Source organism: Streptomyces sp. NPDC101191 (genome assembly GCF_044767915.1).
Classification (GTDB): domain Bacteria; phylum Actinomycetota; class Actinomycetes; order Streptomycetales; family Streptomycetaceae; genus Streptomyces.
Map to the genome: position 1 here is coordinate 10435 of NZ_JBIWOU010000002.1, position 224242 is coordinate 234676.

Below are 224242 nucleotides of genomic sequence, written 5' to 3' on the forward strand. Positions count from 1 at the left end.
CCCTTTTTGCCCCTCAAAACCCCCGGGCGGGTGGCCCAAAATTGGGGGGGGGGGGGGGGGGCAACCCGGGGGGGGGGCCCCCCCCCGCGGCGGGGGGGCCCCCCCGCCACCTCAACGAGTCGTCTGGCCTTGCAGCGTGAAGGCCTCATGGAAGCTGATCTACAAATGCTCTCCTGTGTGTGGGCGCGTGAGGCGCTGTCGTGTCAGCACCGCGGTCCGCCGGTCGTGTGGTCCAAGTGGGTCAGGAAGTCCTCGATCTCACGGACCAGATTCTGTGATCCCTCAGGCATTCGGACGCCAGCTTCTCCCAAGGCGGAATCAAGCCTGTCCGCAATGAGAAGAGGTGGGCACGCGAATGCACTCACGAATGAACGGAATGATTCATCAGCTTGCTCTCCCCCTAGCGAGCACGCCGATAGATTTTCTTCGTTCTCGACATCGAGAACATGAAGGTAATCCAATGCATCCTGATCACCCTTGAGAGCTGCCTTTTTCCACCACCTTCGCGCTTCATCATCCCTGTCCAGGAACTCAAGGATCTCTGCTACGCGACGTGTTTCCGGTGGTGTTGCGGAGTCATCGATCTCCTTTTTCAGGAGAGAGTGCAGTTCACGGCGCACACCGAGTCGATGATTTCCGATCCCAGAGCTTTCCGGGCAGGGGGCGGGGGCCGGGGGCCAGCCCGAAGGCTGGCCCCCCTCCGCCTGAACAGGGTTCTCGCCGATCCGAGAACCCTTAGAAACTGCCTGCTCAGATCCCTCGAGCAGCAGCCACAGGGCGAGGAGCCGGATGGCTCCCCGCTCCTCGGGGTGGTGCGTCCAAGCGGACAGGTGCGTCATACGGTTACCTCCTCGCTATGTTCGTTGATGGACTTCTTCAGGTTGTTGGCGGCGGCTTTGATGTAGCGTTTCACCGACTCCTCCTTAATCTGGAGGTGCTGTGCAACCACGTCAGGGCTGAGGTCCTGCAGAATGCACAGGGTGATGACCTCGCGCTGCCGTTCAGGGAGGCTTTCGACGAGTTCGCCGATGCCTTCCTTAATCATTTCGTAGGCGGCTTCGGGAACTCCGATGCCTGATTCCTTTTCGGGCAGTTCATGAACGGGAACCATGACCATCCGCTTGTTTCGGCGGAACTGGTCGATGACCGCTCGCTTCACCGCAGTGCGGCCGTAGGCGGTCAGGGACCCCTGCCCGGCGGTAAGGAAATCCCACCGCCGGTACATGTTCAGGTAGACGTCCTGCACAGCGTCCTGGGCGCTGTGCAAGTCGCCTGCCTGGGCCCGGGCCAGTCGGGAGAACGCCTCGATGGTCTCGAGGACGAAGGACTCGAAGTCCGCTCCCGGGGCGGCCTCGCTCACGCGGCCTCCCGCGTGCCAATGGCCCGGTGGCCTACCGGCTCGGCTGCGTCCTTGCGGAACAGCCACGCCGGCCGTCCCTGCTCGAAGCGGGCCGCGGCGCCGCCGTCGGGCAGGGACTGCGCCATCGCGACCATGGTGGCGCGCTGCTCGCGCTCCGCCCGGGTCTCGATGTACGCCTTCACAAGCATCTCCACGACACCCTTGGCGCGGCGAATCGCGAAGAACAGCAGGACCAGCACGGGAAGTGACACCCCGCCCGCTCCCACCCAGTACGACCAAGTCATCGACCAGGCCTTCCAGTAGTGACGAACTCGTTGATGGACACAAGGCCCTCATCCCTTACACGCCACAGGGGGGTCGGAACCGGATGCCGGATGGCAAGAATTTTTCCCAACTCCCCCTACCAGCCCGCCCCTCACACTGTTTCCCCAGGTCACGTGGCTCTCAGGGGTGGAAGATTGATGCGTTCAGGAAGGATCCGCGTCGAGCCGAGGGAGACCCCACAGAGCCTGTACAGATCTACGCACGGCAGACCTCACCGCTATCGGTTCAGTGGGTTCCGCTGGTCTTGACGCACACCCATGTGGACCGCTCCGCAGGGGCCCGGGCATGTACCCCCTAGGCACGGCGGCAGGGCGCGCGGGATGACGCCGAGGTGCTGCTGAACGCAGCCGGGCGGCGGCTCCTGGCGGGCCTGCGCGGAGGCGGGGAAGACGTTCTGGCGCAGGCGTTGCCGTCTTGGGGCAGGAGGATGCCAAGCTGCCTGCCGAGGAGAAGGACGTGCCAGCGGAGGCGTGGCGGATCGGTCGCCGGGCCAGCGGCGTTCGGCTGCAGGCTGTGCCCCGCCCGGCGTACGGGGACGGCAGTGCGGGTCGTGCGGTATGCACCGTGGTCGCCGCCGCGCTGAAGGTGGTCGGGCGCGGCAGCCCCGGCCGACACACAACCGACTGACCGCGCCCCTCCCCGGCCGCGGCCGTGTCGCCCATCCGCTGCACCCGAACGTAGGAGCGGCCAATTCACGTAGATGTCGGGGACGATGTACAGGTCGACGGCGGCGAGGACCAGTCGCTGGAGTACGCCCGTCTCCAGAACCTCCACCCTCCCCCTGCACCGGGCGGGCGACGTCGAAGCCGTAGCGGCGGGCCAAGGCTGGCCACCTCGTGCAGCCGCCGGGAGGCCGTACCTGCGGGCGGCGCCGTTGCCGGCGCGGGAAACATCAAGTGGCTGGAGCAGTTCGACCTGCAGGAACCTTGAGATATCGAGACGGCGCGGACCGGGCACGGCGTGAGTTACACGATCTTCTCAAGGCTCCTGTTCTCTTCTCGGATCATGCGTCGGAGGCTGGTGCGTGCCGCGCCCAGGTCTGCCTCGAGGCTCGTCACCTGACGGTGAAGGGCGTGGTTGTCTTCAGTTGCCTGTCGAAGCGTGTCTTGGAGTCGCTGATTTTCTCGGGTGAGCTGGTCTATGCGTTCGGTCAGGTCCTTGGTGCCGAAGGCGTCGAGTTGCTGCCCGAGCTGCTGCCGGATGGCTTTCCGCATCCGCTCCTTCTCTTCCCGAAGGTTTCGGACCTCCTGCCTGGCCAGCTCGAGTTCCGTACGCAGCGTCGTGTTAGGGGTTCGAGTGTCTACGAGTCTGGAGCCTGAGGGTTGCTGGCGTTGCTGGGCGGCTTCGATGTGTTCGCGGATGCCTTCGGTGTAGGTGAGCCAGGTGGAGACGCCGGCGGTGCGGGCGACCGCGGTGTGCGTGATCTTTTTGCCCTGTTGTTCCAGAGTGGTGAGGGCGGTGAGGGCGCGCTGGCGTTTGTCGAGGCTGTCGCGGCGGCGAGCCTGGACGAGGGTGTGCGCGTTGCCGTGGGGGTTCATGCCGGGTTCGTCCTCGTGATCACGGTGAGGGGCAGGAGGGTGTGGGTGCCGGCGCGGGCTTTGCGCAGGATGGCGCTGGCTTCTTCGATCTCCTGGCGTTCGGCGTCGGGGAGGGCTGCGAGTTGGCGGCGCATGCGGTCGGTGACCTGCTCGTAGGCGCTGATCTGGGCGGTGAGGGCGGTGGTGACGAATTCGGCGGCGTCCATGGCCTGGGCTGTTTCGCGGTCGGCGCGTAGTTCGTTGATGTGCTGTTCGATCGCTGTGAGGTAGGAGGGGTCGGGGCGGTAGTAGCCGCAGCCTGCGCATTGGAAGCGGATGGGGCAGGAGCTGCCGCCGGCTTTGACGTTGCTGGGTTCGGTGCAGCCGCCGTAGGGGACGGCGATCGAGCGCAGTTCGTATGCGGACTCGGAGCAGGGGCTGGGTCGGCCGTGGTTGTCGACGACGTGTGCGGAGAGTTTGGTGACGGCGTCGCGTTTTCGTTTGAGGGAGACGGTGTAGTAGCGCTGGGTGGTGCTGACGGACTTGTGGTCCATCAGTTCGCGCAGGACGTCGAGGCGGGTTCCGGCGTCTGCGTGGCGTTGTGCGTAGGAGTGGCGGAAGGCGTAGGCGTAAATGAGGGCACGGTCGAAGGGCAGTGGGTTGCCGTGCTGGTCGGCGCCCTCGTCGTGGAGGTAGGGGATGGAATCGACCCAGTGGCGCAGGGTTTCGCCGAGGTAGCTGGTGTGCAGGTAGGGGCGGGTGGCGAGGTGGGTCAGGGCGGGGAAGAGGAAGTCTGCACCGGCTGCCGGGAGGGTGGGCTGGAGCTGGTCGCGTCGGGCTCTCCAGGTGCGGATGGCTTCGGCGGTGGATGCGGTGATGGGCAGGCGTCGGCGGTACCGGCGGGTCTTGTGGTTGTTCCAGATCAGGGAGATCTGATCGTTGCGGGTCTCCAGGCAGTCCAGGGGCAGGGAGAGGACTTCAAGGGGGCGTCGCCCGGTGTCCCTGAGCAGGATGTAGAGAGTGCGGTACATCAGTTGCAGGTCTGCGGGGGCGAGGGTGCGCTGGCCTCGGGCCTTGCCCTGCCCGAGGAGGTCGAGGTGGGCGTCGAGCTGGCGGATCACCGGCTCGGGGATGGCTTTGCCGATCTCGTCCTCGTTGGCTTCCTCTTGTGCGATGCGGTGGGTGGCGGGGTCGCGGACAAAGGCGGCTGAGAGGTTTTCGGTGGTCCCGGAGCGCCGGCTGTAGTCGATCAGGGCGAAGAAGTGGCTCGCGATGGACATCCGGTAGTTCCAGCCGGCGGGCTCGCCGTCCAGTTTGAGCGCGGTGCGGAACGCCTCGACCACCGCGGTGACGTCGTCGTAGCGCAGCCGTGCGGGGTCGTCGGTGCCCGGGCGAGGCGCGAGCGCCCGGGAAGCGAGCTCCACCCCGCGCAGCGTGCGGCCGAACTCCTCCGCTCCGGGGCGCTGCTGGACCGTCCAAGTCCGCAGCAGATCGCGCAGCCAGCGTTGCCGGATCGTGCGCAGGTCGACGGACTTGGGGGTTCTGATGCCCGCCGGTGTGCGGGACCGCTGGCCCAGTGCCCGCAGGTCCAGGATGTCGTCCTTGGCCGGTGCTGTTCCGGTGTACTCCGCATGGGCGGCGTGGACCGCGGTGCGGACGCGGGTGAGAAGCCTGAGGACGGCGACGGTGGAGCGCGGGCACATCTGCTCGTCGGTGACGGCGCTGACGCGTGTGGCGGTGCCGACGAGGTCGCGGACCATGCGGCGGACCTGAGCGGGCTCGAAGATCCGTAGCCAGGGTTCTGCCTGCTGCAGGCCGTAGAGGACCTCAAGGCGCAGCGGTTCGGGCAGAGGAAGGAGGCTGAACTGGTGCGGGGCGAGGTACGGGGGCTGCTGCGCCGCCCATGGGGCTACCGGGGCGTCGGGCTGGGAGCGGCGGTGTTCGCGGAAGCGCTGCGCGTGGTGGCGGCACAGGCCCCGGCCGTACAGACCCTGCAGTGGACAGGCGGGCGCCGGGCATGCGGGGGTGTCGGTGTAGGGGGCTGTGGTGTCTTCCCACCGGCCGGGGTGCTTGCGATTGGTGTGGGTCTTCCACTGGGTGTAGTGCGTGAGGCACAACTGCTTGCAGTGGCGTGGGCGGACACAGCGCTGCCCGTCCTTGCTGAAGCCGCACTGGTCCGGCACCCCGCCGAAGGTCACCCGGTTGCGTTCGGGCACGAACGTGCGGGCGAACTCCTCGGCCGGCTGGGGCGATGTCTTCTGTTGCTCCCTACAGAAGGGGCAGAAGATCCCTGCCGGGGAGACCACCGTGTCGCACACCTCCGTGCGGCACAGCGACACCGAGCTGCGGGGCTCATGGACGCTGCCGGTGAACAGCCAGCAGTCCGGCTGCCACTCGGTGGGCCGCCAGGCAGAGTCCAGGCGGGCCGTCAGCCACGGCCCCCACCCCTCTTGGCCGGAGTCCGGCGGGACAGCAGTGCGCGGTGCGGGTACCAGTGCGGTCACGGAGGGGAGGCTCACGGGCGTTCCTTGAGAGAGTCGATGTGCTCGACGGCAGCGCGCGCCTCCGCGTCGTCGACATGGCGGTAGCGCTCCATCGACAGAGGTGAGGCGTGGCCCAGCAGCCGCTGCACCACATCCCGGTCCACTCCGTCGCGCAGCCAGCGCGTCGCTGCCGAGTGACGCAGCATGTGCGGGCGGCACGCATGCCCCGCGGTACGGGCCAGGCGGTCGAACGTCTCCTTGGTGTTCGGGTACGACATGGCACCGCCCAGCGGCGGGCGGAACAGGTTCACGAAGACCATCTCCGACTCCGCGGCCTGGGCCACCCGGTCCCGCTCGTACTGGTAGTCCGTGTACAGCGCGACCAGCTCGGCGGTGACCGGCACCATGCGGGAGAAGCGGGACTTCGCCAGAGCCCGGTTGGGGTTGTCGGTGCGGCGGCGGACATGCACGTGCGGGCCCTCGATCCCGCAGCCCACCGCGCGTGAAGAGGTCAGCAGGTGCATGTCGCCACGGTGCAGACCGAGCGCCTCGCCGATCCGCAGACCGGTACAGGCCAGCAGCGCCACCAGGAAGCGGTCCCGCGCTCTCGGGGCGGTGGCGATCATGTGGCGGATCTGTTCGTCGCTGAGGTCCTCGTAGCCCGGCTCAGCGATCCTGAAGCGGAACGAGGCCGCCTATACCTCGCGCCTCTGGCCGGACTCGCCTGCGTCGTAGCCGGGTGGAGTGAAGCGCAGCAGCTTCGGCTCCGACAGCAGGGTGGTCGTGGAGGCCGGCACCCAGCCATGCGTAGCACCGAAGCGTAGGAACTCCGCCACCGCTGTCATCACCGCGTTCGCCGTCGCCCGAGATCGGAACCGGGCCGGCCCCGGCTGGGCCCTGCTGCTGCGGGACGGCAAGGGCGCCTCGACGAGCCAGTGCTGCAGCCCGGCAAGCCCAAGGAAACCCGGCGCCTTCCAGTCCAGCCGCCGCATCAGGCAGTAGTTCAGGTAGAGAGCGACTCTGCCGGCGTAGACCCGCTCGGTATTCGGTGAGCAGTCCTGGGCCCGCAGCGAAGCGAGATAGGCCACTGCCTCGGTCTGCAGACCGTAGGTCCGGGAATCGACCACCACCCACCGGCTCACGCCCGTCGCCGGAGAGACAGCCCGCTCACCCACGTAGATCCGTTCCACGTGCCGAACGTAACCACCACTCCCCCGCCCTCACCCCGGGATCGTCACGCAACCATTCCCGCAGGTGACAACCCAAACAAACATCCCTCACAGTCTGGCTACCCCTAGATAAAGGGCCTGCGGGCTCACGATGAAGAGGCCATCGAGCTGTTGGCGATCCCGCAAGAGCCCCAGAAAGACGTCGCACAGCCGTCCACATACATCGGCCCGCCGCCCGCAGAAGGCGAAGACGAATCCCGCCTCCTACTCCGCTTCGCCGCCCCCAGGGACCCGGTGATGGTCGCCGACTGGGTGTCCTTCAACGTCATCGACACGGAGAAGCAGGACTGGGCCCGCGGCTGGGCAAAGCTCAAGGACTTCGTCGAGCGTGAGGGCCACGCCCGGGTGCCGTACGAGCACAAGGAGGGCGCGTTCCCGCTCGGGCAGTGGGTCGCAGAGCAGCGGCGCGCGTACGCAGCCGGGCAGATGAACGGCCGGCGCGCGGCGCGGCTGGAGAAGCTGGACATGGCCTGGTCGGCGGCCGACGCACGGTTCCAGGAGAACCTGGCGGCGGCACGCGTGTACTACCAGGAGCACTGGACGCTGTGCGCACCCCGGTCGGCGGCCGCGCTCGACAAGCCGATCGGGCAGTGGCTCTCCAACCTCCGCCGCCCCGGCGCACTCGACGGGCACCCCGAGTGGAAGGCCGCGCTCGAGGCCGTGGACGAGGACTGGAACCCCGCGTGGCCCCCCGAGTGGCAGCGGCACTACGCCGTCGTACGGGAAATGCTCGCCGAAGAAACCATCCTCGCCTACATCGAACCCGGCGTCACCGTCCACGGCATGGACATCGGCAAGTGGCTCACCCGACAGCGCCAGCCCGAGGTCTGGGCGGCCCTGGCCGACGGACAGCGCGAACGCCTGGAAGCCGTCGGCGTCGTCCCACACGTCCAGGCACTCGAGGAGCCTGCCGGGGCAGAGGAGCCCGCAGAGCCGTCCACGGCACCAGTGAGCGCCTTCGAGAGGGGCATTGCGGCCCTGGCCCAGTACAAGACCCGCACCGGCTCCCTCACCGTCCCCAGAGCCCACGTAGAACGGCTCGACGACGGCACCGAAGTCAAGCTCGGAGTGTTCCTGTCCAACAGCAAGAGCAGGCGCGCCAAGCTGACCGCCGACAAACTCCAGGTCCTGGCCGACCTCGGACTCACATGGGCAGCGTACGCAGACGGCTTCGCTCGTTGGAGACCCCGCACGCGACCAGGACGCGGGGATGACGCGAGGACGGCTCGCCGGCCTCCTCGCTCGGGCGGTCAGCGTGCGCCCAGAATGGCCTGACATGCCTTCTTGGTCTGGTGCGCGAGGGTTGCAAGACAGTGCAGCAGCGGATGATGGTCACCTCCGGGCGTTGGCCGAGGCCGCGGTGCCCCGTGGGCCGGGTGGCGGGGACTCGATAGGCGCGGCGGACGTAGCGGCGGTGGCCATCTCAGTTCTCCTCGGTGCGCGGGCTGGCGGTGGGCCGTCCGGACCGGCAGGCTTACGCCAGCTTGCCCGGGGCGTACTCGGTGCACAGCTTCTTCTTCGGGTTCCACACCCGGATGGGCGTCTTCACCCACAGCTCGGGCAGAGGCTCACCCGCCGGGACCGGCCGCCACGACGCGTCGGGCACAAGGATGGCCTTCAGTCGCGGGATGGGCATCTGCTCGTGCTGCCACGGCATGCGCCACTCCCGCTCGTGAGTCCAGTCGGGCTGTCCGCCGGTGGGAACCACCCAGTGCCCCAGACCTGCCCTGTCGAAGGCCTTCAGCGTCATCTCGCAGTTGATGTAGGCGACCTGCCCGCCGCCGGCGCCGAGGATCTGCCCGCGGCTCATGACGATGGCGTAGGGCTCGTAGCGGCGCTTCTCCATCAGCCACGCGAGGTGACTGATGGGGGCCTCGGTGAAGCACACGCACCGCTTCTGCTCGGGCCGCACCTGCTTGCTATAGGGCCGGAACGTGCGGATGAGCCCGGTGGTGAGGATCGACTGCAGGCGCTGCTCGGCGGTCATGGCCCGAATGTCCGCGGCCACCCAGGACGGCGGCTGCCGGTCCCCCCGGCTGGTGAAGTGGTACAGGTCGTCGCTCTGCACCGGGCTGATGTCTTTCTCATCCATGTACTGCATCGATACCTCGATGTCCTGCATGAGGCGTCCCCCTCCAGTGGTGTCCAGGCTGCCCTCAGCGAGCCCGATGACTGTTCGACATGTCCGTGGTGGTGCGGCGGACGACGATGCGCACCGCAGCCCGGAGGGACTGCCCGGGCCTGGCTTTGTCCAGGAGTTTGAGCACCGGCAAGCTGGACCCCGCCACAATCAACAGCCGTATGGGGACGGCCGATCTGCAATTGAGCTGCGGCGATGGGCTGTTTCACCCTGACCGCCATGCCTCGCGGCCTCGAACTGGCCTCGCGCCTCAGTGATCGCGGCCAGTGCCCGCCCGGCCTGCGGTGAGCACCGGCTCGGCCGCCACGCCCGTTCGCTCGGCCCGCCGCCTCGACACCCGGCGCCACGCCCCCACGGCGGCCAGGAGCGCCAGCCCGTCCATCACCGCCGCGGACAGCCCCATCGCCGCGACCGTCCGCCACGAGTGCTCGTCCAGCTCCCCGCCCTCCGGCGACGCCCACAGCCGGATCCGGTGCCCGTCCGGGTGCATCTTGTCCGCCGGGCGTACCTCGTCGAAGGTGCGTCCGGCGACCGACCAGACGTACCGGCACTCGACCTCGTCCTGCGGCCCCGCGCCCTCGTCCCAGCGTTGGCCGGTCACCCGGCAACCGCTGAGCTCGATCGTCACCGGTTCCGTCGTCCGCCCCCGGAGCTGGACCTGCTCCACCGTGCCGCCCGTGGTCGCGATCCCGGCCAGCACCAGTACCGTCAGCCCGCCGGCGGCCAGCGCGTCGGCCCACCGGTCCAGACCCGGCCGGAGCCTGAGCCCGACCAGCGCCGCCACCAGGCCCGCCCCTAGCAGGACGAGCGGCCAGGCCGTCCACGGCCTCCCGTCCGCCCAGTTCCACAGCAGCACGCTCGCCCCGACGACCGCGGCCACCGAACCCCCGACCGCGACGTACCCGCCTACCTTCTGCGCCACTTCGCACCCCCTTTGCCCCCCGCTACCCACCCGTCCGATCCCGCAACCACGCCGCCACCCACGCCACGATCCCGCGCGTCTTTCAAGCTAGTTGCGTGCCCACCCCAGGACCTGAAAATCGAACTGCGATGGCTCGGGGTGCTGTCGGAAGTGCTGAACAACTGCTGCTCAATCTCGGGTTCTGGCACAACTTCTGTGGTGCGGTTGGGGGTGAGGGTGCGTCTGCCACACTTGCGCGGTGCGCGCCGCGGCTGGCGGTGCAGGGGAGAACGGATCTCAGTGTGTCCCGATGGACTGTGCTTGCCATACCCGTCGACGGTGTCAGCGAGATGGACCGAAACGCGCGTACGCTCGCGGAATTCGACGGCAGTGCGGAGGAAGCCGAATCGGCCCTGCTAGAGGCGGCGAGCACGTACGAGCACAAGCTCTGGAAGGTGAACCGACGAGAGATCTTCAAGTGCTCCAGCCGGTCCTACTTCCTCCGCATCCACGGCCGAATGGCTACGTACGGGTTTCTGCTCCAGCTCGCGGAGCTGGTCCACGACACTGCGGAACCCACAAGCAAGTCCCCCGCCTGAGAACGATCCACCACAGAAGTTGTGCCAGAACCCAATCTCGTGGACAAAGCCACGGGCCGGACAAGCGCTGTCAAATCCCGCGTTCTCGTCGACAGAGCCAGGGCCGTTCACGACGGCGACCTGAATCCGCTGGGCGACAAGGCGTACGATTCCCGAGCCGTGCGGCGCGAGCTGCGCCGCCGGCGCATCATGCCTGTGATCTCCCGCAAGGGCGCTCCGAAACATCAAGGGCCTGGGCAAGCTCCGCTTCGTCATGACAGCCTCCCGGAAAGCCCCCCGCGGATGCGGAGTGTGAGGGAAGCAGAACACAGCGGCTTCGGGTGCTGAAGTCCCGGTGCGCGAGCGACAGCGAGAAGGCCAGGAGCGGTCCGGGCTCGCGCGGACTGGATTGCAATCCACCCGCAGGGCCGCCTGCGGCCCGAAAGACGGCACCTGCAGCCGCTGTGTCGCTTGAGGGGCTTTGCTTCGGCCCGCCCCGGGGCGGGGACTGCTCCTTTGAGGGCCAGCCCCGGTACGGGCTCGGACACCCCGAGGCAGTCACACCAATGAAGGGGCGGCCCCGGCCGATAGAACCCAAGTGGGGGACTGGCGGCACTGGGGCCAACAGCTCGTCGATCCGAGCGACAGCGCCGCCAGGCGCGGGCAACTAGAGCGCCCTCACGCCTCGTCCGCCCATACGGCCGTGACACCGTCCGCCTGGACATGCACAGTCTGGGACATCTCGCGGTACCCCCACGAAGCCTCGTCCGGTGCGATGACCCATGCCTTGGCCTGGAAGGCAGTGGCCGGCAGCTTGTCCGCCGCGCACACCTTCTCAGGGCTAGTCATTGTCGCGCCGGGCGCAATCTCGACCTGCACTCCGGTCCCCCACCGTCCCGGGCAGGCATATGCCGTTCCGGCCTGGACGTAGGCCATTTTGATCTTGACGATGACCGGCTTCTTCCCCGGGTTGGACAGCCACACTGCGAAATCGAGCTTCTTGGTGTCGACCTGCGTGCACGGGCTCCACGCCAGTCCGCTGACGTACCGCAGGCGAGCACACCGGCTGTTGTCTCCGATGCCGGGGGTGGGAGAAGGAGCTGCCGGGGGCGCTGCGGCCGGAAGTGACGCCTCCTCGGACGGCCCGGCCTGAGGCCCGGACTCGGCTGTGGCCGACCCGGGGGCGCCGATGTACCGCACCCCGAACCCGAGTCCAGCGAGAACCGCGACTCCGCCGAGGATCGCCATCACCCCCCTGCGGCCCCGGACGTGATGAGCGACGGGCCTGCGCACCGGCTGGCCGCCAGAGACGTCGGCTTCTCCGGGTGGTAGGCCGGCCTGTGGCAGCTGAGGGCGATCACCCGTCTCATCGCACCCGGCGGGGGGCGCCGGGGCGAGCGCCTCCTCCAGGGCTTCCCAGCGGCTGGTCCATGCCGCGAGCTCTCGGGTGATCCGCTGTTCGTCGGCCTTGGCATAGGTGAGACACGCCTGCACATAGGCGAGGACCACCGGAAGGGAGGGCTGGGTCTGCCCCCGGGCGGCAATCGAGAAGGTGGTGTCCGAGTAGGCGCTCCCCACCTTCGCCGACCAGGTTGCCAGTTCCCGGTAGGCCGGAGATCCGCACTCCTTGCGTAACTGGCGGAGCTCGATGGCGAACACCGCCAAAGGGCCCTCTGCGGGGTCAATCCGGGCTTCCTGCCGGCCCTGCTTGCTGACCAATCGGTCCCTCCTCGATCCGGCTTGATGACCGGTTGATGACCGGCCGCCAGAAGTGTGGCGGGTCATCAAGCCCCCGGCAAAAGTGCAGGCAGTCGAGCCGCTCGGCCGTCCATCCGGGCGCTTCGAGGAGGCGGGCTCGATCTCTCATGAGGAGGAAACCAACATGAAGTTCGGACAGCAGCTGGCCCGGGCGGCCACCCCGGTGGTGGGCTCACTCGCGCTTCTCGCCGCGGGCATGGCGACCGCTCCGGTCGAGGCGCAGGCCGCCCCGCTGGGACGGGTGTGCATGTTCGAGGCTCCCAATGGGGCCTATGGTGCGGGACACGCGGCCTTCGCCATCAAGGTGCGTGGAGAAGCGAACCACTGGATCTACGGCTCGTTCGGCAGCTTCGTCGACTCGCCGAGGGCGGGCTGGATCAAGGGCGGCACGTGGGAGAAGGCCCGGGCGCACTTCACCGACGTCAAGGACAAGAAGGAGCAGTACTACACCCGCTACCGCTGCGTGAACACGCGGGACGGTGACGTGAGGCGGGCTCAGTCCTGGTACACCGCGGTGAAGAACAGGGGGTACAACCTCTCTACCAACAACTGCCTGCACATGTCCATGGCGGTCTTCAAGGGGTACAGCGAGATCCTCCGCAAGGACACCCGTCTGCCGAGCGCCACGAATACCCGCCCGAACTACTACTACGAGGCCGTCCTCAAGAACGCCAAGTGGGAGATGTCCCACCGCCTCGACGACAAGAAGAAGTAGCCAGGCTCGTCCTGAGCTCACCGCCTGTCCGGCCCTAGCCTCCCTCCGGCCGGCAGGAAGCAGGGAGGCCCATCCTCTGGACCGGGCTGAAACGCATAAGGCCCCCGTTCCCGGATCGGATCCGGGAACGGGGGCCTCCTGCGAACGAGTGGCGTTATCTGCGGATCAGGGAACCGGGGTCGATCTCCATCGGGAAGGGCTCGTCGAGGTGTGCGATGGCGCCGGACAGGAGCGGGGCTTGCGCTTCTTCCTGAGGTGAATCCGTTATGCAGCTGACCGTAGGTCACCGCACACCGTGCGTCCGGGGGGCCCGCTCTCATCATGCCGCCTCGGCTGCCCCGGTCGCGGCCTCGCGCAGTTGGCTCATCTGTCTAGTGACCAGATGCTGTAGGGGACATTCGAGTGGAGTACGCAGCACTCCGCACCCGTCGCCAGGCTCCTTTCAGTCGTCTTCCCCAGTGGTTAGGACGACCAAGGAGGCACTCGTGACTGGGTTTCAGACATTCACCACGGGCACCGCGGCGCTGCAGGACCTCGACCCGTACCGGTTCCCGGCCGCGCTCGACATTGAGTCGGAGCGCTCGTCAACAATCTGCAGTGCCATGGAAGCCGGTGACTACCTCCTGCCCGCCCCAGACCCGGCGAGCCGCCTGTCCGCTCCACTCGACCCGGCCGACCGCCGCCGACTGGAACTGCACGCCGCCCTGAACACCGCGGGCGTCACGCCCCTGCCCGGTGACCTCGACGTCATCGAAACTCTGTGCGGGCGGTGATGTGCACGACTTCGGGCGCCCTTGCTTCGTGCACTCGACCTTCGCGGCGCCTGCTACTCAGTGGCAATCCAATCGCAAGTTGTTGCTGGCTTCGGGGATGATCGAAGACGAGTTTGAGCATCGTGGAGGGGCGACAGTATGGCGATCAGTGGGCTGCATCCGGAGAGAACGGCTCGGCCTGAGGCGCTCGCCAACGAGTGTCGGCCGCTGCTGACCGATGACGACGGGATGGCTGCTGCGCAGCAGCTACTGACCGAGCGCCGAGTCGAGGTGCTCGATGCGGTGGTGATCACGCGCGAGTTGCTTGGGGCGGGTCCCAAAACCCTTGGCGAGGCGAAGACGATCGTCCTGACGAGTCCAGGTAGGGGGCGTGAGCTGTAAGTACACGATCAGTTCATGGATGCCGTCGAGCGGAACAGCGACCTGGCTGAACAATGAGGCAGATCCCTCGTTCACTGAGTGGTCAGTCCGCCGCCGGTGCGGCGGGAGCGGATCAAACGGACTTCCGGCGCCGGGGCGCGGCGGTCTTTTTCGGCGACGTCGCCGCGGCCATCGTTCTTGGACAGGGTGTCGACACAGCAGTGCACGTGGTCTTGGCCGCGTGGAACCTCACGGACCCTGTCCGCTGCCAGGTGAAGCTCGTATGGCCCCCAGCACTCAGCAGCGAGCGTCGCGACCAGGGCACCGCAGACACATGCCTGATTCATCCCGCCATGCGGGCTTGGCCCGCAGCAACCCTCTTCCCGGGGACACAGGACGAGGCCAAGGCCATCATCCGGGTGCAGGACAAAGTTGCCCCGTGGGCCCGCCGATGTGAGCGACCCGCGATCGTCATCCATCCAAGGCCCACGTCGGTATGCCGGCCTGTCCGTCTCAGCCGGCACGAACGGCGGCCCCCACGGTTCTGTTTCGACCGCGTAACAGCCCCTGGGCATCGTCGCAGGCGCCCGCCGGTCTCCCACAGCAGCCTCAGCAGACGGGTTCCGGGGAGGTGCCTCCGGAACCTCGGGAAGCAGACTCAACGCCCCGTGAGCTCTCTGCCGCACTCTAGGCACTCGAACAAAGTCATCTCAGCTTGTTCCCCCGACCCGCTGCCACAAGCAACGGGAAAGTTCGCCAACACACTTGCTGCCAACCCAAATAGTTGTAAGGACGAGCAGGCCGTCTCCGTCCAGCTAACTCAGCACAAGCTCACGGGGAACGTCCTTCAGCACCTACTCCGAGGCCATGCGCGCCACCGCCTGACGGAACCGCCGGGCGCTCAGACTCTCGGGGGCGCCCGGCAGCTGGCCCAACTGTGTCGAGTTCCCCCCGACCCCTCCCCTGTGCGTCGAACTCGGCGCGCGCCCGGGCCCCGCATCCGCCGCAGCATGACCTCGGCCCTGGTCGGCCTCCGCGGGTTATCCGGGGCTCACGCTCGACGAACTGAAGCGCCTACTGGGCGCCGATTGAGAACGGCGCGCCGCGCAGGTGGATGTTGGGTCCTGAGGTTCCTTATCGCAGTCATGGGCAAAACTGTGACATCGAACAGCGGGTCCTCGTCGCACGTGACCCCTACCGGGACGTTGGGCATGGCCGTTGGGGGCGTGCCGCCGGGTTGCTCCGGAGTGCTGGCACGGACCCGCGCTTCGGTGGACGCATGAGGATCATGTTCGTCGGCTGCCTCATGGTGCTCTTCGGCGGCCTTAGCTACTTTTCGACGATCGGCCCGCTGCACTGGTGAGGTCCGCGGGCGGGCGGCGACCGCCATGCTGAGGTCTCGAGGGTCCGCAGCACGGCGTGGTTTCCAGAGGACGGTCGCCTTGGTTCCCTACGGTCGCTGCGTGACGACTGGTGCGTGGCTTCAGGTTGTAGGCGGGGCCTTTCAGCTCCTCGGTCTTGTGGTGGCGGGTCGTGGTGTGGCTCGTGCCCGGGCGCAGTTCGCTTCCGAGAGGCTTGGATTGTGGGGCTGGTTGCTGAACGGGTTGGTGTCGCCCGGGGGCATGTTGCGGCCCGGGCAGCCTGAGAGGGACGACACGATCGAGGTTTATGGCACCGCCTTCGGTCCGACCGTGGTGGCCCGGCCGGCGCAGGGCGCGGACCGGGAGACGGTCGAGCGGTTCCTCGTGGAGCGGGTCGCGTGGTTGCAGGAGGAAGCGGGCCGGTTGAGGGAGGCCGTTGGTGCGGAGGGCCAGGAGCGCGCCAACGTGGTCCGCAGCTTGGAAGACGTAGTCGACCGGCAGACCACGGAGATCCGTGAGGACATCGCGGCTGGCCTGGCTACGGAGGCCAGGGGTCTGTGGCTCGCCGGGCTGGGAACCGCGCTCCAGGCGATCGGGGCTGGAATCGCACCCTAGTAAACGCCTGGTCGCTGTTAGCGCGGACCACCGGCGACGTGGCGGTCCACCGGTGCGCCGCCGAGGTCCTGCAGGCCCACGTAGCCCCCGCATCCTCGCGCTCAGACGTCGAGTCATGTCGGGCGGCTGGCCGCCCGACACGGGGCACTCCAACGGTCGACACGGCCCTCGCGCGGCGAGCCTGCACAGCTCGGCGCCAGGACGCGGTGTCGGGTGCCAACGCCCCGATTCTGAGTCCGGGCCGCCGTCGCTCGTGAGTGAAGTCGCCAATCGGCCAGTGCGTGGCCGGTTGGCGTCCTCGTCAGCGGTGGGGCCTGTTCCCTGCCCTGGGCGGGCTGTGTCGTGTGGTGCTGCTGCTGGCAGGCGGCGTCGGCCGCGTCCTTTGTCGGCTATTCCGGCTTCGGTCCGTCGGTGACGGCGGGAGGGCGCAGCTTCCGGCGATCGGGACGGATCGGCCAGTTTTGTGGTGGATCAGGACAACGGTGCTGCACCGACTGACGTTTTCGATCATACATTCGGTAGATCTTGGTACGCGGCTGGCCGCGAGGCTGACCCGCGAGACCGCAATGACCGTACGTCCCTTGGGGGAACCATCAACAGCTCCATACGACTCCGCTCCTTACGCACCCCTCTGTTAGCCGCCCTGATGGCACTGGCGTTGCTGCCACTCGCCCCCACCGCTGCTGCCTCTGCGACGGCCGATGAATCCGCTCCTGACCAGGCGCGCACGTACGTCGTACCGGCGGGCTCGCCGCTTCCCTCCGTGTCAGAGCTCCGCGCGGGCGCCGAACGGCGTCTCGCTGCGGCTGAAGCCTCTGCGGAGCCGACGACGCCGCTCGAAGTGGTCGGCCCCGCAGCCACCTACGGGACGAAGACCACCGTTCCCGCCGTGACTCCCCCACCCGCCACACCGAGCGTCCTGGCCCCAAGGGCGCTGGCCGCACCGGCGGCGGTGTCGTATCCCGAACCGGCCCGCACCATGTCCCTGGCCGAGTGCAAGGCCAACATGGGCGGCACCGCGAAGCTCTACCTCAAGTCCCGGTTCGCCGTCTGCACCGCCCTGCAGGTCACCACCGTGTGGGCCCGGTCGTCGGGACAGGTCGGCACCAGCTCCTACACCGTCTACATCCGCGGCACGGTCCCCAAGGAGTCCGACCGCACGATGTTCTTCGACTACGACCTCACCGACTTCGTCTCCGTCGGCACCACCGGCGCCACCGGGATGCGCATCGGCCTGAAGGGCGTCGTGCCCCAGAACTGGCCGGCGGCCGCGAGGCCCGTCCTCAGCAACACGCTCCCCGTCACCAAGACCCTGCCGCAGATGCAGGCCAGCCCCCACTACACGCACACCCTGCGCTACGCCCCCGGCCAGGGCAGCGGCGCCGGCGCGGCGGATCTCATCGCGGCCGTCTACCAGCCCGAGATCGTCACCACCATGCCCCCGGGATGGGTGGGACAGAGCCCCGTGACCGGAAAGCCGTTCATGTTCGCCCCCCGCTGGGACGCGGCCTCGTACCTGCGCAACTCCACGGGTGCGGGCAACCCGGCGAACAAGGGCGGCGCCGCGTTCAGCATGATCGCCACGCTCGAGTACAGCTCCCAGCCCGGCGCCCCCGAGAAGGCCGTGGCCGATCACATCAAGCAGGCGTTCACCAACCCCGGGGCCACCAAGCCGCTGAACGCGCAAAAGAACGTGCCTGGCGACACCGTGCAGGAGCCGCTGCACCGCCTGTTCCTCGACCAGAGGCGCCGGGACCGCAACCGCGCGGTCGCGGTCCGCGAATGCACCCGCGCGTGGGGCGCGAACTACACCGACGGCGGTAAGGAATGCGACGAGTTCCCCTTCGCCACCACCTATGAGGGCTCCGCGGCCTCTGAGTTCGACGTGCACGTCGAGAAGAACAACTTCTCCGTCCAGCCCGTCCCCGGCGCACAGAACGGCGCCGCCGGCAACCTGCTGAGCGGCTTCTACAACGCCAACCGGATCATCGACGGCGTGGAAGACGGCTTCATCGTCAAGATCAACTGACCCGGGTGCGTGTGGGCCGGCTGCCTCCTTGGCGCCGGCCCACACGTGTCAGGCCTTCGGCCAGAAGTCGATCACGTACTTCTCCACCCCGTAGGCGACGCCCTCCGTCTGCGTCACCCGAGCGACCTCATCGCGCCCGGTGCAACCCACACGCACCCGCCACCACCCCGGCCTGCCCAGCCGGATCAGGTGATCCGACCGGCCAAGCGTCATCGTCCACACCGCGACATCCCCGGTCGTCGACTCGAAGTCGACCTCACCGCGCTCCTCCCACTCGCTCTCAGTGGCGGGCGGCTCCGAGGCCCAGACCCTGACCTGCACGCTGGCGGTGTGCGTGTGACCGCCGCTGAACAGGTCGAAGCGGCGCTCGTGCTCCTGAAGGAAGACGCCCCACTCGTAGCCGTCGCCGAACGGTACAGGCACCGCGCTGTCGTCGGACTCCTGGAACCCGAACCCCCGGAACGCGACCTCGACGTCCAGCAGCTCCTGGTGAAGTAACTCGGGCACGACGCCTCTCTCCTCCCCTTGAGGCCTGGCTTTCAGCAGGCCGGCTCTTGAAACCTACCTCCGTGCTTGCTCGGGCTGGCCCTGCACGCCGCGCGTGACGAGAATCCGTAGTTCCTGTCGGGCCGAGCAGCCTGACGACGTGGTCGACAATGACCGCATAGATGTCACTGAGCTGCTCGAATCGGCTTCCCTCCTCGTCCCGGAAGAAGTCGCCACCGACAACGACATCCCGGTGCAAGACGTCTGGGACTATCTCGCCCAGGACGAATGGCAGATCGCGCTGAACCTGCTGTAGGAGCTCGGAGACGGGCAACCGCTGCCCTTGACGTTCTGGGAGCAGCTTGCCGAGGCGGCTGAGCAACTCGGCCTTGAGCGGAGCGTGGCTTGGTACCACTGGCGGTGTTCCGAGATCCGAAACGGACTGTTCCGGGCGGATCTGACGCTTCGTCCACCCACGGAGGCCCGACGCAGGACACCAATCTCCGGTCACGGCGTTCTGCGACCCATGTGGGACATCGGGAACCTCTCGCCGACCGGGGGTGTTGCGGTGAGCATCGCAGGGCTCTGGGTCGAGGACATGCCCTTTCTGGAGCCCGGCGGCCGGGCCACTGTCCGCCTTGTTCCCCTCACTCCCACTCACTGGACGCACGTCCAAACCGGCCAGCAGATCAACATGCACGAGGACCGGACCCTGGCCGGCACCGCAGTCGTGCTGGAGGTTCACCTCCCCACCCCCGCCATACCCACGAGATGACGCCGACCGTCCCGCCCTCACGCTGGTGCAGATATCTCCGTACTCGGCGGAGCAGTCACAGGAGTACGTCGACAGCAGGTGTCCGGGCTCTTTGGAAACAATTGTTTCCAACCGGATCGGCGGTGATACCGGCGGCGACAGAGCTATGCGGGGCGCGGGCTGATGGCTGAGGCCGATCCGCTGCGGCTGTTCACCGAGGCATGCCTGCACGGGCTGAAGGCCCGGCTCTGCGACGACATCGATCTTTCAAGTGCTCGGAGACGTGTCGTCTGCGGAGATCCTCCTCACCGCCGGCTGGTGGCTCCTAGCCGTGACTGCGGGCCTGTCCTGCATCGGCATCGGCGGGCTTCTGGCCACCGCCTTCAAAGCCACGGCGCCCCCCTCCTTCCGTTCAGGCCCGGATCCGGACGCGGAAGTGGACAGAGCGAGGGAGGCGTGGCGGAACGCCCTGCTGGAGCGTGGCATCGAACCGTTCCTCCGGGACGCCCGCGCCGGCAGTGAGGTCCTTCCGGGCCCCCGGCTTCCCCACTTGTCCGAGCCTGGCGCCGAGGGCACCCGGTCGCGGCCGGAGTGACGCACGGCGCTACCGTCCCGGCACCTCCAGGTCGATCGGTTGACGCTTCGGAAGCCGTCTGAAGGCAGTGCGTCACGCGGTGACGACGACGTGAGCGGACCCGCGCTGGGCGGATCCGTGCCCGGGGGACTTCCGCGGCATGGCCCCCGCACTGCGCTCCCGTGTGGAATACCAGCGGCCTTGGGACGGCTGAGTCCGTACCATGGGACGTCCGAGAGGTTCAATTCATTCCAGGTGAGGACAAGTTGAACGAAGAAGGCGTTGTCGTCGTAGCCACGTCCGTTGCGGTCACGACGATCGACGAAGTGCCCGGCCTGATGCAGAGGATTAGGCCAGACTGGCAGGCGAAGAACTTGATCGAGAGGGTGCGCCGCATCCTGCCTGTCGATCCGAGCAGCGCCTGTCAGCGTCTGTTCAACGCCGCAGTCCGGGACCTCAAGGACAAGATCCTCATCGTAGGCGTTGGCATCGCCGGCGAGGCTGCCAAGGCGGCGAACCCGAAGCTCCCTCCGATCCAGAACGCTGAGGACGTCGAGCACTACACGACCTCCAACTTGATCAAACTCGCCTACCGCATCGGGCTTCTCAGCCGCGCCGAGTGGCGCAAGATGACGCGGGTATACGACATCCGCAAGGACTTGGAGCATGAGGACTCCGAGTACGAAGCAGCCTTCGAAGATGTCGTGTACACCTTCGCGACATGCATCGACGCCGTGTTGTCGAAGGACCCGATCACATTGATCGAGGTGCACGAGGTCAAGCAGATCATCGAGGCCTCCGGCCCCATCACGCTGGACACCCGCCTTCTGACCGACTTCGAGCATGCCCCGGACCAACGGCAGCAGGAGATCGTCCAGGTCCTGGTGAGCACGGCTCTGAGCGTCTCTGAAGCCGATGTGGTCCGCGAGAACGCCTACCTGGTGCTCCAGGAGCTGCGCGAACTCACTCGAAACGGCGTGCGCCTGGCAGTCGCCAAGATCCTGCTGGACCGGCTCGGGCGTACCTCGCTGGATGAGCTCACCGTACGTGTGGCCCACGCCGCTGGCCTGCTGCCCTACCTCCACAAGGGGCAGCGAAAGGACTTCTTCGCGAAGCAGCTCGACAAGCTCAACGACATCGGCCACCACTGGAAGCAGCACGAGGCCCACGGCCCCGCGCTGCGGCTGTTCGAGGAGTTCGGCGGTCTCACTGAGGTTCCCGACGACGTCAAGCCCGGGATCGTGAAGTGGATGGTGCGCTGCTACATCGGTGAGCCTGGTGGATACGGCGCCGGGATCAACCGGAAGGTCTTCTACAGCAACCGAGCCGCGCCCATCATCGAGGAGCTCTTTCTCAACAGCCGGAGCGACATCCAGAAGATCGTTGAGGATCTCCAGTCCGATAGGGACATTCGTCGCTCCAGTGAGAACGAGCATGTGAACCGCCGTTTCCAGGATCTGCTCGACATTGTCAGCAGCTGATTGAGGCCCCCACTGCCCCTTCGGCAGTGGGACCATGAGTAGGAGCTCATCCTGCTTGGACGACCACGAGTTCGCGTGGGCCCGCCGGTCCGTCTTAGCCAGCGAGGGAATGGCGGCGGAGCTGTGATCTGCTCCGCCGGGCCTCACGGTATGTCAGCGGTCGATCGGAACTACCTGGTCCAGGCCGCTCTCACGCAAGATCTGCTGGACCGTATCGTCCATGGCGCTGGACGAGTCGATGACGATCTCCAGGGCGTCGGGGTCAAGTCCTTCTCCCGGTACCAGTCACGCAGGTGGTCGGCGGTGACGTGCTCCAGGTACTGGGCATCGGGCTTCGTCGCGTGCCTCCGTACAGTCTCGGCGTAGGGCACGTCCAGGTAGTAGCAGCGCGAGACCCCACGGTGTGCGCGCACCAGGTTCTGGAGCATCGTGCCGTAGCGGTCGGCATACAGGATGCCCTCCACGACGACGTGGAAGCCGTTGTCCAAGGCGTAGCGGGCGGTCAGATCGATCAGGCCGATTCGCGGTTCTTCGGCTCGGTGGTGAAGGCCACCCATCCATCTCCCGGTAACGGGTCGGTGCGGCCCCACAGTCCCTCGCCCTGGTCCCGGCCGGTGCGCTCGATCGCGTCCGGGTTGTCGAGCGGCAGCCGTTCGTCGTTGATGAACGGCAGGCCCGGGACGGGGTGATCGGTACGAAGTCCGTTGGCCACCGGACGGAAGTCACCCAAGATCTTCTCTCCCTTGCGACGTGAGAACCCGCGCGACGCGGGGGTAGGTCCCCCCATCCCTGCGGCAGCATCGGCTCCGTTAAACCGCTGGGACGGGACATCGAGCGGAGCCGACGAGGGTCCGTCCGGCCGGGCGACGTGCCTCTGGTTCGCGCACGTGCGGGTGAACCCATCGCGGCCAGCGAACCGCCCCCCGCCGCGCTGTCGTCGACAAGGGGATGAAGCCGATCGACGAACAGCACATCGCAGAGCCCGGCCTGGTGGTACTCGACATCACCGGCGGGGACGAGGACACCGTCCGGGCCGTCATGACCGCGCTGGAAGAGCGGTGGGCAACCTCCGGCATCGTCCCGATGCGACGGGACCCTGGCGAGCCCGGTGTCCGGGCCCGGATCTACGCCGACGTCCTGCGCCCGGGACGGGAAGCCCTGTAGCCACAGACCCTGGGCAAGCCTCCCCGCGAAGGGCTTGCCCAGGGCCGCCTTGGGCTTGCCCCGGTGCTCAGGCTTGCCCGGCCGCCGGCCCCCACAGGGGGTGAGCACGCCCGGTGCCGTGGCAGTGGGAGCACAGTCCGCCGCCGGGCGTGCTGTGCGCGTCGATGGTGTTGACGGCGTCGCGCAGGAGTTGGGTGAGGCCGGCCACGTGGTCGGTGTGGAGGGCAAGCTGTTGGCGCTTGCCGAGCAGGATCTCCAGCGCGGTGCCTGGCGCGGCGGCACCCAGTTCCTAGGTGATGCCGCAGCGGCTGTCACGCTCCGGCCACCGTCCCGGGCGGGGTCAGGCGCCCTGGGGGAGCCGGCCGACCAGGCCGGTCAGCTGGGAGCTGTAGCGCTTCAGCTCGGCCGACACGTACGAAGAGCCCGCGCTCAGCTCACGTGCTTTGCGCTCCTGCTCCTTCAGGCAGGCCGCAGTGAAGCCGCCTATCGGGCCATGGCGCACGACTTGGTCTCCGGTCGTGAGCACGCTCTCGCTGCCGGAGGGGTCCATGTACGTCATCTTCGGAGTCGTGATGCTGCTGCCGTCGTCGAGACGCAGGGTGATCGTGAAGGTGTAGACACTGGGCAGGACCCCGTCGGGGGCCATCTCCGGTCCCACGGTGAAGGCGATCCGTTCCTGCCCTTGCGGGGGGAGGGAGTACTTGAGCTTGCGGGCCTGCCGGAAGGGTGCCTTGGCATCGGCGGGGACCTTGATGTCGTACCGGGCTTTCACCTCCAGACCGCTCGCCCCGTAGGGGCACCCCACGTGGGCGGCGGAGCTGAAGTCGAACTCCGCCTGCGAGACCAGGGCGGGGTTCTCCCCACTGTTGCGCAGGACCACGGTGATGAGCGACGCCTTCCACTGCGCCGTCTCGCCCGCCTCGTCTCCTCCGGCCGAGGTCCAGTCCGCCCGGATCTCCTCCTCCTTCGCCAGGTCGACGTCCACCAGCTCCACCTCCGCCCCCGACTCAGGCTGGGGCTGAAGGTTCGGGAACAACAGGAACACCAGCCCCAAGGCCCCGCCCAGGGCAGCGATCACGCCGCCGACGACCGCGATGATCCCCTGCGGGCGCTGCAGGAAGGGCCGCTCCGGCTCCTGAGCAGCCCTGCTTGTACCGTTCGGCACGCCGGACTCGGGTGTGGTTGCTGCTTGGCTGCTCGTGCCCGTCGGCCTGATGGCCTCGGGCGCGAGTTCGGCAGAGCCAGGCGCGCTGGCTGTACTGCCGGACTCGGGTAAGGGACGCTCCGGCTCCCGAGCGGAGTCGGCCGCACCGGCTGGTCCACTGGCCCCCGGTACGGCCCCTGGGGCCCCGCCCTGGTCTGCCGTCATAGCGCCTGCCTCCCCGTCACGCCCCATCCGACGTCGCCGTATCCCCATCCGACGTCGCGGTCCATCGCCCCCTGGTCGTACCGGTGCCGTCCGGGCTCCGTGGGGGCCGACCATACCCGCAGGTCCACACCCTGGGAATAGTCCCTTGGTCGAGGCCGAGGAATGTGGTCTGCTCCGCCGGCTGGCGACGCGACCCCGCAGCGGGTCGTTCCGGCTGGGCCGGTGAGGACACGGGAGAGCGCGTCGGCCGGGTATCGCCGGGCTCCCGCCGATCGCCGCGCGGTCGACCCGCCCGTCATGAGGACCCGGTCCTGGCCGCCGTCGTCGTGCGACAGGAGCAGATCCGCCGTGAGTTCGCCGCCACCACTTCCTCCGACGTTCGGAGGACCAGCAGAGCGAGGTACCGATGTCGCTCGATGACGTCCGTGCCCAGCAGCGTCGACACGCGAGAAGCGGGACGCCGGTCGGCACTGGCGTGTCGACGTGGGGGCCGCGGAGCACAGGAGCGAGTCGCTCGTGGACGTGCTCAGGGCGTGGAGTGGATCAGGGCGTGGAGTGGAGTCGCGCCACGATCTGGGCGGCCGACGCGGACACTGCCGTTCGCCTGCGCGATCTTCTGTCCGAGCACGGGTACGAGGCCGGTGCGGCGCAGGGCGGCCTGAACAGCCTGGCCGCATCCAAGGAGCTGAGCGCTTCCGTGAGGAGGAGATCCGGGTGCTCGTCGTGGCCGGCGGATACTTTTATGCTTCCAGCGGCGTCGTGTTCAACCACGACGATCCCGCATCGGCCGAGTCATTCGTCAAGCACGCACTGAGGGAACTCGGCGCCACGATCAACGACTTCCCTGAAGACTAGTAAGGGATTCGCTGCTCGGCCGGGACCGTGGCCCCGGCTGCGGACAGGCTCCGCCAACTGCCCGCAGCCCGGCAGAGTGCTTCACCGCCGGCGAGAAGCCGAACCGGACCCATTAGGGCTTGGCGGGGACGCTTGCCGGCCCGGCCGGCCCCAGCGAAGAAGCTGGCGCCGAAAGAGAAGCGGGGCCGTGGAGATGAGCAGCGACTACGCGACCTCGAGCGCGCCCGGGCGGCGGCGGAGGAGGCCGACGCCGAGGTCGCCCGGCGCGAGCGCGAGCTCGGCGAGGCGCAGCAGGCCGCCGCTACGAAGGCCGAGGAGGCGGCGGAGCACGGGCGCCGCCTGAAGCACGACCTGCAGACGGCCCGGCAGGCCCGGCACGACACGCAGGCGGCCGCGGCGAAGGCCGGCACGGCAGTGAGGACTGCGGAGAACACTGCACGCGAGGCGCGGCGGGCCGCCGAGCGGGCCGACAATGCTCTGCGACGCCTGGAACGGCAAGGCGATCGGTAGCCGGCGCTCTTGGGCCTGGTGACGGTGCCCAGGAGCGCGCGGCGCAGCAAGGGGTGGCGAGCCCGTGTTGCCGAGTTCTACTGGGTGCGTCGTTCCAGGTAGATGGAGGTGAACACGGCGACCTTGGCGCGCAGGGCCCAAGGGTCGAAGGGCTTGCTGATGTAGTCGACGGCACCGGCCGCGTACCCACGGGCGGAGTGTTCCGAGTCCACGCCCATGGCGGTCAGGAAGATGATCGGGACGTCGCGGTTGCGGGGGCGGCGCTTGATGTGGGCGCAGGTCTCGTAGCCGTCCATCTCCGGCATCTGCACGTCCATGATGATGACCGCGAAGTCGTCGTGGGCGAGCAGGGCCTTGAGCGCTTCCCGTCCGGAGGAAACGGTGACGAGCTCCTGGTCGAGCGTCGCCAGCACTGCGGTCATCGCGAGCAGGTTGTCGGGCTGGTCGTCGACGATGAGGATCTTGGGCATGCCTTGCGAAGCGGCAGGAAGCGCAGCCGCCGTGGCGGCGTGCTCGACGGCATCCAGCTGGCGTTCGAGAGATCGCAGCGGCCTTCCGCCGCAGCGCGCTGGGCCTGCGCCTCTTGGAGGGCCGCTCCGAGCCGCTCGACTTCCATCTGGAGCTCGTTGCGCTCAGCGATGAGGCCGAGGACGTCCGGGTGTGCCGCCGCGAGCTCGTCCGCCCGCTTCTGCTCCGCGATGCGGTCGGCCTCGAGTTGGTTGAGCCGGGTCTCGAGGTCGGCGATGCGCTGCGTCCGGTCCAGCAGCGCGTCGCCGAGGACGTCGCCGCGCACGCTGGAGCGCCGGGAGACGCGGTCGGCATCAGCGAGCTGTTGCTCCAGGATCTCCACCGCGTGCTTGGGGGAGGACGCGGCGTGCACAGCCGATCCGTACAGCCCCCGGACCAGCTCGATGGCCTCGGTGGTGACGGCGGTTCCCCGATGCTCGGCGACATCCGCGAAGAGGTCGGTGATCATCTGCCACGGCGGTAACCGGGTGCCGTTGAGATAGCGCGAGACCGTGCCCGGGTCGAGCAGGCGCCGCGCCGCGTACCGCCGGACGGACACGCCCAGCCCCTCGAAGAGCTCCCGCAGCGCTTGGGCGAGCGCGCGCGAGGCGTCGTTGAGGTCATCGCCCAACGGCCGGAGCTCAGCCATTGCTCTCCCCCTCGCCAGCGCTGGAACTGGCGGGTACGGGCGGCTGGACGGCGACCCGGTCGGAGTCGATGAGGCGGTTGAAAAAGGGAACGGCCACGCCCGCTACGGCGAGGCCCGCGAGCACGCTGCGCGGCGTCCCTTCTCCGGCCAGCGCCGCCAGTCCGCCCGCCACCGCGCCGGCGAGCAGGGCGAGCAGGAACACCAGCGTTGATCTCAGCGACAGCAAAGGGCGGTCCACCACGTACTCCCGTTCATTCAACCCGCCACAGGGCAGGGGAACTTGTCATCCATCCAGCGGATTGCGGGACGGGGGAATCCAGAATGAGGGACCCGCACGGTGTTGCAGACCGTGATCGGAGAACAGAAGCGTCAGAGCGTTCGACTGCAACGCCCCTGCATCTGACCGTGCAGCCGTTGTAACTGGTCAGGAGACCGGCGCCGCCGAACGTTGCCTTGCGTTGCGGTGCAACGGCCTGGGCTCGGCAACGCGCCCACCGCACTCAGCAGGCGCTGGTTCGAGGCGTAGAGTGCAACAGAGGCGAGTACGGCGTGAAGACCAGCGGACAGCAGGACGCCGGGCAGTGCCAGCAGTTTCCAGCCGTCCGGGACGCACTGAACTTGCGTCAGGTGCTAGACCGGCCACCACGCCCCATCGGAGCGGTACCCTCGGTGCCCTGCATCAGGGGGACTCATGAACGGCACGGACCTACTTCAGGTAGCCACAGCTGCTGCGGCTTTCGCAGCGACGGGCCTGGCCAGCACCGTCTACTACCGATGGGTCAATAAGAGGCTCGGGACGGAACGTGACGAAGAGAGTGACCGTCTCCGATCCGTCATCTTGGGGGAGGAGGAGGCTCGCACCTTCCATGTGGCCGGCGACCTGAACATCAGCAACGTCCCCGACACGGACCCTCAAGGCGATTCCCTCCGGGCCGGCGAGCAACGCGTGGACGATGACCGGTTCGCCGAACTGCTCATCGAGTACTACGCCTGGGGACTGACCCAGGCCCGTCGGAGCACCGCCCTCAGTCTCACCTGTTCAGGCATTGGCGTCTGCGTTCTCCTTATCGGGGTGGCGCTCGCCATCTGGAAGGCTGAGACGACAGGCGACCTGTATGTGTCGATCGTGGCCAGCATGGCCGGCCTCGTCTCCACGATCATCGGACAGCTGGCACACCGTCGCGCCGATTCCGCCATGGTGCACATGCAGCGGCAGACCAACGACCTCCGACAGGACATGAAGCGCGAGAGGGAGACGGAGACCGCGATCCGTCTCGCAGGCGAGGTGGAGGATCCTGAGCTCAAGGCCGAGCTCCAGGCGGCTCTGGTCCTCAAGCTCTCGGGCAGCACCCTGGTGGACGTGCGGGATTCCTCTCCCACGGTCAAGATCCCGTCGCCCTCCGTCGGCTAAGTCGACGCCCCGGTCTTCCGGGCGCCTTGGCGATGCCGATGGGCTGGCACATCGAGGTGTACCGGCCCATCGGCAAGGAGGAAGCGGCGTCCTCAGTCCGCTCCGCCGCGGCTACTGGTGTCGGGGCCGGCGGTAACGGTGGCAGCGGCGGTGGCGCGGGTGGAGGCGGCAGGGTAGGTGGCACCGTCCGTGCGGGCGGGCTTGCCCGCGGCGGCGCGGGAGAGCTTGGGGCGGGCCGCCAGCGGGCGGGGTGGGCCTCTTGTCCGAGCACCTAGCGTCGTCGACCGTCCTCAGCCCGGCAAGGGCACCGGCAGCCAGGCCGCCGCCAACCGGTAGGGGCGCACCATCGGCGGGGGGTGTGCCGGAACGGCTCGTCGGTAACGCATGCCCGGCTGGTGACGGGCACCGGCCGGGCGCCGCCTCACTCGTCGTCGAGCGTCTCGTCCCCCGGCTGCTCCTTGTCGGCCAGGCTGGCAGTGAGCGGGTAGTGCTTGACCTGCCGCAGCGAGTCGTAGACCGAGTAGTTCGACAGGTCGACGCCGGAGTCCTGCTGCAGCAGCGGGAGCGAGACCAGCAGGCCCATCAGGACCTCGACCCACGTCGCATTGCGGCCCTCCTCCTTGGCGAGCTCCATGACGCGCTGCATGTACTCCCCGCTCTTCATCAAGGGCGGCCAGTCGACGGCCGACGCGTCCTCGACGGGCACCGCCCGGTGTGCCTTGATGATCCGCGGCGTGTGCTCGTCCCCGGACCGCGTGGGAAAAAGGATGCGCGTCTCCCAGGTGCACGCTGCCTGCACCAGCGTCTTGCTGATGGCCAGGCCGACGAACTCCCAGCGCGCGGTGGCCACGACCCAGCTGTTCGGTCCGAGCTGGTAGGCCTCGATGTCCCGGATGTCGACGAGCCGCACGCGGACGTCGTCGGGGAACGCCCACGTCTGCGCTGAAACGGCCTCGCCCTGGCGGGTCCGCACGTCGAAGGGCGTGATGCTGCGCCAGGACTTGCGGGCCCGGTACTTTACGTACTCCGTGTGGAGCTCGAGGACGCCGCGCACGTCCGCGGCGTCGACCTGGAGCTTCGGGGCGATCGACTCGAGCAGCTCGGCCAGGTTGGTCAGGTGGACGAAGCGGTCGCCGAGCTGAGCGACGTCGCTGTCCATCGGCGGCGGGTAGGCGCCGCCGCCCTTAGTGAAGTCCTTGTGGTTGCTGCTGACGAAGTAGACCGTCTCGTCCGGGTTTTCCCGCGCGTACTCCACAGCCGTCAGCCAGATGACGACGTCCCGGGCGCCGACCTTCACCTTCTTGTCGCCGTCGCCCTTCGTACCGGCAGGCGGCAGGCTGTTCGCTTCCCGGTAGAGGCCCTCGAGGGCGGCGTCGCCGTTCGGCGGGAGCACCTGCAGGAAGTTGTACTTCTCGCGCCACATCTTCCGCACGCCCTCGGCGTCCGGCTCCTCGAGCTTCGGCTCCGTCCGGTGGCTCCTGTTCCTGAGCTGCCGCAGGGCACTCGCGGCCTTCTGGTGCGCCTCGATGTACTCCAAAGCCCTCTGGGCAGCGAGCTCCTCCATCGCCATATGGGGGACGGCGACGCGGTCCGTCCCCGTCGCCACAATGGCCCGGAGGATTTCGACGTCGCTGCCGTCGAGGCGCATCCCGCGTATGACGTTCGTGTCCAGAATGATCATGCCGTGCCCTAGCTCTCGTGATGTGTAGAGCAACGACTAGCACCTACGGAGCGCTGCTCGCAGTCGAGTTGACAGATCGGGAGATAGGGCGGGGCCCCGGGTGGACACCTTCCCCGGCGGCCCGCGCTGGCCCGGCCGCACTTCCGGGTCAGCGCGGGCCGCCGAAGGCGGCAGTGTGGCTCAGCCACCGAACGGCGACCACAGCAGACCGCACCCCATAAGGCGACGGCAGCAGGTCACCTCAGCCGGAGCTGGCCTGCCGAGGAAGCCGCCGCCTACCACCTACCGACCATGTCGGGGCGACCCGCCGCCGCGAAGGACAAGTCCGATGTCTCGAAGCCCGTACGCCGAGCTCGCCGCGCTACAGCAGCGGATAAGCGATCTGCCTCACCTGAAGCAGAACATGCTGATGGCACGCGATTCACGGCGGTCTGGAGCAGCCCGTGGAGAAGACCGCGGTCCAGCTGGCTGAGCTGACCGGTGTCGCCGCCCCGCATTTCTCCCGCGCCCGTAGGGAGCTGGAGAGGGATGGCTGGCTGGAGTACACCCACAGTGAGGGGCAGGTGAAGTTCTTCCGCCTCGGCGAGAAGGCCACCGGGCAGCAGGTCGTCGTTCCCCTTCGGCAGCGGGCCACCGGCAGACCGGCAGAACGACCACTCGACGATGAAGGGCCGGAGCGACAACGTTCCGGCCCTTCGTCTTGCTCGTGCGACATGGGACACGTGAACGGCGCCGGCGAGCGGTTACCTCTTGATGCGTCCGCGGATGGCGAGGACGGCGAGAGCAAGGAGGGCGGGTTCGAGGATGCGGGAGGTCATCTCGATGTAGGTGCCGGCGGTGGTGAGGTCCTGGCCGCTGGCGCGGAACACGACCGAGTTCAGGGTGACGTTCAGGGCCTTACCGAATCGCTTGCTGGTGAACCTGTCCTTCGTGGGGTTCTTCGGGTCCTGCTTGTCGATGGTGAACGTGACGGTGCCTCCGCCGGGCGGGATGGTCCCGGTGGCCTCCTGCTTCGGTGAGGCGGCGGGCAGGCCGAAGGCCATCAGGAACAGGATCGTGGTGCCCATGGCGGCGGCGAGCCAGGCCAGGGCACGGCCCGCGCGCAGGCCGTAGCCGGAGAGCAGCCAGTAGGCCCACAGCAGGCGGCGTTCGGCTTTCGGGGTGCCGGTGCGGTCGTGGCGGCGCATCTCGCACTCGCCGTAGTAGAAGTCGGCGGCCCCGGGTTCGTGCTTGCCGTCCTCGAACGCCTTGCGCAGCTGGCGGTACAGCGGGGCTATGTCGTCGGGATCAGGGGTCCGGGCCGGGTCGGGGTGATGCGGGCCGGTGCGCCACTGGCGGGGCCCGGGCGGGGTGCCGGCGGGGGTGGGGGGCTGTCCAGCGGTCTGTGCCCGCCAGTGCTGCTGCCGGCCCTTTTCATCATGGCCGTCAGGCGCCACAGCGGCAGCTTGGCAGCCAGCGCTGGTGTCGGTGCCACCGCCGGGATCCGGCGGGCGTCGGCGCGGGCCAGACCGCCCTGCTTGTCCTTGAAGGCCTCCAGGAACGCCGGGATCCGGACGTTCTTGGTGAGACTGAGGGCACCGAGCAGCCAGGTCACTTGGTCGTTCTTCATGCGCCCGTAGGCGAGCGCGCGCAGGGCAGGCCAAAGCATGACGGGGGTTCCCTTCGTCGGGTAGATGCGGGAGGGAGCGGGAGTCAACGCGTCTGGACAGCGGCGGTGGGCGAGAGATGGATGGGGTTGCTCCAGGCCCGTCCGCCCATCTCGTCCTCGACGGTGACCCGGCAGAATCGACCGCGGAACATCGCCAGCGGCAGGGTGCATTCCGTGAGGTCCTTGCCGTGTACCACCTGGGCTCCGGGAGCGCCGCCGGTGATGAGGATCTTGCGGGCAGGGGTGCAGCGGACGGTGATGTGCTCGCCGGACAGGCTGATGTCGAGCAGCTCGGGGCCGGTGGACGAGTAGTAGTGTCCGGCCTTGAGTGCGGCCAGGAGCTGGTCGGGGTCGAGGGATTCAGCGCGGACCTGGATCCAGGCGGCGCAGCCTGGCGGGTCTTGGGGCTGGAGGTGGGCGTCATCGGCCGCGTAGGCGTGCAGCCGGTGTCCGCGGTTGAGGAGGACGTCGGTCAGGTGCCAGCTGTCCCCGCGGTCCTCGCGGGCGGCGAGGGCGTTGTAGACCTCGACGGCGTGCGCGGCATCAAGGCTTTCGGCGTCCGCGATGCTCAGGAGAGAGGCAGATGGGTGGGCCATGCCCACGTAGGCGCCCGCGGCTCGGGCTCTGCGCGCCAGCTCGGGCCCGGTCTCTTCCGGCGCGGGCGGTGCGAAGTCGAGCGGGAGCCCGACCGCGACGATGTGCCAGGCCGGGCCGGCCTCTGTGCGGGGAGCGTGCAGCTCGGCGCCGAGCAGCGTGGTGAATCCGTCGGTGCGCAGCGGGGCGGTATCCGTCAGGGGGAAGCCGTACTCGGGCCGGAAGTGGTCGGTGATGGCCAGGAAGTCATACCCGGCATCCCGGTAGTACTGGGCCGTGTCCTCGGGGGATAACGCGCCGTCGGACTGGTCAGAATGCGTGTGTAGGTTCCCTCGCCAGAAGCGGCCTGGTTGGTCGAAGGGCAAGTGGTGCATGTGGTCTCCTGGTGATTGGTCGGGAGACGATGTCTTGTCGAGGCCGACTCCCGGCGCCTCACTGGCCGTCTGCGTGGGGCTTCTTCTTGTGGTTGCGCATGCTGCTCGGCGCGCCGATGTATCCGCAGCGGTCGCAGCGCTCCCAGCCAGCGTCTTCGACGGCCTTGTGGGTCACGGAGTGGCTGGGGCCGAAGCCCTTGGCATGCAGCATCTGCGCTACGGAGCCGCCGTACTCGACGGCTATGAGCGCGGCTTCCGCGACCTTGTCGTGGCCACGCGCGAAGAAGCTACCGATGGCGATGTCTGTCCCACAGCCGCAGAAGCATTTGCCCGTGGGAATGAGGCGGGGAAGACTCTTCTTGATCATGTCACCAAGGTAGTCGTTCTTGGTTTCTCTCCAAGATGGCTTTTCGGTCAAATGCGCTGGTTCATCAGCAGGTTGAGGCCATCATGCGATGCTCGAGTGTCGGCGGGGTCGGGTGCCTACGCCGCCGCTCGAACATCTGGTGAGGTCGTCCGCAGGACGCGCCAGGCCCCTGCCTCTGACTGAGGAGGGGCCGGTTTCCTCTGGTCAGCGAGACGGCGAGGGGTGTTCCGTGGCGGTCGGTGGTCAGATCGTGCTTGCTGCCTGGGCGGCCGCGGTCGACCGGCGAAGGTCCGGTGTGAGCCCCCCTTTGACGGCTCTGACGTGCGAGCCGCCGATCGCGGCGTCGTCTATGTCCAGCAGACCTGCCCTACGGAGTTCTGCGAGGAGGATGGCGTGCAGGCGGGGCCAGACGCCGGCCTCGGTCCAGTCCCGCAGCCGCCGCCAGCACGTCACCCCGCTGCAGCCGATCGTTTCGGTCGGCACGTCTGCCCAGGCCACGCCCGTGCACAGGACGTAAACGATCCCGCACAGAGCCGCACGGTCGTCCGCCGGCAGCCGGCCCGGATACCGCCGAGGCCGCGGCGGACGGGGTGGGAGCAGCGGGACGACACGATCCCACATGCCATCAGGCACAAGATCATCCGGCACCTGCAGAACTCTGCCGCCCACCAGCCCAACTGCCAAGACCTCGAGCCAAACTCATTCTGAAATGATCAGTTAGGCGAGGGCGGGAACGGCACGGGTCGGCTCTGAAACCGGCGGAGCATCCGGGCAGTCTGCCCTGGGCCTGCGCCGCGTCAAGGTTGAAGCCTTCAGGAAATCGAACGGAGTGGCTCCAATTTGAGCCACTCCGTCTTCGTGTGCCTGGCCCGGAGCCCGTGAGAGCACGGCTACAGCTCGAAGGCGATCTGCTCGATGTCGGTGAGCTCGACGAGGAGGTCGTGGGCGCGGTGGCCGCCGTCGCGGAAGTAGACCTCGCCGAGGGCGTCGGCGGTGGCCTGCTGCAGCTCGCGGTCGCTGGCGCCGGCGGCCCGGGCGTCGAGGAGGCGGGCGGCGTGGTGGGGCGGGAGAGCGAGGGTGAGGTGGCGCATGCGGGCGTCATCGGTCGTGCCCGGCGCGGCGGTGAATCCGAACCGGGCGCGGACGTCGACCATGAGGCCGGCCGTCGTGGCCGCCGTCTTGCGGGCCTTGGCGCGGATCTGGGGCTGCCACCGTCGGCGGACCTCGGCAGCCATCCTCTCGGCCAACTCGGTCCGCGGACGCTTGATCTGGTCCTTCACATACCGCTCGACGGTCCGCTGGGAGACACCGAGGAGGACCGCGACTGCCTTGGTGCTGCCCTTGTGCTGCTTGACGAGGTAGCGCACCTGCGCACCGGCAGACTTCGGGACCGGCCGGGTGAACGCGCCCGCGAGAGCAATGGTCAGAGCGGCGTCGATAGTCATGTCCGGCCCTTCAGTGGATGGTCGGTGACGGAGGGGCACACGGCGAGGGTGCTCATGCACGTGTGCACCAGGGAGCACCGCGCTCGACCCGGACAGAGCCCAGCCCGCGAGCCCGGAGCGCTATACAGCGATCCACGACCCGCTCAGGACCAGCACCCGGCAGATTGTCACAGGCAGGACGGCAGACCGTCAGGACGCGGAGAACAGGTGACGCGGGAGCGGACGGCTGCAGATACTCCATGCGCTCCATGATGCGGGGTGCCCGGACCGGTGATCCACTGGTGCTGAGCCTGAGCAGGAGAGGCGGTGCCAGATGACGACACGCGACGGTCCCGGCTGGTGGTCGCGACGCTCCCGATGGGGGAAGGCTGGCCTGGTCGTCAGCCTCGCGGTGGTCGCCATCCTCGCAGTCGGAGCCATTCTGTCTGCAGTGCAAGGGGGCCCTGACAGGGGGCCGGCAGAGCCTGTTCCGTCGGCACCAGCATCTGAGAGCACAGCGTCGTTCTCCCCCGCGCCTCCCTCGTCGATCCCGAAGGCGCCGATCCCGCCGCTGCCTGAGCCATCGGAGAGCAGCTCCGAACCGGAGCCCGAGACCACCGAGCCGGAGCCGTCTCCACCAGCCTCGTCAACTGAGGTCTACTACGAGAACTGCGACGCTGTGCGCGCCGCCCACGCGGCCCCGCTGCTCCGCGGGCAACCGGGCTACAGGGCCGCTCTCGACAGAGACGGCGACGGTATGGCCTGCGACCCCTACGTCGGCCCGTAGCGCGCCGCCGGGCCTGGTCTCAGGCCTGTTCACGCCTGGGATGAGCATCCTGGGCCTGACCAGCGTCTACAGGCTCGGGAAGGGCTACCGGGGGGGAAGGCGGTGACGTCGGCGGGTCACGACAGCGGCGCCGCTCCGGTGAGTCTACCTCCGCACCATTCGCGTCCCCTTGCAGTTCGTAGCACAGGGGGTGCCCGAGGTCTGCGTGGGATGCGATCTACGTGGTCTGGTGTTGCAGCCGTTTGCAGGCGATGAGGCCCGTTGTCCTGTCGCCTGATCCTCTGCCTCCGCGAGCACGCCAGGTGATCATGTGTCAGGCAGGCTCGGGTCCCGTTAGTCCGTGTTCGGCAGGCGGCCGGAGCGTGGAGCGGGGCCTTCTGAGGCGGTCCGTCGGCCAAATGCGTCGGACCGTGATCTGTGCCGGTGGCAGGAGCGTGGGCGCAGGGCGTTTTGGCGGATGTCGATGCTGGGGCTGTCGTTGAGGGACCAGGCCTTGCGTATGTGGGTGATGAGGGTGCGTGCGCTGTGGGGGAGATGCTCAGTTCGAGGCGGGCCTCGGGGAGTCGTTCGTTGGCTCCGTAGGGGCCCGGTGCGAGGGCGTTCTCACTGCGCCGGTCGAGTCCGGGGGCGGTGAAGATTCCAGCAGGGTGAGAGAGAAGTAGCTCCAGGCGGCGGTTTCGTCGATGAGCTGGCGGGTGGTTTCGGTGATGTCGCCGGGGTCGGCGTCGGTGGAACAAGGGGATGCTCTCGAGGAACTCGCTGGGGGTGAGGCGGGTGAAGTGCTGCCAGATGAAGATGCGGGAGGAGAGCATAGGTTCGCGCGCAGCACGGTGTCGCCGGAGAAGGCCCTTGCTCCTGTCGCAGGCAACCGGCCGCCTTACGATCTTGATCGTGCCGAACACATTCTCCATACCTGTACTGCGGGGACGCGACGCCACCGTCCTGCGCTCGGAGCAGGACGGGCTGCTCCTGGAACGCCCCGGCGAGAAGTTGATAATCCACGCCAGGGCGATCGCCCGTGTCCATGCCGAGGCGCGGAGCGTCACGGTCGAGCTGAGGGCGCTCGCCGGGACGGTACCGTCTGTCCACCGGATCGAGGATGTGAGCGCGGCCGCGGCTGTCACCTTCGCCGACGCCGTGAACGCATTGCTACCTCAACCAGTCGAGGACATCGACGGCGGCGCCCTCGTCGACCTCCGCGCGATGACCAAGACCTGGCTCGAAACGTACCGGCGCAGACTTGGTCGGGTCATGCTCGGATATCTGGGCGGGGTCCTCGCCTTGGCCCTGACCACTGCCGTCGTAGGCGACGAGCGCACCGGCGTTGCCGGCGCGGTGTTCATCGTGATGTTCGGTGTCTTGGCTGCCCTGCCCTTGTGGCTCGGCGCGGTGTCTGTCGTGCCGTGGTTCCACGAGGCTCGCCTGCGCAGGCACGGCGTAACCGTTGACGCGGTGCAGGCGGACGCCCCGGAGACGTACCAGTACACGGACGGCACCGGCACCACGCGCGTCTTCTCCCACCCGGGCACCGCCCCATCCGTCCAGGCCAGCTACAACCCGCGGGACCCATCGGACGTGGTCGTACTCCAGGACCCGTCCTCGCGCTTTTTCGAAATCACCCTGGGGCCCTGCTTCTTCCTCCTCGGGCTCGGCGGGATCGCGTTCGTGATCCATCTGGCCGTGAAAGCGATCCAAGGCGGAACACTCTCCTAGCCAGCTCGACACGCCCGACGGCTCCCCGATCTCGCCGACACTTCAGGCATCCACGACAGGCCGGACTGCTTTCCGGCCTTCCCCTCTGCTTGCCGCACCCCTGCCCCTCCGCTGCCGCCTGCCGGGCGGCAGGATGGGCAGATGGCAATGAGCGAGACGGAACTACTAGCCCTCCTGCGCGAACTCGACGACCCCGAACGGCTGGAACAACCGCAGCACTACGACCGCGCCGCGACCGGCCTCTCGTTCAGCAGGCTGGTCCGCCGGCTCGAGGTGGACTTCGGAGCCCCGTGCGAGTCCGAGCGGGACACCCAGGACTCCAGTGAGTACGGGCGCATCCACGTGCCCGCGGACGCGACGATCTGCGGAACGCGGATCGTGATCTGCGTGAGCAAGTTCGGCTCCCTCGCCGAGGTCTGCGCCGACAATCCGGGGGCCTTCCTCGGCACGGACGAAGCCCGTGAGGAGGGCGCGCTGGATCCCGCCGACCTCGCCACAGTGGAGCAGGCCCTGACTGAGCTCGGCTACGTGAGCGTCCCCGAAGAACTGCTGGAGAGCGAATACGAGGGCCCCAGCGCGCTGGGGCTCTTCGCGGCGCGGCCCACGTGGTGGACGCGGTTCTTCGGCCTCTGGTGATCCGCCCACCGAGCCGAGCGAACAGCCTGTCATCTCGCTGAGCACGTTCATCCGTACTTCACTGAGCACGTGAACGTGCACCACCGCGTACGGATGAAAGTGCACCGTTCTTGATGCTGCGTGGTCGCCATCGCGCGAGTCTTCTGTCGTCCTGTTCGGGGTCTTCGGAGGGCCGCGAGAGTGGTCTTGGATCCGCATCGCTGGTTGGAGCTGAGGCGGTTTCGCGGTCTGTATGAGTCCGGTGCGATGAGCCTGCGGGAGATCGCGAAGGAGACCGGGCTGAACCGGCGCACGGTCGCCAAGTACCTGTCGGGTGAGACGCCGGTCGCGCCGCCGCGAAGGGCTCCCCACGGGCAGCCGTCCCGGCGGATGGTGGATGAGGTCGCGCCGCTGATCGACGCGATGCTGCGGGCGGAGATCCTGCTCAAGGGGGCCGTGATCCACGAGCGCCTCGTGGCCGAGCACGGGTTCGCCGGGAGCCGTAAGCGGCTGACACGCCAGTCCTACCGAACCGGAGGGCATCGTGGGACCCAAGCCGGGACGAGGCCCGTCCGGGCTGGGTCCTGCTCCCCGAGCGGCAGCCGGCAGGATAGGGGCCGAACCCGTAGAGGCAGGGACCCCCGAAGCCGCCACATGCTTCGGCGGCTGAGCGTCGAAGCAGACACGCCCAGCATGCAGGTGGGACACGGTTACGGCCCGCCCTCGCCCTGGGAAAGCCCCGCCGTCCTGCCGCCTGCCACTCGTGCGGGCTGCCGCTTCGACGGGGACCCTCTGGGCAACGGTGCGGGCCAGGCGCCCGAGGGATCAGAGCCGGCTGGGCGAGTTCTGCAGACGCGGTGAAGCTGGCACGCCTGCTGGTGACGGTGGTCGACAACGAGATTCTTGCCGACTTTCTCCACGATTCGGGCGCCTTATCGCCCGGCGCAACCTCGAACCTGATGCTGTCCACCAAGGCGCGCAACACTACTTTCAGCCCAGTTCGAGAGCGTGCCGATAGCTTCACAACACGACCAGCACCAACGAACATCCAGAGTGATGTCGTACCAGTGTTCGACCAGAATGTCGGCAGCCGTACGGAACGCGAACGCAAGCTTCGCATCGGTCTCCAGCTCCGGCACAGCAGCCCCGGAGGGCGAGACAGCAGGCCCCCGGGGACTGCGTAGTCCTCTGTCCAAAGGCTCGGGCACGACCGGGAGAATACGGCAGGATGGGGTATGAGGGACATCTTGAAGGCCCAGGCGACGGGGTGGACGCGATTTCAGTCCGTCTCGCAGGCCGCCCCGCTGCATGACAGCCCTACTGGGATTCCTCGGGATCGCCCTCGCTCGCTCCACCAATTTTGCCGCCGACAAACACCACTCCCAGCCCGAGGGCGGCTACGCCGGCCGCTGCCACCACCTTCATCCCCGCCCCCAGGAACTGCTTGCTCTCGCTGTCCTTCTCGTTTACCTGCCGCACGTTTTGGTCGAGGCGGTCGTGGAGGGCTTCCCGCTGCTCCCAGCTGAGGTCGTCCCGATCGAGGTCGGCCCGCAAGGCATCCCGCTGGTCCTGCGCAGCCTGATAGAAGTGCCTCTGACTGTTCTCATTGGCTGCGAGGGTGGCCTTGTGGGCCTCTGTGACCGCATCAATGTCGGCCTTGCCCAGGTCCTTGAAGGCGGGGAACTGCTCGATGAGCTTGAGCCGCACCTTAGTGGCCATCTCAGGCATCGCTGCCGCGAACCTGAGCACCTTGTCCTTGGAGAGGTTCCGCCAGTTCGGGATGCCCAACTTCCTTTTGAGCGCTGCTTCGTTGACGTCGCTCATTCCGTGACTCCGTTCGTTGGTCCCGTGAGGCATTTCCGGATAGTAGCGGTGCCCACCGACTTGAGGCGCCGGCAGCTGAGCACTCTCGAAGTAGGGCTGGCCGCTGCGCGCAGTGCTGCTTCGGGACCGGCAACGGCAGGGCAGGGCGATGCGGTCCTCTACCTTGATCTCGGCCGCGACAATCCAGACGTGCGCGAGCGAGGATTCTGTGGCAGGGGTGGCGGCTGGCACGGGCAAGGCCGTGATCGACATCGGGACAGGCTTGGGTGAGTGGGCCTACCGTATGTCCCGGCTCGGGCTGACGGCGCAGGTAGTACGCGTACCACCACGGGCCCGTACGCGTGGGCACCGTCACCGCCGACGCCGTGCTGATCGGCAGTCCGATCTGGATTGCCAAGACTGAGTTCCACAGACAGCCAGCACCAGTGAGGACCGCGGCCGGGCGAAGCGGGGAATCCCCGGCCCGACTCCGCCCTCGAACGCGGAGACCAGGCCCTGGTGCCGTCCGGCGCGAACGGCAGGTGCCCCCAACGATCTGACTGCGCCGGGCAGTACCGGGGGGAGCGGGGGTCGACGGACTGCAGATCCGAAGGCAGTCGTCGAGCCGGCCTGGCCGCTCAGTCCCAGGATGCGATGACCCCGCGGGTCAGTCCTCTCCGGGGGCGAGAGCCTGGAGGCGGGAGAGGGTGATCCGACGCCGTGGAAGGTCGACGTCCACAATCTTCACGGTGAGGGTGTCTCCGACCTGTACTACGTCCTCGGGCCGGTTCACGCCTCCTTCTGCCAGCTCGGAAAGGTGCACCAGGCCTTCGAGGCCGTCCTCTCTGTCTTCAACACAGACGAAGGCTCCGAACGGGACGAGTTTCGTCACGACGCCGCTCGTGATCTGGCCGACCTGCTGAATGAACTGCGGCATCGGGTCCTCTTTCAATGCCTTGAGGGACAGCGGCACGCGCTCCCTCACGAGGTCGACGTCGAGGATCTCGGCCGAGATCTCCTGGCCGACACTGACGACGTCGGAGGGGTGATCGAAACGGCGCCAGGACAGCTCGGGAATGTTGATCATTGCGGTGAAGCCGCCGATGTCCACAAAGGTCACACCGAAGTTGGCAATATCCGTGACCACGCCGGTGCAGATCTGCCCGCGGTGGAGAGTCTTCAGAAAGGCCCAGTTCCGGTCACTCGGCGTCGGCTCGGTCCTCCACCGGGCTCGCAAGACGCCGTCGCTGTCGGGCAGGACCGCTGTGAACAGTGGGTGGCGTTCGTCGAGGGACACAGACAGGGCCGTGGCAGCACGGGCGCCAGCCACGCGGGCGGCCAGCTCCTTGTAGTCGGACTCGTCGACCATCGTGCTGGAGAGAGACCCGTTCTCGTCCTCCCATACGAACTCCACCGGACCTTCGTCGGGAAGCGAGGCGAGGACCGCCTCGACATCGGTGGACAGGTCAGGCCAGACGGTCAACTGGGCACGCGGGGTGAGTCGGGCGCGTACCGCATCGAGTGTGTCTTCGGTCAGGCGGTGCCAGCGGGAGGCATTGTGGAGATACCCCTCCTCCAATATCGCTGCGCGCCGCATGGCGATGGACCAGCGCAGACGGGCCCAGAAGTCCTCGTCGGCGGGCCGCTGCACGCCGGGCTCGTCGGAGTCCGCGTCGTAAGGCGAGGCCTCCAGCCGCTCCGGGAAGAGACCGAGAGCCCGGGTGCGGGCAACGGCACGCTCGCAAGGCTTGTCGCTGCTGACGTAGACGTACTGGTCCCAGCCGACCTGCACGTCGAACTTATCCTCCACTGCCAGACGGCACCAGGCACCCTTTTCGCGGAGCATGACACGGACCAGCTCCAGACCGACGGAGAGGGGCACCTCCGCACCGTCGTGGAACCCGCTGAGGTCTGGTGGGAACAGCCCGGAAAGGCCATGGCCGTCGATCGTCGGCTCCAGGCCGAAGTGGGCAAGACCGGAGATCCCCGGCTCGCGAATGGCCAGGTGGTCGATGCCGGTGTCCTCGGCGAAGCCGGCAACCGCTTGCAGATATGCAGCCTCGACCGGCCCGTGGTCGCTGGTTGTGTCCTCAGCGCCGATGTAGCTGCCGTGCTCGTCGCGGTCGGCAGGGTCGTACTTCGTGATCCGGTAGACGAAAGGCGGCACGTTACTCCCCGTGGTTGTAGGCGATGCTTGCCCAACGGCCAATCTCGTGATCGGGAGCGTGGGGCGGGGCCGGCGCATCGCCGCCTTCGAGGATGGCCGTCGAGATCACCTTCTGCAAGCGGGATACCGTGCTGCATCAGACCGCATCGATCAGCCGCGATCGATGCGAGTGACGCGATCGTCGTTTCGGTCGGCTGCCATGGAGAGACGATGGTTCTCCAGTTGATGCGGCTTCGTGAATTTGGCTCTGACCGCTATTTCGTGAATCCCCAGGTCGGCAAGGCGCGTGCGGGAACGTTTCGTCAGGGGATCTCTGGATTGTGGGGGTCTGCTCGCTGGAAGATGTGCTGTTCCCGGAAATCGATGTGCGGTTGGAGCAGGTGGACTTCACCGCGGAGACTGTGGTTGTGGTGGCGGTGGCATGCGGCCCCGGCACCGCGGTGTCCCGGCAAGCCCGTGCCCGCCGTGTGCACTCCTCGTATGAACGCGGTCTGGCTGAGCGCCCGCTGACAGGGAGGAAGTTGCAGGTCAGGTTGCAGGTCCGTCGCTTCTTCTGTGACCGCTCCTCCTGCCACAGGAAGACGTTCGTCGAGCAGGTCAGAGGGCTGAGCGAACGCTATCGACGCTCCAGCCTCGGGTCTGAAGAGGTGGCTTCACGCGGTCGCGGTCGAACTCGGCGGCCGTCCCGGTGAACGGCTGTGCCGCCAGTTGTCTCTCTCTGCGGGCCGCAGCCGGCTCCTTGAGCTGCTGGATTCGCCACCGGTGCCGGAGCGGGCCCCGCGAGTCCTCGGCGTCGACGAGTTCGCATTCCGCAAAGGCCGCACCTACGGAACGCTCCTCGTCGACGTGGAAGCCGGGCAGGTCGTTGACGTCCTGCCCGTCCGCACCTCGGAGACCTTCGCCAACTGGCTTCGCGACCATCCCGGCGCCGAGATCATCTGCCGCGACCGGGCCTCGGCCTACACTCGAGCGGTCAAAGAAGCCGCACCACACGCCCTGGAAGTCGCGGACCGCTGGCACCTGCTCCAGAACCTGACCGCAGCAGTCGAGAAGACCTGCCACCAGCACCGCGCCTGCCTGCGCAAACGCGCCGACGAGGAGACCGGAAACATCTCGGCGGCACCACCGCTGGTGGACCTGCCCCTCCATGAGCTGCCCCGGACGCAGATCATCGAACGGACCCGTCACCGCCACGCGGACATCCACCGCCTGGTGGCCGCCGGCTGGACTATCAGCGCCATCGCCCGCCGCCTGAACCTCGACCGCAAAACAGTACGACGCTTCCGCGACACCGACCTCGACCAACTTCTCGCTTCCGCCTACGAGCGACGCCCGGCAGGCGTACTGGAGCCGTTCAAGCCGTATCTCAACACCCGGTTCACCGAGTCGCTCGGCCAGGTCAGCGGCAGACGCCTCTTCCTCGAAATGCGAGAACGCGGCTACCGCGGCAGCCGCCAGGTAGTCCGCAAACACCTCGCCGCCCTCCGCGCCGGCAACGCCGAACCCGTGCAAGCCGATATCCCCAGCCCCGGAAGATCACCGCCTGGATCATGCGCCCTCGCGAGACCCTCACCGACCAGCAGGAGGAACGACTGCTGGAAGTCCGGCTCGCCTGCCCCGACATCACGCGGAGCTGTGACCTGGCGCGAACCTTCTCCGACCTGGTCCGCAACCGCCGCGGCTTCTTGCTGAACGACTGGATCCGCCAAGCCGAACAGGACGCCCCGAAACCGATGAGCGGCTTCGCAGGCTTCCTCCGCAAGGACCTCGACGCCGTCATAGCCGGCCTCACCCTCGAATGGAGCTCCGGCGTCGTCGAAGGCCACGTCAACAGGGTCAAGACCTTGAAGAGGGCGATGTACGGCCGGGCCTCGTTCGAACTCCTGCGGACCCGCATCCTCACTCAGCCATGACGCGGAATGCCCGAAACTTACGCGGGTGGGCACACCTACCAGCGACAACAGCGACCGGCCGCTCGATGCCGCCTTCGCCGACATGGCCAACAACGTCTGCGGCGTCCTCGAAAGTGGCGTCGACCCCGCCCTGGTGGCATCCCGCTTGGGCTCACTTGGCTGGAAGACATGGTCCGCCTCCTGGTACTCCTACGAAGCCGAGACCGCTTGGTGCCGCATCGAAGTCGATCAGACCGACGACGGGGTAACGCTGATCAATGACGTGATCGCCCCTCATCGGATCGGCGACCTGTCCACCCTCTTCGCCAGACTCGGCTGGCACCACAGCGTCGAACTCTCTGACGAGAACGACAACGTCGTCGAAGAGCGCCGCCACTGACCGGTGGCATCACGAAACTGCGGTCAGAGCCGTGAAATCGGCCAGTGCTGCTCTTCGTTCCCCAGCCGGTTGCTGCCGGCAACGATGGCCGGGGCCGCCCGTGCTGTGTCCCGGTTCCTCGGGAGTCGTGTGGCGGCCGACCTCGTGAACGATGCCTGCGCTGTCTCGGGTGCGCGTATCGGCCTTCGCTCGGAACCGGCGTCATGAAATCATCAGGCGATGACCGAACCGAGCAGCGACGACAGCCGCACCTTCCGGCGCGAGACCGAGCTGGTCGTCAACGAGATCGCCCAGGGGCTGCGCCCGTTGGACGCTGGTGTGAGCTGGTTCTCCCGCCTCGCCCCGACACGCCAGCAGATGGTTCTGCGGGAAGTCGCTGGCTATGCGATGCAGACGCACATAACAGCTGCGGACGGTCGTGTGGGGGTGGCGCGATCCGGTGTGAAGCCCACCGCTAACCCCTCGGTGATGATCTGCATGGACCCGCCCCGCTACGGGTTCGCGGACCTGCCCTCCGCCGAACACGTCAACGCGTTCCGCGTCCTCGTTTCGGTGTTCGCCGTTGCTGACAATCGCCGCCGCGAGACGTACTGCAAAGGCGCCTGCGGACATGCATGGCACAACCTGCCGGCGGCAACCGAGCAGCCCTAGCATCGGCCATTCCGGCTCTGGCTGGGCTGGCTATCGGATGGCACTCCCCGGGTGACACCCGTCCGCGGGTTAGCGCGCTGCGGGCGGGGAGAAATGTGAGCAGGTCTGGAGGACCCCTGAGCACCGGGTGGGGAAATTCAACGAGCCTCATCAACGGAACGGCGCGGCGTCAGCGCACGTACGCCCTACGGCGCCCCTGGCGCTCAGAGCCTGTGTTTGAACCCAACCGACTCATAGCCCGGTGCGTGAGCACGTCGTTGGCCGTCGTTCCGGTCAAGGTGGGAACGTGAGCATTGGTAGGGAGCACGCAGTGTGTGCGTATCGGGCCTTAGTGGCTCTGGGAGCTGAGCCGGTGACCGGTCCCTTCCTGCGCCCCGCGGGGCCGCAGGAAGAGGGCCGGCTTCACCTGCTGGGCAGCCTGTTGGCCATCACGGAGCGGGAGATCACCGCCGGGACACGGTTGGCCGAAGCGGACGAGAACGAGGATGTCCTTGATACCTTGCTCGGCTGGTCGGCGCAGGTAGCTGACCCGAGCCTCGCGGCCGACGTGCTGGTGAACCGGCTCCAGCGCACTGCGATCCAGGTCTCGAGATCCGGCGAAGACCAGCCGGCGCCCGGCCGGGATGCCGCCTTCGCCGCCGTGACGATCGCGGTGTACGCACTCAGCGCCCAACTGGCCGCGGAAGACGGGGATGCGGCGGCCACCCGGCGCTTCCTCGACGCAGCACAGGCGGCCCTCATCGACATCAGCCAGGGCATCAATCACCTGCGCGTCGCCATCGGCCCCGCGCAGGAGGAACCGGGCGATTGACCGGTCAGGCGGCTTGTGGCAATCGGCTGGGAGACCGTTCGTCTGCCGGGCACCAGATCGCGGCCCACGGCACCCTCCCTTCGTACGAGGTCGACAAGAGGGGCTCCTCAACGCCGGGCTCTTTGTCCCGATCGGGCTTCTCGGCGCTCTGGCAACCCGAAAGATCGTCGGCACCATCGCCTTCGGATTCCTGCTGACCTTCGCCATCGAAACCCTCCAGGGGGCGCTTACCTTCCTCGGGCGGGGCTGCGACACGAGCGACCTGCAGATGAACTCCCTGGGTGTAGCTGCCGGCGCGCTCGCCGGGTGGCTCATCACCACCTTCGAGAAGCCCCGCGCGTGCTTCCTGCACGCCTGGCGGACTCGAAGCACCTACGCCGCTGTGACCGCTGTCGCCGCCCTGGGGGTTGTCTGGGGCCTGGCGATCGAGCCGCAGCCTGTCGACCAGACGCTCGGCATCGGGCGGGCAAATAGCGCGCAGGAAGAAGCCATCCAGGCCGCCGTGAACGACGCTTTCGACGGCCACTACAAGGTGAGTCGTATCGACTTCGCGTCGGGCCCCGACGGCACCGGCACGGTCATGGCCCAACTTGTCGGAGGCGGGTCCGCCGAACTCCGCTGGCCCGACCGCGACACGTTCCACGCCTACCTCGACATGTCCAGCACTGGCGAACCCAGTGGATATCCCCTGCCGGGCGGCACTGTCACTCCCGGGAACGGCCAGCAGGCGCAGGCCGTCGCCCAGACATACGCCGCGCGTCACGCCGCCTGGGGACTCGAGAACGCCCAACCCAAAACCACCAAGGTTGGCGAGAACGCGGAACTCGGCTGGATGACCAGCTGGCGCAGGTTCGACCGGAACGGCGTTCTCATGCCTATGAGGCTCGACATCCAGGTCGACCGCGTCGGCCGCGTGTCTCAGCTCATCATGACGAGCACCCCGGACCCTCACATTTCTGCGCCTCGCGTTTCGAAGGAAGGCGCGGTCACGGCCCTGGCGGCCGCACACAAGCTGAATCAGGCAACGATCTCACGGCAGGACGTCGCCGCGGCACTGCTGGCCATGAAGAGCAACGGGGAATGGATCCCGGCCTGGCGCGTCGAGGTGGTAGGCAAGCAGCCCATAACCGGCTCGGTGAATGCCGTGACAGGAACCCTTATCAACGAGGGTCCGTAGAGTGTCGACGGCGCCTCTGAAGAGCCAACCCTCAGCCGGTTAACCCGCTCAGCCGTCACAGAAATCCCCCCGATCCCTGAGTGGTCGGGGGATTTCATGCGGGCGGTCGCCGGCATCTCGTGGTCGGAGTCCGAAGTCGACGGCTGCCTCGCCGACACGGGCCTCGGCTTCGGCATGGACGACCTGGAGAACCACGGGCAGCGGCCGCCCCGCCGTCCCCCTGGAGAGCGCGCCACTGGTAGCGATCAGGTTACTGCGCTTGTATAGGCGCCATGAGCCCAGAACCCGCCTTCGAAGATGTAGCCAATCCAACGCCTGAGGAGATGACCGCCTGGGCCTACGCGCCCGGAGCGCAGCCCCCGGTCTCCCAGGACTGGGACATCCTCGCAACACGCCCAGCATTCGGCTCGCTATTCGTGGCCCTGGCCGCCGACGGGCAGTGCCCCCACCGCCAATTCTTCCTCGGCTGTCTGTACCTCCTAGCTGGCGACGCCATGCGCACGCGCTTCCGGACGATGTCTGAAGTAAGCCTGCGCGCGCTGACCGACGAGGCCATGTCGATGAGAGAAGCCTGGGTCAGCACCTGGGCGGCACGCACCCGAGCCCTGGTTCGGACCCCTGAGTCCTTCGACTACGAGGACTGGTGCGACTCGCGCGGCCTGGCCAGCACGCCAACGTGATCAACTCGGCGCCGATATCACCAGTCAACCTCAGTAGCTGCCCGACGCCGCCCGCCGCGACCTCACCGCATGCCTCGTCGGCTCGCAGAAGACACCCTCGCCACTCAGAACCGTACGGCGAGGACGACGGCATCATCCGCACCCGCACCCGCGGCCCGTCACCACCGTCATCATGCGTGGCCACGCCACCTCTACGCTCACCGTCCTCGCCGTCACCTGACATCGGACGGCCCCCTCGAGCGCCGCTCACACTTCCTAGATTCGTGACTCCTTGCCCTCCACCGCGTCGGCGCAGCCTGTGATCCAGTCCTGGCGGACGAGATCAAAGTCTGGGTCAGCAAGGTCGCGGCTTCGGAGTAGCTCGTCGCACCGGCCTTCCACGGTCTCGCGGTCTTCGTCGCTCGGCGGCAGGCGGGCCCCGCCGAACGCGTCGTATCCCTTGCGATAGCTCTGCTCATCTACGACCGGAGTGCTGTCGCACCCCGCGAGCAGGAGCATGGCCAGCAATGCCGCCGCGGCGATCCGTCTCATGGTCCCCCTCCCATTACGGGTCCAGAGAGGCAGGTTATAGCGATCCGAGAGCCCGAGCGACGGGACGAAAGGCTCTTGCTGCTGACGAGGCAAGACCGACATACCCGCCGCCTCGGCGTCGGCCGGGACTCACCCAGCGCGGTCGGCGTCGACCGGCACTACGGACTCGTCGAGCGTCAGGCAGGGTCAATCGCTACGGGCGCGAGGCCGGCGCCGGTAGAGCTGTCGCTTCGCTCAGCGAGCGGTGACGAGAAGATTCTCGGCTCGCAAGGCGTGGGGCGCGATGAAGTAGCGGATCGTGCTCGGGAGGCGTCCGGTGGCTTCGGCGATGGCGTCAGGGCTGTGCCCGAGGTTGGTGAGTACGAGCGCGTCGTAGCGGAGCGGGTGCTTTGCGGGGATGCCGGGCAGGGGGTGGCGCCGGCTGCCGGTGCGGGTGACGAGTTCGTCCCATGCGAGGGCGGTGGGGTTGGGTTCGCCGAGGAGGTAAGACCAGTCGGCGGCGAGGATGCCGAAGGTAGTGCGCACGGTCGCCTCGGCGGTGGGCGGGTCGAGGTGGGCGCGTGCGTAGGCGTCGTACACGCTGCGGTGCAGGGTGTAGAAGGCGTCGAGGGCCGGTGGCAGGAGGAGCTCGACCGGTAGCGCGCCGGTAGCCCTTCGCCCGGTGGGGCGGGTGCGGGGTCGGGCGGCGGGTGGTGGCGTCCTGGGTCCGGCGGGGCGGGGTGCGCGCGGTTGTGTCATCCGAAGCTCCCGGCGGAGATCGAAGTCGTCTGGCCGCTTGTGTTCTTCGGGGGCCAGGTGTTCTGGGTGGCCTGCCAGAGGGGCCGGATGGTGTCGGGTTCGCCGCTCAGTGCGGTGACGAGCGTGCTGACAGTGTGCCAGTCAGCCGTCTGTGTGCCGTGAAGGAGTCCGACGACCTGGTGTTCGGTGAGGGTGTGGCTGGTGCGGGCGGACAGCTCGCGGGGGCACCTTCGGGTCAGAGCAGGACTGGGAGGCCCACATGGACGAGGTCGCCGCAAGCGCCGTACCCCTGCCGGAAGACGTGGCCCACCTGTTGAAGACGTTGCGCGGCCGGCTGGACGAGATCCTCGACGACGACCCGCTCACCGTGCTGAAGGCTGCCAACGAGCTGGGGGCGACCATCGCGTTTCTCGCCCCCATCGCCGCTAAGCTCGTCACCCGCGGAGACGAGATCCCACTGCCCCGGGTCGCCGAAGCGCTCGGCATGACGGAGAAGGCCACACGCTCCCGGCTGAACCACTACGAGTACCTGCAGCAGTGAACCGCATCCCGGCGCCCTACCGGAGGGCACGGGGGACAGGACGCGTGGACTTCCACGACACTGGCTGCGATCAGCCCCCGCGCTACGGGGCCAGGGTGTAGTGGACGACGGTGTCGTCGCACGGGCCGTCGGCGTACAGCGCCAGCGCGTCGGCCTCGCCCTGGTCGGCGGACAGGCCCCAGCGCAGCTTCGTCCCCACCCACTCCGACACATACCGACACGTCGCCTCGGGGGGGGCGGGCGGCATCCACTCCCGCGGGTCCTGGTCGGCCTTCTGACGGTTCGACCGAGCGGAGACCGCCACCAGCGACGTCGCGGCGTCCTGGTCGTAGGCGTAGGCCTCGCGCCGCTTCCCATCCCAGGCGCTGGCGCCGGAGTCCCAGGCTTCGCCGAGCGGGACCATGTGGTCGATGTCGAGCTTGCCGGGGTCGGTGACCTCCTGGCCGTCGTAGTGTACGAGATCCACCGGCCGCCGGACAGCTTGCCGCCGGCCGCGACGGCCGGGGACTCGACCTCCTCGGCGAGCAGCACCTCCTTGCGGGTGTAGCAGCCGTCTCCGAGGTCGAGGCCAGCGTTCCATTGCTTGAACTGCGTCCGCTCGTACCCCTCTCGGGACTCATCCGCGACCGGGATCTGCCCGACAGGGTCAGCACCTCGGCGGCAGCCGGCGACGGCGGCGCAGCCAAGGCGGTCTGGGGCACGGCGAGCGGGGTGAGAGCGAGGGAGAGCGCGGCCAGGCCGCGGCCCATGTTCTTGATCATGAACGCATGGATAGCGGCCCGACCTGCGCCTTGTCCGGCAATCTCAAGAAGTCTCGGCCAGGCGGCCGGGCCGGTTCACCGGAGAAACGTCCCGTTCAGCGTTACGAGGCCAGGACCCGTCGGGGTCCTGCGAGACACCGTCGGCATGGGGTATGTCCGCCATCAACTCCCAGGGCTTGTGCCCCTCCGCCTCGCACGCCACCCACAACCGGAAGGGCTTCGGCAGGAACTCCGCCCTCAACTGGGCAGTGTTCCCGTCTCCCCCGTAGTACTGGTGCGGGAAAGTGGGGGTGACCGCGAACCGCATCTCGTGACCTGGTCCGGCCCGGGAGGTCGTCAGCGGCCGCCAGTACGTCATCACCCACCAATTCGCCTGGTAGGGAGAGAGCAGTGTTTGAGCACGATCGCGCCACTACCGCAGTGGAGAGACTTACGACCATTGGCCGTGGCCAGTTGGCGACACTTTGCTTGCTTCGGATGTCAGGTTTGGTGACTGACGCGCGAATCGAGAGGGAATATCCCGCTATCCCTCGACTCGTTGAGCAAATTCGGCAGCATTCAGTCGCCTGCGCCCAGCAGCTCCCATCTGACATCGATCCTGAAGACCTAGATCGAAATCTGCGCGACTTCCTCGGATCAGACGAATATCCGCAAGAAGAGCTGCCAGGCTGGGGATCTTGGGTCATGGATGTTTCCTCTCTAGCGGACTACGTGCTGCGCACCTGGCGGAATCCGGACAGCAGTGCCACGAATGCCTTCCAAGTTCTGCTCGCTGCATACTCCATCGCAGGCTTCCTGGAGAGCGAGTCCAACAGTCCTGGTGTTCCAGACCTGGCCGAGACGGAATTCCAGCGGCAGATGTTGGATGCTGCTGAGATTGCAGATGGGAGAATGTGGGGGGAGCTTGTGCGCAGCTCAATCAATCTCGAGCAGGTGTACGCAGGCTGGATTGAGCACGTGACAGCCTAAGAGGACGCTTCTTATGGGTCTGGTTGCGTGCGCAGGATTTCCTGGCGTCAAAACGAGCCCTGGTAAGCCCGCCCATCGAGGACCTCAGATGGGTGTGGCACGCTGCGGCTCATGAAGGATGAACTGATCAGCACGCAGACGCTGCGGCGCCGCATAACCGATCCGGAGGAAGCTCTCGCGCTTAGGCCATTTCCTCGGATCTGTTCAGATGTCGCAATCCACACCGAACCCGGAAGCCTCACCCATTCAAGAACCCAGCACGCGTGTCACCAACGTCCCCGGACAGCACACCTAGACGGTGTCTCACGTGGCGATCTTGGCGAGCTTCTTGTAGCAGGTCATGACTGTGGCGAGCCCGAGGAAGGCGAGGAAGTGACTGCCCTTGCGTTCATAGCGGACGGTCAGGCGGCGGTCTCCGAAGAGCCAGGAGATCGATCTCTCGACCTTCCACCGGTGTCTTCCGAGTCGTTCGGAAGATTCCACGCCTGGCCGGGCGATCCGTGGAGTGATGTTGCGTTCGCGTAGCCACGCCAGGTTGCCGGCCGAGTGATACGCCTTGTCGGCCCGGACCTTGTTGGGGTGTCGCCGACAGGGGCCGCGGCGTGAGCGGACGGCCGGGATCCCGAGGATGAGCGGGCGAGTGCTTGGACATCGTTGACGTTCCCGGCGGATACCCCGACGACCAGGGGCAGTCCCTGCGCGTCGGTCAGAACATGCAGTTTGCTGCCTGCTCTGCTCGGTCGACCGGATTCGGCCCCGTCAGCGAACCGCCTCTTCGCGCGCACCGAGGCGGCATCGACGATCACGGAGCTCCAGTCGAGTCCGCCTCGGGCTCAGATCTCGTCCAGAACGACGCGATGCAGCCGACGCCACACTCCGGATGCGGTCCAGACAGAAAACCTCCGGTGAGCCGTCGCCGGTGATACTCCGAACGTCGGTGGCAGATACCGCCACGCGCACCCGCTGGTCAGCACGTACACGACGGCCGTGAACACGGCACGTTGGTCAATCGGCGCGGTGCCAGCGCCCTGCGGGTGCGAGCGGAAGGACGGCAGTAACGGCTTGACCAGGGCCCAAAGATCATCCTCTACAAGCCGCTGCGACAGTTCCCCACCCATGAACGATCATGATGCCGATGCCGGAAGACCCGTCGACGGTCGGTGTAGGCGTTGGGCTGATTGCCCCCGCGCTTCAGAATGGGCGCATGGCTCCTCTTTCCATCGACCCGCGCCCGTTGAACGCCGACGAGCGCGCAGTGCTTGAACACCTCCTGTCAGCGGAGTTCGTTGGCGCGTCGCAACTGCGGAGTCAGCTGGATCGCACCGAGGTGATCGCCGTTTGGGGGTCCGACTCCGTCAGCGTCGACCTGGAGGTCCGGGAGCCTTGTGAGCATGCAGCACTGCTCAAAGAGCTCGTGCCCGTAGACGCGCACGTCCATGACCCGTCCGGCGCCTACGTCGGCGAGATCCTCGTCTGGACGGACCGAGGAGCCACGCTCGCAGCCCTGGAGTTCGCCTGGGTCACCGACGAGATGCCCACGTCTCTCCCGGCCATCGTAGACGGCCGCCTCAACTGGCCGGCCTGACAAGCTATCCCCCTGAGCGCCCATGGCCCTGCAGCGGGCAGACCGCCACGTGTGACACCGCCTTAAAGAGCGTTTTGTCCCGCCAGGGGTGCTTCATTGCAGTTCAGCTGGCGGAGTGCTTCGGTCGGCTGAGGCAGTGAAAGTCTGTTGTGACAGGTGGGGCGGGTTACACCTTTCGAGGGTCCGTTTCGGTCCCTTCGCTCCTGTCTGATCCCAACACGCCCCCGGTCAAGCTGGTTTGCGCCCTGTGGCGGGACGGCCGTCATCGGTACTACGGAAACATGCCTTGTAAGCAGCGGCCGTATCCGAGTGAGCTGTCCGATGCCCGTTGGGAACTGCTGGAACCGACTCTGACGGCCTGGCGAGCCGAGCGAAGAGGGAAGGGCCTGGACATCGGGCGGCCTCCCGAGCACGATCTGCGCCGGATCATGGACGCCATCCTCTGTGTCGACCGGACCGGGATTCCCTGGCGGTACCTGCCTCACGACTTTGCTCCATGGGAGACGGTTTACGGTTACTTCGCCGCCTGGCAGAAGGACGAGGTCTTCGACCAGCTCAACGGTCTCCTGCGGCGCCTGGTCCGGGAGGCCGAAGGCCGCGACGCCGAGCCGAGCGCCTGCGTCCTGGACGCCCAGAGCATCAAGACCTCAGCCAACGTACCCTCGGCCGGCCAGGGCATCGACGCGGGCAAGAAGATCGCAGGCCGCAAACGACACATCGGCGTCGACACACTCGGCCTTCTCCTGGCCGTACTGGTCACCGCCGCCAGCGTCTCCGACAATGCCGGCGGCATCCGCTTGCTCTCGGACATCGCCGAAGGCCACCCCCGCATCACCAAAGCCTGGGCCGACACCGGCTACCGCACCAAGGTCATCGAGCACGGCGCCCGCCTCGGCATCGACGTCGAAGTCACCCCCCGCGACCCCGCCCAGAAGGGCTTCAAGGTGATCCCGCGACGCTGGGTCGTCGAGCGGACCTTCGGCTGGCTCATGCACCACCGCCACCTCGCCCGCGACTACGAAGCCCTGCCTACCCGATCCGAAGCCATGATGAACCTCGCGATGATCGACCTGATGAGCCGTCGTCTCACCCGCGAAGCCACGCTGAACTGGCGCGGCACATAGCCCTCCTCAGCGGGCCGCAACGAGAAGGCGTCAGCCCTCATCGCCGCCACGATGCCGATCGCGAGCGCGGTCTCCCTGCTTGTCCCGGCCGGCGCCCTCCAATGGCGCCGGCCCACCGTCCCGTCCTTCTTCGTGTACCCCACGATGAACGGCAACCGAAGTCCCTCCCCTGGTCCGAATGGGCGCTCTCCCGCGGAATCGACCAATGTAGAGCGCGTCACTGACACCAGGTCACCTTGCGGTCAGTTATCGCGATCTTGGGGCGGACTGTCGGGGCCGCCCCTTCGTGTGGCTGATCAGAACCTGCGAATCCCCTCAGTGGCTCATAGGGTCCTACTGGGAGCCCCGACAGACTTGTTCGACGCCGGTGTCGAGCCGCAGCGGGTGCTGTCCGCGAGCGGTTACGCCGCTGCTTCAACGGTCACGGTGATAGCGCGTCTGCGCAGGTGAGTCGCCAGGATCTCCATCTCGACGAGCGTGCCGGTGAGACCGGTCGTGCCGAGTTCCGCGGCTTGTGCTTTTGCTTCGACCAGGGTCAGTTCCTGTGCAGTGCGGAGGGCCTGGAGCAGGGGAACGAGGCGCAGCACGTCTCCAGATAGGCGAAGCCGCGCGGGCCCGTGCTCTTGCAGCAGCAGTTGTCGAATGTGTTCGGGCGTGACGGGGCCGCTGTCTTGTTCGCACCACCCGTTCGGGCAGTCCGCGCATTGCCCTTCAGCGCCCCAGCGGAGCATGCCGCGGTCGAAGAACTGGCCGACATCACAGGTCGTTGTGCCTCCGCAAGCACTGCACCGGCCCGTGACCAGTACTCCTTGCGTAATCACAGGGGTCTCCTCAGCGTCATGAGTCGATACAGATGGGATCCTTCCTGAGAAGTCAGCTTTGGTCGATCCGGTTTGCGCTCGGCGACAGTGGGCGGGTACTTCACCTGCACCTCGGTGGGCGGCTCGTCTTCGCCTGCTCCCGCCGCCCCTGCACGGGGGTGTAGATCTGCTTGCAGTACTCCTTGCGGGCGGCCTCCGCCTCCGAGCTGCGGAGGCGAGGCGATGTGCACGGGCGCGTACCAGGTATGGGCGCCGGGCTTGCCGGTCACCCGGGCGAGGGCGCGCTGCATGTCCGCTCGTTCACGGGGTCGCTCATGTCCACGGCGCACCCGTACCGCGCGTCATGCGGTTTCGCCGCGCGACGCCGGGCCGGTGGGGCTCACATGCCCGGCGGTGCTCCGAGTCCCCCTCAGGTCTCGCGGGTGAACGCCTTCATCCCCGCACATGATCTTGCTCCTGGCCGACCTGCCTGGCGGCTTGCGCCCACTGCGCATCTGAGCGCCACGTGATCGAGGGCGAGCAATCATCCTCTGTCCCCCAGGCCAGGCGGGTCCGTATCTTAGGCTCGAAGGTTGCTCAGATGTTCGGGGGTTGGGTGCGCACCGCAGATCACGCCACGTGGAACCGGGGTTTTCGGGTGAAGTACCTCCTGGTTCAGGAAGACGAAGACGGTGTGGAACAGCTCTGGGGAAAGTGCGCAGGTGTCGAAGGATTTTTCGTCGACCCGGTCCCGCCGCCACGGGAGGTGCTCACCCTCCGCGGATGCCGCCCCGAGGGTCTCCTGAGCGAGGTACTTGCTGAGCCCGACGCTTCGCTACGAGGGCTGGGCGACGTGTGCGTCGAGGGCTGGGACGACGAGGAGCCCGTGCAGTGGTGGACTCTCGTCGATGCAGTCGTGCTGGCCCACCAGCCCCACTCGGCCGATCCTCAACGGTACGACATCGTGCTCGGCGCCGGCGTCAGGAACGAGGAGAGCTTCTTCGAAGTACCTGCGACGCCGCGCTTCGAGCTCTTCGCGGGAACGACGGCTGCCGGGGCACGTGCAGGCCGGTGCTCCGGCGTGGACGGCCTGTTCAAGGCGCGAGTGGACCCGGCCCCCGCTCCGATGGAGCTGGTCGGCTGCGAGCCTGCGGAGCCCCTGCTCGCGGCGCTGCGGCGACCCCGTCGGTCGGAGCGGGACTGGGCAAACTTCCTGGTTCTGGATCGTCATGGTGCCGTGATGGCCTCCCGCTCCGTGGGCCTGGCCGTCACCGAAGCGCAACCGTCCGTGCTCGGCGGCACTCTCGTCGACATCACTCTTACCAATGGTGGTCATGATCGGCCATCGCCGGCAGTCCGCCCGATCTGGGCGGAGTGGTATCAGGGCCCGCCTGCCGAACCCAATCTTTGGGCGCCGTACGACTCGCAGGGCAGGGCCGCGTGGCTGGACCTCACCACTCGTGCCTGGCGGGTGCCCGCGCCCCGGCCGGATCGGTCCGGCGGTGAGCACCATCTCGACGGCCGATTCGTCACGGACGTTGCCGGACTGCACTGCGCGATCGCCGAGGCCCTGCTCGGGCCCGGCCGCTACTTCGGCCGGGAGTGGAACGCGTTCAAAGACTGCCTGGGCGGTGGATTCGGAGTGGCCCCTCCCTTCACCTTGACCTGGCACAACTCCGAGATCGCGCGCCGCGCGCTGGCGGACGTAGTGGAGGATCCGGAGGCCGGGCTCTCCTACTTCGAGGACATCGTGCGGCTCCTCGAATGGTGCGGCGTCACGGTCGTGCTCCGGTGAGCCGCAGGCGCCCGAGCGAATACGACTCCTGGACAGGCTGAGCGGCTTCAGCGCCTGTTGTTGCGGTGACCGTCGCTCCCTTCGGCCGCGGCCTCCGCCCAGGTGATCGCGCGAGAACCCGTACCGCGCGCGAGAGGAACCCGCGGGTTTTCTTCCCGTACTCGTCCACAGGGGCGTGAACGGCGTCGGCGGTCACGGCCCGCACACGGCATTCGGCCGGTCATTCCACCAGCGCCGACACGGGGACCCCGAACGGGTCGGCGAAGCGGACCAGGGTGGCGAAGTTCGGGGCTCTGCGCCTTCTCCGGGGCGCCCGACGCGCCCCCTGGTACGGGCCGAGGGGAGGTTGTGCGCCGGACGGGCGGCTGTCGCGGAGGACGGGTCCCTGGTGTCAGTTTCCGTACTGCTGCTGAGCCTGCGCCTCAGCAGCCGCCTGGGCCGCGGCCGCTGCTTCACGGTCCCTGCGCTGACGGTCCTGCTCTTGCTGGAACTCCCAGTCCCGTCGACGCCTGCTGTCCTCTTCGCGCCGGCGCCGTTCCTCATCGCTCTGGGTCTGCCGCGGGTCGGTCATCTGGTTCTCCTTGCTCGGTGTCGAAGGAGTCGTCGGGCTCGGTGTCGAAGGAGCGTCGTTCCCTCACCGTGGAGGAGAGCAGGTACGGAAGCAAGACCCCGGCATGCGCGCGCCGCTCAGCGGCACGTGCCGGTTCGGCGGGGGCCCGCGGCAGGTGCAGTCGCCGACCGCAACCGTTCTCACGTGCCCGTGGTCCTGCCCCCGCCCCGCCTCGTACGCCGTGGACGGGCATGCGGCCGCTGGCCTAACTTCCCTCTGCACACGCATCCGCGGGCACGTTCTCAGGTCATGCCCGTGGGGGCCTTACTGTCATGTCGTCTTCGTCCGGCCTTCTGCGCCGTGCCCTGTCGGCCCGGGCACCCGGCCCCACGCGCGCCTGCGCCCTGAGACAGAGCACTTCTACTCGGCGGACTCCGGCACGGTGAACTTCTGCATGCAGTCGCCGCACATGATCTTCCGACGCCAGCAGCGAGGGGTCCGCGGCCCGAGAGGGACGATTCTCCGGTGAACCGGCTCGCCCGCCCGGCCCGGGACCTCTTGAGATTGCCGGACAAGGCGCAGGTCGGGCCGCTGTCCATGCGTTCGTGATCAAGAACATGGCGCGCGGCTTCGCCGCGCTCTCCCTCGTCCTCGCCCCGCTCGTTGTCCCCCAGGCCGCTTGGGCCGCACCGACAGCGCCGGCCGCCGCCGAGGTGCTGACCCTCACCGCAGCGGTCGGACAGATCCCGGTCGCGGACGAGTCCCGAGAGCGGTACGAGCGGACGAAGTTCACGCAATGGAACGCCGGCCTCGACCTCGGAGACGGCTGCAACACCCGCAACGAGGTGCTGCTCGCCGAGGAGGTCGAGTCCCCGGCCGTCGCGGCCGGCTGCAACCTGTCCGGCGGCCGGTGGATCTCCTACTACGACGGCCAAGAAGTCACCGACCCCGGCAAGCTCGACATCGACCACATGGTCCGCTTCGCCGAAGCCTGGGACTCCGGCGCCAGCGCCTGGGATGCGAAGCGGCGCGAGGCATACGCCAACGCCGGATCGCCGCCGACCCCGAGGCGTACCTCGCCTGCGACGGCGAGTTCGACCTCACGCGGACCGACCCCATCGAGTCGATCGCCCTGCCGGTCGGTCTCCCAGTGGAGCCCGTGGCCGGCTGCAACGCGGGAGGCACCCACTACCTCTGCGACCCGGCCGGCTCCGATCGCGTCCGCCCCGTCCTCTACACCGACTCCGAGGGCCAGGCTTCCCTCATCGCGGAGTCCCTCGCAGAGGCCTTGACCCTGGCCATCGTCCTCCCCTCCTGGCATGACGCCTTGGCCGGCTTCCGTCCCCCCCGCACTCAATGCCGACTACCTCGAGGACAACCCGGACTACCCCGAGGTCCGCGACCGCCTCCTTGCCGCCCTCCCTCTCCCCCCCCCGTTACCTTGTTCGTGGCTCCGCAATGGAGCCTCCGGCCTTCGGGTCCGGCATGACTTCCCCCTCCTGTTGTTGATGCGCGAGGCCCCGCGTCCTGCGGCGCGTGGATGGCTGAGGACAGCTTGTCTGTTCCGTAAAGTTCAACCCCGGGGCTGAAAGATCACGGAGATAGAGTGCCGCCAACCGTCGCCCCGCCTCCGAGGTGCGCGCCGCATCGGCTCGGCCACAGAGAGAGGTCCCCTTGACCAACACCCTCGTCGACGCACCCCTCACCGCCGGCCAGCGCACCCTGCTCTCCGTCATAGCCGACTCCTGGCTCCAGATCGGAGAGTGGCCCCAGTGGTACACCTTCCACCGCGACTTCGCCGAGCGCGGCCTCGATGCCGAAACCCTGCTGCGTTCCCTGCCCCGTGTCGGTACCAACATCCACCAAAGCACCAGCTACGGCTTCACCACCGCTCTCCCCAGCACCTTCGCCGAAACCGACACCATCCGGCTCACCGTCGCCGCCGGCCTCGTCCTTCCTGACCTTCGGGAGGCACTCAGCACGCCTTTCCTCCGCGTACTCCGCCAGATGGTCCGCCGCCAGACCAACCCCGAGAGAAAGACGAGGCAGGACGGCACCCCCATCCCACCCCGGATGGACTCCACCCTCGTGACCCGTCTGGCGGGCAACACGTTCGCGAAAGCCCTGCCTGACCTCCTGGACCACGAACCCGTACTCCCCACCGACAGAAACCCCTTCTCGCCCGAGGGGACCTGGCAACTGGAGATCAGCCGCCACGTCCTTCAGTACCGGGACACGAGCACCCTTGAGGCATACGTCGACACGACATGCCAGATCGTCACCGCCAACGTCGCCCTCTACGACGAAGCACCCGCCATCACACCCAAGAAACAACGCGCCAAGGCCGGCGGCCGACGCGTGAGTATCGAGACATTCGCCCCCACACTGCAGCGCGGGCTGCAAACGACCACCCACTGGCAGACCCCGGGGAGCACCCCCGCTCTCTCCTCAGCCCGAGCCCCCTACCTCGACGACGACCTCTTCACCGCAATCAAGGACGCCGCCCAGACCACCACCTGGAAGGTCGACAAGCTCCTCGCCCTGTGCACCGAGCTCAACGACAGCTACGCCTCCGGTAACGCCTACGCCTGCGCAGCCCTCTTGCGCGCTGTCCTCGACCACATCCCGCCCGTCTTCGGACACAAGGACTTCAAACAGGTCGCCGCCCAGCACACCTTCACCGTCCAACGCACCGACAAAGCCCACGCCCAGAAACTCGCCAGCTTCAAAGACATCGCCGACGACGCCCTCCACCGCCCCATCAGCGCCAACATCCCCCTCATCACCATGAACGACATCCCCGAACCCACCCGCCTACGCGCCGTGCTCCACGAACTCGTCACCGTCCTGAACAAGGACGGCACCACCATCATCATCTGAGGCTCTGCACGCCCCTGCGGGTGGTGTCTGATGCGCTGGCCAACGCACTCTGGCTGCACCTCGTCACGGCGCAGGCAATACCACGATGCATGAGTCAAATCAGGAGGGAAGCAGCGTGGAGAACACACGCAGTCAGGAGCTCCTGGCCATGGCCGACTGGTCGGACTGGGTACCTCTGGGCGGCTCCGAGGCACCACGACTTCCCGGCGTCTACCTCGCGAGGCGGGGCGCCGCCGGCCCTGTGGTGTATTTGGGCATGGCCGGAGAACGGTCGGGCCAGGGACTGCACGGCAGGCTGCGCCGCTACACCAGCGGCAAAGCCTTGGCCCCCGGACTCGGCGTAGCGGTCTTCGACCGGGCACTGGCCGACGCCGGATGGCTGCGCGAGCGGCTACTGGAAGTCGAAACCGGTCAACCCATGCGCGCGACCGACTGGGGCAAGGCCGCGCTGGCGTGGGCCGAGCCTCACGTCTGCTGGGCCGTCACGCAGAACGGCAACGCGGCCGTAGTACTGGAGAAAAAGGTCCTGGCGCTGGAGACGATCGACTGGTGGAACCGCGACCGTTGATCTCCAGGCCGGCCTCGAGGCCGCAGACCCAAAGGCCGGAGCTCGCTTTCCGCTGAGTCCGCAATGTGTCGCTGAACGTCTCCACCTGGACCGCGATGTCCTCAGCCTCGGGAGAGCCCGCCTCGATGTCCTCCGCCCACAGACCGATCACGTGGACCGCATCTCCGTGAGCGCCTGCCCGGTGTCGTTGTCGAAGTCCAACGTGTCATCCGGGGCGGACACCGTACCGGCTCGTGGGCTCGCGCGAAGGGTGGCCATCGAGCGCAAGCGCGCTGTGAGCGACTGGCCTGCACCCGGCACCCCCAGAAGAGAAGCCACCCCGCGGCACCGCAGAGAGGCCACCTTAAACCCGCTCGACGACGCACCCCTCAGCCTCGACCAGCGCAATCTCATCCCCGACCATGGCCGGCTGTCCTCCCTCGCGGTCGCCGAGACGGCGAGAAGCCGACCGCGCCGGCTGTGCACGCTGCCACGTATTCCGGGCGGCCGGTGCGCGCGAAGTACTGGAGCAGGGCGCCGGCACAAGGGCGCGCCATCCGGCGAGTTCAAGCGCGCTTCTCCATAATCGCCCACTGTGACCACCAAAGCGTGCGGAACCTTGCGCCAGCGTCGGGCGGTCAATCCGCCGCGCTGGGCTGTCCATGAACGTCTCATGACCTCGTTGGGTGGAGTGGGTGTGGCAGGCACATGAGCTGGGCTATGAGTGGCGACTACGCCGCGATCGTCACCACGATCGTTCTGGCCGTCCTCGTTGTTGGGTCGGTGCAGCTGTACGTGCTTGCGCAGCCTGAGCTGATTCCGCATCCGAGCTACGAATCAAGCAGTGCTGCAGAGCTCCGGATTGTGGGATCCATTCGTGAAGGAAATCCACCACGAGCCGAGGACTTGGCCACCCTGGATGCGACGACCCGGTCCGGTGTTCCCCTCAAAGTCATCCCCACGCGCGCATCCGCAGTCCTGTGGGTCATCGTCTGTTTCGCGTTGATCGTCGTGGAGATCAAAGTGTTGAAGTGGGCCGCAAGTGCCAAGCCCGGCCCGGCCCCGGAGCTGGCGGCGTGGTCCTTCTACGCATGTGCGGGCTCCGTGATGCTTCTGGCCGTGGAAGGGCTCGCCCGGGCGATGACCCCAGCCCTCACTGTGCTCCTCAAAAGCGCCAAGGACATGTGGTCGATGTCCCGGGAAGAACGCGATCAGGTCAAGATCGCCCTCGCCGATTACCGCGCCGCTCAGAATCCATCGCCGCCTGCGGCCGATGAGGAGCAGCCTTCGGCTGACGATCCACCAAGGCCCTGATCACCACACACTATCCACAAGGGCGCCAGGGCCGCCCACCCGCAGGGCAACCACGCCGAATCCCTCGCCGCCGGCCACGCCGCGAAAGCGACCACCGTCACCCGCCGCGACCCGCTGTACGCGAGCCTCGCGCACGCCCGCACCGCCATCGCCCACGCCCACCTCGGCGAAGACCGCCACGCACTTCGCGCCCTCGACCTCGCCACCGCCTCGCTCGGCAAGGCGGACCTGGACCTGCCCCGTCCCAGCTGGATCGCCTTCTACGGGGCCGCCGAACTGTTCGCCCTCACCGCCATCGTCCCCGACCGGATCGGCGACCCGGCCGACGCCGAAGCCGCCTCCTACCAGGCCCTCGCCGTCCTGCCCGACGCCTTCCGCCGCAACCGGGCCCTGGCCACCGCCCGCCTGGCACTCGCACAGCTCCACCAGGGCGACATCGAGCAGGCCACCACCACCACCGGACGAGTCTTCGACGAAATGCGCGGCGCTCCGCTGCCCGGCCGCATGCGCTCACTGCTGGGCGACTTCCACCGCGACCTGATCACCCTTGCCCCAGGCTCGCCGACCGCGCTGGACTGGGCCGACCGCTACCGCGCCGAATGGAGCCGCACATGACCCCCACCTACACCCTGCGCCGCTACGGACACCCTGATGCAGCCCAGATCCGGCAGATACTCCTCGACGTCCACACCGACGCCTACGCCACCGAGGTGGACGACTTCCACGACGAAGACCGCTTCGCCTGGTTCGTCGACCACTGGAGCGGCCTGCCCGGCTTCGACTGCGTCATTGCCTACGACGGCGACGAACCCGCCGGCTACGCCTACGGCGCTCGCGCCGTAGAAGGACGCGAATGGTGGCGCGAGTACCTCTCCCCCGCCCCCACCAACCCCGCAACGTTCTCGCTGTCGGAGCTGATTGGTCCGACCGAAGTGGCGCGCAACCGGCCTGTCCGCCCAACTCCACACCGAACTCGTCGAACGCCGCCCCGAACCCCTCTCGGCGCTCCTGGTCGACACCACCCACCCCCGCGTCCAGGCCCTCTACGAGACCTGGGGCTACACCAAGATCGGCGAACGACAGCCGTTCGCCGACTCCCCCCTCTACGCCGTCATGCTCCGCGGACTACCCGACGCTACAAGTCACTGACTTCGTGGCTCGGGCTCAGCGCTTCGTCCATCTAGAAGGCGACGGCGGTCCACAACCCTCGGATGCCGGGGGCCTGGCTACGCCTGAAAATCCTATTGATCGTCAAGCCTTTGCGGCTTTGGGTGCGCCGTATTGTGGCCGGATGCGGTACTTGGTGGAGTCGTTCAGTCTTGGGGCCTTGCGGCGGGGCCGTTCGGTCGAGCAGTTCCTTGGGCCGTGCGGCTCGGCAGGGCGTCCTGGTGTGCGCTATGTCGAGGTTCGTGCGACGAAGGGGTCGTTTGAGGTCTATCTCCACATGGTCGAGGACGTCGGCAGCGAGAGCTTCTTGGACCTGGGCACGTTCCCGCCGTTCGATCCAGACGACGAGGCCAGCGAGTTCGGGCTGCTCTTGGGCGTGGCTGAGGACCCGCTGGCCGCACTGCAGGTTGCCGAGCAGCGTACTGGAGCCGAGCGGGGGCGTTGGGTCAACGAGGGCGTCGTCCAGGACGAGTACGGCGACTTCGTTCGTGCCGGTCGGCCGGCGGGCATCTCCGCCGATGGCCGGCGGTGGCCGAACGTGCCGGATGCGGTGTGACCTCGCGTGTAATCAAGCGGCGTTGAGCCAGTCCCGGTAGGCCCTGACGAACTAGTCGTCGCGGCGAAGGCCGCGTTCGAGGTTGGAGATGGCGGCCGGCCAGAGTCTTGTCAGGCTACGCCCTTCTGCGGCCAGGCGGGTACGGAGACACGCGCCCACTTTCCGTATCCCTCCGGTCTCGTACATCCTGGTCAGTGCTGCGGAGAGGGTTGAATGCGCAGGGGAGCAGCGGCCTGTCATAGGGTCCCGGCAAGAGTCCCCCAGTCCTTTCGGAGCGCCAGTGCCCAGCCTTGCTCGCCTTGTGACTACGCTCGCGGCCCCGCTGCCGTTCTCCGGGGCGGACGCAGCGCCTCATCTGGAGTCCTGGCCCACATCGCGGCTCCTCGTACAGCGAGGGGACACAGAGCTCATCGTCCAGGAAGTCCAGCCGCTGGCCACGGCCTCGACTGTTTCCTTTCCGGCGCCTTGGCCTCGCCGGTTCGGCACGAGTGCAGTGTCGCCTGGCGCTGACCTGGGGGTCTTCGCCGGACCGCATGCACTGCGAGCCGTTGACCAGTCGGGAAGCCCACGGTGGGAACTGCGGCACCGCTGCTGGGCAGGCTGCGCGGGGCACACCGACTTCTCCGAGGACGCGGACGACAGACACCACCGCTACGCCAACCGTGGCTCGGCCGCCTTCTCCTCGGACGGAAAGACCGTGTGGGCCCACGTCCACGGTCCTCTGGAGCACGACGCCCCGGACCACGGCCGCGGGGAAGAGTGGCTGGTCATCGACGCCGCTGACGGCACGGTGCTGGCCCGCACCCAGACTCAGACGGCCGCGGCGGGCTCCGCCCACGTTCCGCATCCGGACCCCGGCCAGATGGGTTTGACCATCGGAGAAGGCCAGGACGGATCCCCCCTGCGCTGGGGGAAGTGGGACGGAGGCGCCCTCATTGTCCACAGCTTCGGCGACGAGAACCGTGTCCTGCTGGGGGTGAGCCTGAGCGGAGATCGCCTGCTCACAGTGACCCATGACCAGGACGTTCTCGCTCTTCATCTGGTCGCCGACGGCTCGGTGGTGGCCGAACTGAACGCGGACGTGTTTCCCTCGCATCCCGCGGTCGAGGAGGAGACCACAGATGACGAGGCGCAGGCGTTCTTCGACTACGAGGGCGGCTTTGTCGACGAAAACACCCTCGTCGTCGGGACCGTCGAGAGCGACGAGGAGTTCGGCACAGGCCGGCACTGGCTCATCGACGCGGTCCACATGCAGCTGATCGACCAGATCGCCTATCCCTTCCCGGTGCCCGGCCTGCCCAAGGCTCTCGGAGACGGCACCTGGTACACCGTGTCCAACCTCGACCAGGCCATCCACATCTGGGCTCTGTAGCGGTGCTGCCCACGCAGAATGCGAGTACTGCTCTACAGGTGACCGACGCATGAAAACGGCTGTCCCGCTGGCTCCTACCCCTCAGCGATTCGGCGAGGAGCCACGCCAAGAACCAAGTTCTCCATGGCGTGAGGCATCGGTCCGAAGCTGGCAACCCACGTCTCGACGAGATAGATCACGCCCACTTCATCGATGCCCAGGAAGAACCGGCCGTGGTCCAGCTCGCCGAGCGGGTAGAGATGGCGCCCGATCGCTTCCCCCCACTCCGTGAATCGGTCATCCTCTCCCGAGGCCAGCGCGGGGTCCAGCTCGAACGGCGTGCGTGCACAGCTGATCCCTGGTCCGCTGACGTTCACGGTCAAACCGCCGAACTCCTGCAGGAAGGCTTCAGCAGCATCGTGCATAGCAAGGCCGGCTGCTTCGAACATGGATCGCCAGCGGGTCGTGTCTACCTTCCGTCCAGGCGTCCATCCCGACGCCTCCAACACCTCATCTACCTCTGGTGACCAGCTACTCATCTGGGGCCCCGACTCCTCTGCTAAGACGGTGTCTCATGTGGCGATCTTTGAGAGCTTCTTGTAACAGGTCATGACTGCGGCGAGCCCGAGGAAGGCGAGGAAGTGACCTCCCTTGCCTTCATATCGGACGGTCAGGCGGCGGTGTCCGAAGAGCCAGGAGATCGATCTCTCGATCTTCCAGCGGTGCCTTCCAAGGCGTTCGGCGGACTCCACGCCCGGCCGGGCGATCCGTGGAGCGATGTGGCGTTCGCGCAGCCACGCCAGGTTGCCGGCCGCGTGGTACGCCTTGTCGGCACGAACCTTGTCGGGACGTCGCCGACGAGGGCCGCGGCGTGAGCGGACGGCCGGGATTCCGAGGATGAGTGGGCGAAGCGCGGCCACACTCTGGAGGCGGTCCAGACGGAGAACCTCCGGTGAGCCGTAGCCGGTGACACTCCTAACGTGGGTGGCAGATACCGCCATGCGCACCCACTGGTCAGCACGTACACGATGGCCGTGAACACAGCGCGTTGGTCGATCGGCGCGGTGCCACCGCCCTGCGGGCGTGAGCGGAAAGGCGGCAAGACCGGCTCAACCATGGCCCATAGACCATCCGGCACGAGCCGCTGGACAGATCCCCACCCATGAACGATCATGATGCCGCTGCTGGCCTCGACGACAGCCGGTGGAGGCGATGGCCTGATCATTCTGCCACCCCAGAATGGGCGCATGGCTCCGATTTCCATCGACCCGCGCCCGCTGAACACCGACGAACGCACAGTACTCGAACACATCCTGTCGGCGGAGTTCGTCGGCGCCTCACAGCTGCGGAATCAGTTGGACCGCACCGAGGTGACCGCCGTCTGGTGGCCCGATTCCGTGAGCGTTGACCTGCGGGTCCGGGAACCGTACGAGCATGCGGCACTGCGGGCGGAGCTCGTGCCCGTCGAAGCGCACGTCCATGACCCGTCCGGCACCTACGTCGGCGAGATCCTTGTATGGACGGACTGCGGAGCTACGCTTGCGGCCCTGGAGATCGCCTGGGTCACCGACGAGATGCCCACTTCCCTCCCGGCCATCGTGGACGGCCGGCTCAGCTGGTCGTCCTGACAGCTGGTCCCGCCCTCAGTGCCTATGGTCCTGCAGCGGCCGAGATCGCCACGTGAGACACCGTCTAAGGGTGTGCGGTGATCATCTCAACGGCCGACGTCACTGAACAGTGTGTGGCCGCTTCACGGAAAGCGGGCCAGAACCGAAACTCGTGAACAAGCCACTCGGACCCAGTGAGAGATGGGGCTCACCTGGTGTTTAGGGTGCGGACATGGCTGTCCCTGAGATCATCCCTATTGCTCATGAGCCGGACTATCGGACGAGCACCATCGGCCGGTTTGACGGCGGCCAGTTTCTGGCGTCGGTCACCTCTGCATTCCCAGATGGGTTCGCGATGGGGGAAGGCTGGGAGGAGCAGAAGCGGCTCTTCGTCGTGCTGCACAAGTTCGACCATGACGGGCACCACCAGGAGTCCGACATCTGGTGCGCCGGTACTTGGGCAGAACAGATGAAGCGTCCGCATGACGAGCGCTCCGTAGTTGCCCGCGCGGAAGCCCGGCTGGCCGACGTCCTCGCCGGCCTCGCAGAGCGTGAGTACTGCGACATCGCGATCAAGCCGTTCCAGCTCACCGTTGATGGCGTGGTCTTCGGCCTCATCACGGAGCGCCATGCCGAGGACGAGGACGGCGAGCACGACTGGGCTGAGCTCTACCCGGATCGGTTGGGTTTCTCAGCCCCGTGGAACGGCGAGTACGACACCTGACAGACCGAGCCGTCAGCTGAGTCAGGAGATCAGGCGCCTCGTCATCAAGGTGATGAGGGTTTCGCTGTGCTGGACCAGCCACTGCGCCACCAGTACTCCCCCGTCACGAGGCCCGATGGTGCCCCGTGATTACCCGGTAATCTCGGGGCACCACTCCTCTGCTCAGACATCGGCTGACACAAGGTGCTGCGCCAAAGGCCGACCTGCCTGATGCGCCTCGTGATTACCGGGTAATCACGAGGCGCAGGGGGATCCGGCCCTCCCCTCAGCTGCCGCTCAGCGGAAATGCCCAAGCCGGGTCGTGTCGGGAGCTCCTCGCTAAGGGCTGTCCCGTAACTGGGTGGCCCCCCTTGCCCATCCCGAATCGGACCCGTGTCAGAGGCTGGTGACAGGATCGAGGGGTGCTGATTAAGGGATATGACGTCGGCCCGTTGATGCCGGGCGAGTCACTGCTGGCCCGCCCGGGCTTCTGGTCGAACTACCTCTTGGCGATGTGCAGCGACGATGGGTGTGCTGAGCGGCCGGTTCCGGAGTGGTTCGGTGAGGACGGCGCCGATGCCGAGGTCCTGTCTGAGGTCCTCTTCGATCCTGAACACTGGCCGGTGTTCAGGGTGCCGGCAGAAGACGGCCCCGGAGTCGTGGTGATCTACCGCAACCTGGATGGCGACTACGGCACCGACTACCTCCGCACGCATCCAGGCAGAAGCTACGTCGAGCAAATCGCCAGCTGGGACGGAGACTTTTCGGGCACCGGGCTGACATGGCACGAGTTGATCCGGATCGCTGCCAGTCCGCTGCTTGGGGCCGAAGGCGTTCAGGACACGCCCCCCTTCCTGCTGCCGCTTCCCCTACTCACCGATCGGACGTGCCGGATACAGCATCGGCAAGGCTTATCGCCGCCCTGGCCGCAGTCGGCGGCGGACCGGATCATTGACCACCTCGGGCCGATGCTGGCGCTCCAGCCCCGCAAGCGTTCGCGAAGGACACCGTGCTCATCGTGGACGGCACTCTCGTCCCCACCGCGATCACAAATCGCCGAGCAGTCCAAGAACTACCGGTACTCCACCAAACACCAGGTCGTCATCGACGCCGACACCCGCCTGGTCGTCGTGGTCGGCCGGCCGCTCGCCGGGAACCGCAACGACTCCAAGGCGTGGGAGGAATCTGGCGCCAAGGCCCGCGTCGGCAACACGCTGACGATCGCCGACGGCGGCTATCCGGGCAACGGGATCGTCATGCCCCACCGTCGGCGGAAGGGCGAAGACCTGCCCGAGTAGAAGCAGGCGCACAACAAGTCCCACATGCAAGTCCGGGCCCGCGTCGAGCACGTCTTCGCCCGCATGAAGACCTGGAAGGTCCTCCGCGACTGCCGCCTCAAAGGCGACGGCGTCCACCACGCCATGCTCAGTATCGCCCGGATGCACAACATCGCCCTCGCCGGATAGGCCAGCGGGCCGTACCGCGGCCATGCGCACCTGACGCGACCCAGAGAGCATTTACGGGACAGCCCTTAGGTGACTCAGTAGGTGTTCTGCCGCGATAGAAGCTGTGTCGTGTGCTGCGCCAACTGCGGTCAGGACGGCGACAGGCCTTGCCGATGCTGCTCTCGGCATGTCTGGGCCGGCAGGAGGGGAAGCAAGCGCAGGAGACTGGTGGCCGTGTCCAGGGCGCCTTTCAGCGAGAAGGTACCGTCCGGGCCCGATGAGGCCGGCCTGGCAACCCAGGGCCAGACGAGTCGATCTTTCCCGCAAGCAAACCGGTGGTCGGCGCCCCACCGGCACCACATACAGTGACCACGTCCTATGGGGAGGGAAACCGCACGTGAAGCGCCATATCAGTACCGCAGCCGTCATAGCTGTGGCCGTCGCCGCAGCCGTCACAGGCTGCAGCCCAAGGGAGAGGGATCCGTTCGCCGGCCTGTCCGCCGAGCAGATCGACCGCAAGGCTAGCAACGCGACTGCTCTCGCCACCTCCATGCGCCTGAACGGGACCGTCGTTACGGAGGCGGGAAGCGTGGATCTCAACCTCGCTGTGGACAACAAGGGTTCGTGCAGCGGCGAGATCTCTCCGAACGGTGTCGGTACCGTCGACATCGCGAAGAAGGGCGCCCTCGCATACATCAAGGGCGATGAGCAGTTCTGGCGCACCAACCTGTCCACGTACGAAAGCAGCGAGGCTCCGCCCGGGAAGGCAGATGATCTGATCGCCAGCTTGCAGGGGCAGTGGATCAAGGCCACCAAGGAGATGCGCGAAGGCATGGGCTTCGACCTGTGTGAGCTGGACAAGCTCTCCGGGATTGTCAGTCTCGGCATGGGCTCCGGCCTCGCCCGCGGCGTAGACGCGACCGAGAACGGACAACCCATTGCGGTCGTCTACCAGCGCAAGGGCGTCAGGGTCACCACCATGCACGTCGCCAAGACGGGCAAGCCATTCCCCGTGCGCTTCCTCGACGCCGGCGACGGCATGCCCACCGACGTCTACTTGAGTGACTTCAACCAGCCCGTCGACGTCGCCTTTCCGACCGCCGACCAGGTCCTCGACCTCAGCAAGGTCCGCTGACCCGGACCTAACCGGGTAACCGCGGAGCCGTCTGGCTCTGCACCTGATCACCGGGTGATCAAGGGCGGGTGTCCTGTCTCATCTGACCTTGAGCCGCTTCACCGAAGTTTGACGACCATCCTGTTCGGCTCATCGAAGATTGATCACCACTAAGGGTTGTCCCGTAAACCCGAGGAGTTACGCCACGGCCCTCTGGCCACGGGGGTCTCAGGCTTGGTCGGGGCTCGCTGAGGCTCTGTGATCACGCTGCTGGGTGCTGGACGACTTCCGCCACTGGTCCACCACGTCGTCCACTCCATCCAGGGCAGGATCGCGGCTTCCGCTGGGCGCGTAGGCCGGTGACCGGTCAGCGCGTAGTGGCAGATGTGCGGCCGTGCCCGTGCGGAGGTAGCCGAGCAATGCTGTCATGACCCTGCGGCGCCCGAATGCGTAGAGCGCCGGCTCGACAAACCAGCGGCAGAAGCTTGGGTCCGGGTCGTAGACAGCAGCGGCCATCAGCGGATCGAAGAACTTCTCGGGCAGGGTGGCGCGTTCCAGCAGTGTCCTTCGTGCGGCTCCGGCCAGGTGCCGCGCACGTCGGTCTTCAGGCACGTCGGCCGCAGCCTCAAGGTCTAGCGGGCGGGCCACTTCGGCTGCGCATGCGAGAAATGTACGTGTGGATGCCTCGTGGCGGTCACCTTCGCTCATGGCAGGATTCTCGACCACCGGCCTGAGCAGAAGTGGTCGCATGGGGCGAGATGATCTCGATGTGGCTGGTGTGATTACGGCGTCGGAGCCGTCCTGGATAGCCCCGTTCTCCGGGCTGAGTCCGCGTGCCTTCGGGAAGCTGGTGACGGTGCTGCGTCGCGCAGGTGCAGACACGGCCCGCAGGGGCTGGCCATGGAGCCTTCCGCTGGAAGACCGGACCCTGCTGGTCAGCGCCTACTGGCGAACCAACCTGACCATGCGGCAGCTCGCCCCGCTGTTCGGGGTCTCGAAGTCGGCGGTGGACCGGATCATCGACGACCTCGGGCCGATGCTCGCGCTCCAGCCCCGCAAGCGGTTCGCGAAGGACACCGTGCTCATCGTCGACGGCACCCTGGTCCCCACCCGGGATCACAGCGTCGCCGAGCAGTCGAAAAACTACCGGTACTCCACCAACCACCAGGTCGTCATAGACGCCGACACCCGTCTGGTCGTCGTGGTCGGCCGGCCCCTCGCCGGGAACCGCAACGACTACAAGGCATGGGGAGAATTCGGCGCCAAAACCGCCGCCGGCAAGACCCTCACGATCGCCGACGGCGGCTACCCGGGCACCAGCCTGGTCATCCCGCACCGCCGCAAACGCGACCAGAGCGAACTCCCCGACTGGAAAGAGGAGCACAACAAGTCCCAAAGCAGGTTCGGGCCCCCGTCGAGCACGTCTTCGCCCGCATGAAGACCTGGAAGATCCTCCGCGACTGCCGCCTCAAAGGCGACGGAGTACACCACGCCATGCTCGGCATCGCCCGGATGCACAACCTTGCCCTCGCCGGGTAGGCCGGCGGACCACGGCGACCGAGCATGCCCGAGGTGACTCGAAGATCATTTACGGGACAGCCCTTTAGGGGGGTGTCCTGTGGATCAGGCTGCGTACCCTCGGTTGCGTGCCTCGCCATTCGAAGAAGCCCCGCCGACTGGTCACCGACGAGCGCGTGTACATGTGGACGCTGCGCCACAGCCACCGAAGGGACCACGATGGCCGGTCCATGGAATGCCGCCAAATCCTCACTCTGTCCCCGCAGCCGGCCGGCGTCGGCGGCCCGCTGCAAGTTATCTTTGCCGACGGGCCCGGCCGGTACATCCCGGGCGGGGCCCCCTTCGGCTCCGGGGATGTGGGCTTCACCCAGAGGGCAGGGGCAGACCTGAACCTGCACGAGCCGGGCGCCGTTCGCGCTCTGCTCGACGTGGCGCTGGCACGTGGGTGGCAGCCCGGGGAGCGGCGGGCAGTGGAGGTCGACGGCTGGCTGCTGCTGGAGGCGGTGGCCGCCGCGCGAGCTGGGGACGCCGACCCCGAGAGCCCGTAGGGGGCGACTCCACTTCACCCGGCTCCATGAATCCTTCGACCAGCCCGTCGTACGTCGAGCAAGCATCGGTGAGACTGGTCAAACTTCGGTGAGTCGGAACAGCGGGGGAATGCTGCATCCGGGCAGCTCGCTGTCCGTAGGCAGCTGGCGCAGCTCGGGAAGCTGGACATCTGGTGTGTCCTTCAGCGTGGACAACACTGCGTCAGCCGCCCGTTCAGCACCGCCGTGCCTGCCGGAGACGGCCTACCTCGTCGCTGCTGCACCAGCCCGTGACCTTCTCCTCGGACGCCTTGATTACCAGGTAATCAAGGAGCGGGCAGGCTCTGCACCTGATTACGGGGTAATCAAGGGCCGGGGAGTTGGGTCGATGCGGGCTGCCTCGCTGCCTGCGGGTGTCTCGCTCTGTAGGCAGCCGGCTCAACTCGGGAACCCGGACACGGACGCTGCCGGAAAGCCCTACCTACCTGGCCAGCGGGCATGGCGGAATTACAGGGTCCGTCCGAGGTGGTGGTCGGCGCGGTCACCGGCCCCCGGCAGGGGCCGACCACAGTGCTGCGGGGCCGCAAAGACGCGACCGGGCGCCTGCGCTTCGGCGGCCGCACCCCCGCCTGCGTCCGGAGACGGCCCGGGCCCTGACGGGCGGCTGGCACCGCCGGGGCGTCCGCACCCGTGGGAAGGCTGGACGTTATCCGCCGGCTGGAGCAGCCGCCAGACGCCTGACGTCGTCCTGGTCGAGCCCGACGCCGTCATAGAGGTACCCGCCGACATCGCCCGGGACAGCGCCCGCCGCTGGCGCCACCCCCGTGCGTGCATCGCCTGCGCGGTTCGTCTCGGCCATGCCGCGCGGCGGCGTGGCGCTTGGACGGGCTGCGCGGCCACAGGCTTCGCCGACGGGCTTGAGGCGGTCCGTGGAGAAGCGCGCGCCCCGCACCACCGGCCGTGGACGCTCCAGCAGGGGCCGGCCAGCTGTCCGGTGCTAGTTGAGCATGTGGGCGGCCTGGACCTGCTGGAGGTGGATCAGGACGTCGTGGGTCTGGGTGAGGCGGATCCGGGGGGCGTCGGCGACGGGGTAGGTGGCACCGATGTTCTTGATCGTGTGGGGTTCGGCGAGCCACGTGCAGGCCGCGGTGGGAGCGTTGCGCAAGTCGACGACGTAGGCGCGGTAGCGGACCTTGTCCAGGGTGTGCTCGGCGGTGCCCGGGGCGGCGGGGACGGCGGTGAACCGCTCCGGGACGCCGTCGTGGTTGAAGGCGTTGAACGAGCCCTGCTTGAAGGTGAGGCCGGCGCCCAGTCGCTCGCGCAGGAACGCCCTGGACGCGGGGGTGGCTGGCAGGGGCGTAGGTCTTGAGGGCGATGTGGGTGTTGTGGGCGGAGAGCATGATCTTGCCACTGGTGCGCTGCTGCCACCAGACGACGTTGTCCGCCATCACGCGGTCGCGGTAGAGCATGGCGGCGGGGACGTTCTGCGGGTTGTCCCAGTCGAAGGCGTACAGGGTGGTCACATCTGGTGGATCGCGGTGGCGTGCTGGAGGGCCCAGGCGTCGGCGTCGGCGCCAGGGTGCTGCTTGAGCAGGTCCACAGCCCGCCCGGTCCGCTCGGCGAGCTCCTTGCGCTCGGCGAGCGGCTTCGCGAAGTAATCGTTGACGTAGGTTTCGGCGCAGGTGGTGGGTCGCAGTCCTCGGTACGGCTCGGCGATCTGCGCGGCGAGTCCGGGGCTGGACGCGGCCGCGAAGGCGTTCACCTTGTCGTACAGTCCGGGGCCGGCGAAGCCGTTGTCGTCGCCGACGAAGCGCAACGGGTCGCCGGGGTGCTTGACGTTGTCGGCGCGCGTCCACTGGAGCAGGTCGCGGCTCTCCGCGTTGTTCCACCACCGGTAAGTGCCCTGAAACTCCTCGTCCATGATCTGCTTCAGGTCGCCCTCACCGTGCGTGAGGTAGGCGTCCGGCCCGCACCTGTGGGGGGCGGGGGTCACGTGCGCGACGGCGGGCACGTCACTGGCCTATCCGGCGGTGGCGCCGCGCTTCCGACGACCCCAGCCCATCCCCCGAGTCGGGGACTCACCGCTGCCCTCGGTCACGACTTCCACGACGTCCCGTCCTTCAGGTGATCAGCTCACGGTGATGCGCGGACCGCAGGGTGGACCGTGCTGATGGCCTCGGACTGCTCGACAAGGCCGGGGGCAGTGAAGCCGAGGAACGCGGCGGCGACGGCTGCCGCGTCGGTCCCTAGGGGAGGTCCGCTTCACCAAAGCGGAGCGCCTCGGGAAGCGCTTGGGTGTGGCCAGTGCCGTGACGCCGCCGGGCTGTCACGGAGTGGCAATGCTGCCTCGGCCGAGATCCTTGAGGAACCGTCGTTGATCTTCCAGGAATCCGTCCGCGAAGAGCGAGCGGGGAGAGAAGAGCGCCGTGAGCGTGACCTTGAGGTCCGACTGCTCGATGGATTGTTTGAGAAACGAATGGGTCGCGTCCGGGTAGCGCTTGGTCGTCAATGCACCGCCTGTGTCCAGTACGGCGCGGTAGAGGCGCTCCGTGTCGGCGGTGTCCACGTTGATGTCATGACCCGCGAGGGCGAGCAGCACCGGTATGCCGCGCAGGGCGCGAAGGTCTCGCGTAGCGTCCGCGGTGTAGTTCTTGGAGATGAAGCGCCAGCGATCGGCGGTCATGCCGTCCAGGTCGCCTCTCATGGCCTTGACATACTCCTCGAAGGTCGCGTGGCGTTCCAGCAGCCGTCGGGTGCTGTCGCTCTTGGCGATTACCGCGCTGGTACGACTCGCTGACGCGCCGTCGGCTCGTAGTTCGGCGAGGAGGTTGTAGCGGCCTTGTCGGAGCCAGTTGATCGCGGGCGAAACGGCGATGACAAAGCTCACGGGCGTCTTGGCTGCGACCTTCGGCAGGACCCAGCCAGCCTGGCTGGCGCCCCAGAGCCCGATTCGGTCGCCATCGATGTCCGGCCGGGCGCGTGCCCAGGCGATGGCGGCGGTTGTCTCTTCGGCTCGGTCGTCCATGGACTGGTCGAGCCAGTTCCCGGGCGCGCCCGCGACACCGGGCTTGTCCCAGGACAGGGAGGCGTAGCCAGCCTTGGCGTTCGCCTCCCACAGGGGCTTGTACCCGTCGTCATGGGTGGCGTTGACGGGGCCGTCGCCGTGGACGTACACGACGAGGCCGTGGCGCTTGCGGCCGTCCTTGGGGATGGTCAGCACTCCGTTGAGGGTGTGGCCGCCGTGGCGGATCGATACCCGCTGCTCGTCCATGGCGTAGGAGTGCTGCCACAGCACCACGCTGACGAGGCCGGCGGCCACGGACAGAGCCGTGACGAGGGACCACAGGGCGATGCTGAGCCTGCGCCGTAGGGGTTGGATCTTTGGATGCATGGGATCTGACCGCCTCTGTTCGGATGAGCGGACCAGAAACTATCAAATGAAGGACGATCGTGGAACGAGTGATAGTTTTGGCTCTCGGGTCGCAGTGCGAAAAGAGGTCACGGTATGGAACTGGACACGATGGTCACCGGTCCCGGACCGGTGACCGTCCGGCGGGGGCTTCCTGGCGGTGCCGAGCGGCGGGCGGCGGAGATGTACTGGAACGCCTTCGGTCGTAAACTCGGGCCCGCACTGAACCCGCCGGACAAGGCGGTGTCCTTCATCGCCGCCCACCTGAACGCTGACCGCGCGGTGTGCGCGCTCCTCGACGGGCAGCTCGTCGGCCTTGCCGGCTACCAGCTCGGCGGCCGTGCACTCACGGGGGGATCGGCCTCCGCCGTGCTGCGCGAGTACGGACACCTGGGGGGGTTGCCCAGACTCCTGCTCCTCGCCCTGTTCGAACGTCACCCGGCCCCCGGACAGCTCGTCATGGACGGCATCGCCGTGGACCCGGGCGTACGCGGGCGTGGCGTCGGAAGCCTGCTCATCGAGGAAGTGACCGCCGTGGCGGCGGAGCAGCACTGCCGGGAGGTCAGACTGGATGTGATCGACACCAACCCGCGGGCCAGGGCCCTGTATGAGCGGCGCGGCTTCACGGCCGTGCGGACCGAACGCACGCCCTACCTGCGCGGGTTGCTGGGGTTCGGCGCGGTGACCACCATGCGTCGCGCCGTCGGAACGAGAGGGGCGGAGGAGCTGTGAGCGCCGAGGCGGACCACGTCGAGGTCCCCACCCGCATGCTCGTCCACGCACTGATCCGCGAGGACGGCACCGTCGGCGCGGACGAGCTCTATACCGTCGCCAACACCCTGGGCATGAGCGACCAGCAGGTGCGGCTGTGCGTCAAACGCCTCGTGGCCGAGGGCCGGTTCACCCACGAGGGCCGTGGCCGCAGGGCGCAGTTGCACGCGACCGCGGACACCACGCGTGCCTTGGCTCCCAACGCGGACTTTCTCCGGCACGCGTTCCGGCAGGACGCCGGGCTCGCGCCCTGGGACAGGGTCTGGCATCTGGCCGCCTTCGCCATGCCCGAATCGGCGCGCACGGCCCGTGACGCCCTGCGCGAGACGCTCGTCCACCTCGGCGGAGCCCCGCTTCAGGGCGGACTGTACGTCTGCGCCAACGGCTGGGAACCGTACGTCGAAGAAGCGGCCCACCGCCTCGGCGCCCACAGTGCGCTCACACTTCTCACCACGACCGATCTGCGCAAGGGCGATACCCAAGAGCCTGTCGAACTCGCCCGTCACCTGTGGCCCCTGCAGGAGATCGCGGATCGCTACCACCGCCTCAGCCGCATCGCCCGGCCCCGCCTGGCTCGGCTCACCGACCCCGCCGAACTCTCCCCGTCCGCACTCCTCACCATCGCGGTCGAGCTTGCCGCCGAACTCACCCGCGCCATGGAGCCCGACCCACTGCTGCCGCCCCAGCTCTTGCCCCAGCCCTGGCCCGGTACCCAGGCCCGGGAGCTCATCGCGCGCTGCTGGGCGGTCCTGCACGAACGAGGAGCCGACGAAACCCGCCCCATCCTCTTCCGCCTCTACGCCGACATCGCCCGAGAGGCCGCGGGCCGGGCCACGCGCTGAAGTCGGCACGGAGGGAATGCACTTCGAACCGTACCGACCGGTGCGTGTTCGGGGCTCTGGCAAGAACGTCGGAGCCGGAGATCACTCGATGACACGGTGATCGCCTGGCCTGGGTCGGGGAACTCATGTCGCCTCCGCCCGCTGCCGCTGCCTGACGAACAAGGGTGGCAGCCACGCCAACGGCACCTACCTCACCCTGTGGCGCTGCGCCAGCGACTACCCCACCGAGCAGCAGTGGGTCTTCAACTACGCGTAGTAGCCACCCGGGGGCTGATGGGCCCAGATGGTAGTGACGACGTCCGCCCTGTGCGGATCCGCGCGGAGATGATGAACGTGGCTCCGCACGCGACGACGCGTGCGGAGCCACGCCACGTTCGACAGCCACCAAAGGCGAGTTCGCCGCCCTGCGCCCCGAGGCCGGCGCCCGCCCCATCACCGGCCTTCGCGCGCGACGCGAAGACATCAGCGGGGACTGGGGCGTGGTTGTCGGCACTCGCGTCTGGTCGGGTACAGCGGCATCCATTCTGCCGAACGGACTCAGGGGCCGCCCTGCGCGTGCGGGTGGTATGGCTCCGTATGGCGAGGGAGGGTCCCGTAGGCTCCGCGCCATCCCATGATCAGCGCCGCTTGATCCGCGCCGGGCAGGGTAGCGGAGAGCCATGGCACCCGACCACGCTTCCCTTGCAGCGAGCGACTCTACGCATCCCGTGATTGACGTCGAAGCCCTGGCGGGCCTTCTCGACGGCAAGTACGCCGGGATCCGCAACCTTGTCCGGTCCAATCTCACGGTTCATTCCTCTGTGTTGGAGGACGCCGAGCGACTCGGCATGGACGCGTTCCGCGAGCGAGTGCGTGACATCGTGGGCGAGATGGCCGGCACCGGTCAGACCGGTATGGGCTTCCCCGCAGCGTACGGCGGCGGTGACGACGTCGGCGCCTCTGTCGCCGCCTTCGAAACCCTCGCTTTCGGTGACCTGTCGGTGCTGATCAAGGTCGGAGTGCAGTTCGGCCTGTTCGGCGGCGCGATCTTGCACCTGGGCACCGGACGTCACCACGACGCCTACTTGCCGGACATCGTCGCCGGACGGCTCATGGGCTGCTTCGCGATGACCGAGACCGGGCACGGCTCCAACGTCCAGGCGCTCGGCACCGTGGCCCGGTACGACTCCGAGACCCATGAGTTCGTCGTCACCACCGAAGGAGACGCTGCCCGCAAGGACTACATCGGGAACGCGGCCCGCCACGCCGAGCTGGCGGTCGTCTTCGCGCAGCTGGAGGTGGGCGGCGAGTCCCGCGGCGTGCACGCGCTGGTGGTGCCGATCCGGTCCGGGGGAATGATCCTGCCGGGGGTCGAGATCGAGGACGACGGCCGCAAGATGGGTCTCAACGGCGTCGACAACGGCCGGATCCGCTTCGAGGGGGTCCGGGTGCCGCGTGAGGCACTGCTCAACCGTTTTGCCGATGTCACGCCCGAGGGCGCGTACGTCAGTTCCATCGACAATCCCAACCGCCGGTTCTTCACCATGCTCGGAACGCTCGTCCAGGGCCGGGTCTGCATCGGCGGCGCCGGGGTGAGCGTTGCCAAGGTGGCCCTCACGCTCGCCGTCAAGTACGGCGTGCGTCGGCGGCAGTTCCCGGCCCCCTCGGGCTCCGGGGAACAGCTCCTCCTGGACTACGGACTGCACCAGCGCCGGTTGCTGCCGCTGCTCGCCCGCACGTACGCGCTGCATTTCGCGCAGGACGTCGTCCGGGAACAACTGCACGACGTCTTCTCCGGCCACGAGGACGAACCGCAGTCACGGCGGCGCCTGGAGTCGCGGGCCGCCGGCATCAAGGCACTCGGCACCTGGCATGCCACCCGTACGGTGCAGGAGTGCCGCGAGGCGTGCGGGGGCGCCGGCTATCTGGCGGTGAACCGTTTCGCCGCGCTCAAGGCCGACAGCGACGTCTTCACCACCTTCGAGGGTGACAACCACGTGCTGCTCCAGCTCGTGGCGAAGGGCCTGCTCACCGATCACGCCAGTGAGTTCGAGGACCTGGACCAGCTTGGCGTGGTCCGATACGTCACTGGCCTTGCTGTCGAGACCGTCATCGAGAAGGCGTCCGTCCACAACCTCCTGGAACGGGTCCGCGACCTGCTGCCGGGCGGTGACGAAGGGAACCGGGAGGCCGGGCTGCTCGACTCGGAGTACCACCTGGCCATGCTGCGCTATCGCGAGGAGCACATGCTCGCCGGGCTGGCCCGCCGGCTCAAGCGGGGCATCGACCGTGACCGGGACCCCGGCGCCGTCTTCTCGCACGTGCAGGACCATGTGATCGCGCTCGCCCACGCGCACGTCGAGCGACTGGTACTGGAAGCGTTCGTCGACGCCCTGCGACCCCTGCCCGACGGCGACAACAAGGGCGCGCTGGAGCTGCTCTGCGACCTGTTCGCGCTGTCGACGATCGAGGCGGACCGGGCCTGGTTCATGGAGCACGGCCAGCTGACCGTCCAGCGTTCCAAGGCGATCACCCGTGAAGTGAACGACCTCTGCCGCAAGGCCCGACCTCTGGCCGTCGACTTGGTCGACGCCTGGGGCATCCCGCCCGAGATGCTGCGGGCGCCGGACCTGCTGGGCTAAGACGTCGTTTCCTTTGGCCTTGTCCTGTGCAGGTGAACCTTGCGAGTTCCGAGTCAAGGTTGCGAAGGACGTTACGTAGTCCGCCGGAACCTTGCGAAACGTCTGATCCTGAACGACTTCAGCCGAAGATGCCGTCGGCTCGGGCGATGAAGCGTTCGCAGCCGTCGTGCTCGAAACGCACCTGTCCGTCGAACGGCGAGCCGGCGCGGACGCACGCTCCCCAGTCCAGTCCCAGCTCACCGCTCAGCGCGATCCAGAACTTGCATCCGCCGCACTGCTCGTCGAACCACTCATCCTGGTAGCCAGGGTCCCCGGTGGAACGGTTGAGCAGCCGCAACCAGCGCTCGTGAGCATCGTCGCCGTCTCCACCCTTGCCGTCTGTCCGCAGCCCGCCTGGTTCCATCCGCTCCCCGCCCTCCGGTCGAATTCGCAAGGTCAATCTGCACGGAGTCCGTACCGAGCCGCCAGCTGATTCCTGCGAGCCGCAGGCCACCGGCTGAGCGTGTCGCAGGCATCACCCGCGCAGGACAGGCCTGATCGTTCGTTGGTCCGTGCATGGCGGATCTCGTGGAGCGACTGGTGCCGGACGATTGGTGGGTGCTGTTCCGGCGGGTGGTGCCACCGACTGAGGTGATACGTCCGCAGGGCGGTGGCCGCCGGAGAGCAGGTGACCGTGAGGCCCTGGCCGCGATCATCTTCGTGGCGACCTCGGGCTGCACCTGGCGGCAGCTGCCGCCGGTGTTCGGGCCGGCCTGGCCCACGGTCTACCGCCGGTTCGCCCAGTGGAGCCGGGACCGGGTCTGGGCGAGGCTCTACCGCGTGATCCTTGACGAACTCGGAGCACGGGGCGAGCTGGACTGGTCGCGGTGCGCGATCGACTCGGTCAGTCTGCGGGCTGCAAAAGGGGGCCGCTGACGGGCCCGAATCCGACCGACCGCGGCAAGTTGGGATCGAAGATCCATCTGATCTGCGACCGGAACGGGCTGCCGCTGTCCCTGGGCATCTCCGGCGCGAACATGCACGACAGCCAGGGCCTGGAGCCGCTCGTGCGTGGCATCCCACCGATCCGGTCCCGCCGTGGTCCCCGGCGCCGGAAGCCGGCGAAGCTGCACGCGGACAAGGGCTACGACTACGACCACCTGCGGCGATGGCTGCGCCAGCAGGGGATCCGCCCTCGCATTGCCCGCAAGGGTGTCGAGTCCTCGCAGCGGCTGGGCCGGCATCGGTGGGTGGTCGAGAGAACCGTATCCTGGCTGGCCGGTTGCCGACGCCTCCACCGCCGCTATGAACGGAAGGCCGAGCACTTCCTCGCCTTCGTCGGCATCGCCGCGACTCTCATCGGCTACCGCTGCTTAGCCAGCCTTCTCACGGCCTGAGCCGGTTCTGCTGTACGTCGAAGCAGACCAGCCCCATGGACTCCGCGACGGCCGCCGCGTAGGCCGACGCCTCCTCGGCCATGCTCCACCGCATGGGGAAGTAGATCAGCGGACCGCTGGCCTCGCCGATCAGCGGCCCGGTTGACCAAGGCGAGGTGTCCTCCTCGTCCTCGGTGAGGTCACACCACCGCTAAAGCAGCGCGGCCACGTAGGCCGCGATGCGCTCGGACGGAGACTCTTCCACCTCGCTGTCGATGTAGCGGTCGTACAGGTCGTCGAAGACCCGGCCGGCGGGCTTGTCGTCCGCCGGCCTATCGCCTTCCCAGACAGCAAGGTCGTAGCTCATGCCAGGAGGCTCTCATGCCACTCTGACAGCCATAAGAAACGACGTCTAAGAATTCCTCGTAGCCGTCGTGAAGCCGGGACTGGTGGTCCTGGACAGCACTGTCGACGACGAAGATAGCGTCGCCGCCGCCCTCGGTTCAGCTGGTGCTCTCCTCAATGGCGTCGTCACCGGTCGCCGGGGTGTTTGCAAGTTGCCGGGCCAGCAGGGCCGCGAGAACGGCTGCTTCCCCCGGGGTCAGCTGCAGGTTCAGCCCCACGTGGTCTCCCGGGCGCAAGCGCAGCGGCTTGGGCTGGACGCCCGGGTAGCCGGCCCGCATGGTCGCGACGGGTGACCGGGGCGCGTCGGCCGGCACGCGAGCGGCTTTGGGGCTGTTCAGCGCCACCCGAACGAGTTCTCCCACGGGTACTCCACCCGGACGTGCCCGTACCGCAGCTTCACCCCACAGTCGTTCACCGTGGCCTGCACGGTGACCTTGCGCAGCCGGTGCAACATTTTCATCACCCACACCGGCGGGATCACGCCCAAGACCAGGGCCAAGGGGATCAGCAGAGGGTAGCCGTGGCGGAGGGCCGCGAGCACGAGGACGGCGCAGACATAGCAGGTCAGCACGAGGGCGAGGATGAGGTACGCGGTACCCGTCCGCAGATGGGGCCGACGGGTCTGTGTGAACTCCCCCGTGGCCGAGAGGAGGTTGAGTATGTCTTCGGGTGAAGAGCGATTCTCCGGGATCTTGTCCAGGCACGCTTGGATGATGGGACGCAGACTGCAGGGGGCGCCGTCCGGATTCGGACGGTCGTAGGCCACCGCCAGCATCGCGGTGGCGCCGTCGCGGGCGAAGGCGAGATGCCCGGTCGACGCGTAGACGAGGATCGACCCCAGCGAGAACACGTCACTGGCGTAGGTGGTGCATCAGCCAGCGGAAGGTCCGCTCGACGACCCAGCGCGCGGGATCACCTTGAAGCCCCCGCCCCCTCCCCCGCGGACGAGGCGAACGCCCAGGCGGAGAAAGCGGCCGCGACCGCCGTCTAACGCCGCCGCAGACATCCCCGGCCGAGACAGCTAGCGGCCCTCGACGCCATCCCCGGGCACCGGGGACTTTGTCGGGACGGGACCGCTCTGACCCTGGGGATCTGCCCGGGGTCAGGCGCGCACTCTGCCCCCGGAAACGGTCGGGGTTCGGCTTTTGCCATGTTCGTGCTCGTGACCCGCCCGCGATCCGCGCAGCGCGGGCCGTCCCACATGCGTGCCACCAGCCCTGGGAGGGCAGCCGTGCGCTATGCGGCCTCCACGTCGACGCTGCCGCACCTGCCCTGAACAGCGACGTCGATGAAAGCTGTTCGGCCAGGATGCATCCTGGCCGCGATGATCGGCGAGCGACGTCGACCCAAGCAGCAGCAGTCGCGCATCGACGGCCACCCAGCTCCAGGCCGGCGGGTACGGCGCCTGCTGCCTCATGACCACCCCCAGCAGCGTCCTGACTCCCTTCGCGCAGTAGCCGCCCGTAGGGCTCGCAGTGCCGGGGCACCACATTCCCGCGCCCGCTCGCCCCCAGCGGCCTCACCTTCTCGGACCCGGACCGTCCTATCTGCGCGCTGCCATCATGGGTTGCGCCACCTCCAGGACCAGCTCACCACCTGGCCCCACCGCCCGGTGCCGGTGCCTCCATCTGGACAGTGGTCGCAGCCGGCGCGGCTCCCGCCCGGATACGGTGTGCCTCTACGGGGTGCCATAACGGATGTGACGCCCCTGACCGGAGGTAGTCAGCGTATGAGTTCAAAGCGCAGCAAGAATCCAGCCCTGCCCGTGCTTGACGACGCATTCCGACTCGCGTCGGTCAAGGACACCGAAGAGTCCGCCCGTGACTTGGCCGCGCGGCTGGCCACCACCGAGCTGCGCCGCGTTTCCCACCCGGGCCGGGTCACCTGGGAGCCCACCGATCAGGCCGAGCCCGTACCGGCCCCGCCGACCGTGGTCGACGGTGACGGGGACCTGTGGCTGCGGGACCGGGGCACTGGCACCTGGACCATGCCCGAGTTCAACCCGAAGGAGTTCCCCGCCCGCTGTGGCGAGGTTCTGACGTGGAACCAGCTTGCCCGCGAGTTCGGCCCGCTGACCGGACTGGCCGACGACCGCCGCATCGGCGGCGGCCGGCGTCGCTGACCGCGCAGCCTTCGCGCGGATCATCAAGTCGAACAGGCCTCCGGATCGCCGTCGGGTCCGGCATTCGCAGCCGGCAGCGAGGCGGCTTGGCCGGCGAGGGCAGTGACCACGTCGGCCGTCCCTACCGGGACGCGGACCTCGATCGGTTCGCGCACGGCGTCGTCGCTGCGGTCCATGGCCTGCTCGTCCTGGAGGAACAACCCGAGCAGGTCGGCAAGGAACGTCCGGACGACCGCCACACCCTCGGCCTTCTCGTGGGCCTGGTCGAGGGTGAGGGGCTTGCCGGTGGTGTGCCGGATGGAGGCGCCGCTGGAGACGCGGGTGAGGGGGCAGCGTCGTCGAGCACCAGGGCGCGGCGCGCAGGCCACCATGCGGTGGTCGGCTCCTTCGCGTGGGGCGGTCGGCGGGGCCGGGGGGCGAGGCATGCGGTGGTGGTGTTCTTCGAACTGGGGGAACGGCCACGGCCACCGGCCGCGCAGGCTGTGATGGTGTTCTTGGCCATGACTGCCCGCTTCTTCAGCCGGTCGAGGCCGTCGTCGTAGGTGACGGGGCGGTGGCCGGTCCAGCACCAGAGCAGGGGGGCGCCCAGGCTCCAGATGTCAGCGGCGCGGCGACATCGACGGCGACGGCGCGGGCGGTGGCGGTGGCGGTGAGCAGCGGGGCAATCTGGTCGACGTACGTGTCAGCTGAGCCGAAGACCGACCGCCATCGTCAGTTCAAGGACCCGGTGTGGCGATGCGAGATCCGGAAACAGCTCCCGCAGCTGCTGCATCCGGTACCGGACCGTCTGGGGATGGACGAACAACGACGCCGCCACCTCGTCCCGCCTGCCTTGGTGCAGCAGCCACGCCCGCAGCGTCTCCTCCAGCCGCCGTGCGGTCGCGACAGGCAAGGCACGCAACGGTGCGAGGGCTCGGGCACGCAGGTCTGCGAACGCGTCCATGTCGGCGCTCAGCACCAGCTCGGGCAGGTGGTCCTCGACGTCGCGAATATCGCTGGAGAGGGAGCGTGCGCGTACGGCTCGTGCGTACGAGGCGGACGCACGAGTCCATGGCCGGGCCGGGCCGACCACGGCGGTGCGGTCGGTGAGCTGCCGCAGGAGATGTGATCGGTCGGCATCGGGGACGAGCAGTACACCGGTGGCGTCCGGCAGATCGTCGAGGACGAGGGTGCTCGGGTCGAGCGCGCGGTAGGCCGGCCGGGTCTGGGCGGCGGGCAGCAGGACCGCGGTCAGAGAAACCGGAGGCTGCCACCCGGCCTGTTGAGCAGAGGCCAGCAGCACGTCCGGGCTCGCGCCGGCGAGGAGGTCGCGGGCCAGGTGTTCCAGGTGGCGCTCGTGGGCTCTGCCCCGGGCGGCCAGTTCGTCGGCGTGGCCCGCGGCGCTCGCGGCGGAGAGCTCGTCGATGTAGGCGAAGGTCAGCTCGGCGAACTTGGCGACCTGGGCGGCGGGCAGACCTGCGGGTACGGCACCGGCTGCCAGGCATCGCCAGGCCACGCGGGCGCCGACGCGGTAGGCGCTGAGCAGGGCGTCCATCGAACGGCCGTCGCGGACCTCGCCGCGGCCCAGCTCGTAGGCTGCGTCACCGGCGTCGCCGCCTGTGGCGTTCCCGCTGGCGAGGTCCAGGTAGTGCCCCAGGGCGGTGCGGACGGCTCGGCGGATGGTGGCGCCCATGTGGCCCGAGAGGGCGTTGGCGTAGGGAGGGACCTCGTCGATGATCGCCTGGACGACCTCGTCGGCGGTGGTCTTCAGCGCGGCCCGAAGCGCGGTGACCGTCGTCTCGTCCAGGGCCAGTTCGCCGGCCCTTCGAATTGCATGGCTCACGATTTTGTTTCCTGCGAACAATTCTGCCGATCAGTTTTACGTCTTGCGGTCAGGACTTTACGCCTTGAGGCGCATCAAGCTGGAGTCATGACGAGTGCAGCCCTCCGCAGCAGGGCGTGGAAACTGTTGGAGATGGTGACGACGCCGCTGCTGCCGTCGGACTATCTCGACCTGGTCAGCCCGCTGCGCGCGGGTGCTGACCTGCGTGGGCGCATCGAGGCCGTGCAGCCCGAGACGGGTGACGCCGCGACTGTCGTGATCAGGCCGGGGCGGGGCTGGCGCGGCCACAGAGCCGGTCAGTACGTGCGGATCGGGGTCGACGTCGACGGGGTGCGCCTGTGGCGTACCTACTCCCTCACCTCGCCGACGAACCGCCAGGACGGCCGCGTCACGATCACCGTGAAGGCGATCCCGGGCGGCAAGGTCAGCAACCACCTGGTCCGCAGGGCAAGACCGGGCACGCTGATCCAGCTCGACCAGCCGACCGGTGACTTCGTGCTGCCGCAGGCCAAGCCCGCCAAGGTGCTCTACCTGACGGCCGGCAGCGGCATCACTCCCGTGATGGGCATGCTGCGCGACACCGAGTTCGACGACGTCGTCATGGTCCACTGCGCGCCACGGCCGCACGATGTGATCTTCCGCAAGGAACTGCACGACCTGGTCGCGGCCGGGAAGCTGCGGCTCACCGAGGTGCACACCGACACGGACGGCATGCTCGACATCGCCCGGCTCGACGAACTCGTGCCCGACTGGGCCGAGCGCGAGACCTGGGCCTGCGGGCCCGCGGGCCTGCTCGACGCCGCCGAAGAGCACTGGAACGAGCACGGCGTACCGGAGCGCCTGCACACCGAACGCTTCCGCCCCGGCGTCGTCGTCGCGGGCGACGGCGGCGAGGTCACGTTCAGCGCCAGCGGCAAGACCGTCGACGCGGATGGCGCCACGCCGTTGCTGGACATCGGCGAGGAGGCCGGCGTGCTCATGCCCTCCGGGTGCCGCATGGGCATCTGCTTCGGCTGCGTCACGCCGCTCAAGGCCGGCGCCGTCCGCGACCTGCGCACCGGCGAGATCACCGAGGCCGAGCCGGGCGTCCTCATCCAGACCTGCGTGTCCGCCGCGGCGGGCCCCTGCGACATCGAACGGTAGGAGCACCTTGACCGCTATCGACCCCACCGCCCACCTGACCACGGAGCAGATCGAGGAGCTCGGCCGCGAGCTGGACGCGATCCGCGACGAGGTGATCGCCGGCCGCGGTGAGAAGGACGCCGCCTACATCCGCAAGGTCATCTCGGCGCAGCGCAAGCTCGAGCTGGCCAGCAGGGCCGTACTGCTGTTCTCGATCTTCCCGCCCGCGTGGCTGCTCGGCACCGCCGGTCTGTCCGTGGCGAAGATCATGGACAACATGGAGATCGGCCACAACATCCTGCACGGCCAGTGGGACTGGATGCGGGACCCGAAGATCCACTCCACCACCTGGGAATGGGATCACGTCTCGCCGGCCGACCAGTGGAAGCACTCGCACAACGAGCTGCACCACACGTACACCAACGTCATCGGCAAGGACAACGACCTCGGCTACGGCATCATGCGCGTCGACGAGGACCAGAAGTGGCACCCGTTCCACCTCGGCCAACCGCTGTGGAACTTCATCAACGCCTGCTTCTTCGAGTACGGCATCGCCGCGTACGACCTGGAGCTGGGTAAGAACCTGCACAAGCGCCGCCGCAGGAACCCCGAGTTCCGCATGCGGGCCAAGGCCGTGGGCCGCAAGATCCGCAAGCAGGTACTCAAGGACTACGTGATCCACCCGCTGCTGTCGGGCCCCTCGTTCCTCCCCACGCTCGCCGCCACGTTCACCGCGAACCTGGTCCGCAATCTCTGGACCCACTCGGTGATCATGTGCGGGCACTTCCCCGAGGGCGTACAGGTCTTCGAGCGCCGGTCGATCAAGGGCGAGACGCGCGGCCAGTGGTACCTGCGCCAGATGATGGGCTCGGCGAACATCAGCGGCAGCAGGGCCATGCACTTCATGACCGGCAACCTGTCGCACCAGATCGAGCACCACCTGTTCCCCGACCTGCCGAGCAACCGGTACGCCGAGGTCGCGGTGAAGGTGCGCGCGCTGTTCGAGAAGTACGAGCTGGAGTACGTCACCGGGCCGCTGCCCAAGCAGGTGTTCTCCGCGTGGCGCAAAGTCTTCCGGCTCTCGCTGCCGAACAAGAAGCGCAAGGTCGACACGTCGGACCGCCGCAAGCAGGAACTCGTCGCGGCCTGATTCCCGGTATGGGTTCAGCTTCTTCGGCCGGACCGGCGGCACCGCCGGTCCGGTCAGCTGCGATGGAACAGGTCTGCGCCTGCCGACCGGTGCCTTCCTGTTGGCGCGGGGCGGGCGGGCCTGCCTTGGGCGCCGGCGGTTCGGGGGGCAGGATTCGAGGACGAGCAGCACGCGTGGTGCGTTGGGCAGATCTTCTCGAGAGAGTCTGCCTGGGCGAGCACCCCGGCGTAGCCGGCACCGTGAAGCGGACTGCAGTCAGACGCACACGAGAGCGTCGTGTCCGGGCGTGGGCCCGTTGTTTCGCACGGTGTGGTGTGCAGGTGGGTGCGCAGGTGTACGGGGGCGTAGAAGCCCGCGAGGTGCGGGAGGCTGCGATGCACCACCGCGGACGAGGGCCACGCGCAATCGCGCAGCCCTCGCCCGGTGCGTGTCCATTGCCTCCGGGACGCCGGACTGGCTTCCGTCGTTTGCCTCCGGGACGCCGGCCCGGCTTCCGTCGTTCGGGTCGCCCGCTACCGGGCAGTCGGGAAGCAGAACCGATCCGGTGTCCGCAGGCGGAGACGGGAAGGGTTAGGCCGGGGTGATGTTCTCCGCCTGGGGGCCCTTCTGGCCCTGGGTGACGTCGAACGTCACGACCTGGCCCTCCTGGAGCTCACGGAAGCCCGAGGCGTTGATCGCCGAGTAGTGGGCGAAGACGTCCGGGCCGCCGCCGTCCTGGGCGATGAAGCCGAAGCCCTTCTCCGCGTTGAACCACTTCACAGTTCCCGTAGCCATGTCTCATGCCTTCCAGTCGATGAACGCCGCCCACACGGTGTGGGAGGCGGAGGTGATCGCCCTGGTTCCTGCGGCACAGCACAGCAAAAAAGCCCACGCCGGAGGCATGGGCAAAGGGAAGATCCGAACCACGACAGCTAACGGAGACGTTACACGGTCACACCCACTGTCACCACAGGAAACGCCTCACATCTCACGCCTCACGCCCCCCTGCGTGCGGGTTGACCTGTGTCTGGGGTTGCATGGTCTCAGGCCGCGGCCGGTGGCTTTGCCGATTCGGCGGCGCGGCGATACTCGGCGTTGATGCGCTGGGCTTCCTCGAGCTGGTCCTCGAGGACGATGATGCGGCAGGCGGCCTCGATCGGGGTGCCCTGGTCGACGAGTTCCCGGGCACGGGCGGCGATGCGCAGCTGGTAGCGGGAGTAGCTGCGGTGACCGCCCTCGGAGCGCAACGGGGTGATCAGGCGGTGTTCGCCCAAGGCGCGCAGAAAGGCGGGGGTGGTGCCGATCATGTCGGCGGCCCGGCCCATCGTGTAGGCAGGATAGTCGTCGTCGTCGAGACGCCCGTATGGGTCGCCTGCTGTCATTGGCACCTCTCTCCGGAACGTGTGGAGGGGCCCTGGTGCCGTACGGCACCAGGGCCCCGAAGGAACTACTACAGCACCTGCCGGCCCTGATACTGCGCCGGCTCTCTGTGTCCGCGTACCCGACCTGACTGCTGCCGGGGCTGCGGGGATCGCGGTTGCCTGACCGGAGACCACCTCACTAACGATGTCCTGCGGTACCCGGACTCGAGACTTCCGTCCGGGCGATCCTGAAGGTGCTTCGTTCCTCCGTTCTTCCTCGGTGATCAACTACCTACCATCGGGGTACTGCGTACTACGGGTACGGCTCTACTGCGGGTACTACTGGTGATGCGAACCGCTCGGTGACCTGTGACAGCGCCACTCTCCAACAGCCGGCCCCGTCGCCCGTCCTGCGTCTGCTCTGGCTTGGAACCCCACTGCCACCTTCCCGGTGCGCGCGCCCGCAGCCGACGCCTTCACCAGGGGTACTGCTCACTGACTTCGCTGCTGGGTACTGCCACTGCGGTACTGGCGGCCCCTGATCACTGCGGGCCACCCGGTCCGGTCGCCAGTCCCGTCGCCGTCCTGCAACCACCCTGGCTTCGAAACTCCACCACCGCACCGTCATACGAACTGCAACCACGGGTAGTGCTGCCCGGCAGTTCGTCTCTGCCGGGGCCTGCGTTCTCTCTGCCTACGAGAGAAACCATAACCACAACACTGATGAATGTCTACTCCGGCCGTGACAGATTTCCGTTTGTTCAGCAACGAGATAATCGCCATCGCACAGTGGAGGCCACCGACAGCGTGATCCTCGTCGTTTCGGAGCTCGTCCACCGCGCGGCCGGCGACCGTGGACGGCGACGGCAAGCTGCGCGGCGGCCGGGGTCGGGGCGGGGCCGGGGTCGGGGTCGGGGTCGGGGTCCCCTGCGACCGGGAGGAGCGGGCCGCCTGGTCGTCGAGCACGGGCGAGGGGGGCACCACTGTCGGCGATTCGGCCAACCGCACTGCTTCACAGACCTGTTGCGGGGATTGGGTCCGTGCATCCTCCATGCGGCCCCGGCCGCTCTATCTCGGGAAGTCCGAAGCGACTCAAATACACCAGTTCGATATCTCGGCGCGGTCGTTGAGTCTCACGACGCCACCGGACGACCGTTTAGGGGGACCCGCCTTGACCTCGGCCGCAACGAACGAACAGCAGAACACCATGCCTGCGCCGCCCTTGCCAGCGGAGATCACGTACAGCGGGCAGTACTCCGTCAATCCGCTCGCCGAGGTCTCCTTCCGTCGGATGAGCGCCCAGATCCCGGCCGTCCTGGGCCGGATCGCGCGGCTGTCGTGGGGGACCGACCGGCGGGCGGTGCAGCTCCTGGTCGGCTGCCAGGTGGTCACGGGCGTCTCTGCCGCCGTACTGCTGGCCGCCACGGCCCACGCCATGGCACCGGTCCTCGGGGACGGCACCGCCGGCGAGCGGCTGCGCGGCGCCCTGCCGGCGCTGCTGGTCGTGGCGTTCGCCGCCGCGCTGGCACGCGCGGCGGGGGCGGTCGCCGCGTACGCCGAGCGGCGGATCACTCCTCGGCTGACCACGGAGACGGACACCGCGCTGGTCGAGGCGGTGTGCCGGGTGGAGGCCTCGGCCTACGCGGAGGACGGCTTCTCGGACCGGCATGAGGCGGCCGAGATGGGTGTGATCCGTACGCACGTCATGGTCACCGACGCTCAGCGGTTCCTGTCCGCGCTGATTCGCATGGTCACCGCCGGCGGCGTGCTGTCGGTGCTGAACCCGTGGATGCTGCCGCCGCTGCTGCTCGCGGTGCTGCCGGCCGGCGTCGGTGCGGTGCTGACCGCCCGGGTCGACTACGAGATCCACTACGCCAACATCGCCGACCGCAACGTGCGCGGCATGATGCGCTGGTGGGCGACCGAGTCGAAGTACGGCGACGAGGTCCGCGCCAACTCGATGACGGACTACCTCATCTTCTGGTACCGGGCTCTGTCCGACCGGTGCGACCGGCGCACCCTGGCCGCCGCGCCGCGGACCCTGCGGATCGCCCTGCTGTCCGCGCTGGCCGGCGGTGTCTTCCTCGTCGCGACCTGGGGCGCGTTGGCGTGGCTTGCGGTCTCAGGTCGGGTCGAGCTCGCGGTCGCGGCGACGGCCGTCATCGCCGTGCAGACGACGCTCGCCGCGCTGTCCCAGGTGGTCATCAACGGCGCCGCGGTCTTCCACACCAGCCTGTACCTCAGTGACATGCAGGCCTTCCTCGACGATGCCGCCGCCCGCGCCCCCAAGCGCGGGCCCCGCGCGCACGCCGCGCCGACCGAGGAGATCCGGCTCGAGGAGGTCGTCTACCAGTACCCGGGCAAGGACAAGCCCGCCGTGGACGGTGTCTCGCTCGCTCTGCAGCGCGGGCAGATCCTCGCGATCGTCGGCGCGAACGGGTCGGGGAAGTCCACGCTCACCCGGTTGCTGACCGGTATCTACCTGCCCGACAAGGGCAAGGTCACATGGAACGGCACCGACCTCGCCGAGATGGACCCCGCCACGGTGTGGGAAACCACCGGCCTGGTGCCGCAGATCTTCGCCCAGTGGCCGCTACGGGTCCGCGAGAACGTCACCCTCGGCCAGCCCCGCACCCACGACGACGCCCCCGTGTGGGAGGCCGTCGACGCGGTCGGCCTGCGCGAGTCCGTCGAGGACCTGCCCGCTGGTCTCGACACCCTCCTGGCCCGCGACGTCTTCGGCGGCTCGGAACTCTCCGGCGGACAGTGGCAGCGCATCGCCTGCTCAAGGGCCCTGTACAGGCGCCCGGGGCTGCTGATCCTCGACGAGCCCACCTCCCAGATGGACCCCCGCGGCGAGCACCAGATCTTCGAGCAGATCAAGGCCATCGCCGCGGACCGCATCACGATCATGGTCACCCACCGCCTGGAGAACACCAAGATCGCCGACCACATCATCGTGATGGAGCACGGCCGGATCACCGAACAGGGCCCGTACGACGACCTCGTCCACGCCGGTGGAACTTTCGCGGAACTGCTGGAACTCTCCCAGGACCGCTGATCGATCACGCCCCATCACGTCCGCCCCTCGCCGACAGTCAAGCCGCCCCTGCCCCCGTGCCCGGATCAACAAGAGCCCGAGCCGGCTCCGTGTGACACACGCCGAGCCGGCTCCGTGTGCCGCCCCCGTCCCCTCAGCGCCGAGGTTCTGATGCCACCCTCCCTCTCTCACATCCGTACCGTGGTCACCGCGTACCTCGACCGGCACCCCGGCGAACGAGGCGCCCTGGCCGGCCTGCTGGCGGCTCGGGACGCCGGCGCCGAGCCGGCCAACCGCACCACCCTTCCTGCCCACATCACGTGCAGCGCCGTAGTGATCGACCGGCACCGGCGGGTCCTGCACATCGACCACAAGGCGAGCGGAGGACTGCTGCTCGCGCCCGGCGGGTCCGTCGAGGCGGACGACGAGACTCTCCTGGCCGCGGCCCTGCGCGAGGTCAAGGAGGAGGCCGGAATCCCCGCCTCGGCTCTCGTCCTGACGCCCGAGCTCCGGGACGCACCGATCGACATCGACGTCCACGCCATCGACCCCGACCCGGCACGAGGCGAAGCGGCCCACTGGCACTACGACGTGCGCTTCGTCTTCTACCTCGCCGACGGTGCGCCCGAGCTCGCGCTGCAAGCCGAGAGGGTCACGGGATCGGCTTGGCTGCCGTTCGACGAAGTGTCCTCCCCGACGCTGCGCGAGAAACTCGCCGGCTCAGCTCTGGACGGGGTGATCGTTGCGGTGAACGCCTCCGCGATCATCCACGACGGCCACGGCCGCTATTTGCTACATCTGCGGGACGCCGACAAGCCGTGGATCTGGGAGCCCGGGTGCTGGTCGCTGCTCGGCGGCGGCCGGGAGCCGCAGGACCGTACCCTGCTCGACACGGTCCGGCGGGAGTTGCGCGAGGAGGCCGGCCTGACGGTCGCGGACCTGGAGCCGTACGCGGTCGAGCACGTCACCGGCACCGATGGCACGAGGGTGCCGATCCAGCTGTTCACCGGCCTCTGGGACGGCGACCCGGCCCGTCTGTCCCTCACCGAGGGCGTGATGCTCGCCTGGGTGCGGCCCGAGAAGTTCCCGCACATGACGATGCTGCCCTCGACCCGGGAACTGCTGGAGCAGCACGCCGCCGATCATCCCCTGCCCGCCGACGGTCCGACCACACTGGCAGGGATCGCGCGGGCGGAAGGGCCGCTCGGGACCGTGCTGAACGTGGTCGGTGTCCACCTCTACCTGGAACGCGATGGGCAGGTGCTGCTGGGCCTGCGGCATCCCGACTCGGCGTACGCGGGCGGGTCCTGGCACGTGCTGGCGGGCCACTGCGAAGCCGAGGCAGCAAGTGCCGGCCTCGTGCGGGAGGCGTACGAGGAGGCAGAACTGGTCATCGACCCGGCCGACGTCGAGCTTGTCCACACCGTGCACATGAGGGAACTGCCCACGGGCCCGCCCCGGGTCCAGCTCTTCTTCCGCGCCCGCCGCTGGGAGGGTGAGCCGAAGCGGCGGGAGCCCGACAAGTGCGTGTCCTGGCAGTGGTGGAACGTCAAGGACCTGCCCGAGCCGGTCGTCCCGTACACCCGAGCGGCCATCGAGGGCATCCAGGCCGGCCGGACCTACACGGAGCTGGGGTGGGGGCGGTGACCGGATTCGACTCGGTGGGTGCCGCCTACGCCGCCCACTCCGGCAGCGCGCGGGGCCGCCTGCGTCACGACCTGGTGGAACGCCGGCTTCTCGCCGAGCTGCCGACCGCGCCCGCTCGGATTCTGGACGTCGGCTGCGGGAACGGCGAGATGACGCTGCGCCTCGCCGCGGCCGGCCACCGGGTGACCGGTGCCGATCCGGCCGCCACCATGCTGGCGGTCGCGGCCGACCGTCTCGCAGCCCGGCCCGAGCTCGCGGCCCGCGTCCGGCTCGTCAACGTCGGCTTCGAGTCCCTCTCCTTGGACGGGGAGCCGTTCGACGGCGTGTGCTGCCATGGCGTGCTGATGTACCTGGACGATCCCGGTGAGGCGGTCGCCCGTCTGGCCGGGCTCGTCGCGCCGGGCGGCCTGCTGAGCATCCTCGCCAAGAACCGCCGGGCCATCGGCGTACGCGAGGCTCTCGTCGGCGACTACGAGACCGCGCGCCGGCTCATCGTGTCCGGAGCGGACCGGAGCGTCGGCAATCTCGGCCGGGAAACCCGCGGTGATGACCCCGAGGCCCTCGACCGGCTCGCCGCCGAGCACGGGCTGAGTCCGCAGCCGTGGCAGGGCGTTCGGATCTTCCACGACCACTTCGACGACACCTGGGCTCCGGATCCCGCTGCGTACGAGACGGCGCTAGAGCTGGAGTGGGCCGCGTCCTGGCAGAGCCCCTACCGGGACATGGGTCACCTCGTGCACACCCTGGCTCGCCGACCGGAGCGGAGCCGATCGTGACGCCCACCAGCACAGTCCATGACGCGGCCGCAGAGGGCGCTGCCGCCCTTCCTCTGCGCACCAACAAGTCCTTTCGCGCGTACTGGGTCGGCGAGGCGGTGACCCTCGCGGGGTCATCGGTCCACGGCGTGGCGCTGCCGGTGATCGCGGTGCTGGAGCTGGACGCATCCCCCGGCCAGGTGTCGCTGCTGGCCGCCGCCGCGACGGTGCCCGCGTTCGTTCTCGCGCTGCCTGCCGGGGTGGCCGGCGACCGGTACCCGAAGAAGAGGATCATGATCGGTACGGATCTCGCCGCAGCCGTGGTGGTGTCCGTGGTGCCGGTCTGCTGGGCCGTGGAAGTCCTGTCCGTGCCCGTGCTCTACGCGGTCGCCCTGCTGCTGGGCGCGCTGACCGTGCTGCACCAGGCCGCGTCGATCGCCATCGTGCCTGAGATCGTCGACCGCGCCCACATGCATCCGGCGAACGCGCGGATCGCCGGCGCCTTCTCCCTGGCGGACACGGCTGGTAGCTACGGCGGCACCCTCGTCGTGGGTGTTCTCGGTGCGGGCCGCGCCCTGTGGCTGGACTCCCTCTCGTACCTGTTCAGCGCCTGGTTCACCTCCCGGATCCGGCCCAGCGCGGTACACCGGGTGGCGGCTGCCCGGCCCGCGCTGATGGGCGCGGCGATCCGCGAGGGGGTCCACTACGTGATGCGCGATCCCATACAGCGTTCCCTGGTGCTCTCGCTCGCCGGTCTCGCCTTCGCCGACGGGATCGTGACGACGTATTTCGCGTACACGCTGCTGACCCGGCTGGACTCCGGCAGCACCGGTCTCGGCCTGGTCATGGGCGTCACCGCTGCCGGCGGCCTCGCGGGGGCGGTGGTCGCCACCCGCCTCGTGGACCGGTTCGGGCCGGCACACGTGCTGATGACCGGGTTCCTCGCCTACGCCGTGTGCGGGGTGCCTCTCCTCGTCGCCCGGCCGGGACCGGTGTGGCTGGGCGGGATCGCGGCCGCCGGCGCGCTGAGGACGGCGGCCGCGGTCGCCGCGGGCACGACACAACGGTCCCTGCGGCAGCAACTGTGCCCTCCCGATGGATCGCCATCGATCCCGAGCCACTCGCCGGCGACCCAGGATTCGATTTGTGGCCCGCCCTGGACAGCAGGTGGGACGACATCGTGGCGAAGGGCGACACCCTGCGCATCGTGCGACGCCGCTTCGACCTGCTCACCGATATCCTCGACCTGGACCGCGCACGCGCGACCGGCTGGACCCTGGGACGGCTGCTGCAGAACTCGCTCTGGGACATCGACGACGGTGGGACCCGGCTCGCTCCGTCCTCCGTCGCGATCGCGGACTCGCTGCTCCACCGGTGACCTCCGGCCAACGGAGGGCCGGACCAGCCGAATGCGAGACCACTCGGCAATCCGAGCGCTAGAGTCCACCCGTGCGTTGATCTTCCGGGCGGTGGCCAAGCACCGCTGCAGACGATGCGGGCGCCTCAGGTAAGCCAGGGCGCCCGCCTGTCAGGCCCGTCACCACATCACCGGAGACCACGCAATGGCCGCCCAGGAACACCTCCCCTACGACGCGTTCGTCGAACTCGCCGCTGCTGATCTTGCGGTAGTCGGCCTTGTCCTCAAAGGTTCCCAGGCCCACGAGGGCATGATCACCGAGCACTCCGACCACGACCTGTACGTCATCCTCGCCGACGGGGCGACGACGGAACTCACCCGCTTCACGGGACACCGCACCCCAGAACTCGACCTCGTCATCCTCTCCCTCGACAGGTTCCGTGCCGCCGGAATGCCCGGCTTCGAGCGAAACGCCCTCGCCCGGGCCCAGATCGTGCTCGACCGCCTCGGCGGCGTCATCGCCGAGATCCTGGCCGAGAAGACGCGACTCGCCGCCGACGCAGCCTTCCACGAGGCAGACGCATGGCTCGACGCCTACGCCAACTCCCTCTACCGCTCCGTGAAGAACGACCGCGACGGACATGCCCTCGCGGCACGACTCGACGCCGCCGACAGCATCAGGTTCCTGCTGGAGTTGCTTTTCGCTCTGGACCGACGCCCCCGCCCTTACAACAAGTACCTGGAGTGGGAACTTGCCCGATTCCCACTGCCCGGCTGGGATACCGAGCTGCTGCTCGGCGCTGTGAACCACATCTCGGCAACGGGCGACGTATCCACACAGCGTCGCCTCTTTGCCCAGGTCGAAGGAGCGGCCCGGCGAGCCGGACACGATGCGGTGCTCGACGCATGGGGTGAGGACCTGCACCTCATGCGCCCTCAGTAGGAACGCCTCGGGGCCGCCTGGGCACCACAGCCCTTCCCGCCTGGGGCTTTCACAACAGGGCCTAAAGCGTGTTGCAGAAGGTCTTGTCCGAGTCACCGCGTCCTCGTGCGCAGAAACGTACCGCAGGGCGAGGAAGACGTCGGCCGCGAGATAGTGGGCGTTCGGGTTCTGGTCCCCGATCCCGTGGCGAAGGCCGACGAACCGGCGCCGCCCGAGGAGGAGACGGACTCGCCATGGCGGAGCGAGCGGTTCGCCAACCGCGTCCGGGCCGGCATGCCACGGTCCACGCGCTGCTGGAAGCCGGCCACAGCCGCCGCTCCATCGGGCGTCAGCTCCAGATGACCCACCGCACCGTCAAGAGCCTCGCCGACGCTGCCAAGCCGGAAGACCTCTTCCGCGGCCAGTGGCAGCACAACAGGACCTCCGTCCTCGACGAGTACAAGCCCTTCCTGGACCAACGCTGGGACGAGGGCTGCACCAACGCCTGGAAGCTCTGGGAGGAGATCGTTCCTTTGGGCTATCGCGGCAGCTACGGCCGGGTCAGCGCCTACCTGCGAGAGAAGCACCTCGCCACGGCCGGTCACCGCGCAACCGCCGGCACCCCGCGTGGTGACGCAATGGATCCTTAGCCGACCCGAGACGCTGACCGAGATCGAACACCTCCGGCTCAAGGCCGTCCTGACCAACTGCCCCGAACTCGATGCCCTGACCGGTCACGTCCGGTCCTTCGCCCACATGCTCGCCGAGCGCCAGGGTGAACGACTCCCTCAGTGGCTCGACGCCGTCCGCCAGGAAGACCTGCTCAGTCTCACTCTCGCGGCCGGCATCGACCGGGACCGCGACGCCGTCATCGCCGGCCTGACGCTGCCCTGGAACCCCGGAGTCGTCGAAGGACACGTCAACCGGATCAAGATGCTCAAGCGCCAGATGTTCGGCCGCGCAGGCTTCGGCCTTCTTCGCAAACGGGTCCTGCTCGCCCCGTAGTCGTGTTGTCAGTGCCTGATGCGAGGATCCGGGCGACCATACGCAAGGAGATCAACATGGGCACCTGGGATACCGGTCCCTTCGACAACGACACAGCCGCGGACTTCGCCAACGCGCTCGACGAAGCCGAGCCCGAAACACGTGAAGCCCTGATCCGAGGCGTCCTCATACGGACTATCGACGCCACCGGCTACCTCGCGGAAGCGGAAGAGGCGGTGGCCGCCGCCGCCTTGATCGCGGCGCAATGCCCGGGAGGCGAACCCGTCGACATGTCCTACGGCCCGGAAACACCGCTGCCCGTGTTCCCTTCCGACCTTCGGGTACTCGCCGACGAAGCCCTCGCCCGCATCGTCGGCGACGACGATGGGCCGGCCTCAAACTGGGTCCACCCGGAGGACTGGAAGCAGTGGCGAGCCATACTGACGCGCCTTCGCGCAGTGCTTGCCCCGCCACCCCCGTCCATTGCTCTCTTCGACGTCCAGCCGTAACGGAGCGTCACCCAGCACGGAAGCTGAGCCAGAACCCCCTAGAAGTGAACGAAGCCAGCGCGGCGGCCGCCGACGCGGAAGTAGACCTCGCCGAGGGCGTCGGCGGTGGCCTGCTGGAGCTCGCGGTCGGTGGCGCCGGCGGCCTGGGCGTTGAGGAGGCGGGCGGCACCCGCTCGCGGTGGTGTGAGCGGGTGCCCGTCACTCCTACGAGCAGTGGCGGCTTCCTCGTACGTGTCCACGGCGGGAGGGGTTCCGGCCACTTCACCGATGGACGTAACGTACGATACATTCGTCCATCGGGTAGGCCTTGTCTGTACCGATGGGGCGGCCGGGGTCGCCCGAGACCACGGACAGCTCGCCGGAGCCGGCGCAGCCTGTAGGAAAGGACCGACATGGGCGGCACACTGGCCGACGAGATCCGCAGTCGACTCGGGGAGCTCAGCCCTGCCGAGCGCAAGGTCGCGCGGGTCCTGCTGGCCGGCTATCCCGCAGCGATCTTCGAAACAGTCGCCACGATCGCGGATCGCGCCTCCGTGTCCGCTCCCACCGTGCTCCGCTGCGCCTCCCGGCTCGGCTACCGCGGCTTCCCCGACCTGCAGGCGGCGTTGCGTGCCGAGCTCGAGGCGCGTCACGCCTCACCGATCACCTTGTACGAGAGCACGGGTTCGGCAAAGGCGCAGGAGCCGTCCGCCGGGCAGCGGGGCGAGGAGGACGCGCCGCTCGCGGGGCGGTCGCTCGCTCTCGTACAGCAGGCCTTGGCCCAGACTTTCAGCGAGATCTCTCCTCATGAATTCGGCCTCGCGGTCAAGCTCCTGAGCGACCCACGTCGCCGGATCCACCTCGCCGGCGGCCGCTTCACCCACCTGCTCGCCGAGTACCTGGGACTCCACCTGATGCAGTTCCGCGACCAGGTCGCCTTCGTCCCGGACCGGGACGTGGAGCGGGCGGCGTTCCTGACGCAGCTGGCGCGTCGCGATGTGACGGTCATCTTCGACTACCGGCGCTACGAGGACGACAAGGCGGTCATCGCGGAGCTGGCGCGAGAGCGCGGCGGTAAGGTCATCGTCTTCACCGATCCATGGCTGTCGCCGAGCGCCAGCCATGCCGACGTCGTCCTCACCAGCCAAGTGCACTCCGACTCCCCCTACGACAGCCTCACGCCCACGCTTGCCCTCATCGAGTCCGTCGTCGCCGCCACCCTGGGCGAACTGGGCGCCGAGGCGCACCAGCGGATGAAGGACGCCGAGGACGTCGCGAGGCGCACCGGACTCCTGTGAAGGGTGTCTGCGGACTCAGTCGAGCGCTCCGTTGACCGTCGCCTTCGGGATCGCGATGTTCGGGACCTTGTACTTGCCGAGGATCTTCCGGTAGGAGCCGTCGTCCATCAGCGACTGCAGGGCTGCCCGCACCGCCTCCTTGAGGCCCGCGTGATCCTTGGTGATGCCGATCCCCATGGGTGAGGCGCTGTATTCGCCGACCGCGGCGCGGCCCGTCACCGTGGAGAACGCATTACCTCCGTCCGCTGTCGACGCGACGTACGCGGCCGTGACCTCGTCCAGGTAGTCAGCGACGACCTTGCCGCTACGCAGGGCGAGTTGGGCCTCCGAGTCCTTGGCGAAGGTGAGAATCCGGATGGGCGGGAGACCCTTCGCCTTGCAGAGCTGCTGGCGCTGCTGCAGGAGCTTCTGGTGGTTGGTTCCGGTCTGCACGCCGACCGGCTTGCCGCACACGTCGGTGACCACGGTGATTCCGGCCGGGTTGCCCTTGCCGACGAGCCAGCCGGGCCCCGCGTTGAGGTAGTCGACGAAGTCGACCGACTTCTGTCGTGCCTTCTTGTCGGTCATCGCGGACATGACGACGTCGAACTTGCCGGCCTGCACGGCGGGGAGGATGCCGTCGAACTTCTGGGCCTTGAAGTCGAACCGCACTCCGAGGCGGGCGCCGATGGCCTGACCGAGATCGTAGTCGATGCCGGTGATCTGCTTGCTGCCCTCGTTCTCGTACATCTCGAAGGGCGGGTAGGGGAGGTCCGTGGCCACGCGTACCGTGTTCGTGGCCCGGATGCTCTCGGGAAGCAGGGCGTGGAGCTTCGGGTCGGGCTTGATCGTGAGGCCCGGCAGTACCGCGACGGGGCCGGCCTCCGGCCGGGCGTCGGCGGCCGTGGTGCCCGTGTCGGTGGTGCATGCGGACACGGCAAGGGCGGCGACGGCGGTCAGGACCACGGCAGATGTGACGTGCGAGCGCATGACGGATCTTCCTTCGGTGGGCGTGTCGGGTGACAGCAGGTATTTCGGTCTGCGGCCGGGTGGGACGGGATCAGACCAGATCGACGCGGCGCGCGGTCCCTTCTCCCCGTTTCATGTGCTGGTGCGCGCCGTCGCCGAGCGACGTGACGGGAGCGGCCACCAGGGTCTCGATGACGGCGGGGGTGGGCACGAGACTGTCGTAGGGCAGGGTGAGGGCGCCGGCGAAGTCGTGCCGCGTGACGTCGGTGAGGGTCTGCGTGAGGGCCTGGGTGAGGAGCGTGCTGCTGTGCGCCACGAGGCCGGCGGTCGAGTGTCCGTAGGCTCCGGCTCCGGCGGTCTCGTAGAGCGAGAGCGGCGAGGCGCTGCGCTCGTCGATTTCCTTGCGCAGCGCGGCCTGGAGGTCGGGGAAGCTCGTGTAGCCGAGGCGGGACAGGAATACCCCTGGGAGACTGTCTCCGGTCCTGCGCACGCCGGTGTCGCGCTGGTGGTACCAGGCAGGGCCCCGGGGCGGGCTGCGGATCCACCCAGGTGATCTGCTCGGGGGCGGATCGGCTGGGTCACCTGGGCGCGATGCTGACCCTCATCCCGATCAGGGTCTGGGCGTTCGCGCCGTCGCCGGTCCAGGCGGAGAAGCCCCTGGCCTTGCTGAAGGTGACGGTGAAGCGCGGGCCGGACTCGAACGTGGTGGCGGTCGCGGCGTCCTGCGCACGAGTCGAGGCGAGCGCGCGGGCGGTGGTGCGGAAGGCGTAGGGGGCGCCGTCCGGGTTGGCGGAAGAGAAGAAGACGTCGGTGTTGGCGGGCACCGGGGCCGTGCTCGTGGGGGTCAGGGGCCGCTTGCCCGGTGCGGGCCGCGGGGCCCAGGTGCGGGCGTCGTACTGGTCCTGGTCGGTGAGGTAGGTGTAGCGGGCGCCGCGCAGGTTCCACCCGGCGGTGGACGTGTGGGCGCGGGCGTCGCGTAGGTCGAGGACGGCGACGCCGTTGGGCCCGAGCACGGTGAGGTGTTCGTGCCGGGTGCCGGGATCCTCGACGACGAGGGCGGTGTTCTCCTCCAGGGCGTAGACGCGGTCGTGTCCGGTGTCCGCGGCGAGGCGGAGGGCCCGTCCTTCGCGGCCGTAGGCTCCGGTGTGGGTGTCGATGAGCCCGGAGCGCAGGAAGCCGAAGCCGCCCTCGGGGATGTAGGCGAGCCGGGCCGGGTCCTCGAAGTAGCCCTTGGCGCTGCCGTCGCGGAGGCCTTCGTAGGATTCGCCGCCGCTGACCATGTCGGCGCCGGAGGCGATCTGGGCGCCGGCGGAGGAGCCTGCCACGACGGCGCCGTGGGCGAGCTTGGCCCGGATGGCGGCGAGGACCTTGGAGTCGGTGTGCCGGTCGCCGTGCAGGAGGGTGGTGAGGTAGCGGTACTGGTCGCCGCCGCCGAAGAAGAAGCCGCTCATGGAGTTGATCTGGGCGACGACGGCGTCGGAGTCGGCGTTCGCGACGTGGTCGACGTCGAGGGGGATCCACTGCGCGTCGGCTGCCCCGTGGCGCTCGAAGAGGGTCGCGTAGTAGGCACCGTTGCAAGCGGAGTTGCTGCACAGGTCGGGGTCGTCGGCGTGGGGGTCCTGGCTCTCGGGGACGGACGCGGCGGTGATGACGCCGATGCGGGCGGAGGCGCCGCCGGCGCGCTTGATGATCTCTCCGTAGACCTGCCGGTTGTCGTCCTTCAAACCGCCTCCGACGAGGACCAGGGAGCCGCGAGGCGTCTGTGAGCGCTCGCTCGAGGCGTGCGCCGCCGTGGGGGCGGTGGCGAGGAGGGCTAGGGCAATGCTGCCCGCGAGGACGGTGCGGCGGGCCGTGCCGGGATGTGCGCGCATGGGGCTCTCCATGGGTGAGGTGGTGGGGTGACGGGGCCCGCTGGGCTGTCGTCGGGCCCCGTCGCCTCCGGCATGGCGCGGGGGCGATGCCGGAGGGGACTGCGTGGTCAGGCGCTGTTCCGCGCGTCGCCGAGCGAGGCGACCAGGTCGGCGAGCAGGGCGATGCGGTGCGGGACGCTGGAGACGTCGAGCCATTCCTGCGGGGTGTGGTCGGCGCCCCCGATGGGTCCCAGACCGTCCAGGATCGGCACACCCATGCCGGCGATCAGATTGGCGTCGCCCACTCCCCCGGTGGCCGCGGCGCCGAGCGAGACGCCGACGGCGGAGGCGGCGCGGCAGGCGCTTTCGAGCATGCGGCGCGAGGCGGGGGTGTCCTCCATCGGCGGGCACAGGTCGAGCTGTTCGACCTCGACCGTGGTGCCGGGCACTGCGGGGTGGTCGGCGATGTCCTGGATGGCCCGGGTGACGCGCTGGACGTCGGCCGTCGTGGCGGCCCTGACCTCGATGCGCAGTTCCGCCTCGGGGCAGACGATGTTCGCCCTGGTTCCGGCGCGCACCACCCCGACGTTGACGGTGACGTCGTCCCAGTGCCCGTTGAGGGCCTGGATCCGCACCACGAGGTGCGCCGCGGTCAGGGCGGCGTTCGCTCCGCGTTCGGGCTCGATTCCGGCGTGGGCGGCGCGCCCCGTGACCGTGAGGCGGAAGTCGGCCACGCCCTTGCGGGCGATGACCAGGTCCCCGTTCTCCCGGGCGCATTCCAGGCCGAGCCCGTAATGCATGCCGCGGGCGGTCTCCTCGATGAGCTCCCGGCTGGCGGGCGAGCCGATCTCCTCGTCCGGGGTGGCGAGGAGGACGAGCTCGTCGTAGGCGTCCACGCCGTGGTCGTGGAGGAGTTCCAGGGCCGCGAGGCCGGCGAGCAGGCCTCCCTTGTCGTCGCTGACGCCGGGACCGCCGGCGATGCTTCCGGTCAGGCTGAAGGGACGTGCGGCCGCGGTCCCCTCCTCGAAGACGGTGTCCATGTGGCCGGCGAGAAGGATCCGGCGGCCGCCCTCGGACTCGGGGAGTGTGCCCTTCTTGCGGGCGACCAGGGCGTCCCCCGCCTGGAAACCCTGCCGCCCTGGGGGGAAGGTGACGCGCTCGACGGTGAAGCCGATGCCGGTGAGCCGGTTCTGGACCCGGTCGGCGACCTTGTTGACTCCGTGGGGTGTGTACGAGCCGGAGTCGATGGAGACGAGCTGTTCGAGGTCGTGCAGGTAACGGGTCTGGAGGGAGCGGGCGGCGTCGAGGAGTTCCGCGGCGAGCCGCCGGCGCGGGGGCGCGCTCACAGGACCTTGGACAGGAACGCGCGGGTGCGGTCCTGTTCCGGCTCGACGAGGACCTGGCGCGGGTCGCCGGCCTCGACCACGATCCCCTCGTCCATGAAGACGGCGGTGTCGCCGACCTCGCGGGCGAAGCCGATCTCGTGGGTGACGACGACCATGGTCATGCCGTCGTCGGCGAGCTGCCGCATGACGTCGAGGACGTCTCCGACGAGTTCGGGGTCGAGCGCGGAGGTCGGCTCGTCGAAGAGCATCAGCTTGGGCTTCATGGCCAGGGCCCGGGCGATGGCGACCCGCTGTTGCTGGCCGCCCGAGAGCTGGGCCGGGTAGTGGTGTGCCCGGTCGCCGAGGCCCACCCGGTCCAGGAGGGCGTGGGCCTGCTCGCGGGCATCCGCCTTGGGGACGGCGCCGACCTTCACCGGGGCCTCGGTGATGTTCTCCAGTGCCGTCAGGTGCGGGAAGAGGTTGAACCGCTGGAAGACCATGCCGATGTCCCGGCGGCGTTCGGCGACCTCCCGTTCGCGCAGTTCGTGGAGCTTGTTGCCGTGCTGCCGGTAGCCGACGAGCTGCCCGTCGACGGTGAGCTTGCCACCGTCGACCTTCTCCAGGTGGTTGATGCAGCGCAGGAAGGTGGACTTGCCCGAGCCGGAGGGCCCCAGGAGGCAGCAGACCTGCCCCCGTTCGACCGTGAGGTCGATGCCCTTGAGGACTTCGAGCTTTCCGAAGTGCTTGCGTACGCCTTCGGCCCGCACCATGGACGTGCTCATCGGACGTGCTCCTTGTTCTTCTTGCCCATCGCTGCCAGGTCGCCGAACAGGCGCTGCATCGGGGAGGCGTGCCCCGCTCGCGCGGTGCCGCGGCCGTAGCGCCGCTCGAGCCAGGCCTGCGGGATGCTGAGCAGGGTGACGAGCGCCAGGTACCACAGGCTCGCGACGACGAGCATCGGGATGACCTGGTAGTTCTGGGCGTAGACGTCCTGGATGTTCGACATCAGGTCGTGCGCTGAGATGACGGAGACGAGCGCGGTCATCTTCAGCATGTTGATCGTCTCGTTGCCCATGGGCGGGATGATCACGCGCATGGCCTGGGGCAGGACGATCCTGCGCATGGTGAGGGCGGGGCGCATTCCCAGCGAGTGGGCGGCCTCGGCCTGGCCGGGGTCGACGGACTGGATGCCGGCGCGCACGATCTCCGAGGCGTACGCGGCTTCGTTGAGGCCGAGTGCGAGGAGGGCGGCGACGGCCGGGGTGAGCAGGGCGTTCGTCTCCGCCTGGAGGAAGGTGACGTCGGTGAAGGGGATGCCGATCTTCACGTACTTGTAGAGCGCCGCCGCGTATCCCCAGAAGATGATCTGCACGAGCAGCGGGGTCCCGCGGAAGATCCAGACGAAGCCGGTCGCGAGGCCGTAGAGGACGGGGCTGGACGACAGCCGCATCACGGCGACGAGGGTACCGAGGCCCAGGCCGAGGGCCATCGCCGCGGCGGTGAGCCAGAGGGTGGTGCCGAGGCCGTCGAAGATGAGATCGGCGAAGAGGTAGTGGCCGACGACAGCCCAGTGGAGGTTGTCGTTCTTCGCCAGCGAGCCGATCAGCCCGACAAGGGCCAGCAGGGAGACCGCTGCGGCGATCCACCGGCCGTAGTTGCGTACGGGCACGACTTCGAGCTCGTGAGTGTCCGGGGCGTGGACGGCGGCGGATCCGGCAGCGGATCCGGCGGGAACCTTGGTGGCGGTCATCTCTAGTCCACCGCCGCGTTCTTGGTGGCTTCGCGCACCGCGATGGAGGCCACACCGTACTTGCTGTAGATGGCCGTGAGAGTGCCGTCGTCGATGAGCGCCTGGAGCGCCTTCTGGATCGCGTCGGTCAGCTCGGGCTGCTGCTTGCTGATCGCGATGCCGTTGGGCGAGGCGTTGTAGCCCCCGGGTGCGGCCGGGTCGTCGACGAGGTCGAAGGCCTTGCCGGCGTCGGCGGACTTGGCGACCCAGCCGGCTGCGGGCTTGGTGAGGACCTGGGCGACGACCTTGCCCGACCGGAGGGCGAGCTGGGCGTCGGAGTCCTTGGGGAAGGTCTGGATCTCGATCTGTCCCTTGCCGGCGGTGGTACACGCCGTTTGGTGCTTCTTCAGCAGGTCGAGCTGGTTGGTCGCTGCCTGGACCGCGACGTTCTTGCCGCACAGGTCGTCCAGCGTGGTGATCTTGCCGGGGTTGCCGTCGGCGACCAGGATGCCGGAGCCGGACTGCGAGTAGTCGACGAAGTCGACGACCTGCTGGCGCTCCTTGTTGTCGGTGATGGCCGACATCGCGGCGTCGAACTTGCCGGCCTGGATGGCCGGGACGATGCCGTCGAACTTCTGCGGCGTGAACGCGAAGGTCACGCCGAGCTTCCCACCGAGCGCCTGTCCGAGGTCGTAGTCCAGGCCGGTGAGAGTGCTCTCGCCTTCCTTCATGAACATCTCGAACGGCGGGTAGGGCACGTCCGTGGCCACGCGGACCGTGCCTGCCTCCTTGATCCGGTCCGGCAGCATGTCGTGGAGGGCCTGGTCCTTCTTCACCTCCTCACCCGCGACGATGACCTTTCCGCCGGCTGCCGCCGGGGTGTCGTCACCGCCTCCGCAGGCAGAAAGCGTGGCGAGGGCCGCGGCCGCCAGAGCGGTGGCTACGACGCGGTGGGTAGGGCGAGCGTTCATCGCGGTGGAACCTCTCAAGGGGGAACTCTGCCGACGGATTCCAGCCGTCAGCCGCACACCAAGGAAATTACAGATCAATCCATCGATTGACTAGATGTACCTCACGTTACGTTCGCGTAACGCGGCCACGCCGCCCTCAGGACAGGGCCTTGTACTGCGCAATCAGTGCTCGTCGAGCGTCGTCGCACGGCAAAGTCGTCGTACATCTTCCCGTCGGACACGATGACTTGTAAGTTCCGCTACCAACCTCATGAGCTTTCGGCCATGCGTCATCCAGCCGATCGACGAGGCACTCCCCTTCTCTCCTCAGGAGCCCTCATGGCCTCAAGACTTCCCCTCGGTTCCACCGCCGCAGCGATTGCGCTGCTGTCGGTCGCCATCACGCTCACCGCCCAGCAGCCCGCCCACGCCGGCGCGAACAGGATCCGCCTCGGCAGCGCCTCGGACGTCAGCCGCACGTCCTGGAACGGGCCGGCCTTCACCATGAACGGCGCCGGAGCCGTCATCCCGGCCTCCATGAGCCGGGCCGTCAACGACATCACCGGCGGCACGGGAGCGATGGACGTGGTCGTCCTCGCGGGCTCGGCGCCGACCTCCGGAAGCGCGACGCCCGAGTGCGACACGGTCATGACCCTGACGGGTGTGAACTCGTGTACGACCTGGACGCTCACCGCAGCCAACGACGGCAACAACAGCCAGGTCAACGCCGACGTGCGCAACGCGGAGTTCGTCTACTTCGCCGGCGGCGACCAGTGCCGGTACGCCGCATGGAAGGGCACCGCCCTGGAGGCGTCCGTCGAATCCGTCGTCGCGAAGGGCGGAGGCTCGGGCGGCGGCAGCGCGGGCCACCACATCAACAGCCCGATCGTCTACGACGCCTGCAACGGCAGTGTCACCAGCGCCGAGGCACTCGCCAATCCCTACGACCGCTACATCAGCTTCACCACGGGCATGTTCCAGTGGCCCAACTACGCGGGCGTCATCAATGACTCCCACTTCGTCACGCGCGACCGGATGGGCCGCACGATGTCCTTCCTCGCCCGCGCCGTGAAGGACGGTCTCGCCCCGGGCGGCGCCGCCTGGGGTGTCGGCGTCGAGGAGGGCGGGGGCTCGCTGTACCTCGACCGCAACGGCATGGCGACCCAGTACGGCAAGGACGCCTACGTCGTCCTCGCCGACCACCAGCCCGAGCAGGCGGTGGACCGCAAGCCGCTGACCTACTCCGGGTTCAAGATCTGGCGCCTGACACCGGGCTCGACTTTCGACTTCAAGAACCGACCCACCTGCGGCTACTACCTGCGCAGCGTGAACAACGGCGTCGCCGACGCCAACCTCTACAACGGCACGCCTCAGACGAACTGCGGGAGCCAGGGCGGCAGCACACAGGCGGAGAGCGAACCGAACGACACCCGGGACACCGCCAACGACGCCACCGCCCTGGCATCGCCCGGCTCCATCACGGGCAGCATGAAGTCCACGACCGACCGCGACTACTTCAAAGTCAGCCTCGACTCCGGCCGGACCGCCACGGTGAACTGCGACGTCCCCAGCGCCTACGACGCCGACCTGTACTGGCTCGACTCCACCGGCAGCACCATCGCCCGCTCCGCCAACAACGGAGCGGGCGCCGACGAATCACTCAGCTTCACCCGAACGGCAACGGGCGCCGGCACCTACTACCTCGACCTCGAGGCTTACTCGGGTTCCGGCACCGCTTCCTACACCTGCACCCTGACCAGGAGCTGACCCGCCCCCGCGGCACCTGGTCACACAGCCCCGCACCCTTCGAGGATCCGACGTGGCCCCGGACAGCAACCGGCCGTCCGGGGCCACGCCGGGTCCGGCGGTCAGCGGGGATGGGCCAGGGTCCACAGGTCAAGGCGTGCGTCCAACTCATCTTCCGTGAGCAGCCCGCTGCGCCTGGCGAGATCCCTCACCGACAGGCCCGTCTCGAGGCTCTCCTGGGCAAGCTCGGTAGCACGCTGGTAGCCAACGACGGGGTTGAGTGCGGTCGCGAGACCGGCCGACCCTTCGACCAACTCGCGAAGGTGCCGTTCGTTGGCCTCGATGCCTTGCACGCAACGCTCGGCCAGCAATCGACTGGCAGCGTCGAGGCGGTTCATGGAGTTGAGCAACAGGTGCACGATCAGCGGCTCGAAGGCGTTGAGCTGGAGCTGGCCTGCCTGGGCGGCCGCGCAGACGGATGCGTCAGTGCCGATGACCTCGAAACACACCTGGTTCACGGCCTCGGGGATGACGGGATTGACCTTGCCGGGCATGATGCTCGAACCGGCCTGAAGGGCCGGCAGCCGGATCTCGCCCAGACCCGCTCGGGGGCCTGAGCACAGCAGCCGGAGATCGTTACAGATCTTCGCCAGCCGGACCGCGTACTGCTTCAGTGCACTGGAAACCTGAATGAAGCCGCCCATACCCTGCGTACTCTCGACCAGGTCACGGGCCGGGCGCACGGGAAGCCCCGTGATCGCCGCCAGGTGGGGCATCACTGCCTGAGCGAATCCCGCTTCCGCGTTGAGACCTGTCCCGATGGCCGTCCCGCCCAGGTTGACTTCGAGCAGTGCGGCCGAGGCCAGCGTGAGCAGCTCGGCATCGTCCCGGACGGTGAGGGCGAAGGTGTCGAACTCCTGCCCCAGCGTCATGGGTACGGCGTCCTGGAGCTGCGTCCTGCCGAGCTTCACCGTCTTCGCAAACGTGCCACCGCGCTCAGTGAAGGCGCCGGCGAGCACGCTCATGCCATCGAGCAGCCGTCCGGCAGCCGTGTACAGGGCCAGCTTGACGGCAGTCGGGAAGGCGTCGTTGGTGCTCTGCGAACGGTTGACGACATCATTCGGGTGCAGGTGGCCGTAGGCGCCGCGCTCGTGACCGAGCAGCTCCAGCGCACGATTCGCGATGACTTCGTTGGCGTTCATGTTCGACGACGTGCCGGCACCGCCCTGGAACACGTCGACGACGAATTGATCGTGGAGGCGTCCGTCGCGAACCTCCTGACATGCCCTGATGACGGCGTCCGCCTGCTCGTGGGTGAGGACTCCCAGATCCCGATGCGCCGACGCGGAGGCAGCCTTGACGGCCGCAAGTGCAGAGACCAGCTCGGGATGCACAGACAGGGGAAGGCCTGTCAGAGAGAAGTTCTCGCGAGCGCGCAGTGTGTGGATGCCGTAGTAGACGTCCTCCGGAATCACACGGTCGCCGATCAGGTCATGCTCTGTGCGTTGCGAACTCACTCTCGCGGCCCTCCGGTCTCCTGGGGGCAGCACCTCCGCCCTCACGTACCAATGATTACATCTGAGCACAGCTAGTCGCTATAGAAATGTGCATTACATCCCTGGGAGCTGGCCAAACCACCTATGCGTGCGTGCCTGCGTGCGTGCGTGTGTGGGAGGACATGCCGGCCAAAGACCAGGCAAGCGGCAGGATGACCTCGTGAACCCAGATCTTGTGACATGCCTCAAAGCCCGGCTGGACGAGGAGGCCGACTTGGCCCGACGCTGCGACGGTGACGGATGCGGTCAGTGGACCGCTCAAGAGGGCACCGTCGACTTCAGTCGAGGAGAACTCGCCGGATTCCCTCCCCCGATCGCCCTGCATGTGGCGCTGCACGATCCGGCTCGCGTACTGCGGGAGATCGAGGCCAGGCGACGCGTGCTGGCCCGCCACGAGTTCAGTCCGGCCATAGGCGACCCGGAACTACCGTGGGACAACCGCGATGACCGCCAGTACGACGGCGAGCCCTGGCCATGCGAGGACATCCTCGACCTCGCCCTCCCGTATGCCGATCATCCTGACTATCCCGGACACCTCTGAGCAGAGATCGTTTACGGGACACAGCCTCTAGGTGTATTGATCACGAACGTTGTTGACACGGCTGGGTCTTGAACCTGGCGAAGGCCCCCGTGTGTGGTGGAGGTTCACAGGGTGGGGGTCGGCGGGCCGCGGCGTCTCGATGCCGCCGTGCTCGTCGACGGCCGCGTAGTCCTCGGCCCGCACCACCCGGTAGCGGATGTCCAGCACGGTGAGCTCGTCGACCTTTTCCTTCTCCAGGCGAGCGGCCGCCGCCAGCAACGCGCGCCGTTACTGCCTGCTCTTCGTCTCGCCCTTCGCCCGGAACCGCAGCAGGGAGTTCAAGGCGTCGCGAGCCCGCTGCGGACAGCCGTGGGTGACCTCGACGACCACCCGCCACCGCCGCCCGCCGCCCTGGTCTTACGCGGCGACGCCGAACAGCAAGCCCCGGACCGCCAGGCCGCTTTAGCGGGCCACCGCGTCGGCGGCATCAGCCTCCATGGCGCCCTCCACCGGCCCCACAGGAACCTGCACCACCACCGGCCACTACCCCAGCGTCGCGTCGTCTTCACTCGCACCACCATCGTGGCGGCCCCCGTGCACCCGCATCGCGGGTGCACCAGAACTCTGCCTCGCGCGCCCTTTGTCCCATCACATGAGCCCCCAGGCCGTCCTCAAGGAACACCGCGGCACGGAGTCGCGGGCCAACGACGCGGGGCCGAGCGATTTTGTTACGGGTCAGGGCGGTGACCGCCGACGGCTGGCGGCCGTTAGCCCGGCATGTTCCTCTCTCACCTGCCCTCACCGTCTGCTGTCAAGCCAGAGCCGCGCGTGCCGTGGAGCGGCGAGCAGGAGGCCCTGGCCCAGGCCGCGGCCGCCGGTCGACGCGCGGCGGCCTGGGTCCGCAACCTTCCGCTGCCGGCGAGCGAGACCTGGATCGTCGGCCCGCTCGCCGACGCGATTGAGGACGCGATGACGAGCCTCGACCCGGGGGACGAGACCTGGGTCGACGGGACCGGCCGGGGAGGACTGTCCCAGCCGACGGAGGAGACGCTCAACAGCCTCATCTACGCCATGCCGGAGGCCGCGACTTGGCTGACTTGCGAGCAACAGCTCGCCCTCCTGGGCATCGCGCACTGCGTGAGCGGGATCCCGAAGCTGCTGGCCAACGATCCCGGAACAGTGATCGAAAGCGGCGGGTTGGCCGCACTGTGCAGGGCGCTCGACATCGGCTGCCGAACGGCGCGGGCGTCGGTGCTGTGAGACGGTGCTGTAACCGGCTCGCCTCCCTGTATCCCCAACGCAAGAGCGGGCGCCACAACGGCTGACGGTCTCGGCTTACCCAGACGGGCGGGTGAGGCCCGGCAGCCGGGGCACACGAACCTCATGCAGGGACGCCACGCGCGCTTCAAGAGCACTCCGTCCATCCTGGCCGCCCGTACGGCATCCGCTTCGACGGGCGCCAAGCACGCCCGCCCAGGCGGATTCACCACCCGGCTGCGCCGGCGGCTCCGTGCCTACACAGCGGTCGAGTTCTGCTCCACCCACATCCCCGGCACATCAGGACCCGGCGAGGAGTGCCTGCTCCTCGTGAACGGGCGCCAGGTCGTCGGCCAGGTCCGCTACCAGTTCTGCCCCACCTGCGCCTACGGCGTCATCACCGCCCTCTCGATCCACAAGCCGTTTCGCGACACCGGCCTGGACACCCGGGCGCTGTCCCACCTCCGTTCACGCCACCCGGGAACCACCTGGCGGAGCACCGTACGTACCGGCACCGAGGACGACCTCATGCTGAGCATGCGCATCCCCGTCCTCCCCTCGCCGCCGCCCTGCCCCCACGCTCCGGCCCTCGCGTGAACGGACACCCATCCTCGGAACGTCCTGTAACGGGAGATCTACGTCGGCGTGTCGCCACTCCGATCCCGAGGTTAGGCAGGCGAGGTGGGGTTCAGCTGCTGCCCGCGATCCTCCGGGTCAGCAGGCAGGAGAATTGCATCGGCGCCGGTCAGGGTCAGTAGCCGCATCGGTGCTTCACGCAGGCCGGTGAGCACGAGTCGGCTGCCGCCCTCCGCGAGCCGGCGTCGCAGTACCAGCAAGAATTTCAGGCCGGAGGAGTCCATGAAGGTCACCCCGGACATGTCCAGACGCAGCGGTGCACCATCGGAAAGCGCCTGACGCGTGACTTCTTCCAGGGTGGGGCAGGACGTGAGGTCCAGCTCCCCGGCCACCGTAACGACGGTGTCGTCGGCGTTTTCGCGGGTGGTGCGGATGAGTTCGTTCATGGTTCGCCCCTTTCTTCAGGGGTCGAGCCCAACGCACCCCGGCTGCGGGGTGCCAAGAGCGTGACGTGGAGTCACGCACAGACCAGCAAGACCACCCGAACCGCGTCCCGGCCCTCCAAGAGAGCCTGCGCGGGCGGCTCGGGGTCTCCTACCAGACCAGGCTGGTGTCCTACGACCCTCCCACACCGCGCACCCAACGGACAGCCCCCGGCCCCGGCTACGGACCGCAACCGGCACCGGCAGACCCACCCGCCCCACGCGCCACAACTTCGCGAGCGGGAGCTGCCGCTCCCGGCCTCGAAGCCTCGGCGCGGAGGGGCAAACCGGGAGGGCGGACGCGCCGACATCGCCGCACCCGCGAACATGATCGACACCGAAACCCGCCGCCCCTGGGCAGCGGCCTGGCCCAGGCTGCGGGGTTGGGCTCACACAGTTCGCGGCGGTGGGGGTCGGCCGTCACGGAGAAGACCGGCAGTCAGGCCGCCCGCCTGCGCCAAGGCTTGCGCAGGCGGGATGGCCTCCCGGCTTCGACGCAGAGCGACGCGGTACGACAGGCGCAGCAAGCTGAGCGACCCAGCGGCCGCGCTCACCAACACGCACCAACACGTGACGCAATCCGTAGCAACGCTGCCTGGTGCACCCTTCGCTCATACCAGAGCCCTGTCCCGGGGGCATCGCAGCGAAGCGGCTCGAGACCGTCCTGTAGCGGCTCTGAGCTTCTGGCAGGCCGGACCGTAGCAGCCCCTTTCGTCTGCAGCGCAGGATGGTGAAGGAGGGCTGGATGGTTGTCAGGCTGCTGCCCTGCCGATGCTTCGTGGCTCCAGGTCGTCAGCGATCTGGTCGATCTCTGCTTCGCTGCGGCTGAGGAATTGCTGGGCTTTGGACAGCGCGAGGTCGATGTCGCCAGGCTCGGATGCTGTGGGCTTCCGGCGGGGTGCCGGTAGCGATTCCAGAGACTCATGGGGCCCTGGTGGTTGGCTGAGAGGACCGGCGAGCTGGAAGCGGAGGCCTGTGATCTGCTGCTGGAGTCTCAGGGCGAGATCCTCTGCCCTGTCCCTTGCTCGCTTTGCACGCTCGAGTTCCTCCAGGGCGCGTTCGGTCTGCTCCTGGGCCCGGTGCAGGCGTTCCGCAAGGTCCGTAAAGGACGGGGCCATGTCGTGCACCCGGAGTCGTTCTCGTTCGATGGTCGCGATGTCCACTTGGAGTTTGCCGATCATCGTCATGAGGATGAAGATCAGCTTCTGTGAGTTCTCCATCGATTCTCGCAGAGCCTCCTGTCGTTCCAGTGATGCGGTGAGCCGCTCGAAGACTTCGACCTCGCCTGAGGCATATCGCGTGATCGCTCCATGCACACCTGGACCGCTTCTCAGGGCCGGGTTCATGGCCCGGTCCCACAGGGACAGGGCGTTGGCCAGTTGCCGCTCGGCGACTGCGGGAGGGACTACCGCCCGCACCAGGGCAACGACGAAGTCGTGGGGAGGGATGCTGCCGGCCAGGTATACGGAGGTCCGGCTCGCAGACACGCGCAGGCGTTGGCTCAGCTCGCGCGTTCCGATCCCTGCGGTGTCTACCAAGCGGCGCAGGAAGGCGGCGAGATCGTACGCCTCGCGGGTGGCTGCCCGGATGGGGCCTCGTGGTCGGCCTCTACGGCCGGCGGCTTTCCGTTCGAACGGGGTGCTGCTCGAGGTGGGCCGTTCCGTAGCGGGGCGGACGCGCTGAAGGGCTTGGACCCATTCCTCGTGGCGGTGCCGGGGGACGTCGCATGCGGTCAGGTAGCTGCGCATTTGGCGTGCGGAGTTCGGCAGCGCTTTCCCCAGGCTGATGCGGTGCGTGGTTGATCGCGGGAGGATGCCGAGGCCGCCGGCTCCTCCTTCCATGGCGCGCATGGTCGGTCGGCCTGCCCACACGTGCAGGTCGCGCAGACTGCTGCGTAGATCGTCCGCTGTAGCGCAGAGATTCGGATCGGGTGCGCGGTAGCTGTAGCGGGGCAGGACGGAGGCATAGCGGGCCTTCTTCCACAGCAGTCGCGCCTGGTCGATGTCCGACTCGCGGACTGCTAGCCCGGATGGCGTGCAGGCGGTGAGGTAGGCGAGAACGGTGCCGAGTTTGGGTACGCCCGCTCCTGAGGCGGCCCGTTTGAGGGTGGCGGGTGACAGCTGGGCAGCGGTGGCGAGCTGCCCGTAGGTCATCCGCGAGCCGGCTCTGGATGCGCGCAGGAAGTCGGCTAGGGCGGCGTGCTCGGGGACGCTGCGGTCCACGGGCCTCTCGGGGCGCGCCACTGCTTCACTTCTCCGGTCCGAGCAGTGCGCGCAGTGCCGCGCCGAGGCGTCCGACGCTGCCGCTGACGGTGAGCAGGACGACGCTCGAGCCGATGCCTCCGGCTCCGCCGATCAGCCACAGCACGTCGGCGACGGGCATGTGGAGGACGGCCAGCAGGGCAGCGGTCGCGAGGAAGGCGATGATGACGGCCGCGTGAGCGGGCCCGAACCCTGCTCCGTTCCGGGGCTGGTGGGTCGGGCTGGAGCTCGCTGAAGATGAGGGTGTACGAGGCATGGTGCAATCTCCTGATCGTGCGTCCTGCCGGCAGAGATCGCATGCCGGCAGGACGGGGCTACTGGCTCCAAGGGCGTTGCCTCACACGGCGGTTGGCGCCGCCGGATGTGATGCCTTGGACCGAGCATCCCAGCTACCGGGGCGTTCGTGGATAGCCCCGCGGCATCGGGCAGACCGTTGGTTCACCGGTGTCCTGGCCCAGGATTTTCTCCCCACCGTCCTGTTCCGGCATGCCACCGCCTGCCACCAGGTCGGACACACCCGATACTGCTCCGCTCGTGCCCTGCGGAGCCGCGGTTTGGCTCGGGTGTGTCCCAGTTGCACTTGCCTGTTCCCAGGCCCGGTGAGACGGTCTTCCGTGTGGCAGGCGCTTCACGCGGCAGCCTGCCTCCTCGTCCCTGATTGCTACTGGCTCCAACCTTCGGTGAACAGGGAATCGCAGGACTCATGTTGGCGCATGACCTGCTGCACGCCGAGACAGGCACCCCTGCCAAGGCAGTGGGTGCCTCCTCTCTTCCCACACCCGTACTGCTGTGCCGAGCAGCGGACACGTCTCGCTCCGGCCGGAGCCCCGAAGCCGCCGGAAACGGATGGCCGAAGGCCTCCTGCCTGGTCATCATGACCCCATGGGGGACAGGCCAGGGTCATCGTGGTCCGCGAGAACGGCACGCACGAGCTGTACCGGACCGGCTGGGCGGTCGGAATCGACCTCGACCTGCTGGAAGGGCCCACGCCGGTTCTCGCCATGCTTCCCGGACTCCACCAAGACGACTGGTGGCTGGACGACACCTTGGCCCAGGGCGGGATACGGCTCGACCTCGGCCGGAAGGTGCTCCTGTTCTTCGCCTGGGAGGGGCCCAGCACGGAGCTCCGCCACCGCGCGGCCATGTTTCAGCTGATCCGAGGCGCGTGGCCGGGCTGGGAGGTCCGCTGGCTGTACGACGGCTCGGCCGAACTGCGTGAGTACGTCGGGCTGGATCCGGAGTACGTCCGCTGCCGCCAGTCGGCCCTCTCTGTTGCCCCGTTCCTCGCCCCGGACGACGAGGAACTGGCCGGGCCCGACCCAGGCGGAGTGGTGATCACGGTCAGCACCGGCCGCTGCCACGTCGCCTCTGACGCCTTCGACCACCCCGTCCGCGAGGGCACCGCCCTGCTCAACCGCCTGGCGGACGCCCCCCGGCACAGAGACTGCCACCTGCACGTCAGCTCCGGCATCCACCTCGACCCCGAACGCCGCCACCTGGGCTGGTGGTCCCTCTACTCCTCACCACAGGCTTACCAAGTGACAGAGCTGTGGCCGGGCTGGACGGTGGAGTTCTGGCAGGACGACTGGGAACAGCACGTCAGAGCCAGCGACCGCTTCTCTCCAGCGGCGTTCGACGGCGACGAGGAAGCCAGAGCCGCGGTACTCGCCGAGGCCGGGAAGCGCACGGCCATCCGAGCCCGCAACCGCCACCAGGCCACCCGTCCACGGACCACACCCGCTCGATCCCAGGCGGGATAAGCGCAGCCGGCCCGACCTTGGACAGCGACGCCACGACCTTTGGCGCGCCGTAGCAGTCTGTCTGCACGCCAGGGGTTCGGGTATGTCGCGCGTGAGGGACGCCGTAGGTGGGCAACTCTTCCCCGGGGCCAGGGCTTGGTACGGGGAGTGAGGCGGGGCTTCCGTGGTGGGCGTGGTCGATGCGTGGGTCAGCATGGTGGCCGGGATTTATGTGGTGGTGGTGTCGGCGACGGTGATGGTCTGTTTCTGGTTGGCCGAGGAACGTGAGTGGCGTGCCTTGGCCGAGAGCGCGGGGCTGGGCCGGACGTCGACACAGGGGCTGTCCTTGTACGAACTGGCCTTCATCGAGAACCGTTTCGGCCCCGGCAACATCCTTGGGGTAGCCGTGGTACGGATGCACGCCGAACACCGGCTGACGCTCTTGGGCAGGGAATTCGACGGGTTCCGCTTCAGGGTGGACGACCCCGATCCCCGTGACGAGGTGGAAGCTGCGCTCCTCGACCTGCTGGCCAGGAAACGCGGATGGCTCTCCCTGTCCCTCGGCCCCTACGACCTGTCCCTCCCGCCGTGGCAGGCACTGCACCAGCACCTCGTCGCGGACGGCCTGCTGCGCGAACGGGGCCTGCCCCGGGGCGTCTCCGCCGACTCGCAACAGGTCTCCGCCTGGAAAAGCGCACGCGCAAGGGCCTACCGCATCAGATTCCACCTGCTGGCCTGGTCCCTGACCGCAGGAGCAGGGACGGCACTGCTGTCCGGAGCCTGGCTGCTTCTCGCCCTCTACGTCGCCGCCCTCTCGATCCTGCCCGTACTGAGCAGGTCCGCCGTCCGCCCGCAAGCCACGACCGTCACCGAGGAGGGAAAGGCCGCAGCACGCGCCGCCCGCACACAGACACCTGACTCCAAGCAAGCCCAAGCGCTCCTGGCCGTCGCGTTGGGAGGCCTGACCGCCATTCCCCCCTGGCACCCGTTCGCCAAGCCCCTGCCCAGCCCGCAACCCCCTCCCCCGACCGAACATGCCGGCCGGAACGAAGAACCTCCGCGCATCATGAACCTCGATCCACCAGGACTCGGCGGCCTGTAACCCCGGTACCACCGCCCAGCGCCCGGCGCCCGTCCAGCTCAAGAACAGTTCCCCGGCCTCGCAGGCCGCCGGTCCGGTCATGGTCCGCGTGGTCGGCGTGGTTGGGGTGGACGTCAGCGGTATAGCCAAGTTCGACCCGATGACCTGCAGATCGGGCTCGAGTTCACACACCACGTCGCACAGTTGCCAACGCATTGGCATAACTCGGCCGTAGCAGGCGGTGATCCCGGTAAAAACAAGGCTACGAGTGCGTAGAAGGGGGACGCAGCGCGTCATGGTTCTCGGGTTGATCATTTGTGCTGGTGTGCTGGTAGGGGTGGCATGGCAGCGGTATCGCTATCCGGGTAGGTGGGAGCACGCCTTCAGCCCGAGGCATTCAGGCGCTCGGAAGCTGTTGGCGGATGCTCGCGGTGCAGTCCGCGCCTGGAAACGCTCGAAGGATCAGGCCGAGGCGAAGGCACGTCAGGATGCCGATGCAGTCGAGAAGGCTCGGGACGAGCGTCTGCGCCGACTGGATCAGCGCATGGCGTCGCTGAACAGCCCTGGCCGCGGAGAGCGGGTCCAGGCACTCGGCGAGCTGGTTCTGTTTCAGCACGTTCTCGTCGTGCAGTCCCCCTCGAGGACGCGCTCCATCGCCTTGGCCGGCATGAAGGTCCGCTTCGAGCCCGGGCAGAGAAACTACTCCGTCTACTGCACCGACGCTGACGGGCACGTGCATCGTGCCAAGTACCCGCACGTTCCGTCCTCCCCGGGGAGCGACGAGCAGCTTTTCGATGAGGACCAGGTGCGCGACTTCGCCGTGACGATCGAGAACACCGTCGCGCAGGAGAACATCTTCCGTTCCCGTCTCCCGGGTCAGCTGAAGGAGGCGCAGAGCAAGTGGGAGGAGGCTCAGGCCGACACGAGCGAACTGGACGCCGCTCAAGAGCGTCTGCGGAAGCTTCGCCAGCGTAACGGCAGCGACCAACGGGGGGAGAAAATGGAAGCCCGGCTGGCAGAGGCCTCCCGAGACTGGGAAAGGCTCACCGGGCGGATTCCCCCAAGGTAACGCCCGGCTGGAAACACGGCTCCGTCAGCCTCGGTCCCGCAGTGGTCAGGAGCCGTCGCCGAGCGGCCTGGGCCCAGCGGCCTTGAGGGCTAGCGTCGGCCCCGATTGAACCAGAGCGAGAGAGCATCAAGTCGGCCGCCGCCCAGGCGCCCGCGCAGATGCTGCTGGCGGCCTGGCATCCAGAGCAAAGATCGTACGTCGAGGACCACCCTCGTGAGTGCAGGGAGCAGGGCCGGAAGGAAGCCCGGAGTCTCCCGCCACGGGACCTTCCCGGTGGGTGCCGGGGGCAGGCGATCGAGCCTTCCCACAGTTGATCGCTTCGGGACCAACCCCCGGGGGTGTGGGGAGCAGGAAGCCAGAAGGGTAACGTCCGGCCCCGCGGGCGACGCGGAACGGATGTGAGCCCCGGCGGAGGACCATCTCCGTGACATCAGGGTTCGGAAACAGCTACTGAGCGCGCCCGCAGAAGTGGCACACGTCGGGACCATCCCCGCGGGTGCGGGAAGCAGAGGCTCTCTGCGAGGACGTCTGCGCGAGTTGCAAGGAGCCACCGCCCTGAGATTTCCCACCACACGACCGGCACTCTGACGACTACCAAGCTGAGCACGTTCACCCGTTTCTGGCTGAGCACTGCAACGAGTACGCAGACACGCAGCAGCAGGCGACCCGTACCGGCGTGCCCTGTGCCTCTCGCAGCGGGTCAGGACGGGTGGAGTGCGGTGTGGAGGGTGTCGGTGGCCAGAGTGATGGCGGTCTCGGCGCCGAGGGTGGGGCGTAGGGCATTGAGCATCACGAAGTCGTGGATGACGCCCTGGACGCGGACGGCGGTCACGGCTACGCCTGCGGTGCGGAGGTTGGCGGCATACGCCTCGCCCTCGTCGCGCAGGACGTCGGCCTCTCCGGTGATGATCAGGGCCGGGGGCAGGCCGATGAGCTGGTCGGTGGTGGCCCGCAGCGGGGAGGCGGTGATCTGCGCGCGGTCCTCCTCGCTGGGGGTGTACTGGTCCCAGAACCACTGCATGCCGTCGCGGCGCAGGAAATAGCCGGTGGCGAACTGGTGGTACGAGTCGGTGTCGAAGCTCGCGTCGGTGACCGGGTAGAACAGGACCTGCTGGAGCAGAACCACGTCGCCGCGCTCCTTGGCCATCAGGGTCAGCGCCGCGCTCATGTTGCCGCCGACGGAGTCGCCGACCACGGCCAGTCGCCCGCCGTCCAGGTCCTTGTCGGCCCCCTGGGCAGCGATCCACCGGGCGACGGCGTAGTTCTGCTCGATGGCCACCGGGTAGCGGACCTCGGGCGATAGGTCGTACTCGGGGAAGACCACCGCGGCGTGGGCCCCGACGGCCAGTTCGCGGACCAGGCGGTCGTGGGTGTGGGCGTTACCGAAGACCCATCCGGCGCCGTGGATGTAGAGGACCACCGGCAGCGTGCCGGTGGATCCGGCCGGCCGCACAATCCTCGCCCGGACACTGCCGGTGGGGCCACCCGTTACGGTGATCCATTCCTCGTCGATCAGCGGCAGTTCGACCTCACCCGACTGGACCTCATCCACGACCTTGCGGCCCTCGACCGGGTCCAGGTCGAACAGGTACGGCGGGTTCGCCGTCGCCTGGGCGAACGCCAGGGCCTCGGGTTCGAGGACGGGCTCGACAGGAGTCGTCGCATCAGACATCTGCAGCTCCTTGTGGGGTGGGAATGCTTTCCTGATCACCACGCTATGGGCTGCCGGCGTCGGTCACTTTCCCGTCGGTGCACCGTCGGTGTCGCCGCAGTGTGCTCCGGGACGACCCTGGAGTTGCCATTCACGGGGCGTCGTACCGTAGGCCGCGCGAAAGACCCGGCTGAAATGACTGGGACTCACAAAACCCCAGCGCTGGGCGATTGCCCCCACCCCCACCTCCCTGGCCATGGGCCGGAGGAGTTCCCGGCGGCAGCGTTCCAGGCGCTGCGTCCGGATCCAGCCGCCCACGGTCGTGCCTTCCAGCTGAAACAGCTTGTGCAGGTAGCGGACCGATATGAAGTGCGCTTCGGCGATCCTGGACGGCGACAGGTCCGGATCACCGAGGTTGCGCATGATGTGGTCCTTCACGCGCTCAAGAGAGGCGGCGGCGACATGCGGGCCCGCGGAAGTAGAGCGTCCGCGGCGCTCGTCGATGAGCAGCGCCATCAGATCGAGCGCGGTGGCGGCGACCCGGCGGCCGACACCATCGTCGAACCCCTCAGCTTCGCGGGCCATGCGCGCAAGAAAGGTCGCCACGAGCGCGGCGCTGCCCTGCTCGCTGGTGAAGGTGGTGGCGGTCAATGCCTGCAGATCCTCGTCCCGCACGTGAAGTTCTTCGCGCGGGAAATGGAACGAGGTGAAAGCGAATTCTCCTTCGAGTTTGATCCTGAACAGGCGGGACGAGTCACTGATGGAGAATTGTCCCGGCCCTATCACGGTTTCCCGCCCGTCCTGCTCCTTTGTCGCGGTGCCCTGCTGCTGGAGGCTGACGATGAGTGACTTGCGGTCGTCTCGTGAGATGTGGCGCTTGTTGCGCTTCACTACCTGTGGTCCTGCCTGAACACGGGAGATGTGCAGGGGGCCGAGCCGGCTGCTGACGATCGTTCCTGGCGACGGCTCCCTCTCCAGCAGATTCACATCCATCGGCATAAAGGTGCCGGAAACCGCTTCATGCCACCGCTCCGCCCGGTCAGCAGCTGACAGCGGCTCGGTGGAGAGAACAACGGGCACGGGCATACTCCTTGGACGTCGTGGACGCTCGGCTGAAGATCCGTACGGGACTCGCTGCCTCCGCTGCCGGGGTGATTCCCGCTGGTCGGGGGCCGGGCTGCAGATCGGATCTGTCTGTGCCCCAGCCTGCCGGGCGACCCGGGGCAGGCGCATCAGTCGGTCGACTGGTCCGTACGTCAATGCCCCGCGGCGGTCGCGCTGCACCCAGGCGAGCAGCCTTCGCAGGGAGGCGCCGCCCTTTCTCGATGCCACCCGTGTCTGCGGGCCCTCGCGCGAGGACGACCGCGACACGAAGTCGTACGCCGCCCGCTTCACCACCCGCCAGCCCCAGCCCCAGCCCCAGCCCCAGGCTCCGGCAGAGCATCGAACTGCCGGCTTGGTCCGGTTCGGCGCGCGGCCGGGTTGATGCCGGGGTGGCCAGGGCCCCCGGAGTTTCAAACAGCGATCGAGCGTCCGACCTGCCCCGTTCGGGCCTTTCCTGTTGCCGTCTACGCGGGTCTCGACAGAAAGGGTCGCCATTCGCTGCGCCGAATGTGTCAATAGTATGCTTTATCTTCTGCCTGGCAGGGCCGGGAGCGCAACGCATTCCGGACGCTGACGGAACGAGGAATCCACACCATGAACGAGCTGACCGGTCCTGCCCACATGCCCTTTCCCCGACTGCTTTCCGCTGGGGCACAGCATGGGCACTAGGCGCAGCACGATGGGCCGACCGGGGCCCGGCACTGGGCTGGCGGGCCGGGAAGCAGAGGTCGGCCGGATCCTGGACGCGATCGAGCTCGGTCGAAGCGCCCCGCAAGCGCTCCTCATCACCGGCGAGGCGGGTAGCGGCAAGACCTCGCTGCTGGAGGTCGCCGCCGAGCACGCGCGGGTGACCGGAGCGTACCTGCTGAGATCCCAGGGCTTTGACGGGGAGTCGGAGCAGTCGTTCGCAGCCCTGCACCAGTTGCTGCTTCCGCTCATTCCCCGCGCCGCTGATCTCCCCTGCCATCTGCGGGAGGTTCTGGAGACCTCGTTCGGCCTCGTCCCGATCACCAGACCCGTCGATCCGATGCTGCTGCGCGTGGCCGTCCTCACCCTGCTGGTCGAGGCCTCGCGTCATCGACCTGTCGTGGTGCTCGGCGATGACGTCCAGCTCTTCGACCGAGACTCCCTCGACGTCCTTGGGTTCGTGCTGCGCCGGTTCGCGGCCGAGCCGGTGACGGTGCTCCTTGCAGCCAGGGGGCTGACGCCTCCGGACCCTGCTGTCGCACACCTGCCGGTCCTGTCGCTGGGGCCACTGACGGTCCAAGCGGCGGCCCGCCTGCTGGACGCGCAACCCGAATCTCCTACCGGCAGGGCCCGGAGTGAGGTTCTGGACCAGGCTGCCGGCAATCCTCTGGCCATCATCGAACTGTGCCGTTCCGTGCGATCGGGCAGCCCTCTTGGGCAGGCCGACGGCGCACTCCCCCAGACCCAGCGGATCCAGGAGATGTTCTCCGCCCAGTTGCGCGCGCTGCCGGCCATCACCCAACGGATGGTGCTCTACGCAGCGGCTTCCTCGGACCAAGAGGACCTGCAAACCATCATGTCCGCAGCGGGAGTGGGCACGGACCTGTCGGTATGGGCGTCGGCGGAGGACGCTGGGCTGATCACGATCGCGGGCCGCCAGGTGGGTTTCCGGCACCCGCTCGTGCGCGCGGGGGCCTACCAGGGCGCCCCGGCGCATCTGCGCCAGCGAGCGCATATCGACCTCGCGGCCGTGCATCAGGACGATCCGGCGCGCCAGGCCTGGCACTTGGCCGCGGCCTGCATCGGCCAGGATGAATCCGTGGCGGCGACCCTGGAGGACACCGCAGAACTCGTCGAGCAGCGTGGCGGATTCCACGCGGCCGCACGGGCCCTGGAACGATCCGCGGAGTGCAGTCCCGCTCTGGAGGATCGGGCACGCCGATACGCCAAAGCACTGAGAGCCGCCAACAACGCGGGCGACACATTCTGGGTACGCGAGCTTTACGCCAAGATCACCGCACTGACGAATGACCGCGACCTGCTCGGCGTCGCGGCGAACGGAGCCGGTCTGGCCCTTTCCATGTCCGGCCATCAGCGGGAAGCGTTCCAGCTGCTGATGGGCGCCCTGGAACCCGACCTGCCACAGGACGCCAGGACAACACTCGCTGTGACCGCCGTGATCGGTGCGGTCGCCTTCCAGTCGGGCCTGTCCGAGGTCAGGCGCCCGCTGGTTCCCCTCCTCGAAGCAATCGAGACCAGCGCCGTCAGTACGACATACTCCGAGCTGGTTGCGGACGAGGCCGTCAACGCGTTGCGGGCGGTCATCCTCTGCGAAGCGGATCCGATCAGGAACGCCCCTGCCCTGTTGAGCCGAACCCGGCGGCCGAGCTTGCTGGAGCCGCTGACCGGCATCGCAGAGCTGATCCGATTGCAGACGTTGGGCGCGGTTGCCTGGTGGGCCGACGAGTCCGACCTGTGCGTGGACACCTTCCGGCGGGCGTTCGCCATGCTCCGCTCCTACGGAGCCATCGGAACGGGCGCAATCGCCATGTCGGCCATGGGCTCGGCCCTGATCGACGTCGGGCGGTGGGCAGAGGCCGACGAACTGCTGGACGAGGCGGCAACACTGGCGGCCGTCCAGAAGTTGAAGCACATCGAAGTCGACATCGAGGCCCTGCGAGTGACGCTGCAAGCCCTGCGCGGCCGGTCCACCGATGCCGGGATCCTGACGGACCCCGCCTGGACAGCTGTCAACCTGGAGGAGAACACTGCAACCCACGCACGGCTGCTGCGCGCGGCAGGCACCGCCGCGGCAGCTGCGGGCGACTACGACGGGGCACTGCGCCACTTCCGGCAGCTGTTCCATCAGGACGGCACCCCCCTGCACTACTTCCTCTCCCACGGCTCCATCGCCGACCTCGCCGCCGTCGCGCAGCGGACCGGACACCAGGAGGAGGTCGAGCCTGTCGTCGCGGCGGCACGCGAAGCGCTGGGACCGCATCCGACGACCCGAATGACGCTGCTCCTGCACCACGCCTCCGCGCTGGTCGGCGACCCGACGCAGGCAGAGCACCACTTCCGCCTGGCCCTGGTCAACCCGGCCGGTGACCAGTGGCCGCTCGCCCGTGCGCAGGCCCGGCTTCACTACGCCCAGTGGCTGCGCAGACGACGGCGCCCGCTGGAGGCCCGCCCGCTCCTGGCCTCGGCGATGGAGGCTTTCTCCCGGCTCGGTGCCACCGCCCTGGCCGACGAGGCGCGGGCCGAGCTTCGGGCGAGCGGCGTCGCCGCGCCGTCCGACCGGCCCGATCCGCTGTCGGAACTGACCGCACAGCAGCAGCAGATCGTACGGCTGGCGGCGCAGGGCCTGGGCAACAAGGAGATCGGGGAAAAGCTCAAGTTGTCGCCCCGCACGATCGGTTCGCATCTCTACCAGGTGTATCCGAAGCTCGGCGTCAGCAGCCGCCACCAACTCCGCGATGTCGTCGGTGTCCTGTGAACGACGCAAGCCGGCCGACGGACGAAGTTCCGATCGCCACGAGGAATCAGAGGTGAGGCGTGTGGAGTACGAGCCCGTCACCGGCGGATGCGGTTCCGATCGCCCCGCCGTGGTCCTCGACCCCGTCGTTCAACGCTTGGTCGACGCGTCGGCGGACCCGCCATACCTGCATCAGCTCGGCCCGCTCGACGGCCGGGAGGCACTTCTGGAAGCCCAGGGGCACCTGTTCGACGACTTCGCGGTGGACGCCGAGTTCTGGGCGGCGCCTGTGGGCCCCTCCGGACTGGTCGGCTTCTGGACCTTCCGCCCCGCAGCGCGCAGCGGCCCGCTCCCCGTGGTCCTTTACGTCCACGGGGGCAGGTGGATGCTCGGTGACGCGCAGACCCACACCCGGATGATCTGTGAACTCGTGACCGCCAGCGAAGCCGTGTTCGTGGTTCCCGAGTACACGCGCACTCCCGAGGCCCGTTACCCCATAGCGCTCGAAGAGTTGTACGCCGTACTGACCTGGCTGACCGACAACGCCCCGGACCTCGCACTGGACAGTCGGAGGCTGGCGGTGGCCGGCGACTGCGCGGGCGCCACCATGGCCACAGCGCTCACCATCATGGCCAAGCAACGCGGCGGCCCTCGCATGCGCGCACAACTGCTCTACTACCCGATGACCTCCCCACATTGCGACACCGCGTCGCGGAAACACTTCGGGTCCGGCTACCTCCTCACCACCAAGGCCCTGAAGTGGTACTGGCAGCAGTACACGGACGACGATCGAGAACTCGCCGAAGCCACGGCCTCCCCGCTGAGGGCGACAACCGCCGAACTCGCGGGCCTGCCCCCCGCACTGGTCGTCACGGCCGAGGCCGACGTCGTTCGGGACGAGGGGGAACAGTACGCGCGTCAGCTACAGCAAGCAGGTGTGGCCGTGACGGCCGTCCGCTACCTCGGAACGGTCCACGACTTCGCGTCTCTGAACGCTCTACGCGACAGTCCGCCCACCAAGACCGCCATCCGCCAAGGCGGTGCCTTCCTCAAGGCCGCTCTCGAGACTGGGCACTGAGAGCGGGGACGTAAACCGCCCCGGAAGCGCTCGAGCCGGCCGAAGAACGACGGCGGCCAGGCGGCCGCAATCGCGCCTGTCTCACCAGGACGTCGGCTCCCCGCGTGGGGCCGGGGTGTAGGTTGATCACTTGCGTCACTTCGGTGTGGCGGCCGCTCGATGGCAGCGCGAAAAAAGATTCGAGGAAAGTTGTCGTCGGATGTCGAGGAGCCGTTCCCCGCTCCGACTGATGGGTGACAGCACGCCAACGGGGCGTGCGACATGGGGAGGACACCCGAAATGAAGTACGTCGCGATGATCTACGGCAACCAGGCCAAGTGGGACTCCTTCCCCGCCGAGGCCTGGCCGGAGGCGATCGCCAAGCAGGAGGCGTTCAACAAGAAGTACCGCGAGAGCGGTGAACTCCTCGGCGCCTACGGCCTGGCGGATGCGGCCGAGGCCCGGCTCGTGCGCCGTGAGGACGGTCTCCCGGCGGTCACCGACGGCCCGTACCTGGAGACGAAGGAGTACATCGCCAGCTTCTACATGCTCGACTGCGACAGCCTGGAGCGCGCGCAGCAGATCGCCGCGGACATGCCGTTCGCCGATGTGGAGCCGGTCGAGCTGTGGCCGGTCATGCACGAGTCCGCGGCGGACGTGTGACCGCCGTGCGTCACGTCGCCGAGGACCTGTTGCGCGAGCTGGCGCCGCAGGTCCTCGGCGCGCTCGTACGCCGCTACGGCGTCTTCGACGCGTGCGAGGACGCCGTCCAGGAAGCCCTGCTGGCCGCGGCCCTGCAATGGCCGGAGGCCGGCGTCCCGGACAATCCCCGGAGCTGGCTGGTCACGGTCGCTTCTCGCAGGCTGGTCGACGAGATCCGGAGCGACAGTGCCCGCCGGCGCCGCGAGGACGGCCTCGCCCTGGCCACTCCGCAGGCCGAGCTCCTCGGCCACGCCGCGGACACCGTGCCTGACGCGGACCGGGACGACTCGCTGGCCTTGCTCTTCCTGTGTTGTCATCCCGCGCTGTCGCCGGCTGGCCGGATCGCACTGACTCTGCGCGCTGTCGGCGGCCTGAGCACCGCGCAGATCGCGGCCGCATTCCTGGTGCCCGAGTCGACCATGGCTCAGCGAGTCAGCCGGGCCAAACAGACCGTCAAGTCGTCCGCCATCCCCCTGGGCATGCCTGAGGGCGGCGACCTCACCGGGCGGCTGGCCGAGGTGCGGCACGTGCTCTACCTGGTCTTCAACGAGGGGTACACCACGAGCGGCGGAACTGACGCCATCGGCCTGACCGCGCCGGAGCTGTCCACCGAGGCGATCCGGCTCACCCGGATGCTGCACCGCCTGGTGCCCGACGACACCGAGACCGCGGGCCTCCTCGCGCTGATGCTGCTCACCGACGCGCGCCGCCCCGCCCGCACCGGCCCTTCCGGTGAGGTGGTGCCGCTGGCTCAACAGAACCGCGCCCGCTGGGACCGCCGTGCCATCGCCGAGGGAGTCGACCTGATCAGCCGGACCCTGCCACGCGGCCGAGTCGGCCCGTACCAACTACAGGCCGCCATCGCGGCCGTACACGACGAGGCCGAGGACACCGACACCACCGACTGGCCCCAGATCCTCGCCCTGTACGAACTCCTGGAACAGTTCGAACCGAACCCGATGGTCACCCTCAACCGAGCGGTCGCCGTCGCCATGGTCCACGGCCCCGCCGCAGGACTCGACCTCATCGCAGCACTGGAGACCGACAAGCGCATGGCCCGCCACCACCGCCTGCACGCCACCCGCGCTCACCTCCTCGAACTCGTCGGCGACCACGCGGCCGCAGCGGCCTCCTACCGCGAAGCCGCCCGCCGCACCACCAGCACCCCCGAACGCCGCCACCTCACCGCCCAAGCCCACCGCCTGGACGGCCCCGCGTAACGCGACGTAGGGGTGCGCAGTGATCGCACGGCTGCGCTGGGCAGCGCTCCCCGGGAGTATCGTGCGCTGTTTGCGCCAGACCTGGCTGATGCAGGGTAAACGCGCCGCCCACCGTCGGGGCAGCGAAGGCGTAAGCCGCCTCGACCACTTCCAGGGGCGCGCTGCAGAACAGGCACTTGACGTTGTCAGTGTCGTCGAGGCTGCCGTTGCCCGCGGTGTGGGTTCGGGGGCTCCCCCCAGCGGTGATGTCGTCCTCCGCCTCTATGCTCCTGCGATGACGTCTTACGAAGGAACGCATCCCACCGTTCTCGTCCGGGTGGGCAACCTCCACGCCCAGATCGACGAGCAGCTCGCTCCAGCCATCCAGGCGATCTGGGAGTGTGGCATCGATACGTTCACCTGTTGCCAGGACCTGGCCGAGAGCAACGCGGATTGGCCGGCGAAACTGCCGCACATGAGGGAGTGGGTGGAGTCCCGCCGTGGCTGGATGCTCATCGACTTCCCGGTCGACGACGGACTCGCCTTCCTCTCTGCCGTAGCAAATGCCGGACCGCGGGATGCCTTCTACGTGCGGATGACCCACTGGGCCGCCCCCGACGCCTGGGACGTGAAGATCAAGCCGATGGACGGGGCGATGTTTCAGGAGCACCAACCGTCGAACTTCGGCCTGCGCCTTCTGCAGGTCAGCTTTCCCGCCTATGACCTGCCGGAACTGACCAGGCGCCTCCGCGAGCACCTCGCGGGTCGTACCGTGCCGCCGGCCCCGGCTGACTGGAGCACCGTGGGTCGCTAGCCTCTGGCCGGGTGCGCCAAGGCCCGGTAGTCGTCACTGACGGCAGCGAACGGCCGCGCAAGCAGCCGGAGCGAAGCACCCTGGCTGTCAGCAGGGAGGCACGGTACTTGTCGCCCACAGCCGCTCGGTGTCCTTCCTCTCACTGGGACAGAGCGTCTCGCGACGAACTCATGGCCATGCTTAGCCCACAGACCCCGGCATGCGGACCCGCTCGCGAAGCCTTGATTGCCGGCGGCGGTGCCTTCGTCGTCCTTGAGAACAACGGTGGAGGTTGGGGCCTGTCACCGTGGCACGGCGAACGGCGATGGTCCGCCCGCCGAGCGCCGGGATTCAGACATGCTTAGTTGTTCAGCGGCGGAGAGGGAACGTCACCAGAACACTGGTGGGACTGTCCGTCTGCCGCGATGGGGGATGTCGAACTGTGGCGCAGCAACGCAAGGGGTACTACCGGGCACGGCACTACGTGCAGCCGTCGTCGGCTTCTGCCGGCCGGTGGAAGAAGCCGTCCACCGGCGTCATCCTGGTAGCCGGTGTTCTGGCGATCGCGGGGTGGAACACGCTGTTCGGAAGCGACTCGGGCGACGCGGGTAAGAGCCCTCAGCCCCGTCCCTCCGGGGCTTCCGCCCCGGCTGATCCCGGCCGGTGACCGCGGCCACGCCATAGCGCGGAGAACCTCCGCCGTGCCCTCCCGTGCTCTGCGGTGCCACCCCGGGGCGTGGCGACGCGGGTCTCTCGTGCCTCGGTGGCGTTGTGGCGCAGCTCCTGCCAGGTTTCGTGCCATTGCTGGATCTGGTCGTCGGGGACACCGCATGCGGCCAGGTAGACGGCCGTGGTGTTCCAGGTGGCGGGAAGTGTGTCGCGGGTGGTCAGTTTGCTGATGGTGCCCGTGGAGATGCGCCCGGCGGAGCGGCGGCTGACCTCCTGCTGGGTCAGCCCGCTGACCTCCCGGACCGCCGCGAGATTCGTCAGGAAGCCGGTGACCGTGCGGATCGAGGTCGGGTCGGGCCACAGTCGGTGCTCCGGTTCTACGCCGGCTTCGGCGGTGACGGGTGTGGCGGGAAGGTCTGCATGGTTGCGTCCCAGCGCCACTCGGGCTCCGGTGTTGCGGTTCCTGGCCTGGGGAACGGGATGCGCCCTGGCTTCCAGGGTCAGGCGCAGATGCCGGTAGATGGTCTCCAGGTCGAGCAGGGGTGGCCCGCCGGGGATGCCGTGGCGCAGCGTTTCCAGTAGGGCTCCAGTGAACGCCGTGTGGGCGTCGCCGACCGGAGCCAGGGCAGTGCGTGTCTCGGCGGAGGCGGCGAGGAGGAAGGTACCTTCTACTGCGGCCTGGTCGGCGAGCCCCTGGGATGCGCTCATCCGGCCGAGGGCGAGGCCGCTGTAGCAGCAGTCGAGCAGGACGATGTGCCGTTGCGCTCGGGAGTCCAGGAGGATCTGGCGCAGCCAGTCGTAGGTGAGGCTGGTCTCGACCCGGCCGGGCTGTGTGTGCGGCAGGGCCAGGGCGAGGGCGTCGTGGGGGTCGATGAGGCCGTGGCCGGCGTAGTAGACGATCAGCGTGTCGGTGGCCTCTGCCGCTGCCTGGCGCAGTGGATCCATCACGGTGGCCGGGTCGGACGGGTTCTCGAGGACGGTCACGTGCGGTGTGGGCATGCGCAGGGACAGCGGGCCGCTCAAGAGGGCGGCGAGGGCGGTCAGGTTGTTCGAGACGGCAGGCAGCTGCTCCAGGTGGTCGTAGCGGCTCGTACCGATCAGTACCGCGCGTGAGGCTCCCGGGTCGGGCAGGACACTCACGTGTCCCGGTCCTCCTCCGCGGCGGCGTCCAGTGCTCTGGTCGCTCGTTCGATCTCCTCGGGTGAGCAGTCGGTGAGGACGATGACCGTGTCGCCGCGGTGGATCTCCACCCGCGGTCGCTGCGGCCGGGTCTGCCGCCACGCCACCAGCGCCAGCACGAACGACGCCGCACTCCACCCGTTTCCTGTCACCAACTGCAGCATGTCGAGCGTGGTGCCCATTTCTCCCGGCCGAGGAGCACTCCCCCGCACGTCGGCCATAGCAGTTCTGCGCACGTCCGGGTCCGAACGAAGCCAGCTCTGCAACGAGCGCAGTTCCCCCGCGCCCGACTCCAGGTGCACCTCTAACCGCACGCATGCCTCCAGCAATCGCTTCTGGGCGCCGCGCCTCTGACGGCGTTCTGTCGGTCCCATCGTCGTACACCGGGCCGGTGCATTGCCTCGTACTCCGAAAAATCGCCCTCCCTACCGAGGGCCTCCCGGCTCTCTGTGCGGGAGTGCTCCGTTGGACGGCGGGTGCGGCAGGGATGCGGAGGAAGGACAGGGGGCTGGGATACGGGCCCGCTCCGGCGGAAGTCCTGGGGCTGCCAGCCTGGTGGCGACGCACGGTTGGTGTTAGAGGTCGAATTCCAGGTGTTCGATGTCGGTGAACCGGACCTCTTCCAGGGAGCCGGCGCGGCGGCCGCCGTCTTGGAAGTAGACCTCTTTGAGTGCTTCGGCGGCGATCTGCTGGAGGCGGGCGTCGCCGGCGCCGGCCTCCTGGGCCTCGAAGAGGCGGGCGGCGTAGACGGGTGGCAGGGCGACGGTCAGGTGCCGGATGCGGTCCTGGTCCGTCGACCCGATGGGGGCGGTGTAGCCCATGCGTGCGCGGGTGTCGATGACGATGCCGCCGGTGGTGGCCGCCTTCGCCTTGGCCTTGGCCCGGATCTGGGGCTGCCACCGGGCCTTCACCTCGCGCTCCAGCCGTGCGGCGAGGGCCGGGCGGGGGGTTTTGATCTGATCTTTCACGTACCGCTCGACGGTGCGCTGGGAGATCCGCAGCAGCTGGGCGACCGCCATGGTGCCGCCCAGCTTCTTGACCAGGTAACGCATCTGCGCGCCCGCGCTCTTGGGTGCCGGACGGGTGAACGCCTTGTGCACCGCGGCGTCCAGGCCGTCCCCGAAGATGGTCATCGTCTACTCCTCCCCCTATTCACCGTTGTCGGCTTCGGTGACGGTGCCGTCCTTGATGTACCGGGCGAGGTTGAGCTCCGGCGCGTCGAAGCGGTCGCGGACCTCCTCGCCCCACAGCACGGTCTGGGTGCCTTCGTGCTTCACCAGGCCCGGGTTGACGCCCAGTTTGAAGCCGCCCGGCAGCGGCTTGCCCTCCCGGTAGGGCAGGAAGTCCAGCGGACCCGGTCCGTTCGCGGCGTAGACCACGCAGTCGGAGAGGATCGCGACCGGGTACTGGCCGGTGAACGAGGCGTGCTTGACGATCTTGCGGTGCAGGTTGATCCGGGTGCGGGAGATCACCGCCGCGCGGATGTCGGGCCGCCACGTCGGCCGCGCGAGGGCGCGCCACGGCTCGCCGGGCCGCCAGCCCTCCCCGCGCGGGCGCTCGCGCAGTTTGCCCAGGCCTCCCTTGACCGTCGCCTTGATCGCGGAGAGGACGAGTCCCAGGTGCGGGTCGCGGTCCTTGTAGCCCTCCATCGCGGCGAGGAAGTCCTCGGGTGACAGCTCGGCGCCCACGCCGAGGTCGGCCATGGTGGCGAGGTAGGCGTCGCGCAGCCGCTGGTACCAGCCGTCCAGGTAGCGGCCGTTGTCGTAGCGGACGTACGCCTCGGTCGGACGCACTTCGTAGCCCAGCTCCACCGCGTAGGCGACCGTCGGGGTGGCGTACCAGGCCGGTCCGGTGGGGGTCTCGCCCTTCGGCGTGAACGGCGAGGGCAGCAGCGAGCCGTCGAGCTCCACCCACTCCTTGCCGGCCTTCACCTTCGACAGGTCGACATGGGACAGGTCGACCAGCCAGCTGCCGGGGAGCTTCGGGTCGAACACCGGGTTGTTCACGTGGGTGGGCGCGCCAAGGCCGACGGTCAGGCCGTTGGCACCGGCGGCGAAGGCCATGTTGACGTCGATGCCGACCAGGTGCCGCACGGTGCACTCTGCATCCGTCATCGGCCGCGCCCAGTCGTACGCCTCCTCGAACAGCTTCTCCTCCGGTCCGCGGACGTGGAAGCGTGGCAGGCCCGCCAGCAGCGGGTGCCCGTCCGGGGCCTCGCACGGCGCCGGGTCGACCGGGTCGCGGCCCAGGGAGCCGGGGTTGTGTTCGGAGTGCCGCTTGCCGGCCGTGTCGGGCGCGGAGGCACGGGTCGGCGGGTGCAGGGCGGTCATCAGCTCCAGGCCGGTCACGGCCGTGGAGCCGCGCGGCGTCATCACACGCGAGGCGTACACGCCCAGGACCCGGGCGAGGTCCGCCGGCGGCAACTGCCCCGCCTCGCCCCAGTGCCGGGTGTCCAGCGCGTTCCACGAGGGGATGCACAACTGCACGCAGGCACGCTCCGAACCGGTGGCGGGGCGGTAGATCCGCGCCCACGGCCCCAGCCCGCGCTTCGTCAGCTTCCAGTCGGCACGGACCAACTGCTTGACGACCTTGTGGTCCTCGCGGATTCGCCCGGCGAGCCGCTCCTCGTCGGTGAGCGTGGCCGGCAGGCCGTAGCGCTCCAGCGCGGCCTGGGTGAGCACGAGCAACGGGTCGGCGTCCTTGCCCGGCCCGGAAAGCCTCGGCTGACCGAGCCTCGCCTCGCCGAGCGTCCAGTCCACCAGAGCCGGAACGCTCCTGGCGGGCACATCAAGGACCAGGCCACCCGTGCAGTACGCCAGAACCTGTCCCTCGGCATCGACGTCCACAACCGCCAGCGGACCCTGGGCGAACCGCACGTCGACACCGTCCGCAGGGCTACCGGCCGGGGAGGCCTTCTGGGACGCCTTCTTCACGCCCGGACGCCGCGACACGGACGCCGGCCCGGTGGGGCGCGCGGGACGGATGTCGGGGGCGGGACGGGCGTCGGGGGCGGGACGGGTGTCGGGGGCGGGACGGATGGCGGACGCGGGACGGATGGCGGGGGCGGAAGCAGCCGCAACGGTTGCGGGGGGCTGGGTGCTCTCGGGTGCAGCCGCAACGGCTGCGGGGGCCCGGGGGCTTTCGGGAGCAGCCGCAACGGTTGCGGGGGCCTGGGGGCTTTCGGGAGCAGCCGCCCCCGCAGTAAGAGCCTGGCTGGCGGAAGGAGCTCCAGTCACCGGCTCCAGCGACTGCGATGCCGGAGTGAGGGAGGGAACTGGTGCCGATGCTGCGGGCCGAGGGGGGGTGGGGTCGGGGTAGCGCTGGGCGAGGCCCTCGAGGAGGCGCCGGTACGCCTGGAGACGTTCGGCCTTCGGCTCCGCGCGGCCCTCCTCCCACGCCTCGATACTCGGCACCCGGACACCGAGCGCCTGAGCGACAGCGGCCCGGGTCAGCCCCGCGGCTTCCCGCAGGCGGACGCGTTCCGCCGGAACGGGCAGGACCTGGCCCTCGTCGACAGCGGCCAGGAGCGCCTCGACGGCATCGAGCGGATCGGAAGAGGGGTGGCTCACGAACACTCTCCTGCACTCACCGGATGCCCTGACGGATCTCTTCCAGCCGGGTCACCAGCCGCTGATAACGCTGGGACGCGGCCTGGGAGGACTTCATGCCCTGATGCAGGGCGATCTGCCGCCACTCCATACCCCGACGGCGGGCTTCGATGACGACCTGCGTCTCCAGCCGGTCCAACGCCATCCGCATGTCCTCGAACAACGCCAGGGCCGCGGCCACGTCCTCGTCCGACACGCCCTGGTCCCCCGCGTCACCGCTCCGGGCGACGCCGGCCAGCAGTCTGCCGACAAGCGCGGCATCCTGCTGAAGAACATGCGCAGGCACACCGTCGTCCAGCGGAAGATCAGCCAGGCCCGCCAAGCGGCCTCGCGGTACGGTCCAGGACTCCTCCGACATGCCACCCACCTTACCGCCCGAAGCAATGGAACAACGAAACGTTGACTCATTGAAGGCGCGAATGTCGCGGGACGAAGGGAGCAACAGCGCCACAGCAGGGAGGTGACCCGACATCGAGAGGGCGACCCCGGCAGATGACGCCGAAGCATCTCGGCATAGCCGCCGATGAGTGACCCCGCAGCAACGCAGCACGTGCGCCCTCATGGCGTCGGGGAGTTCGGCGGTCGGCACCTGCGCTGCTTCAGGCGGGCTTCGCCCCGCTACCCCGATTGGCTGCAGCCTCCCGGGTTTTCTCGGTATTCCATCGCGCGGCCGATGAGTTTATGTCTCGCTGCCGGTCCAAGCTCGTGACACCCCTAGGAAGGACGCGCCATGTCGGAGCTTCTCGTCGACTTCATCACCTCCCTCGACGGATACGCGTCGGGAGAGGGATGGCCCGGGTTCTGGGGCCTCGAGGGCCCCGAGTACCTCGCATGGCTCAGCAAGCAGCCCAAGGCCACCTACCTGATGGGAGCGAACACCTACCGCCTGATGTCGGGCTTCGCCGCAGGAGAGGTCCCCGGTGGCCAAGACGAGTTCAGGCCCGAGGAAGAGGCGTCCGTCGACGAGCTTACGCAGGCCTCCAAGGTGGTGTTCTCCTCCTCACTCGAGGAGCCCCTGACGTGGGCCAACTCCACGCTCGTCCGAGGCGATGCCGTCGAGGCGGTCCGCGCCATGAAGTCGAGTGGCTCGGGGCTCCTCAGCACGATCGGCAGCCTCACCCTGTCCCGGTCCCTGCTACGGGCCGGGCTCGTCGACCGCTTCCGGGTCGTGATGTTCCCGGTGATCACCGGGGCCACGGGCGAAGAACGCATCTACGACGGATATCCGGATGTCGCCCTCGAGATGATCGAGCACCGCACCTTCGACGGCCGCATCCAGCTGGTCGAGTACAAGCCCCGCGTGCTCGAGCACCCGCCGCTCGGCGCCCCCGCGTGACGTCACCCTCGACTTCTGCGGGCCGGCACAGGATTTGCGCTGGAGTCACAGCGCAAGCTCATGACCGATGACGGATGGAGGCCCGTGGACAGCCCACCCCCTCGCGGCACCTCGCTCGCCACCGCCCCGGCCGCCGACGTACACCCTGATCCGGTCGGGCATCGCGTCGCCGCGTACGACGCGGACGAGTCTGCGCAGCTGGTCTGAGCGTCGCTCCCGGGGACTGGTCTGCCTGCCAGGAGGGAAGGCTGTCCATCCGCGTGAACGGGAGGGCGCCGGGCAGGTGCCCGGCGCCCGTCCATGACTCAGGCGTCCGTGATGGACAAGTACGGGTTGGGCTGATACGTGTACGTATAGGTCCTTTTCACCTCCGCCGAGCGCGAGGTGGTCCACGGGCGCAGGCAGCTCAGGTGACGACGAGGTGATCTGCCATGGGGACTTCGGTCCCTGGAACGTCGTCTGGCAGGGGCTCCAGCCAGTGGGAATCATCGACGGGGACTACGCCCGCCCGGCACCACGTATGCACGACGCGGCCCACGCGCTGGAGTCCGTCGCCCCGTTCCGGGACGATGCCGAATGCCTGCGCTGGCTGCACTACCCGGCGCCACCCGACCGCCATGCGCGGCTGGAGGACTTCTGCAGCGCGTACGGTCTCGACTCAACCGCGGGGATCGTCGACGCCGTCATCGCCAAACAGCAAGACAATGCCAACCTCGTGCGCCGGCTGGCCGAGCAGGGGCACGAGCCGCAGGCCACCTGGGCTGCCAATGGGCTCCTGACCGAACGCGACGACAGGATCGCCTGGCGCAAGGCACACCGGCATCTGGTCGAGTAGCCAATTCGGCCTGTCGCCCGGACTGCCGGCTGCCGGCTGCCGGCTGCCAGCGAGATGGAACCTGACCGCCCACACGGCGTCACATCTTCCCCTCCATGGGGGTAGTCCCCGTCCGCTGTCATGGCGTGCGGGATCCCGGATGGACGTGGAAGCCACTCGCCTGGCAGGCCGTCGCCGCCCTGCCGTCGGCAACGGCCTGCCCCGGGCACGCGGGACCGCGTACGCTGGCCCGTACCGCAACAAGGGCTGGGGGAGGCAGACGTGACGGCATGTGACACGTTGAGGGCGGATCGGGCCGGCCGCGACCTCGCGGTCCGCCTCGTCGGCTCACAGGAAGACCCCCCGGACTCCGAGCCGTACGGCGAGGACGATGGCATCATCCGCAGCGTCGGCCGCGGCGACGTTACCGCCGTCACCCCCTGCCCCCACCCCGCCCCCACGCTCACCGTCCTCACCACCGCGTACGCGGCCGTCTGAGAGCGTCACTACGGTCAAATGCCCCCTACGTATCCTCACAGCGGGCGCCCGCGCATTTTGTTCGTCGAGCCGGCCGAGACTCAGGTCCGTGCCCTGTCGACTGTGCAGGTTGCCCAGCTCGACGCGGCGCTCAGCGAGATTGCGGTCGACCCTGCGGGCGTCACGCCGCACGCCAGCGCTTCTGCACTGCGGGACTATCAGCATTCCGGCGTCCGGATCGTCTTCTACGCGACCGCGCTGGGAAGCATCCTGATCGTCACATATGTCGAGCTTGACTGAGCAGACTTGGCGGCATGGCGTCGCGGTCTCACAAGTACAGCCGCCCGGGGGTGATTCGGAGGCTGTTTCAAGCTTTCCCTACTCCGGGGCAGGTGAAGCGGGCGTGGGCCAGCTCCGGGAAGGGGCGGAGAGCCGTCGCTGCTCTTGCGGAATCGCTTGCGGGGCTTGTGCGCGAGCAAGAGTCACTTGCTGGACAGGGTCACTTGCCGGACAGGCGAAGGTCCCCGGACCAGGATTCCCATCGGACACTGCCAGAGTCGAAGGTGATCTTCAGTGCGAACCGCCCGCGCTCCGGGACCCTCTCCTCGTTGACTGCAGTACCTTCTCGCCGAGCTGATCCGCGAACGGGGGCTCGCCGCTGATCGGCACCGCGCCGACGCGGCCTGACTCTGCCGTGCCATATCCCGCGAAGGGTCCAACGTCTCCAAGATGAGGCACCAGTCGGAACCGGTCGTGACAGGGGTGGCCACCGCTTCGCTGTCGAAACAGCCACACGTCCAGCGGGCAGGACGGAGCCTCTGAGCCGTACAGGTGCCACGAGGCGAACACGTGCTCAGCCGGCGCCCGACCAGGTAGTCAGGACGCACACCGCCCTCGTGCAACGGGTACTCACTCACTGAGCGTTTTCAGCTTCGCCGCCCCAGGGTGACGCCATGGCCCTCGCTTAAGTCCTGGAAACTATTCGGCCGAGCCCGCCGGGCACAGTGGGTTGTCTGTGAAAAGCCGGGGGCGGGTGGGCACTTCGCTGAAGGGCCGACCCTGCGCTTCGGGGTGGAAGGCGATCGCGGAGAGGGATGGAACACACACTCGAAGTACCATCTCTGCAAGGTTCTCCGGCCGGTACTTCCCGAACTCCGCAGTGGTGTAGTCGGACGAAGTCACCCCTGTAGAGAGGGCAGAGGGCGATGAGTGTGGCTGAGAGTTGGTCGCGTGTGACGAGTCTTCTGCGGGAGCACGCGCCTGCCGATCACGCGGATCTGCCAGGGCCCGCTACGGAGCAGATGCTCGCGGCAGCCGAAGAGCGGATGGGGATCTCCCTGCATGGGCATCTGCGGACGTGGCTGCTGCAGAACAATCTGGATCTACCGGAGGAAGACTTCGACGACGACGTGATGTGCTGCGGCTTCGACGGGTTCCCCGACGAGGGAAGCTTCTTTCTGGGTATCCGGGCGATGGAGAGGCTTTACGCCAACCGCTCCACGTCCTGTGGATTCGATCCTCCGGACCAGCCGGACCACCCGTTCTGGCGTAATGAGTGGATCCCCTTCCTGTCGGACCAGGACGGCTGGACGGGAAAGTTCATCGATGTGAGGGACGGGCGCGTCGGCAGCTGGTTCGTGGGTGACCCCACGGTTACGGGCGAGTACGAGTCGATGGCCCAGTACTTCGACTCCGTGGCGGAGACGCTGACGAGGATCGCCGATGGAAGCTCCCCGGTCTGTCGGTTCACCGAAGGTCGACTTGTCTGGTCGTGAGACGGTTCTCAACTGGATGACGGCCATTGCCAAGCCGCCCTCACCCTGGAACGGCAATGAGCTTCGTCAGCGTTGCCGTTCCAGGGTGAGGATGGCTGCGTCGATGACGGTCATCCGGTTGGGACTGCAGCGGGCCCCGGCGGAAGATCTGCCACGAGGTTTCGGTGTCCGAGCTGCTCCAGGTGTCAGGCAGCCCGAAGACGAACTCGCCGCCGTGCCGAGGCGGCCGGCCCCGGTATGCGATCGCCGAGGCGGGGCGGGCCTGCGCAGGACGCGGCCCGAGCGCATCCGAGGGCACATGTTCAGACGAAGTCCGCTTCGATGTACGGCGGAAACCGAACCGAGTGATCAAGTACGACGCGCCGTTCGACGGCGCGCGTCAAAGATCAAGTGGGAAGCCATCTCTTTTGGTGAGGTGTCGCCAGATAAACGGTGCCGTTCCTAGGACGAGTGCGGCGAAGGCGGTCAGTCGTTGAAGGCCAGGCTCGGCGGCGAAGCTGCTGTGTTGGATGCCGTAGACCGCGTACCAGTTGGCGGCGAGGTCGGTTCCTAGGCGTTCGCCCCTGATCAGGAACACAGCGGCCACCAGCTTGTGATTGCAGAGGAGAGCGGCTGCGATGCCGGCGAAGGCTCGAAAGTGCTGGGCCTTGCGCTCGTGGCGGCGGTGCAGGCGGCGGTGCAGGCGCACATCACGGTTGCGGCAAGCCCTGCAACACTTCTCAGCATGGGAGAGCCAGTCGAGATCATGCCTTACGACCCGGCGTGGCCAGTCATGTTCGCCAAGTGGGGCACGTGCCTGCGTGTCGCCCTCGGTGATCCTGTGGCTCGTATCGACCACATCGGGTCCACCTCGGTGCCAGGACTGGCGGCCAAGCCGGTGATTGACATCCAGATCTCAGTGGCATCGCTAGAAGCGACGGATGCATTCCTGCGCCCGCTGACAGAGATGGGGCTCGTGTACCGGGCGGACAATCCCGAACGGACCAAACGATACTTCCGGGAACCTCCAGGTCAACGCCGGACCCACGTGCACGTGCGGCAAACGGGCAGCTTCTCACAGCAGTTCCCCCTACTGTTTCGCGACTACCTCCGATGCCACACGGCTGCCGCGAACGAGTACGCGGCAGCCAAGAAGCACTGCGCAGCCAGATTCCGCAACGACCGTCCCGGCTACGTCCAGGCAAAAGATGCCTTCGTGTGGGACATCATCCGACGCGCTGACGCCTGGGCCCAGAACACCGGCTGGGCTCCCGGTCCCAGTGACGCCTGACCAAGCTCTCCGGTCCCAGTCGAAACCAAGCTCGCCTATATCGAAAGTGGATCTTGGCTTGTGAATGATCACAGTTCATGGGTCGGGGAGATCTCACGGACGAGCACTGGGCGTTGCTGGAGCCGCTGTTGCCGAAGGGCGCCAGGCCGGGGCGGCCGCCCGTCTGGCCTCGCCGGCAGCTGATCGACGGCATACGGTTCCGGGTTCGGACCGGCGTTCCGTGGCGGGACGTGCCCGTCGAGCACGGGCCGTGAGGCCGGGTCTCCAACTTGTTCCGCCGGTGGCAGCGGAACGGCACCTGGCACCGGGTCCTTACCCGGCTCCAGTCCCTGGCCGACGCGAAGGGCGCGATTGCCTGGGACCCGAGCGTCGACTCCACGGTGTGCCGCACCCATCAGCACGCTGCCGGGGCCCGTGACCTGCAGAAGGAACCACCGGGCGGCATCTTCACCGAGCGCCATGATCATGGGCTGGGGCGGTTGCGCGGCGGGTTCACCACCAAGCTCCACCTGGCCGTCGAGCAGGGTCAGAAACCCATGTCGATCGTGGTCACGGCCGGGCAGCGCGGGGACGCGCCGCAGTTCGAACCTGTGCTGGAGAAGGTCCGCGTGCCCCGCATCGGGCCGGGCCGACCGCGCGTCCGCCCCGACCGCGTGCGGGCCGAGAAGGCATACGCCTCCCGCAGAAACCGGGCCTACCTGCGCCGACGCCACTCGACCGCATGGCGCTCGCGGTAGTCGACCGGGTCGAAGTGCGACGGCCGGCCTCCGCGGGAACCGCGCTTTCGGCGGTCGCGTGCCGGGCCGGCCTTGTCCGGGATGGTGCAGCGGATCCCGTGGGATCAACCGCCTCAAGAGGAACCGTGCTGTCGCCACGCCGTACGACAAGCTCGCCGTCCGTTTCGAGGCGGCCGTGCTGGTCGCAGCGCTCGACGAATGGCTATGACTCTGTCTCGCGCGTCATCACGTACATGTTCCCGATGTCTGGATCGCCGTACATGAAGAACAGCACCAGCCCCTCGCGCTGGTCGCGGTCCACGTAGAAGAACCACGAGTAGGTCGACGGGGGCTCCGGAGTCGAGGGGTCAGCCACAGGTGCAGGAAAGCGCCTCTCGACTCGGGTCCGGGCCGTCAGCGCGAGTCGGACGGCCTGTCCGCCGTCGCCGTCGGTCAGCTGCCAGGTTCCCGTACCGGAGAGACGCCAGCCGTCCTCGAAGTCGAAGTCCTGCCCGGCGAGATTCTCGAGAAGGGCTGTTCCGTCTCTACGAAGTACTACGCGGGTTCCCTCGACGCTTTTCCAGCCCCCGACGACTTCGGCCGCCGTGACGTCGTGGAGCCCCGTTCCCTCGTAGTACTGATAGGGACCCGCGCACGCAGTCAGAACGGTCAACATGACCATCAAGCTGCCAAGGGCTGCTACCCACGCACGCAGCCTGCTTCCACCCGCCATCAGGCCCTCCCGCCCCCAGCCCACGTCGGTCAACCGACAGAAAGGGGCTGCGGTCAGTCACCTTGCCAGATTCTTTGAACGTGTTCAACTATGCACCTGGAGAGGTGGCCCGCGCACTCCCGGCTCGCGTATCCAGCCACCGATGAGCATGGCGAAAGGCGCTTCCAATACACGACCTAAGGGCTGTCCCGCAAAGGGCCGGTGGGACGAGGGCCACTTGAAGGCGCCGATGCGGGCTGCGGATAGCGTGTAGAGGTGCATGGAGTCAGCGGTCTTGGGGGACAAGTGGGACGCAGCAGGTTGCCTGTGGAGAATGTGGGCGACGGCGACCTCTGGCTCTTCGTCGAGCCGTACGGTGAGGACTACTGGCTGAAACCCGGGGAGGTCTTCACGGTCGCTCCGGAGGTTGAGGGGATCGATGTCTGGTTCTCTACCGCTGTCTGCCAGGAGGGCATCACGGTGTGGCTCTATGAGGACGGTGACCCGGCCAAGGTCGTCCTGGAGTACACGGTGACTGACGCGGACGGCAAACGGCTGGAGTGCGGGCACCAGAGGCCCCCGAAGCCGGCGGGCTTCAGCGCGGCTGAGCCGGGCTGAACTCCTCGCTCATCGGGTAAGCGCAAGATTGTGCAGCTGGGCAATGCCCAACATGCCGTGGTGGACGCCGTCGCCCTTCAGGCGGCAGTCGCGGAGGATCTTCCAGGTCTTCATGCGGGCGAAGGTGTGCTCGACTCGGGCGCGGACTTTGCGGTGGGAGGTGTTGTGGGCTTCCTTCCAGGCCGGTAGCTCGGTCTGGCCGGGTTCTCGGCGGTGCGGGATGATCAGGCCGGTGCCGCGGTAGCCGCCGTCAGCGATCACGGTGGTGTTGCCGACCGAGTTCTTGGCTCCGGACAGTTCCCATGCCTTGCAGTCGTTGCGGTTGCCTGGGACGGGCCGGCCGACGGTGACGACAAGGCGTGAGTCGGCATCGATGACGACCTGGTGATTGGTCGAGTAGCGATAGTTCTTGGACTGCTCCGCCACGTTGTGGTCCCGTGTCGGCACCAGGGTGCCGTCCACGATCAGCACCGTGTCTCCGCGGAAGCGGCTCCGCTGCCGCAGCGCGAGCAAGGGCCCGAGCTGGCTCACGATCCTGCCTGCGGTGGACTTCGAGATCCCGAACAAGGGAGCGAGCTGCCGCAAGGTCAGGTTCGTCCGCCAATACGCGGCGACCAGCAGAACCCGGTCTTCCAGCGGCAGACTCCACGGACGGCCACGGCAGACCAGGTGCGGACCTCCGCGCCGCAGCATGGTGATCAGTTTCCCGAACTGCTTCGGACTCAGCCCGGAGTACGGCGCTATCCATGACGGCTCCGACGCCGTGATCACAGCCCCCACATGAAGATCATCTCAGGCGTGGGCCTGACATCCCTGCATGGTCCAGACCCACCGGGCCCTGGATCTGTCGGCCGAGGTCAGTAGAGCCAGCGGTCCAGGAATCCTGGCCAGAGAAACCCCTCGTATCCGTTGAAGACCGCCGGGTCGATCTCCTTCAGATCCTCGGCCAGCCGGTTCAGCTCGGCGAAAGCCCGCTCTTCCTCGTCTTCAGAGAGGTACTCCTCGGTGCCGTCCGGCTCGTTGAGAAGCTCTGAGGCTTCGACGCGACTGCCGTAACGGTGAAGGGCGTTGAGCCATACGCCGACACCCGAGTTGGCGAACCATGCCTCCCCATCCGGCATGACGAAGAAGACCGCCCCGGTCTCCGGCTCGACGCCGAACGATGACCGCTCGGCCGGCTCATCGGGATCCGCCTGCTCGGTGAGACGGTAGAGCGGGCCCCGGGAGGTGAGCAGGGATGGCTCAGCCTCGCTCTGCATCACGACTCGTGCGATGAGGCGCGGAGCTACCGGGATGCCCACCTCGACGAGCTGTGCCTTCATGAAGCCCGGGATCCGCCAGCCGGCCACAGCGTCCCATCCAGCTCGCGTGACATGCCCCAGACCGGCCCACTCGGTCAGCTGGTCGTACGTCGCCATCGAACAATCCTCTTCCGTCGGCTGTGGTCCTGACCCTATCGAGCCGGTCTGAGGTCAAGGCACAGCCGCACTTGCGGGACAACCCTTAGTGCCCGAACAACCAAGCGAGATGACCTCTTAGTGCCGGACATGACCGACGGAGCCTCATTCGAGGCCTGATGAGCCGCGTTGTCAGTGCGGTGCACTTCACTGTTTGCCATGGAGCTCACACAAACGGCCGTCAACGACCTGCTGGCCCAACTCGGCCAGGGCGACGGTTACATGTACCTGTCCGGCGATCTGAGCCTGCAGGATCTGACCGACCTGCTCGAAGGCAGGTACGGCGCCCCGCGCACCCTCGTCCTCAAGGGCTTCACCGACCCGACGGTCGACGATTCCAGGGGCGCGGCTCTCCTCGTCCCCTTCAAGGACCGCGCCGTGACGCTACGGGCGTGGGCGTACGGGGATCAGTGGGTCGGCACGGGGACGGTGCGGGATGCCGAGGGGGCCGAGCGGTCGGTGCTGGTAGTCGCTCACAGAGAGGTGCCCGAACCCTTGGGTGTCGTTCCGGACGAGGACGAGGACGAGGACGTCGACTGGATGGAGCGGCTCAGACGAATCACCGGCTGGACGCAGTCCGACCAGCGGCCGGACATGGACTGGGCGGAGATGGAGTCGCGGCTCGGTACCGCGCTGCCGAGCGACTACAAGCGCATGGTCGAGACGTTCGGCGAGGGCGCCTTCGACGGATTCCTGGGCTTGAACCAGGAGCCGTGGACGAGTCTCCGGGAGGACGGCCTGCTCATCTGGGCAGGCACGGAGCACGAGAACCTGTTTTGCTGGAAGGTCGCCGGCGACGACCCTGACCGTTGGCCCGTCGTGGTCCGGTCCTTCGACGGTGAGGACGTCGTCTTCGGCTGCCAAGCCTCTGAATTCGTGTGCCGCATCCTCGTCGATCCGCACCATCCATTCACGATGGCCCACTATTTCGACACTCACTGGTTCATGAACTACGGGTAGAGGTTTATGGCTTGTCGGCCGTCATGGCTGCATGGGCTCGGGTCTGAGGGTGGTGCAGCGGCTGCACGTTGTCTCCGTCCGTCCTGCGGCGGCCAGCGCGTTCTGCTGGTACTCCTCGACGACACGCAGTCCTGCTGCGGCGTCAGGGCGTGCGCAGAGGAACGTCACGAGGTCTTGGCGCACGGGTCCGCCGGCATCGCGGGGCGCGCCGCCCGGCACTCATCAAGACCGGGCGGCGGGGAGGAACGGGCGTACCTCAAGCAAGAGGTGAAGGTCTTCCCGTGTGCTCGCAACCTGCTCGCAACGGCGACTCGGCCTCAGTCGTTTCGCATCGCGCGGTCCAAGAGAGACAGCAGCCGGTCCCAGTGGCGCTGCACCCCTGAGGGGCTGAACGCGTCGGTGTCGGACATGGTGAAGCCGTGGGTGGTGTCCGGGTAGATCTCGGATGTGTAGGAGACACCTGCGACGTCCAGGGCCTGGTCGAGCTCGCTGAGGCCCTCGGCTGTCACGTCGCCTGCGGCGTGACCGAGGTGGACCTGGGCGGTGAGCGTGGAGAAGAGGTCGGGGCCGTCGGCAAACACGGGGCCGTGGAATGCCGCAACGGCCGCGACCTGGTCGGGGTGGGCCGCAGCCGCGCGCATGGCGAGGAGGCCACCGATGCAGTAGCCGGTCACCGCGACCGGACCGCCGCTGACCTCGGGCTGGGCGACGAGGAAGCTGAGGTAGGCGTCGGCGTCGCGCGCGGCACGCTCGGCGGTGTGCGCCTCGATCAAGGGCATCACCTCGGCAAAGATAGCCGGCCGGGCCTCTTCTCCGATGTGCGCAGGAATCTCGACCACCGGTGCCGGACCGTGCCGGTAGAAGAAGTTGGGGACGAGGACGTAGTAGCCGTGCTCTGCCAATTCGCGGGCCATGTCCCGCAGCACGGGCCGGACGCCGAAGCCGTCCGCGTACATCAGGATCCCCGGGTGCTGCGCGCCGCGGTCGGGGAACGCGGCGAATGCATCGGCTGAGCCGTCTGGGGTGGGAATCCGCAATAACTTGCTGGGCATGAACTCTCCTGTCGTGGTGGGTGTTTTCCTGTGATCCACACGACGGAGGCGGAGCCCGCGCAAAAGCGCAAGATTCATGATCGAGCAGCGGGCCCGTGCCCGCGCCTACGGCGCTCAGAAGAGCACCGGGTCACCAATCCGTGAGTGGCGTGGCGCCGTCCCGGTAGTCATGGTCACAACATAGCCCACAACGTGAGCCCCGAGGGCGGTCGCTTTCGAGCCGGGCGGGCAGCCGCTTCGAGAGGAGCGGGCGGTCACTTTCGAGCGGGGAGCCGACCGGGGCCGCTCAGAACGAGCGCGACAAGGCACCGGCCGGGGAGACCTCTCGCCCTGTCCACCGCCTGGGCCGGTCCAGGTCTGGGCAGAGGGTCAACGGCGCGGAGTCAGGTGCAGCGCCCGCCCGCGGGGCTGCGGGTGGGTAGGCAGGAGTCGTGCGGTCGCGTCCACCCTGAGACAGGCGACCACCCGCCGCCCTGCGACGTCGCGGCCTGCGAGGAAGGAGAGAACCGTAGGCGCCACGCCAGCCGGTCGCCGCCACGCACGACGCGGGGAGACGTCCGCAGACGGCGGCGCTCCCCCGTCCGGCACCCGCCGGCACTGGTCCGAGTCGCTCTTCCCTGGCATCCCGGCCGCGGGGATGGCCCTTCGTTGATCGGGTATCCGCGGGGTTGCAGCAGCGGCGCAGCCGATCCTCAGGAGGAGTACCCGTCATGACGACCCGCACCCCACGAGACAGGGACCCGGCGCCCCCTACATGGGGAAGGCGTCCGATGAGGACTTTCGGCAGTCTCGATGCGCTGGCACGGGCCGTCGGGGACCGGAAGGACCTGTACGTGCGGTGGTCCATGGGGCCCGAGCACGACCTGCGCAAGGAGTCGAGCCAGGACGATCTGACCGGCGCCCCACTGCCCGGCCTTTCCGCCAGCCCGCTTCGGCGCGAAGCGTGGTGGGGAGGCCGTTCCGCGCGCCTCTGGGTTGCGCGACGCCTCTACGACTACTGCCATCTCCCCCGGGTCAAGAACCCGCGTACCCGTCCGTGGGTGCTGTCCGGCACCGAAGTCGCCCGCGGCCCCGACAACGAACCCCTCGTCACTGACATCGCACCCGTCGGCTGGATCGCGTGGACGGTCATCACCGAAGCGCGTGACGTCATCGAAGACCAGACCGGCCGGTGGGGGCCGATCAACCGCTTCACCTCCCCCTGACCGACGTACGCGAACCCGCCCATTTACCCCTATATACCCCTTGAGGACGGGCGGGCCTCAACGATGGTGCAGCGGCGCCGACGTCCCGCGTCGCGGATCCCGCACGAGAATGCCGCCGACCGGTCGGTGACAGCCTCAGCGATCAGCGACTCGACGGTGCACAGCCTCTCAGCCGCCTCTGTCCCCGCCACCCCGAGCGTCAGACGTAGACCGATATCCGCGCCCGTCCGCACTGCCGTGCGGGAAAGCCCGTATGCGCGCAGCGTCTCGGCGCTCTTGGTGCCGACACCGTAGAGGGCGCCGGAGCGGGGCGAGGACGCCGTACACCGCCCACTCGTCGCGCAACCACAGCAACCCAGACGGGCCGACGTGCGCCGACGCGGTCGCGGCGGTCGTGAGCGTGTCCGCGGCATCGATTCACAGACGGGCGCAGAGATGACGCCGCAGCATCGTGGCCGATGCTGGTCGCGGCTGCGAGCTTGGTGCAGGTCGTCGACCGGGCCTTTCGAGCCCGGACGAGACCGAGTCGACGGACGATGTAGTGCTCCACCTCCTAACCCCCTACTAAATGTGTGTTTGATTTTCGGGCCAGCCGGGGCGAGCCGCCGTCTGGGGGCAGGCTCGTCCGGGAGTCCGGGACGTACGGCGACGCCCGCGGCCGACCCCGTCGCCGCACTGCGACCAATCACCGGTCCGGACCGTAGGGTGATAGGCATGAGCATGCAGACGGTCATCGAGGACCTGGCAGAGGAAGCCGAACGGCTGATCCGTGAGCAGGTGTGGGTCCCGACCCCCGCAGACCACGCCGTCGCCGCAAAGGCAGCCGCCGACCTACACGCCGCCATCGGCACCACGCAGTCCCACGCGACGCAGCCCACGGTCGAACGGCTGGAACACCTCCGCGAAGTACTCGCGTCCCTGGCCATCGCCCTCGCCCACGTCCACGGACGCCTCGCCTGGTTCCTCGGCGCGGCCACCACCGCACTCACCCCCGTCCTGCACTGGCGGGCCCTGCCAGCCGAAGACGGCCCCACCTTCGGCGCCGTCCCGCCCACCCCCCAGGAGTACACAGAAGCCGAAGAAGCCGTCCGCCGGCTCCAGCACACCCTCACCCTGATCACAGCCGCTTGACCCCGGCGTACGCAGCAGCGCCCCCGCTTCATTCAGTGAGCAGGGGGCGCTGTACGGGGGCGGTCTACGGTCTGCGCCTCTTCTTGGCGAGCCAGTTGTCGAGTTCCTTCATCGTGCGGACGGAGTGTCCCGGCGCCGCCCGGCGCCGGGACCACCATTGATCCACTGCCATCCATCCACACGAGCGATGCAGCAAGCCGCCACGTCGGCCGGATCCAGCGGCAACCGCGTGCGCGGGCCGTCGTTGTACTCCGCATGATCACTTCCTCCCCCCGAGTACGCGCGGCCGTCGTGGGCGCCGCGACGGCCGCCGCGCTCGTCGCCGCGATCCCCGGCGCGACCGCCGCCCCCTACACCGACCTGCGCGAGACCAACTGCGTCAAGAGCCCCCAGGGCGGCGGGTGCAAGCGCGGCACCGTAGCCGAGTACTGGCACCAGGGCGGCGCCCGGGGCATCGGCTGGGTCTACGCGTCCAAGAGGCCCGTGACCGAGGGCAGCACCCTCTATGCCCGCTGGGGCTACCAGACCCCAGGCAAGGAGTGGAAGAGCGGCGGCGGCTGGAAGAAAGCCAAGATCACCAACGGCTCGACGAACCACTTCGCCGAGGTCTGGTGGGGCCGCGGCGGACACACCGGCCCCAAGGTCCCCAAGGGCACGAAGGTCTGCAGCCAATACAGGGGCGACCGGACCTGGCTCTGCCTGACCCTGAAATAGCGGACACTGCTGTCCACCTGTAAGAACGCGGTCCACCCGTAAGAACGTAGCAACGGCGGGCCGTCGTGCGGGCGGTCCCCGCACGGGTCACCGGGTGGGTCAACCGGCTCAAGCGCTTCCGCCCGTGACTACGCGCTATGCCACGCACACCCACGTTCTCCGCGGCAGTGTCACCGTGGCCTCCAGCTGCCTGTGCCTCGGCCCGTGATCGGGCTGGCAGACAGGGCGGTCGTCGTCTGATTGGCTTCCCTGCCACGATCTGGGTGTGACCACGGTGTTCCTGACGGTCGGCCTGCCAGGAGGGAGCGCAGCAGGCGCAACAGCTCGTCGAGCGCCGGGTCGAGCCGCGGTGGAACGGCTACTGGCCGAACGGTTCCGTTCCAACCAGCCATTGCTCGGTGACGGGCGGCACCGTCGGGCGCCGCCTCTCACCATTAACTGGGCCACGGCGTACCGGGCCGGCACCGTCCTGAGGGGGACTCATGGAAGAAGATCAGCGAGACGAAGCCCAGTCGCTCGAAGCAGCCCTTGAGGCAGCCTTCGACCGGGTCGAGGTAGCCAATGCCGCCGAGGGGACCGTCGTGGGCCTCTCCACGGGCTTCAGGGACCTCGACGAGCTGACCGGGGGCCTCCTGGGGGGAACCCTGACCGTCGTCGCGGCCCGACCCGCCATGGGTCGCAGCACGTTCGTTCGCGGCGTCTGCGAACGGGCCGCGCTGACGGCACGCATCCCTACGCTGCACATCAGCCTCGAGCACGCGATCACCGAGACCACACTCCGCCTCATCTCCAGCCGCGGCCGCATCCCGCTGCACCACATGCGCACCGGGGCGATGACCGACGACGACTGGAAGCGCCTCGAGCTGGTGACGCCCAAGATCGCCAACGCGCCACTGTACTTCTGGTCTCCGACTCGCGTCACCATGGCGCAGCTGGCCACGCGTGCTCGCGAAGACGTCGAACTCCGCGGCATCGGCCTCATCGCCGTCGACGGGATCCAGGACATCCGCCCGGAGAAGCGCAGCGACTTGAGGGAACGGGAAGTGGGCGACATCGTCCGCGATCTGAAAGCGCTCGCCAGGGAGCTGGACATCCCCGTGGTCGTCTCCTCGCACCTGAACCGCGGCGCCGAGACCCGCCCCGACCGCATGCCTACGCTCGACGACCTCCGTGAATCCGGTGCCATCACCTACGCCGCCGACACGATCATCCTGCTGCACCGACCGGACGCCTACGGGAGGGAGACCCCGCGCGCCGGCGAGGCAGACCTCATCGTGGCGAAGCACCGCGACGGACCCACTGCTCGGTTCACGTGCGCCTTCCAGGGGCACTTCAGCCGCTTCGTAGAGATGGCGTGTCCCTGACCGCCAGCGGGTAGGGTCTCGAATTTCATGTCGGAATCTCACCGCCGATGTCGGATGGAAGTCGGATCCGACGTTGCGGTAAGACAGCGAAGTTCAGCGGGTCCTCGGGGCTCAGATGAGGGCTTCCCGGGTTCAGCACCCGGGAGGGGGTGCCAGTACAGGCGAAAATGCCCAGGTCAGGGGTTGGTACGACGTGGGAGGATCCGGCTCGGCCTACGAAGGGATTGCCTGCATGGGGATCGACTACAGCTACGAGATCGTCGTTCCTCCTCGGAACGTCGCCCGCGCGCTGACCGAGCTTGCCGAGCTGGCGCCGAGGGCCGGTGGAGGGCCGCTGACCACGGTGACCCTGCCCGGGGGCGACCAGGTGCTCCTGCCGTTCACCTCGAACTTCAGGAACGAGCCGGTCGACTGCTCGGACGGCAGCACCCTCCACCTCGATACCGCGATCATGTTCGGCGTCGACGACGACGCCATGCGTGAGTTCTCCGAGACCAGTCGCAGGGAACCCGACGAGCGCGGGAGGCTGGCGGTCGGATACATCTACCTTGCGGTCCAGTTCACGTCCTGGTGGCACCCCGGCTACGTGTCACTGTGCTTCACCGCGGCCACGACGGGCATGAGTCTGGCGTTCGAGCGGTCCGCGAGCATCCGGGAGGTGTTCACCGGACTCACCGCAGCGAGCGGAGGGGTGTGTTGCCTGCTCGACACCGAGACGGTCACCTGGCAGATCTGTTGGCTGAACGGCGAACCGATGCATGACACGGTCCCAGGTTCGCGTTTCGCCGCCCACCACGATCTGGTGGCTACCTGGCCCGCCCCGGACGGGGTGCGCGGCGGGACCCCGGGCCGGATGGACTGGACGCGGACGGTCTCGGTGGCACCGGTGCCCACGCCAGTGCTCGACAGTCGCGCCGGCCGTTCGACACAGCAATCGACACCGAACACCCAACCCGCCGACTGAAGCGTTCGGCCGTAGGAGTTGGCCAAACTTCGCTGAGACGTCGTCAAAGCTCGATGAGAAGGGTCGAGCGGGTCGCGCCGCTGCCGTCGATCGGAAGGGCCGGCGATCACCGACGCGCAGCTGAGACGCCGAGCGCCCGACACGATGTCTCAAACCGAAGACAAGGGAGCAACACTGCTGCTGCTAAGCGATGTTGGGTACGGCGACGTCGACGCCTATATGTACGGGATGCGGTGCGACCGGGTCATGATGGCCGAGCTGGGCGGACGCTGCCTCGCGAGAGCGTGGAGGCAAGGGTCCAAGGTGATGTTCAGCGGGTGGCAGCGGACACCGACTGGACGATGATGATCGTCCCCGAAGCGTCCTCGCCGCTGACGGCCGACACCCCTACGCTCCAGGCACACCCCGCCTCTCGGGACGCCCACCTCCATCGGCACGCCCTCGCGACAGACAAATGCGTCATGCCCGCGTGGCCGCGCATCGCCAGCCCTGTCTGCCGCCGCTCCGTCGCTGTGAACCCAGACGCCGAAAAAAGCGCCGATCACGAGCACCCGGGCCCCCGCGAGCGCGCCCAGGCGAGGTGCAGAGCCCGCCGCGGCCGATCGTGCCGCGGTGTGTCAGTCGACGAGGCCGAGGCGGGGGCCGCCCCCGGCGCGCAGGCGGCGGAAGAAGGCCAGTACGCCCGCGGAGCCGCCGGCCCAGGTGGCCGCCGGGCGGGCGAGGCCGGGGTCAGGGAAGACCGGGCGGGACCAGGTGCCGCCGCTTCGGCTCAGGATGAGCAGGGCGATGGTCTCGGCCGCGTCCCGGAACTCCTCGGACGCGGATGCCTCCGCGACGTCCACCATCAGCTCCCCCACTCCCGCCAGGCCGCAGCACTGCGTGACCAGCGGCATCCGTGGTGCCAGGGCGACGCAGGCGCGCGCGGTCCGTTGGGCGAGGTCGAGGTAGCGGGGTTCGTCGAGGTGCTCGGCCGCTCGCACCAGTACGGTCCCGATGCCGGCCAGGCCCCGGCACCATGAGCCGTAGCGACGCGTCGCGCCCGGCGCGGCCGCCGCCGCGATGACGTCCGGTGTCAGGGCGGCCAGGTGTGCGGCCGCCCGTTCGGAGCGGGCGATCGCGTCCGGGTCCCCGGTCACGGCGCCGTAGGCGAGCAGGAAGCAGGCGACGCCCGCCTCGCCGTGCGCGATGCCCTCCCGGAGCGCGGCGCCGCCGGCGGTGTCCGCGCCGGCCGGGGTCAGTCGGGCGGTGCCCGACGCCAGCATCCGGTCGCAGGCCGCGGCGACGGCCAGGTGCCGGTCCGCGGTGCGGCGGTGGCCGGACGCGAGGGCATTCCGGGCGAGCAGCAGACGGCCGAGGCCGATGCCGGCGGCGCCCGCGATGAGGTCCGCCTCGGGGGGACCGCCGTCCGGTGCCCGCTCCGGCAGGGCGGGGTGTACGGGCTCCGCCTCCGGCTCCCGGCCCGCCTCCGCGAGGAAGAGTTCGACGCCGGTGCGTCCCGTGTAGAAGCCGGCCGGAAGGTTCCGGGACTGCTCGGCCGTCCACTGCGCAAGGGCGTCGACGGCGGAGCGCACCTGGGGCCGGTCCGCATGGTGGAGGAGTTCCAGGCCGAGGCCCGAGCTGCCGCCGTAGACGTCGATCGAACCGGGAACGTTACGCCGTGCGGCCCGTACCGGGTCCACGGTCGCGTGCGCCTCCTCGACGCAGAACGCGGTCGTGTGGGCGACGATCTCGTCCAGCAGGGCGCTGTCGATCCGGGGGCGCGCGGGCCGGCGGGCGGTTCCGGCCGAGCCGGTGCGCAGCCGGTCGGCGGCGGCTGTCCGTTCGGCCGGGTCGAAGCTCAGGAGGCCGGTGACCGACGCCCGGACCTCACGGTGGGCCCGCCCGGGCAGGGCCCATGCCAGACAGGCCAGCGTCCGGTCCCGGTTGACCCGGTGGTCCGTGTCGACGATCACCGGGTCCAGGCCGGTGGCGGCGAAGAACAGGGTCGCGCCGAGGGCGTAGTAGTCGTCGGCGGGGGCGGCCGGTCCGCCGGCGCGCAGTACCGGCTCGCTGTATCCGGGGGTGGCCCCTCCGGGGCCGGCGCCGTCCCGCTCGCTGATCCCGAAGTCGATCACGTGACAGTGACCAGGTCCGAGGTCGTCGAGGACGACGTTGTCGGGTTTGAGGTCGCGAACGACCACGTTGCGGGCGTGGGCCGCGTCCAGGACGCGTAGGAGGCGGGAGGCGAGGGCGGAGAGAGCGCCGGCCGGTGGGGTGCCGTCGTCTCGGATGGGACCGTTCCGCAGAACCTCCCTGCGCAGGTCGCGGTCGCCACAGCTGCTCGTCACCAGGTACTCGTCCGACCGGTGCGCGAAGTAGTCCAGCGCCCGGGGCACGCCCGTGACACCGTCGAGGGCGGTGAGGACCGCGCGTTCGTTGCGCAGCCGGTGGCGGGCGTCCGTACCGGACTCGTCCTCGCCCACGTAGGCGCGCGCCTGCTTGACGACCACCGGGCGCCCGAGCGTGCGGTCGACCGCACGGTAGACGTTGCCCCGGGGCGAGCGGGCGATGCCGGCCGTGATCGTGTAGCGGCCGCCGCTGAAGCCGGGCGCGGAGGGCAGCGCATCGCCGCGTGCGGATCCGGTCGCGAAGGGGTCCTCGGCCCAGGGCGGGCAGCGATAGCGGCCGACGGCGAGGCCGTCGAAGATGCGGCCGTCCGGTCCGGTCATGACGGATTCCAGTCGCCCGCTGTGCCCGGTCCGGTAGTCGCCCGTGAAGGGGCCGTAGCGGTAGTAGACCGGGGCGCTCGGGTCGACCCGCCGGTCGCTGACGATCCGTGGACCTTCCCGGTCCCGCAGGACGGCGGCGAGTTCACGGGCGAGCTCGACCACGGCGCCGGCCGTAGGGTAGACGGTGATCGCCTTGCCCACGGCTCCGGCGCTCACCGCCCCGGAGTTGAGGCGGCGCAGGGTCTCGGGGTCACGGGCGAACTTCGCGTGGCAGACGTGCCGGGAGAGCACCGGCAGGACGAGCCGGGTGACTGCTTCGAGGTCGTCGGGCCGCGCCGAGACGTGCAGCTTCCATCCGTGTTCCATCGCCGGCATGCGCGGATCGTTGAGATAGGCCCAGGTGTCGTCGGACCAGGCGCCGCGGCCGGCGATGGAAACGGCCACCGCTACGAGTTCAGGTCACAGGCGAAGCGGGTGGTGGCGGTCACCCAGGGGTCGGCGAGACACGCCGTGTGTTCGCGGTCGCTGCGGTCGTCGTCCTCGAACGGGATCGCCTCGTCGTCGATCTCCAGCGGACCCGCGTCGCGGAACCCGTCGGTCTCCAGAAGATCCGGCACGGCTAAGGGCATGTGACGCCTCCATCGTGTGTCGTGCACTGAGGAGCAATGAATGGCCGGCGCGGGCCGGTGGACCCACGGGGCCGGGACTCGCGGAACAAAGGTAAGGACGGGAGAAGTTGCTGGCAAGAGGCCCGGTGGCACGGTGCTCGGCGGGCTCTTAGAGGGAACCGGTCACTCCGCCTGGGGCCGCCCGGCCGGCGGCTTCCGGGCTGGCCGCGGACGGGCCGGGACGGGCCGGGAGGACGGGCAGTCTGGAGGGGGCAGGGCGGAGAGGCAGGGGGCAGGCAGCAAGGGGCAGGGGGCAGGACACAGGGGGGCAGGGAGCAAGCAGCAGGGGCAGGGCGCAGGGGGGCAGGGCGTGCACGGTGTCGACGTGGTCGGTCCCGGCCTCGTGGAAGGTGGCGGGTCCGCGGGATGCCGCTGCTCGCCGTGGGCTACGGCAACCAGGCCGAGTAATCGGCGGCGCTGACGTCTCCTACGCCCCTCCGCCCACTTCGAGGGCCGGGCCGTCAACCGTCTTCGCCCATGGCTTTCTGTACGGCGAGCTTGGTCCTGTCCACGAGCGCGAGCACCGCCCCCAGGGCTATGTTGGCCGTTGCCGATTCCACTCCTGGGTGCGGCCGCGTCGGAGCCAAGGCCTCGGCAGCCTTGAAGGCCTTGGCCATGGCTGCCAGACGGGAGCTGTCGACGCTGCGGCGAATGTGGATGAATTCGTAGCGTTCTTCGGCGCGGGCGTGCTCCTGGACGTCCTTGCGCAGCTTCATGAACCGGAGCATGAACGTCGGGTCGTCGGTATCGAGATCGTCCAGTGTCACGAGGGACTCCTTGGCCGCCTTCTCCTCGGCCAGGCGGTCCTCGACGACTCGGTCGCCGGCCGGAAGGGCACGGCGGGCGAAGGGGTGGACGACTTCCTCCTCAGCTGTCTCGTGAACGGCGAGCAGGCGCACAAGCCTGTGGAATGCCTCACGGCGCTGTTCTCCTGCTGCGGCCTCGACCTCGTCGAAGAGGTTGCGGATATCGCCGTGCTGGCGCATCAGCAGCGCCACCACATCGTCGTCGGCGGGGTGCTCGTCCCCGGCCTGGGGGGTTGGTGAGTCGGACATGCCGGGTCCTCACTTCTCGCGGAGGGCGGGGTCGGGGTGCTCACCTTCGGACTCGAGGCGGTACTCGCGTCCGAACATCGCGTCGTGTTCGGTCATGACGCGTTCGCTCGGGGGCTGTTCGCTGCCGTGGATCCGGTCCTGCATCTCTTCGAATCGCTCGTGTGCGTCCCGGACGTAGCCGGCACCCAGGGTGGTCAGGTCCATCTGGGTGTCCAGCAGCTTCCGTAGGTAGGGCTTGTTGGGTTCGAAGGTCAGCACGTCGGGGAGCTCGGGAGCCAGCACGGATCGCGGATCGCGGCCGTCGTGGCGGCGCATGAGGTCGCAGGCCGTGTGGAGGTGCTCCAGCTCCATGTTCAGGTGCAGCTCCCAGATCGCCTTCACCTTGGGGTCGGTCTCCTGCTCCATGAAGGAGTAGTAGAGGTAGCACTCGTTGTATTCGTGGTTCACGAGCTGCTCCCACCACGTCTCGCCAGGGTCGACGAGGGACTCGTAATGCGTGACGTGTTCTTCCTCGATCAGTCCGATCTCCTGATACAGCTGGCGGGCGATCGGCTCCATGTAGGTGGGACCGGTGTTCATGTAGAAGTTCATCGTCTGCTGCTCCGCCGACATGATCGTCAGGGCGTGCAGCTTCGAGAGCGGGCCGGCCTCGTCCTTGGCGTACGGGTCGCGGACGTTGTCCACCGGGTCGCGGTGGTGGAACTTGGTCGGCCGGCCCGGCATGACCTCGGTGAGCCCGTCGACGACCGCCTCCGCCTCGCGGTGCTCGATCATCTCGTACAGGTTCGCGTACCGGTACAAGTGGTCGAAGTCCTCCAGAACTCCGAACTCGTATGCCTGGCGGAGGTAGGGGTCCGGTTCCATCCGGGCGACCCACGCCGTCAGGTCCACGGCGACCTGCTCGTAGGCGATCGTCGTCTCCAGCACCGACGACACACCAGGCAGCAGCCAGTTCACCACCTTCTGCTGCTGCGCCTCGATGTACCGGAGGTACGCCAGCTGCCGCTTGACCTCCGGGTCGATCGTGTTGCGGGCCAGCATGTGACTGAACGTGATCGCTTCGACCTCGATGCCGTTCATCGTGACGATCCGGCAGCGCGTGTACGGGTCACAGCGGTCAGGATCGATCGGCTTCACGTTCAGCTCGCGCCAACTGCGCAGTTGGCGGTCCAGTGGGATTCCTCGCTGCTCGAGCGGATTAAAGGTCATGACCGTTCTCCTCGTTCGGAGCCCAGGCAGGTGGTCAGCGGCCCGGACAGCCAGGAGGGCGCTGGGCCTGGCATGCTCCTAACAGGCTCAAGGCAGGCAGGCCGGGCGCTCTGCCGTCGAGCCGGCCGGCCGTCGAGGGCGGCGGCTCCTTGGACGTGGCGGCTCCCTGGACGTCCAGGGGCTGCCTCCCGGCGGTCCTGATCCGCTGCACGGAGTCAGAGCCTTGGTCGTCCTGCCGTGGGCTGCGGCGCACCCCGCGTCTGCCCCGGGTCGGGCGATCGATGCCTGTGGGCGCCATCCAGCGCCGAATCGTTCCCGCCGATCCCCATGCGACCCGGCCTCCCAGTGCTGCGACACCGGTCAGCCCGGCGGCCCGCGCCGTTAGAGGCAGCGTGCGGTGGGTAGGCGCGCGGCGTGGACGAGCAGGAATCATCACAACAGGCAACCGAGGATCTGCTGACCGGGCTGAGCGTGGACGCTCGTCGGCCGGAGCAGCCTGTGCTGCTGGACTCTTCCGGCGCTCCGATCCAGACGTGGCGGGAAAACTATCCGTACGACCGCAAGATCCCTCGCGCGGAGTACGAACGGACCAAGCGAATCCTGCAGATCGAACTGCTCAAGCTGCAGCACTGGGTCAAGAAGACCGGCGCGCGGATGGTGGTGGTCTGCGAAGGCCGGGACGCGGCGGGCAAGGGCGGCACGATCCAGCGGTTCACCGAGCGGCTCAATCCCCGTGGTGCACGCATCGTGGCATTGGACAAGCCGACCGAGCGCGAGGCTGGGCAGTGGTACTTCCAGCGCTACGTCGCCCACCTGCCGGCTGCGGGTGAGATCGTTTTCTTCGACCGGTCCTGGTACAACCGCGCCGGCGTGGAGAAGGTCATGGGCTTCTGCTCCCCCGCCCAGTACGACCTGTTCCTGCGGCAGTGCCCCGCCTTCGAGGCCATGCTCGTGGAGGACGGGATCCTACTGGTCAAGTTCTGGTTCTCGGTCTCCCGCACCGAGCAACGCACTCGCTTCGCGATCCGCCAGGTCGATCCGGTGCGGCAGTGGAAGCTCTCACCCACCGATCTGGCCTCTTTGGACCTGTGGGACGCCTACACCACCGCGAAGGTCGAGATGTTCCGGGCGACCGACACCAGCCACGCTCCGTGGACGGTGGTCAAGAGCAACGACAAACGACGCGGCCGACTCGAAGCCATGCGCAGCCTGCTGTGGCGCATCGACTACGACCGCAAGGACGAGACAGCTGTCGGTCGCCCCGACCCTCTCATCGTCGGCGCCGCCGACACTCTCCTGGAATCCGGGGAAGAACCCACCGACCTCTCCCCCACCCCCCTGGCCGGTCCGCCCCTCGGCCCGGGACTCCATCCCCGTCCCCACCCCCAGGACCCATAGGGCCGGGTCCGCTCCCTGCCCCCAGCTGCCGCCGCGGGAGCCTACCGACCGACCACATGAGATGGCCTCTTAAACGGGGTCCACCTGCTGGTTACGACCTCGGTATGAGGGGTGGGTGCGGACGCTGCGGGGCCGTGGTGGGGATTGTTGAGCGGCTGGTGCCGGGCGAGTTGTGGGAGCTCCTCATCTGCTACCGCACACTCAAAACGACTCCAGGCGTGGTGAAAGCTGCGCCATGATGGTCCGCGTGAGCGAAGAGAGTGTGTTTGAGGCCGTATCACGCTTGTACCGAGAGTTCATGGAACTGCCGTTTCCCCCCAGGTTGGCTGGAGCGGACCGGGCCGGCTTCGACCTGGTGATGCTGGACTCGGATACCGCAGGCTGCGTTTTCACCTGGATCAGGAACGGCGGCGAGCTCGAAGCGCGGGGCCGAAGCACTCTGCTGCGCTGCATCGCCCGCCTGGACCGGGTCATATCCGTGCTCGGCGAAGCGGATGCCCCTGAGTACTGGCACCGCCTGCGCGAGATGGCTCAACTTGTCGCGGATTCCACGAACGTAGCCACCAAATGAGTACACCTAGGGCGTGTATCGAAAGTGCTGGTCACCGGCGTGGCACCGCCTAAAATGGCATGCACTCTTCGTCCGGTCGTGCTGGGATCAATCCCTATGAATGATTACTTTCTCAATGAAGCCGACTTGACGGACAGGATGGAGCGGAATCTGGCGGAACACGCCTGCCATCTGCACCGGAGCATGTCCGGTGCGACCGTCACGGAGACCGATGACCTCCTGGTCGCAGACAGCGGCCTGGACGACGACACGTTCAACATCGTCGCAGCGGCCCGCTTCACCGCCGGCGACGCCGCGGCCCGCATCTCCGAGACCGTCGGGTCGCTGGCCGGCACCGGCCGCGGCTTCTCCTGGTGGGTGGGACCTGCCTCGACACCGACAGACCTCACCACCCGCCTGACCGCGGCCGGTCTGCCGGTGTCCGAGCGGGAGACGGCGATGTGGGCCGAGCTGGACGACACCCTGCCAAGTCCCTCTGTCCCGGGTCTGGACATCCGAACGGTGACCACGCCCGAGCAGCTCGCCGACTACGCCACGGTCCTCGCCGCGAACTGGAATCCACCCGCCGAAACCGTCCGCGACTTCTTCGCCCGGGCTGCTTCCCAGGCGCTGGCCGCGACCTGCCCGGCCCGGTACCTGGTGGGCTACGTGGAGAACCGTCCGGTCTGCTCCGCCGAGGTGTTCCACCACGCGGGAGTCGCCGGCATCTACAACATCTCCACCCTGGCCGCCCAGCGTCGGCGCGGCTACGGCGGAGCCATCACGCTTGCGGCCCTTCACGCGGCCCGCGAGCGAGACCACCACATCGCGGTCCTGCAGGCGTCTGCCGACGGCGAGCCTGTGTACCGCCGCCTGGGGTTCCGCGCCTGCGGCCAGTTCGTCGAACACGCCATCAACACCTGAACCTCTACGACTCCACGGACATCCGTCCATCGCCCCTGATTGAGCTGGTCACAGCCATTCATTGATGGCCGCTACGAGGACAGTGGCCTCGTAGCGGCCCGCGAGCTTGTCGTATCTCGCGGCCACAGCCCGGTTCCTTTTGAGGCGGCTGATGCCGCACTCGACGGCATGCCGAGCCTTGTAGTCCTCGGCGTTGAACCCGGGCAGCCGGCCACCGAGAGAACCGAGCTTCTTGCGGCCTGGTCGGCCTTGTCCGGAATGGTGCAGCGGATGCCGCGACGGCGCAGGTAGTCGCGGTTCTTGCGGGAGGCGTACGCCTTGTCCGCACGGACCCGTTTGGGGCGGACACGCGGCCGACCCGGCCCAAGGCGGGGCACGCGGACCTTCTTCAGCACGGGCTCGAATTGCGGCTAGTCGCCGCGCTGCCCGGCGGTGATCACAATGGACATGGGCTTTTGGCCCTGCTCGACCGCCAGGTGCAGCTTGGTGGTGAACCCGCCCCGCGAGCGTCCCAGCCCATGATCAGCAGGCTCGGTGAACATGCCGCCCGGCGGTTCTTTCTGAAGTGCACCCTGCCGACGGGCTCCAGCCGCACGCTGATGGGCACGGCACACCGTGGAGTCGACGTTCAGGTCCCACGGGATCGCGCCCTTCGCATCAGCCAGGGACTGAAGCCGGGTGAGGACCTGGTGCCAGGTGCCGTTCCGCTGCCATCGGCGAAACAGATCGTAGACCCGGCTCCACGGTCCGTACTCGACGGGGACGTCCCGCCACTGAACACCGTGCGGACCCGGAACCGTATGCCGTCGATCAGCCGCCGCCGAGGCCAGATGGGTGGCCGCCCCGTCTTGACACCCTGAGGCGATAGCGGCTCCAGCACTGCCCACTGCTCGTCCGTGAGATCTCCCCGACCCATGAAACGTGATCATTCACAGTCCAAGATCCGCTTTCGATACACGGCCTAGTCGTCATGAGCCTGTCTGGCCGGTTTTCGCGACGAGCTGCGCTGCAGGTGCCACGTCAAACGGCCCGCTTTCGGCGTGGAATCCCGGGCCGGGGAGAGCGACAAGATATTGCCGCCCGCATCATGAACAGCGAGTGCCTTCATCTGCCTTCACTCCCTCACTGAAACGCTCTACGGATTTACGGTGCTTACCATCAGGCGAACAAACGGGCAGCGATTTGTGTTGTTGTTCCGTACCGTGATGTCGATGAACGGGTCCTGCCCGCCTCCGGCCCCCGGTGCGCGCGTCTTGAGGAGCTCCACCCCCAGGATCATGTCGCCCGAGACCGCTCCGGTCAGTCCGTGCGCCGTGACGGTGACGGTTCCGGAGCCCAGTTTCGGATGCGGCCCCACCCAGTAGCCCTGAGCACCGCCACCAGGGATAGGGTCCGTATTGAAAATGAATGCATTGACCATCGACACCGACGCCATGGATTTCCCTTCTCTGTTCGGGCGCATGCTCGCAAAACCCGGGCTCCAGACATCCGAGCCGAAAGCGGTAGAGAGATTTCGATGCAGGCCTCGGCAATACCGGTAGCCGTCGGACAGTCCGCAAGGAAAATGTTTTTGGCTACACCCAGGTTCTTCAATTCGGAGTCCCAGGTGAACAGAGCTTCGGGCCGAAACTCGCCCAGGCGACGGACACCGTTTCACCGCAAAAACGATGACCCCCGGCCCTGAGGGTGTTGCGGTGACGAGACGCTCGCAAGTGGCCCGCCCGACGACGCCGTCCGCGGCGCAGCGGTGCCCGCGGGCGGCCAGGAGGTGCTGGGCGTACACCGCTTCCACGCATGACGGCGGCGTGTGTCGCCGACGGCGCGCTGGGCGTTCCCGTCGACGGGACGGGGGCGTCGGCGGGCCCGGCTCAAAGCCCTGCTCCCCCGGCCTGGCCGGAGCCGGAGGCCGGCTTGACGCTCGGCTTCTGGGGCCTGGGGCGGGGGGCCCGCCATGGTCAATGCCTCGTCGCGGTGGATGACAGCCACGACCGGCAGCGCCGAGACCGGCCTTGCGCCCACCTCTCCACCGTCCCTCGCGGGGACGGGCGAGTCGACGGCACTCTCCGGCGCTGCAAGTCCGCCCAAGTGTCCCCGTCACGGCCGGTGCCGCCTGCGGGGTGAGGGAAGGGATCGCAGGCGGCACACGAGACCGTCGCCCCCGTCCACGACTCGGGGGGATGTCCGCAGACGGGCGACGCTGCCGCCCGCCTGCCCGAGAAACCACATCCGAAACGTTGCTGTTCGGTGCACTCGGAAGTGCATGGTGCCCGGGTACGGGGGCAGAGGGGCGGAGAGCGGATTGGGAGCCGCTCACCGGGCCCGCGGCCTCCCCGGCCGCCGAGGCCCGACCGGGTGGATAACCGGCCCACACCAGTGGGGGGTGTGGGCCGGCCACCTGTCACAGTGCGAGGCCGCCACGAGCGCGCCTTGTTCGGAACTCGGTACTCGAGGTGGACAGCTCCCCAATGAGTTCCGCAGTGCCTTGTCGTTCGGGTAACGGCCGGCCTCGGGCGCGCAGCAGGGCGGTGGCGATGGTGACGGCCTGGCCCCAGTCGGCGACGAAGTGCTGCGCGCCCGGGTCGAGGACGCGTCGAGGAACGGGCACCTGCCTCCTGACGGCTTCCCGGTGTGGTCTACGTGCTGGCGCTGGGGACGTTCCTGATGGGCACCACCGAGTTCGATGTGGCGGGTCTGCTGCCGGAGATCGCGAGCGACCTGCAGGTGAGCGTGGCTCGTGCCGGCCTGGCGATCACCGTGTTCGCGGTCGGAATGGTCGTCGGCGCGCCGCTGATGTCGATGTTGGCCCTGCGGCTGCCTGCCCGGTGGACGCTGGTACGGGCCCTGGGCGTCTTCGCCGCGGGACACGCGATCGCCGCTGTCGGGCACGGCTTCGGGCTGCTGCTTGCCGCGCGGTTCCTGACCGCGCAGGCGACAGGGGCGTTCTGGGCGGTGGCGAACGTCGTGGCCCCCGGGGCGGCCGGTCCGGCCGCGAGCTCGCGTGCCGTGGGCGTGGTCGGTTCAGGCGCCATGCTCGCCAATGTCGTCGGCGTGCCGCTCGGCGCCTTCGCCGGACAGCTGATGGGCTGGCGCGGACCCTTCTGGATACTGGCCGTCCTGGCGCCGGCCGCGATGGTGCTGATCGCGCGTTCGGTCCCGAAGGAGCGCCGAGGCGGGCAGACGGTGTCGATCCGCTCGGAGCTGTCCCCACTGCGCTCGGGCCGGCTCTGGCTGGTGCTGGCTGCCTGCGCGACCACGAGTGCCGGCGTGCTGGGCACGTACACCTACGTCGCGCCGCCGCTGACCGACCGCGCGGGAAGCGCGGCGGGTCTTTTGCCACTCGTCCTCGTCGGCTTCGGCGCCGGCGCCCCGGCCGGGTTCCTCGTCGGCGGCCGAGCCGGGGACGTCCGCCCGTACGCGACGACGATCAAGGCTGCGGCGTCGGCCGCTGTGGTCCTGCTGACGCGCGGCCTGCTGTCGGCCTTCGCGGTCCCGACGGTGGCGCTGATTGCCCTGCTGGGGCTGGTCGGCTTCCTGGGCACTCCGGTCCTGATCGCCCTCGGCGTCCGCTTCGCGGGCAAGGCCCAACCCTGGGTTCGGCCCTGACCGTGTCGGCGTTCAACCTCGGCACGGCGGCCGGGTCCTGGGTCACCGTGCTCGCCCTCGGCTCGCCCTTCCAGGCCGCCGGTCCGGCAATGGTCGGCGCGACCATGGCCGCTCTGGCCCTCGTCCCCACGATCACCATCGCGCTCATCCAGGGTCGCTGCAGCCGGCCCGCCCTCGGCTAGGAACCGACCGAGAGACCGCTGGACGGTGGCACCGCCTGCGAGACCGCTGGACGGTGGCACCGCGACGCCGCGCTGAAACATTTCCTCTCATTCCGTAGGAAGTCATGCCTGGGGGGTGTCACACGCAGCGCGCTCGCGGATCCACGTGCGCTACCCGCCTGCGGCGCGTCCAGGGATCGGTAGCGCTCGGCCGCGGCCCGGGCCGGCAAGCCCAGGCAGTGTCCCGGCGATCAACAGCGGAAACCTCTGGGCCGAACGATCACGCGGCCGTCGCCGAGCCAAGGTAAGGAGCGAAATGCTCGGCGACCTCTGCTGCCACAGCCACAGCGTCGAGCGTCCCGTCGACTTCGATGACGCGGATGCCGAGGCGGCGGGCGTTCTGTACTGCGTCCTCGGCAACCAGCCGATCACGGGCGAGCCGGTTGGCCTGGGATCGTGCCGGGTCAGTGACAGGGACGTTGAGAGTTCCCGCGCGCGGGAGGGTCCGGAGTTGGTGCTGCCGGAAGTCCTCGGTGGGGACGAGGACGACCATTCGCCGGAGGGAGTCGAGCAGCGGCGCAACCAGCTCCGGTCGCAGCCCCCATCCCTCAGCGATCGCCGGCCTGCCGGTGAACAGTGCGCGCAGGTCGTCCAACGCCCACTCGAAGCGGACCGGGAAGCCGGCCAACGTCTCGGTAGCCATCTCCTCCGGGCCCCGGTCCAGCCAGACATGGTCGGGGGTGGGATCTTCCACAGGCTCACCCAGGGCGACACGACGCGCGATCCGGCGATCCTGGTGTCCGCGGGCGTCGTGATAGTCGTAGTGGTACACCGTTAATCCGTACTTGCTGGCTATGAGTTCGGCAACGGTGGTCTTGCCGGACCACTGTGCGCCGCCGATCCACAACGCGCGCTGCAGGCTGCCGTGCGGATCCCAGACGTCTGACATGTGTGTCCTCCCGTTGGAGAGCGGCGCAGACCTCCGCTCGGGAATGATTTTCCTGGTTTGAGAGCAAAAATTGCAGTCTTGTCTTCGCTGTGCGGTTCGCAGAGAGTGGAAAGGAAGGGGCGGATCGTCCCCCTCACGCTCCTGGCCGTGGCTGCTGCCCAGTTGAATCGTTTATGCGACTGTGGGGAGTAGGGGTGGCCTGACGAATACCCTGTGACGGGCTTGATTCGCCAGTCGCCGCCAGGGTTCGCCAAGGGGGCTTTCCCCCGAGAGGCCGCGATGATTGGTAGGCGCCTCTCCAGTTCCGCCGGAGGCCGTACGCGAGTGCGGCCGGGGTCCTGGTTGCCCCCAGAACCCCGGCCAGGTGTGCGGGGCGTCGAGGTGGGTCCGGCCGATCATGTGCCGGTCGGGCCCGCTTCACCCAGGCCACGACGTGCCGTCCGGTACCTCACCTGCCCACGACGCTGCTAGCGCGCGAACTGCGCCACACACCCTGCGATCGATGTGACCGCGCCGAGCACAGCAATGATCACCTGCACCCGGGTGTCCGAGCCGATCCGCTTGCGCCGACCCGGACGCTTGGCCCGCTTCCGCATGTTCACCTCCCTTCCGAAGAATCCGGCTGACAGGAACGCCCCCGTCCGCGAACTGGGACGTGCCACCTCCACCTGACACCCGACCGCCGGTGGCACAACATCTCGCGCACCCTGGCGAACCCTGGCGAATTCCGCCCGCGCCTGCGGTAGTTGGCGACGCTGGACAGGACGAGACGAACGTGTGGCAGGGGCCGCACGTCGAGGGTGCGGCCCCGGGAAGCCGGCCGTAACGGAGGATCCGCACCCTCAAGGCCTGGGGCAACGTGCCTGACCGCGCCCGACAGTTACGTCCGCGGCATGGTGCCAGGCTGCTGCAGGGCTCCCCGTACCGCGCGCTGCTATGACAACCGCACCGACAACGGGGCGCTCGCATGTGTCATCGGAGCCCCTCCGTGCTCCGGCCGGCCGTGATGGCGGTGAGGAAGGGAAACGCGATGAGTAGCGCCACGGCGACGAGGAGTCCGCTCGCCCAGAGCGGCCCGAGGGTCCCGGCTTCGGTGCTGAGGGTGGCCGCGGCGATGACGGGGCCGATGGCGGCGCCTACGTTGAGTGCCGCAGTCGCGTACGAGCCTGCCATGGTGGGGGCTCCTGCGGCCTCGTAGAGGACCCGCGTGATCAGCGTGCTGCCCAGCGCGAACGACAGTGCGCCCTGCATGAACACGAGGATGAACAGGGTGACCGGCTCGTCGGCCAGCACCGCCAGGGCCGGCCAGCCGATGAGCAGCAATGGACCGCTGACTGCGATGACCGGACCGGGTCGCCGGTCGGAGAGCCGTCCGGCGACGGTGAGGCCTACGAAGGAACCCGCGCCGAAAAGCACCAGCGCGACAGGGATCCACAATTCACCCAGCCCGGCGCTGTCGGTCACCACGGGGGCGAGGAAGGTGAGGCTTCCGAACGTTGCCGCGTTCACCAGCGCACCGAGCAGCATCACCAGGATCAGCGGCGGCCGGGTGAGTTGGGCGAGTTCCGCTCGCAAGGCCGGCCTGCCGGTCGCCTCGTCCTCATCGCGTCCTGCCGGGATTCCCTTCAGGATGCCGAGAGCTGCGGGCAGGCAGAGAGCGGCGACGGCCCAGAATGTGGCCCGCCAGCCGAGCAACGTGCCGAGCACTGCCCCACCGGGGACACCGGCGATCGTGGCCACCGTGGTGCCCGACAGCAGTACGGCCAGCGCGCGTCCCTTCTTGTCGGGCGAGACCACCGTGGCGGCAGCCGTCAGAGCGACGGCAAGGAATCCCGCGTTCGCGAGCGCGGCGACGACCCGAGTGGCGAACAGGAGGGGGAAGCTCGTGGTGACGGCGCCCACGGCGTGAGCTGCCGCGAAGACGAGCACGAACCCGAGAAGACCGACGCGCCTGGGCCAGTCACGGGCAAGCGCGGCCACAAGAGGGGCGCCGACGATCATGCCGATCGCGAACGCCGAGGTGAGGACGCCCGCTGTCCCGACTGTGACGTCAAGATCCGAGGCGATGTCCGGCAAGAGGCCGGCGAGCATGAACTCCGAGGTCCCCATGGCGAAGACCGCCATGGCAAGCAGATACAGAGGAAGAGGCATCGAGTCGCTCCGAGGTGAGAGAAGCACGAGAAGGTCATCTCGTCACCGCGGCCAGCCCCATGCGCACACTCGCGGCACCGCGAGAGCGGTGCGACGACAGGGCTACGAGCTCAGTGGTTCAGGGGGGCTGACGGCGTGACCGAAAGCCCCCACCGTGTCTGACTCAGGACTCGACATGGTCCGCACGCTACCCGACCTATGCCCGTCGAAGCATCTTGGTTTCACGGGCATCGGCCTGTGTCACCAACGTCATGTCCCGCAAACAACTAGACCGTGTTCAGACGTCGTTTCGTAGGGCTGTCAGAGCGGCATGAGAGCCCCCGGGCATGAGCTACGACCTTGCTCTCTGGGAAGGCGAGAGGCCGGGGCCGACACCGGTTACCGCACCAAGGCCATCGACCACGGTGCCCGTCTCGGCATCGACGTCGAAGTCGTCCACCGCGATCCTGGCCAGAGAGGCTTCGAGGTCCTTCCGCGGCGCTGGGTCGTGGAGCGAACGTTCGGCTGGCTCATGCACCACCGCCGCCTCGCCCGCGACTACGAAACCCAACCGCACCGCTCCGAAGCCATGATCAAGCTGGCGATGGTTGACCCGATAAGCCGCCGGCTGACCAGGGAATCCACGCCGAACTGGCGCTATACCTGAACCCCCGAGTGCGTCAATGGAACGGGTAGAGGCGCTGGCTCGGACCGGGAGGGGCAAAGCTCACCCCGTTCTCGTCGAGTGCGTTGAAGACGGTCACGCGACCCGTCTCGAACGCGAAGCTGATGTCGACGTTTCCCTGAGCGACGTCCCCGCCCATCCATTCGAGGAGTTCGGCCCCCTTGAGCGGCAGCCCCCTCACAGCCTGCACCTCGGGAAGAGGTTCGGGACGCCACTGCAGGTCGAAGCCGGGCCACCGGACTGGACGGGTGGGGTCGATCATGTTCCACGTCAGGGAGAGATCGCCCAGCTTGTGATGGTTGATCTCGACCTGCTGGCCATCGAAGTCGAACAGCACCGGGCAGTCGCAGAACCACTCGTCGTCCTTGAGGTCCCAGACCATCCAGACTCTCGTGAGCGTCCGGCCGGCAAGGCCTCGCAGACGATGCCCATGTTCCTGAACGACGTCACCGCGGCTGTCCAACCATGCTGGCTGGTAGCCAGCGATGCCGAAATCGAACATGGCGTCATCTTGCCAGTGGCGCCTTCCTCTGCGGGGAAACGGTGCAGCTTTCCCAGAGCTGCACCATCCGACTCATCCTGCTGAAGGATGCCGGCTCTGCCGCTGCCCGGCAGAGCGTGCTGGAGGTCTTCCATCGCCTGGGCACGACGGGCGAAGGCATCGAGCGGTTCGGGATGGTGGCCTTGGACGTCCCGCCGCAGGCAGACCTGCTGAAGATCCGCGAGCTGTTGGAGCAGGGCGAGACGAAGGAGTGGTGGCATTGGGAAGAAGGGTGTGTCACTGCCGCCTGGGAAGCCACTGCGCGACCGTGAGGGCAGCAGTGCCCCGTCCCGGCCCGCAGGGAGCCAGGCGGCATGCTGCATCGTTCAGCGCGAGGCCGAGCGTGGCCGTGGCGACGGGAGCCGCGATCGTGTGGGCCGGCACTGTCCGCCATCGTGTGGCAATAACGCGGTAGGGGCCCGGCTGGTGCCGGGCCCCTACCTTTCGTAGCGGGGACAGGATTTGAACCTGCGACCTCTGGGTTATGAGCCCAGCGAGCTACCGAGCTGCTCCACCCCGCGTCGGTGATCCCACCTTACACAGCGGGCGACGCGAAGGGCGCGGCATTTTGTGGTGGGTCAGCCGCGAACGATGTTCTCGGCCTGCGGGCCCTTCTGGCCCTGGGTCACGTCGAAGGTGACCGTCTCACCCTCGACCAGCTCCCGGAAACCGTTGCCCGAGATGTTGGAGTAGTGGGCGAACACATCGGGGCCGCCGTCCTGGGCGATGAAACCGAAGCCCTTCTCGGCGTTGAACCACTTCACGGTACCGCTGGCCATGCTTGTGTCCTTCGATCCTGCCGGGCGCCCCGGCGACGTCATGACGGACCTCCGCCGGTGGGAGAAGGCCCGACGTCCGTTCTACCTCACGCAAGCCTCCGCCATTCGATCATTCATGCACAACTTGAACACGTCTGTCCTGCGAGGTGAGGGGCATTCAGGGGCTCGAGGTTTGAACCGCCGTCAATCGGTCACTCGATGGGACGAACGCCGGACAGTGCCGTAGACCTATGGCACTTGCCTACATAACCTGCCCGCCCAGTCGACGCTGCTCCTGACCGGGGCGGTGCGCTGAAACTTCGAGGGGACGCGTGGAGACCACCTGGATGTCGTCCGGCTTGTGCAGGGTGGCGCAAGCGGACGACCTGTTCGTCGAGGGGGCGGCTCAGAACGGCGCCAAGGCGCTGTGCACCGGCTGCCCGGTGAAAGCCGAATGCCTCGCGTACGCGCTCGATCAACGCGTCGAGCACGGCGTATGGGGCGGCATGACCGAGCGGGAGCGCCGAGCGCTGCTGAAGCGCCGCCCGACCGTACGCTCCTGGGCCCGGCTACTTGAGGCCGCCCGACGACAGCACCACACCGACGCCGCGCCCTCACAGCCCACGGTCAGGGCCCACTTTGGGTGATCGTCTCTCAGGTCTCCCAGTTCGGCGACATGGGCTCGATGATTCACTCGCTCCAGCAGTCCCAGGGCAGGTGCCCCGGTCTGCGCCAGTCGATCCTCCTGTCCTCGTCTCGGCCCCGCCCCGCGCTTCCGTGGTGGGGCCGACGTCATGTCGGCCGGGTGCCTGCCGGTAGGGCTGTCGGTGATCGATCGGTGATCTGTCGGTGGGCGCCGGCACCGTGCAACCCGAGTCGCCGAAGGCTTTCGTCGTAACCGTCTTCAGTAGCAAGGGAGCACCGTCGCCGTGCCGTCCGCCCTGTCATGGAATGTCCAACGGCTGCCGAGGGCTGAGGACCGTGTCTTCCTGGTCACCGGCGGCAACGCCGGGATCGGGTACTTCGTCGCCGAGCAGTTGTCGACGACCGGAGCCACCGTCGTACTCGGCTGCCGGAGTCCTGCCAGGGCCGAGCTCGCCATCGCGTCGATCAGGGCGCGTGTCCCCGGTGCGCGGGTGCGGGCCGTGCGGCTGGACCTCGCCGACCTCTCGTCGCTCGCGACAGCGGTGGACTCACTGGCGGTGGCGCGCCTTGACGCCGTGGTCAACAACGCCGGTGTCGCACTCGACGACCCGCCGCGCAGGGAGACCGGAGACGGTCACGAACTCATGTTCGGCACGAACCACCTGGGACACTTCGTCCTGACTCAGTTGCTGATGCCACTGCTGTCGGCTGCACCGGCGGCCCGCGTCGTGACCATGGGAAGCTTCGCGGCCAAGTCCGAGCGGCTCGATCCGGACGACCTGCAGTCCCGGAAGGACTACCGACCCAAGCGCACCTACGGGCGCTCGAAGTTGGCGCAGATGTACTTCGGCCTCGAACTCGATCGGCGCCTGCGCGCTGTCGGCAGCACGGTGGCGAGCGTAGTGGTCCACCCCGGCGGCGCACTGGACTCCCTCACCCCGTCACGGCCGCCGTTCCATGTGCCCACCACCGGCGCACGGCTGGTCTCGACTCCTGCGGCCCTGCTCGTCCAGGGCAAGCACGCCGGCGCCTGGCCAGCGGTACGGGCGGTCCTCGACCCGGCCGTACAGGGAGGCCAACTGTGGGGGCCACGCGTCTTCGGCCTGCGTGGCGAGCCTCGGCGGGAGGCCGTCTGGAACCACCTGGCCGACCGGTCCGCCGCCGCACGGTTGTGGGATGCGACCTGTGAACTGACCGGCGCCGACCCTCTATCGGGACAGCTCAGGTAGGCGGGCGGCGCCGGCAGGCTGTCGAGCCGGCCGTGGGCAGCCCCCTCCCCATCCGGTGCCCTCCACAGGCTGCGCAGTCGGTCGGTCCGCGACGACGTCATCCTCAGCCAGGACGGAACCGTGAGATGAGCGCGTGCGGGCCGGGGCACGGCAGGTGCGCCTGCTGCGCCACTCGCGAGGTGCAATGTCGATCTGTGGCCTAGGTCGGCAGCCCTGCCGCGGCGGGGGCTCGGCGCCCTGACGATGCGCGGCAAAAGGAGGGCGGTACAAGCATTTTAAGCATGTACATATCAAGTCTGGTTCTGACAGCCTTGCGTTCCTCGCGGCTCCTGACACGTGGTCACGGAGTCGGCCGATCAAAGGGGGAGACATGCTCAGACTTCGCAGAGCCCTGCTCGCCGTTCCCGCCGCCATCGGACTGACGCTCGCCCTTCCGAGCAGCGCCTGGGCAGCGACCGGCAGTGCGAGCAACTACATGTGGGCGGGTCACGCCAGCGCGACGTGGACGTGGTCGGGGCCCGGCAGCCTGACCAACATCGACCTCCACGTCGAGGACGACAACTGCAACAGCAACCCGGTCTACGCCCAGCTCCGGGTGACCCGGTCGAACGGCGGGGTCTGGTACACCAGCACCCACCGGTACGACTACAACGGCTGCAGCGGGTCGGGCACGAACCACAACGATCTCACCCTGTCAGACGGCTACAACATCAAGTACATCGCCCTGTACGTGTGCAACGACGGCACCTTCAACGACTGCATCGTGGGGCCGAACTCCAGCGCCAACCCGCTCGCCTGACGCGTTCCCCGCGCCCGCAGGAAGTGCCGGACGAGGCCTCGTTGCCGCCGGCTGGGTTCCGGCGCCTGGGCGTCTTCGTCGACCCGCTCGCGGACGGATTCGGGGACGTACACGGTTCCGGCGACAGCGCGTTCGCGAGGGGCGTGTCATCGCCACAGGCAACAGGCAGGGGTCATGAGTGCGCGCACTCATGACCCCTGCCTGGTCCTCGCGCCCGTGAGGGCTCCGTGTCGCGTCACGCCCTCCCCAGCGCCGCCCTGGGAGCCGCGCGGCGGCGGGAGGGGGTGAGGGTCAGCGTCTGCGGCCCCAGCCACTGCCGATGCCGGCGATGTGCAAAGCCAGCGCAGCCAGCCCCAGCAGCATCACGTTCGCCGAGGTGAACACGTGGTTGGTGCTGATCTCGGCGGCGTTGATCAGGAACGACACCAGGAACAACACCGCGGCGACTATCCCGAGCATGACAAGCTCCTTTCGACAGGAAGTGCAGTCCGTATGCCCGCTCGTCTCTCAGCCAGGCCTGCAAAGCGCCCCAGAAAAAGGGCCACGTGCCCGTCGGGAAAGCGCCTGCCCGTCGGGGAAGCGCCTGCCCGTCGGGGAAGCGCCTGCCCGTCGGGGAAGCGCCTGGGCCGTACGAGCAGCGAGGCTGACGGGCGCAGGCGTGAGCGGGACGCTGGCGTGATGTCCTGGGCGAAGCCGCGAGGCACCCTTGGGCGACCCTGCGCAGGGGCTTCATGCCCCGCAGGAACAGGCTCGCCCCCCCCACTCCAGGTCGACTCGCTGCGGGCATTGTCGGCCGCTCACCCGGGTCGCCGGGCATTATCGGCCGCTCCCCCAGGTCGCCGGGCAGTCGGCTGCTGCAGCGGGCGCGGGCATGGAGATGCACTGAGGCCGCGGCCCGGGGGCTGAGCAGGCCGAGGGAGCAGACGGGCACCCGTTCGCTCGCCCTTACCGGGAGGGCTGTGCCCAGCTCCGCGCGCATCACCCGCGGCTCCGGGGGCACTCGCCGGCTGAGGAGGCCAGCCGACGAGAGGCGCAGCCATGACAGGCGCCGACGCTTCGCAGGACGCCATGACCGCCATGCTCGACAGGCTCGGCTCGGGCGCCTACCTGGTGGACGAGCAAGGTGTGATCGTCGCGGTGAACCGGTACGGAGAGAGCCTGCTCGGGCGGCACGCGGTCGAGCTCCTCGGCCACGATGCCCATGACCTGCTGCACCGTACTCGGTCGGGGAACCTCGTACCGAGGCCTCAATGCCGGATGCGCCAGGGCGAGTGGCTCGAACGCGGCGACGGCACTCTGCTACCGGTGTCATGGCTGGCCACTCCCTGCCACATCGACCCCAGGACCTCCGCCACCCTCGTTCTCTTCCACTCGGACGGGCCCCCCGTCCGGCCCGGGCGCGAAGCCCTCGGCGGCGTGCCGCTCTCCGAAGTGGAACGGCTCACCCTGCTCGCCGAGACGACCACGCTGCTCACCTCGACCCTCGACATCCACGAAGCGCTGCGCCGTCTGATCGATCTTGTCGTGCCTCGCCTCGCGGACTGGGCGGTCATCGACCTGATCGGCGAGCGGGACGAGGTCTGGCGCTTCGCCGTCGCCCACGCCGACGACGGCGGGGTGGTGCGCTTCCGGGACGATCTCCAGGGTCCGATGCCTCCTGTGCCCGAGGAGTCTCAGATGCCTCTGTCACGCGCCCTGCGTGGCGTGGCGTCCTCCTTCGCCGGGCCCGAGACCTACCAGGGTCCGCCCGACTCCGGCGTCGCTGTGGAGCAGCGGCGCCTGTTCGAGGCGACCGGCATGCATTCGGCGATCATGGTCCCGCTGCGCAGCCTCCACGACGTGCTGGGAGCCCTCACCTTGGGCCGCGCCGACCAGCCCCGACGGTTCACCCGGTCCGACGCCCGTGTGCTGGAGGACATCGCCCGCCGCGCGAGCTTCGCCCTGGAGAACGCCCGCCTCTACCAGCGGCAGCGCAAGGTCGCCGAGACGATGCAGCGTCACCTGCTCCCGAAGTTGCCGTACACCCCGAGCCACACCATGACCGCCCGCTACCTCCCGGCGCCGGACGCCTCCCAGGTGGGCGGGGACTGGTACGACGCCTTCACCCTCACGGACGGCGCGACCGCCCTCGTCGTCGGCGACGTCGTCGGCCACGACCTGGACGCCGCCGCCGGAATGGCCCAGTTGCGCAACATGCTGCGCGCCTACGCCCTGTCCCAGCAGAAACCGCCGAGCAAGATCGTCGAATGGCTCGACCGGGCGGTCCTGGACGTCGCCGAGGTCTCGCTCGCCACCCTGGTCTTCGTACGCATGACGCAGCGGCACGGCCGCTGCGAGTTGTCCTGGACCAACGCCGGCCACCCGCCGCCGCTTCTGATCACGTACGAGGGCGTCGCCCGCTACCTGACCGAGGGGCACGGGATCCTCCTCGGCGCCGCTCCCGACCAGGACCGCCCCGACGCGAGGACCGAGCTCCCGGTGGGCGCGACCCTGGTGCTCTACACGGACGGTCTGATCGAGTCCCGGGGTCGCAGCCTCGACGAGGGACTGGCCGGCCTTCGCCGTCACGCCGCCTCCCTGGCGCACCGTCCGCTGGAGTCCTTCTCGGACGAGCTTCTCGCCCGTGCCCGCCCCCCGGACAACGACGACGATGTCGCTCTGCTGGCCATCAGGCACGCGGGACGTTCGTGACCGCCGCTACGGTTCCGCCCGGGGCGGCCCGCCCCGGGAAGCGCCATGGCTCTGCGCGCGCCTGACGGGATCACGGGATCTGGGCACGGGTCGGGTGGCGGCGGGCCTGGGGCCGACACCCACGTGGGGTCCGCCCCCGGGTGCCGTTACCGGTTGAGGATCGTCTCGATCTTCGCGGTCACCTGTTCCGCCTGGATGTCTCGGCCCTTGGTGTTGGGGTGGGCGTACCAGGGGATCTGGCCCTCGGCGAGCTGGGAGTTTTCCAGCAGGCCGCGGATGCCCCGGTCGGCGCCGTCGCACGCGGTGTTGCTACCGGTGTGGTCGTAGAGGTCCACGAAGTCGGCATCGACCTCGGCATTGGCGACGGCCTTCTTCATGACGTCGTCGAGCCGCTTTTGGACCCCGTCGAGGAACGGCAGGGCGTCCTGGGGAATGTCCGCGAACGGCAGTTCCGTCTGACCGGGGGCCGCCGTCCGGCACTTGGCCGTGTCGGCGGGTACCAGCCTGGGGTAGCCGACCAGGACGCGCTTCGCTTCCGGGGAGAAGTAGCCGATGCGGTCGAGCAGCTCCTCCAGCTCGTACTCGACCTGCTCGAACCGGCCGTCCAGCCATTCCTTGCCGTCGCCCGACGCGAAGAACTCCGCGCACTTGGCGGCCGGCTCGTCCGTGTCCACCGGTGTGCCGGGCAGCAGAGCGTGATCCCGGAGCGTGGCAGAGCATTGCTTGAGGATGCGGTTGAAGCCCAGCGAGTTGCCGCCCAGGCCGCCCACGACCAGCTGGGTGTCGGCCTTGAGTGCCTCCTGCTGCGCCGGGACCTTCAAGCCGGACCCGGCCAGCAGCTCCTGCTCGTTCCAGAAGTGATGGATGAGCGCGCCTCCGCACGAGACGCCGGCCTGGACGTCGAGCGTGATGCTCTTCTCCGCCAGGTGCCGGGTCGCGACGGCCGGGTAGTTCTCCTTGGCCCTGAAGCAGAAGGTCCTTTCGCCGTCCTCGTTGAAGGGGGCGATGCCGATGTTGGCGGTGTAGGAGTCGCCGAAGAAGACGGTGGGCACCGGGTCGGCGGGGGCCGCGCCGACGCCTGCAGCCGGGCCGGCGAGTGCCAGGCAACTGCCCAGCGCGACGGCTGCGGCAGCCAGCCGCCGCGCCCCGCGAGTGGTCGTCGTTTTACACATGGCCGACGGCATGGGTGTGCCCTTTCACGGTTCACGAGGAGAGGCGGGCAAAACAGCCACTACGTTTGGTATTCACCCAAAAACGGAGCGTAATCTTCCAGTAGGCGCGCCTCCCCATCACCCAGCCCGTGCGATCACCCAGCCGGTCTGCCTAGCCTGGGAAGCCACCCTGGGGGGCGTTCGGGAGGAGCGCGAAGCGATGCCCCGTCCTATGTGGAACGGCGCCATATCGTTCGGCCTGGTCACGGTGCCGGTCACCCTGGAGCCTGCGACCGAGTCCCATGACGTCCATTTCCGCCAGGTCCACCTGGAGGACGGCGGCCGGATCCGCTACCAGAAGCGGTGCGACATCGACGGCGAGATCCTCACCGAGGACCAGATCGGCAAGGCGTACGAGGTCACGAAGGACCACCTGATCCCGATCACGGACGAGGATCTCGCGGGCATGCCGCTGCCGACCGCGCGGGCCGTCGAAGTCGTCGCGTTCATCGACGCCGGGACCGTCGACCCCGTCTCGTACGGGGCCGGCGACTACTACGCCCGGCCCAAGGGCGACGTCTCCGTCAAGCCGTACACGCTGCTCCGCCAAGCCCTCACCCGGACCGCCAAGGTCGCCGTCGTGAAGTACGCCCTCCGCGGCCGCGAGCGGCTGGGACTGCTCCGTCCGGTCGGCGAGGCCCTGAGTATCCAGGGCCTGCACTGGGGCGATGAGATCCGCTCCCCCGCCGAGCTGGCCCCGCCCGAGACGGACGTGAGCGAGAAGGAGATCGAAGGCGCTCTCGCGCTCATGGAGACGATGTCCGTCGAGCACCTGGACGACCTGGGAAGCACGCTCACCGACCACTACACCGAGGCCCTGATCGAGGTCATCGCGGCGAAGGCCGAGCACCGCGCGCCGGCCCCCGTCGCGGGCGAGGAGACCGAGGCGGCGCCGGTCGTCGACCTCATGGCCGCCCTGAAGGCCTCGGTGGCCAAGGCGAAGGAGTCCCGCGGCGAGACCGGCGGCGGGTCGGCCACCGTGCACGAGATACCCAAGAAGAGCGCCGCCAAGAAGACCACCACGAAGAAGACGCCCGCCAAGAAGGCGGCGACGAAGAAGACGACGGAAGCGGCGAAGAAGACGGCAGCAAAGAAGACCACCTCGTCGCGGCGCCGGAAGTCCGCCTGACCCTGCTCGCTCCCTGCCTGCTCCTGCTCAGGTGGGACGAGCCACGAGCTTGCTCCCCCCTGCCTGCACCTGCTCAGGTGGGACGAGCCACGAGGATGAACCCGTCCGTGTGGGAGACGGCCTTGAGGCGGGCCTCTTGCAGGACCGCGGTCAGGGCGGTGTCCATGGCGGAGCGGATGCCGGAGATCTGCGCCCGGTCGGCGAGGTCGCCGTCCCCCAGGTGCGCGGTGACGGTGGTCCGGACGAGGCCGGGAGCGGGCCAGGTGATGATGACGCCGTAGGCGTGTTCGTGGAGGTGCACGCCGCTGTCGGGCCGTATCCCGCGTCGGTGAGCACGGTACGGACGTGTCGATCAGGTCCTGGGCCAGGGCGCGCGCCCCTCGCAGCGCCGGTCGGTTACGTCGGGGCTGGATGGGTGGCGCGCAGCGCCGCGTCGAGGGTCGGGTACACGGTGAACAGACTCCGGGTGCCGCTGACCTCGAGGAGCCGCGTGAACTGCGGACGCGGGTCGGACAGGACCAGGAGCACGTCAGCGGCCTCGGCGTCGAGACGCAGGCGTAGAAGGGCGTTCAGGCCGGTGGAGTCGCAGAAAGCCACCCCGGCGAAGTCGACCACGATCGTCGCGCGGGGCCGGGCGAGGTCGAGCGCGGACTGGAAGGTCGCGTGGAGGGTGGTGCGGGCGTCCATGTCGATCTGGCCGGCGACGCGGCACAGGACGGTGCCGTCGCTGCGGCGGTGGCAGGAGTAGGCCGCCAGGGGTGCATGGAGTCCGCGGGGCATGCGTCGCACCACCTCTCACGCGGAGGTCTCCCTTCCAGCGTCGCTCGCCTGTCGTTGTCGGGCAACCCGCGAAACGAACTTTGGTCGGCCCTGTAGACGAAACCCACGCCCGCCGGGTCGCGGTCGAGGGTGGCTGCGTGGGTCGGGGCTCGTCTGCGGGGACGAGAGGGGGCGCGGGCCGTGCTGACACCTCCGTCGGCAGGGGCAGGGCGTGGGTGATGACGCACGCAGTCATGATCCGTTCCTCCCGGCCGTGTACGGCAGCCGGGGCGGAATCCGCGCGTGCGAGGCTTCGCCCCGCGGGAAGCATCCCGTGCCCACGGGGAGCATTCGAAGAGCCCGGTCCCCCTGCCCGGACCGCCGGGCGCTGCGGTCTACTGCCGCGCCGTGCCGTTGCGGCGCGGCCCCGGTCAGGTCGCTCGCGCTCTGCCTGGCCCGCTTCAGGCCACGGCGGGCATCACGAGATCGCGGTGTACGGCCCCGGTTCCTCAGCTCGGGCAGGAGTCGCGGTGGGTGGCGTCGCGGACCACCTGGCGTTCCGCCACGACGTGCGCCCCGTCCGGGAGTTCGGCAAAGGCGAGCCGCCACAGACTGTCCCGCTGCCCGTCGACCGTCACACGACTCAGGGCAGCATCCGTGGCGGGGGCCAGGTCCAGGACCGTGAGGAGATACGTCCTGCCCGCCCCTTCCTCCGGACCCACCGTCACGGCGTCCGCGCTCCAGTGACCCGTTCCCTGCGCGCTGTCCTGCCGGACCCGGCCCACCAGGTAGTACGCACCCTCGATACGGACCGCGATCCACAGACGGTGCCCCTCGGCGGGCCTGCCCGTACCGGCGACCGTGATGCAGCGTGACACCACTCCCGTGGCCGCGGGCCGGTCGATACGCACCCTGTCGTCCGGCCCCTGCGGCAGAAGGGTCTTCACACCGACGACCGCGCCGCTCACCACCGTCAGCGCCGCGGCCACGGACACCACACCCCGCAACGTCGTACGGAACAGCACACGTAACAGCCGTCCCGCACGAAGCCAGAGCCGGCTGTTGCGGCGAGGTTGCCCTTCGTCGGCTTCCTCGCCAGGGCCGCCGTCCTCGTGCGCCCCGCCCGGACGCGCCCCCGCCTCGGCCATCGCTCCCCCATCTCCCCAGTCTCTCCGCCACCCCCGGCAGCCTCTCCACCCTCCGCCCCCTTCACTCCCCCACCGCCGCCTTTGCGGCGGACGACTCAAGCCGTGAGGTCCGGACGAGGAGCGGCGCGTGGACCGGCTCGGTTCACGGGCTCGGGACGGACTCGTCCCCGACCCGCAGGGTCGCCCGTTCCGGGAATCCGGTTGGCCCGACCGGCCCCACGAGCGGTGCCCGGCCCGGCAGGCCGTAGTGGAGTAGAGGGCCACGCACACCGGCCGGCCGGCGCGCGGCAACGACGACAGGGAGCAGACCTCCGTGACCCGACATCACGCTCCCCCGCACCCCGGCACCCCGGCCGACGGCACGGTCGTCGGCGAGCCTCGGTGGCCGATGGCGCTGGCCGTGATCCTCGCCATGACCCTGACCCTGCTCCTGCCCGAGGACCTGCGCCTCGCACCCCGCTGGGTCCTGCCCACGCTCGAAGGACTGCTCCTCCTCACCCTGATCGTGGGCGACCCCGGCCGGATCGACCGCCGCTCCACCGCCCTGCGTGCCGTGTCCATCGCCCTCGTCGGCGTCCTCGCACTCGGTGCCGTCTGGTCGACCGTCCAACTCATCGACGACATCGTCCACAGCGGGAAGGAGACAGCGTCCGCGACCAGCCTCCTCCAGACCGGAGCCACCGTCTGGGCCGGCACCGTCCTCGCCTTCTCCCTCCTCTACTTCGACCTCGACGGCGGCGGCGCGGCAGCCCGCGCCCATCGCTTGCCCGCCCACCCGGCCCTCGCCTTCCCCCAACAGCTCAACCCGGAACTCACCCCCACTCACTGGCGACCCCAGTACATCGACTACCTCTACCTCGCGCTCACCAACTCCACTGCCTTCAGCCCTACCGATGTCATGCCGCTCGCCCCCTGGGCCAAAATCACCATGGCCGTCCAGTCTCTCGTCTCCCTCGTCATCCTCGGACTCGTCATCGCCCGTGCCGTGAACGTCCTCACCTGAACCCGCGGCAAGAACCGAAATAGCCGGCGCCGGGACGGATCCGGCAGGCTGCGGCCGGTGACGCCGACCAGCACCCGTCCAGAGGGCCATCGTCCGGCAGGCGACCGGACACCTTGCCCGGTCTCCTCAGCCTCCTCGGTCTCCTCGGCCGTCACGTCCGGCGGCGCCCCCGGATTCGCGATCGGCTCGCCACAACGGCACACGGCCGGGCGGCCGCTGGGCCATAGTGGAGGCGAGGGGGTGGGGTCCGTGGACGTCTCTGTCGTGGTGATGGGCGTCGTCGCCGTCTCCGCCGTGCTCGTCCGGCTGTTCCTGCCCCGGCCGAGATTCGTCCGCGCCCTGGCCGAGTACGACCTGCCGGAACCGGGTACACCGCCGCACACGCCGCCGGGCCGGGTGCGCTTCTCGCTGCTCGTGGCCGCACGCCACGAGCCGGACCTCGCCGCGACCGTCGAGTCGCTCCTCGCCCTCCCCCGGCGGGACGTCGAGATCCTGCTGCTCCTGGCGCCGGGCGACTTCGTGAGCGAACCGGCCGCCCGGGACCTGGCCCGGCGGCATCCCGACCGGATTCGCGTCGTCCACTCACCGGCGGTCACCAAGTCCGTCGCGCTGAACGCCGCGCTGCCCCACTGCGCCGGTGAGATCATCGGCGTGATCGACGTGGAAGGCCCGGTGCGCGGCAATCTGCTCGACCGTGTGGACGGCGCCTTCCGCGCGTCCGGCGCCGACGTGGTCCGCGTCGCGATCGACATCCCTGACGGCACGAACGCGATCGAGCTCCAGAAGCGGCTCGACAGGCTGGTGTGCGTGCGCGGCAGCCGCCCGGTCCGCGTGGCGAAGCACTTCTACCTCGGGCCCAGCGACACGCACTTCGTCCGGACCGAACTGGTGCGCCTCCTCGGTGGCTGGGACGACGACTGCAAGGCCGAGGAACAGGAACTGATGCTGCGGCTGTTCAGCTACGGAGCCAGCGGCGTCGTGCTGTACGGGGAACCGGCGCGAGAGACCGGCACGCCCGTGACGCGGTGGGGTCAGCTCACGTCGTGGCGCGTCCGGCACTTCACGAGCGCGCTCCAGATCCATCGCACAGGCGAGTGGCGTCGTTCCGCGTCCTTGCGTGACCGGGCCACGGCCCGACAGGCGCTGGTGGTGCCCCTGATACGTGCCCTGGCCGCCGGCCCCGTCAGTGTCGTCGCCGTGGCAGTGGCCGGCGTCCTCGCGAACGGGTACGTCGCCGCGGCCATGGCCGTGTGGTGCCTCGCCTTGCTCCACGGGCCGGCTGTGGAGGCCACGTTGTGGTCGCGCGCCCACCCCTCGGGCCGCTGGCAACTGCGGTTGCTCCTCGCCAAGGACCGGCAGGACGTCCCGCTCGTCACGCGCGTGCTGGTGACCCGTCTGCCCGACCTCGCCCTCCTCACCTGGTCCGCGTGGACCGCACTGCGGCGCTACCTGCGCAGCGACACCAAGGTGTTGCGCTCGCACTTCGAGCGCAGCCTCGACAAGCCGCCGCGCCCGCCCGTCGCCCCGCCCCCGGACCGGCCCACCCCGCAGGCCTCGCCGGCCGACCTGCTGAACATGGCGGAGTCCACGGACACCCCGGCCGCCGTGACGGCGATGGCGAGCGGCCTCGACGCACTCTTCCGGGCCCTGGGCCCGCCCCCCTCGTCGCTGCGGCTCGCCGAGGCGGGCCCGGCGCCCCAAGGAGACGGAGGCGCCAGCGATGGCTGAGGAACTGGGCATGCAGGAGGCGCGTCAGCCCAGCGCACTGGACATCGCCACCCAGTGGGCAACGCTTCCGGCGGAGCACCTCGCGGTGGCCCTGGCCGCGCTCGACCCGCAGCTCGCTCGCGAGCACGAGGTGCGGATGCAGGCCGAACGGGACAGGGCCCTCGCCGAGCAGGAGCGCATCCGGGCCCGGTCGGCCGAGCGGCTGCGTGCGCACCGGCGGCACCTCCACGGCGTGTACGCGGGGCTGGTGGTGGCCCTGGCCACGCTCGGGGCGTCCGTCTACTTCGGGATCCATGACCACCCGGTACTGGCGGGCACCTTCTTCGGGCCGACTCTGCTGGCCCTGGTCAAGATCTTCACCCTCGGCCGCAGTGACGCCGCCGATCTGAAGCTCGCCGCGGCCGCGTCCCGTTCCGCCGCGAACCAACTGGCGCCCCAGGCACCGCCACCGCCGCCGCCCTGATCCCGGCTCGGGAGGCCGTGGTCGACTCGGAAGGTGCCGGGCCTGTAGCGATCAGGTGCGGCGGCTGCCCCGTACCGCCCGGATCACCTCGGCAACCGCCTTCAGCACCGTGGCCGGTCACGCGAGGCGGTGTCCTTCACCGCCACGACCACGACCAACACGGCTGCGACAGCGGCGACGAGTGTGACGGCCACCGGCACCACCAGGGCCCAGTCGCTGACGTTCATGTCACTCCCTCCCTGGTCCTGGGACCCACCCCGACACTCTCGCGAACCAGGAAAGAGTCGTCCACTGGAGGGCGCGGGCGGAACGGCACGGAGCCGGCGAGGGCTGACACACGCTTCCCGGACGCTTTTCGGGTTCAGGCGCCGCCGCGTACCCGGTGGGCCGTGTCGCGGAGCCAGTGGGCGCTGCGTTTGGGGGTGCGGGTCTGGGTGGGGTAGTCGACGTGGACGAGGCCGAAGCGCTGGGCGTAGCCGTAGGCCCATTCGAAGTTGTCGAGGAGCGACCAGGCGAGGTAGCCGCGGATGTCGGCGCCGGCCTCGTGGGCGCGGGCGACGGCGGCGAGGTGGGCGGAGAGGTAGGCGGTGCGTTCGTGGTCGTCGACGTGGCCGTCCTCGTCCGGGGTGTCGTCGTAGGCGGCGCCGTTCTCGGTGATCACCATCGGGGTGCCGGGGTAGTCGCGGGCGATGCGGAGGAGCAGGGCGGTGAGATCGTGGGGCATGACCTCCCAGCCGAGGCCGGTGACGGGCAGCCCGCCGTGCGGGAGGGCGCGGCTGACGGGGCGGCCGCGGGGGTCGGTGGTGGCGCCGTCGGGGCCTGTGCCGGAGGACTTCATGGAGCGGTAGTAGTTGACGCCGAGGGTGTCGATGGGGGTGGCGATGGTGTCCAGGTCCCCGTCGCGGACCGGGATCGCGATGCCCTGTGCGGCGAGGTCGGCGATCAGGTCGTCCGGGTAGGCGCCGCGCAGGACCGGGTCGAGGTAGAAGCGGAAGCCGAACGCGTCCGCGCGGCGGGCGGCTTCGCGGTCGGCGGGGCTGTCGGTGGCGGGGGTGCTGGTGCCGAGGAGGTGGGTGACGGCCAGGTCGAGGGGGCGCGTGGCGTCGGCCCGCAGGCGGCCGGCGGCGAGCCCGTGCGCGAGGTGCAGGTGGTGCACGGCGGCGACACCGTCGGCGAGGGAGCGGCCGCCGGGCGCGTGCACACCCTCCACGTGCCCGAGGACCGCCGAGCAGAACGGCTCGTTGAGGGTGGTCCAGTGGACGACGCGGTCGCCGAGCCGGTCGTGGACGAGCCCCGCGTAGTCGGCGAAGCGGTGGGCGGTGTCCCGGGCGGGCCAGCCGCCGGCGTCCTGGAGTTCCTGGGGCAGGTCCCAGTGGTAGAGGGTCAGCCAGGGCGTGATGCCCCGGCCGAGGAGTTCGTCGACCAGCCGGTCGTAGAAGGCGAGTCCGGCCGGGTTCGCGGGGCCGCGGCCGCCGGGTTGGACGCGCGGCCAGGAGACGGAGAAGCGGTAGGTGTCCAGGCCGAGGGCCGCCATCAGGGCGACGTCCTCGGGCATGCGGTGGTAGTGGTCGCAGGCGGTGTCCCCGGTGTCGCCGCCTGCGACCGCGCCCGGGACGCGGCAGAAGGTGTCCCAGATGGAGGCGGTCCGGCCGTCCTCGGTCGCGGCGCCCTCGATCTGGTACGCGGAGGTGGCGGCGCCGATCCGGAAGTCGCGCGGGAGTCGGTCGATGAGGGCGTCGTCGTCGGGGAAGCGGTCTGCTGCGGGCATACGGGGCGCTCCGGGTGCGAGGCGGGTGGGGGCGGCCCGGGCGCCGCGACGGGTGTCCGGGCCGCCCCGTACGGGGTGGTGACGGGTGGTCAGGGCAGGCGGTGGTCGGCGTTCAGCACCGCTCCGCGTTCGGGGTGGTTCTGGTCGTAGCCGCGTGTGTCGCACTGGAGGCCGCCCACGACGCAGTGGTCGACCAGGGCCTTGAGGGTGCGCTCCTCCCACGCGTTGAAGAAGTCGTAGTGGAAGGAGTAGCCGCGCCCGCTGGACAGGCGGACCTGGCTCATGTCGCCGTTGACCGGGAAGGCCATCTTGAATTCGATCATCGGCAGGGCGACCGGGTGGGAGGCCGGGCACATGTTGTCGTTGGTGCCGGGCTTGACGACCGGGTAGGCCATGTGGCTCTTGTGGTCGGGTGTGTCGAGGTAGAGACCGTTCCAGCAACTGGGTGCCTGGAAACGGATGTTGAGCTGCACGTCGGGCCGGCTCGGACAGCTTGCCGGGAAGTCGACGTTGAAGAAGCTGTCACCGCATTCCCAGCCCTCGACGAAGCCCTTGTGGCTGCGGAACTCCTGGGCGGTCTGCATCGGGCTGCCGACGACGAACCGCAGCCCTCTGGGGAAGGGACGGACGCTCCGGTAGTCGGTGACGCCCGACTTGTAGTAGATGACCTGGGGTCCGACGGGCAGGATCCTCTGGTCGCCCTTGTAGAGCGAGGGCATCCAGTACGCCGAGGAGTCGGCGGGCGCGTTGCAGGTGGTGGGCCCGCCTGTGAGCGACGCGGTGGTGGAGTGGGCGTTGGTGGAGGTGTTGCCCATGAACGTGTGGTCGTGGGAGGCGCCGGGCCGGCCGGGGTAGACGATCGGGTCGTCGGGCGCGGTGTGGGTGACGGAGCAGTTGGCCTGGAACTCGTGGAAGTAGGCCTGCGGGGGCACCTCCTGGGACGGGGTGACGCCGGTGACCTGCGGGTTCGCCGGGATGTAGCCGTCTCCGTCGGCATCGTCGCCGGACGGGAGGGCGGAGGCTCCCATGACGTGCCCCGTGTGGGACCGGGCCGCCGCCTGGACGGCCGGGGCGTCGCCCGGGGCGGAGGCGACGGCGGTGAAGGCGTCGACCGACAGGGCCGAGACGCCGAGGGCGGTGGCGAGCAGTAAGGCGGACAGGGTCCGGCCGCGGATTCTCATCGTGTCTCCTCGGTTTCTCCTCGGAAGGGGGACGACGGCGTCGGTCAGCTGTAGACGCCGAGCTCGTGGAGCGAGTAGCCCCAGCCGGTGCCGCGTGCGGTGAGCTGGAGCCTTACGTACCGGGCGGTGGCCCCGGTCTCGACGGTGTCGACGTCGCCGTTGCCGTCGCTCGTGGTGTGGATGGTGCGCCAGGCGTTCCCGTCGTCGGAGACCTGGACCTCGTAGGCGCGGGCGAAGGCCGGGTCCCAGATCAGCTGGAGGCGGTCGAAGGAGCGCACGGAGCCGAGGTCGACCCGGATCCACTGCGGGTCGCTCCAGTCGCTGGCCCAGCGGGTGCCGGGGTTGCCGTCGGTGGCGTTGGCCGCCGCGCAGGGGCAGTCGCCGTACGAGGCCTGGAAGGAGGACGCGGTGGTGGGCTTGCCGAGGGCGATGTTCGTGCCGGCGACGGGCGGGGCGACGACCTTCACGGACCGGGTCTCGATGCCGGCGTTGCCGTGGCCGTCCTCGGCCTGGATGTAGACCTTCCAGACGCCGAGCTTCTCGGGCGCGGTGACGGCGAAGGTGCCGTTGCCGGTGGCACGCCATTGCGCGTCGACGAGGCGCTTGTCGCCGTTGGCGTAGTTCCCGCTGAGGTAGATCTTGGGTGTGACGGGGTCGCCGTCGGGGTCGCGGATGTCGGCGCGGACGGTGAACTCACGGCCGGCCGTGGCCGCGGAGGCGGGGCTGACGCTCATGTTCGTGATGACCGGCGGGGTGTTGTCGCCCGAGGTGGAGCCGGTGTAGGCCTTCTTGACGGCGAAGTAGGACAGGCGCTTCAGCCCGTCGGGCACGAGGTTGAACCAGACGCCGCCGAAGTCGTGTTCGAGGCCGTAGTGGAAGAGGGTGGCGCCGAGGGCGACGCCCTGGTGGCCGGTGACGCAGCCCCACGCCTTGGTGTAGCCGTCGGCCTTCTGGACGTCGGTCGGTTCGCCGGGGACGCCGTTGGCGTCGTCGGGGACCTCCCACTCGCCGGCGGGACCGCCCTCCGTGATGATGTACGGCTTGGTGTACCCGCCGTCGGTCCAGGCCTGGCGCACACCGCAGATGTCGCCGTAGGAGTTCATCGCGTACAGGTCGAGGTCGGGGGCGTTGCGCTTGTAGTACGGCCAGGCTCCGGTCCACGCGTCCGTGGAGGTCACCGGGTGGTCGGGGTCGAGGGAGTGGATCTTCTTGGCGACGTCGTTGACGAAGGTCGTGTACGCGTTGCGCTGGGCTTCGAGTTGGGCTCCGCCGTAACAGTTCTGCAGACCGAGGACGGACTCGTTGCCGACGTTCCACATCAGCGTCGCCGGGTGGGACTTGTAGGTGTCGACCCACTTGGCGAACTCGGTGAGCATGGTGTTCTTGTACGTCGTGTCGGTGACGTAGTCGACGCAGCCGCCGGAGCCGGGGCCGCCGCCGGGCTGGAGCCAGAAGCCGTTGATCACCCGGACGCCTTGGGCGGCCGCGGCGTCGAGCAGGGGCTTGGAGGCGGCGTCGGTCCCCCAGGTGCGGACGGTGTTGACGCCCATGGACTTCACGTCGGGCATGTAGCGGGCGGCGTCAGCGAGGGCCGGGCCCCAGGTGAGGCCCTTGACGGTGTACGGCTGTCCGCCGACGGTCAGTCGCCAGTCGCCCTGCGAGCCGGTGACCCGGACGGCGCCCCCGGGGCCGGGCTGGGTGGTGCCGGCGTCGCCGTACACCCGGAACTCCCAGAGGGAGTAGCCGTATCCGGTGGCGCGGGTGACGCCCTGGAGGCGTACGTAGCGGCCCGTGCCGGACACCGTCAGCTCGTCGGTGCCGCCGTCCCCGGCGGTCACGGACCTGACGGTGCGCCAGTCGGTGCCGTTGTCGGAGAGCTGGATGTCGTACGCCTTGCCGTACGCGCCCTCCCAGTTCAGTACGACGCGGCTGATGTCGGCACGCGCGCCGAGGTCGACCTGCAACCACTGGGCGTCGCTCCACTGGCTGGCCCAGCGGGTGCCGGTGAGGTCTCCGTCGACGGCGGCGGACGCGGCGTAGCCGGCGCCCTCGACGGAGGAGGCCGTGGCGGTCTTCCCCTGGGAGAGGAGGGTCTCGGCGGCGCCGGCGGGGGCCGCGCCCAGCACGGTGGTGGAGGCGGCGAGCAGGGCACCGAGGGACACGAGTGAGGCCGTGGCGCGGGCCCGCCTTCGTGGGGTCGGGGCGGTGGTCATGGAGGCTCCTGGACGGGAGTGGAGGGAGGGGATCGCCTTCCGGGCGGCGCGGCGGGACGGAACGCCGCCCGGAAGGTGTCGGGGGCCGGGACGCGTCCGTGGGGGCGTCCCGGCGGGGCCGTCAGGGGAAGGAGACGACGGTGGAGGGCACGGTCGAGGTGCCGGCGGGGATGGTGGACGCGCCGGTGTCGTTGATGACGTGGTTGTAGTGGCCCATTCCGCCGAGGGACACGACCAGGAGGCTGTGGAACCTCACTCCCGGCTTGACGGGCGTCTTGAAGCCGTGGTCCTGGACGATGGTCGGGTCCACGTTGTAGTTGCAGTAGCTGCCGAGACCCCAGGCCTCGTGCGTGGTGACCGAGTCGTCGACGCGGTAGGCGGCGTAGCCCTTGGTGGCGCCGTTCTGGATGGCGGCCTGGTTGGGGGCGTCGTAGGCCTTCTCGTTCTGGTAGAAGATCGTCCGGCCGCGCTCGCCGTACCACTCGACGTCGTACTTGTTGAAGTGCTCGACGAAGAGGCCGGTGGCCAGCACGTCGTCGCCGTTGACGCGGACGCCGTAGTCGGCGCGGTTGGTCTCCCAGCCGACGCCGTCGCCGTGGTCGGCGCGCCAGACCCAGGTGTGGTCGACGATGACGTCGTCGCTGTTGACGACCATGCTGGTGGTGGCCTTGCCGGGACCGGCGCCGCCGACGCGGATGTAGACGTCCTGCACGGTGGTCGGGTTGGCGGCGTGGTCGGCGGAGGCGTTCTGGGGGCCGAGTTCCAGCAGGACCGGGGAGTTGACCGGGCCGGCGTCGACGAGGAAGCCGGCGAGGCGGACGCCGTCGACGTCGGCCACCTTCATCGCGGCGACGCCGTTGTCCGGGACGATCGTGGCGAGGCCGAGCCCGAGCACGACGGTGCCGGCGCGGGCGATCTCGATCGGCCGGTCGACGTGGTAGACGCCGGGTGTGAACAGCAGGTGCAGGCCCTGCTGCACGGCCTGGTTCATGGTCGCGGCGCTGGTGCCGGGCTTGACGACGTAGAACCGGGTGAGCGGGATCTTCTCGCCCTGTGGTGTGCCGCTCGCCCAGGTGGTTCCGCGGGCGTTGGTCCGCTTGGCCGGGGAGAAGACCTTGTACTGGTTGTCCTCCCAGATCAGGTACGGCTTCTCCCGGGAGACCGGGGTGGTGTCGAGGGTGGTGTAGCGCGGTTCGGGGAAGGTGGTCGCCGGCGCGCCCTCGGTGCCGGAGAAGACCTGGTTCCAGACGCTGTTGGACCAGCCGCCGATCGAGCTGTCGCGGGTGTACCACTGCTGCTGCGAGTAGTTGCCGACCTGGCCGTCGATCTTGGAGTCGGCGATGTAGCCGCCGGAGGCCCAGCCGTAGCCGTTGGGGGCGAGGTTGAGGCCGCCCTTGACGTGCATGCGGCGGAACGAGGAGGCCTGGGAGACGGCCCACCGGTCGGTGCCGTTCACGGGGTTGAGGGCGAGTCCTTCGGCTCCGCGCCAGAAGTTCTGGGTGGCGTTGCCGTTGAACCAGCCCGCGTCCACGGTGACGTCGCCGTTGATGGTGGTGTCGTCGGGGCGGACGCCGAGGCCGGCGATCTGGGTGTAGAAGCCGAGCTGGGCGTTGAGGCCGTTGTACGTGCCGGGCTTGAGGAGGAAGGCGTGGCGGCCGGCGCCGAACTGGGCCGACTCCTGCTGCTGGAAGACCGCGTCCAGCTTGGCCTGGAGGCCGGGGGTGGACGGGTCGAAGACGTGCACGTTCGGGCCGAGGTCGCCGCCGCCGGGCAGCTGGGGGCCGGTGCCGTCGGTGGAGCCGTACACCTGGAACTCCCAGAGGGAGTAGCCGTATCCGGTGCCCCGGGTGAGGCCGTTCACCCGGACGTAGCGGCCCGAGCCGGAGAGGGTGACCTCGTCGGTGCCGCCGTCGCCGGCGGTGACCGCGGTGACGGTGCGCCAGTCCGTGCCGTTGTCGGAGGCCTGGATCTCGTAGCTCTTGCCGTAGGCGGCCTCCCAGGTGAGGACGGCCCTGCTGAGCTGCCGGGCGGCGCCGAGGTCGACCTGGAGCCACTGGGGGTCCTGCCACTGGCTGGCCCAGCGGGTGCCGAGGTCGCCGTCGACGGCGGCGGAGGCGGGGAAGGCGGCGCCTTCGACGGTGGAGGCGGTCGCCGTCCTCCCCTGCGAGAGCAGGGTGTCGGCGGCCTGGGCCGTGGTGGTGGGGACGACCGCGAGCAGGGTGCCGGCCAGGGAGGCGACGAGGGCGGCGACCGTGGGGCGGCGGAGCGAGGATGCGGGGCGCCGGCGTGCCGGCGGGGACCCTAGGGAGGACATGGGTCTCCTCGGTGATACGTGACGGACACATGGGAGAGCGCTCTCCGAAACCATGCACGGGACCGGAGTAGACGGTCAAGCCATGCGACACGGCTTTTCTTTTGGCTTGCATTAAGCATCGATCGCCACGAGGTCGCCGTGAGGGTACGCGCGTTGCCGCGTGCTCACCCATCGGACACACCGCACCGATAAAGTGCGCGGATGGGGAATCGAGGTCCGACGCTGGAGGACGTCGCGCGCGAGGCGGGGGTGTCACGCGCGACGGTGTCCCGGGTGGTCAACGGCGTGCGCAACGTGGCGCCGGAGATCCAGGAGACGGTCCGCGCGGCCGTCGCCCGCACCGGTTACGCGCCCAACCAGGCCGCCCGTTCCCTGGTCACCCGGCGCACCGGCGCGGTGGCCCTGGTCCTTTCGGCGACCGGCGGCTCCTTCACCGCGCGGCTCTTCTCCGACCCCTTCTTCGGACGGGTGGTCGACGGCGTGCTCCCGGTGCTGCGCGAACGCGCGGTGCAGCCGGTGCTGCTGGTCGCCGAGTCCGAGCCGGCCCGGCTGCAGCTCGTCGACTACCTGCGGCGCGGCGGCGCCGACGGGGCCCTCGTGGTGCCGCTCGACGAGGACGACCCGCTGCCCGGGATGCTGGTCGCGGCCGGTCTGCCGACGGTGCTCTTCGGGCGCCCGGGCGCCGACGTCCGCTGCGGCTGGGTGGACCTGGACAACGCGGCGGGGGCGCGGCTCGCCGCCGAGCACCTGTGGGCGACCGGGCGGCGGCGGCCGGCGACCATCGCGGCGCCGGTGTCGGCACCGACCGCACGCGAGCGGCTCGACGGCTTTCTGGCCGCGCTCGCCGCGCGCGGGGCGGGCGCGGTGCCGGTCGAGCGGGGCCGGTTCACCGAGGAGAGCGGCCGGGACGCGATGGCCCGCCTGCTCGAACGACACCCGGACATCGACTCGGTGTTCGCCGCCAACGACCTGATGGCCCGCGGTGCCTGCCGCCTCCTGGCGGAACGGGGTGTCGCCGTGCCGGGGACCGTCGCGGTGGTCGGCTTCGACGACTCGGTGGCGGCCGGGGACGCCGCTCCCCCGCTCACCACGGTGCGGCAGCCGGTGGAGGAGATGGCGGCCGCGATGACGGGCCTGCTGCTCGGTCAGCTCGACGCGGGCACGCCGGAGGCCGGTTCGGCGGTCTTCGCACCGGCGTTGGTCGTCCGCGAGTCGGCCTGATCCCCGGCCGCGTCACGGCTCCAGGGCCTCCGGTACGGCGACCTGCCGCATGATGCGTGCGGCGGGCCAGGTGTCGAACCCGGACGCGAACTCCCCGTCACAGGCGCGCGGGACGGACTCCCCGCGCATCACCAGGACGAGAGGGGTGTGGCAGAGGGCGAGGCGGGTCCGGGCACCGGTGTCGAGGACGGCGGCCGGGGAAGGGACGGTGCCCGGGGGCGTGGCGCGGAGGGCCGTCCCCCGTCGTCGGCGGGACGGCCCCCCGGACGGGGCGCGGCGGTGGCGGTCAGCCGTGCAGCTCCCGGTGGGCGCGGATGAGTTCGGCGTACCGGCGCCCGCTGGTCTTCACCGTGCGCTCCTGTGTGGCGTAGTCGACGTGGACGAGGCCGAAGCGCTTGTCGTAGCCGTACGCCCACTCGAAGTTGTCCAGGAGCGACCAGGCGTAGTAGCCGGCGAGCGGGGCGCCCTTGCGGACGGCGCTCGCGCAGGCGGCGAGGTGCCCCTCCAGGTACCGGGTGCGGTCGGGGTCGTGGACGGCGCCGTCGGGGCCGACGGTGTCGGGGAAGGCCGAGCCGTTCTCGGTGACGTACAGCTCGCGGACGCCGTACTCCTCGGTGAGGCGCAGCAGCAGGCTTTCGAGGCCGGCCGCTTCGATCTGCCAGTCCATGCCGGTGCGCGGCACGTCGGGGAGGCGCACCTCGCGGGCGTACGGGACGGGGCCGGTCGGGTCGTCGGCGACGGTGACCGGGAAGTAGTAGTTGAGGCCGTGCCAGTCCAGCGGCGCGGCGATGGTGTCCAGGTCGCCGGGTCGCTCGGGAAGATCGACCCCGTACAGCTCGCGCATGTCGGCGGGGAAGCCCCGGCCGTACACCGGGTCGAGCCACCAGCGGTTGCTGTGCCCGTCCATGCGGCGGGCGGCGGCGAGATCCTCGGGGCGGCCGGATGCGGGCGCGACCGTGGAGTGGTTGGTGACCAGTCCGACCCGTGCGCCGGGGGCGGCGGCGCGGACGGCGGCCGTGGTGAGGCCGTGGCCGAGCAGCAGGTGGTACGAGGCGCGGACGGCGGCCGTGAGGTCGGTGAGGCCGGGGGCCATCCGTCCCTCCAGGTGTCCGATCCAGGCGGAGCAGAGCGGTTCGTTGAGGGTGGCCCAGCGGGTGACTCGGTCGCCGAGGCGGGCGGCGACGACGGAGGCGTAGGCGGCGAGGTGTTCGGCGGTCTCGCGGGAGGTCCAGCCGCCGCGGTCCTGGAGGGCCTGCGGGAGATCCCAGTGGTAGAGGGTGACGGAGGGGGTGATGCCGGCGTCCAGCAGGGCGTCGACGAGCCGGTCGTAGAAGTCGAGTCCGGCGGCGTTGACGGGCCCGTCTCCGCCGGGGACGACGCGGGGCCAGGCGATCGACATCCGGTAGGCGTCGGTGCCGAGCTCCTTCATGAGGGCGATGTCCTCGGGCCAGCGGTGGTAGTGGTCGCAGGCGGTGTCGCCGTGGTCGCCGTTGTCGATCGCGCCGGGGGTGTGGGCGAAGGTGTCCCAGATGGAGGGGGCGCGGCCGTCCTCGGCGACGGCGCCCTCGATCTGGTAGGCGGAGGTGGCCGTGCCCCAGGCGAAGGAGGGTGGGAAGGCCGCCAGGTCGGGCTGGACGACGCCGGCGGTGTCGGGGGTGGGGGCGGACACGGGGACGGACACGGGGGACCTCTTCGAGTTCGGTGGAGAGAAGGACGTCACTTGACCGCACCCGCGGTGAGGCCGGCGACGAGGTAGCGCTGGAGGAGCAGGAAGCCGACGACGACGGGGACGCTGACGACGAGGGAGGCGGCCATCACCTGGTTCCAGTACACGTCGTTCTGGGTGGCGTAGCCCTGGAGGCCGACGGCGAGGGTGCGGGTGGTGTCGTTGGTCATGACCGAGGCGAACAGGACCTCGCCCCAGGCGGTCATGAAGGCGTAGACGGCGACGGCGACGATGCCCGGACGGGCGGCGGGCACGATCACGCGGAAGAGCGCGCCGATCGGTCCGCAGCCGTCGACCTTCGCCGCCTCGTCGAGCTCGCGCGGGATCGAGTCGAGGTACCCGGTGAGCATCCAGATGGAGAACGGCAGCGAGAAGGTCAGGTAGGTGAGGATCAGGCCCTCGCGGGAACCGAAGAGGGCGAGGCCGGTGGCGTTGCCGATGTTGACGTAGATGAGGAAGAGCGGCAGCAGGAAGAGGATGCCGGGGAACATCTGCGTCGACAGGACGGTGACCGTGAACACCCGCTTGCCGCGGAAGGTGTAGCGGCTGACGGCGTACGCGGCGAAGATCGCGACGGCCACGGACAGGACCGTGGCGGCGCCCGCGACGACGATCGAGTTCACGAAGTAGTCGGCGAGCGGGACCGTCTGCCAGATGTCCGCGTAGGGGCGCAGGGTGAGCCCGGACGGGATCCATTCGAACGTGCCCGACACGTCCTCCAGCGGCTTCAGCGAGCTGGACACCATCACGTACACCGGCAGGAGGACGAAGCCGGTGAGGAGGGTGAGGACGATCCGGCGGGTCCAGGTGAAGGACCGGGGCGGGGCCATCGGGGAGCGCGGCCGGGCCGCGCGCCCGTGGGCGGCGTCAGACATCGGAGGTCTTCCTTCCGCGGGTGGTGAGCAGGAGGTAGACGCCCGTGACGAGGAGCAGGAAGAGCAGCAGGAGCACGGACATGGCCGAGCCGGTGCCGAAGTTCCACGTCTGGAAGGACGACTGGTAGATGTGCAGCGAGATGAGGTCCGCCGCTTCCGGGGCCGCCTCGCCGAAGAGCACGAACGGCGTGTTGAAGTCGTTGAAGGTCCACAGGAAGAGGACCAGCACGAGGACCTGGTTGACGGACCGGAGGGACGGCAGGGTGATGTGCCGGATCTGCCGCCAGATGCCGGCCCCGTCGAGGGCGGCGGCCTCGTACATCTCTCCGGGGATGTTCTGCAGTCCGGCCATCACGGTGAGGAAGGCGAACGGCCAGCCCTTCCAGACGGAGACGACGAGCAGGGCCCAGAAGCTGTTGTCGCCGATCAGCCAGAAGGCGGGGCTGTCACCGATGCCGAGCTGGTCGTGCAGGACGTGGTTGATGAGGCCGTTGTCGCGCTGGAACATGAACGCCCAGGTGATGACGGCGGCGTAGACGGGCAGGGCGTACGGGACGAGGAAGAGGGTCCGCAGGATGCCCCTGCCGCGGAAGTTCTCCTGGAGGAGGATCGCTGCGGCCGTGCCGAGGAGCCAGCACAGGCCGACGGAGAGCACGGTGAACTGGCAGGTGGTCAGGAAGGACTTCAGCAGCGACCGCCCGACGGCCCCGTCGAAGTCGAGCGAGACCGAGAAGTTGTCGAGTCCGGACCAGGGGGCGGCCGCCCAGTCGCGGATGAAGAACTGGGTGAGCTCCTTGAAGCTCATGGTGATGCCCATGAGCATCGGCACGAGGTGGACGAGGAGTTCGAGGATCAGGGCGGGCAGGAGGAGCACGTAGGGCAGTGCGGGACGGCCACGCCCGGAGCGGCGTGCGGTGCGCGCCCCTCCGGGTGTGGCCTCGCGCACCGCCGGCTCGGCTGCTGAGGTGACGGCGGTCTGGGTCATGGTGCCGCTGCCTACTTCTTCGGCATCTGCTGCTGGGCCTTGTCGAGCTTGGCGCGGACGGACTCGGTGGTGACGGGCCGGCCCGCGGCGGCGTCGGCGAACAGCTCCTTGACGGCGGTGCCGACGACCGTCTCGAACTGGGACTCCTCCGGGACCTGCGGGAGGGCCGCGGCGCTGGAGGCGAGGGTGTCGCGGATGACGGCGAGGGACGGGCCGGCGAAGGCCGGGTCGTTCTGCGCGGTCCTGACCGGCGGCACCGAGCCGTACGTCTTGTTGAGGAGGACCTGCTCGTTGTCGCTGGTCATGAACTTCACGAACTTCAGGGCGCCGTCGCGGTTCCTGGTGTTCTTGAACACCGCCAGGTTGATGCCGGCGACCATGGAGTTCGTGGCGGTGCCGGTGACCAGGTTGCCGGACGGGACGGGGGCGGGCACGACGCCCCACTCCTCCTCGGTCATGCCCTGCGACGCGAAGGTCTGGGACGGGGTCTGCCAGAGGACCATGCCCGTCTTGTCCTTGGCGAAGTCGCTCAGGGACTGGTTCTGGGCGTACTCGGCGTTGCCCGGGGCGACGATCTTGTCGGCGGCCATCAGGTCGACGTACTGCTTGACGGCGGCCACTGCGCCGTCGGACGTGAAGTCGGGCTTGCCGTCGGAGGTGAAGAAGTCCGCGCCGTGCTGCTTGCCGAGGACGAAGACCTGGTGGATGTTGTTGGACAGGTTGGAGCCCTCGACCCCGATGCCCCACTTGCCGTCCTTGCTCAGCTTCTTGCCGGCGGCGACGACCTCGTCCCAGGTCGTCGGCGGCTTCGCTATGCCGGCGTCCTTGAACATCTGCTTGTTGTAGTAGAGGGCGTAGGCCATCGAGTAGAGCGGGACGGCGGCCGGCTCCTGTCCGGGGGCTCCGGTGGAGCCGAGGGCGGAGTCGACGAAGCGGTCCTTGCCGCCGATGGCACCGAAGTTCTTCTCGTCCCAGGGCAGCAGGGCTCCGGTGGCCTGGAGGGAGGCGCTCCAGGTGTTGCCGATGTTGAGCACGTCCGGGCCCTGGCCCGAGGTGGTGGCGGTGAGGATCCGGTTGAGCAGGTCGGACCACGGGATCACCTCCAGCTTCACCTTGATGCCGGTCTCCTTCTCGAACTTGTCGAGTTCGGGCTGGAGGACCTTCTTGTCGACCTCCAGGCTCGAACCCTGGTTGGTGGCCCAGTAGGTGAGGGTCTTCGACGCCTGGCCGCCGCCGTCCTCTCCCCCGCCGCCACAGGCGGTCGCGGTGAGGACGAGGGAGAGGGTGACGGCACCCGTGACGGCGGCTCTGATTCTGCGCATGGCTCCTGGTCCCTTTCGGGGAAGGCGGGAGTACCGACAGGGGGAGCGCCCGGACCGCTCGCCGCCGCATCGGCTTAATTTAGGATGTGAGTTAAACCCCATGAGAAAGTCGCGTCAAGGCTTGCCGTGCGGGTATGTTGCAGCCGACGACTACGACGGACGGGGACGAGAGTGCACGCGAAGAGTGGCCGCACGGTGCGCGACCTGCGGCGCGAGAACCGGACGGCGGTGCTGCGGAGGCTCTACTTCGACGGTCCCACGAGCCGGCTGATGCTGGGTCCGGCGACCGGTCTCTCCTCGGGGTCGATCAGCAACGTGGTCGCCGAACTGGTCGCCGAAGGGCTCGTCGAGGAGGCCGGCAGCGTCGACTCCGCGGGCGGACGCCCGCGCACCCTCCTGCGGATCGCGCAGGACAGCGGCTGCATGATCGGCGTGGACATCGGCGAGACCCGCGTGCGGATCGAGTTGTTCGACCTCGCGCTCACCGAACTCGCCCGCACCGAACGCCCGCTGGCCACCTCGGGACCGCGGACCGCGCGCTACGAGGTCGCGGTGGTCGTGGGCCACCTGAGGGACGGTATCGCCGAGGTGCTGCGTACGGCCGGGGTGTCCGCGGAACGGCTGCTCGGCGTCGGGATCGGTGTACCCGGCATCGTCGAGCGGACGCCGGAGGCGGGGGCGGTGGTGCACGGGCAGACGATCGGCTGGGACGCCGTGCCGCTGGAGCGCCTGCTCCGCGAGTCTGTCGACCTGCCGGCCGAGGTCCCGTACCGGATCGAGAACGGCGCCAAGACACTGGGCCAGGCCGAGATGTGGTTCGGCGCGGGCCGCGGGGCCCGCAGCGCCGTGGTCGTGCTCTTCGGCTCCGGCGTCGGCGCGTGCGTGGTGCCCGACCCCCTCGGGCCCGGGCAGGCCCTGGAGTGGGGCCATCTGACGGTACGGGTGCGGGGGCGCCGCTGCCGCTGCGGCGCTCAGGGCTGCCTTGAGGCGTACGCCGGGGCGGAGGCGCTGCTCGAACGCTGGCGGGAGGCGGGCGGCGAACCCCCGGCCGGCGCGGACGAGGAAACGGCCCTGACCTCGATGCTCGCGGCGGCGTACCCGGACCCCGCGACGGCCGCGCCGGAGCCCTCCGCGGCCCGAGCGCTCGGGCCGGGGCTGCCCGAGGTCGACGCGTACGGGGCCGTGGGATCCGGGGTCGTCGGGTCCGGTGGCATGGCCGACGCGGACAGGGCCGAAGTGCCTGACGTGGGTGGGACCGAGGTGCGATCGGGTGGGCGCGGGGCGCTCGGGGCGGGTGCCTCCGGGGCGCTCGGGGCGGGTACGTCCGGGGCGCGATCGGACGGGCACGCGACGCTCGGGGCGGGTACGTCCGGGGCGCGATCGGACGGGCACGCGACGCTCGGGGCGGGTACGTCCGGGGCGCGATCGGGCGGGCACGCGACGCTCGGGGCGGGTGCCTCTGGAGAACGTCCGAAGGGGCCCGAGTCGCCCGGGACGGTGCCGGACACGGTCGCACTCGCCGTCCTCGACGAGACGGCCGAGTACCTGGGCGCCGGGCTGGCCGACCTCATCAACCTCTTCCAGCCGGAGCGGATCCTCGTCGGCGGATGGGCCGGGCTCCAGCTCGGCTCCCGGTTCCTCGCCACCGTGACGGCGTACGCCCGCGCGTACGCGCTCCGCCACCCCGGCGGCCGGACGGAGATCACGCTCGGCACGCTCGGACCCGAGGCGGTCACCGTCGGGGCCGGGCTGCTGCCGCTGGTCGACTTCTTCGCCCAGGGCGGCCGCCGCCCCGAGCGGGCCCCGAGCATCCCGGCACCCGCCTGGCAGACGGCCCTGCGGGACCGGGCCTCCACCTGATCCCGAGAGCCCGCCGTCACCGCGTGCCGCCCGGGCCGGCACGATGCCGGGGCGTGCGGCGGACCTGCGCGGCCTCCCCCTGGACCTGGGCGAGGCCGACCTCGTCGTAGGGACGTTCGCCGAGGCGATCACGGGCGCGGTCTTCGCCACCGGGCAGGACCCGAGCCGTCTCGGCACCCTTCCCTCCCTGCCTCCCGCGACGCCACGCCCGTGCCGCGCCGTCCCGGTCCGGCCATGACGGGCGCGGTCTTCGGCACCGTGGGCGACCCGGTCCCGCGCCGATGCCCGTCGCCAGGTAGGCCGCATCGCCCTTGAGCGCGTGACGGCGGTCGAGGCCCGCACGGGCACCGTCACCGCGACAGCTCGCAGACAGCTCTACGCGGCGCGCCTCAGCCCCGGAGCAAGCGGCTCTTCCGCGCTGCCCCTCACCGAGTTCGATCGCACACGCATACGTGTCAAGTGGCCGGGCAGGCGAACCGCAGTCGCCGATGACGGCTCGGGAGGTCTTCCCGCCATTCCCGGTGTGACAGGTGGAGAGCATGAGCTCAACAGACGATGACGACAACGGAAAGCACGACGGCGAAGCACCGGCGAAGCGACCGTCCTTGACCACAGTGATGCGCGAGGCCCGCCGACAACTCGGTGACCTCCTGCAACGACAGGCAGGGGCCGTGTCCGCCATCAAGGCCACCGACAGCGGGTGGACGGCGGACGTGGAGGTCGTCGAACTCGAAAGGGTTCCCGACACCATGAGCGTGATGGCCCTGTACCACGTGGAACTCGACTCGGGCGGCGAGATCGTCGCCTACGAGCGAGGCCGACGGTACGCCCGAGGCCAGATCGACCGCCGCTGAATCAGACGGGCGCAGACGCGGCACGCCGTCGTCTGGGCCGGATCCACGGAAGGAGATCGACATGACCATCGTTCAGCAGCAGGGCAGTACGGCCGCACGGGGAAGTGGCGGCGGTTCCGGAAATCTGTACGACGTTCTCGAACTCATCCTCGACCGCGGCCTCGTCATCGACGCCTTCGTCCGCGTCTCGCTGGTGGGCATCGAGATTCTGAAGATCGACGTCCGCGTCGTCGTGGCAAGCGTGGACACCTACTTGCGGTTCGCCGAGGCGTGTAACCGCCTCGACCTGGAAAGCGGTCGCAAGGCTCCCAGCCAGCTCACCGACCTGGTCGGCGAGGTGACCGAGAGCGGGGCGAAGGGGAAGTCGAAAGGAGCACTGAGCGGCGCCGTCGAGGCCTTCACCGACTCCCTGCAGGGCAAGCGCGACGACCCGGAAGAGGAGCAGCCGCGCAAGCGCACCGCCCGCAAGTCCACGTCCAGCCGTCAGTCCGCCCAGCGCCGCGAGGAGTAGTCCATGTCCACCTACGTCTACGGAATCACCGCCGCCGGTCACCCGCTGCGTCTCGACGGCGTCCTCGGGGTCGGGGAACCCGCGGCCCCGCTTCGGACCGTGCGCAGCGGCACCCTCACGGCGGTCGTCAGCGACGCTCCGCCGGGACTGCGGGCCAAGCGCCGTGACGTCCAGGCCCACCAGGGCGTGATCGAGGCGCTCATGATGGACGGCGCGACCCTGCCGATGCGCTTCGGTCTCCTGGCACCCGACGACTCGGAGGTCGCCTCGGCGCTGGACGCGGAGGGCGAGGGCTACCTGGCACGGTTGGAGGAACTGGAAGGCCACTTCGAGTACAACCTCAAGGTGTCACGCGAGGAGGAGGACCTGCTTCGGGAGATCGTCCAGGAGTCCGATCGCGTCCGTGAGTTGCGGGAGCGGACCCGCGACGGCGCCGGTACCCACGAAGAGCGCCTGGAGCTGGGCGAGATCATCTCCAACGAGGTCACCGCCCGCCGGGACGCCGAGGCCCAGCGCTTGGTGGAGGCGCTGTCCTCCAGGGCGAAGCGCGTGTCCGTCGGCGAGCCGACCGCGTCGTCGCTGCTCTCCGTCTCCTTCCTCGTGTCCTCGCAGGAGGTCGACTCGTTCGTGCAGGCCGTGCAGGAGCAGGCCGACCGCCGGGGTGACGCGTACACCTTCGCGTTCACCGGTCCGCTGCCGCCTTACAGCTTCGTCTGACGTACGGCCCGACGAACGAGCCCATCGGGGAGGTGTTCCATGGGACTCATCACCAGCCTGGTGACCCTTCCGCTGGCTCCCCTGCGCGGCACTCTCTGGGTCGTCGACCAGGTCCTCACGGCGGCGGAGCGCGAGTACTACGACCCGGAGCCGGTGATGCGGGAGCTGAAGGACCTCGAGCGCCGGTTGACCAGCGGGGAGCTCGACGAGGCCGAGTACGACCGCCGGGAGGACGAACTCCTCGACCGGCTGGAGGAGATCGAGAGCTTCCGCCAGGCCGGCCGCGCAGCGGCGCATGACGCATGACGCATGACGCATGACCATCTACGCGACCATGACGGGAGAGACAAAGGTGTACATATCATGACGAAGAACGCGAAGATCGCTGTCGCCGTGGTGGGCGGGTATCTGCTCGGCCGCACGAAGAAGGCCAAGTTGGCTGTGGGGCTGGGCATGTTCCTGGCGGGCAAGAAGCTCGATTTCGACCCGCGGCAGATCGGCAAGCTGGTCGCGAACACGCCTGCACTGAGCGGACTGAACGACCAGGTCCGCCGAGAACTGGTCGAGGCGACGAAGTCGGCCGCCACCAAGGCTCTGACTCAGCGGGCGACCGGTCTGGCCGAATCTCTCGCCGAGCGCACCCGGGCTCTGGAAGAGCCGCGCTCGGACGAGAAGGACGATGCCGCGGACGTCGTCGACGACGGAGAGGACGGCGTCGACGACGCCGAGGAGGCGCGGGACGCCGAGAACGACAAGCCGCGAAAGGCCGCGAGGCGTCCCGCAGCGCGTGAGGGCTCAGCCAGGGGACGCACGTCGGGAGGCGGAAGCCCGCGGGCCGCCACGGCCAAGAAGGCCGGCTCGACCACCAAGGGCGCCCGCGAGGGCTCACCCGCCCGCAAGCGGACGAGCGCAAGTGCCTCGAGCCCGGCCAAGTCAGCCGGCGGAAGGAACGGCTCCGCGAAGAAGCGGACCACATCGACCACCCGCAAGGGGGAGGACGGCAATGCCTGAGTCCACCTTCGGCAAGGTCAAGGCCGACGTGCTGGCGAGCCCGGCGGCCGAACGACTCAAGGACGAACTGCAGCAGTACCTGCGCGCCCGTGCGGAGCACACCGTCACGCAGTGGGGATCCCGGCTGGGCGAGGGCGTCGCGAAGCTCGCGCAGCCCGGATCGACGGCCGGCGGAGGTATGAAGGGGCTTGCCAAGAGCGGGCAGGCGCTCGCCGAGGGCAGGTCGCCCGCGCAGGCCGCGGTCACCGGGGCCGCCACGCATCTGAAGGAGTCGGTGAAGACCAAGGTCAAGGGTTTGTTCGGCAAGGGACGCAAGTCGGGCGGCGGCAAGTCGAAGAGCGTGACGATCGTCGAGGACATCGATGTCGGCGTCCCGGTGCGCGAGGCGTACGACCAGTGGACCCAGTTCCAGGAGTTCAGCACGTTCGCCAAGGGCGTGGTGAGCGTCGAGAAGGCGGACGAGACCACCAGCAACTGGAAGGTCAAGGTCGCCAAGTCCACCCGCAGCTGGAAGGCGAACGTCACCGAGCAGATCCCGGACGAGCGGATCACCTGGACCACCGAGGGCGCCAAGGGCACGGTGAAGGGCGTCGTGACCTTTCATGCAGTGACCGACGACCTGACCCGGGTACTGCTGGTCCTGGAGTACTTCCCCAAGGGACTCTTCGAGAAGACCGGCAACATCTGGCGTGCCCAAGGCCGGCGTGCTCGGCTCGACCTGAAGCTCTACCGCAAGTTCATCATGCTGCGCGGCGAAGCCACCGACGGCTGGCGCGGCGAGATCCGCGACGGCGACGTCGTCGTCGGCCACGACGAGGCCGTCGAGCAGGAGCAGGCCGAAGGCGAAGAGCAGCCCGGCGGAGAGGAAGAGCGGTACGACGACGAGGCCGAGAACGGCGAGGACCGACACGAGGAGGACGCCGCCCGTAGCGAGGCGGACGAGGACCGGGCGGCCGAGGAGCCCGACGGCGGGGAGTACCCCGACGAGGCCGAGGACGAAGAGGACCTCGATGACGACGATGACGAAGAGGACCTCGATGACGTCGAGGACGCCTACGACGAGGACCCGGCCGCCGAACAGGACGCCTACGACGAGACGGCTGACGACGAGGTCGGCGACGAGGGGCCCGTCGGCGACGACGGCACCGAAGAGGACGAGGACGTCGAAGAGGACGACGAGGAGGACGACGAGGAGGAGGAGAGCGTGCCGGAGCCGGACGAGAACCTCCACGAAGAGGATGACCCGGCTGACCTGCCCGAGGACGAGGAGCAGCACAAGCCCGCTCGCCGTTCCTCCCGCCGCCGCCGTACCGCGGGCGCGTGAGCGAGCGGCCAGCTGAAAGACAGGTGGAGACATGTCCGATCCCTTCGCCGGCCGACTGCCGCCCGCACGAAGCGCGCCGGCGCACACCGGGCAGGGTTCCAGCGCGAACCTGGCCGACATTCTGGAGCGGGTGCTCGACAAGGGCATCGTGATCGCAGGTGACATCCAAATCAACCTGCTGGACATCGAGCTGCTCACCATCAAGCTCCGTCTCCTGGTCGCCTCCGTCGACAAGGCGAAGGAGATGGGGATCGACTGGTGGGAGCACGATCCCTCGCTGTCGTCGACGGCGAGGGTGACGGACCCCGCCCCGCAGACATCGCTCAGCGAGGAGAACGAGCGGCTGCGAAGCGAGATCGCCCAACTGCGGGCCGCCGCCGGTCTGCCCGTCGGCTCGGAAGCTGCCGAGACCGACGCCCGATCGGCCCGGGCCGCGGGCGGCCGTGACCGAGGGGAGCCCTGATGACCGATCGAGTACTGCTCTACGTGTACGCGGTCGCAGCGGGCGGGGCCGAGCTCGACGACGTGGCCTCGCAGGTCACCGGCATCGACGGGGCGGCCGTGTGCCGCGTCGCGGGTCCGGGGGGCCTCACCGCGCTCGTCTCACCCGTCGACGCCCTCCGTTTCGCGGAGGACACCCTCCCGGCCCAGCTGGAAGACCTCGATCGGCTGGAGTCGATCGCCCGCGCGCACCACACCGTCGTCGACGCGGCCTTCTCCCGCGCGACCGTGCTGCCCCTGCGCCTGGCCACGGTCTATCGCGGCGAGGCAGGTGTCGTCGGGATGCTCAGCGACCGTCAGGTCTCCTTCGAGAGACTGCTGCACAGGCTCCACGCGCACGCGGAAATGGGTGTGAAGGTGTACGCCCTTGCCCCTGCGGAGTCCGGCCCCAAGTCCTTGGCCGCCGGAGAGGGAACGGACAGCCCCGGGCGTGCCTACCTCCAGCGCCGGCGAGCGCAACGCCGGGCAGCTGACGATGTGTACCGGGCGGCCTCCGAAGCGGCGGACGCCGCGGTCCGGCTGGCGGAAAGGCATTCCTCCGCCCGCGCGGTCCACCGCCCTCAGCAGAACGAATGGTCAGCGGGGCGCGGCGAGAACGTGGCGAACGACGCCTACCTCGTCCCGGTGGCGAGCCTGGACGTCTTCCGCGCCGACATCGCCGCCCTGTCCGATCCCGCATCGGGCGTCGTGGTCGAGGTCACCGGCCCCTGGGCTCCCTACTCGTTCGCCGGCCCGGCTGCCGTCGGCGCAGAGGAGCCGGCATGAGCGTTCCCCTGACCGGGCAGGAGCCCGGACACGGCCGGCAGGTCGCCCTCGTCGATCTCCTCGACCGGCTCCTCAACGGCGGCGCGGTCCTCACCGGCGACCTGGTTCTGACGATCGCGGACGTGGACCTGGTGCACATCAATCTGCGGGCCGTGATCCGCTCCATCACGGGCGACGCGCCGGCGCCGCTGTGTCAGCCGCGCCACTCCCCCGCCCAGAGCCGGAGGGTGGCGGGGCCGTCGCAGGAGGGGGTGACACACGATGGGCGGTGAGAGCGGCCACGAGAGGACGCCGCCGGGGCGCCAGCACCTCGACCAGCGCCTCCGGACCGACCCGGACACCGTCGAACGCGATCTCATCAAGCTGGTGCTCACCATCGTCGAGCTGCTGCGACAGCTGATGGAGCGCACCGCGCTCCATCGCGTGGACGAGGGCGATCTCGACGGTGACCAGGAGGAACGCATCGGGCTGACGCTGATGATCCTCGAGGAGCGCATGGAGGAGCTGTGTGACCGCTACGGGCTGACCATGGGCGATCTGAACCTCGACCTCGGGCCCCTGGGATCCCTCCTGCCGCCTCGCCCATGACCGCACTGACGGACCGTTTGACCTCGGCACGACCGGACACAAGGAGTCACATGAGTACGGAAGAGAACGACCGGAAGAACACCTCTGCGAGCAACTCCCGTGCCAAGAGCGGCACCGGTGGCGGATCGAGAAGTACCAAGGCGGCGGCGGGCACCGCGAAGAAGACGGTGACGTCGCGGACCTCTACGGGGCGCTCCCGGGCCGCCGACGCCGAGAACGGCGCGCAGCAGGCGAAGAAGTCGGCCGCCTCCGGCGCGGAGGCCGTCGGTGAGGCCGGGCAGCGCGTCACACGCATGGCCTCCGTAGGTCTGCAGAGCGGACAGCAGGCGATCACGGCCAACGCCGCCAAGTTCGCTTCGGCGGCGGGCACCGCATGGACGGCCATCAAGAACCGCAAGATGATCGCAGCCGGCGCCGCCGCCGGAGTCGTCGGTGTGGCGAGCGCTGCCTTCGCGGTCGGCCGGACGACGGCCAAGCCGCCGACGGGCCCCCTGACACGCCTGGCGCGCGGACGGATCTGAGGCCCTCGTACCGCAGGGCAAGGCCCCGCGTGGCCGACCGGGTCAAGTCCGGCGTGGCGCCGCAGCGGCCAGTCCGGGCGGGGGTACCGATAGTCGCTTCATCGGTGCCCCCGCCCGGACTTCGCGTCCTCGCTCCTGCCTGCCCGGCTGGCGGGCGGTTGAGCCCGAGGCATGGGTCAGCGGGCGTCCATGCTCTTCGCGAACCACTTGCAGAGGCCCGCGACGCCCAGCGCGGCGAGAACGACCTGAAGGCCGACTTCGAGCCAGTCACCGGCAGCTGCCTCGCCGACCCCGGTGAGGGCGGCGAGCAGCGACCCGGACAACGCGGCCGCCACGCCGACCACCAACGTCCAGAGGACGCCGATGTGTTGACGGCCGGGCAGTGCGAGACGGCCCAGCGTGCCGACCACCGCACCGATCAGCAGAGCACTGACAAGACCCGTGATATCCATGCCTACTTCCTTCGTCCAGCGCGTTCGTCGGATGTCGCGGCGTCCCCTCGGATCGGTCGGACGCCGAGCAGAGGACCGGCGAGCACCGAACACCTCCGAGGCGACGGGTCCTCCGCCTACCCCGCGCGCCCCGCGCCACTCGCTCCACGTCCCCCGCCCGCGCGGACGCCCGGGCGCCCGGTGCTCTCGCGGGCCAGGGGGTAGCTCTTTCGGGTCGGTTTGGACCGCTCCGGAACGGCCAAAAGACGATCATGACCCTGTATGCCGTCCCGGCCGTCGCCACGTCTCCCACGAAGACCCGCCCCGTCTCCCTTGCCGAGCTGCTCGAGCAGGTCCGCTACGACGGCGCGTTTCCCACTCGCGAACATGCCGAGGCGGTGGTGAGACCCGTTCTCGTCGCGCTCGGACAGCAGCTCGTCGGTGACGAGCGCGTCGAGCTCGCCGGGAGCCTGCCGGCCGAAGCAGCCGGCCTCTTCGCCGCGCAGGTCCCCGCTCTCGCCCCCCTCGAGCCCGCGGAATTCATCCAGACCCTTGCCGGGGAGTTCGACGGCAGCCTCGCCACGACGCGGTGGAACGCCGAAGCCGTCCTCGGCGCAGTCGCGCGCCTCGCCGGCCGCGAGCTCACCACGCGGATCCTCCACCAACTTCCTCCTGGCTACGCCGAGCTGTTCGGTCGGACCTGCGCTTACGGGTCGACGGGACAGCGGCCCGAACCGGGGGGCGCAAACGGTCGGCCGCCGGTCGTACACCGACGTGCATGGCAATAGGCGGAGGGGAAAGGCGTCGTCCATGAGGCCCGTGAAGACACCGAAGCAGGGCAACGAGCATCGGCCGCCGGCCCCGGAGCCCGGTGAGGCCGCCGGGCCGGTCCGGCGGACCGGGCAACCGGCACCGGACGGGCCGACGGAGCTGCCCGGACGCGCGTGGAAGGCGGTGCTGTGCGGGACGCTCAAGGAGTTCAAGGACGACGAGCTGGCAGACCGGGCCGCGGCGCTGACGTACTACGGAGTGCTGGCCCTCTTCCCCGGCCTGCTGGTCCTCGTGTCGCTGCTGGGGATCGCGGGCGAGTCGGCCACCAGGCAGGTCCTGGACGGCCTCCAGAAGCTCACGCCGGGCGCCGCGCGTGATGTGATCAGCAACGCGGTCCGGGAACTGCAGGGCAACGCGGGCATCGGCTCGCTGCTGGCGGTCGTGGGCCTGGTCGTCGCCGTCTGGTCGGCCTCCGGCTACGTCGCGGCGTTCATCCGTGCCGCGAACGCCGTCTACGACATGCCCGAGGGCCGCCCGTTGTGGAAGGTCCTGCCGCTGCGGCTCGGCCTCACCCTGGCACTCATGGTCATGGCCGTCGCGAGCGCGCTGACCGTGGTGTTCACCGGCGGTCTGGCGCGGCAGGCGGGCGCCGCCCTGGGGGTGGGAGACACGGCCATGACGGTGTGGTCGATCGCGAAGTGGCCGGCGCTGCTGGTGCTGGTCACGGTCATGGTGTCCCTGTTGTACTGGGCCGCGCCCAACGCGAAGGGCCACGGCTTCACATGGGTCACCCCGGGCAGCTTCCTGGCGCTGGCGATCTGGATGTGCGCCTCGGCGGGCTTCGCGTTCTACGTCGCCAACTTCGGCTCGTACAACAAGACCTACGGCACCCTGGCCGGCGTGATCATCTTCCTGGTCTGGCTGTGGATCACCAACCTCGCCGTGCTCCTGGGCCTGAAGTTCAACGCCGATCTCGTACAACAGCGCGCCATAGCCGCCGGACATCCCGAGGACGAGGAACCGTACGTCGAGCCCCGGGACACCCAGGCGTGGAGTGAAGAGGATCGCCGCCGCCTCGAGTGAGGGGGGTCCTGATGCGCCGGCGGCCGGCCGGCGTCAGGCAGGGCGCGGCCGCTACCGGCGGCCGGCCCGCGCACAGCGGACACAGGTGGTCGCCGCGGGCCGGATCTCCAGGCGTTCCGGCGGAATCGTCGTCCCGCATTCTTCGCACAGACCGTACGTGCCTTGTTCAAGCCGTTCCACGGCCCGGTCCAGTTCTTCCAGGTGTTCACGCGCTCGCGCCATCAGGGCGGCCACGTGGGCCCTCTCGAAGGCGGTGGTGCCCCCTTCGGGGTCGTGCTCGTCGTCGACCGCGATCAGGGCGTTCGCCGCGACGATCCCGTCGAAGTCGCGGCTCAGTGCGGTTGCCCGCGTGAGGGTGTCCGCGCGGTCGGCCTCGAGGCGGGCGCGGACGGTCTCGAGATCGGCGGAATCGGACTCTTCATGGCTTTTACCGGAGGAATCACCCATATTGGGGCAACGTCGATGGGCGGTTCGCGATTCCCCGGCGGCCCGTGTCCCGGTCGTCGGGTCCCCCCGCGCTCAGAGGTCGGACACCATACGCCCTTGGCACGGCCTGAGCACGGGTGTGAACATGCACACCCGACCGGGGCTGCTGCCGGACCGGACAGCGGCTCCTTACGAGACACGGCCTGGCCGCGCGGCGGCGGTGTGTGGGAAGCTCGGGAGACACCAGCCTGGTCTGGTAGGAGACCCCGAGCCGCCCGCGCAGGCTCTCTGCGGAGGGCCGGGACGCGGTTCGGGTGGTCTTGCTGGTCTGTGCGTGACCCCACGTCACGCTCCTGGCACCCCGCAGCCGGGGTGCGTTGGGCTCGACCCCTGAAGAGAGGGGCGAACCATGAACGATCTCGTCATCACCACCCGCGAAGGCCCCGCCGGCACGGTCGTCACCGTGTCGGGCGAGATGGACCTGGCGTCCTGCCCCGCCCTCGAGGAAGCCACCCGCCTGGCTCCGCCCCACGGCGCACCGTTGTGCCTGGACCTGGCCGAGGTGACCTTCATGGACTCCTCCGGCCTGAACTTTCTGCTGATACTGCAGCGCCGTCTCGCGAAGAGCGGCAGCCGCCTCGTGCTCAGCGGCCTTCAGGAAGGGCCGATGCGCGTTCTCACCCTGACCGGCGCCGACGCAGTGCTGCTTCCTGCCGACGAGCGCGCCCGCGGAGCAGCGCGCCACACTCCCGCCGTGTGAGCCGGCCCGGGCCCGTGCCGGCCGAGACTCGTCCGACGCTGCGCGCGGATTTCAGCGGGCGCGCCGGATGCGGATCGGCCCCCGGGCCTCCCCCGGTGGGACGGGTCGGCCGGACTGGGTGATCTCCACCTCACCGGCGTCCACGAGATGGCGGGCCGCCAGCCGGGCAGGATCCATGAGGGCGCGCCAGCCGTCGTCATCCCCGTCGTACGCCGCGCGCGCCGCGTCCGAGGGGCAGATCGACGCATCGGGAGCGCGGCGCTCCAGGAGTTCGAGGATCGTCCGCTCCAGGCGCCGGACCGTCGCCCGGCCGGTTTCCGTCACCCCTTCAGTCTGCACGACGGAGGACCATCCCACCCGGCCGGGGATTCCCGAGCCGATCCCCCGCCCCGCCACCGTGGCGAGCCGGACGATCACCCTGGTCTGCGGACGGGACGCAGCCGGACTTCGCTGATGACGCCGGCCTCGCCGTCGCCGACCGTGGCTTCGTCGCCGGTGACGGCCGGCCGTTCACGGAGCGCCGGGTCGGGAGCCGAGCCGGCTCTCACCGTCCACGCGGGCACGCCGCCCGCATGGGAGGGCCGGCCGGGTCCGTACGTCACCGCGCTGCGGGCGGTGGCCGCCCGGATCGACGCTTCTGGACCTCGACCGTCCGTCCGCGTCCGCCAGTCCCTCGGGCGGCCAGGTCTCGCGCCTCCCAAGGCCCGTGGCCTCCTCGTGCGCGAGGTCGCCCACCGGACGGGCGGGTCCGCCTGGCACGATGGCGCCATGATCACCGGCATGTCCCCCTCCCTCCCCGGTCCGACGAGCGCTGCCGCTCACGCCCGCGCCTTGTACGACCGCCCGGAAGCGCATCTGGACGCGCCTGCCGTGCTCGTCGCCCCGCCCGCGTCCGGCCGCGCCGCCCGGCGGGAGGCGCTGCGGCCGGTGTACGAGGCGGTGGCGGCCGAGCTCGGCGAGCCGACGCTGTACGGCGGTTCGGCCGCCGGCCCCAGCGTGCGCTGGCACACCGGGCGGCACGTGGTGCTGCTGGCCGGCGGCCCGCAAGGCGCCACGCTCTCGGTGCACACGGCGTCGAACCTGCACGGACGCGAGCACACCGCCCTGGAGTCGGGGTCGATCGGCTGGCGCCCGGAGCAGCCGCACGGCTTCGACGCCCTCCCCTACCTCTGGCTGCTGCACCGGGGCCCGGAGCACCGCTGGCCGGCCTTCCGCTGGGACGGGCACCACACGGCCGCGTCCTGGGAGCACCTGGAAGCCTCGCTCGAACTGCTCCTGGACTCGTGGATGGAGCAGCTGCCGGTACAGGTACCTGGTGACTGGGCGTCCTTCGTCGTGGGGTGCGCGCGGGACTGGCCCAGACACCTGCGGGTGGGATACAGCCAGGACCGCGGGCAGCTGTCACTGATGGTGGACCACCGGGACACGGCCGAACAGCCGGGCCTGGAGGAGACCATGCGGGAGCGCGGCTGGCAAGTGCGCGACGGAGGCTGGTGGCGGGCGGTGTTCGCCGACGAAGATCCCGCGGCGGCGCGGTCGGCGGCCCGGCTGCTGGTCGCCGACGTCAGGAGCCGTGGTTCGGTATGCCCGGACGAGCTGGTGGCCTGGGAGTTGACGGTCAACGACCACGGCCGCCTGTGGCTGCCGGGTATCGGCATGCCGGTGAACTGAGCCCGGCCGGCCCCGGCTGTGTCGCCCGTCCATGCGTCGTGGGCTCGTCTGGCTGATGAGCCCCGTCCGGCCCGTCCGAAACGCACTGGTGCTGTCATCTGCCATGACACCGCGTGCTCTCAGTTCTGCCGCAGAGAGCGCGGCGCCTTTCTTGCTGCAGGTCGATCGGCGGTCGCGACGGGCTGGGACGCCGCCGGCGAGTTCCCGGTGCTCGGTCGTTCACGATGCCCTCGTGTCAGGAACACTCCGGCCAGCACCACGACCATCCCCGTGACGGTCCGCAGGCCCAGGGGCTCGCCGAGGACCAGCGCGCCGAGAGCGGTCGAGACGACGGGCAGCAGGTACCCGACGGTGGCGGCGCTGGTGGCGCCCTCGGTGGCGATCAGGCGGTAGTTGAGGTGGAAGGTGAGCCCGGTGCAGAAGACGCCGAGGACGGTGACGGCGGCGAGTGCCTGGAGGTTGAGTCCGGCGGTCGTGCCGCTGTCCGCGGGCAGCGCCAGTGCGCTGAGGCCGGCGGCGGCGCTCAACTGGGCGGCGGAGAGGGCGAGCGCTTCGGTTCCGGTGTCGGAGAGCACGCGCCCCATGTAGGCGAAAGCCACCGCGTAGCTGGCGGCCGCGCCGAGCAGGGCCAGCGCACCCCAGCCGAAGGTTCCACCGCTCGCCGCAGCGCCGCTCCCCTGCCACGGCGAGAAGATCAGCAGGACGCCCGCGAATCCCAGCAGGAGTCCGCCCAGGCGGAGCGGCCGGCGTCCGCGCTCCGTACCGAGGGCGATCCCGATCGCCAGGGACCAGAGCGGTGTCGTCGCGTTGAGCACCCCGGCCAGCCCGGAGTCGACGGTCTGCACCCCCTGCGCGGCCAGGAAGAAGGGCAGGGTGTTGCAGAGGAGGGCCGCGACGACGAGGCGGAACCAGGTCCGCCCGCCGCGGGGCAGCCGTTGGCGGGCGGCGCGCGCGAGGAGGAGAAGTACCGCGGCCCCGAGGACGGAGCGCAGCACGGTGACCTGCAGCGGGGAGAGGCCGTGGCGCAGCGCGAGCTTGGTCCACAGGAAGCTTGATCCCCAGAGCAGGGCGAGAACGGCCATGCGCACCACAGGGCACCTGCCTTTCGTTCGTCCGGACTTTCCGTCGGTGTGGTCGTACGAACGGTGCCCGCCGAGGATCCGACAGGACAAGTGAAATGTTCTTCAGGACCTTTAAGGTGGACTACATGCTTGAGTTGCGACGTCTCCAGGTGCTCCGCGCAGTGGTCGACGGCGGTTCGGTCAGCGCAGCCGCCACGACCCTCGCCTGCACTCCCTCGGCCGTCAGCCAACAGGTGGCGGCCCTGGAGAGGCAGACAGGGACGACACTGCTCGAACGCGTCGGACGGGGCGTTCGGCCGACGGCGGCCGGTCGTCTGCTGGCAGAGCACGCCGCCGTCATCGAACAGCAGGTGGCGGAGGCCGGGGCCGCGCTCGACGACCTACTGGCGGGACGGAGCGGACACCTGACGGTCCGTTATTTCGCCACGGCGGGAGCGCGCCTGGTGGCGCCGGCCGTCGCCGCCTTCCGCGCCCGTCATCCCGGGGTACGCCTGGACCTCGGCATGACCGACCCGGACGATCCCGTGCAGGAGGTGCTCCAGGGCCGGGCCGACGTCGCGGTGGTGGTACGGCTCCGAGGGGCGGCCCACGCCGGTCTGCGCCTCGTCCACCTGCTCGACGATCCCTACCGCGTCGTGCTGCCGAAGGGCCACCGGCTCGCGGCCAGACGCGTCGTCGACCTGGCCGACCTCGCCGAGGAGCCCTGGGTGGGCGGCGACCGGCCCGGCCCCTGCCTGGACATGGTCCTGGACGCCTGTGCCGCGGCGGGCTTCCGTCCCGGGTTCGCGGTGGACAGCGAGGACTACGCGACCGCTCAGGGATTCGTCGCCGCCGGACTCGGAGTCGCGTTGGTCCCGTTGCTGGGACTGGCCGCCCAGCGCCACCCCGGTGTCATCGTCCGGAAGGTACGCGCCCCGGAACCGGTCCGCGCGATCCATGCCGCAGTCCGGGAGACCGCCGGAGGGCAGCCTCCGCTCGTGCGCCTGGTGGCCGCACTGCGGGAGACGGCGATGGCGGTACGCGGCTGACACCTTCGGCACCGGAGTGCCTGCGCGCGGCTCGGCGAGACACCGCCCGGCAGGCCGGCGCTGGTCGAGTCCGGCGCTCGACGGCAGGCGTCAGCGGCCGTATTGGCTGCGGCAGAGGGCGGGGACTCCGTAGGGCACCTGGATGCGCTCGGCTTCGTGGCAGAGCCGGCGCATGTCGGCCGGCCCGGCGGCCGGACGGGTCCGAGTGCCGCCTTTCGGCTTCGTCGCCGTCGACGTCCGGTGCGGCCTCTTGGCCGGCCTGGCGGCCTTCGGTTGCGCCTGCCGCCGGGGGGAGTCGTGTCGCCCGGCGGACCCGGGGCGGGCTGCGGGCTCGGCGGCGGGCGCACCGTGAGGCTTTCGGCCTCGTTCCGGCGGAACGCTCGGGCTGCCGGGGACGGGGTCGGTGGTGTCGAGTGCCTCCCGGGGCGTGCCCTGGTCGGGCACCGGCCAGTCGCGAGGGAGCGGGGTGGGCGGCCGGTCGTCGGCGGGGGCGAGGCCTGCAGGTGGCCGGGCCGGGCCTGTCGGCGGGGTACCGGGTACGGCGACGCAGCCGGTCACGGCGAGGAGGAGGCCGACGAGGAGGACGGGTGCGGTGTGGCGGAGGCGCATGGGTTCACGATCGCCGACCGCGACACCGACGCGTGTCAGACCTGCGGGAGGTCCACCGTGACGAGTGATCAAGTAGCGGGCTCCGGTGGCCCGCACGTGCAGCGCACGGCCCTTGGCGCCCGCGCGGGAATCCCCTCACCCGGCGGACGACGCGAGAGCGCCGAGCGCCCTGCCGCACCCGGTCGCGGCCTCGGTGCGCACGAGCGGCTCGCCGACCAACGCGTGGGTGCCGTACGCCGGTTCCGAGGAGAAACCCCTTGCGTAATGGTCAAGAGTCGTTGACCATTACTCGCATGCCTAACGATGATCTTCCAGAGACGTTCCACGTCACCTCTGACGAGCAGTTGCGCGCCGTCTCCAATCTCACGCGTCACCGGATCATGGCCGTGCTCCGCTTCGAGCCGGCGACGATCACGCAGATCGCCGAGCGGGTCGGGCTCGCGAAGGGGAGTTCCAGCTACCACATGCGGCTGCTGGAGCGAGCCGGCCTGGTCAAGGTGGTCCGGACGCGGAAGGTGCGGGGAGCCACCGAGCGGTACTACGCGATGGCCGCGCGGTCGATCGTGCTGCCGGAGACGGGGGCGGGGCAGCCGGACGTGCTGATGCGGCATGCGGTGGCGGATCTGGAGGCGTCGCCGGCGGACGGCGTACGACACGTGGGGATGGCGCATCTGCGGCTCACCGAGGAGCAGTTCGCCGAGCTGGGAGCACGGCTGGAGGCGCTGGCGAAGGAGTACCGGGAGCTCTCCGATCCGTCCCTGCCGGACGTGTCCCTCGCCTTCGCGCTGTTCCGGCCGGCGCCGCGCGAGCGGACGGAGGGAGACTCCAAGTGAACCAGGACAAAAGGAAGTTGCCGGCCGGGTTCGGACGGCTCTGGACGGCGCAGACGATCTCCTCGCTCGGTGACGGGGTGACGCACGCCGCGCTGCCGCTGCTCGCGTTGACGCTGACGCGGGATCCGATGGCGCTCGCCGTCGTCACGGCCGCCGGGACGCTGCCGTGGCTGCTGTTCGGGGTGCTCGGGGGTGCTCTGGTGGACCGCTGGGACCGCCGGCGCACGATGTGTTTCGCGGACGCGGCACGTGTGGTGCTGCTCGGCATACCCGCGGCGGCGGCCGTGCTCGACGTGCTGAGCATTCCCCTGCTCGCTGCCGTCGCCTTCCTGCTCGGCCTCGGCGGACTCTTCTTCGACACGGCCGCCACGGCCTATCTGCCTGATCTGCTCGCCCGCGACCCCGCACTCCTCGAGCGTGCCAACTCTCGCCTGCGCAGCGCCCAGACCGCGATGTCCGGCTTTGCGGGGCCGCCGGCGGGCAGCGCACTGCTCGCGCTCGGGCGGGCGGTTCCGCTGTTCGCCGACGCGGTGTCGTTCCTGCTCTCCGCTCTGCTCGTGCGTACGCTGCCCGCCATGCCCCGGCCCGTGCCGGAGGTCCGCGAGTCGCTGCTCCGGCAGGCGCGGGCCGGCGCCGCGTACGTCTTCCGGGACCGCGTGCTGCTCGGGCTCGCACTCCGCCCGGCGGTCGGAAACGTCGCCTTCCTCGCCGTGGAGACCGTCCTCGCCCTCTTCGCGCACGAGCGCCTCGGCATCGACACCTACGGCTTCGGCCTGCTCCTCACCGCGGAGGCCACCGGCGGCCTGCTCGGTGCGGGCATCGCCTCCGGCCTCGGCCGACGACTCGGCACCGGCACCGCACTGACCTGCACGGCCGCCATCGAGGGCCTTGCCATCCTGGGCCTGGCCGCAGCCCCGAACCCGTACGTGGCCGGGTCGGCGCTCGCCGTCTGCGGGGCCGGAATGGGCGCCACCATGGTGCTCGCGCCCTCGCTCCGGCAGGCGATCGTCCCCGCCCACCTGATGGGCCGGGTCGCCTCCACCTCCCGCATGCTGGCCATGTGCGCCGCCCCCATCGGGGCATTCCTGGGCGGCTGGCTGGCCACCGCCGACATCCGCACCCCTCTCTACGCCGCCGCCGTCCTCCTCCTGGCGATGACGGCCGTCACGGCATCCCTGACCAGCAACCGCCGGGTCGAAGCGGCGCTGCGCGCCGCCGCCCCCGCGGGCGATCCGGCTCAGCCGGCCTCCGTGAACTCCGCCCAGGAGAACGCACCCGACGTGAGGTGACGCCTGCCGCGGCGGCGTCACCCCGCAGATCGCCGGGCCCCGGCAGTGGACCACGACCGGCCTGGCGGGGTGGGTGTACCGGCCGTACGAAGCCGGGCGTGGTGACGTACGCGCTGCGCGTTTCCGGGTGTCTGGGTGTCTGGGTGTCCCACCACATCGGCACGCCACCGCGCCTACGTGCGCCCGCGCACCTTCCGGAGGATCTCCTCGCGAAGCCGCGCGCGATCCGCGTCCCTTCGGAAGCGCATGCCTCTCTGCCTCTCTACTGCTTCCGCCAGCCTCTTGGCCTGACCCCGTTCGAGTTCGTCGACCATCTGCACCGCGAGCCGCAGGGCGTGGTACTGCTCGAAGGGAGTGCGCGGGTCCGTGATGGCGGCGAGGGTGGCTTCGAAGTTCCGCAGTTCAGGCCTGGCCTGCATCATGGCCAGGGCGGTGATGCGCTCTTCGTCCGTGCCTTCCCGCAGCCAGCGCAAGACCTCGGCCGACTCGAAGGACTGCCCCTGTGCCAAGCGGCGCGCACGGGCGATCACCTCTTCCAAGGCCTGGGTGCGGGCGGCTCCGGGGCGCATGGACCCCCGCACCGAGCTGTAGTCGGCGGCGATGGGACCGGCGGCGTCCAGTAGGGTCCTCGCCTCCGCACGCAGCTGACGAGCCGCGGCGATGTCGCCCTGCCGTTCGGACTCCTCCGCCAGTGCGAACCTTTCCGCTGCGGCGGCCCGGAGCCTCAGGGTGGCCCCTCCGAACTCAAGGCTCTCGACATGGCTGCCCAGCAGGGCGAGGAGGAGCAGGACGCCCCCGAATACGATCAATGCCGCCGCGCCGGTGCCGTTCGAGGTCGCGAAGACCGCGAGCGCCCCCAGACCGAACGCCCCCGCGCCCAGGAGAGCCGTGAGCGTGCGCAGGGCCGGCGTGAACCGGACGCCCGCTGCCGTCGTCTTCACCGGCCTCTCCGCTCTGTCGGGGTGAGCACGAAATTACCGGCAGAACACGGTGCAGTTCGTCAGCGGAGAGTTCGTGTTGTGTTTCCGTCCCCTGCGTGCCGCCGGCCCCCCAGGGAGCTCGTGCGGTGTTCGGTAGGGGTGATCCCGTAGACCTCGCGGAATGCCCGGCTGAAGCCGGTGGGGCTGGGGAAACCCCAGCGACGCGCGATCACTTGGACGGGCCGGCTGCTCAGTTCTCCGCGGGCGAGGTCGGCATGGGCGCGCTCCAGCCGGCTTCGGCGGATGTGGGCCGCGACGGTCAGAGGCTGGTCGGCGTAGAGGTTGTACAGATGCCGCAGGGACATGTTGTGCCGGTCGGCGATCATCTGGGGAGTCAGGCCGGGGTCGCCGAGATTGTTCTCGATGAAGCGGTGGATCCGCTGCAGTGTCTCCTGCGCCCGGGCCTCGGCAGGCGCCTCGCCCGGGTCACCGAGCTGCCGCGCGAGGAAGGCGGTGGCCAGTTCGAGAGCGACGGCGCCCATCCCGTTCAGCTCCTCCGGACGGCAGCCCGGGCCGTACGAGAGCAGCGTCTTCAGGAAGTCGGCCAGGATCGCCCCGGACCCCTCGTCTGCGGCCAGGTTCTGGGCGAGGAGGCGGTCCAGACGATCCGATCGCAACGCCAGGGCCTGCCGGGGGATCTGCAGGACCACCGACTCGATCTGCTCGCCGGTGCACTCCCCCTCGCTCGGCCGTGAGGTGTCGGTCAGCACGAGTCCGCCCGTGACGACCGATTCATTGCGGCGCTGAGAGATGCGCAAGCCACCCTGCGTGATGAGCGCCAGCTGCAGGTGCTCGGGATCGCCACGCCGGACGTGAGCCGAGGTACGGCGCGAGAGCACCGGCGAGGAAGCCACAGCGGACAGCCGCACCACGCCGAGATCCAGATAGGTGATGCCCGCCCGGAAGTCGGCCGTGTGCCGGCTACGGAGCATGACGGGCATCACCTCGGTGGACACCGTTTCGCAAAACCAGTCGAACCTGTCCTCACACGCCGCGACAGCACCTGACGCAACCAGCAGTTCCATGCGATCCCCCGTACTTCGGTTCAGCAGCGCTCCAGCCTTCTGCCGGGTGGTCGCACCGCCGTGCTGCCCCCCGACCGCGCCGTGATCATTATCAAGCACCCACGGCGTCGGCCGCTGTCCGGATGAGGTCGAGAACGACCTCGGGCCGGGAGAGCATCGGGACATGACTGCTGTCCACCTCGACGACGGTGGCGCCCATGCGCTGGGAGACGGAGCGTTGCAGGTCCGGGTGGACGGTCTGGTCCCGGGTGGTCAGCAGATACCACGTGGGGCGGGACTTCCAGGCCGGGTTGTCGGTGGTGGAAGCGAGCAACTCCGCGCGCGGGGCGCCCTGGGTCGCCCAGACGAGCTGCTGGTCTTCCGGGGAGAGATCGCCGCAGAAGCACGAGATGCCGTCGCGGGCGATCCAGATCCTCCCGTCCTCCTCGTCGAGGTGGGAGAAGACCTCGGCCGTGGGGAACCGGCCGATCTGCTCCTGGGCGCTCTCGCCGGCCTCGGGGCCGAGCGCGGCGATGTACACGAGGCCGGCGACCTTGTCGTGGTTGCCGGCGGCGCTGATGACGAATCCGCCCCACGAGTGTCCGACGAGGATCGCGGGCCCGCTGACCCGCTCAAGGGCGCGGTGGACGGCGTCGACTTCTCCTTCGAGCGAGTCGAGCGTGTTCTGCACGGAGATCACCTCATGGCCCTCGCGCTGGAGGGTGGGGATCAGCTTGCTGAAGCAGGAGCCGTCGGCCCACAGTCCGTGGGCAAAGACGACACTCGGCTTCTTCGTTGCCATCGCTGGGATCCTCCGCTCGGCACGGATCACCGATCGATCCGCACACCTGACTGGACACCTCCCAGTCCACCTCGGGAACCGGCCGGCTACCTCCAGGGTGGCCCGACCAGGTGAGCACGCGGCCCGGCGGCTCCCGATGGATGCGCTTCGTATGCGCCTCACCGGATGTCCACAAGACGGCGGCCGGGCTCGTCAGCCCTTCCGGCCGGGCTCGGCAGCCCTTCAGGTGCGGGTCGGCTCCGTCTCGTCGGGGGCCGTGGAGAGGGGCTCGGCGATGTCCTCCAGCGAACGGCGTTCCGCCTTCACCGCGAGGAAGGCCGCCACGAGGCCGGCCGCGCACATCAGGCCCGCGCCGATCTGGAAGGCGAGGACCGTCTCGGACGGGACGCCGGATTCGGTGAGCTGGGCGAAGATCAGGGGGCCGCTGATGCCACCGGCCGCGGTCCCGATCGCGTAGAAGAAAGCGATGGCCATGGCCCGGGTCTCCATCGGGAAGACCTCCGAGACGGTGAGGTACGCGCTCGACGCGCCGGCGGAGGCGAAGAACAGCACGACGCACCAGCAGGCCGTGAGTGTGGTGGCGCTGAGCACGCCGCTGCCGAACAGCCAGGCGGTGCCGAAGAGCAGCACGCCGGACAGCAGGTAGGTCGACGAGATCATGATGCGGCGGCCGACGGTGTCGAACAGCCTGCCGAGCAGCAGCGGACCGAGGAAGTTGCCGGCGGCGATGACGGCGAAGTAGTAGCCCGTGTTCCCCGTGGGCACGTCGAAGAACGTGGTGAGGATCGTGCCGAAGCCGAAGGTGATGGCGTTGTAGAGGAACGCCTGGCCGATGAAGAGCGACAGGCCGAGGACGGCACGGCGCGGATAGCGGCGGAAGACCGTCTTCGCGATCAGTCCGAATCCGATGCTGCGACGCTGGTGGATGGTGATCTCGCCCGCGGGCTCCGGCAGCGGACGGCCGTGTTCCTGTTCGACCTCGCGTTCGACGGACGAGACCAGTCGCTCCGCCTCGTCACCGTGGCCGTGGATGAACTGCCATCGTGGGCTCTCCGGCACGTGCCGTCGGACCAAGAGGATCACCAGGCCGAGGACCACACCGAGGGCGAAGCTGAGGCGCCAGCCCACGTTGACGGCGAAGATGTCCGTGTCGAGCATGACGATGGAGAGCAGGGCTCCGCCGATCGCCCCGAGCCAGTAGCTGCCGTTGATGATCAGGTCGACCCGGCCGCGATACAGGGACGGGATCAGTTCGTCGATCGCCGAGTTGATGGCCGCGTACTCCCCGCCGATGCCGAAGCCGGTGAGGAACCGGAAGAGGAAGAACCACCAGGATTCCATCGACAGCGCGGTGAGTGCCGTGGCTCCGAGGTAGACGACCAGCGTCACCATGAAGAGCTTCTTGCGCCCGTACCGGTCCGTCAGCCAGCCGAAGAACAGGGCTCCGGAACAGGCGCCGGCGACGTACAGGGCGGCGGCCGTTCCGGTCACCTGGGCGGCGGTGATGTTCAGGCCGCTGCCGTCCTCGGCGAGGCGGCCGGCGATGTTGCCGACGATCGTGACCTCGAGCCCGTCCAGGATCCATACGGTCCCGAGGCCGATCACGATCATCCAGTGCCAGCGCGACCAGGGCAGCCGGTCCAGCCGGGCCGGTACGGCCGTGGTCACGGTTCCTGTGGACACGGGCGCGGGGGCCCGCCTCGATGCTTCCGTCATGACTCCCTCTCCGTCGGGCGGCCTCATGCGAGTGCCCCGCCCGGGAGCGATCATGCCTACACGGCTCGGGACACCGCCTCCGGCACCGGGCCGCCGCGGGGGCAGCGGCACACGAGGATCACGCCGGCTTCGGAAGACGCGGTCCGCCGTGCGGTCATCGGTCGGTTGATCTCTCATGTGACGAGATGCCCAAGGGGACATCCGGGTGGACGTCCCCGCCGAGCGCAACCGGCCCGCACTCCACCGCCGTCGTCCCGGGCAGTCAAGCGACAACAGGAGGCACTCATGACTGGAATGCACGCTTTCGCAGCCACCCCGACCGTCATGATGGATCTCGACCCCTACCGCTTCCCCGCCGCGTTCCTCCACGACCTCGAAGACGAGATGCCGGCCGGCCCCGACTCCCTGTCCGGCGACACCGCCCCGCCCGCACCCGCCGGCCGCCCCACCCCCGGCCTGAAGCCCGCCGACCGCCGCCGCATCGAACTCCACGCCGCCCTCACCACCGCGGGAATCGCCCCCTCACCCGGCGACCGCGACGCCATCGAAGCCCTCTGCACCCTCGACGACACCACCCACACCGCCCTCCGACGGTGGCTCAACCACCCCCACACCCCCCACTGACCGCCCCGACAGAGCACGACAGCACCGGGGCAGGAGTCGCGTCGCGCGCAGACCGGTTCCGCTTCCCCAGACGGGTGACATCGTGGGAGCGCCGGGCCTTGCCTCCGGTGGAGCGGGCGCGGCACTCCTACGGTGGGGCCGGTGCAGCCCACTTCCCTGACGCGGCGGCTGGCCGCCAGTCCGCTCGCGCCCGTCGCCGTCTTTCCCCTTCGGTTCGCCACCGTCGCACGCCACAACGCGGGCGTCCTGCTTCGCTCCGGCAGGTGGCTGGTCCGGTCCCGTGAGAACGCCTGCTTCACCTACGACCTCACCCCGGTCAACCGTGAGCATCTCGCCTGGTTCACCGCCACCGTCACCGGACGGCCGGTCGGGGAGCTGCGCGGCTACCTCGACGAGGTCGAGGCCGACGTGGCGCTGCGCACCCATATGCGCGAGGTGCTCGCCGCCGGGCCCCGGCGACGGACCTGCGACCATCTGGTGCGCTACGCGCGGCGCGCCGCCGTCTACGCCGTGGTGCGGGCGCTGCGTCCCGAGCATGTCGTCGAGGCCGGGGTGCACCGGGGCATCACGAGTTGTCTGATCGCCGCCGCGCTGTTGCGCAACGGCACGGGGCGGCTGACGGCCGTGGATGTCGATCCGCAGTCCGGGGAGCTGCTCCAGCGGGGACCGTACGCCTCCGTCGTCGACCGGGTCGTGGGCGACTCGGTCGCCACCCTGTGCAGTGCGCCGGTGCGCGAGCGGGGGATCGATCTGCTCGTGCTCGACACCTATGTCGACAGCCGGCACGAGACCTCCGAGCTCATGGCCGCGCTGCCCGCGCTACGTGAACGGGCCGTGGTGCTGTCGACGACGAGCCACTTCCTGGGCTCGCTGGCGGAGTGGTCCGAGCGCCACCACCGGACCTTCCTGCACTTCCGCGAGGACCCCGCCGAGCACTGGCATCCCGGTGAGGGGTACGGCGCGTCCTTCCCCGGCCTTTCCGTCCCGGGAACGTCCTCCCCCGGCCCGTCCGTGTCCGGCGCGTCTTCCGGAGCGGCCACCACCCCCGGCGCCGCCGGTGCCGCGACTCCCGGGCATCCCGGATGAGCCTCACGACGGACGCGGCGCGCCGCACGGCCTGGTACGCGCGTTACGAGCGGTGGCACGGTCTCGACAGGGCGTTGCACCGCTCCCCCGCCCAGCCGTGGTTCCGTCACCGTGCCGCCGGCCGGCTCGCCGTGCTCGGCTATCACGGCGTCGAGGACGCGGGCGCCTTCGCCGCCCAGCTCGACCAGTTGACCAGCACCGCCCGTCCGGTCTCTCTCGGCCAGGTCGAGGCGGCGGTGCGCGAAGGCGTGCCGCTACCGCCCCGCAGTGTGCTGATCACCTTCGACGACGGTGACCCGTCCGTACTCGAGCGCGGGCTGCCGCTGTTGGCCGAGCGGGGCATCCCGGCCGTGTGTTTCGTCATCGCCGGACTCATCGGCAGCGACGAACCCTTCTGGTGGGACGAGTTGGATCATCTGCTCGCGCACGGCGGAACGGCTCCCGGTCTGTCCGGCGACGTCGCCCCGCACGCGGCGGCCTACGCCCTCAAGCAGCTCCCCGACACGCAACGCCTGCACGCCTTCGCCGAGTTGCGGCGGACGGCCTCCTCGCCCGCGCCCCGAGGACGTCAACTCACCGCCGCCGACCTGCGTACCCTCGCATCGGGCGGCGTCGCCATCGGCAGCCACACCCTGACGCACCCGTGTCTCCCCCGCTGCGACGAGGCGACGATCCGGGACGAGGTCCACGAGGCGCACCGGCTGCTGACGGGGCATCTGGGGCACGCGCCGACCGCCTTCGCCTACCCCAACGGCGACTTCGACGTCCGTGCCGAGGCCGCCCTGCGCGAGCTGGGCTACCGCTCCGGCTTCCTCTACGACCACGCCCTGAGCGATCCGGCAGCCCAGCACCCACTGCGGCTGAGCAGGCTGAGGGTGTCGACGCGCACCTCTCCGGCCCGGTTCGCGACGGTGCTGTCGGGGCTGCAGCCCGCCGTGTACCGGACCGGTCTCGGGGTGGTCAGAGCGGCGCGGCGGATCCGAGCCCGGATCTGAGCAGGGCGGCGAGGCGGACGGCCAACCCGTCGATGCCCTCGCCGCAGTGCCGCAGCACGTCGTAGGGCTCGCCCCACGGGTCGGGGATGTCGTCGTCCGCGGGGCGGGGCGCGGACACCGTGCCGCGACGTGCGGCGGCACGCGCGACGATGTCGAGCGCGGTGCCGGACTCGGCCTCGCCCTCCGCGAGCCGGACGAACTCCTTGAGCGTGAAGCAGCGGCGCAGCGCCACCGGGACGAGACGGACGGCGGCTTCCCGGTGGCGGCGCTCCAGACCCAGCACCAGCGAGGCGTTCGCCACCAGGTCCGCCGTGAGGGGCCGGGGCCGGAAGCCGTCGGCGTCGCCGCCCAGATCCGTCAGCACCGACCGGGTGGCCCTGTCCATGCGGTCGCCCCGGACCGCCTCGGTGCCGGCGCTGCCGACCCGCGCCCCCGCAACCGGCCCGAGACGGGCCGTGAGCAACCGCTCGGCGAGCGGCGACCGGTAGGCGTTCCCCGTGCACACGAAGAGCACCGTGAAGGGCGCAGGCGCTACGGACCGGCCGTCGGCCGGGCCCGCCCCCGAAGACCGGCCCGGCTCGGTCGCCGGGCCGGCCGGAGCCTGGGACGCCCCGGCCTCCGTAGTCGAACGGGCAGCAGCCGCGTACTCCGCTGCCGCGGCTTCGCGGGTCATCGGCGCGCTCCTCGTCGTCGGGCGTCCCGCCGGGTCATCCGCGCGCCCCCGTGTCGAACGCCTCGCTCGCGTCGCGTCGTCGCACCGCGGGACGGGGCGCGGGCAGTTCGCCGTACGTGCCGTAGCTGCCGTATCCGCCCTTGGCGACCTCCGCCATGTTGAACACCGCGCCCAGCGGGCGGGCACCGACGTTGCGCAGGGAGTCCACGGCGGTGCGGACCTGATCGCGGGTGGTCTTCGAGGCACGTACGACGAGGAGGGTGCCTTCGGTGAGCGGGGCGAGGCCGACGGTGTCGGCGACGGGGAGCAGGGGCGCGGTGTCGACGATGACGACCTCGTAGCAGTCGGCGAGTTCCCGCAGCACCTCGCCCATCCGGGACGAGGACAGCAACTCGGTCGGGTTGGGCGGCATCGGCCCGCTGGTGAGGACGGCGAGTCCGGCGGTCGCCTGCTGCATCACGTCCGCGGCCGACGCGTGTCCGATCAGGACGCTCGTGAGTCCCGCGTCCTGGACGAGTCCGAAGGTCCGGGCCACGCAGGGCCGGCGGAGGTCGGCGTCGACGAGGCAGGTGGAGACGCCCGCGCGGGCCAGGGAGGCCGCCAGGTTGGCGGCGGTGTTGGTCTTGCCCTCGCCGGGCAGGGAGCTGGTGACCGAGATGATCCGGGGCTTCTCGCCGACCTGGGCGAACTGCAGGTTGGTGCGGAGTCTGCGGAAGGCCTCGGCGCGCGGCGAGTGGGCGGCCTCGCCGACGGTGACGGGGTGGGCCTGGGCGTCGCTGTCGAACGGGATCGTGGCCAGCGGCGGCAGCGCGGTGAGCTCGCTGAGCGCCTCGGCGGTCTTGATGGTGGTGTCGAGTGTCTCCCGCAGGGCGGCCAGGGCGGCGCCGAGCAGAAGGCCGCCGAGCAGTCCGACCGCGAAGTTGATCAACGGCCTCGGGGAGACCGGGACGCTCGGTACGGTGGCCCGCTGGGTCACTCCGAGGGTCACCGGGGAGACCGCGGCGGCTGCCGCCGTCACGTCGGCGGACACGACGGTGGGCGGGGTCTCCAGTCGTTCGACCACCCGGCCGAAGCGCACGGCGACGGCGTTGGCGGTGCGGGCGGCGCGCCGGGGGTCGGTGTCGGAGACGGTGATGTCGATGAGGACGGTGTTGACGGGTGCCTCGGCACGGATGCGTCCGGCGAGTTCGTCCGGGGTCGTGGGCAGCCGCAGTTCCTTGACCACCGCTTCGGTCACCTGACGGGTGTTCACGATGTTGGCGTACGAGAGGACTCGGGCCTGCGAGAAGCTCTGCCCCTGGTTGAGCTGCATGGTGTCGGGGCCCGTGTGGGTGGCGACGAACAGCTGCGTACGGGCCTCGTACACGGGAGTCGTCAGCGTGTTCACCGCCCAGGCCGCAAGTGCTCCGAGCAGCAGGCACACGGCGCAGGACGGCCAACGCCTGACGACGACGGTCAGGAAACCACGGAGATCCAAGGAGTACCCCTCAGCCAGGTCAGGACCAGATGCCCGACTTTTCCGATTTACTCGCAAACCTGCGCGCCGAGCATAGGCATTCACTCCGCGGCATCACACGCAGGCGAGCCGTAGGTTCAGCCATGCGTGGGCCACCCCTGGGCCGTACGGCCAAGCGGGCGGTCGGCGACGCCCTCTCGGGTGTGGACGGACCCTTACGCCGGAGTCTCACTCCAGACTTGTGCGTACATGTCCGCACTTCGGAACCCGAGGGCCGTATGCCGCCAGTTCCTCACGTAGCCGTCCTGATGACCAGTCACAACCGGTGTGCCAGAACACTGTCGGCGCTGGCCTCGCTGGAGCGTCAGCGCGCGCTGCCCGACGGGACCGTGGTGCGCACCCACCTGGTCGACGCGGGCAGCACGGACGGGACGCCGGAGGCCGTGCGGCGCCTCCACCCGGGGGTGCGGCTGCGAAGTGTCGGCACGGACGTCTTCTGGGGAGCGGGCATGCGCATCGCCGGCCGGGAGAGCTGCTCCCCCGGCGCCGCCGCCCCCTGGACGCACCAGCTGTGGCTCAACGACGACGTCGAACTCGACGACGACGCCCTGGCGGTGCTCCTCGCCACGGCGCACGAGGCCGGCGGGGACGCGGTGGTCGTGGGTGCCGTGCGCTCCCGTGGGAGCACGGGCGACGGCAGCGGCACCACGTACTCCGGCCGCCGGGGCCGCGCCCTGGACCTGGTCGAGCCGACCGGCCGCCCCGAGCCCTGCGACACCTACAACGGCAACGTCGTCCTGCTGCCGCGCGCCGTACACGAGCGCGTCGGGGACATCGACCGGGCCTTCCCCCACGGCATGGGCGACTACGACCACGGGTTCCGGGCCCGGAAGGCAGGTTTCCGGCTCTATGTGGCACCCCACCACGTGGGCGTGTGCGACGCCAATCCGCCGCTCACCGGCTCCCGCGAACCCGGCATCGGGGTCCGCGCGGCCCTGCGCCGGGTCACCTCGCAGCGCGAACTGCCGCCCCGCCCCTGGTGGGTCTACTGCCTGCGGCACAACTGGCCCTGGGCGCCGCTGCTGATGTTCTCGCCGTACGTACGGACCGTTCTGCGAGCGGCGACCGCCCGGTGACCCCCACGCTCCTGCTCTTCGCCCTCACCGGCCTGCTCGCCCTCGCGACGACGACCGTTCTCTTCGTACGCGCGCCCGCTCTCGGGGTCGCACTGCTGCTGACCGCCGGGCTGTGGCCCGCGGCCCGCTCCGAGACCGTCGTCCACCTGGGCGTGAGCCTGACGCCGCAGGACCTCCTCGTGTCCTGCGCGATGGCGGCGGCCTGCGTCAACATGCTGCGGCGTCCGCCGCGCGCCCACCGCCTCCTGCTGCTCCTGGCGCTGATCCTGTTGCTGACGGCGGGGTCGCTCCTGAGGGGAACGGCCATGTTCGGGGCTGCGGCCGCCGGCAACGACATGCGGATGCCGTTCCTGTACGTCTTCGGGCTCGCCCTCTACGGGATCACGCTGCCGTGCACCGCCCGGCTGATGCGCCGTCTGGCCGCCGTCTGGGTGGTGGTGGCGTGTGTCGAGACCCTGCGGGCGGTGCTGTGGTGGGCGGAGAACGGCATCGGTTCGGCCGTCGGACAGGTGGTGATCGACGGCGTCGCGAGCGAGTCGCGCGCGCTGTCGGCCCCCGAGGCGCTGCTGATCGCCCAGGCCGCGGTGATCCTGCTGTACGCCACCCCGCTCGGCACCCGCCGGCATCTGCTCGCCGCTCCCCTGCTGCTCACCGTGGTCCTGCTGCAGCACCGGACGGTGTGGCTGGTGGTCGCGGCGATGCTCGCCGGCTGGCTCATCGCCGGAACCGGCGCCGGGGGCACCCCGGCTCGCGGCCGCGGGCTGCGGCTCGGCGTCACGGCGGCCGGCCTCGGCCTCGGCGTGTTCGCCGTGTCGGCCGGACTGCTCGGCCGGTACGGCACCGGGCTGACCGTCTCGGCCTCCGACAGCGGCACGCTCGCCTGGCGCGCGACGGGCTGGTACGAACTGCTCGGGACGCTCGACGGTGCCGCGGAGTGGCTGACCGGCCGCCCCTTCGGTTCCGGGTTCGACCGGCTGGTCGAGGGCCTGGTCGTCGGTGTCTCCCCGCACAACTACTTCATCCATCTGCTGCTGCGCATCGGCCTGTTGGGGCTCTGCGCCTTCCTCGCCCTGTACGCGGCCGCGCTCCGGCCGACACTGCGCCGTGGCGCGGACCTCACCTCCCGCGCGCTGGGCATGCTGGTCTGCGGCCAGCTGGTCTTCGCGCTGACGTATCAGATCCCCCCCGAACAGGGCCTCGCCCTCGGTGCGCTGTGCGCGCTCGCCGTCGGCGTCGGACCGCGCCTCCCGCGGTCGAGGCCGTCCCCTCCGGCCGTCCCGCACGAGACCCGCCCCGCTCTCCCCGTACCGCACACGTGAGGTGAACCCATGCCGCCGAAGGTCGCACTGATCACAGGAATCACCGGGCAGGACGGCTCCTACCTCGCCGAGCTGCTGCTCTCCAAGGGCTATCTGGTGCACGGCCTGATCCGACGCTCCTCGTCCTTCTCCACGGGCCGGATCGACCACCTCTACCAGGATCCGCACGAGCCCGGCGCCCGGCTGCGGCTGCACTACGGTGACCTCGCCGACGGCTCGCGCATCAGCACCCTGCTGGAGGCGATCCAGCCCGACGAGGTCTACCACCTCGCCGCCCAGTCCCATGTGCGCGTCTCCTTCGACGAGCCCGAGTTCACCGGCTCCACGACGGGCCTCGGCACCACCCGGCTCCTCGAGGCGATCCGGATGACCGGCCTGCCCTGCCGCTTCTACCAGGCCTCCAGCTCCGAGATGTACGGCGTCTCGCCCGCCCCGCAGTCGGAGACCACACCGTTCCACCCGCGCTCCCCCTACGCCTGCGCCAAGGTGTACGCGTACTGGATCACGCGCAACTACCGTGAGGCGTACGGCATCCACGCCGTCAACGGCATCCTCTTCAACCACGAGTCCCCGCGCCGCGGCGAGACCTTCGTCACCCGCAAGATCGCGATCGCCGCGGCCCGTATCGCACGGGGCGAGCAGAAGGAACTGCACCTCGGCAACCTGGAGGCGCGCCGCGACTGGGGCTACGCCCCCGAGTACGTCGACGCGATGTGGCGGATGCTCCAGCGTGACGAGCCCGACGACTA

General features: G+C 69.1%; 218 protein-coding genes, 1 tRNA gene and 21 pseudogenes (1 of these 240 cut by a window edge). 128 read left to right on the forward strand and 112 right to left on the reverse strand.

The features are described from left to right. Positions 1-203: 203 nt before the first annotated feature. The 7 genes from ACIRQF_RS07005 to ACIRQF_RS07035 form a co-directional block, all read right to left on the reverse strand. On the reverse strand, positions 204-839 hold the full coding sequence (locus tag ACIRQF_RS07005) for a hypothetical protein (protein ID WP_404089593.1): 636 nt from the start codon (positions 837-839) through the stop codon (positions 204-206). Further along, a complete protein-coding gene (locus ACIRQF_RS07010) occupies positions 836-1360 on the reverse strand; it encodes an RNA polymerase sigma factor (RefSeq protein WP_404089595.1) in 525 nt (174 codons plus the stop codon). Before ACIRQF_RS07010 ends, ACIRQF_RS07005 begins: the two co-directional genes overlap by 4 nt. Further along, a complete protein-coding gene (locus ACIRQF_RS07015) occupies positions 1357-1611 on the reverse strand; it encodes a hypothetical protein (RefSeq protein WP_328565101.1) in 255 nt (84 codons plus the stop codon). The genes ACIRQF_RS07010 and ACIRQF_RS07015 overlap by 4 nt, the downstream gene beginning before the upstream one ends. Before the next feature lie 1038 nt (positions 1612-2649). Next, complete coding sequence (locus ACIRQF_RS07020) at positions 2650-3222, reverse strand: DUF6262 family protein (protein WP_404089597.1); 573 nt, start codon at positions 3220-3222, stop codon at positions 2650-2652. Beyond that, positions 3219-5705: a tyrosine-type recombinase/integrase gene (locus ACIRQF_RS07025; RefSeq protein WP_404089599.1), complete on the reverse strand. Its 2487-nt coding sequence runs from the start codon at positions 5703-5705 to the stop codon at positions 3219-3221. The genes ACIRQF_RS07020 and ACIRQF_RS07025 overlap by 4 nt, the downstream gene beginning before the upstream one ends. 11 nt (positions 5706-5716) lie before the next feature. Next, complete coding sequence (locus tag ACIRQF_RS07030) at positions 5717-6358, reverse strand: tyrosine-type recombinase/integrase (RefSeq protein WP_404091710.1); 642 nt, start codon at positions 6356-6358, stop codon at positions 5717-5719. 21 nt (positions 6359-6379) lie between these two features. Continuing rightward, the gene (locus tag ACIRQF_RS07035) at positions 6380-6874 is read right to left on the reverse strand and encodes a hypothetical protein (protein ID WP_404089601.1); all 495 of its coding nucleotides are present in this window, start codon (positions 6872-6874) and stop codon (positions 6380-6382) included. 276 nt (positions 6875-7150) lie between these two features. Here ACIRQF_RS07035 and ACIRQF_RS07040 point away from each other — a divergent pair, with 276 nt between their 5' ends. Next, positions 7151-8188, forward strand: a complete 1038-nt coding sequence (locus ACIRQF_RS07040) for a helicase associated domain-containing protein (RefSeq protein WP_404089603.1) — start codon at positions 7151-7153, stop codon at positions 8186-8188. A 199-nt stretch (positions 8189-8387) separates the two neighbouring features. Here ACIRQF_RS07040 and ACIRQF_RS07045 read toward each other — a convergent pair whose 3' ends face one another. Both ACIRQF_RS07045 and ACIRQF_RS07050 read right to left on the reverse strand, forming a co-directional pair. Further along, positions 8388-9035 carry a hypothetical protein gene (locus ACIRQF_RS07045; protein ID WP_404089605.1) on the reverse strand — a complete coding sequence of 216 codons (648 nt, stop codon included), beginning with the start codon at positions 9033-9035 and terminating at the stop codon, positions 8388-8390. Between the two features lie 268 nt (positions 9036-9303). Next, on the reverse strand, positions 9304-9975 hold the full coding sequence (locus tag ACIRQF_RS07050; protein ID WP_404089607.1) for a hypothetical protein: 672 nt from the start codon (positions 9973-9975) through the stop codon (positions 9304-9306). A 281-nt stretch (positions 9976-10256) separates the two neighbouring features. Here ACIRQF_RS07050 and ACIRQF_RS07055 point away from each other — a divergent pair, with 281 nt between their 5' ends. Next, positions 10257-10553, forward strand: a complete 297-nt coding sequence (locus ACIRQF_RS07055) for a hypothetical protein (protein WP_404089609.1) — start codon at positions 10257-10259, stop codon at positions 10551-10553. Positions 10554-11210: 657 nt separating this feature from the next. On the opposite strand, the gene ACIRQF_RS07060 is transcribed toward ACIRQF_RS07055, so the two are convergent. Then, a complete protein-coding gene (locus tag ACIRQF_RS07060; RefSeq protein WP_404089611.1) occupies positions 11211-12251 on the reverse strand; it encodes a hypothetical protein in 1041 nt (346 codons plus the stop codon). A 163-nt stretch (positions 12252-12414) separates the two neighbouring features. On the opposite strand from ACIRQF_RS07060, the gene ACIRQF_RS07065 reads away from it, so the two are divergent. The 5 genes from ACIRQF_RS07065 to ACIRQF_RS07085 all read left to right on the forward strand — a co-directional run bounded on the left by ACIRQF_RS07065 (position 12415) and on the right by ACIRQF_RS07085 (position 18143). Next, positions 12415-13005 (forward strand): hypothetical protein, encoded by a 591-nt coding sequence (locus ACIRQF_RS07065; RefSeq protein ID WP_404089613.1) that lies wholly within the window; start codon positions 12415-12417, stop codon positions 13003-13005. Between the two features lie 485 nt (positions 13006-13490). After that, positions 13491-13778, forward strand: a complete 288-nt coding sequence (locus ACIRQF_RS07070) for a hypothetical protein (RefSeq protein WP_404089615.1) — start codon at positions 13491-13493, stop codon at positions 13776-13778. 138 nt (positions 13779-13916) lie between these two features. Further along, positions 13917-14159 carry a hypothetical protein gene (locus ACIRQF_RS07075; protein ID WP_404089617.1) on the forward strand — a complete coding sequence of 81 codons (243 nt, stop codon included), beginning with the start codon at positions 13917-13919 and terminating at the stop codon, positions 14157-14159. A gap of 1442 nt (positions 14160-15601) precedes the next feature. Continuing rightward, the gene (locus ACIRQF_RS07080) at positions 15602-16114 is read left to right on the forward strand and encodes a hypothetical protein (protein WP_404089619.1); all 513 of its coding nucleotides are present in this window, start codon (positions 15602-15604) and stop codon (positions 16112-16114) included. An 889-nt stretch (positions 16115-17003) separates the two neighbouring features. Further along, a complete protein-coding gene (locus ACIRQF_RS07085) occupies positions 17004-18143 on the forward strand; it encodes a NucA/NucB deoxyribonuclease domain-containing protein (RefSeq protein WP_404089621.1) in 1140 nt (379 codons plus the stop codon). Positions 18144-18191: 48 nt separating this feature from the next. On the opposite strand, the gene ACIRQF_RS07090 is transcribed toward ACIRQF_RS07085, so the two are convergent. Continuing rightward, complete coding sequence (locus ACIRQF_RS07090) at positions 18192-18650, reverse strand: hypothetical protein (RefSeq protein ID WP_404089623.1); 459 nt, start codon at positions 18648-18650, stop codon at positions 18192-18194. Positions 18651-18807: 157 nt separating this feature from the next. On the opposite strand from ACIRQF_RS07090, the pseudogene ACIRQF_RS07095 reads away from it, so the two are divergent. Continuing rightward, a pseudogene (locus ACIRQF_RS07095) lies at positions 18808-19404 on the forward strand (hypothetical protein). Between the two features lie 819 nt (positions 19405-20223). After that, positions 20224-21438, forward strand: coding sequence for a hypothetical protein (locus tag ACIRQF_RS07100; RefSeq protein WP_404089625.1), 1215 nt, complete (start codon positions 20224-20226; stop codon positions 21436-21438). Positions 21439-21591: 153 nt separating this feature from the next. On the opposite strand, the pseudogene ACIRQF_RS07105 reads toward ACIRQF_RS07100, so the two are convergent. Further along, positions 21592-22028: pseudogene (locus ACIRQF_RS07105) on the reverse strand (hypothetical protein). Further along, on the reverse strand, positions 21950-22168 hold the full coding sequence (locus ACIRQF_RS07110) for a hypothetical protein (protein ID WP_404089627.1): 219 nt from the start codon (positions 22166-22168) through the stop codon (positions 21950-21952). The pseudogene ACIRQF_RS07105 and the gene ACIRQF_RS07110 overlap by 79 nt, the downstream one beginning before the upstream one ends. Positions 22169-22386: 218 nt before the next feature. On the opposite strand from ACIRQF_RS07110, the gene ACIRQF_RS07115 reads away from it, so the two are divergent. Next, positions 22387-22602 carry a DUF6207 family protein gene (locus ACIRQF_RS07115; protein WP_404089629.1) on the forward strand — a complete coding sequence of 72 codons (216 nt, stop codon included), beginning with the start codon at positions 22387-22389 and terminating at the stop codon, positions 22600-22602. A 67-nt stretch (positions 22603-22669) separates the two neighbouring features. Here ACIRQF_RS07115 and ACIRQF_RS07120 read toward each other — a convergent pair whose 3' ends face one another. Next, on the reverse strand, positions 22670-22810 hold the full coding sequence (locus ACIRQF_RS07120; protein ID WP_404089631.1) for a hypothetical protein: 141 nt from the start codon (positions 22808-22810) through the stop codon (positions 22670-22672). A gap of 132 nt (positions 22811-22942) precedes the next feature. Beyond that, on the reverse strand, positions 22943-23767 hold the full coding sequence (locus ACIRQF_RS07125) for a hypothetical protein (RefSeq protein WP_404089633.1): 825 nt from the start codon (positions 23765-23767) through the stop codon (positions 22943-22945). A 918-nt stretch (positions 23768-24685) separates the two neighbouring features. Between ACIRQF_RS07125 and ACIRQF_RS07130 the strand changes: the two genes are divergently transcribed. Continuing rightward, positions 24686-24826: a hypothetical protein gene (locus ACIRQF_RS07130; protein WP_404089635.1), complete on the forward strand. Its 141-nt coding sequence runs from the start codon at positions 24686-24688 to the stop codon at positions 24824-24826. A 204-nt stretch (positions 24827-25030) separates the two neighbouring features. Here the strand turns inward: ACIRQF_RS07130 and ACIRQF_RS07135 are convergent, their stop codons facing one another. From ACIRQF_RS07135 to ACIRQF_RS07145, 3 genes and pseudogenes are all read right to left on the reverse strand, one after another. Next, on the reverse strand, positions 25031-25156 hold the full coding sequence (locus ACIRQF_RS07135; protein WP_404089637.1) for a hypothetical protein: 126 nt from the start codon (positions 25154-25156) through the stop codon (positions 25031-25033). A gap of 257 nt (positions 25157-25413) precedes the next feature. Then, positions 25414-26492, reverse strand: a pseudogene (locus ACIRQF_RS07140) (PleD family two-component system response regulator). Further along, positions 26485-26730, reverse strand: coding sequence for a hypothetical protein (locus ACIRQF_RS07145; protein WP_404089639.1), 246 nt, complete (start codon positions 26728-26730; stop codon positions 26485-26487). The pseudogene ACIRQF_RS07140 and the gene ACIRQF_RS07145 overlap by 8 nt, the downstream one beginning before the upstream one ends. A 453-nt stretch (positions 26731-27183) precedes the next feature. Between ACIRQF_RS07145 and ACIRQF_RS07150 the strand changes: the two genes are divergently transcribed. Continuing rightward, the gene (locus tag ACIRQF_RS07150; protein WP_404089641.1) at positions 27184-27903 is read left to right on the forward strand and encodes a hypothetical protein; all 720 of its coding nucleotides are present in this window, start codon (positions 27184-27186) and stop codon (positions 27901-27903) included. Between the two features lie 421 nt (positions 27904-28324). Here the strand turns inward: ACIRQF_RS07150 and ACIRQF_RS07155 are convergent, their stop codons facing one another. From ACIRQF_RS07155 to tpg (ACIRQF_RS07185), 7 genes and pseudogenes are all read right to left on the reverse strand, one after another. Next, positions 28325-29584: a PIN domain-containing protein gene (locus tag ACIRQF_RS07155; protein WP_404089643.1), complete on the reverse strand. Its 1260-nt coding sequence runs from the start codon at positions 29582-29584 to the stop codon at positions 28325-28327. A gap of 743 nt (positions 29585-30327) precedes the next feature. Continuing rightward, complete coding sequence (locus tag ACIRQF_RS07160) at positions 30328-30771, reverse strand: hypothetical protein (protein WP_404089645.1); 444 nt, start codon at positions 30769-30771, stop codon at positions 30328-30330. Positions 30772-30857: 86 nt separating this feature from the next. Beyond that, positions 30858-31232 (reverse strand): hypothetical protein, encoded by a 375-nt coding sequence (locus ACIRQF_RS07165; protein ID WP_404089647.1) that lies wholly within the window; start codon positions 31230-31232, stop codon positions 30858-30860. A gap of 44 nt (positions 31233-31276) precedes the next feature. Next, positions 31277-32200, reverse strand: coding sequence for a CehA/McbA family metallohydrolase (locus tag ACIRQF_RS07170; RefSeq protein WP_404089649.1), 924 nt, complete (start codon positions 32198-32200; stop codon positions 31277-31279). 58 nt (positions 32201-32258) lie between these two features. Next, complete coding sequence (locus ACIRQF_RS07175; protein WP_382484550.1) at positions 32259-32567, reverse strand: hypothetical protein; 309 nt, start codon at positions 32565-32567, stop codon at positions 32259-32261. 175 nt (positions 32568-32742) lie between these two features. After that, positions 32743-33215: pseudogene (locus ACIRQF_RS07180) on the reverse strand (IS5 family transposase); the annotation flags it as partial. 242 nt (positions 33216-33457) lie between these two features. Further along, complete coding sequence (gene tpg / locus ACIRQF_RS07185) at positions 33458-34012, reverse strand: telomere-protecting terminal protein Tpg (protein WP_404089651.1); 555 nt, start codon at positions 34010-34012, stop codon at positions 33458-33460. A 313-nt stretch (positions 34013-34325) separates the two neighbouring features. Here tpg (ACIRQF_RS07185) and ACIRQF_RS07190 point away from each other — a divergent pair, with 313 nt between their 5' ends. The 5 genes and pseudogenes from ACIRQF_RS07190 to ACIRQF_RS07210 all read left to right on the forward strand — a co-directional run bounded on the left by ACIRQF_RS07190 (position 34326) and on the right by ACIRQF_RS07210 (position 38290). After that, the gene (locus tag ACIRQF_RS07190) at positions 34326-34778 is read left to right on the forward strand and encodes an excalibur calcium-binding domain-containing protein (protein WP_404089654.1); all 453 of its coding nucleotides are present in this window, start codon (positions 34326-34328) and stop codon (positions 34776-34778) included. An 891-nt stretch (positions 34779-35669) separates the two neighbouring features. Next, positions 35670-36491: a hypothetical protein gene (locus ACIRQF_RS07195; RefSeq protein WP_404089656.1), complete on the forward strand. Its 822-nt coding sequence runs from the start codon at positions 35670-35672 to the stop codon at positions 36489-36491. Between the two features lie 141 nt (positions 36492-36632). After that, entirely contained in the window at positions 36633-37127 is a 495-nt protein-coding gene (locus ACIRQF_RS07200) for a hypothetical protein (RefSeq protein ID WP_404089658.1), read from the forward strand. Positions 37128-37307: 180 nt separating this feature from the next. Next, positions 37308-37619 (forward strand): annotated as a pseudogene (locus ACIRQF_RS07205) (IS21 family transposase); the annotation flags it as partial. A gap of 344 nt (positions 37620-37963) precedes the next feature. Continuing rightward, positions 37964-38290, forward strand: coding sequence for a hypothetical protein (locus ACIRQF_RS07210; RefSeq protein WP_404089660.1), 327 nt, complete (start codon positions 37964-37966; stop codon positions 38288-38290). A gap of 133 nt (positions 38291-38423) precedes the next feature. Here ACIRQF_RS07210 and ACIRQF_RS07215 read toward each other — a convergent pair whose 3' ends face one another. Further along, positions 38424-38930, reverse strand: a complete 507-nt coding sequence (locus ACIRQF_RS07215; RefSeq protein WP_404089662.1) for a hypothetical protein — start codon at positions 38928-38930, stop codon at positions 38424-38426. A gap of 646 nt (positions 38931-39576) precedes the next feature. Next, complete coding sequence (locus tag ACIRQF_RS07220) at positions 39577-41076, reverse strand: S1 RNA-binding domain-containing protein (RefSeq protein ID WP_404089664.1); 1500 nt, start codon at positions 41074-41076, stop codon at positions 39577-39579. A gap of 846 nt (positions 41077-41922) precedes the next feature. Between ACIRQF_RS07220 and ACIRQF_RS07225 the strand changes: the two are divergent. From ACIRQF_RS07225 to ACIRQF_RS07255, 7 genes and pseudogenes are all read left to right on the forward strand, one after another. Beyond that, positions 41923-42111 (forward strand): annotated as a pseudogene (locus tag ACIRQF_RS07225) (transposase); the annotation flags it as partial. A gap of 515 nt (positions 42112-42626) precedes the next feature. Continuing rightward, entirely contained in the window at positions 42627-42989 is a 363-nt protein-coding gene (locus tag ACIRQF_RS07230) for a transposase (protein WP_404089666.1), read from the forward strand. Positions 42990-43014: 25 nt separating this feature from the next. Further along, the gene (locus ACIRQF_RS07235) at positions 43015-43368 is read left to right on the forward strand and encodes a hypothetical protein (RefSeq protein ID WP_404089668.1); all 354 of its coding nucleotides are present in this window, start codon (positions 43015-43017) and stop codon (positions 43366-43368) included. Positions 43369-43587: 219 nt separating this feature from the next. Further along, positions 43588-44019 (forward strand): DUF5958 family protein, encoded by a 432-nt coding sequence (locus ACIRQF_RS07240; RefSeq protein ID WP_404089670.1) that lies wholly within the window; start codon positions 43588-43590, stop codon positions 44017-44019. Between the two features lie 352 nt (positions 44020-44371). After that, the gene (locus tag ACIRQF_RS07245; protein ID WP_404089672.1) at positions 44372-44830 is read left to right on the forward strand and encodes a hypothetical protein; all 459 of its coding nucleotides are present in this window, start codon (positions 44372-44374) and stop codon (positions 44828-44830) included. Beyond that, the gene (locus tag ACIRQF_RS07250) at positions 44712-46007 is read left to right on the forward strand and encodes a VanZ family protein (protein WP_404089674.1); all 1296 of its coding nucleotides are present in this window, start codon (positions 44712-44714) and stop codon (positions 46005-46007) included. Before ACIRQF_RS07245 ends, ACIRQF_RS07250 begins: the two co-directional genes overlap by 119 nt. A 272-nt stretch (positions 46008-46279) precedes the next feature. Continuing rightward, positions 46280-46687 carry a hypothetical protein gene (locus ACIRQF_RS07255; protein ID WP_404089676.1) on the forward strand — a complete coding sequence of 136 codons (408 nt, stop codon included), beginning with the start codon at positions 46280-46282 and terminating at the stop codon, positions 46685-46687. Between the two features lie 255 nt (positions 46688-46942). Here ACIRQF_RS07255 and ACIRQF_RS07260 read toward each other — a convergent pair whose 3' ends face one another. Continuing rightward, entirely contained in the window at positions 46943-47218 is a 276-nt protein-coding gene (locus ACIRQF_RS07260) for a hypothetical protein (protein ID WP_404089678.1), read from the reverse strand. 234 nt (positions 47219-47452) lie between these two features. Further along, on the reverse strand, positions 47453-47956 hold the full coding sequence (locus ACIRQF_RS07265) for a hypothetical protein (protein ID WP_404089680.1): 504 nt from the start codon (positions 47954-47956) through the stop codon (positions 47453-47455). 259 nt (positions 47957-48215) lie between these two features. Here ACIRQF_RS07265 and ACIRQF_RS07270 point away from each other — a divergent pair, with 259 nt between their 5' ends. Then, on the forward strand, positions 48216-48497 hold the full coding sequence (locus tag ACIRQF_RS07270; RefSeq protein ID WP_404089682.1) for a hypothetical protein: 282 nt from the start codon (positions 48216-48218) through the stop codon (positions 48495-48497). An 82-nt stretch (positions 48498-48579) separates the two neighbouring features. Here the strand turns inward: ACIRQF_RS07270 and ACIRQF_RS07275 are convergent. After that, positions 48580-49258 (reverse strand): annotated as a pseudogene (locus ACIRQF_RS07275) (HNH endonuclease family protein). 390 nt (positions 49259-49648) lie between these two features. Between ACIRQF_RS07275 and ACIRQF_RS07280 the strand changes: the two are divergent. Then, positions 49649-50227 (forward strand): hypothetical protein, encoded by a 579-nt coding sequence (locus ACIRQF_RS07280; RefSeq protein ID WP_404089684.1) that lies wholly within the window; start codon positions 49649-49651, stop codon positions 50225-50227. A 303-nt stretch (positions 50228-50530) separates the two neighbouring features. Here the strand turns inward: ACIRQF_RS07280 and ACIRQF_RS07285 are convergent, their stop codons facing one another. From ACIRQF_RS07285 to ACIRQF_RS07295, 3 genes and pseudogenes are all read right to left on the reverse strand, one after another. Beyond that, positions 50531-50899: a transposase gene (locus tag ACIRQF_RS07285; protein ID WP_404091713.1), complete on the reverse strand. Its 369-nt coding sequence runs from the start codon at positions 50897-50899 to the stop codon at positions 50531-50533. Positions 50900-50919: 20 nt separating this feature from the next. Next, positions 50920-51033: pseudogene (locus ACIRQF_RS07290) on the reverse strand (hypothetical protein); the annotation flags it as partial. Positions 51034-51060: 27 nt separating this feature from the next. Further along, a complete protein-coding gene (locus tag ACIRQF_RS07295; protein WP_404089686.1) occupies positions 51061-51345 on the reverse strand; it encodes a transposase in 285 nt (94 codons plus the stop codon). 86 nt (positions 51346-51431) lie between these two features. On the opposite strand from ACIRQF_RS07295, the gene ACIRQF_RS07300 reads away from it, so the two are divergent. Both ACIRQF_RS07300 and ACIRQF_RS07305 read left to right on the forward strand, forming a co-directional pair. Then, complete coding sequence (locus tag ACIRQF_RS07300) at positions 51432-51812, forward strand: hypothetical protein (protein WP_404089688.1); 381 nt, start codon at positions 51432-51434, stop codon at positions 51810-51812. 281 nt (positions 51813-52093) lie between these two features. Next, positions 52094-52936, forward strand: coding sequence for an IS5 family transposase (locus ACIRQF_RS07305; RefSeq protein WP_404089690.1), 843 nt, complete (start codon positions 52094-52096; stop codon positions 52934-52936). 401 nt (positions 52937-53337) lie between these two features. On the opposite strand, the gene ACIRQF_RS07310 is transcribed toward ACIRQF_RS07305, so the two are convergent. Then, entirely contained in the window at positions 53338-53757 is a 420-nt protein-coding gene (locus ACIRQF_RS07310) for a hypothetical protein (protein ID WP_404089692.1), read from the reverse strand. Between the two features lie 637 nt (positions 53758-54394). Between ACIRQF_RS07310 and ACIRQF_RS07315 the strand changes: the two genes are divergently transcribed. Further along, positions 54395-55531 (forward strand): barstar family protein, encoded by a 1137-nt coding sequence (locus ACIRQF_RS07315; protein ID WP_404089694.1) that lies wholly within the window; start codon positions 54395-54397, stop codon positions 55529-55531. Between the two features lie 391 nt (positions 55532-55922). Here the strand turns inward: ACIRQF_RS07315 and ACIRQF_RS07320 are convergent, their stop codons facing one another. Continuing rightward, on the reverse strand, positions 55923-56102 hold the full coding sequence (locus ACIRQF_RS07320; protein WP_389759374.1) for a hypothetical protein: 180 nt from the start codon (positions 56100-56102) through the stop codon (positions 55923-55925). Positions 56103-56686: 584 nt separating this feature from the next. On the opposite strand from ACIRQF_RS07320, the gene ACIRQF_RS07325 reads away from it, so the two are divergent. The 4 genes from ACIRQF_RS07325 (at position 56687) to ACIRQF_RS07340 (ending at position 60822) form a co-directional block, all read left to right on the forward strand. Next, positions 56687-57373, forward strand: a complete 687-nt coding sequence (locus tag ACIRQF_RS07325; protein WP_404089697.1) for an HNH endonuclease — start codon at positions 56687-56689, stop codon at positions 57371-57373. Positions 57374-57755: 382 nt separating this feature from the next. Next, entirely contained in the window at positions 57756-58961 is a 1206-nt protein-coding gene (locus ACIRQF_RS07330; protein WP_404089699.1) for a hypothetical protein, read from the forward strand. Positions 58962-59076: 115 nt separating this feature from the next. Beyond that, on the forward strand, positions 59077-59529 hold the full coding sequence (locus ACIRQF_RS07335) for a hypothetical protein (RefSeq protein ID WP_404089701.1): 453 nt from the start codon (positions 59077-59079) through the stop codon (positions 59527-59529). A gap of 699 nt (positions 59530-60228) precedes the next feature. Further along, positions 60229-60822, forward strand: coding sequence for a hypothetical protein (locus ACIRQF_RS07340; RefSeq protein WP_389759368.1), 594 nt, complete (start codon positions 60229-60231; stop codon positions 60820-60822). On the opposite strand, the gene ACIRQF_RS07345 is transcribed toward ACIRQF_RS07340, so the two are convergent. Continuing rightward, complete coding sequence (locus tag ACIRQF_RS07345) at positions 60823-61248, reverse strand: hypothetical protein (RefSeq protein ID WP_404089703.1); 426 nt, start codon at positions 61246-61248, stop codon at positions 60823-60825. Between the two features lie 51 nt (positions 61249-61299). Between ACIRQF_RS07345 and ACIRQF_RS07350 the strand changes: the two genes are divergently transcribed. From ACIRQF_RS07350 to ACIRQF_RS07365, 4 genes and pseudogenes are all read left to right on the forward strand, one after another. Continuing rightward, positions 61300-61437 carry a hypothetical protein gene (locus tag ACIRQF_RS07350; RefSeq protein WP_389759365.1) on the forward strand — a complete coding sequence of 46 codons (138 nt, stop codon included), beginning with the start codon at positions 61300-61302 and terminating at the stop codon, positions 61435-61437. After that, positions 61434-61971, forward strand: a pseudogene (locus tag ACIRQF_RS07355) (GNAT family N-acetyltransferase). Before ACIRQF_RS07350 ends, ACIRQF_RS07355 begins: the two are co-directional and overlap by 4 nt. A 241-nt stretch (positions 61972-62212) precedes the next feature. Then, a complete protein-coding gene (locus ACIRQF_RS07360) occupies positions 62213-62545 on the forward strand; it encodes a hypothetical protein (protein WP_404089705.1) in 333 nt (110 codons plus the stop codon). A gap of 697 nt (positions 62546-63242) precedes the next feature. Then, positions 63243-63917 carry a hypothetical protein gene (locus ACIRQF_RS07365; protein ID WP_404089707.1) on the forward strand — a complete coding sequence of 225 codons (675 nt, stop codon included), beginning with the start codon at positions 63243-63245 and terminating at the stop codon, positions 63915-63917. Positions 63918-63991: 74 nt separating this feature from the next. On the opposite strand, the gene ACIRQF_RS07370 is transcribed toward ACIRQF_RS07365, so the two are convergent. Together ACIRQF_RS07370 and ACIRQF_RS07375 are read right to left on the reverse strand one after the other, a co-directional pair. Further along, the gene (locus tag ACIRQF_RS07370) at positions 63992-64435 is read right to left on the reverse strand and encodes an SUKH-3 domain-containing protein (RefSeq protein WP_404089709.1); all 444 of its coding nucleotides are present in this window, start codon (positions 64433-64435) and stop codon (positions 63992-63994) included. 33 nt (positions 64436-64468) lie between these two features. After that, positions 64469-65070: pseudogene (locus tag ACIRQF_RS07375) on the reverse strand (transposase). Positions 65071-65143: 73 nt separating this feature from the next. On the opposite strand from ACIRQF_RS07375, the gene ACIRQF_RS07380 reads away from it, so the two are divergent. From ACIRQF_RS07380 to ACIRQF_RS07395, 4 genes and pseudogenes are all read left to right on the forward strand, one after another. Continuing rightward, positions 65144-65524 (forward strand): hypothetical protein, encoded by a 381-nt coding sequence (locus ACIRQF_RS07380; RefSeq protein ID WP_404089711.1) that lies wholly within the window; start codon positions 65144-65146, stop codon positions 65522-65524. A gap of 211 nt (positions 65525-65735) precedes the next feature. Continuing rightward, positions 65736-66227: a hypothetical protein gene (locus ACIRQF_RS07385; protein ID WP_404089713.1), complete on the forward strand. Its 492-nt coding sequence runs from the start codon at positions 65736-65738 to the stop codon at positions 66225-66227. Positions 66228-66946: 719 nt separating this feature from the next. Then, positions 66947-67672 (forward strand): annotated as a pseudogene (locus tag ACIRQF_RS07390) (transposase). 376 nt (positions 67673-68048) lie between these two features. After that, on the forward strand, positions 68049-68786 hold the full coding sequence (locus tag ACIRQF_RS07395; RefSeq protein WP_404089715.1) for a hypothetical protein: 738 nt from the start codon (positions 68049-68051) through the stop codon (positions 68784-68786). Positions 68787-68993: 207 nt separating this feature from the next. Here ACIRQF_RS07395 and ACIRQF_RS07400 read toward each other — a convergent pair whose 3' ends face one another. Continuing rightward, positions 68994-69473, reverse strand: coding sequence for a hypothetical protein (locus ACIRQF_RS07400; RefSeq protein ID WP_404089717.1), 480 nt, complete (start codon positions 69471-69473; stop codon positions 68994-68996). A gap of 61 nt (positions 69474-69534) precedes the next feature. On the opposite strand from ACIRQF_RS07400, the pseudogene ACIRQF_RS07405 reads away from it, so the two are divergent. Next, positions 69535-70304, forward strand: a pseudogene (locus ACIRQF_RS07405) (transposase). Positions 70305-70411: 107 nt separating this feature from the next. Further along, positions 70412-70831, forward strand: a complete 420-nt coding sequence (locus ACIRQF_RS07410; protein WP_404089719.1) for a hypothetical protein — start codon at positions 70412-70414, stop codon at positions 70829-70831. A 976-nt stretch (positions 70832-71807) separates the two neighbouring features. On the opposite strand, the gene ACIRQF_RS07415 is transcribed toward ACIRQF_RS07410, so the two are convergent. From ACIRQF_RS07415 to ACIRQF_RS07430, 4 genes and pseudogenes are all read right to left on the reverse strand, one after another. Continuing rightward, a complete protein-coding gene (locus tag ACIRQF_RS07415; protein ID WP_404089721.1) occupies positions 71808-72221 on the reverse strand; it encodes an erythromycin esterase family protein in 414 nt (137 codons plus the stop codon). Positions 72222-72231: 10 nt separating this feature from the next. Then, positions 72232-72279, reverse strand: a pseudogene (locus ACIRQF_RS07420) (hypothetical protein); the annotation flags it as partial. Positions 72280-72329: 50 nt separating this feature from the next. Next, a complete protein-coding gene (locus ACIRQF_RS07425) occupies positions 72330-72821 on the reverse strand; it encodes an erythromycin esterase family protein (protein ID WP_404089723.1) in 492 nt (163 codons plus the stop codon). Positions 72822-73136: 315 nt separating this feature from the next. Then, entirely contained in the window at positions 73137-74129 is a 993-nt protein-coding gene (locus ACIRQF_RS07430; protein WP_404089725.1) for an alpha/beta hydrolase family protein, read from the reverse strand. A 186-nt stretch (positions 74130-74315) separates the two neighbouring features. Here ACIRQF_RS07430 and ACIRQF_RS07435 point away from each other — a divergent pair, with 186 nt between their 5' ends. The 3 genes from ACIRQF_RS07435 (at position 74316) to ACIRQF_RS07445 (ending at position 78453) form a co-directional block, all read left to right on the forward strand. Beyond that, positions 74316-74951 (forward strand): GNAT family N-acetyltransferase, encoded by a 636-nt coding sequence (locus ACIRQF_RS07435; RefSeq protein WP_404089727.1) that lies wholly within the window; start codon positions 74316-74318, stop codon positions 74949-74951. A 35-nt stretch (positions 74952-74986) separates the two neighbouring features. After that, positions 74987-75832: a PaaX family transcriptional regulator C-terminal domain-containing protein gene (locus tag ACIRQF_RS07440; RefSeq protein WP_404091716.1), complete on the forward strand. Its 846-nt coding sequence runs from the start codon at positions 74987-74989 to the stop codon at positions 75830-75832. Positions 75833-76491: 659 nt separating this feature from the next. After that, positions 76492-78453, forward strand: coding sequence for an acyl-CoA dehydrogenase (locus ACIRQF_RS07445; protein WP_404089729.1), 1962 nt, complete (start codon positions 76492-76494; stop codon positions 78451-78453). Between the two features lie 118 nt (positions 78454-78571). On the opposite strand, the gene ACIRQF_RS07450 is transcribed toward ACIRQF_RS07445, so the two are convergent. Then, positions 78572-78886 (reverse strand): DUF3027 domain-containing protein, encoded by a 315-nt coding sequence (locus ACIRQF_RS07450; protein WP_404089731.1) that lies wholly within the window; start codon positions 78884-78886, stop codon positions 78572-78574. A gap of 122 nt (positions 78887-79008) precedes the next feature. On the opposite strand from ACIRQF_RS07450, the gene ACIRQF_RS07455 reads away from it, so the two are divergent. Continuing rightward, a protein-coding gene (locus ACIRQF_RS07455) for an IS5 family transposase (protein ID WP_404089733.1) occupies positions 79009-79829 on the forward strand; the annotation gives its coding sequence in 2 pieces (ribosomal slippage) (positions 79009-79356 and positions 79359-79829; 819 coding nt in all). A 190-nt stretch (positions 79830-80019) separates the two neighbouring features. On the opposite strand, the gene ACIRQF_RS07460 is transcribed toward ACIRQF_RS07455, so the two are convergent. The 3 genes from ACIRQF_RS07460 to ACIRQF_RS07470 form a co-directional block, all read right to left on the reverse strand. Next, positions 80020-80175 (reverse strand): hypothetical protein, encoded by a 156-nt coding sequence (locus tag ACIRQF_RS07460; protein WP_404089735.1) that lies wholly within the window; start codon positions 80173-80175, stop codon positions 80020-80022. Positions 80176-80311: 136 nt separating this feature from the next. Next, complete coding sequence (locus tag ACIRQF_RS07465) at positions 80312-80575, reverse strand: hypothetical protein (RefSeq protein WP_404089737.1); 264 nt, start codon at positions 80573-80575, stop codon at positions 80312-80314. Then, positions 80548-81063: a hypothetical protein gene (locus ACIRQF_RS07470; RefSeq protein ID WP_404089739.1), complete on the reverse strand. Its 516-nt coding sequence runs from the start codon at positions 81061-81063 to the stop codon at positions 80548-80550. Before ACIRQF_RS07470 ends, ACIRQF_RS07465 begins: the two co-directional genes overlap by 28 nt. A gap of 915 nt (positions 81064-81978) precedes the next feature. Between ACIRQF_RS07470 and ACIRQF_RS07475 the strand changes: the two genes are divergently transcribed. Beyond that, complete coding sequence (locus ACIRQF_RS07475) at positions 81979-82335, forward strand: hypothetical protein (RefSeq protein ID WP_404089741.1); 357 nt, start codon at positions 81979-81981, stop codon at positions 82333-82335. Positions 82336-82358: 23 nt separating this feature from the next. On the opposite strand, the gene ACIRQF_RS07480 is transcribed toward ACIRQF_RS07475, so the two are convergent. Next, complete coding sequence (locus ACIRQF_RS07480) at positions 82359-82706, reverse strand: hypothetical protein (protein WP_404089743.1); 348 nt, start codon at positions 82704-82706, stop codon at positions 82359-82361. Positions 82707-83017: 311 nt separating this feature from the next. Then, complete coding sequence (locus tag ACIRQF_RS07485; protein WP_382481271.1) at positions 83018-84157, reverse strand: PucR family transcriptional regulator; 1140 nt, start codon at positions 84155-84157, stop codon at positions 83018-83020. Positions 84158-84289: 132 nt separating this feature from the next. Between ACIRQF_RS07485 and ACIRQF_RS07490 the strand changes: the two genes are divergently transcribed. Both ACIRQF_RS07490 and ACIRQF_RS07495 read left to right on the forward strand, forming a co-directional pair. Next, entirely contained in the window at positions 84290-85300 is a 1011-nt protein-coding gene (locus ACIRQF_RS07490; protein WP_404091719.1) for a ferredoxin reductase, read from the forward strand. Positions 85301-85307: 7 nt separating this feature from the next. Then, positions 85308-86429 carry a fatty acid desaturase family protein gene (locus ACIRQF_RS07495; protein ID WP_404089746.1) on the forward strand — a complete coding sequence of 374 codons (1122 nt, stop codon included), beginning with the start codon at positions 85308-85310 and terminating at the stop codon, positions 86427-86429. A gap of 570 nt (positions 86430-86999) precedes the next feature. On the opposite strand, the gene ACIRQF_RS07500 is transcribed toward ACIRQF_RS07495, so the two are convergent. Both ACIRQF_RS07500 and ACIRQF_RS07505 read right to left on the reverse strand, forming a co-directional pair. Continuing rightward, a complete protein-coding gene (locus ACIRQF_RS07500) occupies positions 87000-87203 on the reverse strand; it encodes a cold-shock protein (protein ID WP_031142743.1) in 204 nt (67 codons plus the stop codon). Between the two features lie 248 nt (positions 87204-87451). Next, positions 87452-87790, reverse strand: coding sequence for a MerR family transcriptional regulator (locus tag ACIRQF_RS07505; protein ID WP_404089748.1), 339 nt, complete (start codon positions 87788-87790; stop codon positions 87452-87454). 1150 nt (positions 87791-88940) lie between these two features. Here ACIRQF_RS07505 and ACIRQF_RS07510 point away from each other — a divergent pair. From ACIRQF_RS07510 to ACIRQF_RS07550, 9 genes and pseudogenes are all read left to right on the forward strand, one after another. Then, complete coding sequence (locus tag ACIRQF_RS07510) at positions 88941-90830, forward strand: ATP-binding cassette domain-containing protein (RefSeq protein ID WP_404089750.1); 1890 nt, start codon at positions 88941-88943, stop codon at positions 90828-90830. 150 nt (positions 90831-90980) lie between these two features. Beyond that, a complete protein-coding gene (locus ACIRQF_RS07515) occupies positions 90981-92456 on the forward strand; it encodes an NUDIX domain-containing protein (protein WP_404089752.1) in 1476 nt (491 codons plus the stop codon). Then, on the forward strand, positions 92453-93232 hold the full coding sequence (locus tag ACIRQF_RS07520) for a class I SAM-dependent methyltransferase (protein ID WP_404089754.1): 780 nt from the start codon (positions 92453-92455) through the stop codon (positions 93230-93232). Before ACIRQF_RS07515 ends, ACIRQF_RS07520 begins: the two co-directional genes overlap by 4 nt. Then, positions 93229-94245 (forward strand): annotated as a pseudogene (locus ACIRQF_RS07525) (MFS transporter); the annotation flags it as partial. The gene ACIRQF_RS07520 and the pseudogene ACIRQF_RS07525, both read left to right, overlap by 4 nt. Positions 94246-94265: 20 nt before the next feature. Further along, positions 94266-94589: pseudogene (locus tag ACIRQF_RS07530) on the forward strand (aminoglycoside phosphotransferase family protein); the annotation flags it as partial. Positions 94590-94773: 184 nt separating this feature from the next. Continuing rightward, on the forward strand, positions 94774-95511 hold the full coding sequence (locus ACIRQF_RS07535; RefSeq protein ID WP_404089756.1) for a hypothetical protein: 738 nt from the start codon (positions 94774-94776) through the stop codon (positions 95509-95511). A 233-nt stretch (positions 95512-95744) separates the two neighbouring features. After that, positions 95745-96140, forward strand: a complete 396-nt coding sequence (locus tag ACIRQF_RS07540) for a hypothetical protein (RefSeq protein ID WP_404089758.1) — start codon at positions 95745-95747, stop codon at positions 96138-96140. Next, positions 96118-96495, forward strand: a complete 378-nt coding sequence (locus tag ACIRQF_RS07545; RefSeq protein ID WP_404091814.1) for a transposase — start codon at positions 96118-96120, stop codon at positions 96493-96495. Before ACIRQF_RS07540 ends, ACIRQF_RS07545 begins: the two co-directional genes overlap by 23 nt. Positions 96496-96551: 56 nt before the next feature. Next, a complete protein-coding gene (locus ACIRQF_RS07550; protein ID WP_404089760.1) occupies positions 96552-96983 on the forward strand; it encodes a DUF4259 domain-containing protein in 432 nt (143 codons plus the stop codon). Positions 96984-97021: 38 nt separating this feature from the next. Here the strand turns inward: ACIRQF_RS07550 and ACIRQF_RS07555 are convergent. Next, a pseudogene (locus ACIRQF_RS07555) lies at positions 97022-97162 on the reverse strand (XRE family transcriptional regulator); the annotation flags it as partial. A 213-nt stretch (positions 97163-97375) separates the two neighbouring features. On the opposite strand from ACIRQF_RS07555, the gene ACIRQF_RS07560 reads away from it, so the two are divergent. Then, positions 97376-98260 (forward strand): MurR/RpiR family transcriptional regulator, encoded by an 885-nt coding sequence (locus ACIRQF_RS07560; RefSeq protein ID WP_404089762.1) that lies wholly within the window; start codon positions 97376-97378, stop codon positions 98258-98260. Positions 98261-98275: 15 nt separating this feature from the next. Here the strand turns inward: ACIRQF_RS07560 and ACIRQF_RS07565 are convergent, their stop codons facing one another. From ACIRQF_RS07565 to ACIRQF_RS07595, 7 genes are all read right to left on the reverse strand, one after another. Further along, positions 98276-99229, reverse strand: coding sequence for an ABC transporter substrate-binding protein (locus ACIRQF_RS07565; RefSeq protein ID WP_404089764.1), 954 nt, complete (start codon positions 99227-99229; stop codon positions 98276-98278). A 70-nt stretch (positions 99230-99299) separates the two neighbouring features. Continuing rightward, entirely contained in the window at positions 99300-99698 is a 399-nt protein-coding gene (locus ACIRQF_RS07570; RefSeq protein WP_404089766.1) for a hypothetical protein, read from the reverse strand. Between the two features lie 88 nt (positions 99699-99786). After that, positions 99787-101079, reverse strand: coding sequence for a cyanophycinase (locus ACIRQF_RS07575; protein ID WP_404089768.1), 1293 nt, complete (start codon positions 101077-101079; stop codon positions 99787-99789). Between the two features lie 107 nt (positions 101080-101186). Beyond that, complete coding sequence (locus ACIRQF_RS07580) at positions 101187-102404, reverse strand: M20 family metallopeptidase (RefSeq protein ID WP_404089770.1); 1218 nt, start codon at positions 102402-102404, stop codon at positions 101187-101189. Beyond that, positions 102401-103153, reverse strand: a complete 753-nt coding sequence (locus tag ACIRQF_RS07585; protein WP_376634794.1) for an amino acid ABC transporter ATP-binding protein — start codon at positions 103151-103153, stop codon at positions 102401-102403. Before ACIRQF_RS07585 ends, ACIRQF_RS07580 begins: the two co-directional genes overlap by 4 nt. An 8-nt stretch (positions 103154-103161) precedes the next feature. Beyond that, positions 103162-104133, reverse strand: a complete 972-nt coding sequence (locus ACIRQF_RS07590) for an amino acid ABC transporter permease (RefSeq protein WP_404089772.1) — start codon at positions 104131-104133, stop codon at positions 103162-103164. Between the two features lie 2 nt (positions 104134-104135). Beyond that, positions 104136-105083, reverse strand: a complete 948-nt coding sequence (locus ACIRQF_RS07595) for an ABC transporter substrate-binding protein (RefSeq protein WP_404089774.1) — start codon at positions 105081-105083, stop codon at positions 104136-104138. 318 nt (positions 105084-105401) lie between these two features. Between ACIRQF_RS07595 and ACIRQF_RS07600 the strand changes: the two genes are divergently transcribed. Then, positions 105402-106829 carry a pre-peptidase C-terminal domain-containing protein gene (locus ACIRQF_RS07600; protein ID WP_404089776.1) on the forward strand — a complete coding sequence of 476 codons (1428 nt, stop codon included), beginning with the start codon at positions 105402-105404 and terminating at the stop codon, positions 106827-106829. Between the two features lie 101 nt (positions 106830-106930). Here the strand turns inward: ACIRQF_RS07600 and ACIRQF_RS07605 are convergent, their stop codons facing one another. Further along, positions 106931-108325, reverse strand: coding sequence for an aspartate ammonia-lyase (locus tag ACIRQF_RS07605; protein ID WP_404089778.1), 1395 nt, complete (start codon positions 108323-108325; stop codon positions 106931-106933). 199 nt (positions 108326-108524) lie between these two features. Between ACIRQF_RS07605 and ACIRQF_RS07610 the strand changes: the two genes are divergently transcribed. Further along, on the forward strand, positions 108525-108905 hold the full coding sequence (locus tag ACIRQF_RS07610) for a DUF6221 family protein (RefSeq protein WP_404089780.1): 381 nt from the start codon (positions 108525-108527) through the stop codon (positions 108903-108905). Between the two features lie 27 nt (positions 108906-108932). Here ACIRQF_RS07610 and ACIRQF_RS07615 read toward each other — a convergent pair. Continuing rightward, positions 108933-109277 (reverse strand): annotated as a pseudogene (locus ACIRQF_RS07615) (DUF5954 family protein); the annotation flags it as partial. 384 nt (positions 109278-109661) lie between these two features. Between ACIRQF_RS07615 and ACIRQF_RS07620 the strand changes: the two are divergent. Both ACIRQF_RS07620 and ACIRQF_RS07625 read left to right on the forward strand, forming a co-directional pair. Next, positions 109662-110144 carry a hypothetical protein gene (locus ACIRQF_RS07620; protein WP_404089782.1) on the forward strand — a complete coding sequence of 161 codons (483 nt, stop codon included), beginning with the start codon at positions 109662-109664 and terminating at the stop codon, positions 110142-110144. A gap of 123 nt (positions 110145-110267) precedes the next feature. Continuing rightward, positions 110268-110738, forward strand: a complete 471-nt coding sequence (locus ACIRQF_RS07625; protein WP_404089784.1) for a hypothetical protein — start codon at positions 110268-110270, stop codon at positions 110736-110738. A 71-nt stretch (positions 110739-110809) separates the two neighbouring features. On the opposite strand, the gene ACIRQF_RS07630 is transcribed toward ACIRQF_RS07625, so the two are convergent. The 3 genes from ACIRQF_RS07630 to ACIRQF_RS07640 form a co-directional block, all read right to left on the reverse strand. Next, on the reverse strand, positions 110810-111163 hold the full coding sequence (locus ACIRQF_RS07630; protein WP_404089786.1) for an STAS domain-containing protein: 354 nt from the start codon (positions 111161-111163) through the stop codon (positions 110810-110812). Positions 111164-111951: 788 nt separating this feature from the next. Further along, the gene (locus ACIRQF_RS07635; RefSeq protein WP_404089788.1) at positions 111952-113421 is read right to left on the reverse strand and encodes a helix-turn-helix domain-containing protein; all 1470 of its coding nucleotides are present in this window, start codon (positions 113419-113421) and stop codon (positions 111952-111954) included. Positions 113422-113446: 25 nt separating this feature from the next. After that, a complete protein-coding gene (locus ACIRQF_RS07640) occupies positions 113447-113716 on the reverse strand; it encodes a hypothetical protein (RefSeq protein WP_404089790.1) in 270 nt (89 codons plus the stop codon). Positions 113717-114365: 649 nt separating this feature from the next. On the opposite strand from ACIRQF_RS07640, the gene ACIRQF_RS07645 reads away from it, so the two are divergent. From ACIRQF_RS07645 to ACIRQF_RS07655, 3 genes are all read left to right on the forward strand, one after another. Continuing rightward, positions 114366-115220 (forward strand): hypothetical protein, encoded by an 855-nt coding sequence (locus tag ACIRQF_RS07645; RefSeq protein ID WP_404089792.1) that lies wholly within the window; start codon positions 114366-114368, stop codon positions 115218-115220. 163 nt (positions 115221-115383) lie between these two features. Continuing rightward, positions 115384-116301 (forward strand): hypothetical protein, encoded by a 918-nt coding sequence (locus ACIRQF_RS07650; RefSeq protein ID WP_404089794.1) that lies wholly within the window; start codon positions 115384-115386, stop codon positions 116299-116301. Positions 116302-116575: 274 nt separating this feature from the next. Continuing rightward, positions 116576-117349 (forward strand): hypothetical protein, encoded by a 774-nt coding sequence (locus tag ACIRQF_RS07655; RefSeq protein ID WP_404089796.1) that lies wholly within the window; start codon positions 116576-116578, stop codon positions 117347-117349. A gap of 700 nt (positions 117350-118049) precedes the next feature. Here the strand turns inward: ACIRQF_RS07655 and ACIRQF_RS07660 are convergent. Together ACIRQF_RS07660 and ACIRQF_RS07665 are read right to left on the reverse strand one after the other, a co-directional pair. Beyond that, complete coding sequence (locus ACIRQF_RS07660; protein WP_404089798.1) at positions 118050-119021, reverse strand: alpha/beta hydrolase; 972 nt, start codon at positions 119019-119021, stop codon at positions 118050-118052. A 63-nt stretch (positions 119022-119084) separates the two neighbouring features. Beyond that, the gene (locus ACIRQF_RS07665) at positions 119085-120080 is read right to left on the reverse strand and encodes a helix-turn-helix domain-containing protein (protein WP_404089800.1); all 996 of its coding nucleotides are present in this window, start codon (positions 120078-120080) and stop codon (positions 119085-119087) included. A 703-nt stretch (positions 120081-120783) separates the two neighbouring features. On the opposite strand from ACIRQF_RS07665, the gene ACIRQF_RS07670 reads away from it, so the two are divergent. The 5 genes from ACIRQF_RS07670 (at position 120784) to ACIRQF_RS07690 (ending at position 127318) form a co-directional block, all read left to right on the forward strand. Further along, the gene (locus ACIRQF_RS07670) at positions 120784-123567 is read left to right on the forward strand and encodes an AAA family ATPase (RefSeq protein WP_404089802.1); all 2784 of its coding nucleotides are present in this window, start codon (positions 120784-120786) and stop codon (positions 123565-123567) included. A gap of 61 nt (positions 123568-123628) precedes the next feature. Then, positions 123629-124624, forward strand: a complete 996-nt coding sequence (locus ACIRQF_RS07675) for an alpha/beta hydrolase (RefSeq protein ID WP_404089804.1) — start codon at positions 123629-123631, stop codon at positions 124622-124624. Positions 124625-124903: 279 nt separating this feature from the next. After that, on the forward strand, positions 124904-125266 hold the full coding sequence (locus ACIRQF_RS07680) for a YciI family protein (RefSeq protein WP_382481203.1): 363 nt from the start codon (positions 124904-124906) through the stop codon (positions 125264-125266). After that, positions 125263-126525 carry an RNA polymerase sigma factor gene (locus ACIRQF_RS07685; protein WP_404089807.1) on the forward strand — a complete coding sequence of 421 codons (1263 nt, stop codon included), beginning with the start codon at positions 125263-125265 and terminating at the stop codon, positions 126523-126525. The genes ACIRQF_RS07680 and ACIRQF_RS07685 overlap by 4 nt, the downstream gene beginning before the upstream one ends. A 70-nt stretch (positions 126526-126595) precedes the next feature. After that, complete coding sequence (locus ACIRQF_RS07690; protein WP_404089809.1) at positions 126596-127318, forward strand: hypothetical protein; 723 nt, start codon at positions 126596-126598, stop codon at positions 127316-127318. 597 nt (positions 127319-127915) lie between these two features. On the opposite strand, the gene ACIRQF_RS07695 is transcribed toward ACIRQF_RS07690, so the two are convergent. The 5 genes from ACIRQF_RS07695 to ACIRQF_RS07715 form a co-directional block, all read right to left on the reverse strand. Next, a complete protein-coding gene (locus ACIRQF_RS07695; RefSeq protein WP_404089811.1) occupies positions 127916-129106 on the reverse strand; it encodes a caspase domain-containing protein in 1191 nt (396 codons plus the stop codon). Beyond that, positions 129103-129519 carry a hypothetical protein gene (locus ACIRQF_RS07700; protein WP_389752153.1) on the reverse strand — a complete coding sequence of 139 codons (417 nt, stop codon included), beginning with the start codon at positions 129517-129519 and terminating at the stop codon, positions 129103-129105. The genes ACIRQF_RS07695 and ACIRQF_RS07700 overlap by 4 nt, the downstream gene beginning before the upstream one ends. A gap of 201 nt (positions 129520-129720) precedes the next feature. Then, complete coding sequence (gene tpg / locus ACIRQF_RS07705) at positions 129721-130278, reverse strand: telomere-protecting terminal protein Tpg (RefSeq protein WP_376634688.1); 558 nt, start codon at positions 130276-130278, stop codon at positions 129721-129723. A gap of 15 nt (positions 130279-130293) precedes the next feature. After that, positions 130294-132642 (reverse strand): telomere-associated protein Tap, encoded by a 2349-nt coding sequence (gene tap, locus ACIRQF_RS07710; protein ID WP_404091722.1) that lies wholly within the window; start codon positions 132640-132642, stop codon positions 130294-130296. Positions 132643-132730: 88 nt separating this feature from the next. Continuing rightward, complete coding sequence (locus tag ACIRQF_RS07715) at positions 132731-133111, reverse strand: hypothetical protein (RefSeq protein ID WP_404089814.1); 381 nt, start codon at positions 133109-133111, stop codon at positions 132731-132733. Positions 133112-133483: 372 nt separating this feature from the next. Between ACIRQF_RS07715 and ACIRQF_RS07720 the strand changes: the two genes are divergently transcribed. From ACIRQF_RS07720 to ACIRQF_RS07745, 6 genes are all read left to right on the forward strand, one after another. Beyond that, the gene (locus ACIRQF_RS07720) at positions 133484-134089 is read left to right on the forward strand and encodes a dihydrofolate reductase family protein (RefSeq protein ID WP_404089816.1); all 606 of its coding nucleotides are present in this window, start codon (positions 133484-133486) and stop codon (positions 134087-134089) included. A gap of 84 nt (positions 134090-134173) precedes the next feature. Then, positions 134174-134296, forward strand: a complete 123-nt coding sequence (locus ACIRQF_RS07725; RefSeq protein WP_404089818.1) for a hypothetical protein — start codon at positions 134174-134176, stop codon at positions 134294-134296. Positions 134297-134510: 214 nt separating this feature from the next. Further along, entirely contained in the window at positions 134511-134924 is a 414-nt protein-coding gene (locus ACIRQF_RS07730) for a phosphotransferase (protein ID WP_404089820.1), read from the forward strand. 261 nt (positions 134925-135185) lie between these two features. Then, positions 135186-135401: a hypothetical protein gene (locus tag ACIRQF_RS07735; RefSeq protein ID WP_404089822.1), complete on the forward strand. Its 216-nt coding sequence runs from the start codon at positions 135186-135188 to the stop codon at positions 135399-135401. 57 nt (positions 135402-135458) lie between these two features. Next, positions 135459-135680 carry a hypothetical protein gene (locus tag ACIRQF_RS07740; RefSeq protein WP_404089824.1) on the forward strand — a complete coding sequence of 74 codons (222 nt, stop codon included), beginning with the start codon at positions 135459-135461 and terminating at the stop codon, positions 135678-135680. Positions 135681-136612: 932 nt separating this feature from the next. After that, positions 136613-137155 carry an SMI1/KNR4 family protein gene (locus ACIRQF_RS07745; RefSeq protein ID WP_404089826.1) on the forward strand — a complete coding sequence of 181 codons (543 nt, stop codon included), beginning with the start codon at positions 136613-136615 and terminating at the stop codon, positions 137153-137155. 66 nt (positions 137156-137221) lie between these two features. Here the strand turns inward: ACIRQF_RS07745 and ACIRQF_RS07750 are convergent. Continuing rightward, positions 137222-137312: pseudogene (locus ACIRQF_RS07750) on the reverse strand (IS5/IS1182 family transposase); the annotation flags it as partial. Between the two features lie 435 nt (positions 137313-137747). On the opposite strand from ACIRQF_RS07750, the gene ACIRQF_RS07755 reads away from it, so the two are divergent. Further along, the gene (locus ACIRQF_RS07755; protein ID WP_404089828.1) at positions 137748-138425 is read left to right on the forward strand and encodes a GrpB family protein; all 678 of its coding nucleotides are present in this window, start codon (positions 137748-137750) and stop codon (positions 138423-138425) included. Between the two features lie 77 nt (positions 138426-138502). Continuing rightward, positions 138503-139370, forward strand: a pseudogene (locus ACIRQF_RS07760) (IS5 family transposase). On the opposite strand, the gene ACIRQF_RS07765 reads toward ACIRQF_RS07760, so the two are convergent. Further along, a complete protein-coding gene (locus ACIRQF_RS07765; RefSeq protein WP_404089830.1) occupies positions 139365-139817 on the reverse strand; it encodes a hypothetical protein in 453 nt (150 codons plus the stop codon). The pseudogene ACIRQF_RS07760 and the gene ACIRQF_RS07765 sit on opposite strands and share 6 nt — an antisense overlap. 363 nt (positions 139818-140180) lie before the next feature. On the opposite strand from ACIRQF_RS07765, the gene ACIRQF_RS07770 reads away from it, so the two are divergent. After that, on the forward strand, positions 140181-140471 hold the full coding sequence (locus ACIRQF_RS07770) for a hypothetical protein (protein ID WP_404089832.1): 291 nt from the start codon (positions 140181-140183) through the stop codon (positions 140469-140471). Positions 140472-140480: 9 nt separating this feature from the next. On the opposite strand, the gene ACIRQF_RS07775 is transcribed toward ACIRQF_RS07770, so the two are convergent. Together ACIRQF_RS07775 and ACIRQF_RS07780 are read right to left on the reverse strand one after the other, a co-directional pair. Further along, positions 140481-141251, reverse strand: a complete 771-nt coding sequence (locus ACIRQF_RS07775; RefSeq protein WP_404089834.1) for a transposase — start codon at positions 141249-141251, stop codon at positions 140481-140483. A 77-nt stretch (positions 141252-141328) separates the two neighbouring features. Further along, on the reverse strand, positions 141329-141889 hold the full coding sequence (locus ACIRQF_RS07780; protein ID WP_404089836.1) for an SUKH-4 family immunity protein: 561 nt from the start codon (positions 141887-141889) through the stop codon (positions 141329-141331). 198 nt (positions 141890-142087) lie between these two features. Here ACIRQF_RS07780 and ACIRQF_RS07785 point away from each other — a divergent pair, with 198 nt between their 5' ends. Continuing rightward, positions 142088-142888, forward strand: a complete 801-nt coding sequence (locus ACIRQF_RS07785) for a hypothetical protein (protein WP_404089838.1) — start codon at positions 142088-142090, stop codon at positions 142886-142888. Between the two features lie 317 nt (positions 142889-143205). Here ACIRQF_RS07785 and ACIRQF_RS07790 read toward each other — a convergent pair whose 3' ends face one another. Next, positions 143206-143940: a dienelactone hydrolase family protein gene (locus ACIRQF_RS07790; RefSeq protein ID WP_404089840.1), complete on the reverse strand. Its 735-nt coding sequence runs from the start codon at positions 143938-143940 to the stop codon at positions 143206-143208. Between the two features lie 710 nt (positions 143941-144650). On the opposite strand from ACIRQF_RS07790, the gene ACIRQF_RS07795 reads away from it, so the two are divergent. From ACIRQF_RS07795 to ACIRQF_RS07815, 5 genes are all read left to right on the forward strand, one after another. Beyond that, the gene (locus ACIRQF_RS07795; RefSeq protein WP_404089842.1) at positions 144651-145145 is read left to right on the forward strand and encodes a DUF6098 family protein; all 495 of its coding nucleotides are present in this window, start codon (positions 144651-144653) and stop codon (positions 145143-145145) included. Positions 145146-145859: 714 nt separating this feature from the next. After that, entirely contained in the window at positions 145860-146276 is a 417-nt protein-coding gene (locus ACIRQF_RS07800) for a hypothetical protein (RefSeq protein ID WP_376634667.1), read from the forward strand. Between the two features lie 255 nt (positions 146277-146531). Then, complete coding sequence (locus tag ACIRQF_RS07805) at positions 146532-146990, forward strand: hypothetical protein (protein WP_404089844.1); 459 nt, start codon at positions 146532-146534, stop codon at positions 146988-146990. Positions 146991-147472: 482 nt separating this feature from the next. Continuing rightward, positions 147473-148354, forward strand: coding sequence for a replicative DNA helicase (locus tag ACIRQF_RS07810; protein ID WP_404089846.1), 882 nt, complete (start codon positions 147473-147475; stop codon positions 148352-148354). 193 nt (positions 148355-148547) lie between these two features. Beyond that, positions 148548-149318: a hypothetical protein gene (locus tag ACIRQF_RS07815; protein ID WP_404089848.1), complete on the forward strand. Its 771-nt coding sequence runs from the start codon at positions 148548-148550 to the stop codon at positions 149316-149318. A gap of 617 nt (positions 149319-149935) precedes the next feature. Here the strand turns inward: ACIRQF_RS07815 and lanL are convergent. The 4 genes from lanL to ACIRQF_RS07835 form a co-directional block, all read right to left on the reverse strand. Continuing rightward, complete coding sequence (lanL, locus tag ACIRQF_RS07820) at positions 149936-152470, reverse strand: class IV lanthionine synthetase LanL (protein WP_404089850.1); 2535 nt, start codon at positions 152468-152470, stop codon at positions 149936-149938. Between the two features lie 2 nt (positions 152471-152472). Beyond that, complete coding sequence (locus ACIRQF_RS07825; RefSeq protein ID WP_376634657.1) at positions 152473-152655, reverse strand: SflA family class IV lanthipeptide; 183 nt, start codon at positions 152653-152655, stop codon at positions 152473-152475. 500 nt (positions 152656-153155) lie between these two features. Further along, positions 153156-153749, reverse strand: coding sequence for a hemerythrin domain-containing protein (locus ACIRQF_RS07830; RefSeq protein WP_404089853.1), 594 nt, complete (start codon positions 153747-153749; stop codon positions 153156-153158). A 9-nt stretch (positions 153750-153758) separates the two neighbouring features. Further along, a complete protein-coding gene (locus ACIRQF_RS07835; RefSeq protein ID WP_404089855.1) occupies positions 153759-154958 on the reverse strand; it encodes a hypothetical protein in 1200 nt (399 codons plus the stop codon). A 414-nt stretch (positions 154959-155372) separates the two neighbouring features. On the opposite strand from ACIRQF_RS07835, the gene ppk2 reads away from it, so the two are divergent. The 3 genes from ppk2 to ACIRQF_RS07850 all read left to right on the forward strand — a co-directional run bounded on the left by ppk2 (position 155373) and on the right by ACIRQF_RS07850 (position 157830). Beyond that, positions 155373-156356, forward strand: coding sequence for a polyphosphate kinase 2 (gene ppk2, locus ACIRQF_RS07840; protein WP_382481155.1), 984 nt, complete (start codon positions 155373-155375; stop codon positions 156354-156356). A 247-nt stretch (positions 156357-156603) separates the two neighbouring features. Further along, entirely contained in the window at positions 156604-156927 is a 324-nt protein-coding gene (locus tag ACIRQF_RS07845) for a hypothetical protein (protein WP_404089857.1), read from the forward strand. Between the two features lie 138 nt (positions 156928-157065). Further along, entirely contained in the window at positions 157066-157830 is a 765-nt protein-coding gene (locus ACIRQF_RS07850; RefSeq protein ID WP_404091725.1) for a GNAT family N-acetyltransferase, read from the forward strand. Between the two features lie 48 nt (positions 157831-157878). Here the strand turns inward: ACIRQF_RS07850 and ACIRQF_RS07855 are convergent. The 3 genes and pseudogenes from ACIRQF_RS07855 to ACIRQF_RS07865 form a co-directional block, all read right to left on the reverse strand. Then, positions 157879-158746 (reverse strand): annotated as a pseudogene (locus tag ACIRQF_RS07855) (IS5 family transposase). Positions 158747-158965: 219 nt separating this feature from the next. Continuing rightward, positions 158966-159265 carry a hypothetical protein gene (locus tag ACIRQF_RS07860; protein ID WP_404089859.1) on the reverse strand — a complete coding sequence of 100 codons (300 nt, stop codon included), beginning with the start codon at positions 159263-159265 and terminating at the stop codon, positions 158966-158968. Between the two features lie 963 nt (positions 159266-160228). Then, on the reverse strand, positions 160229-160435 hold the full coding sequence (locus tag ACIRQF_RS07865; protein WP_404089861.1) for a hypothetical protein: 207 nt from the start codon (positions 160433-160435) through the stop codon (positions 160229-160231). A gap of 23 nt (positions 160436-160458) precedes the next feature. Between ACIRQF_RS07865 and ACIRQF_RS07870 the strand changes: the two genes are divergently transcribed. Continuing rightward, positions 160459-161433 (forward strand): MFS transporter, encoded by a 975-nt coding sequence (locus ACIRQF_RS07870; RefSeq protein ID WP_404089863.1) that lies wholly within the window; start codon positions 160459-160461, stop codon positions 161431-161433. A gap of 2 nt (positions 161434-161435) precedes the next feature. Continuing rightward, positions 161436-161615: a hypothetical protein gene (locus tag ACIRQF_RS07875; protein ID WP_404089867.1), complete on the forward strand. Its 180-nt coding sequence runs from the start codon at positions 161436-161438 to the stop codon at positions 161613-161615. 259 nt (positions 161616-161874) lie between these two features. Here ACIRQF_RS07875 and ACIRQF_RS07880 read toward each other — a convergent pair whose 3' ends face one another. After that, complete coding sequence (locus ACIRQF_RS07880; RefSeq protein ID WP_404089869.1) at positions 161875-162543, reverse strand: hypothetical protein; 669 nt, start codon at positions 162541-162543, stop codon at positions 161875-161877. Positions 162544-163515: 972 nt separating this feature from the next. Next, positions 163516-164694, reverse strand: a complete 1179-nt coding sequence (locus ACIRQF_RS07885; RefSeq protein WP_404089871.1) for a Cmx/CmrA family chloramphenicol efflux MFS transporter — start codon at positions 164692-164694, stop codon at positions 163516-163518. Positions 164695-165064: 370 nt separating this feature from the next. Between ACIRQF_RS07885 and ACIRQF_RS07890 the strand changes: the two are divergent. Beyond that, a pseudogene (locus ACIRQF_RS07890) lies at positions 165065-165340 on the forward strand (transposase); the annotation flags it as partial. Between the two features lie 13 nt (positions 165341-165353). Here ACIRQF_RS07890 and ACIRQF_RS07895 read toward each other — a convergent pair. Then, a complete protein-coding gene (locus tag ACIRQF_RS07895; RefSeq protein WP_404089873.1) occupies positions 165354-165860 on the reverse strand; it encodes a hypothetical protein in 507 nt (168 codons plus the stop codon). Between the two features lie 41 nt (positions 165861-165901). Here ACIRQF_RS07895 and ACIRQF_RS07900 point away from each other — a divergent pair, with 41 nt between their 5' ends. Further along, on the forward strand, positions 165902-166171 hold the full coding sequence (locus ACIRQF_RS07900) for a DUF4265 domain-containing protein (protein WP_389752108.1): 270 nt from the start codon (positions 165902-165904) through the stop codon (positions 166169-166171). Positions 166172-166346: 175 nt separating this feature from the next. On the opposite strand, the gene ACIRQF_RS07905 is transcribed toward ACIRQF_RS07900, so the two are convergent. Together ACIRQF_RS07905 and ACIRQF_RS07910 are read right to left on the reverse strand one after the other, a co-directional pair. Then, positions 166347-166420: transfer RNA gene (locus ACIRQF_RS07905), tRNA-Met, on the reverse strand. Positions 166421-166477: 57 nt separating this feature from the next. Continuing rightward, positions 166478-166678, reverse strand: coding sequence for a cold-shock protein (locus ACIRQF_RS07910; protein ID WP_376634636.1), 201 nt, complete (start codon positions 166676-166678; stop codon positions 166478-166480). A gap of 326 nt (positions 166679-167004) precedes the next feature. Here ACIRQF_RS07910 and ACIRQF_RS07915 point away from each other — a divergent pair, with 326 nt between their 5' ends. The 3 genes from ACIRQF_RS07915 (at position 167005) to ACIRQF_RS07925 (ending at position 169330) form a co-directional block, all read left to right on the forward strand. Next, positions 167005-167304 carry a WhiB family transcriptional regulator gene (locus tag ACIRQF_RS07915; RefSeq protein ID WP_389752180.1) on the forward strand — a complete coding sequence of 100 codons (300 nt, stop codon included), beginning with the start codon at positions 167005-167007 and terminating at the stop codon, positions 167302-167304. A gap of 282 nt (positions 167305-167586) precedes the next feature. Further along, entirely contained in the window at positions 167587-168531 is a 945-nt protein-coding gene (locus ACIRQF_RS07920; protein ID WP_404089876.1) for an SDR family NAD(P)-dependent oxidoreductase, read from the forward strand. A 370-nt stretch (positions 168532-168901) separates the two neighbouring features. Continuing rightward, positions 168902-169330, forward strand: a complete 429-nt coding sequence (locus tag ACIRQF_RS07925; protein ID WP_376634632.1) for a hypothetical protein — start codon at positions 168902-168904, stop codon at positions 169328-169330. Between the two features lie 291 nt (positions 169331-169621). Here ACIRQF_RS07925 and ACIRQF_RS07930 read toward each other — a convergent pair whose 3' ends face one another. Further along, a complete protein-coding gene (locus ACIRQF_RS07930) occupies positions 169622-169789 on the reverse strand; it encodes a hypothetical protein (protein ID WP_376634630.1) in 168 nt (55 codons plus the stop codon). A 579-nt stretch (positions 169790-170368) separates the two neighbouring features. Here ACIRQF_RS07930 and ACIRQF_RS07935 point away from each other — a divergent pair. After that, positions 170369-172021 (forward strand): SpoIIE family protein phosphatase, encoded by a 1653-nt coding sequence (locus tag ACIRQF_RS07935; RefSeq protein WP_404089879.1) that lies wholly within the window; start codon positions 170369-170371, stop codon positions 172019-172021. A 146-nt stretch (positions 172022-172167) separates the two neighbouring features. Here the strand turns inward: ACIRQF_RS07935 and ACIRQF_RS07940 are convergent, their stop codons facing one another. Next, the gene (locus ACIRQF_RS07940) at positions 172168-173193 is read right to left on the reverse strand and encodes an SGNH/GDSL hydrolase family protein (RefSeq protein ID WP_404089881.1); all 1026 of its coding nucleotides are present in this window, start codon (positions 173191-173193) and stop codon (positions 172168-172170) included. A 199-nt stretch (positions 173194-173392) separates the two neighbouring features. Between ACIRQF_RS07940 and ACIRQF_RS07945 the strand changes: the two genes are divergently transcribed. Then, positions 173393-174361: a Ku protein gene (locus ACIRQF_RS07945; protein ID WP_404089883.1), complete on the forward strand. Its 969-nt coding sequence runs from the start codon at positions 173393-173395 to the stop codon at positions 174359-174361. A gap of 73 nt (positions 174362-174434) precedes the next feature. Here ACIRQF_RS07945 and ACIRQF_RS07950 read toward each other — a convergent pair whose 3' ends face one another. The 3 genes from ACIRQF_RS07950 to ACIRQF_RS07960 form a co-directional block, all read right to left on the reverse strand. Then, a complete protein-coding gene (locus ACIRQF_RS07950; RefSeq protein ID WP_404089885.1) occupies positions 174435-174662 on the reverse strand; it encodes a hypothetical protein in 228 nt (75 codons plus the stop codon). Positions 174663-174757: 95 nt separating this feature from the next. Beyond that, positions 174758-175141, reverse strand: a complete 384-nt coding sequence (locus tag ACIRQF_RS07955; RefSeq protein ID WP_404089887.1) for an STAS domain-containing protein — start codon at positions 175139-175141, stop codon at positions 174758-174760. Between the two features lie 488 nt (positions 175142-175629). Then, complete coding sequence (locus ACIRQF_RS07960) at positions 175630-176118, reverse strand: hypothetical protein (RefSeq protein WP_404089890.1); 489 nt, start codon at positions 176116-176118, stop codon at positions 175630-175632. A gap of 463 nt (positions 176119-176581) precedes the next feature. On the opposite strand from ACIRQF_RS07960, the gene ACIRQF_RS07965 reads away from it, so the two are divergent. The 3 genes from ACIRQF_RS07965 to ACIRQF_RS07975 all read left to right on the forward strand — a co-directional run bounded on the left by ACIRQF_RS07965 (position 176582) and on the right by ACIRQF_RS07975 (position 179462). Beyond that, positions 176582-177271 carry a hypothetical protein gene (locus tag ACIRQF_RS07965; protein ID WP_404089892.1) on the forward strand — a complete coding sequence of 230 codons (690 nt, stop codon included), beginning with the start codon at positions 176582-176584 and terminating at the stop codon, positions 177269-177271. Between the two features lie 249 nt (positions 177272-177520). Further along, positions 177521-178999 (forward strand): glycosyltransferase, encoded by a 1479-nt coding sequence (locus ACIRQF_RS07970; protein WP_404089894.1) that lies wholly within the window; start codon positions 177521-177523, stop codon positions 178997-178999. Continuing rightward, the gene (locus tag ACIRQF_RS07975) at positions 178992-179462 is read left to right on the forward strand and encodes a hypothetical protein (protein WP_404089896.1); all 471 of its coding nucleotides are present in this window, start codon (positions 178992-178994) and stop codon (positions 179460-179462) included. The genes ACIRQF_RS07970 and ACIRQF_RS07975 overlap by 8 nt, the downstream gene beginning before the upstream one ends. A gap of 101 nt (positions 179463-179563) precedes the next feature. Here ACIRQF_RS07975 and ACIRQF_RS07980 read toward each other — a convergent pair whose 3' ends face one another. From ACIRQF_RS07980 to ACIRQF_RS08000, 5 genes are all read right to left on the reverse strand, one after another. After that, entirely contained in the window at positions 179564-179689 is a 126-nt protein-coding gene (locus tag ACIRQF_RS07980) for a hypothetical protein (RefSeq protein ID WP_404089898.1), read from the reverse strand. 134 nt (positions 179690-179823) lie between these two features. Next, positions 179824-181230: a GH1 family beta-glucosidase gene (locus tag ACIRQF_RS07985; RefSeq protein WP_404089900.1), complete on the reverse strand. Its 1407-nt coding sequence runs from the start codon at positions 181228-181230 to the stop codon at positions 179824-179826. An 89-nt stretch (positions 181231-181319) separates the two neighbouring features. Continuing rightward, on the reverse strand, positions 181320-182411 hold the full coding sequence (locus tag ACIRQF_RS07990; RefSeq protein WP_376634609.1) for a DUF1996 domain-containing protein: 1092 nt from the start codon (positions 182409-182411) through the stop codon (positions 181320-181322). A gap of 44 nt (positions 182412-182455) precedes the next feature. Then, positions 182456-184624 carry a discoidin domain-containing protein gene (locus ACIRQF_RS07995; RefSeq protein ID WP_404089903.1) on the reverse strand — a complete coding sequence of 723 codons (2169 nt, stop codon included), beginning with the start codon at positions 184622-184624 and terminating at the stop codon, positions 182456-182458. A 121-nt stretch (positions 184625-184745) separates the two neighbouring features. Then, positions 184746-186938, reverse strand: coding sequence for a discoidin domain-containing protein (locus ACIRQF_RS08000; RefSeq protein ID WP_404089905.1), 2193 nt, complete (start codon positions 186936-186938; stop codon positions 184746-184748). Positions 186939-187139: 201 nt separating this feature from the next. Between ACIRQF_RS08000 and ACIRQF_RS08005 the strand changes: the two genes are divergently transcribed. Then, positions 187140-188159 carry a LacI family DNA-binding transcriptional regulator gene (locus ACIRQF_RS08005; protein ID WP_404089907.1) on the forward strand — a complete coding sequence of 340 codons (1020 nt, stop codon included), beginning with the start codon at positions 187140-187142 and terminating at the stop codon, positions 188157-188159. Positions 188160-188445: 286 nt separating this feature from the next. Here ACIRQF_RS08005 and ACIRQF_RS08010 read toward each other — a convergent pair whose 3' ends face one another. The 4 genes from ACIRQF_RS08010 to ACIRQF_RS08025 are packed head-to-tail and all read right to left on the reverse strand — an operon-like array spanning position 188446 to position 193067. Next, positions 188446-189840, reverse strand: coding sequence for a GH1 family beta-glucosidase (locus ACIRQF_RS08010; RefSeq protein ID WP_404089909.1), 1395 nt, complete (start codon positions 189838-189840; stop codon positions 188446-188448). A gap of 35 nt (positions 189841-189875) precedes the next feature. Continuing rightward, entirely contained in the window at positions 189876-190715 is an 840-nt protein-coding gene (locus tag ACIRQF_RS08015) for a carbohydrate ABC transporter permease (protein ID WP_404091729.1), read from the reverse strand. 37 nt (positions 190716-190752) lie between these two features. Continuing rightward, the gene (locus ACIRQF_RS08020) at positions 190753-191745 is read right to left on the reverse strand and encodes a carbohydrate ABC transporter permease (protein ID WP_404089910.1); all 993 of its coding nucleotides are present in this window, start codon (positions 191743-191745) and stop codon (positions 190753-190755) included. A gap of 11 nt (positions 191746-191756) precedes the next feature. Further along, the gene (locus ACIRQF_RS08025) at positions 191757-193067 is read right to left on the reverse strand and encodes an ABC transporter substrate-binding protein (protein ID WP_376634596.1); all 1311 of its coding nucleotides are present in this window, start codon (positions 193065-193067) and stop codon (positions 191757-191759) included. Between the two features lie 171 nt (positions 193068-193238). Between ACIRQF_RS08025 and ACIRQF_RS08030 the strand changes: the two genes are divergently transcribed. The 12 genes from ACIRQF_RS08030 to ACIRQF_RS08085 all read left to right on the forward strand — a co-directional run bounded on the left by ACIRQF_RS08030 (position 193239) and on the right by ACIRQF_RS08085 (position 201719). Next, on the forward strand, positions 193239-194927 hold the full coding sequence (locus ACIRQF_RS08030) for an ROK family protein (RefSeq protein WP_404089912.1): 1689 nt from the start codon (positions 193239-193241) through the stop codon (positions 194925-194927). A gap of 539 nt (positions 194928-195466) precedes the next feature. Further along, entirely contained in the window at positions 195467-195781 is a 315-nt protein-coding gene (locus ACIRQF_RS08035) for a gas vesicle protein (RefSeq protein ID WP_376634592.1), read from the forward strand. Between the two features lie 61 nt (positions 195782-195842). Further along, on the forward strand, positions 195843-196292 hold the full coding sequence (locus ACIRQF_RS08040) for a gas vesicle structural protein GvpA (RefSeq protein WP_376634591.1): 450 nt from the start codon (positions 195843-195845) through the stop codon (positions 196290-196292). Between the two features lie 3 nt (positions 196293-196295). Further along, positions 196296-197009 (forward strand): GvpL/GvpF family gas vesicle protein, encoded by a 714-nt coding sequence (locus ACIRQF_RS08045; protein ID WP_404089914.1) that lies wholly within the window; start codon positions 196296-196298, stop codon positions 197007-197009. A gap of 39 nt (positions 197010-197048) precedes the next feature. After that, the gene (locus tag ACIRQF_RS08050) at positions 197049-197315 is read left to right on the forward strand and encodes a gas vesicle protein GvpG (RefSeq protein WP_382481097.1); all 267 of its coding nucleotides are present in this window, start codon (positions 197049-197051) and stop codon (positions 197313-197315) included. 57 nt (positions 197316-197372) lie between these two features. Beyond that, positions 197373-198020, forward strand: a complete 648-nt coding sequence (locus ACIRQF_RS08055) for a hypothetical protein (RefSeq protein ID WP_404089916.1) — start codon at positions 197373-197375, stop codon at positions 198018-198020. Next, the gene (locus tag ACIRQF_RS08060) at positions 198013-199344 is read left to right on the forward strand and encodes an SRPBCC family protein (RefSeq protein ID WP_404089918.1); all 1332 of its coding nucleotides are present in this window, start codon (positions 198013-198015) and stop codon (positions 199342-199344) included. Before ACIRQF_RS08055 ends, ACIRQF_RS08060 begins: the two co-directional genes overlap by 8 nt. A 31-nt stretch (positions 199345-199375) precedes the next feature. Then, positions 199376-199807 (forward strand): gas vesicle protein GvpJ, encoded by a 432-nt coding sequence (gene gvpJ, locus ACIRQF_RS08065; protein ID WP_376634581.1) that lies wholly within the window; start codon positions 199376-199378, stop codon positions 199805-199807. Beyond that, the gene (locus ACIRQF_RS08070) at positions 199807-200610 is read left to right on the forward strand and encodes a GvpL/GvpF family gas vesicle protein (RefSeq protein WP_404089920.1); all 804 of its coding nucleotides are present in this window, start codon (positions 199807-199809) and stop codon (positions 200608-200610) included. The genes gvpJ and ACIRQF_RS08070 overlap by 1 nt, the downstream gene beginning before the upstream one ends. After that, the gene (locus ACIRQF_RS08075) at positions 200607-200882 is read left to right on the forward strand and encodes a gas vesicle protein (RefSeq protein ID WP_404089922.1); all 276 of its coding nucleotides are present in this window, start codon (positions 200607-200609) and stop codon (positions 200880-200882) included. The genes ACIRQF_RS08070 and ACIRQF_RS08075 overlap by 4 nt, the downstream gene beginning before the upstream one ends. Next, positions 200872-201198, forward strand: a complete 327-nt coding sequence (locus ACIRQF_RS08080) for a gas vesicle protein K (protein WP_389752060.1) — start codon at positions 200872-200874, stop codon at positions 201196-201198. The genes ACIRQF_RS08075 and ACIRQF_RS08080 overlap by 11 nt, the downstream gene beginning before the upstream one ends. Before the next feature lie 50 nt (positions 201199-201248). Then, positions 201249-201719, forward strand: coding sequence for a hypothetical protein (locus ACIRQF_RS08085; RefSeq protein WP_376634573.1), 471 nt, complete (start codon positions 201249-201251; stop codon positions 201717-201719). A gap of 176 nt (positions 201720-201895) precedes the next feature. On the opposite strand, the gene ACIRQF_RS08090 is transcribed toward ACIRQF_RS08085, so the two are convergent. Then, the gene (locus tag ACIRQF_RS08090) at positions 201896-202171 is read right to left on the reverse strand and encodes a GlsB/YeaQ/YmgE family stress response membrane protein (protein ID WP_404089925.1); all 276 of its coding nucleotides are present in this window, start codon (positions 202169-202171) and stop codon (positions 201896-201898) included. Positions 202172-202422: 251 nt separating this feature from the next. On the opposite strand from ACIRQF_RS08090, the gene ACIRQF_RS08095 reads away from it, so the two are divergent. Both ACIRQF_RS08095 and ACIRQF_RS08100 read left to right on the forward strand, forming a co-directional pair. Then, on the forward strand, positions 202423-202938 hold the full coding sequence (locus ACIRQF_RS08095; protein ID WP_404089927.1) for a DUF2267 domain-containing protein: 516 nt from the start codon (positions 202423-202425) through the stop codon (positions 202936-202938). A gap of 22 nt (positions 202939-202960) precedes the next feature. Next, on the forward strand, positions 202961-204004 hold the full coding sequence (locus ACIRQF_RS08100) for a YihY/virulence factor BrkB family protein (protein ID WP_404089929.1): 1044 nt from the start codon (positions 202961-202963) through the stop codon (positions 204002-204004). Between the two features lie 51 nt (positions 204005-204055). Here the strand turns inward: ACIRQF_RS08100 and ACIRQF_RS08105 are convergent, their stop codons facing one another. After that, positions 204056-204451: a TraR/DksA family transcriptional regulator gene (locus ACIRQF_RS08105; RefSeq protein ID WP_404089931.1), complete on the reverse strand. Its 396-nt coding sequence runs from the start codon at positions 204449-204451 to the stop codon at positions 204056-204058. A 388-nt stretch (positions 204452-204839) separates the two neighbouring features. Here ACIRQF_RS08105 and ACIRQF_RS08110 point away from each other — a divergent pair, with 388 nt between their 5' ends. Beyond that, the gene (locus tag ACIRQF_RS08110; RefSeq protein WP_404089933.1) at positions 204840-205190 is read left to right on the forward strand and encodes an STAS domain-containing protein; all 351 of its coding nucleotides are present in this window, start codon (positions 204840-204842) and stop codon (positions 205188-205190) included. 51 nt (positions 205191-205241) lie between these two features. Here ACIRQF_RS08110 and ACIRQF_RS08115 read toward each other — a convergent pair whose 3' ends face one another. Further along, positions 205242-205514 (reverse strand): DUF3253 domain-containing protein, encoded by a 273-nt coding sequence (locus tag ACIRQF_RS08115; RefSeq protein WP_376634561.1) that lies wholly within the window; start codon positions 205512-205514, stop codon positions 205242-205244. Between the two features lie 456 nt (positions 205515-205970). On the opposite strand from ACIRQF_RS08115, the gene ACIRQF_RS08120 reads away from it, so the two are divergent. After that, positions 205971-206861 (forward strand): hypothetical protein, encoded by an 891-nt coding sequence (locus ACIRQF_RS08120; RefSeq protein ID WP_404089935.1) that lies wholly within the window; start codon positions 205971-205973, stop codon positions 206859-206861. 119 nt (positions 206862-206980) lie between these two features. Here the strand turns inward: ACIRQF_RS08120 and ACIRQF_RS08125 are convergent, their stop codons facing one another. Further along, entirely contained in the window at positions 206981-207943 is a 963-nt protein-coding gene (locus ACIRQF_RS08125) for a DMT family transporter (RefSeq protein ID WP_404089937.1), read from the reverse strand. 125 nt (positions 207944-208068) lie between these two features. On the opposite strand from ACIRQF_RS08125, the gene ACIRQF_RS08130 reads away from it, so the two are divergent. The 3 genes from ACIRQF_RS08130 to ACIRQF_RS08140 all read left to right on the forward strand — a co-directional run bounded on the left by ACIRQF_RS08130 (position 208069) and on the right by ACIRQF_RS08140 (position 211702). Next, positions 208069-208971, forward strand: a complete 903-nt coding sequence (locus ACIRQF_RS08130; RefSeq protein WP_404089939.1) for a LysR family transcriptional regulator — start codon at positions 208069-208071, stop codon at positions 208969-208971. Positions 208972-209873: 902 nt separating this feature from the next. Further along, entirely contained in the window at positions 209874-210413 is a 540-nt protein-coding gene (locus tag ACIRQF_RS08135) for an ArsR/SmtB family transcription factor (RefSeq protein WP_404089941.1), read from the forward strand. A gap of 17 nt (positions 210414-210430) precedes the next feature. Next, positions 210431-211702, forward strand: a complete 1272-nt coding sequence (locus ACIRQF_RS08140) for an MFS transporter (protein ID WP_404091732.1) — start codon at positions 210431-210433, stop codon at positions 211700-211702. A gap of 173 nt (positions 211703-211875) precedes the next feature. On the opposite strand, the gene ACIRQF_RS08145 is transcribed toward ACIRQF_RS08140, so the two are convergent. From ACIRQF_RS08145 to ACIRQF_RS08160, 4 genes are all read right to left on the reverse strand, one after another. Beyond that, positions 211876-212643, reverse strand: coding sequence for a hypothetical protein (locus tag ACIRQF_RS08145; protein WP_404089943.1), 768 nt, complete (start codon positions 212641-212643; stop codon positions 211876-211878). Positions 212644-212702: 59 nt separating this feature from the next. Beyond that, entirely contained in the window at positions 212703-213707 is a 1005-nt protein-coding gene (locus tag ACIRQF_RS08150; RefSeq protein ID WP_404089945.1) for a helix-turn-helix domain-containing protein, read from the reverse strand. A gap of 91 nt (positions 213708-213798) precedes the next feature. After that, positions 213799-214488: an alpha/beta fold hydrolase gene (locus ACIRQF_RS08155; protein ID WP_376634549.1), complete on the reverse strand. Its 690-nt coding sequence runs from the start codon at positions 214486-214488 to the stop codon at positions 213799-213801. Between the two features lie 222 nt (positions 214489-214710). Next, complete coding sequence (locus ACIRQF_RS08160; protein WP_389752037.1) at positions 214711-216204, reverse strand: MFS transporter; 1494 nt, start codon at positions 216202-216204, stop codon at positions 214711-214713. A gap of 285 nt (positions 216205-216489) precedes the next feature. On the opposite strand from ACIRQF_RS08160, the gene ACIRQF_RS08165 reads away from it, so the two are divergent. The 3 genes from ACIRQF_RS08165 to ACIRQF_RS08175 all read left to right on the forward strand — a co-directional run bounded on the left by ACIRQF_RS08165 (position 216490) and on the right by ACIRQF_RS08175 (position 218909). Then, the gene (locus ACIRQF_RS08165; protein ID WP_404089948.1) at positions 216490-216828 is read left to right on the forward strand and encodes a hypothetical protein; all 339 of its coding nucleotides are present in this window, start codon (positions 216490-216492) and stop codon (positions 216826-216828) included. A 141-nt stretch (positions 216829-216969) separates the two neighbouring features. Then, positions 216970-217914, forward strand: a complete 945-nt coding sequence (locus ACIRQF_RS08170) for a class I SAM-dependent methyltransferase (RefSeq protein ID WP_376634544.1) — start codon at positions 216970-216972, stop codon at positions 217912-217914. Next, the gene (locus ACIRQF_RS08175; protein ID WP_404089950.1) at positions 217911-218909 is read left to right on the forward strand and encodes a polysaccharide deacetylase family protein; all 999 of its coding nucleotides are present in this window, start codon (positions 217911-217913) and stop codon (positions 218907-218909) included. Before ACIRQF_RS08170 ends, ACIRQF_RS08175 begins: the two co-directional genes overlap by 4 nt. Here the strand turns inward: ACIRQF_RS08175 and ACIRQF_RS08180 are convergent. Both ACIRQF_RS08180 and ACIRQF_RS08185 read right to left on the reverse strand, forming a co-directional pair. Continuing rightward, positions 218875-219582, reverse strand: a complete 708-nt coding sequence (locus ACIRQF_RS08180) for a low molecular weight phosphatase family protein (RefSeq protein WP_404089952.1) — start codon at positions 219580-219582, stop codon at positions 218875-218877. The genes ACIRQF_RS08175 and ACIRQF_RS08180 overlap by 35 nt on opposite strands. A gap of 34 nt (positions 219583-219616) precedes the next feature. Next, positions 219617-221059 carry a polysaccharide biosynthesis tyrosine autokinase gene (locus tag ACIRQF_RS08185; protein ID WP_404089954.1) on the reverse strand — a complete coding sequence of 481 codons (1443 nt, stop codon included), beginning with the start codon at positions 221057-221059 and terminating at the stop codon, positions 219617-219619. 287 nt (positions 221060-221346) lie between these two features. Here ACIRQF_RS08185 and ACIRQF_RS08190 point away from each other — a divergent pair, with 287 nt between their 5' ends. The 3 genes in view from ACIRQF_RS08190 to gmd are tightly spaced (at most 9 nt apart) and all read left to right on the forward strand, a layout consistent with a single transcriptional unit that may run on beyond the window. Continuing rightward, positions 221347-222174 (forward strand): glycosyltransferase family 2 protein, encoded by an 828-nt coding sequence (locus ACIRQF_RS08190; protein ID WP_376634537.1) that lies wholly within the window; start codon positions 221347-221349, stop codon positions 222172-222174. Then, complete coding sequence (locus tag ACIRQF_RS08195; RefSeq protein WP_404089957.1) at positions 222171-223493, forward strand: hypothetical protein; 1323 nt, start codon at positions 222171-222173, stop codon at positions 223491-223493. The genes ACIRQF_RS08190 and ACIRQF_RS08195 overlap by 4 nt, the downstream gene beginning before the upstream one ends. Before the next feature lie 9 nt (positions 223494-223502). Continuing rightward, positions 223503-224242: the 5' portion of a GDP-mannose 4,6-dehydratase gene (gmd, locus tag ACIRQF_RS08200; protein WP_376634534.1), read on the forward strand. The gene runs 319 nt beyond the window's last position; 740 of the gene's 1059 nt are visible here — the first part of the coding sequence; it begins with the start codon at positions 223503-223505; the stop codon falls past the right edge of the window.

Coding starts and splice junctions, on each gene's coding strand:
- ACIRQF_RS07005 (WP_404089593.1), bottom strand. CDS start 839: ATGACGCACCTGTCCGCTTGGACGCACCACCCCGAGGAGCGGGGAGCC.
- ACIRQF_RS07020 (WP_404089597.1), bottom strand. CDS start 3,222: ATGAACCCCCACGGCAACGCGCACACCCTCGTCCAGGCTCGCCGCCGC.
- ACIRQF_RS07040 (WP_404089603.1), top strand. CDS start 7,151: ATGGTCGCCGACTGGGTGTCCTTCAACGTCATCGACACGGAGAAGCAG.
- ACIRQF_RS07045 (WP_404089605.1), bottom strand. CDS start 9,035: ATGCAGGACATCGAGGTATCGATGCAGTACATGGATGAGAAAGACATC.
- ACIRQF_RS07065 (WP_404089613.1), top strand. CDS start 12,415: ATGAAGTTCGGACAGCAGCTGGCCCGGGCGGCCACCCCGGTGGTGGGC.
- ACIRQF_RS07075 (WP_404089617.1), top strand. CDS start 13,917: ATGGCGATCAGTGGGCTGCATCCGGAGAGAACGGCTCGGCCTGAGGCG.
- ACIRQF_RS07115 (WP_404089629.1), top strand. CDS start 22,387: ATGAAGCCGATCGACGAACAGCACATCGCAGAGCCCGGCCTGGTGGTA.
- ACIRQF_RS07150 (WP_404089641.1), top strand. CDS start 27,184: ATGAACGGCACGGACCTACTTCAGGTAGCCACAGCTGCTGCGGCTTTC.
- ACIRQF_RS07155 (WP_404089643.1), bottom strand. CDS start 29,584: ATGATCATTCTGGACACGAACGTCATACGCGGGATGCGCCTCGACGGC.
- ACIRQF_RS07160 (WP_404089645.1), bottom strand. CDS start 30,771: ATGCGCCGCCACGACCGCACCGGCACCCCGAAAGCCGAACGCCGCCTG.
- ACIRQF_RS07165 (WP_404089647.1), bottom strand. CDS start 31,232: ATGCTTTGGCCTGCCCTGCGCGCGCTCGCCTACGGGCGCATGAAGAAC.
- ACIRQF_RS07170 (WP_404089649.1), bottom strand. CDS start 32,200: ATGCACCACTTGCCCTTCGACCAACCAGGCCGCTTCTGGCGAGGGAAC.
- ACIRQF_RS07175 (WP_382484550.1), bottom strand. CDS start 32,567: ATGATCAAGAAGAGTCTTCCCCGCCTCATTCCCACGGGCAAATGCTTC.
- tpg (WP_404089651.1), bottom strand. CDS start 34,012: ATGACTATCGACGCCGCTCTGACCATTGCTCTCGCGGGCGCGTTCACC.
- ACIRQF_RS07190 (WP_404089654.1), top strand. CDS start 34,326: ATGACGACACGCGACGGTCCCGGCTGGTGGTCGCGACGCTCCCGATGG.
- ACIRQF_RS07200 (WP_404089658.1), top strand. CDS start 36,633: ATGGCAATGAGCGAGACGGAACTACTAGCCCTCCTGCGCGAACTCGAC.
- ACIRQF_RS07215 (WP_404089662.1), bottom strand. CDS start 38,930: ATGAGCGACGTCAACGAAGCAGCGCTCAAAAGGAAGTTGGGCATCCCG.
- ACIRQF_RS07230 (WP_404089666.1), top strand. CDS start 42,627: ATGCGCCCTCGCGAGACCCTCACCGACCAGCAGGAGGAACGACTGCTG.
- ACIRQF_RS07240 (WP_404089670.1), top strand. CDS start 43,588: ATGACCGAACCGAGCAGCGACGACAGCCGCACCTTCCGGCGCGAGACC.
- ACIRQF_RS07250 (WP_404089674.1), top strand. CDS start 44,712: ATGCGGCGGCCACCCGGCGCTTCCTCGACGCAGCACAGGCGGCCCTCA.
- ACIRQF_RS07255 (WP_404089676.1), top strand. CDS start 46,280: ATGAGCCCAGAACCCGCCTTCGAAGATGTAGCCAATCCAACGCCTGAG.
- ACIRQF_RS07260 (WP_404089678.1), bottom strand. CDS start 47,218: ATGAGACGGATCGCCGCGGCGGCATTGCTGGCCATGCTCCTGCTCGCG.
- ACIRQF_RS07265 (WP_404089680.1), bottom strand. CDS start 47,956: ATGACACAACCGCGCGCACCCCGCCCCGCCGGACCCAGGACGCCACCA.
- ACIRQF_RS07270 (WP_404089682.1), top strand. CDS start 48,216: ATGGACGAGGTCGCCGCAAGCGCCGTACCCCTGCCGGAAGACGTGGCC.
- ACIRQF_RS07295 (WP_404089686.1), bottom strand. CDS start 51,345: ATGGGTGGGGAACTGTCGCAGCGGCTTGTAGAGGATGATCTTTGGGCC.
- ACIRQF_RS07300 (WP_404089688.1), top strand. CDS start 51,432: ATGGCTCCTCTTTCCATCGACCCGCGCCCGTTGAACGCCGACGAGCGC.
- ACIRQF_RS07305 (WP_404089690.1), top strand. CDS start 52,094: ATGCCTTGTAAGCAGCGGCCGTATCCGAGTGAGCTGTCCGATGCCCGT.
- ACIRQF_RS07320 (WP_389759374.1), bottom strand. CDS start 56,102: ATGACCGACCCGCGGCAGACCCAGAGCGATGAGGAACGGCGCCGGCGC.
- ACIRQF_RS07340 (WP_389759368.1), top strand. CDS start 60,229: ATGAGTGGCGACTACGCCGCGATCGTCACCACGATCGTTCTGGCCGTC.
- ACIRQF_RS07350 (WP_389759365.1), top strand. CDS start 61,300: ATGCGCGGCGCTCCGCTGCCCGGCCGCATGCGCTCACTGCTGGGCGAC.
- ACIRQF_RS07370 (WP_404089709.1), bottom strand. CDS start 64,435: ATGAGTAGCTGGTCACCAGAGGTAGATGAGGTGTTGGAGGCGTCGGGA.
- ACIRQF_RS07380 (WP_404089711.1), top strand. CDS start 65,144: ATGGCTCCGATTTCCATCGACCCGCGCCCGCTGAACACCGACGAACGC.
- ACIRQF_RS07385 (WP_404089713.1), top strand. CDS start 65,736: ATGGCTGTCCCTGAGATCATCCCTATTGCTCATGAGCCGGACTATCGG.
- ACIRQF_RS07400 (WP_404089717.1), bottom strand. CDS start 69,473: ATGAGCGAAGGTGACCGCCACGAGGCATCCACACGTACATTTCTCGCA.
- ACIRQF_RS07435 (WP_404089727.1), top strand. CDS start 74,316: ATGGAACTGGACACGATGGTCACCGGTCCCGGACCGGTGACCGTCCGG.
- ACIRQF_RS07440 (WP_404091716.1), top strand. CDS start 74,987: ATGCTCGTCCACGCACTGATCCGCGAGGACGGCACCGTCGGCGCGGAC.
- ACIRQF_RS07445 (WP_404089729.1), top strand. CDS start 76,492: ATGGCACCCGACCACGCTTCCCTTGCAGCGAGCGACTCTACGCATCCC.
- ACIRQF_RS07460 (WP_404089735.1), bottom strand. CDS start 80,175: ATGAGCTACGACCTTGCTGTCTGGGAAGGCGATAGGCCGGCGGACGAC.
- ACIRQF_RS07480 (WP_404089743.1), bottom strand. CDS start 82,706: ATGGTGGCCTGCGCGCCGCGCCCTGGTGCTCGACGACGCTGCCCCCTC.
- ACIRQF_RS07490 (WP_404091719.1), top strand. CDS start 84,290: ATGGTGACGACGCCGCTGCTGCCGTCGGACTATCTCGACCTGGTCAGC.
- ACIRQF_RS07500 (WP_031142743.1), bottom strand. CDS start 87,203: ATGGCTACGGGAACTGTGAAGTGGTTCAACGCGGAGAAGGGCTTCGGC.
- ACIRQF_RS07505 (WP_404089748.1), bottom strand. CDS start 87,790: ATGACAGCAGGCGACCCATACGGGCGTCTCGACGACGACGACTATCCT.
- ACIRQF_RS07515 (WP_404089752.1), top strand. CDS start 90,981: ATGCCACCCTCCCTCTCTCACATCCGTACCGTGGTCACCGCGTACCTC.
- ACIRQF_RS07535 (WP_404089756.1), top strand. CDS start 94,774: ATGGCCGCCCAGGAACACCTCCCCTACGACGCGTTCGTCGAACTCGCC.
- ACIRQF_RS07540 (WP_404089758.1), top strand. CDS start 95,745: ATGGCGGAGCGAGCGGTTCGCCAACCGCGTCCGGGCCGGCATGCCACG.
- ACIRQF_RS07550 (WP_404089760.1), top strand. CDS start 96,552: ATGGGCACCTGGGATACCGGTCCCTTCGACAACGACACAGCCGCGGAC.
- ACIRQF_RS07560 (WP_404089762.1), top strand. CDS start 97,376: ATGGGCGGCACACTGGCCGACGAGATCCGCAGTCGACTCGGGGAGCTC.
- ACIRQF_RS07565 (WP_404089764.1), bottom strand. CDS start 99,229: ATGCGCTCGCACGTCACATCTGCCGTGGTCCTGACCGCCGTCGCCGCC.
- ACIRQF_RS07575 (WP_404089768.1), bottom strand. CDS start 101,079: ATGCGCGCACATCCCGGCACGGCCCGCCGCACCGTCCTCGCGGGCAGC.
- ACIRQF_RS07585 (WP_376634794.1), bottom strand. CDS start 103,153: ATGGTGCGGGCCGAAGGCGTACGCAAGCACTTCGGAAAGCTCGAAGTC.
- ACIRQF_RS07590 (WP_404089772.1), bottom strand. CDS start 104,133: ATGACCGCCACCAAGGTTCCCGCCGGATCCGCTGCCGGATCCGCCGCC.
- ACIRQF_RS07595 (WP_404089774.1), bottom strand. CDS start 105,083: ATGAACGCTCGCCCTACCCACCGCGTCGTAGCCACCGCTCTGGCGGCC.
- ACIRQF_RS07600 (WP_404089776.1), top strand. CDS start 105,402: ATGGCCTCAAGACTTCCCCTCGGTTCCACCGCCGCAGCGATTGCGCTG.
- ACIRQF_RS07620 (WP_404089782.1), top strand. CDS start 109,662: ATGTTCCTCTCTCACCTGCCCTCACCGTCTGCTGTCAAGCCAGAGCCG.
- ACIRQF_RS07625 (WP_404089784.1), top strand. CDS start 110,268: ATGCAGGGACGCCACGCGCGCTTCAAGAGCACTCCGTCCATCCTGGCC.
- ACIRQF_RS07630 (WP_404089786.1), bottom strand. CDS start 111,163: ATGAACGAACTCATCCGCACCACCCGCGAAAACGCCGACGACACCGTC.
- ACIRQF_RS07640 (WP_404089790.1), bottom strand. CDS start 113,716: ATGCCTCGTACACCCTCATCTTCAGCGAGCTCCAGCCCGACCCACCAG.
- ACIRQF_RS07655 (WP_404089796.1), top strand. CDS start 116,576: ATGGTTCTCGGGTTGATCATTTGTGCTGGTGTGCTGGTAGGGGTGGCA.
- ACIRQF_RS07660 (WP_404089798.1), bottom strand. CDS start 119,021: ATGTCTGATGCGACGACTCCTGTCGAGCCCGTCCTCGAACCCGAGGCC.
- ACIRQF_RS07670 (WP_404089802.1), top strand. CDS start 120,784: ATGGGCCGACCGGGGCCCGGCACTGGGCTGGCGGGCCGGGAAGCAGAG.
- ACIRQF_RS07680 (WP_382481203.1), top strand. CDS start 124,904: ATGAAGTACGTCGCGATGATCTACGGCAACCAGGCCAAGTGGGACTCC.
- ACIRQF_RS07700 (WP_389752153.1), bottom strand. CDS start 129,519: ATGGGACCGACAGAACGCCGTCAGAGGCGCGGCGCCCAGAAGCGATTG.
- tpg (WP_376634688.1), bottom strand. CDS start 130,278: ATGACCATCTTCGGGGACGGCCTGGACGCCGCGGTGCACAAGGCGTTC.
- ACIRQF_RS07715 (WP_404089814.1), bottom strand. CDS start 133,111: ATGTCGGAGGAGTCCTGGACCGTACCGCGAGGCCGCTTGGCGGGCCTG.
- ACIRQF_RS07720 (WP_404089816.1), top strand. CDS start 133,484: ATGTCGGAGCTTCTCGTCGACTTCATCACCTCCCTCGACGGATACGCG.
- ACIRQF_RS07765 (WP_404089830.1), bottom strand. CDS start 139,817: ATGTTGACCGTTCTGACTGCGTGCGCGGGTCCCTATCAGTACTACGAG.
- ACIRQF_RS07780 (WP_404089836.1), bottom strand. CDS start 141,889: ATGGCGACGTACGACCAGCTGACCGAGTGGGCCGGTCTGGGGCATGTC.
- ACIRQF_RS07785 (WP_404089838.1), top strand. CDS start 142,088: ATGGAGCTCACACAAACGGCCGTCAACGACCTGCTGGCCCAACTCGGC.
- ACIRQF_RS07790 (WP_404089840.1), bottom strand. CDS start 143,940: ATGCCCAGCAAGTTATTGCGGATTCCCACCCCAGACGGCTCAGCCGAT.
- ACIRQF_RS07795 (WP_404089842.1), top strand. CDS start 144,651: ATGACGACCCGCACCCCACGAGACAGGGACCCGGCGCCCCCTACATGG.
- ACIRQF_RS07800 (WP_376634667.1), top strand. CDS start 145,860: ATGAGCATGCAGACGGTCATCGAGGACCTGGCAGAGGAAGCCGAACGG.
- ACIRQF_RS07805 (WP_404089844.1), top strand. CDS start 146,532: ATGATCACTTCCTCCCCCCGAGTACGCGCGGCCGTCGTGGGCGCCGCG.
- ACIRQF_RS07810 (WP_404089846.1), top strand. CDS start 147,473: ATGGAAGAAGATCAGCGAGACGAAGCCCAGTCGCTCGAAGCAGCCCTT.
- ACIRQF_RS07825 (WP_376634657.1), bottom strand. CDS start 152,655: ATGCCCTTAGCCGTGCCGGATCTTCTGGAGACCGACGGGTTCCGCGAC.
- ACIRQF_RS07830 (WP_404089853.1), bottom strand. CDS start 153,749: ATGTCCGACTCACCAACCCCCCAGGCCGGGGACGAGCACCCCGCCGAC.
- ACIRQF_RS07835 (WP_404089855.1), bottom strand. CDS start 154,958: ATGACCTTTAATCCGCTCGAGCAGCGAGGAATCCCACTGGACCGCCAA.
- ACIRQF_RS07850 (WP_404091725.1), top strand. CDS start 157,066: ATGGAGCGGAATCTGGCGGAACACGCCTGCCATCTGCACCGGAGCATG.
- ACIRQF_RS07860 (WP_404089859.1), bottom strand. CDS start 159,265: ATGGCGTCGGTGTCGATGGTCAATGCATTCATTTTCAATACGGACCCT.
- ACIRQF_RS07880 (WP_404089869.1), bottom strand. CDS start 162,543: ATGTCAGACGTCTGGGATCCGCACGGCAGCCTGCAGCGCGCGTTGTGG.
- ACIRQF_RS07885 (WP_404089871.1), bottom strand. CDS start 164,694: ATGCCTCTTCCTCTGTATCTGCTTGCCATGGCGGTCTTCGCCATGGGG.
- ACIRQF_RS07895 (WP_404089873.1), bottom strand. CDS start 165,860: ATGTTCGATTTCGGCATCGCTGGCTACCAGCCAGCATGGTTGGACAGC.
- ACIRQF_RS07910 (WP_376634636.1), bottom strand. CDS start 166,678: ATGGCCAGCGGTACCGTGAAGTGGTTCAACGCCGAGAAGGGCTTCGGT.
- ACIRQF_RS07915 (WP_389752180.1), top strand. CDS start 167,005: ATGTCGTCCGGCTTGTGCAGGGTGGCGCAAGCGGACGACCTGTTCGTC.
- ACIRQF_RS07925 (WP_376634632.1), top strand. CDS start 168,902: ATGCTCAGACTTCGCAGAGCCCTGCTCGCCGTTCCCGCCGCCATCGGA.
- ACIRQF_RS07930 (WP_376634630.1), bottom strand. CDS start 169,789: ATGCTCGGGATAGTCGCCGCGGTGTTGTTCCTGGTGTCGTTCCTGATC.
- ACIRQF_RS07935 (WP_404089879.1), top strand. CDS start 170,369: ATGACAGGCGCCGACGCTTCGCAGGACGCCATGACCGCCATGCTCGAC.
- ACIRQF_RS07940 (WP_404089881.1), bottom strand. CDS start 173,193: ATGTGTAAAACGACGACCACTCGCGGGGCGCGGCGGCTGGCTGCCGCA.
- ACIRQF_RS07945 (WP_404089883.1), top strand. CDS start 173,393: ATGCCCCGTCCTATGTGGAACGGCGCCATATCGTTCGGCCTGGTCACG.
- ACIRQF_RS07955 (WP_404089887.1), bottom strand. CDS start 175,141: ATGCCCCGCGGACTCCATGCACCCCTGGCGGCCTACTCCTGCCACCGC.
- ACIRQF_RS07975 (WP_404089896.1), top strand. CDS start 178,992: ATGGCTGAGGAACTGGGCATGCAGGAGGCGCGTCAGCCCAGCGCACTG.
- ACIRQF_RS07980 (WP_404089898.1), bottom strand. CDS start 179,689: ATGAACGTCAGCGACTGGGCCCTGGTGGTGCCGGTGGCCGTCACACTC.
- ACIRQF_RS07985 (WP_404089900.1), bottom strand. CDS start 181,230: ATGCCCGCAGCAGACCGCTTCCCCGACGACGACGCCCTCATCGACCGA.
- ACIRQF_RS07990 (WP_376634609.1), bottom strand. CDS start 182,411: ATGAGAATCCGCGGCCGGACCCTGTCCGCCTTACTGCTCGCCACCGCC.
- ACIRQF_RS07995 (WP_404089903.1), bottom strand. CDS start 184,624: ATGACCACCGCCCCGACCCCACGAAGGCGGGCCCGCGCCACGGCCTCA.
- ACIRQF_RS08000 (WP_404089905.1), bottom strand. CDS start 186,938: ATGTCCTCCCTAGGGTCCCCGCCGGCACGCCGGCGCCCCGCATCCTCG.
- ACIRQF_RS08005 (WP_404089907.1), top strand. CDS start 187,140: ATGGGGAATCGAGGTCCGACGCTGGAGGACGTCGCGCGCGAGGCGGGG.
- ACIRQF_RS08015 (WP_404091729.1), bottom strand. CDS start 190,715: ATGGCCCCGCCCCGGTCCTTCACCTGGACCCGCCGGATCGTCCTCACC.
- ACIRQF_RS08020 (WP_404089910.1), bottom strand. CDS start 191,745: ATGACCCAGACCGCCGTCACCTCAGCAGCCGAGCCGGCGGTGCGCGAG.
- ACIRQF_RS08025 (WP_376634596.1), bottom strand. CDS start 193,067: ATGCGCAGAATCAGAGCCGCCGTCACGGGTGCCGTCACCCTCTCCCTC.
- ACIRQF_RS08035 (WP_376634592.1), top strand. CDS start 195,467: ATGAGCTCAACAGACGATGACGACAACGGAAAGCACGACGGCGAAGCA.
- ACIRQF_RS08040 (WP_376634591.1), top strand. CDS start 195,843: ATGACCATCGTTCAGCAGCAGGGCAGTACGGCCGCACGGGGAAGTGGC.
- ACIRQF_RS08045 (WP_404089914.1), top strand. CDS start 196,296: ATGTCCACCTACGTCTACGGAATCACCGCCGCCGGTCACCCGCTGCGT.
- ACIRQF_RS08050 (WP_382481097.1), top strand. CDS start 197,049: ATGGGACTCATCACCAGCCTGGTGACCCTTCCGCTGGCTCCCCTGCGC.
- ACIRQF_RS08055 (WP_404089916.1), top strand. CDS start 197,373: ATGACGAAGAACGCGAAGATCGCTGTCGCCGTGGTGGGCGGGTATCTG.
- ACIRQF_RS08060 (WP_404089918.1), top strand. CDS start 198,013: ATGCCTGAGTCCACCTTCGGCAAGGTCAAGGCCGACGTGCTGGCGAGC.
- gvpJ (WP_376634581.1), top strand. CDS start 199,376: ATGTCCGATCCCTTCGCCGGCCGACTGCCGCCCGCACGAAGCGCGCCG.
- ACIRQF_RS08070 (WP_404089920.1), top strand. CDS start 199,807: ATGACCGATCGAGTACTGCTCTACGTGTACGCGGTCGCAGCGGGCGGG.
- ACIRQF_RS08075 (WP_404089922.1), top strand. CDS start 200,607: ATGAGCGTTCCCCTGACCGGGCAGGAGCCCGGACACGGCCGGCAGGTC.
- ACIRQF_RS08080 (WP_389752060.1), top strand. CDS start 200,872: ATGGGCGGTGAGAGCGGCCACGAGAGGACGCCGCCGGGGCGCCAGCAC.
- ACIRQF_RS08085 (WP_376634573.1), top strand. CDS start 201,249: ATGAGTACGGAAGAGAACGACCGGAAGAACACCTCTGCGAGCAACTCC.
- ACIRQF_RS08090 (WP_404089925.1), bottom strand. CDS start 202,171: ATGGATATCACGGGTCTTGTCAGTGCTCTGCTGATCGGTGCGGTGGTC.
- ACIRQF_RS08095 (WP_404089927.1), top strand. CDS start 202,423: ATGACCCTGTATGCCGTCCCGGCCGTCGCCACGTCTCCCACGAAGACC.
- ACIRQF_RS08100 (WP_404089929.1), top strand. CDS start 202,961: ATGAGGCCCGTGAAGACACCGAAGCAGGGCAACGAGCATCGGCCGCCG.
- ACIRQF_RS08105 (WP_404089931.1), bottom strand. CDS start 204,451: ATGGGTGATTCCTCCGGTAAAAGCCATGAAGAGTCCGATTCCGCCGAT.
- ACIRQF_RS08110 (WP_404089933.1), top strand. CDS start 204,840: ATGAACGATCTCGTCATCACCACCCGCGAAGGCCCCGCCGGCACGGTC.
- ACIRQF_RS08120 (WP_404089935.1), top strand. CDS start 205,971: ATGTCCCCCTCCCTCCCCGGTCCGACGAGCGCTGCCGCTCACGCCCGC.
- ACIRQF_RS08125 (WP_404089937.1), bottom strand. CDS start 207,943: ATGGCCGTTCTCGCCCTGCTCTGGGGATCAAGCTTCCTGTGGACCAAG.
- ACIRQF_RS08130 (WP_404089939.1), top strand. CDS start 208,069: ATGCTTGAGTTGCGACGTCTCCAGGTGCTCCGCGCAGTGGTCGACGGC.
- ACIRQF_RS08135 (WP_404089941.1), top strand. CDS start 209,874: ATGCCTAACGATGATCTTCCAGAGACGTTCCACGTCACCTCTGACGAG.
- ACIRQF_RS08150 (WP_404089945.1), bottom strand. CDS start 213,707: ATGGAACTGCTGGTTGCGTCAGGTGCTGTCGCGGCGTGTGAGGACAGG.
- ACIRQF_RS08155 (WP_376634549.1), bottom strand. CDS start 214,488: ATGGCAACGAAGAAGCCGAGTGTCGTCTTTGCCCACGGACTGTGGGCC.
- ACIRQF_RS08160 (WP_389752037.1), bottom strand. CDS start 216,204: ATGACGGAAGCATCGAGGCGGGCCCCCGCGCCCGTGTCCACAGGAACC.
- ACIRQF_RS08165 (WP_404089948.1), top strand. CDS start 216,490: ATGACTGGAATGCACGCTTTCGCAGCCACCCCGACCGTCATGATGGAT.
- ACIRQF_RS08175 (WP_404089950.1), top strand. CDS start 217,911: ATGAGCCTCACGACGGACGCGGCGCGCCGCACGGCCTGGTACGCGCGT.
- ACIRQF_RS08180 (WP_404089952.1), bottom strand. CDS start 219,582: ATGACCCGCGAAGCCGCGGCAGCGGAGTACGCGGCTGCTGCCCGTTCG.
- ACIRQF_RS08190 (WP_376634537.1), top strand. CDS start 221,347: ATGACCAGTCACAACCGGTGTGCCAGAACACTGTCGGCGCTGGCCTCG.